General features: G+C 69.7%; 199 protein-coding genes, 3 tRNA genes and 5 pseudogenes (1 of these 207 cut by a window edge). 85 read left to right on the forward strand and 122 right to left on the reverse strand.

Annotated elements, in window-relative coordinates:
• Window positions 1–424: 424 nt before the first annotated feature.
• The 6 genes from hemB to ACG83_RS46815 form a co-directional block, all read right to left on the reverse strand.
• Window positions 425–1,510: a porphobilinogen synthase gene (gene hemB / locus ACG83_RS21025; RefSeq protein WP_235498065.1), complete on the reverse strand. Its 1,086-nt coding sequence runs from the start codon at window positions 1,508–1,510 to the stop codon at window positions 425–427.
• Window positions 1,507–3,324, reverse strand: coding sequence for a uroporphyrinogen-III synthase (locus tag ACG83_RS21030; RefSeq protein ID WP_054567992.1), 1,818 nt, complete (start codon window positions 3,322–3,324; stop codon window positions 1,507–1,509). Before ACG83_RS21030 ends, hemB begins: the two co-directional genes overlap by 4 nt.
• 2 nt (window positions 3,325–3,326) lie before the next feature.
• Window positions 3,327–4,529, reverse strand: coding sequence for a hydroxymethylbilane synthase (gene hemC / locus ACG83_RS21035; protein ID WP_054567993.1), 1,203 nt, complete (start codon window positions 4,527–4,529; stop codon window positions 3,327–3,329).
• On the reverse strand, window positions 4,526–5,956 hold the full coding sequence (locus ACG83_RS21040; protein WP_054567994.1) for a glutamyl-tRNA reductase: 1,431 nt from the start codon (window positions 5,954–5,956) through the stop codon (window positions 4,526–4,528). Before ACG83_RS21040 ends, hemC begins: the two co-directional genes overlap by 4 nt.
• Window positions 5,953–6,912, reverse strand: coding sequence for a redox-sensing transcriptional repressor Rex (locus ACG83_RS21045; RefSeq protein ID WP_054567995.1), 960 nt, complete (start codon window positions 6,910–6,912; stop codon window positions 5,953–5,955). The genes ACG83_RS21040 and ACG83_RS21045 overlap by 4 nt, the downstream gene beginning before the upstream one ends.
• A gap of 218 nt (window positions 6,913–7,130) precedes the next feature.
• A complete protein-coding gene (locus ACG83_RS46815; RefSeq protein ID WP_255354769.1) occupies window positions 7,131–7,451 on the reverse strand; it encodes a glutaredoxin family protein in 321 nt (106 codons plus the stop codon).
• Window positions 7,452–7,863: 412 nt separating this feature from the next.
• Between ACG83_RS46815 and ACG83_RS21055 the strand changes: the two genes are divergently transcribed.
• Entirely contained in the window at window positions 7,864–8,706 is an 843-nt protein-coding gene (locus ACG83_RS21055) for a sigma-70 family RNA polymerase sigma factor (RefSeq protein ID WP_054567996.1), read from the forward strand.
• 184 nt (window positions 8,707–8,890) lie between these two features.
• Window positions 8,891–9,775, forward strand: coding sequence for an HAD family phosphatase (locus ACG83_RS21060; RefSeq protein WP_006542042.1), 885 nt, complete (start codon window positions 8,891–8,893; stop codon window positions 9,773–9,775).
• 54 nt (window positions 9,776–9,829) lie between these two features.
• Here the strand turns inward: ACG83_RS21060 and ACG83_RS21065 are convergent, their stop codons facing one another.
• The 12 genes from ACG83_RS21065 to ACG83_RS47625 all read right to left on the reverse strand — a co-directional run bounded on the left by ACG83_RS21065 (window position 9,830) and on the right by ACG83_RS47625 (window position 23,406).
• Window positions 9,830–10,921, reverse strand: a complete 1,092-nt coding sequence (locus tag ACG83_RS21065) for a lysophospholipid acyltransferase family protein (protein ID WP_054567997.1) — start codon at window positions 10,919–10,921, stop codon at window positions 9,830–9,832.
• Window positions 10,922–10,954: 33 nt separating this feature from the next.
• Window positions 10,955–11,998: an NAD-dependent epimerase/dehydratase family protein gene (locus ACG83_RS21070; protein WP_054567998.1), complete on the reverse strand. Its 1,044-nt coding sequence runs from the start codon at window positions 11,996–11,998 to the stop codon at window positions 10,955–10,957.
• 286 nt (window positions 11,999–12,284) lie between these two features.
• Window positions 12,285–13,121 carry an S-adenosyl-l-methionine hydroxide adenosyltransferase family protein gene (locus ACG83_RS21075; RefSeq protein WP_235498067.1) on the reverse strand — a complete coding sequence of 279 codons (837 nt, stop codon included), beginning with the start codon at window positions 13,119–13,121 and terminating at the stop codon, window positions 12,285–12,287.
• A 341-nt stretch (window positions 13,122–13,462) separates the two neighbouring features.
• Window positions 13,463–13,561, reverse strand: coding sequence for a 30S ribosomal protein bS22 (locus ACG83_RS42590; RefSeq protein ID WP_003948845.1), 99 nt, complete (start codon window positions 13,559–13,561; stop codon window positions 13,463–13,465).
• A gap of 123 nt (window positions 13,562–13,684) precedes the next feature.
• Window positions 13,685–14,521, reverse strand: coding sequence for a pyrroline-5-carboxylate reductase (gene proC / locus ACG83_RS21080; RefSeq protein WP_083473506.1), 837 nt, complete (start codon window positions 14,519–14,521; stop codon window positions 13,685–13,687).
• A gap of 87 nt (window positions 14,522–14,608) precedes the next feature.
• Entirely contained in the window at window positions 14,609–16,864 is a 2,256-nt protein-coding gene (locus ACG83_RS21085; RefSeq protein ID WP_054568000.1) for an acyltransferase, read from the reverse strand.
• A gap of 513 nt (window positions 16,865–17,377) precedes the next feature.
• A complete protein-coding gene (locus tag ACG83_RS21090; protein WP_054568001.1) occupies window positions 17,378–18,127 on the reverse strand; it encodes a class I SAM-dependent methyltransferase in 750 nt (249 codons plus the stop codon).
• A 185-nt stretch (window positions 18,128–18,312) separates the two neighbouring features.
• Window positions 18,313–19,182 (reverse strand): sugar phosphate isomerase/epimerase, encoded by an 870-nt coding sequence (locus ACG83_RS21095; RefSeq protein ID WP_054568523.1) that lies wholly within the window; start codon window positions 19,180–19,182, stop codon window positions 18,313–18,315.
• Window positions 19,183–19,521: 339 nt separating this feature from the next.
• A complete protein-coding gene (locus tag ACG83_RS21100; RefSeq protein WP_076827616.1) occupies window positions 19,522–20,796 on the reverse strand; it encodes a Ppx/GppA phosphatase family protein in 1,275 nt (424 codons plus the stop codon).
• A 343-nt stretch (window positions 20,797–21,139) separates the two neighbouring features.
• On the reverse strand, window positions 21,140–21,820 hold the full coding sequence (locus tag ACG83_RS21105; RefSeq protein WP_054568525.1) for a response regulator transcription factor: 681 nt from the start codon (window positions 21,818–21,820) through the stop codon (window positions 21,140–21,142).
• Window positions 21,821–22,039: 219 nt separating this feature from the next.
• Window positions 22,040–23,284, reverse strand: coding sequence for a cell wall metabolism sensor histidine kinase WalK (locus tag ACG83_RS21110; protein WP_054568002.1), 1,245 nt, complete (start codon window positions 23,282–23,284; stop codon window positions 22,040–22,042).
• A complete protein-coding gene (locus tag ACG83_RS47625) occupies window positions 23,281–23,406 on the reverse strand; it encodes a hypothetical protein (protein ID WP_255354763.1) in 126 nt (41 codons plus the stop codon). Before ACG83_RS47625 ends, ACG83_RS21110 begins: the two co-directional genes overlap by 4 nt.
• A 347-nt stretch (window positions 23,407–23,753) precedes the next feature.
• Here ACG83_RS47625 and phoU point away from each other — a divergent pair, with 347 nt between their 5' ends.
• Entirely contained in the window at window positions 23,754–24,398 is a 645-nt protein-coding gene (gene phoU, locus ACG83_RS21115) for a phosphate signaling complex protein PhoU (RefSeq protein WP_054568003.1), read from the forward strand.
• 127 nt (window positions 24,399–24,525) lie between these two features.
• Here the strand turns inward: phoU and ACG83_RS21120 are convergent, their stop codons facing one another.
• A complete protein-coding gene (locus ACG83_RS21120) occupies window positions 24,526–25,263 on the reverse strand; it encodes a phosphoglyceromutase (RefSeq protein WP_054568004.1) in 738 nt (245 codons plus the stop codon).
• A gap of 578 nt (window positions 25,264–25,841) precedes the next feature.
• On the opposite strand from ACG83_RS21120, the gene ACG83_RS21125 reads away from it, so the two are divergent.
• On the forward strand, window positions 25,842–26,276 hold the full coding sequence (locus ACG83_RS21125) for a Fur family transcriptional regulator (RefSeq protein WP_054568005.1): 435 nt from the start codon (window positions 25,842–25,844) through the stop codon (window positions 26,274–26,276).
• A 7-nt stretch (window positions 26,277–26,283) separates the two neighbouring features.
• Window positions 26,284–27,549, forward strand: a complete 1,266-nt coding sequence (locus ACG83_RS21130) for a folate-binding protein YgfZ (RefSeq protein WP_054568006.1) — start codon at window positions 26,284–26,286, stop codon at window positions 27,547–27,549.
• Window positions 27,550–27,788: 239 nt separating this feature from the next.
• Here the strand turns inward: ACG83_RS21130 and ACG83_RS21135 are convergent, their stop codons facing one another.
• The 5 genes from ACG83_RS21135 to ACG83_RS21155 form a co-directional block, all read right to left on the reverse strand.
• A complete protein-coding gene (locus ACG83_RS21135; protein WP_054568007.1) occupies window positions 27,789–29,138 on the reverse strand; it encodes a hypothetical protein in 1,350 nt (449 codons plus the stop codon).
• A 1,051-nt stretch (window positions 29,139–30,189) separates the two neighbouring features.
• On the reverse strand, window positions 30,190–31,521 hold the full coding sequence (locus ACG83_RS21140) for an ABC transporter ATP-binding protein (RefSeq protein ID WP_054568008.1): 1,332 nt from the start codon (window positions 31,519–31,521) through the stop codon (window positions 30,190–30,192).
• Complete coding sequence (locus ACG83_RS21145; protein WP_054568009.1) at window positions 31,518–32,903, reverse strand: extracellular solute-binding protein; 1,386 nt, start codon at window positions 32,901–32,903, stop codon at window positions 31,518–31,520. Before ACG83_RS21145 ends, ACG83_RS21140 begins: the two co-directional genes overlap by 4 nt.
• Window positions 32,900–33,775, reverse strand: coding sequence for a carbohydrate ABC transporter permease (locus ACG83_RS21150; RefSeq protein WP_054568010.1), 876 nt, complete (start codon window positions 33,773–33,775; stop codon window positions 32,900–32,902). The genes ACG83_RS21145 and ACG83_RS21150 overlap by 4 nt, the downstream gene beginning before the upstream one ends.
• Window positions 33,776–33,840: 65 nt before the next feature.
• Window positions 33,841–34,848, reverse strand: a complete 1,008-nt coding sequence (locus ACG83_RS21155; RefSeq protein WP_076827626.1) for a carbohydrate ABC transporter permease — start codon at window positions 34,846–34,848, stop codon at window positions 33,841–33,843.
• 485 nt (window positions 34,849–35,333) lie between these two features.
• On the opposite strand from ACG83_RS21155, the gene ACG83_RS21160 reads away from it, so the two are divergent.
• The 4 genes from ACG83_RS21160 (at window position 35,334) to ACG83_RS21175 (ending at window position 39,524) form a co-directional block, all read left to right on the forward strand.
• Complete coding sequence (locus ACG83_RS21160; RefSeq protein ID WP_054568526.1) at window positions 35,334–36,680, forward strand: DUF349 domain-containing protein; 1,347 nt, start codon at window positions 35,334–35,336, stop codon at window positions 36,678–36,680.
• A 322-nt stretch (window positions 36,681–37,002) separates the two neighbouring features.
• Window positions 37,003–37,902, forward strand: a complete 900-nt coding sequence (locus ACG83_RS46820) for a helix-turn-helix domain-containing protein (RefSeq protein WP_054568012.1) — start codon at window positions 37,003–37,005, stop codon at window positions 37,900–37,902.
• 41 nt (window positions 37,903–37,943) lie between these two features.
• Window positions 37,944–38,411: a hypothetical protein gene (locus ACG83_RS21170; RefSeq protein WP_054568013.1), complete on the forward strand. Its 468-nt coding sequence runs from the start codon at window positions 37,944–37,946 to the stop codon at window positions 38,409–38,411.
• A 192-nt stretch (window positions 38,412–38,603) separates the two neighbouring features.
• Window positions 38,604–39,524 carry an aldo/keto reductase gene (locus tag ACG83_RS21175; protein WP_235498068.1) on the forward strand — a complete coding sequence of 307 codons (921 nt, stop codon included), beginning with the start codon at window positions 38,604–38,606 and terminating at the stop codon, window positions 39,522–39,524.
• A gap of 134 nt (window positions 39,525–39,658) precedes the next feature.
• On the opposite strand, the gene ACG83_RS21180 is transcribed toward ACG83_RS21175, so the two are convergent.
• Window positions 39,659–40,156 (reverse strand): DUF1269 domain-containing protein, encoded by a 498-nt coding sequence (locus ACG83_RS21180; protein WP_063793164.1) that lies wholly within the window; start codon window positions 40,154–40,156, stop codon window positions 39,659–39,661.
• Window positions 40,157–40,219: 63 nt separating this feature from the next.
• Between ACG83_RS21180 and ACG83_RS21185 the strand changes: the two genes are divergently transcribed.
• Window positions 40,220–40,744: an O-acetyl-ADP-ribose deacetylase gene (locus ACG83_RS21185; protein WP_054568015.1), complete on the forward strand. Its 525-nt coding sequence runs from the start codon at window positions 40,220–40,222 to the stop codon at window positions 40,742–40,744.
• Between the two features lie 132 nt (window positions 40,745–40,876).
• Here the strand turns inward: ACG83_RS21185 and ACG83_RS21190 are convergent.
• A pseudogene (locus tag ACG83_RS21190) lies at window positions 40,877–41,692 on the reverse strand (class I SAM-dependent methyltransferase); the annotation flags it as partial.
• 188 nt (window positions 41,693–41,880) lie between these two features.
• Here ACG83_RS21190 and mshA point away from each other — a divergent pair.
• Both mshA and ACG83_RS21200 read left to right on the forward strand, forming a co-directional pair.
• Window positions 41,881–43,212: a D-inositol-3-phosphate glycosyltransferase gene (mshA, locus tag ACG83_RS21195; protein WP_054568016.1), complete on the forward strand. Its 1,332-nt coding sequence runs from the start codon at window positions 41,881–41,883 to the stop codon at window positions 43,210–43,212.
• Between the two features lie 4 nt (window positions 43,213–43,216).
• Window positions 43,217–43,711, forward strand: coding sequence for a YbjN domain-containing protein (locus ACG83_RS21200; protein ID WP_054568017.1), 495 nt, complete (start codon window positions 43,217–43,219; stop codon window positions 43,709–43,711).
• 123 nt (window positions 43,712–43,834) lie between these two features.
• Here the strand turns inward: ACG83_RS21200 and ACG83_RS21205 are convergent, their stop codons facing one another.
• From ACG83_RS21205 to ACG83_RS21215, 3 genes are all read right to left on the reverse strand, one after another.
• Entirely contained in the window at window positions 43,835–44,593 is a 759-nt protein-coding gene (locus tag ACG83_RS21205) for a nucleotidyltransferase domain-containing protein (protein WP_161934781.1), read from the reverse strand.
• 111 nt (window positions 44,594–44,704) lie between these two features.
• On the reverse strand, window positions 44,705–46,045 hold the full coding sequence (locus tag ACG83_RS21210; protein WP_054568018.1) for an HNH endonuclease signature motif containing protein: 1,341 nt from the start codon (window positions 46,043–46,045) through the stop codon (window positions 44,705–44,707).
• Window positions 46,046–46,645: 600 nt separating this feature from the next.
• A complete protein-coding gene (locus ACG83_RS21215; protein ID WP_054568019.1) occupies window positions 46,646–47,236 on the reverse strand; it encodes an FABP family protein in 591 nt (196 codons plus the stop codon).
• A gap of 249 nt (window positions 47,237–47,485) precedes the next feature.
• On the opposite strand from ACG83_RS21215, the gene ACG83_RS21220 reads away from it, so the two are divergent.
• Complete coding sequence (locus ACG83_RS21220; RefSeq protein WP_054568020.1) at window positions 47,486–47,848, forward strand: DsrE family protein; 363 nt, start codon at window positions 47,486–47,488, stop codon at window positions 47,846–47,848.
• A gap of 167 nt (window positions 47,849–48,015) precedes the next feature.
• A complete protein-coding gene (locus tag ACG83_RS21225) occupies window positions 48,016–48,267 on the forward strand; it encodes a hypothetical protein (RefSeq protein WP_054568021.1) in 252 nt (83 codons plus the stop codon).
• 108 nt (window positions 48,268–48,375) lie between these two features.
• On the opposite strand, the gene shc is transcribed toward ACG83_RS21225, so the two are convergent.
• The 10 genes from shc to ACG83_RS21270 form a co-directional block, all read right to left on the reverse strand.
• Entirely contained in the window at window positions 48,376–50,592 is a 2,217-nt protein-coding gene (shc, locus tag ACG83_RS42600; RefSeq protein WP_152991473.1) for a squalene--hopene cyclase, read from the reverse strand.
• A gap of 158 nt (window positions 50,593–50,750) precedes the next feature.
• A complete protein-coding gene (locus tag ACG83_RS21235) occupies window positions 50,751–51,434 on the reverse strand; it encodes a TetR/AcrR family transcriptional regulator (protein WP_054568530.1) in 684 nt (227 codons plus the stop codon).
• Between the two features lie 366 nt (window positions 51,435–51,800).
• Window positions 51,801–52,100 carry a DUF1416 domain-containing protein gene (locus tag ACG83_RS21240; protein ID WP_006542398.1) on the reverse strand — a complete coding sequence of 100 codons (300 nt, stop codon included), beginning with the start codon at window positions 52,098–52,100 and terminating at the stop codon, window positions 51,801–51,803.
• Between the two features lie 2 nt (window positions 52,101–52,102).
• Window positions 52,103–52,936 carry a sulfurtransferase gene (locus tag ACG83_RS21245; RefSeq protein WP_054568022.1) on the reverse strand — a complete coding sequence of 278 codons (834 nt, stop codon included), beginning with the start codon at window positions 52,934–52,936 and terminating at the stop codon, window positions 52,103–52,105.
• A gap of 200 nt (window positions 52,937–53,136) precedes the next feature.
• On the reverse strand, window positions 53,137–53,214 hold the full coding sequence (locus ACG83_RS48005) for a putative leader peptide (protein ID WP_369809810.1): 78 nt from the start codon (window positions 53,212–53,214) through the stop codon (window positions 53,137–53,139).
• 49 nt (window positions 53,215–53,263) lie between these two features.
• Window positions 53,264–53,632 carry a thioredoxin family protein gene (locus ACG83_RS21250; protein WP_235498070.1) on the reverse strand — a complete coding sequence of 123 codons (369 nt, stop codon included), beginning with the start codon at window positions 53,630–53,632 and terminating at the stop codon, window positions 53,264–53,266.
• Window positions 53,633–53,696: 64 nt separating this feature from the next.
• Window positions 53,697–54,464 (reverse strand): DUF2993 domain-containing protein, encoded by a 768-nt coding sequence (locus tag ACG83_RS21255; protein WP_054568023.1) that lies wholly within the window; start codon window positions 54,462–54,464, stop codon window positions 53,697–53,699.
• Window positions 54,461–55,564, reverse strand: coding sequence for a hypothetical protein (locus ACG83_RS21260; protein ID WP_152991474.1), 1,104 nt, complete (start codon window positions 55,562–55,564; stop codon window positions 54,461–54,463). The genes ACG83_RS21255 and ACG83_RS21260 overlap by 4 nt, the downstream gene beginning before the upstream one ends.
• Before the next feature lie 121 nt (window positions 55,565–55,685).
• Complete coding sequence (locus ACG83_RS21265; RefSeq protein ID WP_054568025.1) at window positions 55,686–55,940, reverse strand: MoaD/ThiS family protein; 255 nt, start codon at window positions 55,938–55,940, stop codon at window positions 55,686–55,688.
• A gap of 77 nt (window positions 55,941–56,017) precedes the next feature.
• The gene (locus ACG83_RS21270; protein ID WP_235498071.1) at window positions 56,018–56,890 is read right to left on the reverse strand and encodes an alpha/beta hydrolase; all 873 of its coding nucleotides are present in this window, start codon (window positions 56,888–56,890) and stop codon (window positions 56,018–56,020) included.
• Window positions 56,891–57,018: 128 nt separating this feature from the next.
• Between ACG83_RS21270 and ACG83_RS21275 the strand changes: the two genes are divergently transcribed.
• Both ACG83_RS21275 and mshD read left to right on the forward strand, forming a co-directional pair.
• Window positions 57,019–57,759 carry a response regulator transcription factor gene (locus ACG83_RS21275; RefSeq protein ID WP_006542391.1) on the forward strand — a complete coding sequence of 247 codons (741 nt, stop codon included), beginning with the start codon at window positions 57,019–57,021 and terminating at the stop codon, window positions 57,757–57,759.
• Window positions 57,760–58,277: 518 nt separating this feature from the next.
• Window positions 58,278–59,300, forward strand: coding sequence for a mycothiol synthase (mshD, locus tag ACG83_RS21280; RefSeq protein ID WP_054568026.1), 1,023 nt, complete (start codon window positions 58,278–58,280; stop codon window positions 59,298–59,300).
• Here mshD and ACG83_RS21285 read toward each other — a convergent pair.
• Window positions 59,264–59,695 (reverse strand): STAS domain-containing protein, encoded by a 432-nt coding sequence (locus ACG83_RS21285; protein ID WP_054568027.1) that lies wholly within the window; start codon window positions 59,693–59,695, stop codon window positions 59,264–59,266. The genes mshD and ACG83_RS21285 overlap by 37 nt on opposite strands.
• A gap of 689 nt (window positions 59,696–60,384) precedes the next feature.
• On the opposite strand from ACG83_RS21285, the gene ACG83_RS46825 reads away from it, so the two are divergent.
• A complete protein-coding gene (locus tag ACG83_RS46825; RefSeq protein WP_054568028.1) occupies window positions 60,385–61,023 on the forward strand; it encodes a hypothetical protein in 639 nt (212 codons plus the stop codon).
• Window positions 61,024–61,175: 152 nt separating this feature from the next.
• On the opposite strand, the gene ACG83_RS21295 is transcribed toward ACG83_RS46825, so the two are convergent.
• The 3 genes from ACG83_RS21295 to ACG83_RS21305 all read right to left on the reverse strand — a co-directional run bounded on the left by ACG83_RS21295 (window position 61,176) and on the right by ACG83_RS21305 (window position 63,262).
• Window positions 61,176–61,577, reverse strand: coding sequence for a hypothetical protein (locus tag ACG83_RS21295; RefSeq protein WP_006542387.1), 402 nt, complete (start codon window positions 61,575–61,577; stop codon window positions 61,176–61,178).
• A gap of 258 nt (window positions 61,578–61,835) precedes the next feature.
• Window positions 61,836–62,534, reverse strand: coding sequence for a pentapeptide repeat-containing protein (locus ACG83_RS21300; protein ID WP_083473431.1), 699 nt, complete (start codon window positions 62,532–62,534; stop codon window positions 61,836–61,838).
• Between the two features lie 80 nt (window positions 62,535–62,614).
• On the reverse strand, window positions 62,615–63,262 hold the full coding sequence (locus tag ACG83_RS21305; RefSeq protein ID WP_054568029.1) for a TMEM165/GDT1 family protein: 648 nt from the start codon (window positions 63,260–63,262) through the stop codon (window positions 62,615–62,617).
• Window positions 63,263–63,725: 463 nt separating this feature from the next.
• On the opposite strand from ACG83_RS21305, the gene selA reads away from it, so the two are divergent.
• The 3 genes from selA (at window position 63,726) to ACG83_RS21320 (ending at window position 67,696) form a co-directional block, all read left to right on the forward strand.
• Window positions 63,726–65,390, forward strand: a complete 1,665-nt coding sequence (gene selA, locus ACG83_RS21310) for an L-seryl-tRNA(Sec) selenium transferase (protein WP_054568534.1) — start codon at window positions 63,726–63,728, stop codon at window positions 65,388–65,390.
• A gap of 487 nt (window positions 65,391–65,877) precedes the next feature.
• Window positions 65,878–66,384: a hypothetical protein gene (locus ACG83_RS21315; RefSeq protein WP_054568030.1), complete on the forward strand. Its 507-nt coding sequence runs from the start codon at window positions 65,878–65,880 to the stop codon at window positions 66,382–66,384.
• Between the two features lie 310 nt (window positions 66,385–66,694).
• Complete coding sequence (locus tag ACG83_RS21320) at window positions 66,695–67,696, forward strand: CoA ester lyase (RefSeq protein WP_063793165.1); 1,002 nt, start codon at window positions 66,695–66,697, stop codon at window positions 67,694–67,696.
• A 515-nt stretch (window positions 67,697–68,211) separates the two neighbouring features.
• Here the strand turns inward: ACG83_RS21320 and ACG83_RS21325 are convergent.
• The 3 genes from ACG83_RS21325 to ACG83_RS21335 form a co-directional block, all read right to left on the reverse strand.
• Window positions 68,212–69,399, reverse strand: coding sequence for a CaiB/BaiF CoA-transferase family protein (locus ACG83_RS21325; RefSeq protein WP_054568031.1), 1,188 nt, complete (start codon window positions 69,397–69,399; stop codon window positions 68,212–68,214).
• 533 nt (window positions 69,400–69,932) lie between these two features.
• Window positions 69,933–70,652, reverse strand: a complete 720-nt coding sequence (locus ACG83_RS21330) for a hypothetical protein (protein WP_054568032.1) — start codon at window positions 70,650–70,652, stop codon at window positions 69,933–69,935.
• Between the two features lie 287 nt (window positions 70,653–70,939).
• The gene (locus ACG83_RS21335) at window positions 70,940–72,724 is read right to left on the reverse strand and encodes a hydantoinase B/oxoprolinase family protein (RefSeq protein ID WP_054568033.1); all 1,785 of its coding nucleotides are present in this window, start codon (window positions 72,722–72,724) and stop codon (window positions 70,940–70,942) included.
• Window positions 72,725–73,054: 330 nt separating this feature from the next.
• On the opposite strand from ACG83_RS21335, the gene ACG83_RS21340 reads away from it, so the two are divergent.
• The 4 genes from ACG83_RS21340 to hpnH all read left to right on the forward strand — a co-directional run bounded on the left by ACG83_RS21340 (window position 73,055) and on the right by hpnH (window position 79,158).
• Complete coding sequence (locus ACG83_RS21340) at window positions 73,055–74,704, forward strand: NAD(P)/FAD-dependent oxidoreductase (protein ID WP_054568034.1); 1,650 nt, start codon at window positions 73,055–73,057, stop codon at window positions 74,702–74,704.
• Window positions 74,705–75,727: 1,023 nt separating this feature from the next.
• A complete protein-coding gene (locus tag ACG83_RS21345; RefSeq protein ID WP_054568035.1) occupies window positions 75,728–76,201 on the forward strand; it encodes a peroxiredoxin in 474 nt (157 codons plus the stop codon).
• Window positions 76,202–76,777: 576 nt separating this feature from the next.
• Entirely contained in the window at window positions 76,778–77,149 is a 372-nt protein-coding gene (locus ACG83_RS21350; RefSeq protein ID WP_006542369.1) for a hypothetical protein, read from the forward strand.
• A gap of 1,010 nt (window positions 77,150–78,159) precedes the next feature.
• A complete protein-coding gene (gene hpnH, locus ACG83_RS21355) occupies window positions 78,160–79,158 on the forward strand; it encodes an adenosyl-hopene transferase HpnH (protein WP_006542368.1) in 999 nt (332 codons plus the stop codon).
• A 112-nt stretch (window positions 79,159–79,270) separates the two neighbouring features.
• On the opposite strand, the gene ACG83_RS21360 is transcribed toward hpnH, so the two are convergent.
• The gene (locus tag ACG83_RS21360) at window positions 79,271–80,131 is read right to left on the reverse strand and encodes a helix-turn-helix transcriptional regulator (protein WP_054568535.1); all 861 of its coding nucleotides are present in this window, start codon (window positions 80,129–80,131) and stop codon (window positions 79,271–79,273) included.
• Window positions 80,132–80,559: 428 nt separating this feature from the next.
• Between ACG83_RS21360 and ACG83_RS21365 the strand changes: the two genes are divergently transcribed.
• On the forward strand, window positions 80,560–80,799 hold the full coding sequence (locus tag ACG83_RS21365; protein ID WP_054568036.1) for a hypothetical protein: 240 nt from the start codon (window positions 80,560–80,562) through the stop codon (window positions 80,797–80,799).
• 220 nt (window positions 80,800–81,019) lie between these two features.
• On the opposite strand, the gene ACG83_RS21370 is transcribed toward ACG83_RS21365, so the two are convergent.
• On the reverse strand, window positions 81,020–81,991 hold the full coding sequence (locus ACG83_RS21370; RefSeq protein WP_054568037.1) for an LLM class flavin-dependent oxidoreductase: 972 nt from the start codon (window positions 81,989–81,991) through the stop codon (window positions 81,020–81,022).
• A 100-nt stretch (window positions 81,992–82,091) separates the two neighbouring features.
• Window positions 82,092–83,216 carry an XdhC/CoxI family protein gene (locus tag ACG83_RS21375; RefSeq protein ID WP_054568038.1) on the reverse strand — a complete coding sequence of 375 codons (1,125 nt, stop codon included), beginning with the start codon at window positions 83,214–83,216 and terminating at the stop codon, window positions 82,092–82,094.
• Between the two features lie 249 nt (window positions 83,217–83,465).
• Between ACG83_RS21375 and ACG83_RS21380 the strand changes: the two genes are divergently transcribed.
• On the forward strand, window positions 83,466–84,074 hold the full coding sequence (locus tag ACG83_RS21380; RefSeq protein WP_054568039.1) for an NTP transferase domain-containing protein: 609 nt from the start codon (window positions 83,466–83,468) through the stop codon (window positions 84,072–84,074).
• Between the two features lie 50 nt (window positions 84,075–84,124).
• Here the strand turns inward: ACG83_RS21380 and ACG83_RS21385 are convergent, their stop codons facing one another.
• The 5 genes from ACG83_RS21385 to ACG83_RS21405 form a co-directional block, all read right to left on the reverse strand.
• Window positions 84,125–84,478: a DUF4326 domain-containing protein gene (locus ACG83_RS21385; protein WP_054568040.1), complete on the reverse strand. Its 354-nt coding sequence runs from the start codon at window positions 84,476–84,478 to the stop codon at window positions 84,125–84,127.
• Between the two features lie 175 nt (window positions 84,479–84,653).
• A tRNA-Ser gene (locus tag ACG83_RS21390) sits at window positions 84,654–84,743 on the reverse strand.
• 158 nt (window positions 84,744–84,901) lie between these two features.
• On the reverse strand, window positions 84,902–87,268 hold the full coding sequence (locus ACG83_RS21395; protein ID WP_054568041.1) for a [protein-PII] uridylyltransferase: 2,367 nt from the start codon (window positions 87,266–87,268) through the stop codon (window positions 84,902–84,904).
• A 166-nt stretch (window positions 87,269–87,434) separates the two neighbouring features.
• The gene (locus ACG83_RS21400; protein WP_054568042.1) at window positions 87,435–87,773 is read right to left on the reverse strand and encodes a P-II family nitrogen regulator; all 339 of its coding nucleotides are present in this window, start codon (window positions 87,771–87,773) and stop codon (window positions 87,435–87,437) included.
• Window positions 87,770–89,053: an ammonium transporter gene (locus ACG83_RS21405; protein ID WP_054568043.1), complete on the reverse strand. Its 1,284-nt coding sequence runs from the start codon at window positions 89,051–89,053 to the stop codon at window positions 87,770–87,772. Before ACG83_RS21405 ends, ACG83_RS21400 begins: the two co-directional genes overlap by 4 nt.
• Window positions 89,054–89,556: 503 nt before the next feature.
• Between ACG83_RS21405 and ACG83_RS21410 the strand changes: the two genes are divergently transcribed.
• A complete protein-coding gene (locus tag ACG83_RS21410; RefSeq protein ID WP_235498073.1) occupies window positions 89,557–90,798 on the forward strand; it encodes a C40 family peptidase in 1,242 nt (413 codons plus the stop codon).
• 494 nt (window positions 90,799–91,292) lie between these two features.
• Here the strand turns inward: ACG83_RS21410 and ACG83_RS21415 are convergent, their stop codons facing one another.
• A complete protein-coding gene (locus ACG83_RS21415; protein ID WP_054568044.1) occupies window positions 91,293–91,979 on the reverse strand; it encodes a metal-dependent transcriptional regulator in 687 nt (228 codons plus the stop codon).
• 407 nt (window positions 91,980–92,386) lie between these two features.
• On the opposite strand from ACG83_RS21415, the gene ACG83_RS21420 reads away from it, so the two are divergent.
• Together ACG83_RS21420 and ACG83_RS21425 are read left to right on the forward strand one after the other, a co-directional pair.
• The gene (locus tag ACG83_RS21420; protein WP_006538809.1) at window positions 92,387–92,611 is read left to right on the forward strand and encodes a DUF3039 domain-containing protein; all 225 of its coding nucleotides are present in this window, start codon (window positions 92,387–92,389) and stop codon (window positions 92,609–92,611) included.
• Between the two features lie 235 nt (window positions 92,612–92,846).
• Window positions 92,847–92,919 (forward strand) — tRNA-Arg (locus ACG83_RS21425).
• Window positions 92,920–93,397: 478 nt separating this feature from the next.
• Here ACG83_RS21425 and ACG83_RS21430 read toward each other — a convergent pair.
• Window positions 93,398–93,892, reverse strand: a complete 495-nt coding sequence (locus ACG83_RS21430; RefSeq protein ID WP_054568045.1) for a Fic family protein — start codon at window positions 93,890–93,892, stop codon at window positions 93,398–93,400.
• Between the two features lie 446 nt (window positions 93,893–94,338).
• On the opposite strand from ACG83_RS21430, the gene ACG83_RS21435 reads away from it, so the two are divergent.
• Window positions 94,339–94,566, forward strand: coding sequence for a hypothetical protein (locus ACG83_RS21435; protein ID WP_054568046.1), 228 nt, complete (start codon window positions 94,339–94,341; stop codon window positions 94,564–94,566).
• Between the two features lie 253 nt (window positions 94,567–94,819).
• Here the strand turns inward: ACG83_RS21435 and ACG83_RS21440 are convergent, their stop codons facing one another.
• From ACG83_RS21440 to ACG83_RS21460, 5 genes are all read right to left on the reverse strand, one after another.
• Window positions 94,820–97,648, reverse strand: a complete 2,829-nt coding sequence (locus tag ACG83_RS21440; RefSeq protein WP_054568047.1) for a hypothetical protein — start codon at window positions 97,646–97,648, stop codon at window positions 94,820–94,822.
• Between the two features lie 333 nt (window positions 97,649–97,981).
• On the reverse strand, window positions 97,982–98,443 hold the full coding sequence (locus ACG83_RS21445; protein WP_054568048.1) for a pyridoxamine 5'-phosphate oxidase family protein: 462 nt from the start codon (window positions 98,441–98,443) through the stop codon (window positions 97,982–97,984).
• 203 nt (window positions 98,444–98,646) lie between these two features.
• Window positions 98,647–98,901 (reverse strand): DUF6191 domain-containing protein, encoded by a 255-nt coding sequence (locus tag ACG83_RS21450; RefSeq protein ID WP_152991475.1) that lies wholly within the window; start codon window positions 98,899–98,901, stop codon window positions 98,647–98,649.
• Window positions 98,902–99,129: 228 nt separating this feature from the next.
• Window positions 99,130–100,674: a PstS family phosphate ABC transporter substrate-binding protein gene (locus ACG83_RS21455; protein WP_054568050.1), complete on the reverse strand. Its 1,545-nt coding sequence runs from the start codon at window positions 100,672–100,674 to the stop codon at window positions 99,130–99,132.
• 399 nt (window positions 100,675–101,073) lie between these two features.
• Window positions 101,074–102,231: an alkaline phosphatase PhoX gene (locus tag ACG83_RS21460; RefSeq protein ID WP_054568051.1), complete on the reverse strand. Its 1,158-nt coding sequence runs from the start codon at window positions 102,229–102,231 to the stop codon at window positions 101,074–101,076.
• A gap of 567 nt (window positions 102,232–102,798) precedes the next feature.
• Here ACG83_RS21460 and ACG83_RS21465 point away from each other — a divergent pair.
• The 4 genes from ACG83_RS21465 (at window position 102,799) to ACG83_RS21480 (ending at window position 109,757) form a co-directional block, all read left to right on the forward strand.
• On the forward strand, window positions 102,799–103,959 hold the full coding sequence (locus ACG83_RS21465; RefSeq protein WP_054568052.1) for a GGDEF domain-containing protein: 1,161 nt from the start codon (window positions 102,799–102,801) through the stop codon (window positions 103,957–103,959).
• 67 nt (window positions 103,960–104,026) lie between these two features.
• Window positions 104,027–108,970: an FtsK/SpoIIIE domain-containing protein gene (locus tag ACG83_RS21470; protein ID WP_235498074.1), complete on the forward strand. Its 4,944-nt coding sequence runs from the start codon at window positions 104,027–104,029 to the stop codon at window positions 108,968–108,970.
• Window positions 108,971–109,124: 154 nt separating this feature from the next.
• Entirely contained in the window at window positions 109,125–109,394 is a 270-nt protein-coding gene (locus tag ACG83_RS21475; RefSeq protein WP_006538791.1) for a hypothetical protein, read from the forward strand.
• Window positions 109,395–109,469: 75 nt separating this feature from the next.
• Window positions 109,470–109,757 (forward strand): hypothetical protein, encoded by a 288-nt coding sequence (locus ACG83_RS21480; RefSeq protein ID WP_054568054.1) that lies wholly within the window; start codon window positions 109,470–109,472, stop codon window positions 109,755–109,757.
• A 100-nt stretch (window positions 109,758–109,857) separates the two neighbouring features.
• Here ACG83_RS21480 and ACG83_RS21485 read toward each other — a convergent pair whose 3' ends face one another.
• Window positions 109,858–110,664, reverse strand: coding sequence for a hypothetical protein (locus tag ACG83_RS21485; RefSeq protein WP_235498075.1), 807 nt, complete (start codon window positions 110,662–110,664; stop codon window positions 109,858–109,860).
• A 62-nt stretch (window positions 110,665–110,726) separates the two neighbouring features.
• On the opposite strand from ACG83_RS21485, the gene rpsD reads away from it, so the two are divergent.
• A complete protein-coding gene (gene rpsD / locus ACG83_RS21490) occupies window positions 110,727–111,332 on the forward strand; it encodes a 30S ribosomal protein S4 (RefSeq protein WP_076832243.1) in 606 nt (201 codons plus the stop codon).
• A gap of 15 nt (window positions 111,333–111,347) precedes the next feature.
• On the opposite strand, the gene ACG83_RS21495 is transcribed toward rpsD, so the two are convergent.
• From ACG83_RS21495 to ACG83_RS42610, 3 genes are all read right to left on the reverse strand, one after another.
• Window positions 111,348–111,902 (reverse strand): hypothetical protein, encoded by a 555-nt coding sequence (locus ACG83_RS21495; RefSeq protein ID WP_235498076.1) that lies wholly within the window; start codon window positions 111,900–111,902, stop codon window positions 111,348–111,350.
• 1,106 nt (window positions 111,903–113,008) lie between these two features.
• Window positions 113,009–113,419, reverse strand: coding sequence for a hypothetical protein (locus tag ACG83_RS21505; RefSeq protein ID WP_054568057.1), 411 nt, complete (start codon window positions 113,417–113,419; stop codon window positions 113,009–113,011).
• A gap of 1,320 nt (window positions 113,420–114,739) precedes the next feature.
• Window positions 114,740–115,336 (reverse strand): hypothetical protein, encoded by a 597-nt coding sequence (locus ACG83_RS42610; protein ID WP_152991476.1) that lies wholly within the window; start codon window positions 115,334–115,336, stop codon window positions 114,740–114,742.
• 992 nt (window positions 115,337–116,328) lie between these two features.
• Here ACG83_RS42610 and ACG83_RS21520 point away from each other — a divergent pair.
• The 3 genes from ACG83_RS21520 to ACG83_RS21530 all read left to right on the forward strand — a co-directional run bounded on the left by ACG83_RS21520 (window position 116,329) and on the right by ACG83_RS21530 (window position 118,595).
• Window positions 116,329–117,723 carry a bacterial transcriptional activator domain-containing protein gene (locus ACG83_RS21520; protein ID WP_152991477.1) on the forward strand — a complete coding sequence of 465 codons (1,395 nt, stop codon included), beginning with the start codon at window positions 116,329–116,331 and terminating at the stop codon, window positions 117,721–117,723.
• A 151-nt stretch (window positions 117,724–117,874) separates the two neighbouring features.
• The gene (locus ACG83_RS21525; protein WP_054568061.1) at window positions 117,875–118,429 is read left to right on the forward strand and encodes a metallophosphoesterase; all 555 of its coding nucleotides are present in this window, start codon (window positions 117,875–117,877) and stop codon (window positions 118,427–118,429) included.
• A 93-nt stretch (window positions 118,430–118,522) separates the two neighbouring features.
• Window positions 118,523–118,595 (forward strand) — tRNA-Arg (locus tag ACG83_RS21530).
• 89 nt (window positions 118,596–118,684) lie between these two features.
• On the opposite strand, the gene ACG83_RS21535 is transcribed toward ACG83_RS21530, so the two are convergent.
• The 7 genes from ACG83_RS21535 to ACG83_RS21560 form a co-directional block, all read right to left on the reverse strand.
• Window positions 118,685–119,848, reverse strand: a complete 1,164-nt coding sequence (locus ACG83_RS21535; protein WP_054568062.1) for a tyrosine-type recombinase/integrase — start codon at window positions 119,846–119,848, stop codon at window positions 118,685–118,687.
• 68 nt (window positions 119,849–119,916) lie between these two features.
• Window positions 119,917–120,099 (reverse strand): helix-turn-helix domain-containing protein, encoded by a 183-nt coding sequence (locus ACG83_RS21540; protein ID WP_054568063.1) that lies wholly within the window; start codon window positions 120,097–120,099, stop codon window positions 119,917–119,919.
• Window positions 120,100–120,116: 17 nt separating this feature from the next.
• Window positions 120,117–121,622: a replication initiator gene (locus tag ACG83_RS21545; RefSeq protein ID WP_054568064.1), complete on the reverse strand. Its 1,506-nt coding sequence runs from the start codon at window positions 121,620–121,622 to the stop codon at window positions 120,117–120,119.
• A gap of 691 nt (window positions 121,623–122,313) precedes the next feature.
• On the reverse strand, window positions 122,314–123,951 hold the full coding sequence (locus ACG83_RS21550) for an FtsK/SpoIIIE domain-containing protein (protein ID WP_054568065.1): 1,638 nt from the start codon (window positions 123,949–123,951) through the stop codon (window positions 122,314–122,316).
• Window positions 123,948–124,184 carry a hypothetical protein gene (locus tag ACG83_RS21555; RefSeq protein ID WP_054568066.1) on the reverse strand — a complete coding sequence of 79 codons (237 nt, stop codon included), beginning with the start codon at window positions 124,182–124,184 and terminating at the stop codon, window positions 123,948–123,950. Before ACG83_RS21555 ends, ACG83_RS21550 begins: the two co-directional genes overlap by 4 nt.
• A 777-nt stretch (window positions 124,185–124,961) precedes the next feature.
• Window positions 124,962–125,126, reverse strand: coding sequence for a hypothetical protein (locus tag ACG83_RS45465; RefSeq protein ID WP_161934782.1), 165 nt, complete (start codon window positions 125,124–125,126; stop codon window positions 124,962–124,964).
• A 100-nt stretch (window positions 125,127–125,226) separates the two neighbouring features.
• On the reverse strand, window positions 125,227–125,634 hold the full coding sequence (locus ACG83_RS21560; RefSeq protein ID WP_054568067.1) for a hypothetical protein: 408 nt from the start codon (window positions 125,632–125,634) through the stop codon (window positions 125,227–125,229).
• Window positions 125,635–125,820: 186 nt separating this feature from the next.
• Here ACG83_RS21560 and ACG83_RS21565 point away from each other — a divergent pair, with 186 nt between their 5' ends.
• Window positions 125,821–126,585 carry a GntR family transcriptional regulator gene (locus ACG83_RS21565; RefSeq protein ID WP_054568068.1) on the forward strand — a complete coding sequence of 255 codons (765 nt, stop codon included), beginning with the start codon at window positions 125,821–125,823 and terminating at the stop codon, window positions 126,583–126,585.
• A 454-nt stretch (window positions 126,586–127,039) separates the two neighbouring features.
• On the opposite strand, the gene ACG83_RS46830 is transcribed toward ACG83_RS21565, so the two are convergent.
• Window positions 127,040–127,240, reverse strand: a complete 201-nt coding sequence (locus ACG83_RS46830) for a hypothetical protein (RefSeq protein ID WP_054568069.1) — start codon at window positions 127,238–127,240, stop codon at window positions 127,040–127,042.
• Between the two features lie 197 nt (window positions 127,241–127,437).
• Here ACG83_RS46830 and ACG83_RS21575 point away from each other — a divergent pair, with 197 nt between their 5' ends.
• From ACG83_RS21575 to ACG83_RS48010, 5 genes are all read left to right on the forward strand, one after another.
• Window positions 127,438–128,379 (forward strand): helix-turn-helix transcriptional regulator, encoded by a 942-nt coding sequence (locus ACG83_RS21575; RefSeq protein ID WP_054568070.1) that lies wholly within the window; start codon window positions 127,438–127,440, stop codon window positions 128,377–128,379.
• Window positions 128,366–129,562, forward strand: coding sequence for a hypothetical protein (locus tag ACG83_RS21580; protein WP_054568071.1), 1,197 nt, complete (start codon window positions 128,366–128,368; stop codon window positions 129,560–129,562). Before ACG83_RS21575 ends, ACG83_RS21580 begins: the two co-directional genes overlap by 14 nt.
• Window positions 129,447–129,935 carry a gamma-glutamylcyclotransferase family protein gene (locus tag ACG83_RS42620; RefSeq protein WP_083473437.1) on the forward strand — a complete coding sequence of 163 codons (489 nt, stop codon included), beginning with the start codon at window positions 129,447–129,449 and terminating at the stop codon, window positions 129,933–129,935. The genes ACG83_RS21580 and ACG83_RS42620 overlap by 116 nt, the downstream gene beginning before the upstream one ends.
• A 636-nt stretch (window positions 129,936–130,571) precedes the next feature.
• A complete protein-coding gene (locus ACG83_RS44380; RefSeq protein WP_152991478.1) occupies window positions 130,572–131,243 on the forward strand; it encodes a hypothetical protein in 672 nt (223 codons plus the stop codon).
• Between the two features lie 30 nt (window positions 131,244–131,273).
• Window positions 131,274–131,726, forward strand: coding sequence for a nucleoside deaminase (locus ACG83_RS48010; protein WP_083473438.1), 453 nt, complete (start codon window positions 131,274–131,276; stop codon window positions 131,724–131,726).
• A gap of 580 nt (window positions 131,727–132,306) precedes the next feature.
• On the opposite strand, the gene ACG83_RS21590 is transcribed toward ACG83_RS48010, so the two are convergent.
• The 3 genes from ACG83_RS21590 to ACG83_RS46835 form a co-directional block, all read right to left on the reverse strand.
• Window positions 132,307–133,539 (reverse strand): IS110 family transposase, encoded by a 1,233-nt coding sequence (locus ACG83_RS21590; protein ID WP_054564112.1) that lies wholly within the window; start codon window positions 133,537–133,539, stop codon window positions 132,307–132,309.
• 393 nt (window positions 133,540–133,932) lie between these two features.
• The gene (locus tag ACG83_RS21595) at window positions 133,933–135,165 is read right to left on the reverse strand and encodes an IS481 family transposase (RefSeq protein WP_054568073.1); all 1,233 of its coding nucleotides are present in this window, start codon (window positions 135,163–135,165) and stop codon (window positions 133,933–133,935) included.
• A 202-nt stretch (window positions 135,166–135,367) separates the two neighbouring features.
• Window positions 135,368–135,964, reverse strand: coding sequence for a site-specific integrase (locus ACG83_RS46835; protein ID WP_235498078.1), 597 nt, complete (start codon window positions 135,962–135,964; stop codon window positions 135,368–135,370).
• Window positions 135,965–136,510: 546 nt separating this feature from the next.
• Between ACG83_RS46835 and ACG83_RS44385 the strand changes: the two genes are divergently transcribed.
• Window positions 136,511–137,221, forward strand: a complete 711-nt coding sequence (locus tag ACG83_RS44385; protein WP_152991479.1) for a hypothetical protein — start codon at window positions 136,511–136,513, stop codon at window positions 137,219–137,221.
• Window positions 137,222–138,169: 948 nt separating this feature from the next.
• On the opposite strand, the gene ACG83_RS21605 is transcribed toward ACG83_RS44385, so the two are convergent.
• From ACG83_RS21605 to ACG83_RS21630, 6 genes are all read right to left on the reverse strand, one after another.
• Entirely contained in the window at window positions 138,170–139,162 is a 993-nt protein-coding gene (locus ACG83_RS21605; RefSeq protein ID WP_200931350.1) for an aldo/keto reductase, read from the reverse strand.
• The gene (locus ACG83_RS46090; RefSeq protein ID WP_200931351.1) at window positions 139,162–139,788 is read right to left on the reverse strand and encodes a MerR family transcriptional regulator; all 627 of its coding nucleotides are present in this window, start codon (window positions 139,786–139,788) and stop codon (window positions 139,162–139,164) included. The genes ACG83_RS21605 and ACG83_RS46090 overlap by 1 nt, the downstream gene beginning before the upstream one ends.
• A 319-nt stretch (window positions 139,789–140,107) precedes the next feature.
• On the reverse strand, window positions 140,108–140,452 hold the full coding sequence (locus ACG83_RS46095; protein ID WP_200931352.1) for a hypothetical protein: 345 nt from the start codon (window positions 140,450–140,452) through the stop codon (window positions 140,108–140,110).
• Between the two features lie 256 nt (window positions 140,453–140,708).
• A complete protein-coding gene (locus tag ACG83_RS21620; protein WP_054568075.1) occupies window positions 140,709–141,101 on the reverse strand; it encodes a hypothetical protein in 393 nt (130 codons plus the stop codon).
• Window positions 141,102–141,251: 150 nt separating this feature from the next.
• Complete coding sequence (locus tag ACG83_RS46840) at window positions 141,252–142,022, reverse strand: DUF2993 domain-containing protein (RefSeq protein WP_054568076.1); 771 nt, start codon at window positions 142,020–142,022, stop codon at window positions 141,252–141,254.
• 648 nt (window positions 142,023–142,670) lie between these two features.
• Entirely contained in the window at window positions 142,671–143,705 is a 1,035-nt protein-coding gene (locus ACG83_RS21630) for a zinc-binding dehydrogenase (RefSeq protein WP_054568077.1), read from the reverse strand.
• A 269-nt stretch (window positions 143,706–143,974) separates the two neighbouring features.
• Between ACG83_RS21630 and ACG83_RS21635 the strand changes: the two genes are divergently transcribed.
• Together ACG83_RS21635 and ACG83_RS21640 are read left to right on the forward strand one after the other, a co-directional pair.
• Window positions 143,975–145,129: a histidine kinase gene (locus tag ACG83_RS21635; protein ID WP_054568078.1), complete on the forward strand. Its 1,155-nt coding sequence runs from the start codon at window positions 143,975–143,977 to the stop codon at window positions 145,127–145,129.
• A complete protein-coding gene (locus ACG83_RS21640; RefSeq protein WP_054568079.1) occupies window positions 145,117–145,776 on the forward strand; it encodes a response regulator transcription factor in 660 nt (219 codons plus the stop codon). Before ACG83_RS21635 ends, ACG83_RS21640 begins: the two co-directional genes overlap by 13 nt.
• A gap of 51 nt (window positions 145,777–145,827) precedes the next feature.
• Here ACG83_RS21640 and ACG83_RS21645 read toward each other — a convergent pair whose 3' ends face one another.
• The gene (locus tag ACG83_RS21645) at window positions 145,828–146,817 is read right to left on the reverse strand and encodes an SGNH/GDSL hydrolase family protein (protein ID WP_083473440.1); all 990 of its coding nucleotides are present in this window, start codon (window positions 146,815–146,817) and stop codon (window positions 145,828–145,830) included.
• A gap of 140 nt (window positions 146,818–146,957) precedes the next feature.
• Entirely contained in the window at window positions 146,958–149,195 is a 2,238-nt protein-coding gene (locus ACG83_RS21650) for an efflux RND transporter permease subunit (protein ID WP_054568080.1), read from the reverse strand.
• Between the two features lie 817 nt (window positions 149,196–150,012).
• Here ACG83_RS21650 and ACG83_RS21655 point away from each other — a divergent pair.
• From ACG83_RS21655 to ACG83_RS21665, 3 genes are all read left to right on the forward strand, one after another.
• Window positions 150,013–151,290, forward strand: coding sequence for a DUF2786 domain-containing protein (locus tag ACG83_RS21655; protein ID WP_063793186.1), 1,278 nt, complete (start codon window positions 150,013–150,015; stop codon window positions 151,288–151,290).
• Between the two features lie 345 nt (window positions 151,291–151,635).
• A complete protein-coding gene (locus ACG83_RS21660) occupies window positions 151,636–152,607 on the forward strand; it encodes a nitronate monooxygenase family protein (RefSeq protein ID WP_063793167.1) in 972 nt (323 codons plus the stop codon).
• A 72-nt stretch (window positions 152,608–152,679) separates the two neighbouring features.
• The gene (locus ACG83_RS21665; protein ID WP_054568082.1) at window positions 152,680–153,744 is read left to right on the forward strand and encodes an aldo/keto reductase; all 1,065 of its coding nucleotides are present in this window, start codon (window positions 152,680–152,682) and stop codon (window positions 153,742–153,744) included.
• 45 nt (window positions 153,745–153,789) lie between these two features.
• Here the strand turns inward: ACG83_RS21665 and ACG83_RS21670 are convergent, their stop codons facing one another.
• The 4 genes from ACG83_RS21670 to ACG83_RS21685 form a co-directional block, all read right to left on the reverse strand.
• Window positions 153,790–154,410, reverse strand: a complete 621-nt coding sequence (locus tag ACG83_RS21670; RefSeq protein ID WP_152991480.1) for a hypothetical protein — start codon at window positions 154,408–154,410, stop codon at window positions 153,790–153,792.
• 86 nt (window positions 154,411–154,496) lie between these two features.
• Window positions 154,497–155,756, reverse strand: a complete 1,260-nt coding sequence (locus tag ACG83_RS21675) for a hypothetical protein (protein WP_076832363.1) — start codon at window positions 155,754–155,756, stop codon at window positions 154,497–154,499.
• 194 nt (window positions 155,757–155,950) lie between these two features.
• Window positions 155,951–156,718, reverse strand: coding sequence for an LGFP repeat-containing protein (locus tag ACG83_RS42640; RefSeq protein WP_158230842.1), 768 nt, complete (start codon window positions 156,716–156,718; stop codon window positions 155,951–155,953).
• Window positions 156,719–157,039: 321 nt separating this feature from the next.
• Window positions 157,040–159,877: an AAA family ATPase gene (locus tag ACG83_RS21685; RefSeq protein ID WP_083473443.1), complete on the reverse strand. Its 2,838-nt coding sequence runs from the start codon at window positions 159,875–159,877 to the stop codon at window positions 157,040–157,042.
• Between the two features lie 379 nt (window positions 159,878–160,256).
• Between ACG83_RS21685 and ACG83_RS21690 the strand changes: the two genes are divergently transcribed.
• The 3 genes from ACG83_RS21690 (at window position 160,257) to ACG83_RS21700 (ending at window position 163,111) form a co-directional block, all read left to right on the forward strand.
• Complete coding sequence (locus ACG83_RS21690; RefSeq protein WP_076832374.1) at window positions 160,257–160,778, forward strand: DUF2993 domain-containing protein; 522 nt, start codon at window positions 160,257–160,259, stop codon at window positions 160,776–160,778.
• The gene (locus ACG83_RS21695; RefSeq protein ID WP_235498079.1) at window positions 160,771–161,421 is read left to right on the forward strand and encodes a histidine kinase; all 651 of its coding nucleotides are present in this window, start codon (window positions 160,771–160,773) and stop codon (window positions 161,419–161,421) included. The genes ACG83_RS21690 and ACG83_RS21695 overlap by 8 nt, the downstream gene beginning before the upstream one ends.
• A gap of 187 nt (window positions 161,422–161,608) precedes the next feature.
• Window positions 161,609–163,111 (forward strand): cytochrome P450, encoded by a 1,503-nt coding sequence (locus ACG83_RS21700; protein ID WP_083473444.1) that lies wholly within the window; start codon window positions 161,609–161,611, stop codon window positions 163,109–163,111.
• A gap of 234 nt (window positions 163,112–163,345) precedes the next feature.
• Here ACG83_RS21700 and ACG83_RS21705 read toward each other — a convergent pair whose 3' ends face one another.
• Complete coding sequence (locus tag ACG83_RS21705) at window positions 163,346–164,380, reverse strand: DUF2278 family protein (RefSeq protein ID WP_054568088.1); 1,035 nt, start codon at window positions 164,378–164,380, stop codon at window positions 163,346–163,348.
• A gap of 704 nt (window positions 164,381–165,084) precedes the next feature.
• On the opposite strand from ACG83_RS21705, the gene ACG83_RS21710 reads away from it, so the two are divergent.
• The 3 genes from ACG83_RS21710 to ACG83_RS21720 are packed head-to-tail and all read left to right on the forward strand — an operon-like array spanning window position 165,085 to window position 167,346.
• Window positions 165,085–165,918 carry a hypothetical protein gene (locus ACG83_RS21710; protein WP_054568089.1) on the forward strand — a complete coding sequence of 278 codons (834 nt, stop codon included), beginning with the start codon at window positions 165,085–165,087 and terminating at the stop codon, window positions 165,916–165,918.
• A 40-nt stretch (window positions 165,919–165,958) separates the two neighbouring features.
• Window positions 165,959–166,708 carry a hypothetical protein gene (locus ACG83_RS21715; protein WP_054568090.1) on the forward strand — a complete coding sequence of 250 codons (750 nt, stop codon included), beginning with the start codon at window positions 165,959–165,961 and terminating at the stop codon, window positions 166,706–166,708.
• 53 nt (window positions 166,709–166,761) lie between these two features.
• Window positions 166,762–167,346 (forward strand): VOC family protein, encoded by a 585-nt coding sequence (locus tag ACG83_RS21720; protein ID WP_054568091.1) that lies wholly within the window; start codon window positions 166,762–166,764, stop codon window positions 167,344–167,346.
• Window positions 167,347–167,361: 15 nt separating this feature from the next.
• Here ACG83_RS21720 and ACG83_RS21725 read toward each other — a convergent pair whose 3' ends face one another.
• Entirely contained in the window at window positions 167,362–170,382 is a 3,021-nt protein-coding gene (locus ACG83_RS21725) for a LuxR family transcriptional regulator (RefSeq protein WP_161934783.1), read from the reverse strand.
• A 413-nt stretch (window positions 170,383–170,795) separates the two neighbouring features.
• Here ACG83_RS21725 and ACG83_RS21730 point away from each other — a divergent pair, with 413 nt between their 5' ends.
• The 4 genes from ACG83_RS21730 to ACG83_RS21745 all read left to right on the forward strand — a co-directional run bounded on the left by ACG83_RS21730 (window position 170,796) and on the right by ACG83_RS21745 (window position 175,321).
• Entirely contained in the window at window positions 170,796–171,824 is a 1,029-nt protein-coding gene (locus ACG83_RS21730; protein ID WP_054568093.1) for an SMP-30/gluconolactonase/LRE family protein, read from the forward strand.
• 429 nt (window positions 171,825–172,253) lie between these two features.
• Window positions 172,254–172,529, forward strand: a complete 276-nt coding sequence (locus ACG83_RS21735) for a hypothetical protein (RefSeq protein ID WP_200931353.1) — start codon at window positions 172,254–172,256, stop codon at window positions 172,527–172,529.
• A 360-nt stretch (window positions 172,530–172,889) separates the two neighbouring features.
• Window positions 172,890–174,596: a CocE/NonD family hydrolase gene (locus ACG83_RS21740; protein ID WP_054568094.1), complete on the forward strand. Its 1,707-nt coding sequence runs from the start codon at window positions 172,890–172,892 to the stop codon at window positions 174,594–174,596.
• Between the two features lie 137 nt (window positions 174,597–174,733).
• Entirely contained in the window at window positions 174,734–175,321 is a 588-nt protein-coding gene (locus ACG83_RS21745) for a TetR family transcriptional regulator (RefSeq protein WP_235498080.1), read from the forward strand.
• Window positions 175,322–175,382: 61 nt separating this feature from the next.
• Here the strand turns inward: ACG83_RS21745 and ACG83_RS21750 are convergent, their stop codons facing one another.
• The gene (locus ACG83_RS21750; protein ID WP_054568096.1) at window positions 175,383–176,198 is read right to left on the reverse strand and encodes a helix-turn-helix transcriptional regulator; all 816 of its coding nucleotides are present in this window, start codon (window positions 176,196–176,198) and stop codon (window positions 175,383–175,385) included.
• A gap of 88 nt (window positions 176,199–176,286) precedes the next feature.
• Between ACG83_RS21750 and ACG83_RS21755 the strand changes: the two genes are divergently transcribed.
• Window positions 176,287–177,195, forward strand: a complete 909-nt coding sequence (locus tag ACG83_RS21755; RefSeq protein ID WP_054568097.1) for an NmrA/HSCARG family protein — start codon at window positions 176,287–176,289, stop codon at window positions 177,193–177,195.
• Between the two features lie 214 nt (window positions 177,196–177,409).
• Here the strand turns inward: ACG83_RS21755 and ACG83_RS21760 are convergent, their stop codons facing one another.
• A complete protein-coding gene (locus ACG83_RS21760) occupies window positions 177,410–177,616 on the reverse strand; it encodes an RNA-binding S4 domain-containing protein (RefSeq protein WP_193209756.1) in 207 nt (68 codons plus the stop codon).
• A 267-nt stretch (window positions 177,617–177,883) separates the two neighbouring features.
• Between ACG83_RS21760 and ACG83_RS21765 the strand changes: the two genes are divergently transcribed.
• The gene (locus tag ACG83_RS21765) at window positions 177,884–179,137 is read left to right on the forward strand and encodes a vanadium-dependent haloperoxidase (protein ID WP_054568099.1); all 1,254 of its coding nucleotides are present in this window, start codon (window positions 177,884–177,886) and stop codon (window positions 179,135–179,137) included.
• A gap of 214 nt (window positions 179,138–179,351) precedes the next feature.
• On the opposite strand, the gene ACG83_RS21770 is transcribed toward ACG83_RS21765, so the two are convergent.
• Window positions 179,352–180,686: a DHA2 family efflux MFS transporter permease subunit gene (locus ACG83_RS21770; protein ID WP_235498081.1), complete on the reverse strand. Its 1,335-nt coding sequence runs from the start codon at window positions 180,684–180,686 to the stop codon at window positions 179,352–179,354.
• Between the two features lie 71 nt (window positions 180,687–180,757).
• Between ACG83_RS21770 and ACG83_RS21775 the strand changes: the two genes are divergently transcribed.
• Window positions 180,758–182,194, forward strand: a complete 1,437-nt coding sequence (locus ACG83_RS21775; protein WP_054568100.1) for a recombinase family protein — start codon at window positions 180,758–180,760, stop codon at window positions 182,192–182,194.
• 508 nt (window positions 182,195–182,702) lie between these two features.
• Here ACG83_RS21775 and ACG83_RS21780 read toward each other — a convergent pair.
• The 6 genes from ACG83_RS21780 to ACG83_RS45820 form a co-directional block, all read right to left on the reverse strand.
• A complete protein-coding gene (locus ACG83_RS21780) occupies window positions 182,703–184,109 on the reverse strand; it encodes a replication initiator (protein WP_152991482.1) in 1,407 nt (468 codons plus the stop codon).
• 89 nt (window positions 184,110–184,198) lie between these two features.
• Window positions 184,199–185,905: an FtsK/SpoIIIE domain-containing protein gene (locus ACG83_RS21785; protein WP_054568547.1), complete on the reverse strand. Its 1,707-nt coding sequence runs from the start codon at window positions 185,903–185,905 to the stop codon at window positions 184,199–184,201.
• Between the two features lie 94 nt (window positions 185,906–185,999).
• On the reverse strand, window positions 186,000–186,338 hold the full coding sequence (locus ACG83_RS21790; protein ID WP_054568101.1) for a hypothetical protein: 339 nt from the start codon (window positions 186,336–186,338) through the stop codon (window positions 186,000–186,002).
• Between the two features lie 179 nt (window positions 186,339–186,517).
• Window positions 186,518–186,928 carry a hypothetical protein gene (locus ACG83_RS21795; protein WP_054568102.1) on the reverse strand — a complete coding sequence of 137 codons (411 nt, stop codon included), beginning with the start codon at window positions 186,926–186,928 and terminating at the stop codon, window positions 186,518–186,520.
• Window positions 186,922–187,113: a hypothetical protein gene (locus tag ACG83_RS21800; RefSeq protein WP_054568103.1), complete on the reverse strand. Its 192-nt coding sequence runs from the start codon at window positions 187,111–187,113 to the stop codon at window positions 186,922–186,924. Before ACG83_RS21800 ends, ACG83_RS21795 begins: the two co-directional genes overlap by 7 nt.
• Window positions 187,110–187,397 carry a hypothetical protein gene (locus tag ACG83_RS45820; protein ID WP_152991483.1) on the reverse strand — a complete coding sequence of 96 codons (288 nt, stop codon included), beginning with the start codon at window positions 187,395–187,397 and terminating at the stop codon, window positions 187,110–187,112. The genes ACG83_RS21800 and ACG83_RS45820 overlap by 4 nt, the downstream gene beginning before the upstream one ends.
• Before the next feature lie 155 nt (window positions 187,398–187,552).
• On the opposite strand from ACG83_RS45820, the gene ACG83_RS21810 reads away from it, so the two are divergent.
• Window positions 187,553–188,122 (forward strand): hypothetical protein, encoded by a 570-nt coding sequence (locus ACG83_RS21810; RefSeq protein ID WP_054568105.1) that lies wholly within the window; start codon window positions 187,553–187,555, stop codon window positions 188,120–188,122.
• Window positions 188,123–188,254: 132 nt separating this feature from the next.
• Here the strand turns inward: ACG83_RS21810 and ACG83_RS21815 are convergent, their stop codons facing one another.
• Window positions 188,255–188,737, reverse strand: a complete 483-nt coding sequence (locus ACG83_RS21815) for a hypothetical protein (protein WP_054568106.1) — start codon at window positions 188,735–188,737, stop codon at window positions 188,255–188,257.
• A 741-nt stretch (window positions 188,738–189,478) separates the two neighbouring features.
• Window positions 189,479–189,841: a DUF397 domain-containing protein gene (locus ACG83_RS21825; RefSeq protein WP_054568108.1), complete on the reverse strand. Its 363-nt coding sequence runs from the start codon at window positions 189,839–189,841 to the stop codon at window positions 189,479–189,481.
• Between the two features lie 421 nt (window positions 189,842–190,262).
• Between ACG83_RS21825 and ACG83_RS21830 the strand changes: the two genes are divergently transcribed.
• Both ACG83_RS21830 and amcA read left to right on the forward strand, forming a co-directional pair.
• On the forward strand, window positions 190,263–191,636 hold the full coding sequence (locus ACG83_RS21830; RefSeq protein WP_152991484.1) for an XRE family transcriptional regulator: 1,374 nt from the start codon (window positions 190,263–190,265) through the stop codon (window positions 191,634–191,636).
• A gap of 85 nt (window positions 191,637–191,721) precedes the next feature.
• On the forward strand, window positions 191,722–192,918 hold the full coding sequence (amcA, locus tag ACG83_RS42645) for a multiple cyclophane-containing RiPP AmcA (protein ID WP_235498147.1): 1,197 nt from the start codon (window positions 191,722–191,724) through the stop codon (window positions 192,916–192,918).
• 13 nt (window positions 192,919–192,931) lie between these two features.
• On the opposite strand, the gene ACG83_RS44390 is transcribed toward amcA, so the two are convergent.
• From ACG83_RS44390 to ACG83_RS42650, 4 genes are all read right to left on the reverse strand, one after another.
• Window positions 192,932–193,600, reverse strand: a complete 669-nt coding sequence (locus ACG83_RS44390; protein WP_161934785.1) for a pentapeptide repeat-containing protein — start codon at window positions 193,598–193,600, stop codon at window positions 192,932–192,934.
• A gap of 603 nt (window positions 193,601–194,203) precedes the next feature.
• Window positions 194,204–194,572 carry a hypothetical protein gene (locus ACG83_RS21835; RefSeq protein ID WP_152991486.1) on the reverse strand — a complete coding sequence of 123 codons (369 nt, stop codon included), beginning with the start codon at window positions 194,570–194,572 and terminating at the stop codon, window positions 194,204–194,206.
• A gap of 8 nt (window positions 194,573–194,580) precedes the next feature.
• Window positions 194,581–194,916, reverse strand: a complete 336-nt coding sequence (locus tag ACG83_RS21840; RefSeq protein WP_054568111.1) for a hypothetical protein — start codon at window positions 194,914–194,916, stop codon at window positions 194,581–194,583.
• Between the two features lie 219 nt (window positions 194,917–195,135).
• The gene (locus ACG83_RS42650; protein WP_235498082.1) at window positions 195,136–195,486 is read right to left on the reverse strand and encodes a hypothetical protein; all 351 of its coding nucleotides are present in this window, start codon (window positions 195,484–195,486) and stop codon (window positions 195,136–195,138) included.
• Window positions 195,487–195,712: 226 nt separating this feature from the next.
• On the opposite strand from ACG83_RS42650, the gene ACG83_RS42655 reads away from it, so the two are divergent.
• Window positions 195,713–195,940 carry a MerR family DNA-binding transcriptional regulator gene (locus ACG83_RS42655; RefSeq protein WP_083473447.1) on the forward strand — a complete coding sequence of 76 codons (228 nt, stop codon included), beginning with the start codon at window positions 195,713–195,715 and terminating at the stop codon, window positions 195,938–195,940.
• A gap of 84 nt (window positions 195,941–196,024) precedes the next feature.
• On the opposite strand, the pseudogene ACG83_RS21855 reads toward ACG83_RS42655, so the two are convergent.
• The 3 genes and pseudogenes from ACG83_RS21855 to ACG83_RS21865 form a co-directional block, all read right to left on the reverse strand.
• Window positions 196,025–196,186: pseudogene (locus ACG83_RS21855) on the reverse strand (MFS transporter); the annotation flags it as partial.
• 79 nt (window positions 196,187–196,265) lie between these two features.
• Entirely contained in the window at window positions 196,266–196,853 is a 588-nt protein-coding gene (locus ACG83_RS21860; RefSeq protein ID WP_063793168.1) for a TetR/AcrR family transcriptional regulator, read from the reverse strand.
• A gap of 247 nt (window positions 196,854–197,100) precedes the next feature.
• A complete protein-coding gene (locus ACG83_RS21865; protein ID WP_054568114.1) occupies window positions 197,101–198,075 on the reverse strand; it encodes a YafY family protein in 975 nt (324 codons plus the stop codon).
• A gap of 110 nt (window positions 198,076–198,185) precedes the next feature.
• Between ACG83_RS21865 and ACG83_RS21870 the strand changes: the two genes are divergently transcribed.
• Window positions 198,186–198,821, forward strand: coding sequence for a hypothetical protein (locus ACG83_RS21870; protein ID WP_054568115.1), 636 nt, complete (start codon window positions 198,186–198,188; stop codon window positions 198,819–198,821).
• A 117-nt stretch (window positions 198,822–198,938) separates the two neighbouring features.
• Here ACG83_RS21870 and ACG83_RS21875 read toward each other — a convergent pair whose 3' ends face one another.
• The 4 genes from ACG83_RS21875 to ACG83_RS21890 all read right to left on the reverse strand — a co-directional run bounded on the left by ACG83_RS21875 (window position 198,939) and on the right by ACG83_RS21890 (window position 202,318).
• Window positions 198,939–199,304, reverse strand: coding sequence for a DUF2550 family protein (locus tag ACG83_RS21875; RefSeq protein ID WP_054568116.1), 366 nt, complete (start codon window positions 199,302–199,304; stop codon window positions 198,939–198,941).
• Between the two features lie 202 nt (window positions 199,305–199,506).
• Window positions 199,507–200,178, reverse strand: coding sequence for a response regulator transcription factor (locus tag ACG83_RS21880; RefSeq protein ID WP_054568117.1), 672 nt, complete (start codon window positions 200,176–200,178; stop codon window positions 199,507–199,509).
• Window positions 200,168–201,007: a class I SAM-dependent methyltransferase gene (locus ACG83_RS21885; protein ID WP_054568118.1), complete on the reverse strand. Its 840-nt coding sequence runs from the start codon at window positions 201,005–201,007 to the stop codon at window positions 200,168–200,170. The genes ACG83_RS21880 and ACG83_RS21885 overlap by 11 nt, the downstream gene beginning before the upstream one ends.
• A gap of 9 nt (window positions 201,008–201,016) precedes the next feature.
• Window positions 201,017–202,318, reverse strand: a complete 1,302-nt coding sequence (locus ACG83_RS21890; RefSeq protein ID WP_054568119.1) for a sensor histidine kinase — start codon at window positions 202,316–202,318, stop codon at window positions 201,017–201,019.
• A gap of 110 nt (window positions 202,319–202,428) precedes the next feature.
• Here ACG83_RS21890 and ACG83_RS21895 point away from each other — a divergent pair, with 110 nt between their 5' ends.
• Both ACG83_RS21895 and ACG83_RS21900 read left to right on the forward strand, forming a co-directional pair.
• The gene (locus ACG83_RS21895) at window positions 202,429–203,400 is read left to right on the forward strand and encodes an ABC transporter ATP-binding protein (RefSeq protein ID WP_054568120.1); all 972 of its coding nucleotides are present in this window, start codon (window positions 202,429–202,431) and stop codon (window positions 203,398–203,400) included.
• Complete coding sequence (locus ACG83_RS21900) at window positions 203,397–204,149, forward strand: ABC transporter permease subunit (protein WP_054568121.1); 753 nt, start codon at window positions 203,397–203,399, stop codon at window positions 204,147–204,149. The genes ACG83_RS21895 and ACG83_RS21900 overlap by 4 nt, the downstream gene beginning before the upstream one ends.
• Window positions 204,150–204,192: 43 nt before the next feature.
• On the opposite strand, the gene ACG83_RS21905 is transcribed toward ACG83_RS21900, so the two are convergent.
• Window positions 204,193–207,156, reverse strand: a complete 2,964-nt coding sequence (locus tag ACG83_RS21905; RefSeq protein WP_054568122.1) for an AAA family ATPase — start codon at window positions 207,154–207,156, stop codon at window positions 204,193–204,195.
• A gap of 428 nt (window positions 207,157–207,584) precedes the next feature.
• Between ACG83_RS21905 and ACG83_RS21910 the strand changes: the two genes are divergently transcribed.
• The 3 genes from ACG83_RS21910 to ACG83_RS46845 all read left to right on the forward strand — a co-directional run bounded on the left by ACG83_RS21910 (window position 207,585) and on the right by ACG83_RS46845 (window position 209,835).
• Window positions 207,585–208,214 (forward strand): peptidoglycan-binding protein, encoded by a 630-nt coding sequence (locus tag ACG83_RS21910; RefSeq protein ID WP_054568549.1) that lies wholly within the window; start codon window positions 207,585–207,587, stop codon window positions 208,212–208,214.
• A 233-nt stretch (window positions 208,215–208,447) separates the two neighbouring features.
• A complete protein-coding gene (locus ACG83_RS21915) occupies window positions 208,448–209,719 on the forward strand; it encodes a hypothetical protein (protein ID WP_054568123.1) in 1,272 nt (423 codons plus the stop codon).
• A gap of 8 nt (window positions 209,720–209,727) precedes the next feature.
• The gene (locus ACG83_RS46845) at window positions 209,728–209,835 is read left to right on the forward strand and encodes a WD40 repeat domain-containing protein (protein ID WP_235498083.1); all 108 of its coding nucleotides are present in this window, start codon (window positions 209,728–209,730) and stop codon (window positions 209,833–209,835) included.
• Here ACG83_RS46845 and ACG83_RS21920 read toward each other — a convergent pair.
• Window positions 209,832–210,422 carry a TetR/AcrR family transcriptional regulator gene (locus ACG83_RS21920; protein ID WP_054568124.1) on the reverse strand — a complete coding sequence of 197 codons (591 nt, stop codon included), beginning with the start codon at window positions 210,420–210,422 and terminating at the stop codon, window positions 209,832–209,834. The two genes, ACG83_RS46845 and ACG83_RS21920, sit on opposite strands and share 4 nt — an antisense overlap.
• A gap of 102 nt (window positions 210,423–210,524) precedes the next feature.
• Here ACG83_RS21920 and ACG83_RS21925 point away from each other — a divergent pair, with 102 nt between their 5' ends.
• Window positions 210,525–211,484, forward strand: coding sequence for an NADP-dependent oxidoreductase (locus ACG83_RS21925; RefSeq protein WP_054568125.1), 960 nt, complete (start codon window positions 210,525–210,527; stop codon window positions 211,482–211,484).
• A gap of 39 nt (window positions 211,485–211,523) precedes the next feature.
• Here ACG83_RS21925 and ACG83_RS21930 read toward each other — a convergent pair whose 3' ends face one another.
• On the reverse strand, window positions 211,524–212,135 hold the full coding sequence (locus tag ACG83_RS21930) for an RNA polymerase sigma factor (protein WP_235498084.1): 612 nt from the start codon (window positions 212,133–212,135) through the stop codon (window positions 211,524–211,526).
• A complete protein-coding gene (locus tag ACG83_RS21935) occupies window positions 212,132–212,992 on the reverse strand; it encodes a hypothetical protein (RefSeq protein ID WP_054568126.1) in 861 nt (286 codons plus the stop codon). The genes ACG83_RS21930 and ACG83_RS21935 overlap by 4 nt, the downstream gene beginning before the upstream one ends.
• A 120-nt stretch (window positions 212,993–213,112) precedes the next feature.
• On the opposite strand from ACG83_RS21935, the gene ACG83_RS21940 reads away from it, so the two are divergent.
• Window positions 213,113–213,937, forward strand: a complete 825-nt coding sequence (locus ACG83_RS21940; protein ID WP_235498085.1) for a 2-phosphosulfolactate phosphatase — start codon at window positions 213,113–213,115, stop codon at window positions 213,935–213,937.
• A 33-nt stretch (window positions 213,938–213,970) separates the two neighbouring features.
• Here the strand turns inward: ACG83_RS21940 and ACG83_RS21945 are convergent, their stop codons facing one another.
• Window positions 213,971–214,930, reverse strand: coding sequence for an NmrA family NAD(P)-binding protein (locus ACG83_RS21945; protein WP_054568128.1), 960 nt, complete (start codon window positions 214,928–214,930; stop codon window positions 213,971–213,973).
• Between the two features lie 79 nt (window positions 214,931–215,009).
• On the opposite strand from ACG83_RS21945, the gene ACG83_RS21950 reads away from it, so the two are divergent.
• Window positions 215,010–215,483 carry a helix-turn-helix domain-containing protein gene (locus tag ACG83_RS21950; RefSeq protein ID WP_054568129.1) on the forward strand — a complete coding sequence of 158 codons (474 nt, stop codon included), beginning with the start codon at window positions 215,010–215,012 and terminating at the stop codon, window positions 215,481–215,483.
• Between the two features lie 12 nt (window positions 215,484–215,495).
• Window positions 215,496–216,419, forward strand: coding sequence for a cold shock domain-containing protein (locus ACG83_RS21955; protein WP_152991488.1), 924 nt, complete (start codon window positions 215,496–215,498; stop codon window positions 216,417–216,419).
• A gap of 233 nt (window positions 216,420–216,652) precedes the next feature.
• Here the strand turns inward: ACG83_RS21955 and ACG83_RS21960 are convergent, their stop codons facing one another.
• Window positions 216,653–217,870 carry a CdaR family transcriptional regulator gene (locus tag ACG83_RS21960; protein WP_054568130.1) on the reverse strand — a complete coding sequence of 406 codons (1,218 nt, stop codon included), beginning with the start codon at window positions 217,868–217,870 and terminating at the stop codon, window positions 216,653–216,655.
• Window positions 217,871–218,163: 293 nt separating this feature from the next.
• On the opposite strand from ACG83_RS21960, the pseudogene ACG83_RS48015 reads away from it, so the two are divergent.
• From ACG83_RS48015 to ACG83_RS21975, 4 genes and pseudogenes are all read left to right on the forward strand, one after another.
• Window positions 218,164–219,654 (forward strand): annotated as a pseudogene (locus tag ACG83_RS48015) (flavin-containing monooxygenase); the annotation flags it as partial.
• A 276-nt stretch (window positions 219,655–219,930) separates the two neighbouring features.
• Window positions 219,931–220,884 (forward strand): annotated as a pseudogene (locus ACG83_RS48020) (alpha/beta fold hydrolase); the annotation flags it as partial.
• Entirely contained in the window at window positions 220,881–221,738 is an 858-nt protein-coding gene (locus ACG83_RS21970) for an SDR family oxidoreductase (RefSeq protein WP_054568131.1), read from the forward strand. The pseudogene ACG83_RS48020 and the gene ACG83_RS21970, both read left to right, overlap by 4 nt.
• Before the next feature lie 212 nt (window positions 221,739–221,950).
• Window positions 221,951–223,399: an SDR family oxidoreductase gene (locus ACG83_RS21975; protein ID WP_054568132.1), complete on the forward strand. Its 1,449-nt coding sequence runs from the start codon at window positions 221,951–221,953 to the stop codon at window positions 223,397–223,399.
• 201 nt (window positions 223,400–223,600) lie between these two features.
• Here ACG83_RS21975 and ACG83_RS48025 read toward each other — a convergent pair.
• Window positions 223,601–224,122 (reverse strand): annotated as a pseudogene (locus ACG83_RS48025) (alkaline phosphatase family protein); the annotation flags it as partial.
• Window positions 224,123–224,362: 240 nt separating this feature from the next.
• Between ACG83_RS48025 and ACG83_RS21985 the strand changes: the two are divergent.
• On the forward strand, window positions 224,363–225,304 hold the full coding sequence (locus ACG83_RS21985) for a hypothetical protein (RefSeq protein WP_083473449.1): 942 nt from the start codon (window positions 224,363–224,365) through the stop codon (window positions 225,302–225,304).
• A 73-nt stretch (window positions 225,305–225,377) separates the two neighbouring features.
• Here ACG83_RS21985 and ACG83_RS21990 read toward each other — a convergent pair whose 3' ends face one another.
• A complete protein-coding gene (locus ACG83_RS21990) occupies window positions 225,378–226,232 on the reverse strand; it encodes a glycosyltransferase (protein WP_054568134.1) in 855 nt (284 codons plus the stop codon).
• Between the two features lie 185 nt (window positions 226,233–226,417).
• Here ACG83_RS21990 and ACG83_RS21995 point away from each other — a divergent pair, with 185 nt between their 5' ends.
• Window positions 226,418–227,077 carry a dihydrofolate reductase family protein gene (locus ACG83_RS21995; protein ID WP_054568135.1) on the forward strand — a complete coding sequence of 220 codons (660 nt, stop codon included), beginning with the start codon at window positions 226,418–226,420 and terminating at the stop codon, window positions 227,075–227,077.
• A 38-nt stretch (window positions 227,078–227,115) separates the two neighbouring features.
• On the opposite strand, the gene ACG83_RS22000 is transcribed toward ACG83_RS21995, so the two are convergent.
• Window positions 227,116–227,541, reverse strand: coding sequence for a PPOX class F420-dependent oxidoreductase (locus tag ACG83_RS22000; RefSeq protein ID WP_054568552.1), 426 nt, complete (start codon window positions 227,539–227,541; stop codon window positions 227,116–227,118).
• A gap of 180 nt (window positions 227,542–227,721) precedes the next feature.
• Complete coding sequence (locus ACG83_RS22005) at window positions 227,722–228,771, reverse strand: NADP-dependent oxidoreductase (protein WP_083473450.1); 1,050 nt, start codon at window positions 228,769–228,771, stop codon at window positions 227,722–227,724.
• A gap of 70 nt (window positions 228,772–228,841) precedes the next feature.
• Between ACG83_RS22005 and ACG83_RS22010 the strand changes: the two genes are divergently transcribed.
• Together ACG83_RS22010 and ACG83_RS22015 are read left to right on the forward strand one after the other, a co-directional pair.
• Complete coding sequence (locus ACG83_RS22010; protein ID WP_054568554.1) at window positions 228,842–229,798, forward strand: GlxA family transcriptional regulator; 957 nt, start codon at window positions 228,842–228,844, stop codon at window positions 229,796–229,798.
• Between the two features lie 539 nt (window positions 229,799–230,337).
• Window positions 230,338–230,686, forward strand: partial view of a sensor histidine kinase gene (locus ACG83_RS22015; RefSeq protein ID WP_054568136.1) — the start only. 1,334 nt of this gene lie beyond the right edge of the window; 349 of the gene's 1,683 nt are visible here — the first part of the coding sequence; its start codon is at window positions 230,338–230,340; its stop codon lies beyond the right edge, outside the window.

The raw sequence follows: 230,686 nt of genomic DNA on the forward strand, positions 1-230,686 counted from the left end.
CTCCACCGCGCCACCGGCCCCCGCCCAGCCACCAGCTAAGCGGGGCCCGGCCTCGGCCGGCGGCAGGTCACCAGACCCGCACACCCAACGATCACCCGAATCCCCGCCACCAATTTGCTACAGGCTCGCCGACGACCAAAATCCTCAACTCTTGCGGGGTGCCAGATGAATCTCCGCCCCTTTTACGCCTTTTGCGGTGAATTGCTGGTGCTGAGCGGCGCTGCGCGGCGATGCGGGATCCTCGATGAGTGGTCATGCGGTCGGGGTTCGCATTCCGACAGCGCGACTCCGCCACGCTCATGCGCTGGTGGACCGGATCCGCCGCGCCTCAGAATTCCGCCACAGGCTCTGCAGCAACCGAAAATCCGCACTTCCTGCGGATTTTCAAGCGCCTTCGTGCCCGTTCATGCCTCCCGGACGGACATCAGCCCCGGCTTGCGAGCAGGCCCGCGACCTCCGTCGCCCAGTAGGTGAGGATGACGTCCGCGCCGGCCCGGTGGATCGAGGTCAGTGTCTCCAGGATGGTCCGTTCACGGTCGAGCCACCCGTTGGCCGCCGCCGCCTCGACCATCGCGTACTCCCCGGAGACCTGGTAGGCGGCGACCGGGACGTCCACGGCGTCGGCGACGGCCCGCAGGATGTCCAGGTACGCCAGCGCCGGCTTCACCATCACGGCGTCCGCGCCCTCGGCCAGGTCCAGCGCCACCTCGCGCAGCGCCTCTCCGACCGACCGGGCGGGATCCTGCTGGTAGCCGGCGCGGTCGCCGAACTGGGGGGCGCATAGGGCCGCCTCCCGGAAGGGGCCGTAGAAGCCGGAGGCGTACTTCGCCGAGTAGGCCATGATCGGAATGTCGGTGTGCCCACCACCGTCGAGCGCGGCCCGGATCGCCGCGACCTGGCCGTCCATCATGCCGCTGGGGGCGACCATCTCGACGCCGGCCGCGGCCTGGGCGAGCGCGATCTGGCCGTAGCGCTCGAGCGTCGCGTCGTTGTCGACGTCGCCCGCGGCGGTGAGCAGGCCGCAGTGCCCGTGGTCGGTGTACTCGTCCAGGCAGAGATCGGCCATGATCACGATGCCGCCGCCGACCTCGGACACCAGGTCGGCGAGGGCGAGCTGGACGATGCCGGCCGGGTCGTCGGCGGCGGAGCCGCGGGCGTCCTTGTGCTCGGGCACGCCGAACAGAATGATCCCGCCGACGCCGGCCGAGACCGCCTCCGCGGCGGCCTTGCGCAGCGTCGAGCGGGTGTGCTGGACGACCCCGGGCATCGACGAGATCGGAACCGGCTCGGACACACCCTCCCGGACGAACATCGGCAGGATCAGGTCGGCCGGGTGCAGGCGCACATCGGCCACCATCCGGCGCAGGGCCGCTCCGCGGCGCAGCCGCCGCGGGCGCGCCGCCGGAAAGCCGGCGGGAGGACCCGCCGCGGGCAGGCGCCCGGGTATGCCGCCGCTGACGCCGAAGCCGCCGGTGGCGCCGAAGCCGGCCAAGCCGCCGGTGCCGCTCACCGCCGGGAGCCTCGCCTCGGCTTGGGCAGGCGGGCGGCCAGCGGGCCGACCTTGCCGAGCTCCTCCCGGTGCTCGGCGGCGAAGTCCGCCAGCGCGGTCACCAGCGCCGGCACGGACGCCTCCGCGGCCTGGACGTCCACCCGCAGCCCGAGCTCCTGCGCGGTGGCGGCGGTCGCCGGGCCGATGACCGCGATGACCGTCGTCTCGTGCGGCTTGCCGGCGATGCCGACCAGGTTGCGCACCGTGGAGGACGACGTGAACACGACCGCGTCGACCCTGCCCCCCTTGAGGGCCTCCCGGATCGGCGCCGGCGGCGGGGCCGCCCGCACGGTGCGGTAGGCGGTCACCTCGTCGACCTGCCAGCCGCGGTCCTTCACCCCGGCGACCAGGGTGTCGGTGGCGATGTCGGCACGCGGCAGCAGCACCCGGTCGAGCAGGTCCAGCGACTCGTCGAACTCGGGCCAGTCCTCGAGCAGGCCCTCGCTGGACTGCTGGCCGGAGGGGATGAGGTCGGGCCGGATACCGAAGGCACGCAGCGCGTCCGCGGTCGCCTCACCGATCGCGGCCACCTTGACGCCGGCGAACGCCCGCGCGTCGAGGCTGCGCTCCTCGACCTTCTCCTGCACGGCCTTCACCGCGTTGACCGAGGTGAAGGCAACCCACTGGTAACGGCCGGAGACCAGGCCGGTGATCGCCCGTTCCATGGGGGCGGCGGTACGCGGCGGCTCCACGGCGATCGTGGGCACCTCCAGCGGGCTCGCGCCGTGGGCACGCAGCGAGTCGGAGAGGATCGCCGCCTGCTCCTTCGTGCGGGGCACCAGCACCGTCCAGCCGAACAGCGCGCGGGTCTCCCACCAGGACAGCTTCGGACGGGACCCGACCACCTGGCCGATCGAGATGACGACCTCGCTCGGCGGGGTCGCGGTCGCGTTCAGCATCGGGGCGGCGTCCGCCTCGATGCGGTCCAGCGTCGAGGCGACGGTGCGCTGGTCGGTGGTCGTTCCGTCCACGGTGACCGCGACCGGGGTGTCACCTGGGCGCCCGTGCTCGACCAGCGCGGTGGCCACCTTGCCGATCTCGGTGGGTGAGGCGGTGACGATCAGCGTGCCGGGCGCCCCGGCCAGTGCGCCCCAGTCGACGTCTCCCGGCGTGCTGGGCACACCGAGGCCACCGAAACCGGTCGGGGCACCGAGCCCGAGCGGTGCGCCGAAGCCGCCGACTCCCAGCGGGCCGCCGCCGAGGCCCGACATCGGCCGCGCGCCGACACCGAGGCGGGAGGTGCCGAACGGGGGCGGCGTGAGCGGCCCGACCGGCTCGCTGCCCCCGAACGGGGAGCCGCTGTTCACCGAACCCGAGGACGAGAAGACACCCGACGTGCTCGCGAAGGTCACCGGCGAGCCCGGCGCCACACCGGCGTAGGTCGCCACCGCGGCCGACGTGGAGACACCCGGGACGACCCGGTAGGGAATCTTGGCCTTGGCCAGCGACTGCGCGTCCGCGGCGCCGATCCTCGTCAGCCACGGGTCGGACGCGTACAGCCGGACGACCTTCTCCCCGGCCCGCGCCCGGCTCACGACCGCGGCGGTCGCGGCCTCGGCGTCCCGGACCGGCTTGGGAGCGTCGAGGTCGCCGATCTTCAGGACCTCCGCCGACAACGACTCGATCACGGCCGACGGTACGTCCGGGTCCGCGACCACCACGTCGGCGGCGGCGAGAGTCTCCACGGCAAGGACCGTGAGCAGCCCCGGATCATGGGGTCCGGCGCCCACCAGGGCGACCGGGGACACGGGCTTCTTGGTACGTCGGGTGGCCATGCTCAGCTTGTTCCCATCAGCGTTTGTGCTCCGGCGGACAACATCTCGTCCGCGAGGCGCTGCCCGAGCGCCTCCGGGTCGACGGCAGAACCGGTGAGTTCGCACCGCAGGACCCTGCTGCCATCCGGCGCCGCGACCACCGCCCGCAGGCGGAGGTCACCCACGGCGGGCGCACCATCGCCACCTGTGGCCGGGCTCGAGCCGGTACTCGGGAGGACCCGGCCCAGGGCACCCACCGGAGCGGTACAACCGGCTTCGATGCCCGCCAGGAAAGCACGCTCGGCTCTGACCGCGACAGAGGACGGTGCGTCGTCGAGCACAAACCGTAGCAGCTCCGCGAGCCCTCCATCGATTCCCTGGCTCAGATCTGGTCCGCTCCGGACGTAGGATTGTCCGCTTTCCGCCAGCCCGCCACCAGCCGACCCACCACCAGCCAACGCGGCACCCGCCGGCCCGCCACTCGTCGGACTGCCACCGGCCAAAGCACCGTTCGTCAAAGCACTGCCCGCCAACGGAGCCACCGCGGTGCCCGCCGTCCGGAGGCACTCGATTGCCAGCGCGCCCTGGCCGGGAGCGGGCAGGATCACCTCGGAGGGGATGATCTCGGTCACCGCGTCGAGGCGGTCGAGCCGCTCCAGGCCCGCGTGCGCGAGGATGACGGCGTCCACCTCCCCGTCGATGGCCTTCTTGATCCGGGTGTCGACGTTCCCCCGGATCGGGACGACGTCGAAACCGAGCCCCATGGCGCGCAGCTGCGCCGCCCGGCGCGGCGCCCCGGTGCCGATACGCGCGTTCGGGCCCAGCCTGACCAGCCCGCGGCCGCTGGGTGAGACGAGGACGTCCCGGGTGTCGACCCGGGGTGGGACGGCGGCCAGCACGAGCCCGTCCGGGGTGGCGGTCGGGAGGTCCTTGAGCGAGTGGACGGCGAGATCGATCTCGCCGGACAACAGCGCCTCACGAAGCGCGCTCACAAAGACGCCCGTGCCACCGATCTGGCTGATCGCCCCCTGCGACCTGTCACCGTCAGTAACGATCGGGACCAGTTCCACCTGGCAGCCGAGCCGGGCCCGCAGCGCCTCGGCCACGTGCCCCGACTGGGCCAGGGCCAGCGCGGAGCGCCTGGTGCCCAGGCGCAGCGGGCGACGTGTGAGCCAGGCGAACGACCGGGCGTGCGATCGGGCGTCGGGCTCTCGGGTGTCTGTCACGTTCTCTCCACCAGATCCAGGTCAGGTGCGGAGACAATGGCCGGCACGTCCCGTGGAAGGTCGAACAGCTCGCGCAGCGCCTCGGCGTAGCTGTCACCGCCCGGCGCCTCCGCGAGCTGCTGCACCCGCACAGTGGGCGCGTGCAGCAGCTTGTCGACGACTCTGCGCACCGTGCCGGAGACCATGTCCCACTCACGGTTGTCAAGATCGGGCAGGCGGGTGCGCAGCCGGTCGAGCTCGTCGCGCACCACAGCCGCCGCGTGTGCCCGCAGCGCCACCACGGTCGGGGCGACGCGCTCCGCCCGCCGCCGGTCGAGGAACCCGCCCACCTCGGCGGCGACCAGGGAGCGGACGGCCTCCACGTCATGGGAGACCTGCGCCCCGTCCAGGGCGACCCGCAGCGCCTCGATGTCGATCAGGGTGACCCCGGGAAGTTCCCGAACCGCGGGGTCGATGTCACGGGGAAGCGCGAGGTCGAGGAAGACCAGCGGGCGGCCGCCGCGGCCCTCGACAGCCGCGCGGACCTGGTCGTGGCTCACCACGTGCCCGGACGCCCCGGTCGACGAGATGACCAGGTCCGCCCGACCGATCTCGTGGGCGATGTCGCTCAGCCCGACCGCGCGGGCGTCATGGGTCTGGGCCACCCGCGCCGCGTGCGCCGCCGTCCGGTTCGCGACGACGACCTCGCCGGCGCCGGCACGGCGCACGGTCTGGGTGGCCAGCGAGCCGACCGCGCCCGCGCCGATGATCAGAACCCGGGCGCCGGCGAGCGGTTCCGCGTCGGCGGGCTCGGCCGGGGCGGTGAGCTCGGGCCGCAGCAGGTCCTCGACGGCGTCGGCGGGGTCGGTGCCCATGCCCGAGACGGGCACGGCGAGCACGTCGGGCCGACGGGCCTGCAGGTCGAAGGCCGCCATCCGGACACCCACCGAGACGATCGAGGCTCCCGCCGCGTCGATGGATGTCTCGCTGTGGGCCCGCTTACCCACCCGCAGCGCGTTCTGGAACAGCGCGCCGAGCGCCCCGCTCGTCACCTCGGCCGCCTGGGCCGCCCGGAAGGCCACCCGGACCTGGCCGAGGATCTGGGCCTCGCCGACGAGCATCGAGTCCAGGCCGCATACCACCGAGAAGAGGTGGCTGACCGCACGCGCCTCGTGATGGACGTACAGATGCGCCGCGAGATCGTTCATGGGCACGCCGCACACCCGGCTGAGCTGGTCCGAGATGTCGGCCAGCCCACCGTGGAAGGTCTCCACCTCCGCGTAGATCTCGGTGCGGTTGCAGGTGGAGAGGATCACCGCCTCGCTCACGTGATCGGCGGCCACCAGGTCGTGGAGCACCTTCGGCGTCTCGTCGGCGGAGACGGCGGCCAGCTCCAGCAGCGACGTCGGCGCGGTCCGGTGGTTGAGGCCCACCGCGAGCAGGCTCATTCGGCCTCACTCCCGCCGGCGACCACGGGCAGGGACACCCGCGACGGCCGCACAGCCGGCGTCGGCCGCGCGGCGGGGGTCGACTGCGCAGCCTGGGTCGACTGCGTAACCGGCGGCGACGGCTGCGTTACCTCCAACGGCTGCGCAGCCTGCTCCGGCGCCACCCGCGACGACGGTGACAGCACCCGACGAGTCATCCGCACGACCTCACCAGCCTCGTCATCCACGATTCCGCCCGGCCCCGGCTCACCACCGACGGCCCGCACCCCCGGCCGGGGGGGCAGGCCTGGCGACGGACGTTTGCGCGCTTCGTGAAAGGAGAGAATCTGCAGCTCCAGGGCAAGGTCGACCTTACGCACATCCACTCCCTCGGGCACCGAAAGCACCGTAGGGGCGAAATTCAGGATGCTGGTCACGCCCGCTGCGACGAGTCGATCGCAGACACCCTGGGCCGCCGCCACCGGCGTACAGATCACGCCGATGGTCACCTGGCAGTCCTCGATGACCGCTTCCAGCTCGTCGGCCGGACGGACGACGACCGCACCGACCCGCTCGCCCACCCGGGACGGATCGGCATCCACCAGGGCCGCGATCCGGAACCCGCGGGCATGGAAGCCGCCGTACCCGGCCAGTGCATGCCCGAGGTTACCCACGCCCACGAGCACCACCGAGCGGTCTTCGGTCAGGCCGAGCTCGGCCGAAATGCACTCCAGCAGGATGCCGACCTCGTAGCCGACCCCGCGGGTGCCGAAGGATCCGAGCTGGGAGAGGTCCTTGCGGACCTTGGCCGAGGTGACCCCGGCAGCGGCGGCGAGTGTGTCCGACGACACCGTCTGCACGCCACGCTCGCCGAGCCCGGTCAGCACACGCAGGTAGAGCGGCAGCCGGGCCACCGTCGCCTCGGGCATCGGCGATCTGCCCGACAGCCGCCCGGTACCCCGCCGTGGTGAACCCATCCGCGGCTCCCGACATCCCTCGACAGTGCGGACGGATCGCCGTGCCGCTGGGCACCGACCAGATCCGCGTGCCGACGCATTCCGCGTGCCGACACCCGAGCCTGCCGGCACCCGACCAGGCGTGCACGCCCGATTGGACGTCCACGCTCGACCCGGCGGCTACCACGGCCGACGACCGCGTCTGCGGACGCATCGATTCTACGACTTCGTGAAGTGATTCACGATGTTCTCGGAGCCTTCGGTCCGCCATCGCGATTGGACCCGCCCCGCTGCCGGGAGCCATCGGACCGCCCCGCCCGCCCGGTCCGCCACGACCAGCGGTCACCCGCCAGGGCACGACGCAACCGCTCCTCCTCGACCCGCCAGTACCCGTGTTCCCGGCCGTCCACGAGGATCACCGGCAGCCGGTCTCCGTAGGCGTCGGCGGTCTCGGGGTCGGCATCGGCGTCCATCTCCCGCCAGCCGACACCGAGCTCGGCGCTCACCTTCGCAATCACCACTCGTGCGTCATCACACAGATGACAGCCCGCCCGGGTCACCAGGACGATCCGAACGCCGGACTCCCCCGCTCCGCCTCCCTCACCGGGAGCGGAGCCGACCGCGGAACCGTCCTGGGGAGTCTGCGGGCTTCGACTGTGGTTCCGTTCGGACATCTGTGCACGGACGTCGATCACCTCAGCGACGATAGTGCTTCGACGCCGTCCGGTTACCTACCATCGGGTGACGATCCACTGCCCGTCGGCAGTCAGGCGCGCCGACGGTGCCAGGTCTGGCGTGGATGGAGACCCGGCTACACTCAGCTACCCGGCGGCTATGGTGGTGACGGTCACCAGGCCGTTTCCGGCATCAGCTCGGCCCGCGAACCGTCTCCGCCCGCGAACCGTCTCCGCCCGCGAACCGTCTCCGCCCGCGAACCGTCTCCACCCGCGACGTCCACGCTCGGGAGCCCGCATGTGCGCCACGACGTGCCTCACTCCCAGCGGGCTACTCGCCGGCAGCCCACTGGCTGTTGGGCCACTGGCTGTTGGGCCACTGGCCGTCGGGCCGCGCGCCGGCACCCCACGCGCCGACAGCTCATCGGCCCGTCATCTGCTCGGCCTGCTGCCGCTGCTCGGCGCGGCCGTGGCCATGGCCCGGGCGACCGCCGGGAACACCGCCAGCGTCGAGCCATCCGACCTGCTCGCCCAGGCCTCCGACGCCCGCGGTGAGGAGCTGGCCGGCCCGCGGGGGGAGGACGACCTCGTCCGGCGGGCCCGCCGCGGGGAGCGGGAGGCGTTCGGGCTCATCTACGACCAGCACGCCGACCTCGTCTTCCGCTATGCCTACTACCGCGTCGGCGGCAACCGCGCGGTCGCCGAGGACGTGGTGTCCGAGACGTTTCTGCGGGCCCTGACCCGGATCTCGAGCTTCGAGTGGCAGGGGCGCGAGATCGGCGCCTGGCTGATCACCATCGCCCGCAACCACATCGTCGACCTGGCTCGCTCAGGCCGCGCCCGGCTGGAGTTCCCGACCGCCGACCTGCTGGCCACCGCCGACGAGCGGGTGGGCTCGGGCACGGTGGTCCCCGGGCCGGAGGACACCGTGCTGTCCGCCATCGAGCTGCGGGAGCTGCTCCAGGCGCTGAGCTCGCTGGGCGCCGAGCAGCGGGAGTGCGTCACGCTCCGGTTCCTGCAGGGGCTCTCCGTGCGCGAGACCGCACTGGCGATGAACAAGAAGGAGGGCGCGGTGCGAGCGCTGCAGCTGCGGGCCGTGCGTACCCTCGCCCGGCAGCTGCCCGCGCCCCGCGGGGACTGACCCGCACGGTCAGCCGTTCCGTCCGTGGGCCGTCGCACGTCGTAGGCTGACTGCGCCGCTCGACGAGCCGGGACGGCCGGAGGCAGTGCCAGCCGGAGGCACTGCCGGGGGCATCCGCGGGCGAGGCGCGGCGGGCCGGGCCGGAGGCCACCGGCGACGGTGATCGGACGGGGGCGGAGATGACATGAGGGTGCGACGACGCAAGGACCACCTGGATGGCCGGGAGGCGGCCGAGGTCGCGGCCACCGCCGCGTTGAAGGTCGCCGCCGAGGAAGTGGCGAAGGCTCCGCCGGACGAGTCCGCCGCGGCGTTCTTCGACGTGGACAACACCATGATGGCCGGCGCCTCGATCTTCTACTTCGCGCGCGGGCTCGCGGCCCGCGACTTCTTCGACTCGCGGGACCTGCTGAAGTTCGGCTGGCAGCACATCAGCTACCGGCTGCGCGGGCTGGAGGACCCGAACGGGATGCGGGACGCCCGCGAGGCCGCCCTGGCCTTCGTCGCCGGGCGCAACGTCACCGACATCGTCCGCTACGGCGAGGAGATCTACGACGAGCGGATGGCGCAGCAGATCTACTCGGGGACGCACGCGCTCGCCCAGCAGCACCTCGACGCCGGGCAGCGGGTCTGGCTCGTGACCGCGACGCCGGTCGAACTGGCCTCGATCATCGCCCGGCGCCTCAGCCTGACCGGCGCGCTCGGCACCGTCAGCGAGGTGGCGGACGGCTGCTACACCGGGCACCTGGTCGGCGAGCCGCTGCACGGGCCGGCCAAGGGGGCGGCGGTGCGGGCACTGGCCGAACGCGAGGGCCTGGACCTGTCGCGGTGCTGGGCCTACTCGGACTCGATCAACGACCTTCCGATGCTCTCGCTGGTCGGCCATCCGGTGGCGATCAACCCGGACCCGGACCTGCGCGCCGTCGCCAAGGAACGGGACTGGCTGATCAAGGATTTCCGCACCGCGCGCAAGGCCGCCCGGATCGGCATCCCGACCGCGGCCGGGCTGGGTGCTCTCGGTGGCGGTGTCGCGGCCGGAATGGCTCTGCGCCGCCGATACGGCGGGACCTGAGCGGGACTCGCGGACCGCGGCTGGCCCGAATTCCGGGATTCGGGTCAGAAGAACTCAGAAGAACACCGACCGACGCTGCATCAGCAGGCCGTACAACGTGTGCTGAATCGTCTCGCGAATGCGGTCGTTGAGCTCGAAGACGAGCATCGGGTCCTCGGCCGCCGCGGCGGTGTACTGGCTCGTGTCCACCGGCTCACCGAACTCGATGATCCATTTGCTCGGCAGCGGGAGAAGGCCGAAAAGACCCAGCCAGGGAAACGTCGGTGTGATCGGCACGTAGGGCAGCCCCAGCACCCTGGCGAGGGTCCGGGCGTTGCCGACCATCGGATAGATCTCCTCCGCGCCCACCACGGTGCAGGGAATGATCGGCGCACCGGCACGCAGCGCCGCCGAGACGAAACCACCGCGGCCGAAGCGCTGGAGCTTGTAACGCTCGCTGAACGGCTTGCCGATGCCTTTGAAGCCCTCAGGCCACACCCCGACGAGATGACCCGCTCCCAGCAGGCGTTCGGCGTCCGCGTGGCAGGCCAGCGTGTTGCCGGTCTTTCGGGCCAGCGGAGCCAGGAACGGAACGGCGAAGACCAGGTCGGCGGCCAGCATCCGCAGGTGGCGGTGGGCCGGGTGATGGTCGAGAACCGCCAGGGCGGTCATCAGCGCGTCCAGCGGAAGTGTCCCGGAGTGGTTCGACACGACGAGCGCGCCGCCCCGGTCCGGAATGTTCTCCAGGCCGCGGGTCTCGACCCGGAAATAGCTGCGGTAGATCGGGCGCAGCAGCGGCGCCACGACATGCTCGGTGAGATCGACGTCGAATCCGTGCTCGTCGACCGTGTAGTCCCCGGTGATCCGGCGGCGCAGGAACGCGAGCAGTTCGGCCAGGACCCGCTCCAGCTCACCGGCATCGGCCGGCGGGTCGCCGGGACCCGTCCCACCACCGGCGTCAGCGTCGGCCCCGGTGCCGCTCTCCGCCTCCGTCTCCGTCTCCGTCTCCGTCGCAGCATCGGCACCGGCCTCGGCCGAGCTCGTCCCGGCGTTGCCCTTGTCGGGCTCCTCGTCGGTACCGACCACGCGTAGGCCGACCGCGCCGCTCCTGCCGTTCGAGTCGGACCGCCCGTTCGAGTCGGTCCTTCCGTGCGGTGTCAACGGCATCTCAGCCCCTCTCCACCGGTCGCGGGCGTGCGGTCATCGGGGCGTTCCCGCGGGCCGGTGGCCGGCCAGCAGGCCGCGAAGGCCCTGTTCGACCCGCTCGACGAGCTCGTGGTCGATGGTGAACCGCAGCTCCCGGTCATGCACGAAGCTGTCGAACGTCGCGACGGTCGAGTACCGCGGAACGTACCCGAACACTTCCTTGAGCTTCGTGGTGTCCACCGCGCGCCCGTGCGCGAGAAAGCCGAGCTGCTCGGAGGAGAAGTCGACGAGCCGCAGGCGGCGCGCGATGTTACCCAACGACCCGATCGCCGGAAAGGGAATCGGCAGCGGCGGCCGCCCGGCCCGCCTGATCGCCTGCGACAACAGGAGCACGCCATCACCGGCGACATTGAAAGTCCCGGCGTGGTCCTCCCGGGTGGCCTTCATCAGGACGGCCATCGCGTCCTCGGCGTGCAGCAGCTGGATGCGGGGATCGAAGCCGAGAACGGTCGGAACAACCGGCAGGTCGAGATAACGGGCGAGCGGGGAGTCGACTCCCGGGCCGAGAACGTTCGCGAGCCGGAGCACCGTCACGGCGATATCGGGGCGCCGGCGACCGAAGCCGCGAACATAGCCCTCGACCTCGACCGCGTCCTTGGCGTACCCGCCACCGGGAAAGCCGCGCGGCTCCATCTCCTCGGTGAACAGCGCCGGATCCCGCGGGGACGAGCCGTAGATCGACGTCGTGGACTTGACCACCAGCTTCCGCACCCCGGGCGCCTTCTGGCAGGCCGCGAGAAGCTGCATCGTCCCGATGACGTTGATCTCCTTCATCGCCGTGCGCCCGCCGGCGCCCAGCGGCGTGGCGAGCACGCTCAGATGCAATACGGTGTCGATCGCGGCGGTGGAGATCACCTTCGCGATCAGGGGATTGCGGATGTCCACCCGGACGAACTGGGTTCGCCCCAGATCCTCCGCCGGCGCGATCGTGTCGACACCGACCACGTCGACGATTTCGGGATCAGCGGCCAGTGCCAGTGCCATCTCGGCGCCCAGCGGGCGTGACACCCCCGTCACAAGCACGCGACGTGGCCTCATGGACGCCTCCCGCGCAAAGCTCTCCAAGTCGACCGGCGGCCGGACTTGCGGGGCCATCGTACGCCGGATGCGACCCCGCCAGCTGCGCAGCGTCACAAAAAACTTCCAGATCGACACCTAGAGTAGCCAGATGTCGATCCCGTCCCCGCGGCGGCGCCGCCCGACCACTGACGTCAGAGCTCGGAACGGCGTCGGGAACCGGAACGGCGTCGGGATGAGGTGCCGCCGGTGAGGCCGGGGGCGGTGAGGCCGGGTCGGCAGAGCCGGAGTCGACGGAGTCGGCGGATCATCGCCGGCCGCGGGCCGCGACCATGGCGGGACGCGGACCGTTGCGGGGCACCTGGGCGACCACGACCGCGTCACCGCGCCGCAGCCGCAGCACCTCCGCGGCCCGACCGCAGTTCACCGCGATCATGACCTGGCGCAGCGCGTCCTCACAGAGCGCCAGTTCGCCGGGTGCGACCTCGCCGTAGGTGTGGGTGAACGGCATCGTGAGCTTCCGGGCATCCGCCCGGACCTCCACCGGATCACCGAGCAGCACCCCGGCGGCCTCCAGCTCGGACCGGGTCATGTTGAGCGAGAGGTTCCCGAAGTGGTCCACCGAGACCACCTCGCCGTGCACGTGGTCGTCGTCGACATGGCATCCGCGCGGCTCGACGACCACCAGTTCGGCGGGGTCGAGCCGGGGGCCGACATCGGCCGGGGAGAGCCCGACCGCCAGTCGGGCCGCGACCGGCGCGTACACGTCCCGACCGCGGAACACCGCCGTCGGCAGAGGCAGCCACAGGTCCGGGTTGGAGATCTCGTAGGCCTCCTCGACCCCGCCGAGCAGCTCCCAGCCCAGCGAGGCGACCCCGTTGTCGGGCACGACGAACAGCGAGCCCTCGGCGGTGCGCACGACGATGCCACGCGTGTATCCGCTGGCGTCGAGCTGCTCGACGACGACGAGATGGATTCCGGACGGGAGGTAGCCGACCGCACCCACCAGAGTCACCGCCGCCTGGCCGACGTCCTGCGGCTCGATGGAGTGGCACAGGTCCAGCACCCGCGCCTCGGGCGCGTGCCTGGCGATGATCCCATGGCAGACACCGACGCAGGCGCCGTCCACTCCGTAGTCCGACATGAACGTGATCCACCCGCTGGCCATAGGACCCCCTGCGCCCGGCCGGCGCCGTTGCCGGCCACGCGACCAGGGTGCCATACGGTCACCACATCGGCACGAACGAGCACACGGAGTGAAACAGCCTCGTTACACGGCTACAGGCCGCCCGCGAGTCGCTCCGCGAAACCAGGCCACGACACCAGGCGGAGGGCGACGACCAGTCTGCGACGGCAGGGGGGCGACAGCAGCCCGCGCCCGGAGGCGCACCGCAAGGGACCACCGGGACCGCCGAGACCGGCACCGCCCGGCGGCCACGGGCCGCCCGCGGGTCGGTCGCCGGCCTGGGTCGCCCCCCGCGAGTGCTACTTCTTGTTGCGGCGCTGGACCCGTGTCCGCTTGAGCAGCTTGCGGTGCTTCTTCTTGGCCATACGCTTGCGACGCTTCTTGATTACGGAACCCACGTACCCGACCGATCTGTTGAAGATGTTTTTCCGAGCGAGCCTACCCGTCGAAACCGTGTGGCCCGGCAACCGGTGCACGGTACCAGTGCCGGCGATGCCGGCCTGGCAACCACCGATTCGCCGTCAGGACGCACCGAGCTCCCGGGAGCGGGCGCACGCGGCCTCCACCGCGTCCAGCACGGCGGCACGCACCGCGGCGCGGTCGAACTCCCGCAGGGCCGCGATGGTGGTCCCGCCCGGGGAGGTGACCGCCTCACGCAGCAGCGACGGATGCTCCGCACCGGACGCACCGGAGCCGTCCCCCGCAGCTCCGCGGGCCATCAGCGCGGACCCGGCGGCGGTCTGCACCACCAGCTCGGCCGCCAGTGCCCGTGGGAGGCCCAGCAGCACCCCACCCTCGATCATCGCCTCGATCAGGTAGAAGAAGTAGGCCGGACCGCTGCCGGACAGCGCTGTCACCGCGTCGAGCTGGCTCTCGCTCACCCTGACCACCCGGCCGACCGGGCGGAGCATCTCCTCGACGGTCGCCAGGTGCTCGTCGCCCGCGCCCGGCCCGGCGCACAGGGCCGACATCGCCGCGCTCACGAGCAGCGGGGTGTTCGTCATGACCCGCACGACGGGCGTGCCCGCCGGCAGACGCTGCGCGACGAAGGACGACGACACCCCGGCCGCCACGGAGACCACCAGCGTGCCGGGCTTGATGTGCGCGCCTATCTGGTCCAGGACGCTTCCCATGTCCTGCGGCTTGACGGCCAGCACGACGGTGCCGGCCGCCGCGACGGCCGCCGGCGGGTCCAGCACCTCGACGCCGTACTCCGCGGCGACCTGCGCGGCCCGGCCCGGATCGCGCTCCGCGGCGAGCACCTCGGACGGCGCGCGGCCGGCCCCCAGCAGCCCGGACATCAGCGCACCGCCAAGGCGCCCGACCCCGACGATCGCCAGAACGCTACTGCCCTGCACCACCACTCACTCCCCTTCACCACCGATCCGCCACTGCCCGTGGCGGCCACCGCTGCTGAAGGCTATGACCTCGGCGGACGGACGCGGCTACCAGTCGCCTCCGGCTCCGGGAATCGGACCGAACAGCGGATCAGGCTGGGCCGACTCCCGCTCGGAGCGCCCGGCGCGCGCGTCCCGACCGTCCCGCGTGCCGGCCGGCTGACGGCCCGCCGGGTACTCGTGGTCCGGGCCCTGCGCCGGTCCAGGGTGGCGATCCCGGCCCGGTCCGGGCCCGGGACGTCCCGCAGGGGGCCGCCCACCCGTGTCGTGCCCGCTGACCGGCCCGTGCGCGTGGCCGGGGCCCTGACCGCTGACCGGCCCGTGCGCGAACGCCCGCCCGTGGTGCCCCGAGTCGTGGCCGGGCCGTGGCGTCGGTGTGGGCCGGCGGCCCGGGTCGGCCCGCGGATCGGTGAGCGCCGGCAGCTGCAGGTTCATCGTCTCCCCGACGACGGACGCCGCCGCCCGCGGGTCCCCCGCCGGGACGCGGTCGTCCGGACCGTGCCGTCCGGTGGACGGATAGCGGGCCCAGTCCGGAACGGGCGTCGGTTCCATCCCGGCGGTGCGGACGGCACCGACCGCCGGACCGTGCTCGTACACCGCGGGCCCGTCCGGCCGGTCGTAGGTGACGTCACCCGGTTGCGGTCGACCGAACCCGGAAGCCACCGGCAGGCCCGTGGCACCTCGCCACCCGCCCTGGGCCGGCAACGGGTCCCGGTCACGCTGTGGGTACCCCTCGTCCACCCAGTCGACGTCGCCGTCCGAGCGGGACATCGCCGCGACCGGCTCCCGGTCCCAGTCCCGGTTCCGCTCCCGGTCCCGCGGGTCCGGCAGTTCCAGGGACTCGGGAACTTCCGCCAGCTCAGGCAGGTCCGGCAGATCGCGGCCAGGCGCGCCGGGCGCGGGTCCGGAGCGGTCCGCCCCGGAGTCCGGGCGGGGCGCGTCGGCCGGCGACGGGCCCGCCGCGTCATCCCGGGGCCTCGCCGGCCCGCGCGGGGTGTCGGACCACTTCGGCCGGCGCGCCTGGATGGGCTTCTCGATGAATCGGTTCGCGAGATAGGCGGCGATCGTCGTGCCCACCGCCGCGACGAACACCCCGGGCCACAGTCCGATCCGCGGGACGACCTGGCCCGCGGAGGCGGAGATGAACGGGTAGTGCCACAGGTAGATGCTGTAGGTGATCTTTCCGAGCCAGGCCATCTTCGGCGCGCCGAGCAGTTTGACCCAGCGGGCCTCCCGGTTGACGTCACACCCGAGGATCAGGATCGCCCCGAGCGCCGCGGTCGGCACATAGGCGGCGTAGTCGATCCAGTTGGGGAGGTACTGCTCCTTGCTCGGGCCGGCGAAGCACAGGACCAGCATCGCGATCCCGGCCGGCAGGCCCAGGACGGCCAGCCGGCGACCGGTCGTCCAGCGCTGCACCGCGGCCATGGTCACCGCGGACGCGGCCCCGCGTGCCGGGCGTTCCCGCCCCTTCCCCTCGCCTCCGGTGGAGTCACCGGCCGGTCCCGTCCCAGCCGGCCCGGCCAGGGCCCGCAGGCGGTTGTCCCGCCAGATCGCGACCATGCAGCCGATGAGCAGCGGCGCGATGTGCGTGTCCAGGCCGAAGTAGACACGGGTGCGGACGGCCCCGCTGGCGGCGCAGACATACGTCCAGCCGATGACGAGCCCGACCGAGGCGACCAGGAACATCAGCAGGTACGGCCGCAGTCGGCGCGAGCGCATGAAGAGCAGGAACGCCCCCGGCCAGATCAGGTAGAACTGCTCCTCCATCGACAGCGACCAGACGTGCGGCAGCCAGCGGCCGCCGGCCTCCGGGTTAACGATCCGGTACCAGTTGTTGACGTTGAAAAACGTGCTGATCGCGGTTTTGAAGAAGTCGTCGCGGTACGGGATGTCGTCCCATTTGAAGGCGACCGTGACGGCCAGGCCCACCAGGAGGTAGAACCACATCCCCGGCATGAGGCGGAAAGATCGGCGCACCAGGAACTTGCCGATGGCGATCGTGCCCGTTCGGGCCTGCTCGGCGAGCAGCAGGGTCGTGATCAGAAAGCCGCTCAGCACGCAGAACATGTCCACGGCGACGTTGCTGGCGCGGATCGCGCCCATGTGCCCCGCGAGAATGATGTAGATGCAGACCACGCGGAGGCCGTCGAGCGCCGGATTGTAGGCGAACTTGGCCGCGGCCAGCGCCTCCGCCTCGGTCGGCCCACGCCGCGACGACTCTCCGGCCGCAGAACGTCGCGTGACCGCGGAACGCTCGGGCTGCGGCGGTCCGTCGGTCCTCGGCCGAGAACCAGCTCTCACGATCGCGCGTCTCCTCGTCCAGCCAGGGACACCGCGGCGAACCCGGCATGGGCGCCTGGCGATCCCTGGTCCGTCGTCTGTCCACGGCCGGCATCGGCGCCTGGCCCCGCGGACAGGGCACGGCCGAGCTCGGCTGTCGTATGACTACGTCAGCGAACCGACCAGAACCCCACGAACCTGCTAGACGATAGCGGACAGGTTTTATCAGACTTTCATTGCGTACCGGACAGCGGCACCTATGGCTTTCTGATGAACTCGATCAGGACCCCGCGTCACCTATGGGCCATTACCAGGCCAGAAGCACCGCGAAGTGGCGTAGATCGCGCGGATCGTGCCATTCTCACGCAACGTCATGGTTACGCGCGTGCGCAACCGGTGTCACGGTGAGCGATGCGCACTCGGCGGGCGGATGACGCCGCCAGTGCCGGGACAGTCGCGCTGTCGGAAGACCGACCACTCACCGCACCCGGGTCAAAGCACCCAGGTCACGACACCTGCTTCACGACACCTGCGTCACGGCACCCGCGCGACGACCAGCATCGTGCGGAACGGCTCGATGACAAGACCGTCGGGAAACGACCGGAGCAGCGAGCGACGTTCGGCGACGAGGAAGTCGTCCAGCCGGTCCCCGATCGCGGCGACGAACGACTTCGAACGCAGCCAGGTCTCGTAGAGATCCACGTCGATCTCCCGGAACCACCGGCAGGTCACGGTGACGACCTCGGCGAACAGCCCGGTCCAGCGCAGTTCCTCCGCGAAGGGCCGGTTGCGGTAGTCCCTGGTGTAGCCCGGGCTCATGGCCTCCAGGCGGTCCTGCTGGCGCTGGTACCAGTGGAACTCGTCGGCGTCGACGTCGTTCCACCACACGGCCAGCGAGCCGCCCGGGCGCAGCACCCGGGCCGCCTCCGCCGCCGCCACCGGAACCCGCATCCAGTGCCAGGCCTGCGCGTAGCTGACCAGATCGACGGTGGCGGACCGCAACGGCAGCGCCTCACCGTCGCCACGCACCACGGGCAGGCCGGGGTTGTGCCGGCGAAGGCGGTCGAGCATCACCGGGCCGGGCTCGACGGGCAGCACCTGGGCCCCGCGGGCCTGCATCGCCCGGGTCGCTATACCCGTGCCGGCCCCCACATCGACCACCCGGGCGCCGGCGACGGGCCGGCCGGCCAGCATCTCCAGATCGACGAAGAGCTGGTCCGGGTAGCCGGGCCGGGCCTGGTCGTAGGCATCCGCCAGTGGGTCGAAGAGTGATCCGGGGCTCACCCCCCGATAGTGGACCGCCGCGGCGGGTCATCGCCAACAACGCAGGCACGACCACGACCACATCATTGCCCCGCGGCCGGACCGGCATCACCGGACCGGCGTCGCGGGGCCGGCGTCACGGGACCGGCGTCACGGGACCGGCGTCACGGGACCGGCGTCACCGAACCGGCATCGCCGGACCGATGTCACCCGGCCGGCGTCACTTCGGCGGGGGCGGCGAGGTTGAGCCGGGTGAACGCGAGCGCCTCCGCGAGGTCCGCCTCCCGCTGGTCACGCGACTCCGCCCGCCTGGTGTTGATCTCGACCACGACCGTTCCCGCGAAGCCGTTGACCGCCAGCCGCTCCAGCAGCTCGGCACACGGCTGCGTGCCACGGCCGGGCACCAGGTGCTCGTCCTTGGCCAGCCCGGTCCCGTCCGCCATGTGGATGTGCGCGAGCCGGTCACCCAGGTCGTCCGCCATGGCCAGGGCGTCCGACCGGGAGACGCTGGTGTGGGAGAGGTCGAGCGTGACATGCCGGTAGCCGTCGTCGATCGGCGACCAGTCGGGCGCGTAGGCGGAGACCTCACGGCCACGGGCCCGCAGCGGGAACATGTTCTCCACCGCGAACCGGATGTCGGTCTCGCCCGCCATCCGATCGATCCCCGCGACGAAGTCGCGGGCGTAGTCCCGCTGCCAGCGAAACGGCGGGTGGACGACGACCGTCGGCGTCTCGAGGGACTCGGCCACCGAGCGCGCCCGCTGGAGCTTCGCCCAGGGGTCACTCCCCCAGACACGCTGTGTCAGCAGGAGGCACGGTGCATGAATGGCCAGGATCGGGATGCCGTGGTAGTCACGCAGCTGACGCAGTGCCTGCGGGTCCTGGCTGACGGGATCCGTCCAGACCATGATCTCGACGCCGTCATAGCCCAGGCGGGCGGCCATCTCGAACGCGGTCGCCGTCGACTCCGGGTAGGTCGACGCCGTCGACAGCGCCACGAGGCCACCGGCCAGCGGCCTGGCCGCAGGCACCTGGGGGGCCGCGACCGCGGCCACCTCCTGACGTGGGGTCACCATCAGACCCGGCAGTGGCGTGGTCGACGTGGTCGGGGCGGCCTCCACCGACGCCACGGGCGCCGACCGCCTCCTGGCACCGTTTGGCTGCACGTGGACTCCCCTGTCGCAGCTTCGGGGCACGGTGACCAGCTCGGCCAGCCGATCATCTCGGCCAGCCGACCAGCGCAGCCAGCCAGGACGGCCGCTCACGGACCTGCCCCGGACCGGTAAGGAACCGGGCCCGTCTTCCAGGCTAGGCCATACTCCGCGGACCGCCTCCCCGGCCGGGCCACGAAGATCCGTTCGCGGGCCGTCGGTCGCTGCGGCACCGGCTGGGCCGGTCCCACACCTTGACGAAGGTCATACCCCGCCGACCGGCGGCAGAGCTCGTGGGCCGTCCAGACCGGAGGTCAGCTGGTCGAGCCGGCGCAGGATCACACCCTCCCGCAGCGCCCAGGGGCAGATCTCCACCTCGTCGAGGTTGAGCAGGTCGAGCGCCTCGGACGCGACGACCGCGCCCGCGACCAGCTGGCCGGCCCGGGACGCGGACACCCCGGGCAGCGCCGCGCGCTCGGACGCCGACATGCGGCACACCCGGGCCGTGACCTCGGCGAGGTCCGCCCGGCGCAGGGACCGCCGCACATAGGTGCCGCGCCCGTACGGCGCCGCGCCGGCGATCCTGGCCAGCGAGCGGAACGTCTTGGACGTCGCGACCGCCCGGGTCGGCTCGCCCACGTGGTAAAGGGACCCGACCACCGGGGCGATCTGCGCCCGGACGTAGCGCCGCAGGGCGTTGAGCTCGGAACGCTTGGGCGGGTCGTTCTCGCCGAGCCAGTTCCTGGTCAGCCGGCTCGCGCCGAGCGGCAGCGACGCGACGACGTCCGGATCCTCGTGCATGCCCGCGCCGATCTCCAGCGAGCCGCCGCCGATGTCCAGCGCGAGCAGGCGGCCCGCGCTCCAGCCGAACCATCTGCGCACCGCGAGGAACGTGAGCCGGGCCTCCGCCTCGCCGGGCAGCACCGTCACCGCGAGCCCGGTGTCGGCACGCACCCGCGCGAGCACGTCGTCCCCGTCCGGTGCCTCCCGGACCGCCGACGTGGCGAAGGCCACCAGGTCGACCACGTTCAGGTTCTGCGCGTGCGTCCGCAGCTCGTGGATGCAGGCGGTCAGCGCGCGTTCACCGTTGTCCGCCAGCCGGCCCTCACCGTCCAGGAGCTCGACGAGCCGCAACGGGATGCGCACGCTCGCGGCCGGCTGCGGCTGGCCGCCCCGGTGTGCGTCGACCACCAGCAGGTGCACGGTGTTCGACCCGATGTCGATGACACCGAGCCGCATCGGCTCGTCACGCTGGGAGGCGTGGACCTGCGCCGGCCGGCCGCTGCCCTGCGGATCGTTCTCGACGGCGCCCCCGGGCGAGCCCGGCCCGGCGGCGGCACGGGACGAGCCCGGCGCGGCACCGACAACGGGCACGAGTGCGCGATCCTGCATCACCACCGGTGCCGGGTCCTGCGCCGACACCGGTGCCGGGTCCTGCATCGGCGCCGGCGCCGAGCCCCAGCCGACCTCGGCGGGCTCGGGGGCGTCGACCTCGCCGCCACCCGGCCCGCGGCGGGACAACGCTGGCCTCAGCCGCACCGTCGATCACCAGCCCGGTCCGCGCCGAAGCCGGCGGCCCGGCGGCCACCCGCCCCGTGATCGACTCCGTGAACGACTCCGCCGTCGCGGATCACTGCGCGAAATACCATTCCGTGACACCCCACTCCGTGACCAAAAGCCACCAAATGGTCACCCCCTGCGTATGGTGCTGCTGACGTCCCGTGACCAGTACGCCGCACAGCCGGCCAGCCCCGAGATCCGACCGGCGTGGGATCTGGCCGACCCGCGCACATGTCAAGGTAGCGGCACGCTGACCAGGCACGTTGACCAGGCACATTCACCGGGCTCGCCGCTGGCCGTCAGACGCCGGGGGAACGGCGGCTCAGGGCTCGAACTTGTAGCCCAGTCCGCGCACGGTCACCAGGTGGCGCGGGGCCCCGGGTTCCGCTTCGATCTTGGTCCGCAACCGCTTCACATGGACGTCCAGGGTCTTGGTGTCGCCGACATAGTCCGACCCCCACACCCGGTCGATCAGCTGGCCGCGGGTGAGCACCCGGCCCGCGTTGCGCAGGAACATCTCCAGCAGCTCGAACTCCTTGAGCGGCAGCGCCACCTGGTTGCCGTCGACGGTGACGACGTGCCGTTCGACGTCCATGCGCACCCGGCCGACCTCCAGGGTGGTGTCGGACACCTCCTCGGTCTCGACCCGGCGCCGCAGCACCGCGCGGATCCGGGCGACCAGCTCACGCGCGGAGAACGGCTTGGTCACGTAGTCGTCCGCACCGAGCTCGAGCCCGACGACCTTGTCGATCTCGCTGTCCCGAGCGGTCAGCATGATCACCGGAACGGTCGAACGGGCGCGCAGCGTCCGGCAGACCTCCGTGCCGGACAGCCCCGGAAGCATCAGATCGAGCAGGATGAGATCGGCGCCGCGCCGGTCGAACTCGGCCAGGGCACTCGGTCCGTCGCCGACGACCGCGACCTCGAATCCCTCCCGCTCCAACATGAACGACAACGCATCGGAGAAGGACTCCTCGTCCTCGACCACGAGCAGCCTGGTCACCGTCACGCTCCCTGTCTTTCCCGCGTCCCCGGGGTTCTCCGGGAACAAATGTCACGCCGCACGATCGCGTCGTCTCAGATTCCGGCGCCGGGAACAGGGGGCACCGGAAAAGCTGCCGGGTGAATCCGGCCGAAGGTCACGCGCCGAAAAAGATCAGTGTCCAGCATTGTGGGCTCCGTGTACGCCGAACCGGTCCGATCGGACCACGGCGGCCCCACTTCACCGTGACCCGGGTGCCGAGCCGGCACCCACGGCACCGCTCACGGCGCCCCCTGTACGGTCCTCCGCCGCCCGGTCATCGGTCGCTCGCTCGTCAGCCGAGCGGTCATCGGCCGAGCGGCCGTCCGTCGCAGCCGGATCGTCCGACCCCGACGGTAGCCGGAGCGTGAACGTCGAACCACGCCCCTCCGCACTCCAAACACCCACCGACCCACCGTGGTTGGTCGCGATGTGCTTCACGATCGCAAGTCCCAGACCGGTTCCGCCGGTAGCCCTGGAACGGGCCGGATCCGCGCGGTAGAAACGCTCGAAAACGCGCTCCAGATCCTTTTCCGCGATACCGATTCCCTCGTCCGCGACGGAGATCTCGACTATTTCCCCGACCTGCCGGACCCCCAGCACCACCCGTGTTCCGCGCGGCGAGTAGCTGATGGCGTTGTCGAGCAGGTTCGCCACCGCGGTCACCAGCTGCCCCTCGTCGCCGCGCACCCGGAGCCCGCCGGCGCCGATGACCGCGACCGAGATCTCGTGGGCCTGCGCGTTGTACCGGTTCCGGTCGACCGCCTCCGCGAGCACCACCGACACCGGCACCGGCGCCAGCTCCGGCATCGGTTCCGCGCCCTGCAGCCGGGACAGATCGATGATCTCCTGGACCAGCCGGGCCAGGCGGGCGGACTCGTGCGTCATCCGCGAGGCGAAGCGACGCACGGCGACCGGGTCCTCACTGGCCTCGCTGACCGCCTCGGCGAGCAGGTGCAGTGCCCCGACGGGCGTCTTGAGCTCATGGCTGACGTTGGCGACGAAGTCGCGCCGCACGGCCTCCACCCGCCGCGAGTCGGTGATGTCGTCGAGCAGAACCGACACGTACCCGCTGTCACCGAGCGGCCTGGCGTAGGCCCAGACCGCGAGTGCGGTCTGGTCGGGCCGGGCCCGGGTCAGCGGCGGCTCGGGCACCGGCGGAAGATCCAGCTGGCGGTTGCGTTCCGCGCCGGCGAGCCGGCAGGCCGTCACCAGATCGGCCACGTCCGGGACGCCGAGCTGGTCCCCGGCCACGACACCCATCCGCCGGGCGGCCGAGTTGACCAGCACGACGACATTGGTGTTGTTCACCACAACCAGCCCGGAGGGCAGCCCGGCGATCACCTGCCGGACCAGCGCGGCCGGCAACGAGTGCGGACCGGTCGCCCCCGCGCGCACCGCCGCGGCGCCGTGACGGTCTTCCGGGTCGGGCCGGGTCACGGTCACCTGGCCGACCCCGCCACGCCGGTCAGCCGCGCCGCGCCAGTCAGGCCCGCGATGCCGGTCAGCCGCGTCGTGCCGGCCAGCCCCGCCATGCCGGTCAGCCGCGCCGTGTCGGTCCGCTTCATCGTTCCGCCACCCCACAACATGAACGTTTCACGAGGCCGGGTCCCACCATCAGGGATGCCCACCCGGGCACACGGGGCACAACTGTCGCGAAACAAGAGGTGACCAGCAGTCATCGCGACGCCCGACCTGTCCACCACGTGCCGAATGCTAGGCCTCGCCAGGTCGTTTGTGCTTTGCCATGAGTTGATTCACTGCCGATGGTCGCCAGCTGTTCATCCGGCCTATCGTCGATGTTCACCGTGCGGCGAGGGCTGCGCATCATCGTCGGACGTCAGCCCCCCGAGGCCCACCGGCCAACTGTGATCGAATGGTGCTCCGGACCTCGCCTAGTTGTAAGGAGCCGTCTGTGCGGGACGTCTTCCAGGAAGAACTGGACAGCATCAACCGGTCACTGATCGAGATGACCAACCTGGTCGCGTCCGCGATGGCCCGGGCCACCACGTCTCTCCTGGACGCTGACCTTCAGCTCGCCGAGAACGTCATCAGTGCCGACGAGACCGTCGACCTGCTCCGCAACGAGATCGAGGAACGCGCCTTCGATGTGATGGCGCGCCAGGCCCCGGTCGCGACCGACCTGCGCACGATGGTCACCACGCTGCGCATCGTCGCCGACCTGGAGCGGATGGGCGACCTCGCCCTGCACGTCGCCAAGGTCGCCCGCCGGCGCTACCCGGGGCGCGCGGTTCCGCCCGAGCTGCACTCCACGATCCTGCAGATGGGCCAGGTCGCCCAGCGAATCGTCGCCAAGGCCGGATCCGTGATCGCCAGCCGTGACACCGAGCTCGCGAAGGAGCTGGAGGCCGACGACGACGCGATGGACGGGCTGCACCGCGCCCTGTTCCACGTGCTCATCGAGAAGCCCTGGCCGCACGGCATGGAAGCCGCCATCGACATCACCCTGTGCGGGCGCTACTACGAGCGGTACGCGGACCACGCCGTGTCGGTCGCCCGGCGAGTGATCTACCTGGTCACCGGAGACATGACGGCCTGACCGGCTTCGGCCGGTCGGCCCAGGCCGACCGGCCCAGGCCGGCCAACGCGGCTGGTCCAGCCGGCACGGATGAGCTGACCGGCCCCGCAGGGCAGGCCAGCTCCGCGCGTCCGCTTTCGGTGCGGTGCTACTTCTTCTTGCCCTGCGCCGCGACCGCGGCGGCCGCGGCCTCGGCCGCCTCCGGGTCGAGGTAGCCCGAATCCACCACCTTCAGCTCCTCGTCCAGCTCATAGCGCAGCGGGATGCCGGTGGGGATGTTCAGACCCGCGATGTCGGCGTCGGAGATCCCGTCCAGGTGCTTCACCAGCGCCCGCAGCGAGTTGCCGTGCGCGGCGACCAGCACCGTGCGCCCGGCGCGCAGGTCGGGAACGATCGTGTCGTACCAGTAGGGCAGCATCCGGATGACCACGTCCTGCAGGCATTCGGTGAGCGGCACGACATCCGGTGCCAGGTCGGCGTAACGCTCGTCGACACCGCTGACCTGCCCGGGCTCGATGACCGGCGGGGGCGTGTCGTAGGAACGGCGCCAGAGCATGAACTGCTCCTCGCCGTACTTCTCCAGGGTCTCGGCCTTGTTCAGCCCCTGCAGGCCGCCGTAGTGCCGTTCGTTCAGGCGCCAGCTGCGCCGGACCGGGACCCAGTTCCGGCCGGCCGCGTCCAGGGCGAGCCACGCGGTGCGGATCGCACGGATGAGCAGGGAGGTGTGGACGACATCCGGCAGGACACCGGCCTCGCGGAGCAGCTCACCGCCCCGTGTCGCCTCCTGCAGGCCCTTCTCGGACAGATCGACGTCCACCCAGCCGGTGAACAGGTTCTCGCGGTTCCAGGTGCTCTCGCCGTGGCGGAGCAGGACGAGCGTCGGCATAGGTGAATCCTGCCCGCTCGGCACACTCCTCGGCCAGTGACCCCCACTCACGGCGAGTGCGCCGGACGCCACGAGATGTGCGGGCTGGCGGCACGGGTGGACGGTGTGGGTGGTGTGGGTGGTGTGGGTCGTGCGGGCGGCGGGCCGGGGGGAGCGCCCGGCCGGGGCGTCCACCCGGTCCGGAAAAGCAGTGACCCCCGGGTGCTCCACCCCGCCCAGGATGGGAGGGATGGGCCGTCGGGACTGATCGACGGCACCCGGGGGTCCGGTGTCTGCCTGGTACTCGCCGGTGCCGGTGCCCGAGGGCCACCCGGCAAGAGGGTGAGGACCACGAGACCGGCTAGCGGACAGTCACCTCACGAGTCCTATGTGCATACAAAGCTTGGACCACCTCCCTTCTCGTGTACCGGGAACGCTACGCGCGCAGCGGGGGCCGCCGCAAACTGTTTTTTCGAGATGATCGCCGCTCTCGCGCTCCGTGGTGGCGCTCGGTGGAGGCGCTCCGTGATCGCGCTCGCGCCCCGGGGCCGCGACCGCTGCGCCCCGACCGCTGCTGTGATCGGACTTAGACTCGAGATATGACAGCCCACGTCGACGACTGGCACACCCGGTTGCGCGCGAGCGGTCACCGGCTCACCCCGCAGCGCCAGCTCGTGCTGGAGGCCGTGGCGAAGCTGGGGCATGCCACGCCGGAGGCGATCGTCCACGAGGTCCGGCAGACGGCGAGCGCGATCAACATCTCGACCGTCTACCGCACGCTCGACCTGCTGGAGGAGCTCGAGCTCGTCTCGCACGCGCACCTCGGGCACGGCGCGCCGACCTACCACGTCACCGGGGTCGATCCCCATGTGCACCTGGTGTGCGGCAGTTGCGGGTCGATTCGGGAGATCTCGCCCGACCGGCTGGCCGCCGTCGTCAGCGAGCTGCGATCGGAGCTCGGCTTCGTCGTCGACATGGCCCATCTGACCTTGGCGGGCCGGTGTGCGGAGTGCACGGCCCTCGGCCGGCGTTGAAGGAGTCATGAGTACCGACACCCAGGACCTCCGTCCGGCCCCGGCCTCGTCCCCGCTGCTCGGGCGTCCCGGTGCCGTCGCAGCCCCCGAGCCGGACACAGCCGTCGCGGCGCACTACGGCGATCCGCTGCGGGAGCAGCGACTTGCCGCCACCGGGGCCGCGCTGGTCGACCGCTCCAACCGCGAGGTGGTGCGGATCACCGGCGCGGACCGGCTGACCTGGCTGCACAGTGTCACCTCGCAGCACCTGTCCCAGCTCGCGCCGATGCATGGCACCGAGGCGCTGGTGCTCTCGCCGCACGGCCACGTCGAACATCACCTCGTGCTGGCCGACGACGGCACCGCCACCTGGATCGACGTCGAGCCCACGACCGCCCCCCGGCTGCTGGCGTTCCTGCAGTCGATGCGCTTCCTGATGCGGGTCGAGCCGGTCGACGTCACCGCCGAGGTCGCGGTGCTGTCCCTGACCGGTCCGCGTGCCGACGAGGTCGCGGCGGCGGTGTTCGGGCCGGCGGCCCTGCCGGCGCCGCTGGCCGGCACCGGCACCGGCGGTGCCACCGGTGCCGTCCCGCGCACGAGTGCGGGAGTGGTGACGTCAGGCCCCTACCCGGTCAGCCACGCGGCGCCGGCGGGCACGCAGGCCGCGCCGGATGAGCAGAGCGCGTCGAATGCGCTGAGTGCGCCGGATGCGCTGGCGGGTGGCCGGCTTCCACTGATTCGCCGGATGCCGCACGGGCTGGACCTGCTCGTCGCCCGCTCCGATCTCGCCGCGACCGCCGACCGGCTGACGTCCGCCGGCGCCGCCCTCATCGGGCTGAGCGCGTTCGAGGCCCAGCGGATCGCGAGCCGCCAGCCCCGGCTGAACCGGGAGACAGACCACCGCACGATCCCGCACGAGGTCGGCTGGCTGGCGTCCGCCGTGCACCTGGACAAGGGCTGCTACCGCGGTCAGGAAACCGTGGCGCGGGTCCACAACCTCGGCCGGCCGCCGCGCCGACTGGTGCTCCTGCACCTGGACGGCACGGTCGCCGCCCCGGGCTGCCCGGTCACCGCGGCCGGGCGGACCGTCGGGTTCGTCGGCTCGTCCGAGATGCATCACGAGCTGGGCCCGATCGCGCTCGCCGTGGTGAAGCGGTCCGTCGCGCTCGACGTCCCGCTCGTCGTGACCGATCAGGACGGGGCTCAGGTCGCGGCGGCGATCGACCCCGATGCCGAGCCGGAGCAGCCGAGTCGCCCGGCCGGGCGACTGCACGGGCCGGGCAGCGACGGCTGACCACTCCGCGGCAGGGGCGGTCTGACGGCGCCCGCAGCCGTGCACGCGCCGGCAACCACGGCCGCGAGCAACCCCACAGCCGCGGCTGCGGGTGCGGCTGCGCGGGCCGCCGGTCGCGGGCGGGTGGGGGCTGGCCGCGGGCGGGTGGCAGCTGGCAGCGACGGCGCGCCACCCCCGGCCAACGGCCCGAGCCGCGGAACTGGCTCGGGCGCCAGCAGAGGATGGCACGCCGTCGCTGCTCAGGCGGTACGGGCGAGCAGCTGGTCCAGTTCCCGGGCCAGCGGGTCGGCCGAGTGCCGCCGCAGCCGCCGGCGGACCTCGTCGGCCCGCCGGCTGTTCCGCTTCGAGCGCGTCGCCTCCAGCATCGGCACCGCGTCCTTCGCGAGCTCGCAGCCGAGGTCGAGGTTGCCCAGGTCGATCTGGACCGCGGAACGCCGCAGCAGATAGGTGGCACGGTCGCGGGTCCGCTGGTGGGAGTGGATTGCCAGCGACCGCTCCAGCCAGCGATCGGCGTGCACGAGGTGGCCGAGGTCGATGTAGCAGCTTCCGACCTGGGCCTGGTACTCGGCCTCGTCGAAGTAGGCGGACCAGGCCGGGTCCTCGGCACGTGCCTCGAGGAACGCCGCCTCCGCGCAGGCGAGCGCCTGGGCGCAGGCGCTGGACTCGCCGAGCGCCGCGTGGGCACGTGCCCGGCGCATCTGCAGCATCGCCGCGACCCGCCCCGGCGCCCGCCGCGCGCTCGCGACCGCGGCCTCCGCCAGGTCCACGGCCTCCCGCGGCCGGGCGAAGTCGACGCACTGCAGGGACATGTTCTTCAGAACGTTCGCCCCGAGCAGCCGGTCCCCCGCGGCGTGCGCGGCGTGCAACGCGGTGACCCAGTACCGCTGTGCCGCCGTCTGGAAGCCCGCGTCGAACGAGACCCAGCCGGCGAACCGGGCGAGCTCGGCGGCGACCAGGTGCAGATGGCGGCCGATCCCCTCGGTGTAGGAGCCGCGGGCGAGCAGGTCGGCGACCACCCCGAGCTCGGCGTCGACCAGGCGGCGGACGCTCTCGCCACCGAGCCGCTCGTCCATCACCCGCAGGCCCGGGATGTTGTGCTCGATGCGGTTGACGATCTGCTCGTCGACCCGGCCGCCCGCGAGCGCCGCCTGCATCCGGGCCGGTTCCAGGCCGAGCCACTCCGCGGACAGGGAGGCGACACCGGTACCGGTGATCGTGAGGAAGCCACGCCGGTCGGTCAGCGCGTCCTCGACGACGTCCATGAGAGCGGTGACGCTGCCCGAGGACGTCCACGGGTACTCGGTGCGTACCGCGTCACCGGTGGGCAGCCAGGCCGGCCACGGGTGGGATTCCAGCCGGTCGGCCGGCACGCCGAGCTCGGCCGCGAGCGCCAGCTGGGACACCCGGTCGGGGACGACCCCGCGGTGCTCCCACCGCCAGACTTTCTGGCGTTCCGCGGCCATGTTCGCGACGCCGAGATCTCGGGCGCGACGCGCGACGACGCGGGCAAGCCGTTGGTAGGACCACCCACGCTGCGCGCGGACGAAGGCCAGTGGGTGAGTGCAGGCATGGGCGTTATCCGTCAGCATCGGCGCATCTCCTCTGAGTCCCTGACACAGTCGATTGCGTGACCAGCTCGCAACGCTATGTCGCGACATCTTTGTGACCCAGGGGTGTGGAGAGTGCGATGTGCGCAGAGAGGTCACACACGGACCACTTCAGCGCTGTGATTGCACGCTTCGCGCATCAACCCGCGTGCGACGATGCCCGGCATCGTCCCGCAGAAGCGAGATGCAGCCCATCAGCGGACAAGTCCGACGACGGCCCCACCATCGGATGCGCCCGAGAAAGTCGGGTGACACACCCGCAGCACCACCAAGTTCCCCGGCCGGGAACGGCGTGCCGAGCAAACCGGTGCAGTTGTTCCCGCCAGCCGCACGCCAAGCCGGCCGTGACACGAGAAAGCCACCTTTGCCCGGAATAAGCCTTCCGCATCGAAGGACCGACCGACAGGGGCAAAGGTCCATCCCCGAGCCCGCCGACAGGCACTTCAAGCAACGCGTGATCTCCACAATAACTCCGGAACATAAACTCGAGTCGGAGGAGCTCCGGGGCGGGCCAGACGTTCGGAGCAGGCCGCGCGGGCGAGGTCCGCAGGGCTCGCACCGCACGAAACGCACGGCTGGACGCACGAGCGCGGCGACCCGGCCGGACGAGTCCTCAGAGTGGTGATTCAGGTCACACCGGAATCCATGGACGTGACGCAGAGTCCCGAGCACAGCAGATTCGGGGCTGTCGACATCGGCCTGCCGCCCCACGTCCGCCCGGCCACACTGCCGCCCTGCCGCGCTGCCGCCCTGCCGCGCCGCCGGGGAGGCCGTACGGCGCCAGGCGATTACCGACAAAGCTCATAAAAGGGGCACGGGTCACCTGACGATCGACAAGAAGTGCGGATTTTGGTCGTTCCAACAGCCAAAATCCTCAAGGCTTGCCAGCCAGCAAGGCCAACGCGAAGCTCACGATTCCGCGACGGGCTGCGGGGACGACACAAATCCGCACTTCTTGCTGATTACCAGGCGGCCTTGCGCCCCTTTTGCTCCTCCTGATCGAACCGGTCCACGGATCAGGACGTCATCGACGTCAGGACGGCTGCCGAGCGGCGGGAACGGGAAGGGAGCGGCCGTCGGCCCCGAAGCACAGCAACGCCGAGGCGGGCGCGGTCACCGTCACGACCTCGTCCGGCACCACCGGGACGCTGACATCCACCCGCAGGCCGAGCATGCCCGCCGCGGACCGCACGAACATGGTCCGTTCCGCGCCGAGCCGCTCCGCCACGACAACCTGCCCGTGCAGGCTCAACCCGCTGTCCGGCGCGTCCGGACCGGCGCCGTGGGCCGCCCTGTCCGCCGCCCGACCGGCCGCACCGGCCGTATCACCGGCACCACCAGCCGCACCACCGGCAGCCTGGCCGGCAGCTTCGCCCGCCGCCCGGCCTCCCGCACCGCCGGCCGGCTGACCTGTCACCTCACCGGTCGACACCGCCGGGGCACCCGGGCCGGCGGACGAGCCGGGGACCTCCCGGGACGTCCCCGGGGAATCCCCGGCTCGGACCAGCCGCAGGTGCTCCGGTCGAACGCCGACGGCGACCGCGGACGACGGCGCCGCCACGGAGAAGCCCGGGCCGTTCAGACGGCCCTTGGCCCACGTGCCCTCGAGCACGTTCATCGGCGGACTGCCGACGAAGGTCGCCACGAAACGGGTGGCCGGCAGGTCGTAGATCTCGTCGGGCGTCGCGATCTGTTCGATGGCGCCCTGGTTCATGACCGCCACCCGGTCCCCGACGGCCATCGCCTCGGCCTGGTCGTGGGTGACGAAGACGGCCGTGGTGCCGAGCTGGCGCAGCAGGTCGACGATCTCCACCCGGAGCTCGACCCGCAGCTTCGCGTCGAGCCCGGACATCGGCTCGTCCAGCAGGACGACCCGGGCCCGGGTCGCCAGCGCCCGGCCGATCGCCACCCGCTGGCGCTGGCCGCCGGACATCTGGGCCGGCCGGCGGCGGGCCAGCTCCGCGATGCCGAGCATGCGCAGCGTCTCGTCGGCACGTGCCCGCGCCGCCGCGCGTGACATCCCGCGGCCGTAGCGCAGCGCCAGCACGAGATTGTCCAGCGCGGACAGGTGCGGATAGAGCGCGTAGTGCTGGAACACCATCGAGACGTCCCGCTGGTGCGGCGGCACCCCGAGCTGGCTGCGGCCGTCGAAGCGCAGCTCGCCGGTGGTCGGCTGCTCGAGGCCGGCGAGGATGCGCAGCAGGGTCGACTTGCCCGAACCGGACGGGCCGAGCAGGGCGACGATCTCGCCCGCGGCGATCGTCAGGTCAACGCCCGCGAGCGCGCGCACGGAACCGAAGTCCCGGCCGATGCCGACCGCGTCGACCTGTGCGCCCGGGGTGGCGATGACCGCGTGTGTCGTCACTGGTTGAAGCTCTCCGCCTCTGCCTGGGCCGCTGCCAGGGTCTGGTCGATGTCCGCACCGCCCATGATGCGCACGACCTGGTTGTTGATGGCCTGCGGCAGCTCCGGGCCGCGGGCGCCGGCCCAGGACGGTGGCGCGACCAGCGACGGTGCCAGCTCGTTGAACGCGGTGAGCTGGGGGTACTGGCGGTAGAACGGCGCCAGCCGGGCCAGCGCGTCGGAGTCGACGGGCAGGTAGCTCAACGACTCGGTGCTCGCCGCGACGACGTCCGGGGCGAGCAGGGCGACGACCAGCTCGGTCGCCATCTCCCGCTGGCACCGGTCGGTGGCGAGCACGGTCAGCGCGTTGCCGCGGGCCACCGGCGCCTGCCTGCCCGCGGGCAGCGTGGGGAACGGCACCGCACCGGCCCGGAAGCCACGCGTCCCCTGGTCCTGGATGAACTTCAGCCCGCCGGCGAGCGACTCGACCGTCATCACGGTCATCGCGGTCTCCTTGCGGTACCCGAAGCGGAGCAGGCCCTGGTTCGTCGGATCGGTCGACTGTGGTCCGTAGGTGGCGGCCTTCGCGAGGAACTGCGCCGCCTCGCGGGCCTGCGGCGTGTCCAGCCGGGGCCGGCCGTCGTCGCCCTGGATCGGCGCGCCCTTGGAGCTGGCGAGGGTGTTCAGCACCCATTGCCCGAACTGCTGGCCGGTCGGGATGTCGATGGGCTGGACGTCCTGCCCGGACGTCCTGATCTTCTCGGCCGCGGCGAGCACTCCGGCGGTGGTCGTGAGCGAGCCGGGATCAACCCCGGCCTTCTCCAGGACGTCGAGGTTGTAGACCAGCGCCAGGGTCGAGACCTGCTGGGGTATCCCGATCTGGCGACCGCCGATCTGGCCGAGCCCGACCAGCCGCTGGTCGTAGGAGGCTCGCAGCAGCCGCGGCGACACCTCCTGCGCACCGAGCCGCCCGGCGAACTCCGGCAGCAGGTCGAGGCCGGCGACCGCGACGTCGGCCCGCTGGCCGGCGGCGGAGTCCGTGCTCAGCTGCTGGGCCAGCCCGGCGTAGCTGGTGGCCGATGTGACGAGCTCCACCGTGAGCCCCGGATGCGCCTTCTCCATGGCGGCCTTGCCCGACCTGGCGACGTTCTCGAGGTTCTCGATCGTGTACAGCCGCAGGGTTCTGACCGCGGCGGCGCACTGTGACGACGCCTTCGAGCCCGTCGCGTCGTCGACCCCGGTCGTCGCGGAACGCGCCGTCGGGCCGAGGCTCCGGGCCGGATCAGGCGGTGCCGAGCCGCCTCCGCCGCAGGCGGCGAGGGTGAGCAGGGCCGCCACGGCGACCGGCACCGCGCGTCGGCCACGGCGAGTTCGACCGCGGGGAGTTCGAATACCAGTGATCATGCCGCCTGCCCCGTGCCCGAGATCCCCGCCGACAGCCGCCGCTGGGCGACGACGAACACGAGCAGCGTCGGCAGGCTGATGATCAATGATCCCGCGGCGAGCTGGGCGAAGTCGGGAAACGCCGAGTTCTTCGTGGCGAGGCCGGCCAGCGCGAGCGGCGGGGTGGCGATGTCGGGCGACCGCGCGACCAGCAGTGGCCAGAGGTACTCGTTGAACGAGAGCAGGAAGCTGAACACGCTGACCGTGGCGATCGCCGGTGCGCAGAGCGGGACGATGACCAGCCGCAGGGTGCGCCAGGTCCCGAGCCCGTCCATCCGTGCCGCTTCCAGCACCGACGCGGGAATCGTCGTCATGTACTGACGCAGCAGGAAGATCGCGGCGGCATGGCTCATGAACGGGAGGACCAGGCCGACCCGGGTGTCGGCGAACCCGAGCGCCGAGATCGTCACATAGTTGGGGACAGCCGTGACCTGCGGTGGGACGAGCAGGGTGGCGAGCACGACGCCGAAGAGCACCGAACGGCCACGGAACGGCACCCAGGCGAACGCGTACGCCGCCGGGATCGCGGTGATCAGCTGCAGCGCCAGGATCGCCAGGCTGACCAGGACACCGGTGACGAGCGCAGGCCCCAGATCGGCCGCCGTCCAGGCGTTCTCGAACGAGTCGAAGCTGACCGAGGACGGCAGCGGGTTGGACGAGAACGTGAGGGCGTTCTGCGGTGGGCCCAGGGCCGTGCGCAGCATCCACACGAACGGGAGCAGTGCGGCGGTGACACCGACCGCGAGAAACGCGAACCGGCCCGTCGTCGACACCACCCGAGCCGGGCGCAACGACGGGCTCACCACCGCTCCGGTGCCCGCGCCCGAACCCACACTCGACCTCGCTCTCACCCTCGGCCTCGCCCTTGCTCTCGCGCCCGGGCCCGCATCCCGGCCCGTCACGATCGGCGTCCTTCCGCCGCGGAGGCAGCGCCGGCGGAACCCGCCCCGGAGGTCGCGGGGACGGTGACAGCCGGTGTCGACGCGCCGGCGTCAGTGCCCGCCGCGGCGTCCTCCCGGGCCGTTCTGAGCCGGCGGCCCAGCAACGCGCCCGCGGCGCCGAGAAGCACCACTGCCACCAGCAGCAGGAGAGCGATCATCGACGCGTAGCCGATCCGGTAGGAGCCTTTGAAACCGACCTCATAGATGTAGTAGATGATCGTGGTGCTGGAGTCCAGCGGTCCGCCTTCGGTCAGCACCGCCACCGTCTCGAATGTCTGCAGTGTCAGCACGGTGACGAATACCGCCAGGAACACCGTCGTCGGAGCCAGCAGCGGCAGGGTGATGTGGCGCAGCCGGGCCAGCCCACGGATCCCGTCCACATCCGCCGCCTCATGGACGGACCGTGGAATCGCGGTGAGCCCCGCGAGGTAGACCACGAACACCAGGCTGGTCAGGCGCCAGCCACCGACGAGCGCGACCACCGGCAATGCGGTGGCCTTGTCACCCAGCCAGTCCACCGGGTCGATACCGACGACCCCGACCAGGGTGTTCGCCAGTCCGTCCGGGTTGCTGTCGAAGATGTATTTGAAGACCACGGCCATCGCGACCATGTTCGCGCTGGCCGGCAGAAAGAGCGCGAAGCGGACCAGCGGGCGGCCCCGGGTGACCCGCTCCGCCGCCAGCGCCAGCAGCAGGCCGAGCAGCACGGACGGAATAACCGTCAGCAGGCAGTAGACGAGGGTGTTACGGACAGCGCGCCCCAGATCCGGGTCTGCCAGCGCTTCCCGCAGATTCGCCGTCCCGACCCAGTGGAAGTCGAGACCGGTCAGTTTCTTGTCGGTGCCGGCCACGAAGGCGGACACAAGTGCCGGCCCGATCACGAACACGCACAGCCCGACAAATGCCGGCGCGACCAGTGCGGCCGCCCGCCAGCCATCCCGTCCGGCTCCCGTACCCTCCGCCACGGTTATGCATCTTGGCCCCGGCCGGAGCGACACGCACGCACCGGGGTGTGTGGAAATCATGAACAGCCCGGGTCATTCCCACCACAGCCTGGTGAGGCGCGGGCAGCAGGGGCAGCGCCGGTGCCGGCGTGACGCTGCTCGCGGCACCCGCCCACACCGCCAGGCCACCGCCGGCCCCTACCGCCGGCCCGCAACCAAGTCCGCAGCCGAGTCCGCAACCGCGCCACCGCCAGGCCACCGCCGAGCCACCGCCAGTCCACTCGCAGGCCCGCAGCCAGGCCTGGTTGCAGGCCACCGCCGGGCGCCCGAACGCCGCCAGGCCACCGGGCCGCACGGGTGCCGCGACGCGCGACGCGCTCGCCGCGACCACGGGCTCCGGCGGGCCCGACGCGGCCGGCGGCACGGCGCGCGGGCGCTGCGCCAGATCCGGTGCCCGCCGACGGTCCCCTTCTGGCCGAATGCCTGCAACAATGACAGGCATCTTGATGTCGATCTTCGGGAACGCGATGAGTGACCGCAGCGACGGCGGACGCGACGACAGCGCACGCCTGGGCACCGGGCCTGATGCGGCTGCCCGCCACCACGACGGGGACGGACGTCCCGGCGGAACCGGCGGCAGCGACCAGGTAAGCAACGACCAGAGCGAATGGGGCCGAGTCTCGTCCGACGGCACGGTCTACCTCCGCACCGCCGAGGGCGAGCGGGCGGTTGGTTCCTGGCGCGCGGGCAGTCCCGAGGAGGGGCTCGCCCACTTCCGCCGGCGGTTCGACGACCTGGCCGCCGAGGTGGTGCTGCTGGAGCGGCGGCTGACCGTCAGCGGCGTCGACCCCGCCGGCATCGCCGGCAGTGCCCGGCGGCTGCGCGACGGGCTGGCCGAGGCGGCCGTGGTCGGTGACGTGGGCGCCCTCGCCGCCCGTCTCGACGCGGTCCTGGCCGCGACGGACGTCCGGCGCACGGAGCTCGCGGCCCAGCGTGCCCAGCGGGTGGCCGCCGCCGTCGCGGCGAAGGAGGAACTGGTCGCCGAGGCGGAGCAGCTCACCCGCAGCTCCGAGTGGAAGGCGACCAGCGAGCGCTTCCGCACCATCGGCGAGGACTTCCGCGCGATCACCGGTGTCGACAAGCGAACCGACTCGGCGCTGTGGCGGCGGATCGCGGTGGCCCGTGACGAGTTCACCCGCCGCCGAACCGCACACTTCGCCGCGCTCGACACCCAGCGCACCCGCTCCCGGGAGCGCAAGGAAGCGATCATCGCCGAGGCGGTCAGCATCTCGGGCTCGAGCGACTGGGGTGCGACGACGGCGCGTTACCGGGCGCTGATGGTCGAGTGGAAGTCGGCCGGGCGGGCCGCGAAGGATGTCGACGACGAGCTGTGGAACCAGTTCCGCGCCGCGCAGGACGCGTTCTTCAGCCGGCGCAACGCCGTCAACGCCGAGCGCGACGCGGAGCTGCGGGTCAACCAGGCCAGCAAGGAGGAGCTGCTCGCCGAGGCGACCGCGCTCGACCCCGCGGACGTCGAGCGGTCACTGCGCCGTTACCGGGAGATCCAGGACCGTTGGGATGCCATCGGGCATGTCCCGCGTGACGCTGTGAACAGCCTGGAGCGCCAGCTCAGCGCCATCGGCGACAAGCTGCGTGAGGCCTCGGACGCCCGCTGGGACCGGCGGGAGATCGAGGAGTCACCGTTCCTGCGCAAGCTGCGCGAGTCGATCACGAAGCTCGAGGCGAAGCTGGAACGGGCCCGGGCCAACGGGCGGGCCCGCGAGATCGCGGAGGCCGAGAGCGCGCTGGCCACCCAGCGGGCCTGGCTCGCCCAGGCCGAGCAGCAGAACTAGCCGCGCTTCCTTCGCAGGTGCGTGCAGCGGTGCTGCGGCGGGCTCTGCCGGCCGACCTGGGCGGGCGAGTCCGAAGAGTGGAGGGTTTTCGTCGTTCCGACGACCAGAATCCTCCACTCTTCGTAATTTCCAGGTCACCCTTTGCCCCTTTTGTCCGATCCATCCACCCGAGCGAGACCGCCTGAGCCGGCCACGTCCGCGTCTCGCCGCCGACGACACCACTCCGAACGCGGCGGTTGTGCTAACTGTCCGCTTGCCAGAGCTAGCATGCGGCCGTATGGTCCGGGGTGTCAGGGCGTAGTTGCGGAGGTGGGTGACTGCCGTGGCGGCAATCCACGTGAAGGATGTCGGCGACTTCATCCGCGAGCAGCGGCGCGGAGCGCAGATCTCGTTGCGTCAGCTCGCCCGGCAGGCCGGCGTGAGCAATCCCTACCTGAGCCAGATCGAGCGCGGCCTGCGCCGGCCGTCGGCCGAGATCCTCCAGCAGATCGCGAAGGCGCTGCGGATCTCCGCCGAGGTTCTGTACGTGCAGGCCGGGATTCTGGAGGAACGGGAGGGCGGCGAGGACCTGATCGCCGCCGTGCACGCCGACGACACGCTGACCGAGCGGCAGAAGCAGGTCATCGTCGACATCTACGACGCGTTCCGCCGGGAGAACGCGCTCACCGGGGCGTCCTCGGTCGCGAAGCCGGCCGAGACCCCGCTGCCCACGGCCAGCGGCCTGAAGCCAGAAGCGCCGGCCGCTCCGGAAGCACCGGCTGCACCCGCACCGGCTGCTCCAGAAGCACCGGCCGTGGAAACCGGTGCGGAGGCCGTCTCGCCCAGGGCCGGCAAGGTGCGGAGGACCCGGAAGGCCGGAACCACCCCGCCGAAACCATCCGGTACGTCCGCTCCGGACGGCTCTGGCAGCTCTGACGGATCTGACAGCACTGACGGATCTGGCAGCACTGACGGCGAGGGATCCGGCGCCGCCAGGCCGGCCGGGCGCAGGTCGGCGTCGGCCGGCACCCGACGCACCACCGGCGCCGCCCGTTCGGCCTCGAAGGCGGGGGCCGGGAGCAAGACGCCGCGTAGCAGCGGTACGAAGCGCACGTCGGCCACCGCCGCCAGTGGTTCCAACGCCAGTGGTTCCAACGCCGCTGGTTCCAAGACGGCGGCCGCGGAGGCCGGCGGCGAACCCACCCCGGCATCGGCGCCACCGCAGGACGACAGCACCACCTGACCCAACAACATCACAATCAGCGGAGATCGCTAGGAGATCACATGGCCACCACCCGAACCAGCGCAAAGGCGAAGAGCGAAGTTCCGGCGCCCAGCTCCGACGTCCGCAAGCCGCTCTACGCCTCCGTCGGCGCCGCGGATGCCGCGGTCGAGAAGCTCCTGACGCTTCCCGCGGCCTACGGCACGGAGGTTCGCCGGATCTCGGACCGGGTGAGCCAGATTCCCGCCCAGGCGGTCCGGGTACCCGTCCAGGTCAGCTCGGCCGTCCTGGCGCTGCCGATCACGGTCGGCTCCCAGATCTCCGACCTGCAGGGCCGGGCGACCGAGCTCTACAACTCGTTCGCCAGCCGCGGCGAGAAGCGCGTCGCAGGCATCCGCCGCAGCCCCTCGACCGAGGAGGCCGTCAAGCGCACGCGGACGGCAGCCAGCCAGACCCGGGCCGCTCGCACCTCGACGCGCCGCGCGGCCAGCGCGACCGGACGCGCCATCAGCGACGCGGTCACCCAGTAGCAGCGGTCACCCGGTAGCAGCGCTCACGGTCATCCGAAAGCAGCACAGCCACACAAGAAGGACCACCAGTACACAACACGGCCAACCCGCCGACTCCGCGCACCACGAACCAGGCACCCTGAGTGCCACCGGTTCGTGGTGCGCGTGTTGTATCGGGGCATGCGCTATCGTCCCCTGGGTTCTTCGGGCCTGATGGTCTCCGTCGTTGGGCTTGGCTGCAACAACTTCGGCTCGCGAGTGGACCTCTCCGGTACCCGCGCCGTCGTCGACGCCGCACTGGATGCGGGCGTCAACTTCTTCGACACCGCCGACACCTACGGGAACAAGGGCGGCTCCGAAACACTGCTGGGGCACGTGCTGCGTGGGCGGCGCGACGATGTCGTCCTCGCCACCAAGGTCGGCAAGGACATGGGCGGCATGTACGGCCAGGACTTCAACGCGCGGGCGTCGCGCCGCTACATCCGCAAGGCCGTCGAGGGTTCGCTCAGCCGGTTGCAGACCGACTACATCGACCTCTACCAGCTCCACTCCCTCGACCCGTTCACCCCGATCGAGGAGACCCTGGAGGCTCTCGGCGAGCTCGTCCAGGAGGGCAAGGTCCGCTACGTGGGCTCCTGCAACCTCGACGCCTGGCAGGTGGCGGACGCGGAGTGGACCGCCCGCGCGTCCGGAACAACCCGCTTCATCTCGGCACAGAACCACTACAACCTGCTCACCCGGGAGCCCGAGGCCGAGCTCGTGCCCGCCACCCTCAAGTACGGCATCGGTGTCATCCCCTACTTCCCGCTCGCGAACGGCGTGCTGAGCGGCAAGTACCGGCGTGACGAGATGCCACCGCCCGGCACCCGCCTGTCGGGACGTCAGGACGAGCTCACCGACGAGCTGTTCGACCGTGTCGAGGTGCTGGAGGCCTTCGCGCGGGAACGGGACCGCTCCCTGCTCGACGTCGCGATCGGCGGACTCGCCGCCCAGCCCGGGGTGGCCTCCGTGATCGCCGGTGCGACGACCGCCGAGCAGATCCGGGCCAACGCCGCCGCCGGCCAGTGGCAGCCGCGCCCGGACGATCTCAGCGTGCTCGACAAGATCGCCCCGACCCGACGTCCGGTGTCCTGACCCCCACGTCCTGAGCAGATGCGCTGAGCCGACGTTCTGCGCCCAGGTTGGCCCCGGGGCCGCTCCCCGGGGCCATAAAGGCCAGCACAGCCAGCGCCGTCAGCACAGCCAGCGCCGTCAGCACAGCCAGCGCCTCAGCGTGCGGTCGGCTCGCCCCGCAGGGCGCGGATCAGGGCGCCCTCACGTTCCGGGGACAACGACGTCCTGATCACCATCGGCCGGTACTCGCGCAGCGCGTCGACCACCGCCGGATGGGACCGCCGGACGAGCAGGAAAACCGCGGCACGACCTGGCTGGAGGCAGCCGACGACCCGGCGGACCATGGCGCCGTCGATCGGCTCGGTCACCAGCAGCCGCCCCGCGATCGCACCGCACCCGGCGCCTACCAGCAGGCCGGCCATCGGCGCGAGGAAGAGCGCGCCGACCGCGCTCCCGCACGCCGCGCCGCTCAGCGCCGCCGACCGGGTCCGGTGCGTCAGGTGCCTCACCTGCACCGTGCCGTCGTCGTCACGCCAGGCCAGGGCCTCGTCCGCCAGGTTGATGGTGCCCGCCCGGGACATTCGCTGACACCGGGCCCAGGCCTCCTCCGCCTGCTGCCTGCTGTCGAACTCGAGCACGACCAGTTCCGCCACCGACCCATCGCATCGCAGGCCATTGACATCTGGCAAACCGAGGGAGTCGGTTAGAGTGTCCGTATGGTCACGGTGAGCCTGCTCCAGGGTGACATCACCAGCCAGTCCGTCGATGCGATTGTGAACGCCGCGAACTCGTCGCTACTCGGTGGTGGTGGGGTCGATGGGGCCATCCACCGGGCTGGCGGGCCCGAGATCCTCGCGGCCTGCCGGCGGCTCCGGGCCGGCGCGCTGCCCGACGGGCTGCCCACCGGCGGCGCAGTCGCCACCACGGCCGGCCGGCTGGCGGCCCGCCACGTCATCCACGTCGTCGGCCCCGTGCACGCACCCGGGCAGGACCGTTCCCATCTGCTCCGTTCCTGCTACACGCAGGCCCTCGCAGTGGCGGACGAGATCGGCGCACGCACCGTCGCCCTGCCCGCCGTCAGCGCCGGCGCATACGGCTGGCCGGCCCGCGATGCCGCCGACATCGCGCTAACCACCGTGCTCACGGCTCCCACCTCCGTCAAGGAGGCCAGGTTCGTCCTGTTCGACGAGACAATGCTCCGTATCTTCACCGAGGCTCTCGGCGCTCTCCAGCCACGATGAGCCCACGCCGGACGGCGGCAACCCCTCGGGGCCCGGCGGCGTAGGCCCGGCGTCCAGCCGCGTGCGCCCGGCATCCAGCGGCATAGGCCCGAGGCCGGCTGGCGTGGTGGTCCCAGGACCGGGCGGCGTGGTCCCGGGACCGGGCGGCCAGGCGACGGTGAGCTCACCGAGCCGCCACCGGTGCGGGCCGTCGAGGACCAGCCAGCCGTCCCGGCGCAGCAGCCCGGCGGCGGCGATCCAACGCTGTCGCGGCCCGAACGCGCCTCGCGGCGCCGAACGCTCCCAGGCCGTATCGAACGAGGTGAGCAGCGCGTGGACGTCCTCACCGGGCACATTGCGCGCGATCAGGCTCTTGGGTAGCCGCGGCGCGAGGTCGGACGGCCGGCTCAGGCTTCCCAGATGCGCCGAGAAGGTCAGGCTCCGCGGCCGGCGATCGGGCCCGAGAGCGAACCAGCAGGCCCGGCGGCCGATCTCGTCACAGGTCCCCTCGACCAGGATTCCGCCCGGCTGCAGGCGTCCCACCAGGGCGGCCCAGGCCGACTCGACCGCGCCCTCCTCGTACTGACGCAGCACGTTCATCGCCCGGATGACGACAGGCCGCAGGCCCGCCAGCTCGAATCCGCCGCGGGTGAACGTGAGCCCGGGCGGGCGGGCGGCCGGTTCGGCGGCGGCGACCCGTTCCGGCGCCAACTCCAGCCCGACAACCCGGACATCGGCCCGCACCGGGCGGAGCCGGTCGTACATCTCGACGGTGGTGACCGGCGACGATCCGAAACCGAGATCGACGACGAGCGGGTCCGCGGCACGCCGCAGCACCGACCACCCCGCCGACGCCAGCCACCGGTCGACCCGGCGCAACCGGTTCGGCGCCGTCGTGCCCCGGGTGGGCAGACCAAGCGCCCGCGCGCGGCCAGCGGCCAGGCGCGGCCGGCGCCGCGAAACTGTCACTCCGCTCACATCCCTCTCGAAACCCCGGCCGTAAATCCCTTGTTCGCACAGGGTCGGTCGGATGGCGCCCACCCGGTACGGGCACATACAGCTCATGCCGAGTGTGCCGGGCGGGCATAGGAGGGCCGCCGCCCGGGTTGAATGACGTTGGCGCAGGTCGTCCGCTTGGTCGCTAGTGGAGGTGGTTGGTGCACCTGGTCGATGGCCGTCCGCCGGACCGGCGTGACGCCGCTGCGCCGAGGACGCAGAGGACGCCGAGGTCACCGTCACGGGTGGCGATGCTCTCGATGCACACGTCGCCCCTCGAGCAGCCGGGAACCGGTGACGCGGGCGGCATGAACGTCTACATCATCGAGCTCAGCCGCCAGCTCGCCGCGCTCGGCACCGAGGTCGAGGTGTTCACCCGCGCGGTCAGCAGCAAGCTGCCGCCGACCGCCGAGATCGCCCCCGGTGTGACGGTGCGGCACATTCCCGCCGGCCCGTTCGAGGACATCGGCCGCGCCGAGCTGCCGGCCTGGTTGTGCGCGTTCACGGCGAACGTCCTACGCACCGAGGCCGGGCAGGACGCCGGCTGGTTCGACCTGGTCCACTCCCACTACTGGCTGTCCGGCCAGGTCGGCCTCTCCGCCGCCCGGCGGTGGGGCGTGCCGCTGGTCCACACCTCCCACACCCTGGCGAAGGTCAAGAACGCCTCGCTCGCGGACGGCGATCGACCGGAGCCGGAGCTGCGCCTGCATGGCGAGCAGGAGGTGATCTCGGGCGCAAGCCGCCTCATCGCCTCGACGGAAACCGAGCGCCGTCACCTCATCGACCTCTACGGGGCCCCGCCTGACACAGTGGACGTGGTCGCCCCCGGCGTCGACCTGGATGTCTTCCGGCCCGCCGGCGACGGCGACGAACGGGCCGCGCGAGCCCGGCTCGGCTTCGACCCCGACACGCAGCTCCTCCTCTTCGTCGGACGTATCCAGCCGCTCAAGGCTCCGGACGTCCTGCTCGCCGCCGCCGCCGAGCTCATCCGCCGGGACCCGGAACGACGCAGCCAGCTCGCCGTGGTCGTGGTCGGTGGCCCCAGCGGCTCCGGGCTCGAACGCCCCGACGCCTTGGTGAAGCTTGCCGCGGAGCTCGGCATCACCGACATCGTCCATTTCCAGCCACCTGTACCGCACGATCAGCTCGCCTCCTGGTATCGCGCGGCCACGGCCGTGGTCGTGCCCAGCCACAGCGAGAGCTTCGGTCTGGTCGCCGTCGAGGCACAGGCCTGCGGCACCCCGGTGGTCGCCGCATCCGTCGGCGGCCTGCGCACCGCCGTCGACCACGGGACGTCCGGGGTCCTCATCCGTGGCTGGGAGCCGGCGGACTACGCCACCGCGCTGGAACGCATCCTCACCGAGGAGCGGTGGCGACGGCATCTCGCCGCGGGCGCCCGGGCCCGCGCCGCGGGCTTCGGCTGGACCGCGACCGCACGCGGTGTCCTGCGCAGCTACCAGGCCGCCATCGCGCCGAGCGCCGTGGCAGTCTGACGACATGACGCCCTCCATCGACGTCGCCGAGCGCGAACGCCTCGACAAGCTGATCAAAGCCGGGCTGGACGACCTCGGTGTCGCCTACGAACACTCCGACACCGGCGCCTTCCTGGTGACGTTGGAGGGCGAACACAAGCTGCGCACGATGACGTGGCTGGTGGTGCAGGACCACACGTTGCTCGTGGAGGCCTTCTTCATGCGCGCTCCGGCGGAGAACGCCGCCGGTACCTACGGCTTTCTGCTGAGCCGGAACTCCCGCACCTACGGAGTGCACTTCTCGATCGACAACATGGGCGACATCTTCCTCACCGGGCAGGTCCCGCTCAGCGCGATCAGCCCCGACGAGATCGACCGGCTGCTGGGCTGCGTCGGCACCTACGCCGACGAGAACTTCGACCCGGCCATCGCCATCGGCTTCGCCGGCGCCATCCAACGCGAACGCGCCTGGCGGGCCAAGCTCGCCGCCGACAGCGGATCCGCCGCGCGCCCCGCGTAGCGCCGCCACGACCAATGGCACACCCCGGCACCCCGCACACCCACACACTTCTCGCACCCGCACACTCCCTGCACCCGCACACTCCCTGCACCCGGCCGGCCCGACAGGTTTCTGACCCTCGGCTCAACATGCCCCGATCGCCCGCTTCCCGAGGTCACACACAGCGTCGACAGCCGCTGCGAGGGTGGCGGGGGCGCGGGTGAGACCCGCGACGACGTCGTGTGTTCCGCCCATTCCCGCATGCTCCAGCAGTTGCTTCTCGTTGGTGACCCACTCCCCCCGCGCGGCGAGGACCGCGTGTGCGTATTCCGACGCGCCGACAACGAGCAGGCTCGCGCACTGGGCGGTCCGCCCGTGCGACGCGTGATGACGCCTGGCGTATGCAAGTGTCATCGCCGCACGATCGGACCATGTTCGCGAGGCCGATATCCGCAGCGCCTCGGGATACTCCGGCCTGGGCAGCGCACCACGAAGCACACGGTTGATCGCGAGCTCCCCGACGACGAGATAGCTCGGAATTCCCGCCAGATGGAACATGAGTGGCTCGATGTGGAACTCACCGCGCTCAGCGCGGGCGAGTTGCTCCTCGACGACATCGAGGTCGCGATAATGCACGTCCACGGACCGGTCGGCGACAGTCAGCCACGCGCCACCGTTGAAGACACCTCCACCCCAGCCGCCAATCTCCGACACCTCCCCCGGAAATCCAAGGCCTCGCAGCGACGCCGGATCGAATTCACCGCGATAATAGATCGCAAGATCCCAGTCACTGTCCGGCCGATGCGTCAGCTGTGCCCGCGACCCGCCGAGCACCACCGCCTCCACCCTAGGCAGCCCGAGCAGAATTTCAGCGATCCCGTCGAGAAAATGGATGTCATCCACGGCCCCATAGTAGATACACGGCCATATCGGCACAAATTATTATTGACAGGAATCCCAGGAGTCCCGCATTCCAGGGAGGAGAGGGCGACTTTCACTCCTCCGACAATGCGATCAACGTTTCATATCGGACAGGCCGTTTTCGCTCGTCGCGTCAAGCTCGACGGTGGCACATTCCCCATCGAGGTACGAATGCGGCCGCACCTCATAGCGGCGGCCGGTCGGACTCATCCAGCAGAACACCCCCGGCCGGGGCTGGACCACCCGCCACCGGCTGTGATGACGCACCCGGTGATGCCGCCTGCACAACGGCCCCAGGTTCTCCACCAGCGTCTTCCCACCCGAGGCGTAGGGCCGGGTGTGGTCGAGATCGCAGCGCCACGCCCGGCGGGTGCAGTGCGGGAAGGTGCAGCACGGGTTCCGGGCCCGCACATGACGCTTCTGCGCCGGGCTGGGATACCGCCGTTCTCCCAGCTCCACGAGGTGCCCCTGCTCGTTGGTGAGCATTCGCCGCCATGTCGAGGTCGGCCGTGACGCTATCTCCCGCGCCACCGTCGCCGGGATCGGCCCGTACCCGACCAGTTCACCCGGCTCGGCGTCCAGGCCGAGCAGGGTCCCGATCGGAACGATCACCTGCACATCCGCACCCGTCGCACCCCCCGGACCAGGCTGACCGTCCCGGCCCAGGATCAGATCCATCAACGTGTCCGCACGCACCTCGTCCCGACTCCGACCCTCTCCCCTCTCTGCCATCGTCGCGTTGGTGACCTGCTCGATCCGCGCCTGGCAGGCCAACGCCCCGTCCGCGGGCAGCAACGCCCCCAGCACGGCCATCCCGTCGTCCTCCGGCTCCACCCACACCCGCCGCTCCGGACGACGTTCGTCGGACCGTCGGGCCGCACCCTCGGGATCAATCTTGATCACCCCGTAGCGGCACGCCGCCGTGAACGCACGCCGATGCGCCCGCGGCCCCTTCCCGAGGACATGGTCCGCGACCCGGCCGGCGAGCCCGTCGTCCAACGGGGAGGTCGCACGCTCCAAGGACGTCAACCGCGGCAGATCCAACACCCCCGCCGCCAACGCCTCCAACCCGACGGGGAGACGCCGAACCACCTGATCAGCGAAATCCAGATGCCACTCCGCGGACCCGGTCGAGATCCGCATCACCCCCGCCACCTCACCCGCCACCACCGAACCGAACAGACCCAGCTCGTCATAGCCCTCCGGCGGCCGGGCAGCGGCAAGCTCCGCCTGCACCCGGATCGCCACCGCCTGCGCCGCCGCGATCCCCGCCACCGCCACCCGAAGCCGCTCCAGACACTCGCTCAGCCACCCCTCGAACACCCGATGCTCGACCGGAACCCCCACCTCCTCCTCACTGCCGGGAACCGTCGCGGCCGACGGGCCGGTCGTGCCAGTCGCGTTGATGACGATCGAGGGCGTGCGGGGAGCCATGGCACCACACCTCCGGTCCGGAAACACACACCACACGATCGAACGGGCGTTCGATCGTGTGGTGATGCTAAACCCGGAAACGACCCGCAGGACCGGGCCGGCCAAGGGAGGACACAGCGAGTTCACCGGCCGCCCAGACCGCCTTGACAGACAGACCTCCCTGCCGGCAACCTCGCATTCTCAGACCAGCTAGAAGAGCGACTCCTCACACCCATGCGACCCATATCGCACACCTTGTGGGCGCCGTCACCACATCGTGATCCCCTGTGCCCATACAGGGCACAGAACGACCGACCAGGTCAATTTAGTCAGCATTTATAGTTCGCCGGAATCGCTGCGCCTCACGGTAGCGAACTTCTCGAACTCAGCCGCCAAGGGCCGGCCTGAAAACCGGAGAGGCTGCAATTATTGTCAACAGCAAATAGCGGGCGATGCCCGCAGGAGACCACATCAAAATCTGGTGCAGCAAATCGGGCGTCGAAAAAGCCATGCCGAGCTAGATATTCACCCGATCCGCAGGCGGGAGTCATGGTCGCGCGGAATCCAAACACCCCGAGGAGGCTCAAGCCTCCGCCGGGTTACTACTTCATAACCGGTCGACTATTCCTTCACGCGGTGAAGACGAGCCGAGAGGTGGGACTGGAGTGGCTTGCCACTGGCCTCCATGTCGATCGCATACGCCAGATCGCCGCCCTCGACGAGGCCGTACAGCCGCACCGAGCGGGTGACCTCACGGGCAGTGGTGGTCCTGATCAGAACGTTCGAGTCGAGGTCCACCCTGGTTCCGGCGATGGTCCCGACGTAGATCTCGGCGATGCCGAACGGGTGGGCCAGCATTACCTCGACGACCGGGTTGCGGTTCACCTTGCCGTCGGGGCCGGGCTCGGTGGCGGGTGGCTGCACCCGCCAGAATCCCGTCTCGGTTGCCAGGGGGCTGCCCGGCTCCCGTCCGTCCCGAGGCTCGTCGGCCCACCAGGTGTGCGACACATAGCCGAGCGCGGGACGCCCGTCGGCGGCGAAGGTGATCTCCTGGCCGTAGTGGAAGGACTCCATGCCCTCATAACCCCCGACGCCCTCACCGCGCCAGGTGCCGACGAGGAACGCCAATGGCAGCAGACTCGGATGAAGCTCTGACGAGGACGAGGACGCCCCCTTGCCCGTCCGCACGTCGTCGGTCGTGTCGGTACCCATCGGCTTCCCGCTCCCCCCATGCCCTTCTGCCATCGGCGCGCTCACCTGCGCGTTCCTGCCCTGCCTGCGCGCCGGCCCGCTCAGCGCCGGCCCCCGTACAGCTTGTAGACGGCGTACCCGGAGAACCAGGCGATGAGCATCGCCATGGCCACCAGCAGACCGCTCGCGAAGTAGTGCAGCACGGAGCACAGCCTAGGCTTACCTCCTGCACGCTCCGCAGCCGTGTACCAGGCAGGGCACACTGGGCGGGTGACCCGCTCGCTTGTCATCAAGGTGACCGCCGGTGCCGACGCCCCGGAACGCTGTTCTCAGGCCTTCACCGTGGCCTCGGTGGCCGTGGCCTCCGGTGTGGATGTCTCGCTGTGGCTGACGGGCGAATCAGCCTGGTTCGCTCTTCCCGGGCGTGCCGCGGAGTTCAGCCTGCCGGAGTCTGCACCGCTCACCGACCTGCTGGACGCGGTTCTGACCGGCGGCCGGGTCACCGTCTGCACCCAGTGCGCGGCACGGCGCTCCTTCGGTCCCGAGGACGTGATTCCAGGGATCCGCATCGCCGGCGCCGCGGTGTTCGTCAGCGAGGCCCTCGCCGAAGACGTCCAGGCCCTCGTGTACTAGCCGTGTGCTGAGCCAAATGCCTGCTGAGAGGCGCACACCCGCCTCCCGCACGTGCGATGAGCACATGCGGGAGGCGGGCGACGTCTTTCTGCACGCGCAGCACAGACCACTGATGGCACACGACACGTCACGTTCACCGCGCGATTGCAATGCGCTTTCATGATCGCATGATGCCGGAGTCCGAGATGCTCTTCGCCGTGGTGCAGTTCGAGGAGGCGGGCCGACATACGGTCCGTCGGGTGGTCGCGCCGTTCCCGGATCGCAGTGCCGCGGCGACCTTCGCCACCGATAACGACCTGCGCCACTTCACCGTGGGCCCGATGGCCTTCGCGGTCCCCACCAGCATCCCGTTCGATGGTCCGCCGCGGGCTACCACGCGCCCTCGCGACCTGCCCGCCCCCCGCGACGCGCCGACCTAGCCGACACGCCGGCCCAGCCGACACGCCGAGCCAGCCCCCGACAACGCCGAGCTGGCTGACGTGCCGAGCTGACTGGCATGCCGAGCTGGTCGATGCGCCAGGCTCGGGTTAGTGGCCAGGCCGGGGCTTCGGGTCCGCGGCTGTCGGCGGGGGCGACGTCCGCAGGGAGTGGCCGTAACGGCCGAGGGCCAGAACCGGCCAGATCAGGCGATACCCGTTGTAGTTGAGGTAGAAGTCCCCCGGAAAGCCGGTGCCTGTGAACTGGTCCTCATCCCAGGTCCCGTCCGGACGCTGCTGATCGGCAAGCCAGTCCGCGGCCCGTGCGAGCGCCACCGCCACGTCGGGCCCTTGCTCTCCCGCCAGCAGCCCGAGCATCCCCCATGCCGTCTGCGACGCTGTGGACACGCCCTGGCCGTTCCACCGCGGATCGCTGTAGGAACGCAGGTCCTCACCCCACCCACCGTCGGAGTTCTGGCGGGACAGCAGCCAGGCGACGCCACCGCCGATGGCCGGATGGGTCGGCGCCAGCCCTGCGGCGGCCAGCGCAGGCAGGACGGATCCGGTGCCGTAGACATGGTTGACGCCCCATCGGCCGAACCACGAACCGTCCGGCTCCTGATGGTCCAGCAGCCAGGACACCCCACGCTGCGTCCGGGGATCATCGGTCAGCCCGGCGTCGACAAGAGCCTCGACAACGTGGGCGGTGACGTCCGCAGACGGCGGATCGGTGAGAGCGCCGAAGTCACCGAACGGAATCTTGTAGACAAGCGTGCTGGTGTTGTCCGAATCGTAGGCGCCCCATCCACCGTCACTGGACTGCAGGCCGAGCAGCCAGGTCACGGTCCGATTGGTCGCGGATTCGATCTTCTCCGGCGCGGGATGACGGACATGCCGCAGAGCGAGGAGCACCTCGGCGGTGTCGTCGGTGTCGGGATAGGTGTCGTTCTCGAACTCGAACGCCCAGCCGCCGCCGGGCAGGTCCGGGTGGTTCACCTGCCAGTCACCGCTGCGATCACGGATCTCCTGGCCGAGCAGCCAGTCGGCGGCCCGCAGCAGCGCCGGGTCGTCCGGCTCGATGCCGATGACGTCGCCCGCCTCGACGATCGCGTTCACCGCGAGCGCCGTGTCCCAGACGGGAGACTGCGAGGCCTCGATCATCCGCGCCCCGTCGGGGAGGGTGACCGAGTAGTCGTCGAGAGCTTCCAGCGCCGCTTTCAGCACCGGATGCGCAAGGTCATAGCCGAGCAGCCGTAGCGCGATGATCGAGTACACGGCCGGCGGCTGGATCCCGCCGAAGCAGCCATCGGCCTCCTGCCGCGCGATGATCCAGCGTTCCGCCGTACGCATCGCGTGCCGGCGCAGCGGGCCGATCGGGTGATGGTGATAGCGGTGCAGCCCGGCATCGACCCACCGGAAGAAGGGCTTCCAGCCGAGCGGCACCATGCCGCGCAGCCCAAGGATGCCGCGCAGTGCGGATCCGACACCCGCGCTGACACCGTGGCCAGCACCGCCGCTGCCCCCGGCACCGCCGCTGCCCCCGGCACCAACGCCGGTTCCAGCGCCGGCAGCGGCTCCAGCACCGGCGCCGGTTCCAGCGGCCACCGACGTCGCGGAACCGGAACAATCCGGATCGTCGACCGACAGCTCTTCCAGGCCGAAAGGTGCCGGACGGACCGGACGGAGCGCGAAGACGATGGTGAGGGGAACAATGGTCTGCCGAGCCCAGGATCCGAACGAGTAGATGCTCAGCGGGGCCCGGTCGGGCAGCAGCATGATCTCGGGTGGCAGCACGGGCAGATCCTCCCAACGCCACCAGCCGAAAAGAGCCATCCAGATTCTGGTGAACACCCGGGTGGCGGGAACTCCGCCGTTCTGCCGGATCCAGGACGCAGCACGTTCCATATGTGGGGCCGACAGTTCGTCACCAGCCAGCCGAAGGGCTATGTAGGACTCGACCGTGATGGACAGCTCACCCGGTCCACCGAAGTACTGCGGCCAGGAGCCGTCCGCCAGCTGACGGGAACGAATGAACTTCGCGGAGGCCGCGGTGACGGACTCCGTACGAATTCCGAGGAACTCGCGCAGCAGCAGGTCCTCGGCATCCATGGTGGTGTTGCTTTCCAGGTCGAACTTCCACCAACCGGTGCTGTCCTGCAGGGACAGCAGGTGCTGGGTGGCCCGGCGCAGCGTGCCGGCCAGCCGGTCCGCGCCGTCACGAACATCGCGAACATCGCGTTCCGCCCGGTCACGCACCGCGGCGGAAGCATCGACAACCTGCTCGGGAATATGGTGCCCGATGGCCTCGGAAACCCGGGAGACAGACATGATTAATCCTTGCGTCTTCTGGATGAACGCAATCGCGTCGCCAGCTCTGGTCCGACCTTGAAGTACTTGCTGGCGTGCCTGAAATTTCACGCTTCCACCGGCCTGCTGGGCCGGTGGAAGGTTTTCTGGTGCTGGCCGGTCGCGGCCAGCACGGCGGTTCAGGTTCTGAGGCAGATCCGATCGAGACACTTCTCCACCACGGCGAGAAGCTCCACCAGGTCCGTGCTGCCTGATCGGCACCAGGAGCGGATTGCCACCTGAATGGCACCGAGAAAGCTGACGACAATCATCTGGGCGTCCAGTTCGGTGACCGTCGAAAGGCTCGTCTGGGTTGGCACGGTGCCGGCAACCGACCCGTCGAGGCCGGCGCCACCCCCGGTTCCACCCCCGACCAGGAGCACCTCGTTGTCGACAAGCTCCATGGCGAGACGGTCACCGATGACGATCAGCCGGCTCAGCACCGCGCCGGCCAGTGGGGTGGCCTCGTCGCTGGGCAGCAGCTGATCGGCGTAACGCCGCAACGAGCCTCCGTCCGGCGACATCAGTGCCCAGGCGCTGAGGGCCGCGCATCGCAGTGCAGTCAGCGGCGGCTCGTCGGCGGGCCGGCGGCGCAGTGCCGCAACAGTCAGATCGCCCATCTCGTCCAACGGTGCGAGCGCGATCGCCTCCTTGCCGGTGAAGTACCGGAACAAGGTGCGCACCGACACGTCCGCGCCCGCGGCGATCTCCTCGAGTGTCGCGCTGTCGAAGCCCTTCTCCTGAAACAGCTCGTGCGCCACCTCGATGATCGTCTGACGGGTGCGCCGCTTCTTCCGTTCGCGCAGGCCCTCCGCCTCAGCCACCGCCCACACCCCCCTTACGCCCCTTGCTACCGCCGCCCGATGCCACACGCCCCATCCGCGACAACCTCGATCCTCCCGGATCGCGATGTCACGGACGAACATACGCCACCATCGGACAACTGTCAGCTCATGACACTTATATTTTTACCCCCGGCGACGGGACCACGGCAAGTCGACCCGGCCCCCGATCACCCACTCAGGCACCCACGCCCACACGCACACCCACGCACGCACGCACGCACGCACGAAAAAACGGCCGGGCTCCGGGGAACGTGCTCCCGGAACCCGGCCGCCGCCGAACCTGCGATCTACCGGCCCCGTGGGCCGTGGCACTTGGCCACCACCGGTCTCAGACCATCGCCGGCCTCAGACCGTGACGTCGACCTGGGTGTCGACCGGCTCACCCTGGCGGGCGACGACCTTGCGCTCGCCGGTCGCGCCCGGAACCAGGGCGCGGACCGTCCACTCGCCAGGACGCGCGAAGAATCGGAACTGGCCGGTCGCCGAAAGCGGCACCTCGGCGGTGAAGTCGCCACCGGAGTCGAGCAGGCGGGCGTAACCAGTCGAAACCGGCTCACCGCCGGAGACCACAACTCCCTGGATCACGGTTTCCTTGGCCACGTCAATTCCTTCCACCGATGGTCCACCACTGGTCGCACCGCACATGATCAGGCGCCCTTCTCGATCGGCACGCCCACGAGCGAGCCGTACTCGGTCCACGAGCCGTCGTAGTTCTTCACGTTCGCGAGACCAAGCAGCTCGTGCAGGGCGAACCAGGTGTGCGCGGAACGCTCACCGATCCGGCAGTAGGCGATTGTGTCCTTGGTCAGGTCGACCCCGACCTCGGCGTAGAGGGCCTTCAGCTCGTCGTCCGACCGGAAGGTGCCGTCCTCGTTCGCGGTCTTCGCCCACGGGACGTTCTTGGCCGTCGGGATGTGGCCGGCCCGCTGCGACTGCTCCTGCGGCAGGTGCGCCGGGGCGAGCAGGCGACCGGAGAACTCGTCGGGCGAGCGGACGTCCACCAGGTTCTTCGAGCCGATCGCGGTGATGACCTCGTCGCGGAAGGCCCGGATGTCGGTGCGCGCCTCGGAGGCGGTGTAGCTGGTCGCCGGACGCGGCGTGACGTCGGGGGTCAGCTCGCGGCCGTCGAGCTCCCACTTCTTGCGGCCGCCGTCGAGCAGACGCACGTCAGCGTGGCCGTACAGGACGAAGTACCAGTAGGCGTAGGCGGCGAACCAGTTGTTGTTGCCGCCGTACAGCACCACGGTGTCGTCGTTGGCGATGCCCTTCTCGGACAGGAGCTTCTCGAACTGCTCCTTGTTCACGAAGTCGCGGATGATCGGGTCCTGCAGCTCGGACTTCCAGTCGAGCCGGACGGCGCCGGGGATGTGCCCCTTGTCGTAGGCCGAGACGTCCTCGTCGACCTCCACGAGCACGACCTTGGGGTCGCTGGCGTGCTCTTCTGCCCAGGTCGCGTTGACCAGCGCGTTCTCGCGGCTCATGCGCGCGTTCCTTTCGCGGTTGCGGAACAGGGGACGAGACAGGTATGGCATCCGGGACCGTGCCCGGAGGTGGCGTTTGCGGCAGGCCGCGGCCCGAGGCGAAGCGGGGGACGGAGACGGAGCGGAGCAGGCGGAGGTACGAGGTCGAGGCTCGCTCGGTACGCCCAAGGAACCCGGGCGCGGACTAGGTCAACGCGCTGTCAGGAACCGCAACACAAGCAGCTGCCCACGCGGCACAGGTCGACCGCGCGGCGCTTCACAAGCAGGACGCTGCACATGGTTCGTGTCACGGTAGCAGCGAATGTCACTTCTGTGTTAACCCTTACCCTAAAGATCTACCGGGGCACCATCTGAGCCCGGCTCCCGATCTCCGGGCGCGACCTCGACCAACGACGCCAGGGTCGCGATCACCGCCGCCTTCGTCGGCGGGGCACCGGTCACCCGGCGCACCTCGGTGCCCGATCCGTCGAGGATCACCACCGTCGGGGTGCTGCGAACGCCCAGACGCCGCACCAGCTCCAGGTGGGACTCCGCGTCGATCTCCACATACCGCACGCCGGGCACGAGCGCCGCGACGTCCGCCAGCTGGCGCCGTGCGGCCCGGCAGGGCGCGCAGAATGCCGTCGAGAACTGCAGCAGCGTCGCGACCTCACCGGGCACCTGGCCGAGCGCGGCGAGCTCCGCGACCAGATCCACGGCGGGGTCCACGGGGTCCACGGGGTCCAGGGGGTCCAGGGGGTCCAGGGCGCGGCCCGCTGCGTCAGAGACCGGAGGAGCCGGCCGGCACCCCGGTCTGCGCCAGGTCGGCATCGAGCAGCACGTTCTCACCGCCCGCTGTGAACGTGAGCCGATCTGCACCCACCACCACGGACCGCAGCCCCATGTTGAAGGGCAGCCCGGTGACCGGCACCTTGACGGTGAGAAGTTCCCGCAGCGGTTCCAACAGCTGGGTCGGGATCACCGCGCCGAGACCTGCCGTGAGGTCGCGGGGAGTGAACGTGACCGAGTCGGCGGCCACGCCGATGTCGGCGATGCCCGAGACCGGGTACTGCGAGCCCAGCACCTCGACCGTCCCGCTGATCTCGAGGCCCTGCCCGGCCGGGGCGACTCTGGCGGGTGGGTTCTGCGTCGCGAGGTAGGCGTTGAGGTCGTCGAAGGTGAGGTCGACCTGTGCCTTCACCTGGTCGACCGGTACCTGCTGGACATCCTGGTTCAGGACGTCCGAGAGTGGCAGGTGGACGCCGGCCAGTTCCGCGCGGAGCCGGTCGACCCGGACGCCGTCCCGCTCATAACCGCGGATCTCGATGTTCACGTGACGGTACTTGCCCGCGGTGACCTGGGTGAGGAACGGAAAACCGCCGAGCGACACCGTCGGCCGCTCGGCGAGGTTCTGCGAGGTCTGCGCCCTGGTGGCGATCTGATCCGCGACGACCCGGGCCGCGACCCGGTCGAGCACGCCGAGAATGACCAGCGCCACGACGATCGTGACGCTGAAGGCGATCAGGCCCCGCCGCGCGGTGCGGCTCATCCGGGAAGCTGACGACCGAGGAGGTACACGACGGGCGCTGCCAACGCCAGCGGGAGCAGCACGTCGAGCAGCATCCCGGCCGCGGGGCCGAGGCGGGGTGCGGTGAGCGCCCCGCCGAATCCGGCCGACGCGACACAGGCGGCGGCCACACCGCCGGCCGCGGCGAGGACGGTGGCGGTGGCGACACCGAGGCCCGTGAACTCGCCGAAGATCACCCCTGCCGCGGTGCCCGCGGCGGCCGCGGACACCGCGCCGACGACCGCGCACACCCGCGCCCGACCGAGGCCCGGAACGGCATCCGAATCCGGGACGTCGTCCGGCTGCGGTACGACATCCGGATCCGGGACGGCGCCCAGGGCCGTGCCCGCACCGCGCGCGAAGGTGGCTGCGAGCAGTGCCGTCACCAGACGGCCGACGAGCACCGCGGCACCGGCACCGAGCAGGCCCGCGATGACCATCTCGTCGGCGGGGTGCTCGGCACCCGCCTCGGCGCGCAGCACCAGGAAGCCGGTGAGGAAGGCGGCGATGCCGACCCCGCCGAGCGCGGCGGTCATGTCGCCACTCACCCTGTCGGCAGCCCGCTGGGCACGATCAGCCGCGACGGCGCCGGCCGCTGCCATACCGGTTGTCCCGGCCGCCGGCACGCCCTCCGCCGGCACACCCACTGCCGACACACCCGGCGCCGGCGTAGCGCCGCCGCGTAGGCGGCGGGCCAGCTGGTAAAGGACCGTGACGCCGAGGGACACGCCCACGACGCCCGCGACCGTTCCGATGCCGTTGTCGTCGTAGCCGTGCGCGCCGAAGCCGTGAGCATTGTCGCCACCGAGCGGCCAGAGCACGGCGAGATCGCAGGCGAGCGCGCTGCCCGCCACCACCACCATCGTTCCCGCGGAGGCGCGCAGGGCCCCTGTCCAGGCCCAGGCCAGCGCTATCTGTGCCACGAGGAGCACACCCGCGAGCGCCCATGGGCCGGCGATCGCCGCGAACGCGGCGCCGGTGACCAGCACCGCGATGCCTGCGCCGACCGCACCCGCACCCGCGAGAGCGGTGGCGAGCCCGGCCTCACCCGGCAACGCGGCCACGCCGGCTGGCCGGACCACGTCCGAAGATCCGGACAGTCCGGACGAGCCAGGCTCGGGAACAGGCACCGCACCATGCTGCCACGGGCGAGCGAACCGGAATCCACTGCCCTGGGTGGACGTACGTGTCCTTCCGTCGTGTTCACCCCCCGGCGAACGGGGGCAGCACCTCCACCACCGACCCTTCTCGCAGGTCGACGTCCTGCGGGTCGCGTCGACCGACCGGCATCTCGTCGAGCAGGAAGGCACAGCGGGCCAACACCGTGGCGAGGGCGGCGCCGCGGCGGCGCGCGACGTCATCCAGCGCCACGGCGAGCGTCGGCGCGTCCACCTCGTCCTGCTCGACACCGGCCGCCTCGCGGGCCGCCGCCCAGTACCTGACCACGATGCGTGCCACTGCGCATCCCTCGCTTCGCCGTAATCGTCGCCGTAGTCGCTCGCCTGGTCGCCCGGGTGCTCGCGCCTGGCCGGCGGTCACCGGGTCGGTGCGGGACCGGTCTCCCGCGCCATCCGTCGCGCGCACTGCGCCCACTCCGGGCGACCGGCGAGCAGATCGGGCAGGTGTGCCCCGATCCGATCGACCAGCCCCGGGACGACGCCGGCCTCGGCGTGCCCGAAACCGGGCACGAGCCACAGCTGCCCGGTGTCGCCGGCGGCGGCCGCCAGCGCACGTGGATGTTCCACAGTGAAGTACGCATCGCGGTCACCGTGCACGATGAGGACAGGGGTTGGCGCGATCCGCCCGATCACCTCGACGGGCGAGGCGGGCACGGCCGGCCAGGGGTCCGTCGCGATCCGCACTCCGAGCCCGACCCGGGCGGCGACCCGCCCGGGCGCCGTCTCGGCGAACCAGTGGATGCGCCGCATGGGCGCCGTGTCGCGGACGAACCACCGGCTCGCCGCGCTGACCGAGACGACTGCGTCAGGCCGGTGCCGAAGCCGGTGTCCGTGTGTGACCTCCCCGGAGATCGCGATGCCGGCGTGCCGCAGAACGGCGGCGCCACCCATGGACCACCCCATCGTGACCACCTTCTGGTAGCCCATGCGACGTGCCTCACCCACGGCCGCGTCGACATCCAGGACCTCGCGGTCCCCGAAGGTGCAGGTGCCCGTCGACCTGCCGTGACCTCGAAGGTCCATGGACAGCACACCCACGTGCCGGCGCAGTTCCTCTGTTACAGCACGCAGCGCAGGCCGCCCGATCGATCCGGAGAAGCCGTGGGCGACGACCACGCAGACGGCGTCATGCCCTGTCACCGCGGGGTCACGATGAAGCAGCTCCGTGGCCAGGATCTCAGCGTCTGCGGTGGGAAGAAGTCGATAGACCGTAGGAGCGGAGTAGGGCACTCCGCTATCCTCCCCTGCAGACCGGTACTCGTTTCATGCCCATGACGGTCGTGGAACGTAGGACACCGGAGACAAGGATCGCCTGGGTCGACGCTGCCCCAACACACATCGCACCTGGAGGAGCCGTCTTGAGCGTCGTCCTGTTGCTCACCAACGCCCCCGGTCCGTCGGCCGAGTCCTTCCCGTCCCTTGGCCTCCTCACCCACACCGTCCGTGTGGCGCCGTTGGAGGCAAGCGCACTGCTCGACGCACCTCCAGTCGATGTGATCGTCGTTGACGGCCGCCGCGAGCTCGTCATCGCGCGGGGCCTGTGCCGGCTGCTGCGCACGACCGGGCTCACCACCCCGCTGCTGGCGCTGGTCACCGAGGGTGGCCTCGCCGCGGTCTCGGCGGACTGGGGCGTCGACGATGTGGTGCTCGACACGGCCGGGCCGGCCGAGGTGGAGGCTCGTCTGCGGCTTGCCATCGGGCGGGTCGCGGCCGCGGGCGGTACGGCAGAGGCCGGAGTGATCCGGTCCGGTGACCTCTCCGTCGACGAGACCACCTACTCCGCCAAGCTGCGGGGCCGTCCGCTCGAGCTCACGTTCAAGGAGTTCGAGCTGCTGAAGTACCTCGCGCAGCACCCGGGGCGGGTCTTCACCCGCGCACAGCTCCTGCAGGAGGTCTGGGGCTACGACTACTACGGCGGCACCCGGACGGTGGACGTGCACGTCCGCCGGCTGCGCGCGAAGCTCGGCCCCGAGCACGAGGCAATGATCGGCACTGTCCGTCACGTCGGGTACAAGTTCGTCGCCCCGCCGATCTCGCCGCTGCCCGACACCGCCAACCGCCTGGATCGGGACGACATCCGCACTCCCGAGCGCGTCTGACCGGTCCGCCACCTCGACGCACGACCAGTACCACCGCACCGCTGGCGCCCGCTCAACGACCGGTGCCGGCGCAGCATCACCAGCTCCAACGCGCAGACAGCGAACCGTGCTGAGAACCGCGCGCACCGGGAAGGGCCCGGTGGCCGTCCGGAGAACGGCTACCGGGCCCTTCCGGCGTGTTCGGGGTCCGAGGCCTTGGCCCGTCGGCCCTTCGCCCGGCCACGCTTCGCCTGGCCGCGACGCTCCCCGGCACCCGGCCTCCTGCTCCGGCCGTGCACGCGCTCCGGCCGTGCACGCGCCGGCTGATCGGCGGACCCCACCCGCTGCGCTGGCGACATGCATCAGGACGGGCCCGGTAACCTGCCGGTTACCTGATGACATCGACGCCTTCGCACCCCGGCGGCTCCGCTCGCGCACGACGGCCAGCCCCCACCGACACTGCTCACTTTGACAGTGCATATTTCGACAGCTCACTTTGACGGTGCATGTTTCGACAGCGCACTGGCTAGCGTTGAAACATGACCTCGCTGAGCTGGCTCGACACCCTCGACGCGACTGACGTGGCGGCCATCACCGAACTGCTGACGAGCGCGGAGCAGGTCGACGGCAACGGCGGGATCTCCGAAGATGTGCGCCTCACCCTGCGGCCGGGCGGGAGCCCCGGTGGTGTGGCCCACCTGGTCGCGCGGGACGGATCGACGATCGTGGGCTTCGCCGCGGTGGGCGGGGACCCCTCGGAGCGGCAGGCCGAGCTGGTCGTCCACCCCGATCATCGCCGCGCCGGAGTCGGCAGCGCGCTGGTGCGGGAACTGTCCGCGGCGGTGGCCGGGTCGTCGCAGCTCAACATCTGGGCCCACGGCGACGCACCGGCAGCCGCGGCGCTGGCAGGCAGTGCCGGCTTCGAACGGGCGCGGGTACTTCTCCAACTGCGCCGCCCCCTGATCGCGGCCAGCAGCGCAACGCCCGGCAGTGCAACGGCCGGCAGCGCGACGACCGGCAGCGCAACAGCCGCGGCGGACGACGACCTGCCGAGCCCGACCGTCCCCCCGGGTTTCACCCTCCGGACCTTCGAGGTGGGCAGGGACGAGGAGGCCTGGCTCGCGATCAACGCGGCGGCATTCGCCACGCACCCCGAGCAGGGCCGCTGGACGATGGACGACCTGCGCGCCCGCGAGGCGGAACCATGGTTCGACCCGGCCGGCTTCTTCCTCGCCGAACGGAACGGTCAGCTGGTGGGATTCCACTGGACGAAGGTTCACCCCATCGACCCGATGCCCGCCGGGGACCCGCAGGCGGCGCCGGGACCGATCGGTGAGGTCTACGTGGTGGGCGTCGCACCCGACGCGGGCGGCGCGGGCCTGGGCCGGATTCTCACGATCGCCGGCCTGCGACATCTGCGGGATCTCGGCCTCGCCACGGTGATGCTCTATGTGGACGAGGACAACGATCGCGCGGTCCGGCTCTACACCCGCCTCGGTTTCCATCGCCATACCGCCGACGTCTCCTACCAGCGGGTCGCCCCGGGGCGTGATCGAGGCTGACCGGCGAGAGTCGGCTGCCCGGTGCGAACCGGCTGCCCCTGGGCCGGCGCCACCGGCGAGTGGGCCGGCGCCACCTGCGAGCCGTGGTCGACATCGATCACGGTGGTCAGATTCGTCACGGAGAGCAGCCGGTAGGCGTTCTCGTTGAGATTGCGCAGGATCAGGCGCCCACCGGCCGACCGCTGCCGCTGGTGGGCGTAAAGGATCACGGCCAGCCCCTGTGAGTCCAGGAACGTGACCTCACGAAGATCGACGACGATCTCGCGGACACCGGCGATCCGCGCGTCTAGCAGTGCCTGCCGTAGCGGTTCCAGCGACGAGTAGTCGATCTCGCCTTCCGGGTGCACCACGACGGCATCTCGGCCGGTCACTTCCACACGCACGCTGGGGACCATGGCTCCGGTCGGCCGGACGATGGTGCGAGGCGGGAAGCCCGGCCGAGCTGGCCTCCCGCGGCGCGACGCGCTCCGGACAAGCGCGATCGCCCAGCACCTACCCCGGGGGTATCGGCCTCACACCAGGTTCAGGGGTGGGTTTTCCCGGCATCTGCTCTTTACGTCATCACCGGCCCGGCTTCACCAGCTCTGTTCGCCGCCCGTTCGCGCCGCCGGCCGTTCCCAGTTCGCCTGCCGTTCCCAGTTCGCCTGCTGTTCCCTGTTCGCCTGCTGTTCGCCGTTCAACGACCGGTGGCCCTTCGTGTTCGCCGGACGGCGCGGTGGACACCTGATGCGGAAGGTGACCGTTCCGGCTGGTCGCGGCGCAATGGCACCGTTGCTCCACCGGACGTGCTCCACCGGACGCGGCACGGCTTACCCGACCCGCTTGTCCGACGCGGACGAACAGCGAAGCCCACCGCACCGCCGCGCCTTCACCGCGCGCTTTCGTCCTGTCCGCTCGTCCTGCCCACAGGTCACCCGACAAGTCCCGGACCCGAAACCTGCGATATATACCTCATCGACACATTGGCACCATCAGGCCGGCCAGAAACTCCCCGTCTCGCGGGGTGTTATGACCAGAAACACCGTGAGAGCGTCCTCGGTGAACAGCTATTCCGCGAATTCCTGCCACGCGAGGAGAAGGCACGATGTCACGACCAGGAACACCAGCACAACCGGGCTCATCTGGTACGTCACGGGATGCCGGCAGCGATCTCGGCGGGCGAGATCTGACGACCGAACCGCGCGAGATCACGGTCTTCGTCGGCCGGACGGACGGTGCCGCGATCACCGTGGCCGCGGCGGCCCGCTCGCCCGATCAGGATCCGGCCCGCGCCCAGGCTCCAGAGGAGTGTGGGGCGCGGCCGGCCGAGGACGAGAACCAGCTGCTGGTCCGGCTCCGTATCGCCGCGGCCGACCCCGGCCCCACGACGTCCGCCGATCTCGAGTCGGACGAGGTCCGCCGCATCGTCGACCATCTGCTGGCGCTCGACACCGCATGGAAATCGATGGCCGGCGAGAGCGACACAACCGGACCCGCCGAGCCCGCGCGTTCGCCTCTGCCTGTCAGCGGGAGCGCCGAGGGCTTCGAAGGCGGCACACGGATCACCATCGTGGCCGCCGAAGGCACGACGGCCGGTGGTCTGCGCCATGCGCTGGCCAGCGTGCCTGCCAGCGCGCGGCTGCGGGACTTCAGCACCGACGCCGAAGTCGTTCTCGTCTTCGACGACACCCCCCGTCAAGGCGTCGACCCCACAGCGACACCGGCCATCACCGGCCCGGCCTAGGCCAGCCCACACGGCAGGCCTGGCACCGCGACTGGTCCGGCCACCCTGGCCGCAGTCCTGCCGCCCAGCCCGCCTCGCCCCGCCCCGGCTGCCGGGCGGTGGCGAGGCAGGACGGCCGCGCAGGGATCGGCGCCGGTGCCGGACGGTGCGGATCAGCCTCTGGCAACGCTGGCGCGCCGTGCCTCCAGTTCGGCACGGTCGGCAACCCAGTACGGGCCCTCGTCCTCGACCATGTCCGCCATGATCACATGATGGTGGCCTTGATGGCCGGAGGGCAGCAGGCAGGTCATCCCGTCGACGCGGCAACCGGGAGCGGTGATCGTTCTGGGGGCGGACCAGGACAGCCAGACCTCCTCACTTCCCCACCCCTGCAAAACGGCCATGTGGTTGTCCGGGTGGCCCTCCTGCAGCGCGCAGGTCACCTCACTGGGCACCTCGTAGGCCGCTCCCGGCACATCATCAAGCCGTACGACTATGTCCTCGGGCACACGCTGCCAGGCTCCGCAGCCGCCCTCCTCTGTGATCATTTCCTCGTCGTCCCCTCCGCTCTCCATCGGCAATACCCGGCGCCACACGCTAAATCAGACACCTAAGACACACTTCGTGTCCACATAGCCACAAGCGCGCTCGACGCACCGATATAAGCACGCACCGTCGGGAGGCCTCCCAGCAGGGCTAATTCGCCCTTTTTCTGTGCTGTCGCGCCATTGAGCCGCTCCGAATTCTGATCCTGCCATCCAACGCCAACCCACCGACGCCGGCGCTCACGAGCACTACCAACTTTTCGGGCCTTACGGATCACTGGGAAACGTTCAGACCACGGATATTCCGAGTGCGGCAGCCATCGGCCCCGTAAGGGTCAGCAGGCTGTCGGCATCCACCTCCGCGTTGGTGAGGCCGGTCACGCCCACGGCACCGTCGAAGCGACAGCCGCGGAAGGACGCCGCCCTGATCGTGACATCGGTGAAGACGGCCTCCGTGAGGTCGCACTCCTCGAACCGCACATGATCGAGCCTGGATCCGGTCAGATCCAGCCGCGACAGGTCGCACCGGCTGAAGCGGGCCCGGCCCAGCGTGCACGACCGGAGCGTGACGTCGTCCGCCCGCACACCGTCCAGGACGACGTCGTGGAACTCGCCACGGATCCACACCGCCCCGGAGATCCTGCCACCGGTGATCTCGACCCTCGTGCCACCGCCCCCGTCGATCACAATTCCGGCGAGAACCGCCTGATCGACCAGGATGTCGCGCAGGTGCAGGCCAGCCAGCTCGCCCCCGAGAACACGGGTGGATGCCAGCACCGCGGATTCGATCCGGATGCCGCCCAGAACGTCGGCCTCCGGGTCGTCGGCAACCGCCGCCCCCAGGTCCTCGATGGTCCCACGGATGACCCGCGGCTGCCCCGGGCCACGGGTCGACCCGTCGGCCGGCAGGGATACTCCGGCCACGGACGGCCGCACGGGTTGCCAGGGATCGGACCTGCCTCGTCCCACCCGGGTTCGCTGAGTCATGGCCCGATTCTGATGGTGGCCCCGGTGCCGGCTCCGCAGGGTGTGGAGCCGGCGCGGATGTCGGGCGCCGGCCGGCTCGGTCAGCCGCGGATCGCGTCTATCAGTGAGATCACCGCCAGCACCGCGAAGGCGGTGGCGGCCACCCGGGTGATCAGACGCACCGACAGGACACGGAGAAGGCTACGGCCGCCCGCGATGGCCAGAGCTGCCACCGTCCACAGCGCGAGGACCGCGCCGATCCACACGGCCACCGGCGCGGAGTAGCGGGCAGCGAGGTTCGCGGTCGAGAACTGGGTGAGATCGCCGAGCTCCGCGACGAACACGACCACGAAGGACGTCGCCGCGACCCGCAGGAAACCGGACTTGCCGGCGTTGTCGGCCTCGGCAACGGCTTCGGCGGCGGCGACGTCACCGGCCGGTCCGCCCTCGGCCGCTCCGCCTTCGGCCTCGTCGTCGGGGTCCTCTCGCCCCTCCCTGAGGACAAGCACCGCGCCCAGGGCGAACAGCAGCGCCGCCACGATGTCGACCGCCCGGCCTGGCAGCAGCGAGATCGCGCTGCCGGCGGCGACAGCCAGCGTGACCTGCACGGCGAAGGCCGCGGCGACTCCGGCCCAGACGTAGAGGGGACGGAAGCGGCTCCCCAGGACGAGGCTCGCCACCATCGTCTTGTCCGGAAGTTCGGCCAGAAAGATCACGCCGAAGGTGACGAACGCGGCGGTGAGATTCACGGGCCCGGTAGTCCTCTCCTCGAGGCCGGGCCGGGACGGGAGCCGCCTTCGACCCGGCATGACAGCCAGATCGAAGGTCTCGCCCACCTGACGAAGGTCAGGCCCGGCGGCCGGGCTCGGAATCCGAGCCAGTATGTCGACACGCCGGACCGTGCTCAACCCAGCGCTCCGACGTCAGCACGGCCGGCGACCAGCCGCCAGACGGCGGCGTGGGCCGGACCGGGGCCGGAAATCGGGCTACCAGGTCACCACGGCGGGGCTACTCCCCTTCGGGAGGAGACATTACCGCCTGATGAGCCGTGGTGAAGGTTTTGAACCAGGTCAGACGAGACGACAGCAAGGCCACACGTAGGCGGTCCGCTGCGGAGCGCCGCCCATTCTTCACAGATCTGCCCCCTTAGCATCACTCAAGGTGATCGTCGAATCTGGTCGACCGTCCGTCGAGCCGACACGCTTCCTCACCATGCCCACCAGGCCGGGTGCCAGCGACGGTCATCCGACTGGCGCAAGCCAGACTGCCGGCCACGCAGCCAGCCAGCCGATCGGCTATCTGGACGACGCCGAGCCGAGACCGGCGTTGGTGGCCCCAGCCCGGCTGCCCGGGCACCTCCGCCCGGTGATCAACGCCACCGGCATCCTGCTGCACGACGGACTCGGCCGGGCGCCGCTCTCCCCCGAGGCCCGCACCGCGATCGACGCCGCCGCCGCGACCTGCGACGTCGAGCTCGATCTGGCGTCCGGGCGGCGCGGCCGGCGCGGCAACGCCGCACTGACCGCCCTGGCGGCCGCCGTCCCGGCGGCCCGCGCCGTGCATGTGGTCAACAACAACGCCGGCGCCGTCATGCTCGCCGCGATGGCGTTGGCGCCGGACCGGGAGATCGTCATCAGCCGCGGCGAGCTGGTCGAGACCGCGGACGGTTTCCGGCTCCCGGAACTGCTGGCCGCGACCGGTGCCCGGCTACGGGAAGTGGGCACGACGAACCGAACCACCCTGGGCGACTATGCCGACGCCATCGGCCCGCGAACCGGCTTCGTGCTCCGGATGCACCCGCCCAGCTTCCGGGTGGTCGGGCTGACGGCGAGGCCGGCGCTCAGTGATCTCGCGGAGCTGTGCGCCCGACGCGGAGTCCCCCTGGTCGGCGATCCCGGATCCGGTCTGTTGACACCCGACGAGACGCTGCCCGACGAACCCGACGCCTCCACCTGGCTACGCTGTGGCGCCAGTCTGGTCATCACCTGCGGCGACAAGCTCCTCGGCGGTCCGCAGTGCGGTCTCGTCCTCGGCCGCGGCGACCTGGTTGACCGGATGCGCAGGCATCCGCTGGCCCGCGCGCTGCGGGTCGGCAAACTGACGCTGGCCGCGCTCGAAGCCACCCTGCGGGGCGAGGACAACCCCGTCCGCCGCTCGCTGCGCGCGGATCCAGCCGAGCTCCGGACCCGCGCCGAGCGCCTGGCCGCCTGGCTGCGCAGGTCCGGCGTCCCGGCGTCGGCGGTAAGCAGCCGGGCGGTGGTCAGCTCGGATGGAATCGACGAGACAGGCGGAACGGGCACGCCCCCGCAGCGGGGCGGGGCGGGCCCGAAGGACCTGCGGGATGCGGACGCGGATGCCGGCGGACCCGCATCGATCGGCCCCGGCACGCCAGGCGGCCACGGCGGCCGCCTGGCCCACGGTGGGCATGGTGGCCACAACGGTTCGCCGGAATACGGGGCGGATGGTTGGAAGGACGGGCTGCCGAGCGCGGCCGTCGCCCTCGACGCGAGCCTCGCCGCGCTGCTGCGCCAGGGCCGGCCGGCCGTGCTGGGACGGGTGGAGCAGGGCTGCTGCCTGCTCGATCTACGGTCGGTGCCGGCGGATCTGGATCCGGTCCTGGCCGCGACGGTTCTTGCCGCCGCCACCGGATCCGCGCCCGTGGCAGGGATCAACGAGGCGCCGACCTCGCCGCCGGGCCGCTCCGGCTCCGCGGTGACGGCCCCGCACGCCCGCATCCGCGCCGGCACCAGCACCGACACCGGCGGATGGGCCCGGGTACCGGACTGGGCACGACGCACGGAACGTTCACCCGGTGCGGGCTGGCTCCCCCTGGTGGACGCCGGACCGGACACCGACGACGAGGTGACCCTCCATTGACATCCTCCTCCGCGTGAACGCGGAGGATTCCAACCACACGAAAACTGGTTCCCGTCGTTGAGGTTCGCGGTTCACGGCACCGGCCGCCCGGCCCCTCCCGGCACAGTCACCGCGCGCCCCGCGGCGATGTTCACAGCAGCGTTCACACCCGCGTTGCCCCGAAGCCCGCAGGCCACACCGGAACCGCGCTTGGCTCTCACGCGACCTCACGCCACCTGTTCCGCACAGAACGGGCATGCCCACGGTGCTCGTCCAGCGCGACCGCCTGCTCGGCAGACAGACAAAGCCGGAAACGGGACACACAAACCCTACGAAGGGATGTCCACATGGCTGCCAGGAAACCGGTGTCTCCCCGTGTCCAGACAGTTCCGCCACCGGGGACGCCGTCCGCAATGCCGATCCCGCCGAATCGGCGGTCCCCGCCCCGCTGGGCGGGAAACCGGATTCCTCCCCAGCCTGAAGGCCGGGGCATCCTCCGGGGACTTCGGTGAGCCGGGGGCTGCGGTGGGCGGCCGGGTTCGTCCTCATGACGCACGGTCTCGTGCATCTGCTGGTCTGGCCGGGCGCCCCGCTCGGGGCACCCGGCAGCGACGCCCGGCTTCGCTGGAACGGCACATCGTGGTCCTGGGAGCCGAGCTGGCTTCCTCCCGTGGCGATCAGGACCGTCGGCGGGGTGCTGCTCGCGGCAGCGGTCCTCGGTTTCCTGACGGCCGGGCTTGCTCTGCTCGGTCTGCCCGGGGCACGCCGGTTCCCGCTGCTGACCAGCGGGACCGGCGCGGTCTGTTCTCTGCTGATGTTCGGGCTGAGCTGGCCGGGCCTCGAACCGGACCCGTCCGAGTTCGCCACCGGACCGTGCCTGAGCACGGCGGTACTAGGCAGCGTCGGCCTCGCCCTCCTGCTCAGGAAATGGCCAGGCCTGCTGCGCGGCTGGCCCCACCGGCCGGCGGCGGGGAACCTTCCCGGCGCCCCGCCACCGACCAACCGCACCGCCTGACAGCGCAACCGCACGGCACGACGGGCCGGCCGCACCGCCTGACGGACAACCGCTCCGCTCGACGAGACAGCCGTCGGGTGCGGCACGGCTCAGCCGCGGGCCACGTACATCGCCGGCCGGCTCGCCGACGGCTCCCAAACGTTCCACTAGATAGAACGATGTTCCATATCTTCCATCTAGGAATGGATCCTCCTCCACTCGCACCACCAGGCCAGCCCCAACCCATGCGGCTGGCGCTACCCCGGCCAGGTCCCACCTCCCGTGAGAGCATGACTTCGGAACGGCGTCACACAGAGTGGAACATGTCCGCATGTCGATCAGAAGCTGGCTGTACGTACCGGGCAGCGATGCCACGAAGCTGGCGAAGGCACTCGACCGCGGCGCCGACGCGATCATCGTCGATCTTGAGGACGCTGTCCCGCCCAGCGGCAAGGACGCCGCCCGCGCGCTCGTCCGCGACTGGCTGCATACCCTCCCGGACCCGCCCGCCAGCGCCATGCCCGCCCGCGGCCCGCGCGCCGGCGGCCCGACGGCCGGCGCCACGGCAGCCGGCGGCATGGCTCCCGGCGGCACAGCTTCCGGCGGCACGGCAGCAGCCCGGCGGCCCGCCCGCCCGCGGATCTGGGTGCGGGTGAACCCCGGCAGCCTGCGCGCCCGCGATGTCGCCGCGCTCGCCGACGCCCCGAACCTCGACGGCCTCTGCCTCGCCAAGACCGACCACGCCGAAGAGGTCGCGGCCGTCGACGCCGAGCTCGCCCGAGCCGGTGCCACGGCGGCGGTCGCGCCGCTGCTGGAGACACCGGCCGCGATCACCCGCGCGGCGCAGATCGCTGCCGCGCCCCGGGTCCGCCATCTGCAGATCGGCGAGGCCGACCTGCGCGCCTGCCTCGGCGTCGAGCTCGGCCCGGACGAGTCGGAGCTGCTCGGGGTGCGCAGTCAGATCGTCCTCGCGAGCGCGGTGGCGGGCATCATGCCGCCCGTCGCGCCGGTCTCGGTCGTCTACAACGACCCCGACGGCCTGCGAACGTCCACCGACCGGCTGCGCCGGCTCGGATTCCTGGGGCGGGCCTGCATTCATCCGGCCCAGATCCCGGTCGTGAACGAGGTCTTCACGCCGGGCGCCGAGCAGGTGCGGCGCGCGCGTGTGCTCATCGAACGGTTCGAGGCGGCCGGCGGCGCGGCGGCGGCCGGCGACGGCAGCATGGTCGACGAGGCGGTCATCCGCGGTGCGCGCCGCGTCCTCGCCACGCACCTCGCCCTGAGCGATCCCAGCAGAAGCCCCGGCAGCGGCCCCGGCACAGGGCAGCTCTGACCGACGAGCAGCCCTGGCCGACGAGCAGCCCCGACCGAGTCGGGTAGGTACAGCGGGCCACCTCTGACACAAAGAGCTGAGGATTTCGGTCGTTCTGACGCCCGTCGCAGAATCGCGAGCTTCGGACCTCCATCGCCACCGCTATTTCCGAGCGAGAAGTAAGTATTTTGGCTGCTGGAGCGACCAAAACCCTTACTTCTTGCGGATTGCCAAGTGACTCCGAGCACCGTTTAAACCTATTAGTGTGAATTGCTGCACTGTACGGCGCGGATCCGCGGCGGATCGCCGTGCGGCGAGTGGCACGCACCGCCAGGGTCAGCAGATCCTGCCCGGCAGCAGCTGGCCGACCTTCGGGGTCGTCGGCAGGGCGCGCACAGCCACGGCCACCGCGAGCGCCTCGGCGGGGGTTCGGACCCGCTCCGCGCTCCGCGGTGCACATCGCGTCAGGCGCCACCGTGATCTTCTCCGCGAGGGCCCGCCGGCGTGGCACCGTCGCCAGGCTAGATCGACCACGCTCACAGAACACCTTCTTCCCGCAGTTTGGCGATCTCGTCGGCGGACATGCCCAGCCGTTCGGCCAGCACGTCCGCGGTGTCGGCTCCGACCGCCCGGCCGGTCCAGCGGATCTCGCCGGGGGTGGTGGAGAGCCGGAACAACAGGTTCTGCATCTTCAGCGGACCGAGATCCGGGTCGTCGACCGTCGTGATGGTGTCGAGCGCCTGGTACTGCGGGTCCGCGAGCACGTCGGTGACGTCGTAGATCGGGGCGACGGCGGCCTGCGCCTCGGTGAAGGCCGCGCTCACCTCGTCGAGGCTGCGCTGGGCGATCCACCCGCCGACGGCCGCGTCGAGCTCCTCGGCGTGCTGCGCCCGCCCCGCCCCGGTCGCGAACCAGGGCTCGTCGATCACCTCGGGGCACCCGACCAGCCGCATCACCCGCTCGGCGATGGTCTGCGCCGAGGTCGACACGGCCACCCAGCGACCGTCGGCGGTGCGGTAGGTGTTGCGCGGCGCGTTGTTGACGGACCGGTTGCCGGTCCGCTCGTGGATCAGGCCGAGCTGGTCGTAGACGGTCGGCTGCGGGCCGAGCAGGGTGACCAGCGGCTCGATGATCGCGAGGTCGATGACCTGGCCGACTCCGGTGGACGCCCGACTGTGCAACGCGGTGAGGATCGCGCCGTAGCAGGTCAGGGCGGCGATCCCGTCGGCGAGGCCGAAGGGGGGCAGGGTCGGCGGCCCGTCCGGCTCACCCGTCATCGCGGCGAAGCCGCTCATCGACTCGGCGAGCGTGCCGAAGCCGGGCCGACGGGCGTACGGGCCGAACTGGCCGAAGCCGGTGACCCGGGCGATCACGAGCCGCGGGTTGATCTCGTGCAGGACGTCCGGCCCCAGCCCCCAGCGTTCCAGGGTGCCGGGACGGAAGTTCTCGATCAGCACGTCGGCGCCGGCCACCAGGCCACGGAGGATCTCCGCGCCTTCCGGGCGGCCCAGGTTGAGCGTGACCGCGCGCTTGTTGCGCCCGAGCATCTTCCACCACAGGCCCACACCGTTCTTCGAGTGCCCGTGGGTACGGCTCGGGTCGCCCTTCTCGGGATGCTCGATCTTGATGACCTCGGCGCCGAAGTCGCCAAGCACGGTCGCCGCGAGCGGACCGGCGAACAGCGTCGAGCAGTCCAGAACGGTCAGGTCCGAGAGCGGCCCCATCGCTACTCCGTTCCATCAGTCGAAATTGCGTTCCAAACCCGTAACAGTCGGATCCGCCGCGGGAAAGTCGCCGGACAGCAGCACCCGATGTGTCAGTGCCCACGCCCGAAGCACGCGACAACACCCCCGTGGCAACAGCGGCCACCCCGCGGCGGCAACAGCAGCGACGCCTGCGGCAACACCCCCACGGCAACCGCAGCGACCCCTGCGGCGACACCGCCGCGGCACGACCATGGGCAGGCGGAAATCCGGCTCGGGCCACCCCGAACCGGATCGAGCTCCGGTCAGATCAGCGCCCGGGGAGGGTCGTCGCCCACTCGCCGGCGAGCACTTTCGCGACCATCGACACACCCGCCTTGCTCCCGCAGTACCCCGACCAGCCCGGCTCCGTCCGACCGGTCGGCGAAGGTCGAGCTGGTGCGGGTAGCTCGGCGGGGCCACGCCGAGGCGGGCGTAGGTGGCCAGGTCCTCCTCGCGGATGCTGTCGGGCATCCGCTGCTGGACACCGATCGGCTGCCCGGACGGGTCCCGCCTCAGGTCAGGGACAACGCCGAAAGCTCGCGGTTGAGGTTGGCCCGGGCGGCCGGTTCCCAGTGCCGGCGGGCCCAGGCCGTCGCGTAGATCGGGCCGTCCAGCAGGTGCCGCAGCACGGCACCACGGCCGGCGGCCCAGGCGTCGCCGCCGGCCCAGGAGTACTCCAGCCGCACCCGGCGGACATAGTGGTCGTAGGACTGCGCGGGGCGGGCCAGCACCCGCAGGTCGGCGTCGTTCACGAACGCCTCGTCGACCGAACGCGAACCGTGGCCCGCGGTGGCCTCCACCAGCCGGCACACGTCGGCGATCACCCCGGCCGGGCAGCCGAGGCCGCCGAGGACCTCAGCGGCCAGATCGGCTGACAGTCGCTCGTTGTCGCGGGCGCGCGAGTCGTACACGGCATCGTGGAAGTGCACCGCGAGCAGGCAGACCGCCGGATCGACCCCGGCGGCCTGCGCACGATCGGCGGCGATCAGCAGGTGGAAGGCCGCGGTGGTCTCCGCCACGTGACGCAGCGTGTGGTAGTGACGGCCGGGTTCCCGGTAGCGCCGGACGAGATCGACGAAGGCCGCCACCCGCTCTCCCGCCTCGGCACTGGCCCCGACGGTCAGTAACGCTCCGTCGAAGGCTCTGGCCAGGGGCGAGCGCGGAGCGCGGCCTGGTTCGCCCGGATCGGCCCACCCGGCCATCGCCGTGCCGACACCGAACTCGGCTTCCATCCGTGCCTCCCGGTGCCTGGTGTCCCGGTCGGGCCACTGCCTTTCCCATCTCGATCGTGAACGCCGAGTGCCGATTTCGCAGCCGATTGCGTGGATCCGCCGATCACACCTTTGGCTCATCGTTTGCTACATGACACGTTGCCGTAGTCGAACACGTGTGCGAAGGTGGGCGCGTGGCAGTTCAGATAACGATTGACGATCAGACATACACTCTGCGTGATGAGGTCGACCCCGAGGAACTCCGGCGGCGCGTCGCGCAGGCCCTGTTCCGCTGCGAAGTCGAGCAGCTACACCTCGTCGGCGGGAAGCGGGTGCTCGTCAACTGGCGCTCCGTCCGCTTCGTCCAGGTCAGTGTCGTCACTTTTGGTGACGACATGGCCGGTGACGCCACCGCCACCGACGCCGCCGCCGGAACCACCGGCGACACCATCCGCAGTACCGTCACCTGACGGCGGCGGGCCCCATCCACCACCACCAGGAGTACGGAGAGTGACCACTGCGCCGGCTGGAAGCTGCCGGCTCGCCTTGGGCGGGAGCGGAACCCCGTCGACGTCGTTGTGGCCGACCGCACCCGGTTCCCCGCCGGCGATCCCACCCGGCGCATGCCGCCGCCGATCACTCAGCACCGACAGCGTCGCCGGTTCCAGGACCCGCACCGAGCGCACGAGCCCCGCGCCCCCGGCATGCCGGCCGCGCCCACCGGTTCCGTCGGCCAGCTCGTAACGCTCCACCCGTAGCGGGTACTCCAGTTCGAGTGCCTCGATCGGGGTGTTGAGGGTGTTCGTCATCCCCACGTGCACTCCGGACGGGCCCGGCCCCCGGGCGGACGCACCCTGGCCGCCGCCCAGGGTCTCGTAGTAGGTCCAGGTGGCTCCGCCGATCACCAGGTTGTTCATCGTCCCCTGCCCGGGGGCCGGCAGCACGGCGGCCTCGGAAAGCGCGACGGTCTCGGAGATCGCCGCGGGCAGTGCCTCCGACTCCGATGCCCCGGCCGCATCCGACGTCCCGGCCGAACCTGCATCCGCCCCTGTCGCCAGGCGCAGGGCCGCGAGCACGGTGTCGGCGATCCGCTGCGACGTCTCGACGTTGCCGGCCACGACGGCGGACGGCCGCCGCGCGTCCACCAGCGAGCCGGGCTCGGTCACCACGGTCAGCGGGGCGTAGGTGCCGTCGCCGGTCGGGACGTCCTCGGGCAACAGCACCCGCAGCGCGAAGCAGCAGGCCGAGCGGGTGACGGCGCGCGGGCAGTTGACGTTGCCGCGAACCGCCGGGGAGGTCCCGCTGAAGTCCACCGTCATGCTGTCGCCCGCGATGACGACCGCGACCCGCAGCGCGATGTCCCGGTCGTCGACTCCGTCGCCCTCCAGCTCGCTCTCCACCCGGTACACACCGTCGGGCAGGCTCGCGATCACCGCCCGGCTGCGCCGCTCGCCGTAGCGGAGCACCTCGGCGAACGACTCCAGCACCACCGACCCGCCGTGCCGGTGAGAGAGCTCGGTGAGCCGGGTCTGCGCCAGGCCGGCCGCCGCCGCCTGCGCGCGCAGGTCACCGCGCCGCAGATCAGGCGTCCGCGAGTTGGCACAGATGAGATCGAGCACGTCCGTCTGCCACTGACCGGCTCGGACGAGACGGATCGGCGGGATGATCAGACCTTCCGCGAAGATCTCGGTCGAGTCGGCGGGCATGGAGCCCGGGCGCATCCCGCCCATGTCCGAGTGGTGGGCACGGGTGGCGGCGTAGCCGACGACCTCGTCACCGAGCAGCAACGGGGATACCAGAGTCACATCCGGCAGATGGTTGCCGCCGGAGAACGGGTCGTTGAGCACCCACACGTCACCGGCCTCCGGCCCACGCTCGGCGACCACCCGCACGGACTCGTACATCGCGCCGAGATGGACGGGCACGTGAGCGGCCTGCGCGATCATCCGCCCGCGGGCGTCGAAGAGCGCCGCCGAGCAGTCCCGCCGCTCCTTGATGTTGGACGAGTAGGCACTGCGGACCAGCAGCGTCCCCATCTCCTGCGCGATGCCACCCACCGCACTCGACAACACCGCCAGGGTCACCGGATCCATGCCCCCAGCTTCCCACCCCGCGCCGCGGCCGAGCCGAGCCCACCGAGGAAGTCAACATCCGGAGCACAAGACCAGGTGACAGGATCCAGACCAACAAAGCGCCCCAATAAGACCATACGGACAGATCAGGCCAAACACCTAAGTTAGATCAATCCCCGCCAAACACCACAATGCACCGTCCACTTCGTATTGATTTCTCATTTATCTAGACCAACGGACGGATAAGTGGTTCAGTACGCGATTAGGACGAGGCCTGAGGGTCTCGGGCGCCCGCGGGCGCGACAAGATCCGTCAATCGTCTCCGGATAGCTGCGTCCAGGGAGCAACGCAATGAGTGAGTACGACTATTCGGTCGCCATTCTCGGCAGCGGCATCGCCGGCTCAACACTGGCCAACATCCTCGCCCGCCATGGTCACAGCGTGGTACTCATCGACAGCGGCACACACCCGAGATTCGCACTGGGGGAATCGACGATCGGAGAGACGACCTATCTGCTGAAACTCCTGGCCAAACGGTTCGACGTCCCGGAACTCGGCCACGTCAGCAGCTTCGAGGGAGTCCGTCGGCACGTCTCCTCCGCCTGCGGAGTGAAACGAAACTTCGGCTTCGTCTACCACCGGGAGGGGGAGATCCAGAACCCGGAGGAGGTGACGCAGTGTAGCGTTTCGGAGTTCCCGAACGGCCCCGAGATGCACATGCACCGCCAGGACATCGACTCCTACCTCTTCTACTCCGCGGTGCGGCACGGTGCGCATCCTCGACAGCGGACCTTCGTCGACCGCGTGGAGATCACCGACAGCGCGGCGATCCTGCACACCAGGGCCGGGGAACAGCTGCGGGTCCGCTACGTCGTCGACGCGTCCGGGCGCAACTCCGTGCTCGCGAACCAGTACGGCCTGCGCGAGGATCCCTGCCGCTTCCGGAGCCACTCACGGACGCTGTTCACCCACATGGTCGGCGTCACCCCGTTCGATCACGTCACCCGGCCGAGCGGCCAGCCGACGCCCTGGTATCAGGGCACGCTGCACCACCTGTTCGACGGTGGCTGGCTGTGGGTGATCCCGTTCGACAACCACGAAGGCGCCACCAACCCGTTGTGCAGCGTCGGGCTCAACCTCGACACACGCCGGTTCCCGAAGCAGCCCGGAGTCGGCGCGACCGAGGAGTGGCAGGCCTTCCTCGACCGCTTCCCCAGCGTCGCCCGCCAGTTCGAGCACGCGCGGCCGACCTGGGAGTGGGTCTCCACCGGGCGCACCCAGTACTCCAGCACCCGCACCGTCGGCGATCGCTGGGCCATGATGAGCCACGCCGCCGGTGCCATCGACGCCCTGTTCTCCCGCGGCATGGCGAACACGATGCAGGTGATCTACTCGTTCGCGCCGCTGCTCATGGAGGCTCTCGCCGACGACGACCTCTCGGCCGAGCGCTTCGCCTCCGTCGACCAGCTCAACCAGACCATCCTCGACGTGAACGACCAGCTGGTAGCCGGCTCCTACACCTCCTTCCGCGACTTCGATCTGTGGCGGGCCTGGTCGAAGGTCTGGTTCATGGGCTGGAACCTCGGGATCGCCCGCATCGTCGGCACCTACTTCGCCTACGAGGAGAGCGGCGACCCGGCGCTGTTCGACCGGCTGTTCGACGCACCCTTCCCCGGCACCTTCTGCCCCGACCTGCCGGAGTTCCAGGACCTGTTCCGCCGGCTCGGCCTGGTCATGGAGGACGTCGAGCAGAACCGGACGACACCGGGGGCGGCGGTGGAGCAGCTTGCCACACTGCTCGGCTCGGCGGACTTCCTGCCGAGTCCGCTGCGGCTCGGGGACGTCCTGCGCCGGTGGCATGACGGCTCGTTCGAAGCACAGCGCCGGATGTACGAGTGGGGCCGGACGACCTCACCGGAGCCGATGCGCCGGTGGTACGGCTACGACCTCGAGGCGTTGCTGGCCCGCAGCGGTGGCGCTCCGGCGCCGGCGGCGCTCTGAGGACTGCTACTGACGGCGACCAGATCTGGCCCAGGGTGCGGCCGGTGCCAAGCGCCGCTCCCGCCCTGGGCCCGTCCGGCACGCTGCCGGACAGCGCCCTCTGCCGCTCCTGCCCACCGCCTGGGCAGGAGCTTTTCTCTGTTAACCGGGAACCAATCCCCGCTGCCGCACCGGGCCGGCCGCGCCAGCGTGAACAGTGGACGTATTCCGCGCCATTCCGCGCCGCTGCGCTCCGACAGGAACGTCGGGATCGACACCTGTTCTGCGCCAGAGCGCAGATTCGAAGCGCGGGCCGCCGGCGTTTCCCGCCTGCACCCATGACACCGATCCCGGGGACAGGCGTGCCCGGCACCCGTGAATCCACCCACAGCGCTCGGAAGATCTGACACAGCTCCACCGAATCTGGCAGACCGGTCCCGAGATCCATTCCAGGCCGCCACGGAGTTCCGCTCTGGATTCTCCCAGCCACGCCGCACCGCACGGGCCGGGCCGGATTGGTTCGGGGCTATTGCCGCTCCGGCCGGGCCTTTGGTCCCACAACATGAGCACAATGGCAGACCCTGGCGGGCATCGCGACTCGGCACACCGGGAGAATGCCAGCGACACAGCTTCCCGGGCCACCACCAGGAGTGCGGGATCAGGGGGCGCCGATGACATCAGCTTTACGTCACCGGCATGGTGGCATAATTCGACGGTCACCCACGACGGGCACCGGCGCTCGGGCCGCCTCGTCACGGGTACCACGTCCGAGCGCAACCGAAGGAGCCAGATGGCCGAGCTTGCGGGTGGATCCCGCAACTCCCCTGCGGCCCACCCATGGCGCGGCCCCGAACGTTGCGCGGTTCCCACCTCCCCTGCAGGTCCCAGACTCCCCGTACGTCCACCATGCCCGGGCTCCGGGCGGCCGAAGCGTTGTCGCCTCACCCATCGGGCCCCCGCCGCCCGTCGGCCTGCCGGCGGTCTCCCAGGCGGGTCCGACGATGGCACGAGCACACTCGGCCACAAAGAAAGGGTGATCTCCAGATGGCAACTCCCGCGGTCGGCCAACCGGCTCCCGACTTCACTCTTCCCGGCCTGATGCTCAACGGCCCAGAAGCGCTCCGGTCGGACTTCACCCTCTCCCAGGAGAAGGGCCATCCGGTCGTCCTCGCGTTCTACCCCGGCGACAACACCCCGGTCTGCACGAAGCAGCTGTGCTCCTATACTGCGGGCATCGAGGTGTTCCGCGGTCTCGGGGCACCGGTCTGGGGAATCAGCCCACAGGGGCTTGACAGCCACGAGGAATTCGCCCGGTCGCACTCGCTGGGGTTCCCGCTCCTGGCCGACACCGAGCGCACGGTCGTCAAACAGTACGGCATCGCCCTGCCCGGGCTGGGCCTGCGGCGTTCGGTGTTCGTTGTCGACGGGGACGGCGTGCTGCGTTGGAAAGAGGTCGGATTGATCGGCATAACCTATTCAAACGTCGACACGATCGCTGCCGCGCTCGCCAAGCTCTGACCGGCCCGGACCGCACACCCGATGTTCCCCCGGACAGTCACCACCTGACCGGGCGGCTGCGATGTCTGGCAGTTCTGGTGCCGGCGGTTCCGGTGTCTCGATGTCATCTCCTTCCGGCTCTCGTCAGCCGCCGGGCCTGTCACCGCGACAGGCCCGGCTCCGGACAGCCGGCACCGCTTCAACCACCCCACACCACTCCTGACCTGCGGTTATGGAATTGAAGGCAGCAAACCTACAGCGCTCTCAATATGCAGGCTCGCGATACCTCACCCACCTGGTCGACCAACCAGTGTGCAATGCACGCCATAACTGCACGGGCCGGATGCACCTGAATTCTGGTGGAATGGTGCCGGCAGGTACCTGCGAGTTGGCATTGCCGGGAGAGAGGGCGTCTACGGCATGGCGCTCGAAGACCCGGAGAGTGCTCCCATTTTCAAGTGGGGCGAAATGCGAAGAAGGCTCGGGACCTGGTGGTTCGCACGAGAGGACCGGCTCGCCGAAGACGACCATCCCGCAGACGACGGAGGCAGTGACGAACCTGCCAAGGACAAAACCAAAGATCAAGTGGGAGGCGACATGAACAGCGTGGACATCGCGCTGAAGGAATGCCTGGAGATCGAGGGTGCCACCGGAGTCGCACTCGTCGACTTCACCAGTGGAATGACCCTCGGCAAGCTCAGCAACATCCATAACTTCGACCTGGAGATTGCGGCTGCGGGCAACACCGAGGTCATCCGCTCGAAGATCCGCACGATGGAGAATCTGGGCCTGCAGGACACCATCGAGGACATCCTCATCACCCTCGGCAGGCAGTACCACCTGATCAGGCTGCTCAGCAGCCACACCGGGCGCGGGCTGTTCATCTATCTGGTGCTCGACAAGAGCCGGGCCAACCTTGCGATGGCTCGCCACCGCCTACGCTCCATCGAGTCGCGTCTCGACATGTGACGTCGTCCCACTCGACGACCGGCTGCCGCCGAGGCCACCCCACCGAGGGCATGGCCTCGGTGGCAGTCGGCTTTTCGGGGGCCGCACAACGCGACCACCTTCTCGGACCACGCGCTAGACCACTCCCGTAGTCCGTCACGGTCGGCCTACCACCGCCACGGCCACAGCCGGGGCCGAGGAGGCACGAACCCGAGACCGGAGCCGGGCATGGACCCGAAACCGGGGCCGGGGCCACAACGGCGCCACAGCCCCACGACACCGCTCTTGCCGGCTGCATACACGCCGACGGCCAGCTGCCGCCCGCCGGACCGGCCCCGACGGGCACCCCCGTCCGGTCATCGACGCCGAAGCGCCTGGCTAGCTGGACAACGGGGCTCCGCCGTCGAGCATGACCGCGGCAGGTCCGACCCACGCCCCTCCTGAGCGGGCACTTCAGACCGGTGGTCGCGGCTGCCGGCACGCCCGGCGCTCGTTACCGGATGGCACGGTGGCCCCACCACCCGATGGCCCGGCACCATTGGGCGCGACGAGATTCCGTCGATCTTGTTACGGTCGTTCCAGTCGACGTGCCTCGCGGGGACCCCATACCGACCGGACGCACCGCCGCTTTCCACCGGTCCACGCGCAGGCAGGTCGAAGGTCCAGGAATCACGACCGGCCGCACGACGGCCCTGGCCGCAGTCCGACGGGCCCAGGGTCCTGGCTGGAATACGAACGTGACACCTGCTCCGGTGGCCGGATGTCACGTCTCGCCCCGGCACGCGGCAGTTGCTGGACAACAGAACCGACGAAGGACGATCTCGCACCAGCCGGTTAAGTAGATCTCAATGAAGAATTTTCCTGGGAATTAGATTAGGTGCCTACCTAGACTGACAGGAGCGGTAAGGCATCGCCGATGATCCTTTTCCATCCCGCATCCGTCGGGCACTGTTGCGGCAGGTCAGAGCCGACAACGGATAAGGATCACTCCACCCACCAGGCGAACATAGATCACCACCGGAAGGGTGAAAATGAGCATTCCGCGGCGTCAGGCGATCAAGATCGGTGCCTATCTGCTGAAGCAGAAGATCGCACGTCGGGACAAGTTCCCGATCACTTTGGAGCTGGAGCCGCTTTTCGCGTGCAACCTCTCCTGCGAGGGCTGCGGAAAGATCCAGCACCCGGCGGACGTCCTCCGGCAGCGGATGCCGGTGGACCAGGCGCTGGCCGCCGCCGACGAGTGCGGCGCGCCCGTCGTCTGCCTGGCGGGCGGTGAGCCACTCATGCACCCGCAGATCGAGCAGATCGTGGAAGGCCTGGTCAAGCGCAAGAAGTTCATCTACCTCTGCACGAATGCGCTGCTGCTGCCCCGCAAGATCGACAAGCTGAAGCCGTCGCCGTACCTGTCTCTTGCGGTGCACATCGACGGGCTTGAGGAGCGCCACGACGAGTCTGTCGCGAAGCAGGGCGTGTTCGCACAGGCCGTGGACGCCATCAAGGAGGCGCAGCGCCGCGGCTTCCGGGTGACGACCAACACGACGTTCTTCAACACGGACACCCCGCAGACCGTTATCGAGGTCCTGGACTTCCTGAACAACGACCTCAATGTCGACGGGATGATGCTCTCGCCCGCGTACGCGTACGAGAAGGCCCCCGAGCAGGACAAGTTCCTCGGAATCAAGGAGACCCAGGAGCTCTTCCGCAAGGCCTTCGCCGAGGGCCGACGCAACCGCTGGCGGATCAACCACTCGCCGATGTTCCTGGACTTCCTCGAAGGCAAGGTGGACTTCCCCTGCACCGCCTGGGGGATTCCGTCCTACTCGCTGTATGGCTGGCAGAAGCCCTGTTATCTGATGGGCGACGGCTACGCCAAGACCTACCAGGAACTGCTGGACACCACCGACTGGGAGTCGTATGGCCGCGGCCGCGACCCGCGTTGCGCGAACTGCATGGCGCACTGCGGTTACGAGCCGACGGCGATCGCGGCGACGCTGAGCTCGTTGCGGGAGTCGATTCGCGCGACCCGCTGAGCCACCCGCCCGGCAGGGGTGGCGGTCGACCTCGGTGATGGCGGCCCGGCTCCCTGCTCAGTGGCCGACGACCGCCTCACCGTGGTCCCGCCTGCCGGGCTGCCACGGCGTCTCAGACCCCGCGCGGGTGCTGCTTCTTCAGCCGCTCGATCAGCGCGATCGTGACCTGCTCCGACCGCGCCATCGCTCCCCAGCCCTCGATGAAGAGGCCGTCGTAGCTGAGCCCCACCCAGCGGCCCGTCAGCCGGTCTCCGTGCGGATGCAGCGACATGAACAGCGTTCCCTTCGACCGCACCGGACCGTCCATCGCCGTGTACCAGCCCATGACGATCTCGTTGTCGAAGACGCGGAGCTCCCCCGACCACAGGTAGCCGCCCTCCTCCAGCGCCAGGCCGCGCGAGATCGCCGCGATGGTGAGGTGGTCGCCGGCCTGATCGACGTTGACCTCCTGCGAGGAGTGGATCTCCTCACCGTCCCGGAAGGTCTGCCAGGACGTCCACCAACGGCCGGCGAGGTCACCGCGGACCTGGCCCGGTATACCGGCCAACGCGGCCCGCGACGCGGCGGGCACCGGTGCGTTCTCCATCGTCGCCGACGCGACGGCCGCAGACCCGACGGCTACGGGCGCGACCATCGCGGGCGCGACCGCTGCCGCGCCGCCTCCGACGATGAGCTGTCGACGATTCGTGATGTCCACCTCCTGCGGAACCTCCCTCCACGTGACGCCAGCCTGGCCTCCCTTGTCCTCGAGCCACGCGTGGCGCCGTAGCTCGACGAGCGTGCCGCCGGCGTTCAGCTCCGCGTCGATAGCGGTGATGAGCGACTGCGACGGAACACCCAACAGGCCACGTTCGGCCTTCGAGAGATAGCTCGGTTGGTACCGCACCCGGTTGGCGAGCTGGGCCTGGCTGAGCCCGGCGGCCTTCCTGTACTGGACGATGGCGCCCAGCAGACTGGCGAGACAGGGTTGCATGTCCCGTACATCGTCCACCCGGGACCCCCGGTTCTGGCCCGTGGTCGGCCGCGTCCAACCGGTCTGACTGTTTTCACACCCCTGCATTCGAAACACCACTCCCCCGGTCCACGGACGTTCGTGCGCTGATCTCCCATTCTGATGGTGCCATGCGACCCGGTTCTGCCCGATGACCCTTATTCGGCGTGCCGGTGGCTCTGCGTCGCTTCTTCCCCATGACTGCAGTATGACGACTCTCACACCCTCCCCTTGTGGTCCGTCTTCAGGGACCGTCGGTGCAAGCGGAAGGAGGATGCGATCCAGCAGTCACCGCACCTTGACCGGAGCATCGACATGGCGAAGAGCAACCGGCACGCCGAGGACATCAGCGGAAACTCCCCGTATTCCTCTAGCGAAATTAGACTTTTCCTGGGCGGGGCGAGGCGAACATGACCACGCCGAGCCCACTTCACCCTCCGTCGGAGGAAAGCTGGCGGCACGCCCAGGCGGTTATGGGGAGGAAGTGGCTGGCGCCGACCGCCTACGCGGTCGTGTTCGTGGACACCTCAGGCTCTCCCACGTCCGTCGTGGGCACCTTTCCCGGGCCGATGTCGGCGGAGATGTACGGGCGAATCGTGGGAGTCGACTTCCGGGTCGTCCGGGTGCATCCCTCAAGCCCGCCCCCGTGAGCCTTCGGGGCATGCGGCGCAGCGGACGCGGTGAGCCCGGGTGGCACCCGGCCGGCGCCGCGCCATCGGCGCCGGCCGGGCCCAGGGGCACCCCGCCGGGCCCAGGGGCACCCCGCCCGAGTCCGGGGCTACCCCGCCGAGCCCGAGGGCGAAGCCGAGCCCACGACCGAAGGCGGGCTCGACCCCAAGCCTCAGGGGCACCGGCCGGGTCGCAGAAACGTCAGGCGAACCTAGGTAGAACTTCGTGCTCGAACAGCCGCAGGCTCGACCAGGCGGCCTCCGGTGGCATCCCACCGCACATCGGGTGGAACTGAACGAACGGGAACGGCGCATCTTTCTGCTCGGCGACAAGTTGATCCGGGGTCAGCACCCGGTACTGCCCCTCAACCCGCAGCTGCTCCACGCCCGATTTCGTGTGAAAGGGCGACGCGATGCCCTGCTGCGCCTGCCAGGCACCGTAGGAGTTCGTCTCGTGCAGGAAGAACGGCGCCATCCGTCGCCAGCCGTCCTCGGCGTCCTCGGCGAGCGCCACCACCTTGTTCGCGCTGATCGGGCACGGTCCTGGATCCGGCCGCCCGAGCTTCTGCACCTCGTCGCGGTAGAACTCCCAGACCTCCGGAACCGCCGGGATGAATCCGTCGGCAATGCGTGCCGCCCGCCGCGCCGCCGCCTCGCTGTTCCCACCGAGTATCAGCCCCGGGCCACCCGGCCGATGCGGCGCGGGAGTGATATGAACGGTGCGACCACGGTATTCGAACGGCTCCCCGCCGAAAGCCGCCTTCAACGTCCGCACCGTCTCGGTCACACGCTTTCCGCGCTCGTTCATCGGGACGTCGTACATCTCGAATTCCTCGCGGACGTACCCGGCCCCGACCACCAGGTCCACACGGCCTCTGCTGATGTTGTCGAGAACAATCATGTCCTCGGCCAGCCGCAGCGGGTCATAGAACGGGGCCACCAGGGCCGCGATCATGAAGCGAACATTCTTCGTCCGGGCCGCCATCGCCGCCAGCATCGGGATCGGGCTGGGCAGATAGCCATCGGACGAGCCGTGATGTTCCGAGACCGCGATCGTCACGCAACCGAGCTGATCAGCCCACTCGGCCATGTCGAGGGCCGCCGCGTAGCGATCGGCCATGGATGTCCCGGCTAGCTCGGGATTACGGAAGTCGAATCGTAAGGCAAACAGCACGGCCGGAGACTAGCAGGAATCAGGTGACCGAATCAGGAGAAATCCCGATGCCTGCTCTCGGCCAACCCGATCTGCCCTGCTCAGCGGCACTGCACGCGCCTCAGTGAGCCACCCGGATGTGCTGCTCGTGGTGGATCGGCCCGCTCAACGCACGCAGCTGGCCTCCCGATCCACCCTGGCGGGTGGCGATGATCTCCGCAGCTATGGAGATCGCGGTCTCCTCCGGAGTACGGCCACCGATATCGAGGCCGATCGGCGCGTGCAGCCGGCGGAGATCCGCGTCGGAGAAACCGATCTCCCGCAGTCGTCGAACCCGGTCCTCGTGGGTCCGCCGGGATCCCATCACCCCGAGGTAGGCGAGCGGCTTGTTGAGCGCCACCTCCAGCAGCGGCACGTCGAACTTCGGATCATGCGTGAGAACGCACACCACCGTGCGCGCGTCCACCGGGGTCGCCGCGAGATATCGGTGCGGCCAGTCGACGACCACCTCGTCGGCATCGGGAAAACGCCTGCTCGTCGCGAAGGTCGCGCGCGCGTCACAGACGGTCACCCGGAAACCGAGGAAGGCCCCGACCCGGGCCAGCGCCGCGGCGAAATCGATCGCGCCGAACACGATCATTCGCGGTTTCGGCGCGAATGACGACACGAACACGGCGGCGTCATCGCCGCGCCGCTCCCCGTGCGGGCCGTACCGCAGGATGCCCGTACCGCCCTGGTCCAACAGGCCCCGGGCGTCGTCCCGCACCGCCTCGTCGAACCGCTCGCCACCGAGCGTGCCCTCGACCGATTCCGGCCGCACGATCAGATGCGCGCCGACCAGAGCACCAGGCGGCCCGCTCACCAGCGTCGCGACCGCCACCGGACGGCCCGCGCGCACGTCGGCGAGCACATCACCCAGCTCGGGAAACGATCGCCGGTTCACCGGCTCCACGAAGACGTCGATGATCCCACCGCAGGTGAGGCCGACCGAGAAGGCATCGTCGTCACTGACCCCGTAGCGCTGCAGAACGGGCACGGACGTCGCACGGCACTGCTCGGCAAGCTCGTACACGGCGCCTTCGACACATCCACCGGACACGCTGCCGACCGCGGCACCGTCCGGGCCCACCGCCATCGTCGCGCCCGGCTGGCGAGGCGCGGACCGCCAGGTGCCGACAACGGTCGCGAGCCCGGACGTCTCCCCAGCCTCCCACCAGGTCAGGAGATCAGTGAGCACGTCGCGCATCGAGATCGCCTCAGCTCGTCGTCGTGGAGTCCCAGGGACCAGACCCGCCGCCCCATAGGTGTGCCCGGCTCATCGACCGTATTCCGCACCGCGACAAAATGCCCGAATTCGCGCGAGACATCCCGCGGCAATCACGCAACGTGACGTTCGGGCCCAGGAGCGGGTCCGGGCGCGAGCCCGGGTGCGGGCCCAGGCAGGCGCCGGAGGATGCGGCAAGCGTGGCCGGCCACGGCACACTAGTCTGCCGACATGGCTGATCATGACGCCGACCTCCCAGCTCAGCCGAGAACCACCCACCTGGTCGCGGCCGTGCTCGCGGCGGGCAGCGGCAGTCGGATGGGCACGCCGAAGGCCACAATCACGGTCGGCGGCGTTCGCCTCCTGGACCGGGCGATCAGCGCCGCCAGCGAGGCGGGGTGCGACCGAATCATCGCGGTGGTCCGCTCCGGAACCACCGCACCGAACGCCGAACTGGTCGTGAATCCCGCCCCCGAGCAGGGTCTGCGCAGCTCACTCGCGTTAGCGCTGGAGCAGGCGGACGCCCCCGGCCACCCTCCCGCGGACGCGGTCGGCGTGCTCCTCGTCGACACGCCGGGCATCGGTGGTCCCGCAGTCCGCGCGGCCCTCGCCGCCTGGAAACCCGGCCGGGTCACCGTGGCCAGGTACGGGCAGCGCCGCGGCCACCCGATCGTCATGGCACCCGCCCTATGGCGCGCCGCCATCGCCCTCGCCGGCCCGGACGAGGGCGCCCGCCGCTTCCTCGCGGCCCACCCCGAACTCCTCGACGAGGTGCGGGCTCCCGGCGACCCAGCCGACCTCGACACCCCCGACGACCTACGACGCTGGACGTCGCCCTGAACCCGGACGGGGTCAGTCAGGCAGGCGTCTGTTACCGCCGCTCACGCTCGTTACGGTCGCTCACCCTCGGCGGCGAGGCGGGTAAGCACATCGGCGTGGCACGCTTCGTCCAGCGGGCACCAGCAGGCCAGCGGGTGGCCGGCGAGTTCCGGGAGGTGCTCCAGCACCCACGTTCGAGAGACCGTCCCGACCCGCTTGCCGGCGGGCATCTCGTCCGGCCCCTCTCCGCCGATCCACGCTGTGTAACGGCGGATGGCATCTGCCCTGCCGCGCAGACGATGATCGAACGGATTGCCCCACCGGGTGGTCCGGTCAACCTTCACCGCGTTGTCGGGCATGCGCCATCCCGATGCGCGGGAAAGCCGGACCCGCGCCGGCACAGTGCTCGTGGGTGTGCTGGCCATGCCGCCTCCTGGTCGTCCGCTCGGCACCAGGCCCCCGTGCCCTGCTTGGCATGCACGTTCTACCCGAACTACCACTCGCGGAAGCACAGGACAGCGCACAGAGCGACGTCAGAGGGTGAAGGAGAAGTACCTGGTCAGAAGCCCGTCCGACACGAACGGGCCCGACCAGCAAGGGCGGAGGCTCGGGGATTTGAACCCCGGATGGGCTGTAGACCCAAACCGCATTAGCAGTGCGGCGCCATAGACCGGACTAGGCGAAGCCTCCTTGAAGGTGCGTCCCAAGCATAGCGCCCCGCACAGCGGACCAGACCACGACCCTCCCGTGCGGAGCGCAACACTCCCCCGATGGCACCACGCCGGCTCCCGATCAGGACACCCTCAGGTATCGGACGGCGACGAACGTGACGGGAGCAAGGTGGAAGGTCACGGGCCGTCACCGGTGCTGGCGCCGGCCACCGCGCCTGCGGTCAGGGCTGCCAGGACGACGGACTCCACCTCGGCGCGCCGTTCGCCGCTGAGCACCGCGGCCGGTCGCGTGCCGGCCGGCCCCTCGACCGGATCCTCGACGTAGAAGGCATCGACCACGTCCAGGCCCAGGGTCGCGACGATCGCGGTGCGGACGTCCAGGCCCGTCTCGGCCAGCGCCCTGGCGATGCGGTGCAGCACGCCGGCACGGTCGGGCGCCCGGACCTCGACCACCGGCACCGAGCCGGAATCGTCGAAGATCACCTGGGGTGGCGCCGGGGTGCTGCGCCGCCGACTCGATGCATAGTCCTGTTCGCGGCCGGCGAGCCGTGCGGTCAGGTCGAGGCTGCCCGTGATCGCCCCACGCAGGTCCGCCTGGAGCCGTTGGAGGTCGGGCCGCTCGCCGTGCGGCGCGGCGACGGCGGCCTGCAGCAGGGACCGTCCGGCGGAGCTTCGCGCCGAGGCACGTCGGACGTCCAGCCGGTTGAGCGCGAGCACGCCCGCGGTGGTGGCTAGCAGCCCCACCCGGTCGTCGGCCGTCACGACGACGATCTCGAACATGCCCTCGTCGGGCAGCGGGTTGACCTGCACGGTGAGGTCGCCGGGCAGCGCGAGCAGCGCGATCTGGCGGTCGGACAGGGCGGGCGGGCAGGGCGGCTCACGGCCGTCGAGCACGGCCGTGGCGCGTTGGACGAGCTCGGAGACGAGCCGGGCCTTCCAGGCGTTCCAGGCGGTCGGCCCGGTCGCCTGGGCGTCGGCCTCGGTGAGCCGGTGCAGCAGGGTGAGCACTCGGACGCTGCCGGCGGAGGCGGCCACCGACTCGATCGTGGCGGTGTCGTCGATGTCCCGCCTCGTCGCGGCCTCGACCAGCAGGAGATGGTGCCGGATCATCGCGAGCAGGATCTCGGTGTCCTCGGGCGGGAGCCCCAGCCGGGGCGCCAGCTCTCGCACGACGTCGATGCCGGCGTCGGTGTGGTCTCCTGGGTATCCCTTGCCGATATCGTGCAGCAGCGCGCCGAGCAGGAGCAGGTCGGGCCGGTCGACGTCCCGGGTGTGCGCGGCGGCGCGGGCGGCGGCCTCGAGCAGATGCCGGTCGACGGTGTAGCGGTGGTACGGGTTGCGCTGTGGCCTGCTGCGCACCGCGGCCCACTCGGGGATCAGCCGCTCGAGCAGCCCCACCTGGTCGAGGGACTCCATCACCCGGATCGCGGGGTCACCGGTCGCCAGCAGGCTGACCAGGTCGTCGCGCGCGGCCTCGGGCCAGGGCGCGGGCATCGCGGGCGCCTCCTGGGCGAGCCGGTCGATGGCGTAGCGGCCGAACGGGATGCCGGTGCGCGCCGCGGCGGCGGCCGCACGCAGGACGAGTCCGGGGTCGTTCGCCGGATCGGCGTCCCGGGCCAGCTGGATCTCCCCGTCCTGCTCGACCACGCCTTCGTCCAGCGGCCGGCGGACCGGGCGGCGCAGCCCGGCGCCGATCCTGGAGCTGGAGCGCTGCGCGGCCGCGACCCGATACCAGGTGGTGTCCCAGGTCCAGGAGATGACCCGGCCCGCGTCGGCGACCGCGCGGGAGACGGCGACGGAGTCCGGGTAGCCCAGGGCCGTGGCCACCGCCTCGCCGTCCTGCAGGAGAAGCCGGTCCTGCCCGCGGCCCTGACCGATCCGGCGCACCTCACCGCGGACGTCCAGCAGCACCTCGTAGGCCTGCTGGACGCGCGCCGGGGGCTCCTCGGCCACCCAGGCGGCGGCGAGTGCCTTCAGCGCCTGCACATCGCGCATGCCGCCCCGGGAGTCCTTCAGGTCCGGCTCGAGGAGGAAGGCGACCTCTCCCGTCCGGCGAGCCCGCTCGTTGACCGACAGGGCGAGCTCCGGCAGCCGACGTGACGCCCGCGACCGCCAACGGGCCCGGACCGTGTCGACGAGCTTCGCCGCGAGGCCGGTGTCACCGCGGATGAGACGTGCGTCGAGCAGGCCCAGGGCCGCCTTGAGGTCGGTGTCGGCGACGGTGACGGCTTCGTCGACGGTGCGGACGCTGTGGTCCAGGCCGACCCCGGCGTCCCACAGCGGGTACCAGATCGCGTCGGCGACCGCGGACACGTCCTTGCGGCGACCGTCGTGGACGAGCACGAGGTCGAGGTCGCTGCCGAAGGCCGGCTCGCGGCGCCCGTAGCCGCCCACGGCCAGCAGCGCGATACCGGCACCTGGTTCTCCGAACAGGTCGGCGAGCGCGGCGTCGGCGAGTTCGGCCAGGGCCGCACGCAGCGCGGATCCGGTCAAACCGGGAAATTCGTCCGCACGGCCCCGCAGAGCCTGGAGTCTCGCGTCCACCGGTCGCCCCCGTCCTACTGGTCCACAGCCCCCACTCTGGCACTCTCGCGCACTTTCCTTCCCGCTGTCCGGTGATATGCGACCGAAAGCTCTTCTGGTCGTCACGGCACCGAAACGGAAAGGGGGCGCACCGTAACAGGTGCGCCCCCAGGATGTTTCGTACGGCTTACAGAGCGTCCGAGCCCCGCTCGCCCGTCCGCACACGGACAACCGCGTCGACGGGAACGACCCACACTTTCCCGTCACCGATCTTGCCGGTCTGGGCAGACGTGGTGATCGCGGCGACGAGCTCGTCCACCGCCTCGTCGTCGACAACGACCTCGATCTTGATTTTCGGGACGAAGTCCACCTTGTACTCGGCGCCCCGGTAGACCTCGGTGTGCCCCTTCTGGCGGCCGTATCCCTGAACCTCGGAGATCGTGAGACCGTGCACGCCGAGACCTTCCAGCGCCGTCTTCACGTCGTCGACCTTGAACGGCTTGATGACCGCGGTGACGAGCTTCATGCCTGGGCCTCCTCGGGGACACGGGCGGCGGCGACGGAGGTGAACCCGCTGCCGCTGCTGAGCGAGGTCTGGCGGTAGGCGGTCTCACCGTGCAGCGCCTCGTCGAGGCCCTGCTCCTCTTCCTCCTCGGAGACCTTGAGGCCGATCGTGTACTTGATCGCCAGAGCGATCAGCAGGGTCACGACCGCGGAGTAGCCCAGCGTCGCGCCGATGGCGATCAGCTGCTCGAGCACGACCTTCCAGGGGCCGCCGTAGAACACGCCGTCCTTGCCCGCCGGGTTGGTGTCGACGGTCGCGAAGAAACCGGTGAGCAGTGCACCGAGGACACCACCGACGAGGTGGACCGCGCCGACGTCGAGCGAGTCGTCGATGCCGACCTTGCCCTTGATCGAGGTGGCCAGTGCGCAGACCGCACCCGCGATCAGACCGATGGCGATCGATCCCATCGGCGAGACAAAACCACAGGCCGGCGTGATGGCGACCAGACCGGCGACCGCACCGGAGGCGGCGCCGAGCGTGGTGGCCTTGCCGTCCCGCAGGTACTCGATGGCGATCCAGCCGAGGATGGCCGTGGCGGCGCCGATCTGAGTGTTGAGCAGGGCGAACGCCGCGACCTTGTTCGCACCCAGCGCGGAGCCGGCGTTGAAGCCGAACCAGCCGACCCACAGGATGCCGGTGCCGAGCAGGACGAACGGCACATTGTGCGGGCGGAAGTCGCCGCCGGGCCAGCCACGCCGGTTGCCCAGCACCACGGCGAGCACGATCGCGGCGATACCGGCGTTCGCGTGGACGACCGTGCCACCGGCGAAGTCAAGCGCGCCCCGCTCGAACAGCCAGCCGGTGCTCGCCCAGACCCAGTGCGCGATCGGCGAGTAGACGAGGATCGACCACAGCGTGATGAAGACCGCGAAGGCGCTGAACTTCATCCGGTCCGCGATCGCCCCGGTGATCAGCGCCGGGGTGATGACCGCGAACATCATCTGGAAGGCGACGAACGCGACGTAGGGGTACGCGCCGTCGCTGGCGGTCAGGTCCTGAAGCGCGAAAAAGTCGAGGCCACCCCAGAATCCGTTGCCCGCGCCGAATGCGAGGCTGAATCCGATGACCGACCACACCAGGGTGATCATGCCCATGGTGAAGAAATTCTGCATCAGCATGCCCAGCACATTCTTCGCGCGGACCATGCCGCCGTAGAAAAATGCCAGGCCGGGCGTCATGAAGAGCACGATCGCGGCGCTGATCAGCACCCACGCGGTGTCGCCCGAGTTCAGTTCTGCCATGTCACTCCTGTCATTCCCCCCGCGCGCACCGCGCGGACTGCGCTACCCGGACTCCGGCCACGCTGCGCTCGTCCCGGTCCCTCCGGCCGAAGAGTCGATAAGATCTGTTCCGTTCTAGTGTCTAATCTGTTTCCGACGTGTGAAATCGCTGAATTGGGCGACCCGTGCGCCCCGACCTTGGGCACCAGGTGGGCGTTCCGAGACCCTCCGTGTCGGTCGGCGCGCTTCCGTGACTCTACAACTGCACAGAGTTACGGTGCCGCGTCGTGACCAGTGTTCCGACGGAGGGCTGGCATAGCGCCGGCAGCCCGTCCCACGAGGCCAACAGTATCCCCCGATCGGGTATGAATTCGCCCGCTTCGTCCGCCGCGGATGACAGAGGAGGTATTGAAGGGCCGAGCTCATCGAGCACGAAAGACGAGAAATGGCGCCGCGAGCCGCCACCGCGGCCTCGGGAGAGCGGTCCGCGAGGCCGGCGCCCGGCCCTCGTCGCGCTGGTTGGCGTGCTGACTGCAGGCCCCGCGCTGACAGCTGGTCCAGGCCTCGGAGTCGGCCTCGGTATCGCCCGCGCCGAGCCAGGCGCCAGCCCTCGCGCCGGCTCCGACTCCGCCTCTCGCGCCGGCTCCGACTCACGCGCCGGCTCCGGCTCCGGCTCCGGCGACCGGCCGCGGGAAGGCCACGCAGAGGACCTCGGTAGCGTCACCGCGCAGATCGCGACCACCCGGGCCCGTATCGACGAGCTCGGGCACCAGCTCTCCGTGGCAGCCGAGCAGTACAACGCGGAACGCATCCGGCTCGCCGAGGCGGAACGCACCGCGACAACCGCCCGTCAGCGCCTCAGCGCGGCGGACGCAGCCGTCCGAACGGCGTCGGACCGCCACCGTGGGCTGGCGACCTCGGCCTACCGCTCAGGCGGTTTCGAACAGCTTTCCATCCTGCTTACCGGAGATCCACGGACCGCGCTCGACCGCGCCGGCGCCGTCAACGCACTGTCGCGGCGGCAGCGGGCCGCCGAGTCCGACCTGCGCCTGGCCCGTCACGACCAGACCGAGGCGAAGCAGGCCGCCGACGAGGCCCTCGCCGGTCGTCAGCACGTCGTCGACTCACTCTCCGAGCAACGGCGCGGAATCGAAGCCTCCGCCGCCGAACAGCACCAGCTGTTGGACGACCTGATCGGCCGACAGGCCCAGCTGGAACGAGAGGCCCGCGAACGGGAAGCAGCCGCGCTACGTGCCCGTCAGGCCGCCGAAGCCGCGGCAGCCGCGGAAGCGGCCCGCCAGGCCGCGCTGGAACGTGAACGCCTGACCCGGGAAGCCGGGCTCGTCGCGACGGCCGGCTCAGCCTTCGCCGCCGCACCCGTCGCGCCGGCGCCACCGCCCCCCACCGGCGGCAGCGGCGGGGCCGCCCGCGCGGTCCAGGAAGCCCACGCAAAGCTGGGGAAACCGTACGTCTGGGGAGCCGAGGGACCGGACAGCTTCGACTGCTCCGGGCTGGCCCAGTGGGTCTGGGGCAAGGCAGGCGTCGCCATCCCCCACTACACCGGCGACCAGTGGACATCCGGTCGGCGGGTCTCCCGCGCGGAGCTGATTCCCGGCGATCTCGTCTTCTTCGGCGCGGATCTTTATCACGTCGGCATCTACATCGGTGATGGAAAGATGATCCACGCCCCGCGCACCGGAGAGGTCGTGCGGATCGAGAACGTGTGGTGGTCGTCCTTCCAGGGCGGTGTACGTCCCGGAGCCTGACCGCGCTGTACGGGGCACCTCATCCGCGGGGCGCTCTGGAACGAGCAGCGACCGTCGGAGCCCGCAGCGGTGGGCTGTGGCGGCCGGACGAGACCGAGCCCAGCCCTGGCAGCGGCGAGCCCAGCCCTGGCAGGTCAGGCCGTGGCGCCGGCTCCCACCACGGCCGGAGCGCCTGCCGGCCAGAACATGCCAGGCCACACCCGGCCAACCAGCACCTATGGGCTATCAGCTTGCCGGGCCGCCTGGTCCGCCAAACGTCTGGCGCACGCAACGGCGCCCGACCTCTCCCCGGAAAGACATCGGACCGGACCCACCGGGCCCGGTCCTCAGATACCAGCAGTGAAGTTGTTCGAGATGAGCCGAGCGACGCTTGCCGACAGGCGCACCGCTGTGGCGGGCGCCACCGCTGGCTCGCCGGAGTGTCAGTGAGCCTTCTCCGTCACACAGCCCGCGGACACGGATGCCGCGGAGGCCGAGCCGACGACGGAAAAGGCTCAGTGATCGACGTAGACCAGGGACGCCATGCCCCGGCTGATCTCCGATTCGTCGGCGTCGCCGTCCGGCTTCGCGATGTAAAGCCTGTCACCACGAGCGTTCAGCGAGATCTTCGCGCCTGGCACGACCGATGCGTCGCGCAGGGTGCGCATCGCGTTCTCGTCGGTCTGGAGGCGTTCGGAGATCCAGCTCACCGTCACGGCCTTGGGGCCACTGACATTCCGCTCAGCGGAGGTGAGCAGGCTCACCGGGGCCGCGACGGGCGGCTCGGCGGTCTCCAACGGGGCCGGGATCTCGTTGCCGAAGGGGCAACGCTTCGGATCACCCAGAAGAACCGTCAGCCGGGCCTCGACCTCGTCCGAGATCACGTGCTCCCAGCGACATGCCTCGTTGTGAACCAGCGCCCAGTCCAAGCCAATGATCTTGGTCAGGAGTAGCTCGGCGAGACGATGCTTACGCATCACCGCCGTGGCCCTGACCAGGCCCTTCTCCGTGAACTGCACCGTCCGGTCATCAGCCAGGGCCACCAGGCCCTCGCTCGCCAGCCGCGCAGTCGACTCACTGGCCGCCGGAGCACTCACATGCAGCCGTTCGACCAGGCGGGCACGCAGCGGGGTGATGCCCTCCTCCCGTAGCTCGTACAGGGTCCGGAGGTACATCTCGGTACTGTCAATCAGTCCAGTCACCGGTCTCCTTCGTCCGCAACCAGAGTACGCTTCAACGCCCCTCAGGAGGAGCCACATTCCTCTGCGTCCTGGTGTCGGATTGTGGTATGGCCAAGCCGCCCCGGAAGCCGCTCCGTCGTCACCACGCCGAACCGCTCCCTACCCACCGAGGGTACCCGACCGGGTACCCAAAGTGGGGATTGGGCCTTGTCGGAGGACAGGCGTCGCCAGCTCGGCACGCCCGCACCTCGACCCAGCCCGGAGCATGCACAAACACGACATTAAGGACCGGCTTCCAGGAACACGGCGGCACCGCCGGGCAGGAGCCCAGACGGCCGCGAGCATGATCTCGCCTGCGGTCACGCAGCCACCACGGCACCCACACCGTCAGGGCGGCACGACGCGGGCAGGTACCTACACTCAAGGGTATGAGCACCACGCAGATCGCGCCGGAGACGTCCGACACCCGCACCAACGAGGGAGATGACCACTCCCACTACGCGCGCCGCGAGGAGATCGTCCGAGCCTCCATCGAGGGTGGCCGCGTAACAGCCCTGTGCGGCTACAAGTTCGAGCCGGTCCGCGACCCGCAGCGCTACCCGGTCTGCCCCCGCTGCAAGGAACTCGTCGAGATGGCCGAGCAGTTCGGCTGATCCCCGGCCCCCGAAAAGACGTCTGATCACGCAGCGCGCACGCTCAGCCAGCCCGCAGGACCATCGAGCGCGTGGCCGCCCAACGGACGTCAACCACCCCGGCGCGGTGGCGAGTAGACTTGCCGATGGTTTTCGAAGATCCGAGGAGCATCGGGTAGGTTCGCGCCACTCGCCGCAGTACGCGACAGGTCCGGCGTGAGGCAGCGGCCGAATCCTTGTATTATTGCGGCGCAATGCCTCTGTAGCTCAGTGGATAGAGCGACCGCCTCCTAAGCGGTAGGCCGCAGGTCCGATTCCTGCCAGGGGCACACGATCGGCTTCCGCCTGTTCGGTGGCCTTCGGCCGCCTTCCCGGGCTCCCGCGCCATGCTGGCCCAGGGGGCCACCCCCTGGAACCCCCAGCTCAGGGGGCTTCGCCCCCCCCCCGAGCCCCCGGCCGCTGCGCTTCGCGCTCGCGGCGGCGGCGGCGGCCCAACACACCCGGGTGCCGAGCAGAGCTGGGGCTCCGATGGCGTGGCGGCCGTCGGGGTTCTGGCCGTGCGCGTTGTGGATGCGATGTTGGTTACGCCCCAGAGGGATCCTTGCGGTCGGCGTCACCTGCGCCGCGAGTATTTCGATGCCTTGTAGGCGCCGAGTGCTGCCTTACTGGAGCGGTAGCGCCCATCCGGGCCGATGATCGCCTCTAGACTTCCCCGAGTTGCCGCCTGCTTGAGGGCGGCAAGGCTGAACTCGTCGTCAACCAGAGCCTCAAAGGGGACATACCTCGCAGGCCCGGCGATGTTCGGGATCAGTCGGTGCAGATTGTCGATGACCGACCTGGCAATAATCTCGGCCAGCGAGCCAAGATCGTCATGGTCGGCGCGGTCGAGAGCCTTGAGGTAGAGGCTCGCTGCGCCTTGAGGATGATCGCCGGAGGCCAGCCCAACCGAACCAAGATCAGGTTGAGCGCGAGTCGTCCGGTGCGCCCGTTGCCGTCAAGGAACGGGTGGATCTGTTCAAAGCGGACATGGATGCCTGCCAGCATCTCAGGAACCTGCTCGATCGCGTGCTCACCCTTGACGATGCCGGGCCCGATCGCGTTGACCCGGTCGACCCAGCCTTTGATCTCCATGGGCACGAGCGTGTGTGCCGGGGATGTCATCCCACCCGCGAACGGCTGAATGTCGTGACTTCGGAAGTTTCCTGGGCTCTCCGACTCGTGCGCGTGTGGGTGCGGAGCGACGTCCCACATCTTGCCAAGCGCAACCGCGTGGACGTTGCACACCTCGGTAAGCGTGATCAAGTCGTCGTGTTGCCACCGTGGGGCACAGTCCCGGACGCAGTGACCTGCTGGCCTTGGGTGTCCATCGAAGAGCGCGTCTGGTCATGCTCGCGACAGCACCAGGGCCGGCCAAGGTCCGTTGGGACGTCCACTGCGTGGGTCTCAGTTCTGGTCTCGTTCGTGGTCGTTCAGCGCCGGTTGCGACGATGCCACCGACCGCGCTGGCGCCCCTGCCAGACCGTCAGGGACGTCGGTGAACAGGTCACCATGGCACTCCTAGGCGGTAGGCCGCGGGTCCGATTCCTGCCAGGGGCACAAACAGGCTCTGGCCTGCGCTGGGCCCGACTAACAGTGATCATGAGGGTCGAGTACAGCGCTGATAGGCGTGTTGACTTTCCGCGCATGGCCGATCTTCGCGGGGGTCTGGACCCCTCTGGGGACTGTTGCTTACGAGCTGGAACCGCTCGATGGAAGCGGCGCGGCGCGCGCCCAAGACCCGCAAGCTCCACCTCGACGCCGCCACCGCGCTGATCAACTACCTGGCCGACTCCGCCGACCCACTCGACCCAGCAGCTCAGATCACGAAGCCCCAGATCGAGGAGTTCCCGATCTGGTTCGGCACCGTCCCGACCCCGCGACGCCCCGAGGGCCGCGGGGGCGCCTACGTGAACCAGACCTCCCGTGCCCGGCAGTAGTGGTTCCAGTGGCTCCACGACGAAGAGGAGATCACGCACTCACCGCCGGAGCGGGACGCGACCATCCGCTGGCTGCTCGATTCCCGCGGGCGGCGTACCGGGATTGCGAAGCTCCGTGTCGACGGTGTCGACCTCACGCGGAAGGTGCTGCACATGCTCGGCAAGGGGCACCGCCCGCGGCCGACCCCGATCGGCAGCAACACCGCGCCGGCCCCCGGCAGTCTGACCGGGCCGCGGCGTCGTTCACCGCGAGCTACCTGAAGAGGGGCGGGATACGGATCTTCCCGATGTCGATCTTCCATCCTCGGTGGCCAGACGGTCCGGGGGGACCTGGGGGTCCGGCAGGACCGACCGGCCCAGCGGGTCCAGCGGGCCCGACCAGCCCAGGCGGCCCAACCGGCCCAGGCGGCCCAGCCGGCCCAGGCGGCCCAGCCGGCCCAACGGGTCCAGCCGGCCCAGCAGGACCGGGCGGTCCGGCCGGGCCTGTGTCGGAGCGCAGTAGAACCGAGGTGGTTGACGGCTTCGAGGTCACCGTGGCCCCGAACACCGGGGTCGCGCTCACGGTCGCCACGTTTTCGACCTTCCGCGCGTCGACGTCGGCCTGCGTGGTCACGTAGTTCGCCGTGCAGATCGTCATCGCGGTGACGGCCAGTGTCGTCACCGGGCAGTCCACGGCCGACAGGCCGGGCATCGGGTCGTTCACCACGAGGCCGGTGAGTGCGCCCGGGCCACGGTTGGTGACGATGTAGAGGTATGTGAGCCGCTCACCCGCGGCGGTGAAGGACGTGGTGTTGGCGGTCTTCACCAGCGACAGGACCGGAACCGACAACGTCGCGATCGCCGGCTCGGAGACGACCGGCGGACCCGTCGGCGGCGTGCCCGCCGCCCAAGCGCTGTTGCTGAACGTGCCCCTGTCGGCGTCGGCCTGCGTCGTGACATAGCGGGCGGTGCAGGTCGTCGACTGGGCCGGAGCGAGGCTCGTCGCGGCGCAGCGCACCGGCGGCACACCTGCCAGAGCGTCGTACACGAACACGTTGGTCAGCGGCTGGCCGCTGGTGTTCGTCGCGGCGTAGGTGAGGTCGATCGGCTCGCCCGGGCCGGTGAACGACGTCTGGACCGTGGATTTTGTCAGCGAGATCGTTGCCCGCGGCAGCAGTGTCGCGGAGGTTTCCGCCGGCGTCGAGATCACCGGTGGCCCGGACGGGGGCTGTCCGGTCACTATCGCTTCGCTGTACACCACGCCCCGGGCGACGTCCTGATCCTTGATGGTGTAGTCGGCGGTGCAGGACATCGACGCGCCGGGCGGCAGCGAACCGTTCGGGCAGGACACCAACCCTGACTGCAGCGCCTCGGAGAGCCGGATGTTCTCCAGGGGGACGTCGCCGGTGTTCGTCACCAGGTAGGTGTAGTGCAGGAGCTGCTGTGCGACGGGGACGGTGGTCGGCTCCACCTGCGCCGTGAGGGCGATGCCGGGATGGGGCTGCTGCGCGGGCCGGCCCGGCGTCGTCGTGATTGCCGGGGCGGAGAGCACCGGCGGCGCGCCGGGCGGCGTTCCGTAGGCGAACGCGTCGTTGCGGACCTGGCCGACGTTCGCGGCGGCGTCGGTGGTGAGGTAGGAGGCGGTGCAGGTCATCGCGGCGCCGGGAGCGAGTGTTGTCGCCGGGCAGGCGACCGGGGACAGGCCTGGCAGGCCGTCCACGACGCGGACGCCGGACAGGCCGACCGGGCCGATGTTCGTCACCAGGTAGGAGTAGTCCAGCCGCTGGCCCGCGCCGACGAACTCGGCCGGCGCGGCGGACTTGGCCAGGGAGATCGCGCCAGTGGTGGGGGGGATGGGCCCGGCACCCTCGGGCTGCAGGATGGTGACCCTCGGCGGCGTTGTGATCAGCTCGCCCGTCGGCGCGGTGCCGACAAGGCGGGCCACGTTCGCGATGAAGCCGGCGTCGATGTCAGCCTGGGTCGCGACGGTCCTGACCGTGCAGCCGAAGGTGCCGCCGAAGGGGATGGGAGGCACCCTTCTGCCGCAGACAACGCCGGCGGCCGGGGCAGCCTGTGACGATTCCAGCGTGACGTCGGTCAGGGTGACGTTTCCGTTCTGGCCTATCCGGTAGTTGAAGTCGACCGGATCACCGGCCTTGCTGAAAGCAGGGGACGAGTCCCCGAACAACTGGAGACTCGGTTGCTGGACGGCGTACGCGTAGACGGTCGTGGCCGCCGACGTCCACCTGCCGGTGGCGAGCCGGCCGGTGACGACGGCACTGATGTAGACCGATCCTCGGTCCACATCCGTCTGGGTGGTGTTTGTCAGGCTGTCGCAGTTCATGGACTCGCCGGGGGCGAGCACCTGCGCCGGGCAGGTGATCTGGGTGCCTGGCGGTGTCGCCGACAGGATGGAGATCTCGCCCAGCGGCGCGGCACCGGTGTTGGTGACGGCGAAGGTGATGGTCAGGCGAAACGGGATAGACCCGAAGCCAGCACCGAAGGTGGGCGGAACCGACGGGCCCACGATGCTGATCGATCCGGTCGGGGGCGTGGAGCTGGTGGAGCTGTGTGACGGCGCCGAGGTCACCGGGGGGCCGGACGGCGGCGTGCCGTTCGCGACGGCGGTGTTCTCGACCCGCCCGCGGTCGACGTCCGCCTGGGTCGTCACGTAGGTCGCACCGCAGGTGGTGGTTCCGCCCGGGGCCAGCTCGTTGGCCGCACAGGTCGCCGGCGACACGCCGGCGAGCGCGTCGTGCACGACGACGTTCGTCAGCGGCGCGTCTGCGCTGTTCGTCACCAGGTAGGCGAAGTCGAGCGTCTGACCGACGCCGGAGAACGAGCTCTGCGCCACGGATGTCGCCACCGTGATCGCGGGAGCCAGCGCCGCCGTGGCAGTGCGCGGGGACTCGCCAGCGCCGGGCCGCGGGTCGACCGATGCGGACGGACCACCAGCAGCGGACATTGTGACGGCCATGGCCGGGGCCACGGTGGCTGTCAGCACGATCAGCGCGACCACAGCCGGCACGCGCCAGGCCAGCGGGCCCACTGATCCGGCCGACGCGAGCAGACCTGCCCGGCGTCGCGGTAGACGTCTCGGCATGCTCGCTCCTCGGCCTGGGCCGCCCGCCGATGCCACACCGCGACGGGCCAGGCAGCAGACGTCGATCGACCAGCGCAACGCGGTCGTGCGTCCCAGCTGGTGACGGGACGCCCGGCGATGATTACACAGAGTGATCGAGCGTCACGGAACTCGCGCGCGGCGAGTCGTCACCGTCGGTGAGGTGCCAGCATGTCGGTGGCAGCGGGCCCTCCGGCCGCGATGGAGCGCGGCAGGCATCCGCAGCCTGCCGTTGGACGCGATCTCGAGCGGGTGGCCCTGTGCCCGCCGGCCAGGCGGGGGGGCGGGCGGCCAGGTGGGCGGGCGGGCCGAAGGTCAGTTTTCCGCGCGCACGACCGCCCGGCCGGTCACCGACCGCGGGTCGATCCGGATCCAGAACGGCCGCTCGACGACGTCCGCCCAGGGCTCCAGCCCCAGGAGCTCCAGTGCCGCGGTCTGAGCGCCCTCGACGACAGGACTCGCCACACCGGTGACCAGGACGCTCCATCCCGCCCTGGTCTCCGGGTCGAACCAGTCGGCCTGGAAGGAGACCGAGTCATGGTTCACCGCCGCCGACAGCTTGGAGCCGACGGCCGACCGGAAGACCACACTGTCGCCATCCATCGCGTGATTGACGGTCAACAGGACGACCTGGCCGTCCGACACGAAGGCCACCCGGCCCACCGGCACCGTCCCCAACAGCCGGATGCACGCATCGAACGGCAGCACGGCGAGGCCGGCGTGATCAAGCGCGAACTCCTCGGAGTCGATCAGCTCCTGCAGCGACAACGGGCCCACGGCAACTCCTCGACCTGACCGGCGGAAACCGACCCGCCGACCACACCGTCGGCGACCACCGCACACCCCGACCAAATTTTCGAGATCTCACGCTGGCGCACGAACCGTACCGCCCCCAGCGCCGATCGCGACCATGAGGTGCCGCGACAGTCCGTGACCGCCCGAAACAGCCGTGGCCACGCGCGGCCGGGCGGACGCCTGCGTCAAGCCTGTCCGGGGCGTCCTGCCCGCATCGGCACAGCCAGGATGTCAGTCGCCCGGGTGTCTGGATTCCCTGACGAACCCGGCGACACCGCCACGACTGGCAGGCAGACGATCGCCTGAGTGGGCTCCGCTCGGGGTGGGGCGCCCTCGGAGTCGTCGTCGCGGAGGATCTCCTCCGTACGGCGCTGCTCGATCTGGAGTCGCTTGCCGGCATAGAAGCAGGCTTCCAACTCGTCGAGCACGACCGTGGACACGCCGCGGCCACCGTGGCGGCGTTGCCACGGAAGCCAGCTGCGAGTGGTTGCCCACGTGGCGAAGCGATCGACCGCACTGAGGAGAACCAGGACGCAGACGGGCCCGAGGATGGTCACGAACCAAACGAGCGCCACAGCCTGACGAAAACCCGGACGACCGGCCGGTTCCCGATGTTCCAGACGCCTGCACCCGTCACCGCCACCGCGTCAGGGGTGGTCGCCGGCCGTTCAGGGTTGGTCTTCGCAGCGGCGGAAGCCTTCCGGGGTGTAGCAGGGAAGGTGCCCCTGCTCCCGCATCACGCTTTGACCGATGTCACGGGTGAGATAGGTAAGGAAGCTCGCGGTGAGGGAACCCGCGCGCGGCGGCCCATAGGTGTAGGCGAATTCCACTGCGGCGAACGGATAGCTCATTTTGCCGAGGGACTCGATCGACGGTGAATGCCCGTCGAGGCTCACGGTATGCAGGCCCGGTACCGCCAGGGCGGCCCTCAGCTCGCTGTAGCCGATGGCTCCTGGCAGACTCGCGACCCCGGCGAGCACCTCCCCGGTGCTGCGCCGCTCACACCGGATCACCTTGCCCCCGTCCTGCGGGTAGATCTGGCGCGCGCAGTCGTACGAGGTGAACGCCGGCTCCCCTTCGGCGCCGAGTACAACGCGCCGGAACAGGTCACGGGTTCCGGAGTCGGCGTCCCGGCTCACCAGGGAGATCGGAAGATCAGGCCCGTCGAGCTGGCTCCAGTTGAGAAAATCCCCGCGGAATATTCTGCGGACCTGGTCCGTGGTGAGATTCTTCACCGGCAGGTCGTTGTTCACCACGACGGCGAAGGCGGAGACACCGACCCGGGTCGACAGGAGTTCCGCGTTCGCCTGCGGTCCGGCGCCGTCGTAGATTGTGATCATCTCCGGCGCGCCCTTCGCCGGGGAACCCGCCGCGGCCAGCTTTGTCAGGCCCTCGTTGCTGCCGCGCGTGTCCACCGTGACCGTTGCACCCGCGCAGTCCGCCTCATACCTTGCGGCCACCTCCCGCATGACCGGCGCGAAGGCCGTCGAACCGTTGACGGTCAGGTTTCCCGCGGCACAGCCGATCGGCTGTGGGGTGCCATCACCCACCACGATGATGCTGGCCAGCACGGTCACGCAGACCGTGAGCAGAACGGTGATCAGGCGGGACGGCTGGCTGAACAACGGTGGCTTGTCGTCGACCGTCGTGCTTCGGTTGGGCGCCACCGCGCCGTCCCGGATCCCGCCGCTGACCCGGACCGCGGAACCGACCCCACCGCCGGTGAGAAGTACCAGGAGCTTGTAGTGCTGGCCACGGTTGAGCGGCACCCTGGGCAGGTAGATGGTGTTACCGCTGTTACGCATGCCACGGGACGCGGTGAAGTGCTCCATGAGGTGCTCGGCGTCGGGCTGGGTGACGGTGACCGCGACCCCCCGGACGACGCGGCCCGCGAAGACGGCGGTGAGGCCGTGGAGGTCACGACTGGTGTAGTCGGTGTCGGCGACGCTTTCCGCACCGTCGTTCTCGATCCGGAGCAGTACGAGGGTGGCATCCGCCATGTCGGGAAGGTCGTTGAAAAGGCCCAGGCGAATATCGGCCTGGCCCTGCCCACTCCGGTCATCACCACCGACGGGCATGTCCATCTGCACTCGGTATCCGATGCGCCGCCGGCGTGGCACCCGGCGCTCGTACCACACGACCGCGAACGACGCAGCAATACCGAGCAGTGCGGTGAGTATCGCTACCAGGTTCTCGGTACTCAACCATTCCACGCGTCAGTTCACCCCCGCACGCCCCTTATGACCCCTCGCACCGACCTGATTACCGTATGACCCGCGGGGACCAGAGAGAAGATCGCGGCCCAGTCGGCCACCGAAAGTTCGCCGTGAATTCATCGGAACGCTCGAAATCCCGCCCCTGACCTGTTCGTCCGGGCTGGCTCTGGTACCGCTTCGCAAAGCAGGAGGATGCGGCGGAACAAGGCGGAACAAGGCGGAACAAGGCGCATCATTTGGCGCCGGCAGGTTTCCCGGCAACCCGACGGAGCCGGGTTGCCGGGGGCGGGAATGCGCGTGGGGAGCCCATCCCTTCGCGATCTCGACCTGCCGGTGGAGCCGACGCGCGCGCCGGACGACGCCGGGCTGGGCCGATCTGGGCTGGGCTCCGTCCGGTCAGACCCGGAAGGGACCGGTGACCTCGAAGGTGATGCCGGCTGTGGACGAGTTCGTCGTGCCGCGCTGCGAGGAGAAGTAGAGCCGGTCGCCGGCCGGCGTGAAGGCCGGCCCGGTGATCTCCGAACCACTGTGGCCGTCGACCCGCAGAAGCGGCGCCACGATTCCGTCCGGGGTGATGATGTTGATCTCCATGTTGCCGCCGTCCTCGGCCACGAAGAGATCCCCGGCACGCGAGCCTGTGATGTTGTCAACGCCGGTCAGCGGCGGGTTCGCGCCGGCCTGAGCGGCATCGTAGAGAATGGACAGGGACTGGGCGGACGCGTTGTAGGCCCAGACCCGGTTGTCGCCCTTCGTGGTGAAGTAGCAGACGTCGTTCGCGTACCAGCAGCCCTCTCCACCGTTGAAATGCGCCGCGGCCGAGACCTGGTTTCGCGTCGCCTGCAGGAGCCCCGCCGGGGTGGGTACCCGAGCCCACCCGACGGGTCCGGTCGCGCCGGTGTTGGCCGTGAGCACCTCCAGCGTTCCCGACGACAGGTCGCCCCAGGTCGTCGGCCGGAAGCGGTAGAAGCATCCGTCGGTCTCGTCCTCGGTCAGGTAGACCACCTGCCGAACGGGGTCGCAGGCGGCGGCCTCGTGCTTGAAGCGCCCCATCGCCGGACGGCTTACCGCTGACGTTCCGCCCTGCGGGAAGGTTTCGAACACCCGTCCGAGCCAGATCTCCTCGCAGGACAGCCAGGTTCCCCACGGCGTCGGGCCACCTGCGCAGTTCGCGTTGGAAAAGGACAGGATGGACCCAGCCGAAACGATGGTTCCGTTCGCGTCGAAACGCAGGGCCGAGGCCCCTCCTATCACCGGAAGCTCCGAATTGGAGACGTAGACCCAGCCGCCGCCGTCCCGGGGGAAGCAGGCGCCTCCGTCCGGTGCCCCGTGCCAGAGATACGAGGTGCCCGACACGGCCTGTCCGGACCTCGCCACGATTCGGCTGGTGAAGCCGCTCGGCAATGCCACTCCGTTCGCATCGGCGGCACCGAGCGGCCCGTACGGGCTTGTTCCGGGCTGGGCTGAGGCAGCAAGAGCCGCGTCCCAGGCCGCTCCGGCGAATACGGCGGTCCCCGCCCCCGCCACGGAAAGACGGAAAAGTGTCCGACGGTTCATACGAGCCTTTTCCGCCTCACGGTGCATGGTCGGGGGTTCTGCAGATGCAGGTCGACGATCGAAAAGGCTCACCCTGCACTCCTTCCGGTCAAACAGGCTGTGTTTCAACGAACACGAAACCTACTTTGCGGCCGGATCCGGCACCACGACGCTCAGATGAACGTTCCGGGTCGACCACGCGCCGCCGACATGCGCGCCTCGCGGCGCGCGAAGGTACCACGCGAACGTGGCGCTGGAGGTACGGAACACCCGACGGCGCATCCCTCGGCGGCCCCTGGCGGGCGCCGCAGCGACCTCCACCCACCGGAAACCAGGCCGGGCAGATTTCGCCGCCTGATTACCGGAAAACCCAAGATAACAACACCGTTAACACCATCGAAACGCATCGTTCTCACTCCGGAGAGACCTTTGTCGGGCAGGGCGTCAGCCTGCGGTCAAGGATCGCGGGCATCGGTCGGAGCACCACCACCACATCGAAACGGGCGTCTGCACTGATCCATGACGGCCGGTGGCAGGACCGAGACAGCTACAGCCACGGCTTCCATCTCCCGGGAGGACACAGGTTCGGTGATCACCGACGATCTGGCTGCCGTGGTCCTCGACTCCCTGCCGTCCCGCATCGCCGTTCTCGGGCCGGACGGAACGGTCGTGCGCCTCAACGACGCGTGGCGGCGCAGCGCCGCCGCGGGGCTCGCGGTCGTCCCGGTCCGCCCCGGTACCAGCTGGCTCGCCGCCTGTGACACCGCCGGCCAGGACGCGGCTCCGCTGCGCCAGCTCGCTCTCCTGACCCGGCGGATGCTCAACTCACGCCGCGAGCAGGTGCACCTCGAGCTCCCCGTCTCCTCGCCCCGCGGCGAGCGTTGGGTGGATGTCCGGATCAGAGGGCTGAGCCGTGGGGACGGACTGGTTGTGGTGGTCGACGACGTGACCGAACGCCACGGCCAGGCCGTCGCGCTTCGACAACGTGCCCTGCATGATCCGGTGACCGGGCTTCCCAACCGCCTGGCGCTCCGTGATCTGATCGACGATGCCCTGGAAGCGAACGCGGCGGTCGAACCGGGCTATGCCGCGCCGCCCGGCCGGACCAGTCCCAGCGAACGACGAACACCATCCCCACGGGCGAGTAGCGCGAGCCAGCCTCCGACGCCGGGCCCCGTTCGGGCTATGCCAGCGCGAGTGACGACGACACGAGCGCCGGCGACCGGGCGGCCTGTCACTCCGGGGACCGAGGTCCCCGGAGTGGCCATCCTGTTCCTGGATCTGGACCGATTTCGCCTGGTCAACGAGAGGTACGGCTACGCGGTCGGCGACAGCACTCTCTGCGCGGTGACGCGGCGGTTTCAGGCCGTGCTCGGTTCCGATGCGCTGCTCGGCCACTGGGGCGGCGACGAGTTCGTCATCGTCATGTCGAAGACGACCAGCTCAGCGGCAACCCTTCTGGCGGACCAGGTCGGTTCCTCCCTCGCTGAGCCCTTGCTCGTCGACGGACAGCAGATCCAGATCACGGTGAGCGTTGGGCTGGCCTTCGTGGGACGACTCCGATCGGGCCATGACGTCGCCGCGTCGCCCAAGCCGCTCGGTTCGGCCGCGGCCATGGGCCCGGCAGGTTCAGGAACGCCGTCGTCCGACGCGGAGGCGCTGGTGAGAGCGGCTGGCGACGAAGTTGTGCGGGCGAGAGGCCGGCGTTTCGCGCAGTCGAACGATCCTCAACCGAATCAACTCTCCTGACTAGGTAACACAGAGAGAGCAGTCGCTCTCCACCGGTATCGTGCCGGCCATGTGGATCACCTGCACCGTGGCGCTGCCAGCCGAGAACGGGCATCCGCGGGCGGCCGACGGCCAGGCTCCCGCGCAGTCGGCCGACGTCCGGACCGTTCTCATCCGTGCCGCCCCCGAGACACCGATGCGCGTGATCGCCGACGCGTTGGCGGCGTCGCGGCCGGGTGGCAGCGACAACCCGGGCTCCGGGCGACACCCTCCCAGCAACCGCGGGCGCCCTCCCAGCGGACGCGGGTCTCCCCTTGGCGGCCGGGAGCGCCATCCAGCCACGTCGCAGCACCGACGGGTACCCGCACCATCCGTCCAGATCGACGGCGTCGAGATCGACGCGGCGCTGCGGCTCGGCGCATCCCCACTGCGCGACGGATCGCTGGTGGGCCTCGGGACACCACTCGGCCAGCGCAGAGAAGCCCTGGGCCTGGTCGAGCTCCGGGTCACCGGCGGCCCGGGCTCGGGAGCCGTATACCAGCTCGCCGCCGGCGAGTACGGTGTCGGCGCGGATCCTCTCGGTGGCATCGTTCTTCCCGAGCAGACAGCACCGCCACAGGCGCTGACCCTGCGGATCGAGGTCGACGGTTCCTGCGTCGTCACACCCACGGTTCAGTCCGAGGTGTGGATCGACGGTTGCCGGCGCACCGGCCCCGTCACCTTCTCCGCGCTACGGCACGCGAGTGACCTGGCCGGGCTGGCGATGCAGGTCGGAGGCAGGTCTCTGCTGCTCACCGCGCCCAGTCCGCCAGACGCACTGCTTCGGCCGGAGCATGCCGGATCAGGTCTCGAGATCAGCCGGGAGCCACGTCTGGTGCGTTGGGCCGGCGACAGCCGCTACCGCCTGCCCGTACTGCCCACGGCGCCGCCGGCCGCGCCGCCCCCGGTACTGGCAGCGCTCCTGCCGGCGGTCGCCGCCGGTGGCATGGCAGTTGTCCTGCACGCCGCCCACCTCCTGCTGTTCGCGGCGCTGGCGCCGTTGTCCCTGTTGGGATCCCATCTGGCGGGCAAACGCCGCAACAGACGCGACCATCGTCGCGCGCTCGCCGAGTACCAGCACTCCAGAGCCGACGTCGAACGGGATGCCGCAGCCGCGCTGCAGCACGAGTCCGCCGTCCGGCGCGCGTCCCACCCCGACGCCGCTGCGGTGATGCTGCGTGCGGTGGGGCCTCGGCGCGGCCTGTGGGAGCGTCGCCCGGAAGATCCCGACTTCCTGCACCTTCGTGTGGGCACGGGAGACGTGCCGAGCCGAGTCCGGCTGGAGGACCCGGCGGCGCCGGACCACCGCCGGACAACCCGATGGATGTTGCGGGCCGTGCCGGTCACGGTCCCGCTGCCCGATATCGGCGTCCTCGGCGTCGTCGGCGCGAGCGGTTTCGCCCGAAGGCTCGGCTTCTGGCTCGTTTCGCAGGCCGCGGCGCTTCACAGCCCGCGAGATCTGGCGATCCACCTTGCCGTCGACCCCGCCGCGGCGCCGAGCTGGGAGTGGACGCGGTGGCTGCCGCACTGCCGCCCAGCCGGCGGTCCGCCGGGCTCCGTGCACGTCGGCGCCGATGGGCCGGGCCGGGCGCGTCTGGTCGATGAGCTGGTGGCGCTGACCGAAGCACGGCTGCGCCTGGCCGATCGCGGCGCCGGCAGCCGGACCGGGGGCGCTCCCGCGATCCTGGCTGTCATCGAAGGCGCGGCTACGCTGCGCGCCGCGCTGATCCCGGTACTGCGGTCCGGGCCTGGCGTCGGCATACACGTGGTCTGCCTCGAACACGACCCACGGCTCCTCCCGCCCGAGTGCGTGGCAGTCGTGGACGAAGGCCCGGCCGGGGTTCGGTTGCGACAGCAGGGGCACCCGGACATCGACCGCATCCAGCCGGATCTCGTCGGTGGCGCGGAAACGCCCTCCACAGCCGACCGGCCCCGCGGAGCTCCCAGGGAATCGATCTCCACAAGGCTCTCGGCGACCACAACCGCCGCTTCCGAGTCCACCACCGCGGCTGGGCGATGGTGCGAGCGGTTGGCCCGTGCGTTGGCGCCACTACGTGATCCCGGGCCCCAGGCATCGGGCGGGACGCGGCTGCCGACGGACATCCGGCTGCTGGATCTTCTGGAGCTGGATCCACCGAGCTCACGGGTGCTCGCCCCACGCTGGATCACGGCTGGCGGCGCGGCGACGTTTCCGATTGGCGTGTGCCCGACCGGAGCAGTCAACCTCGACCTGAGCCGCGACGGACCACACGCCCTCGTCGCCGGGACCACGGGGGCGGGAAAGTCCGAGCTTCTCCAGTCCCTGGTCGCCTCGCTGGCCATCCACAACCGCCCCGACGAGATGACCTTCGTCCTGATCGACTACAAGGGTGGCAGTGCCTTCGGTGACTGCGCCCGGCTGCCGCACACCGTCGGCCTCGTCACCGATCTCGATCCGCACCTGGTCCAGCGCGCGCTGGACTCCCTCGGCGCTGAGCTGCGGCGGCGGGAGTCGCTGTTCGCAGCCGCTGGTTGCAAGGACATCGGCGAGTACCGACGCGCCGTGCGTACCCGGCGCGCCCGGCCCGCCGGGTCGACCGGGTCCGACGTACCAGGCGGGATGCAGCCGGATCCGTTGCCGCGGCTCGTCGTCGTCGTGGACGAGTTCGCCGCGCTCGTCCGTGAGCTCCCGGACTTCGTCACCGGCCTGGTGGGGCTTGCGGGCCGAGGGCGCTCGCTGGGCATGCACCTGGTGCTCGCCACCCAGCGCCCCGCCGGCGTCGTCTCGCCGGAGATCCTGGCCAACACGAACCTTCGGATCGCGCTGCGGGTCACTGATCCGACCGAGAGCACGGATGTGCTGGGGCTTCCGGACGCGGCGCGGCTTCCGGTGTCGGCACCGGGCCGCGCGATTCTTCGAGTCGGGCAGGACCCTCCGGTTGTCTTCCAGACCGCCCGGATCGGAGGCGCACGCCGACGCGACGATGCACCGCCCGCCTCGCCTTCGGCTTCCGCTTCGGCTTCGGCGGAGCCCCTCGTCATCGAGCTGCCCTGGCCGCCCGCCGACGAGGTGCTGGCGTCGGTCATCCGGGCCGAAAGCGAGGCGCGCTCGTCACGCCAGGTGCTACTGAACCCGCCTGCGGCGGACGAGCCGACGGACCTGCGCCTGCTGGCCGACGCTCTGCAGGAGGCAGCCCGGGTCTGCCGCCTTCCGAGCCCGCGCCGGCCCTGGCTCGCACCGCTGCCCATCCGCACGACCATCGCCGCACTGCCCCCGATCGGCGCGTCGGACGAGGGCACACCGGACGGAACCACGCCCGAGGTGGGCACGCCGAAGCGCAGTGGCCTGCGCGTGCCACTCGGGCTCGCCGACCTGTGCCGGGCGCAGGCCCAGCCCACCCTCGCGCTCGATCTCGAAGGCGGATCGCACCTGCTGGTCCTCGGCGCGCCCCGGTCCGGGCGGTCGACGGTGCTGCGGACCCTCGCCGGATCGGTCTCGCTCGCCGCGCCGCCAGCGGATGTCCACATCTACGGCCTGGACTGCGGGAACAACAGTCTGGCGCCGGTCGCGGACCTGCCCCACACCGGAGCCGTTGTCACCGTTGCCGAAACCGAGCGGGTGCACCGTCTGCTGGCTCGGCTGGCAGCGGAGGTGGCGCGCCGGCAGATCCTTCTCTCCCAGGGTGGCTTCGCCGACCTGGCCGAAGCGCGGCAGGCACAGCAGGCTCGGTGCACCCACGGGGCAGCATCCTCGGCCCTGCCCTATCTCCTCCTTCTCCTCGACGGCTACGAAGGCTTTCTCGCCTCCTTCGAGAACCTGGACGGCGCGGCGGCCATCGACCGACTCCTGGCACTTGCCCGGGACGGCCCGGCGGTCGGGTTGAGAATCGTGGTCACCGCTGACCGGCGCGGACTCACCGGGCAGCTGGCGTCGACCATCGATCAGCGCCTGGTGCTGCGCATGGCGGAACGCGCCGACTACGGCCTCGCCGGGCTGGCCGGCCTGCGCGTTCCCGAAGCCCTTCCGCCCGGAAGGGGATATCTGATCGGCGGGTCCAACGGATCCACGGAGCGTGTCTGGGCCGAGTCAGACGGTCCGGTCGAAGTCCAGGTGGCCTTGCTGACCGACGATCCATCCGGCCCAGCGCAGGCTGGCATGCTGCGCCGGCTGGCGGCCGCCAGAGCAGGGCCGGCGCGCCAGCGGCCAGAACCCGGCGGTACGCCGTCGGACGCGGGTTCGCCAGGGCCGCAACCGGCCATACAGGCCGGGCCCGCCGTACAGGCCGAGCCTCGCCCGTTTCGGGTCGACGGCCTGCCTGCCCGGGTCGGTCGACGGGCCCTGCGGACCCTGAGCGGCTCCGAGACCGGTCGCGCTGTCGACGGGCGACGACTGCCGATCAGTCTGGCGGTCGGGGGTGACGAGCTGGCACCCGTCAGCATCGACCTCGTCATGGATGGACCAGGCTTCGTGATCGCCGGGCCGCCCCGATCCGGTCGCAGCACCGCGCTGCTCACCATCGCGGGTGAGCTACACACACGTGGCTGCCGCACCGTTGTCGTCAGTCCTCGGCCGTCGCCGCTGCGGGACCTCGCCGGAGAAACGGCCACGCAGATCGTGGTGGACGTCTCCGGTGCCGATCAGCTGCGGTACGGGGAGGCAGCGCCGGCCGGTTCCCAGACGGTCTTTCTCGTCGACGACGTCGAATCCGTCACCGGTACTCCGCTCGGCGAGGAGCTCGCGGCCCTGCTGCGTGACGACCGTGCCGACGAGAGTCGACTTGTCGCCGCCGGTACCACCGAGGATCTGGTCAACCAGTTCCGCGGCCTCGTGGTGGACGCCCGTCGTTCCCGGTGCGGTGTGCTGCTCACCCCGACCGGCCCCGCGGACGGCGATCTGTTCGGCGTACGGCTGCCTCGAGCGCTGTGCGGCCCGGGCCCACCGGGAAGAGGGCTCCTGATCCGGCGCGGCGAAATCACGCCAATCCAGGTAGTCAACCCACTACTTGAAGGATAAATGATGTCCACACCTTAAGAAAATGCCTCATATCTAGACATCGTCGGTACGGACGGTAGCATCCCCCTGTCGGCTGGTTCACCTCCCGGCTACTGACAGGCTGGATCCCGCCGCCGGTGCCTCCGACCCCTGACCCCGGACGGACGGACCACCCATGCGCACGGTTACCACTCCTGCGGCCCAGAGTGCCGCCGGTCAGATGAGCCATCAGCTCACCGATCTTCAGAGCACGACAGCCAGTCTCGTCGCCCGCGGGAACGCACTCGCGGACCCGGCGAACTGGGAGGGGCCGAAAGCCCAGCTGTTCCGCACCCAGATCTGGCCCGAGGTGCAGAACACCCTGTCAGCGCTGCAGACGAACCTGGCAGACCTCGCTCGCACCGTGACCGAGGTCAACCAACGCACCGCACTTGCCGGCAGCTGACGGCGTGCCGGGGCGGCACGCCGCCCCGGCACGGCTTCTACTGCCCCGGAAGAGACTCAGCTTCAGGAGAATGCGATGACGACTGGATCAGGTCTGACCGTCCGGGCCACCCCACAGGCGTCGGCTGCGGTCGACGAGCTCGCCGGCCTCATCAACGGCCCACTTCTGACGCACTTCAACGGGCTTCGCGCCACCGCCCGGATCCTCCTTGAACCGGAGAACTGGGACGGCCGGACCGCCGCGGAGTTCCGTACCTCGATCTGGCCCGCCTACGAACGAACCCTGACCGATCTGCACACCCAGCTGGACCGACTGCGGGTTCGGCTCGCCGAGATCCAGATCGACATCCAGGCAGCGGGCTGACCCGTTGTCAGAGCGGTGGCGGGACGGCACGGCCCAGCGTCCCGCCACCGGCCCCCACGGCACTGGCACTCAGGCCGCCGCACCCGCGGGAAGCCTCATGTCAGGCCTGTGGGCCTCGTCCCGCATCGGGTTCGCGGCCTGCGGTGTGATCGCCGTCCTGGTCGCGGGCATGAGCTAGATCACGCTCGTGCTCGTGCCGATTCAGGTGATCGTTCAGCAGGGCCACGACATCGGCGGTGTCCAGCTGGATGCACGCGGACCTCGTCCGCACCGTGGCCTCGGCGAGATCGAGCTCCAGGAGCATCCACACGCTGCCGAGATCGAGCAGGTCCGGTGTCGGGTGCCGATCGGTGAACGCCTGCGCGAGCTCCGAGACGGCCCCGCCTGGCACCGGCGCGACCCATCCGGCCAGGGCGACCGAGACCCATTCACAGCCGTCCGCTGACACCGGCCCGCAGATCTGGAACCGGCAGGCCTGGTCCTCGGTGCCCAGCAGGCGTCCGACCGAGAACGGGGCCAGCATCACGAGGCGGGTGGCCGGGACGGCCGCGAACTGCTCGAACAGGTTCGGTTCCGCCGGAACAGGGCCGGCGTGAGTGGCCCCGACCGGCGCCGGATCGGCCATGACGAGGTCGGCGGGGACGGCGTCCGTGGGTGCGGCCCCGCCAGGGCCCGGGTCGTATGCCCCCGGCCGGAGCGTGGACATCCCCGCGGAGGCGATGACCGCGAAGCGCAGGCCGTGCACCAGGCGCCCACCCCACAGGACAAGGCTGCCGTACGGCGCGACGCGGACCAGCTCGCGCGCTGCCCGCCTGGTCGCCGCGAGGACGTCCACAGGCCCCTCGCCCCACGCCCCGTGCGTTGCCCCGGGCCGATCAATCGTGCCGTCCGCCACCTGCTCCACCACCAGTCGATCCACTATGGTTAGGTTTGCCTAATTTAAGGACACCTAACCTAAAGGAGGATGCGGTGCGCCACAAGCCCGTCGCCAAGCTCAGCCGCAGCATCGGGATGCCGCTGACCGACAAGGCGGCCCGCTACTTCGAGAACCGGCCCTACCCGCCCGGCCCGCACGGCCGCGGGCGCAAGACGATGTCGCCCTACAAGGAGCGGCTGCGGGAGAAGCAGCGGCTGCGCTTCCAGTACCACATCAGCGAGAAGCAGCTCCGGCGGGCGTTCGACGAGGCTGATCGTGGGACGGGACGCACCGGCCACCTGCTCATCGAAGATCTGGAGACCCGCCTGGACGCGGTCGTCCTGCGGGCCGGCTTCGCCAAGACGATCTACCAGGCTCGCCAGTTCGTCAGCCACCGGCACATCCAGGTGAACGGAGCTCGGGTGGACCGTCCCGGTTTCCGCGTCCAACCCGGCGATGTCATCACCGTCACCACCCGCAGCCGCACCATGGCGCCATTCCGGATCGTGGCCGAGACCCAGCCGGCCGGGGCGCCGCCGCCCGCGTACCTCGATGTCGACCGCGGCGCGCTGGTGGCCGTGCTCAGCCGGCGACCAAGCCGGCCGGAGATCCCGGTGGTCTGCGACGAACAACTCGTCGTCGAGTACTACGCACGCTGACGAACCGCATCGCGGTCACGGCATCTCGTGGACGAAGGTGAACGTCGCGGTCACGGCGTCGAACAGGTCGTGCAGCGCCACCGCCAGGGCCGTGTTCGGACTGGCACAGGCGATCACCGCTATCCGGTCATACCCCGGGACGGGGACCGTCGTCCGCATCACCAGGTGGGAGATCTCCGCGCCGTCCGTCGACCGCTGCGGCTCGAGCCGCACGGTCCGGGTGGCCAGGCCGACAGCCGGCAGGTCCACGGCGCCGACGCGACGCCAGCGCCGACGCTCCCCCGCCTCGGCGTCGTCGGAGGCAGGACGTTCCTGCCGAGGGAGGTCGGGTATGTGCCGGTCGGTCGGCAGGACGCAGACCATGACACTGGCGGACAGGCCGATGCCGCGGACGTCCTCGATCATGACGGCGCAGTAGGCCGCCCCGGCGCTTTCGGCGCGGGTCGCGGCGTCATGCAGAATCCGGGCGACGGTGGGTTCCCGCCCTGCCAGCAGTGGATGGCCACGCGCCCGCTCCGTGGCCATCCGGGCGATCGCCGCCGTGCTGCGGGCGGCCTGGGTATCCAGCACGAACCAGCTGTCCGGCACGGCTATGGAGAAGCGGGGAGGTTTCCCCCGCCGCCCCGTTGTATGCCTCTGCACCCTGGCCGTCCTGCCCTCTGCTCTGCCCTGACCTGCGAGTCGGTACCTGGGTACGTACGACTCTTGCGGGATCCCGACGCTCGGAACACTCATCTGCATTGGATTCGAACTTCAGCACGTCGGCGTCAGCCCCGCGACTCAAACGATCCAGCTGGCAAAAGTATGCATAATCACTACAAATATGGACTATTCGGACAACGGTTGACGCAGCGGTACATCCAGTGCCTTCAGCCCCAAGAGTGCGTATCGCCTGCACACGGTGCGCCAGCACGCCGCAGCGACGAGTCGCCAGAGTCAGCAAGCCTGTGTCATTCGTGTGAACGCCGCGCCCAGCAGAGTGAAATATGACCTGTAGTGAGACCAGACGTGGTGGACTGTTACAGTGTGGGGGAGACAGGCAGTTCGCGACCACCAGCGAGCCGTGCTACGGGCCGTGTAGCAGGCCACGCCACGGGTCATCCAGCAGGTCATGCCACGCGCAGTCCGGCAGGCGGCTCAGCCGGCGCCGGCGCACGCCGGGGCAGCGGTTCGGCTGCTGCGCTGCTGCTGGCTCTCGGTATTGGCGTGCCCGTCCTCCTCCTCATACTCAGCGGCACTCCGCTGTCCGCCGCCTTCGGTGATTCCGGAGCGTTCACCGGTGAGTTCGGTGCGGCCAACCTGCTGCGCCTCATGGTTCTGGCGGCATGGCTGATCTGGGCTCATTTCGTCGTGTGCGTCATCGCCGAATGGCGGGCCGAGCGGCGGGAGACGGGCCTTGCCCCACGCATTCCGTTCGGTGGCGGCAGCCAGCTCCTGGCCCGCAGGCTGGTAGGTGACCTGCTACCGCTGGCCACGCCACGCGGCGCCACACCACGCAGCACGGCACCCCCTCGCGGCCGCTCGGCTGCCCGGCGCGGCGCCGCGCACCGAGGTGCACCCAGGGTGGGAGGGCCGGCGCCCGAGCTGCCCCGTCCCGACGGTTCCGGGGCTGGCCGGCGCGGCCGTGGTTCCGGCGATGACCAGAGCTCGGTGTCGGCGGCGCAGGCAGCGCCGGATCAGGTGACGGCGGGGGAGGTGGCGGCGGCGACCGGCCGGCTACGCCGATCGGATCCGGCCGCGATCTCACGGCTTGCCCGTGGCCTCACCGCTGCCCAGCCGAACCGGAGCCATCCGACGACGCCCCAGGCGCGCCCCGCGCTGCCCGCAGCCGCACCCGCATCGGCATCCGCGGCCCCGGTGGCTGCGGCTGCGGCAACCCCCTCGTCGACCTCCACGTCACCGCCCGCGCAGAAGCCGTCCGCGCAGCCACCGGCATCGCGGCCGTCGGTATCGCAGCCGCCCGCTTCGCGGCCGCCGGCATCGCCACCCGCGGTGGAAAACGCAGCTGGCACCGGGGACGGGCACAGCCGGCCGAGGAGCGGATCCGGATCACTCGCCCCCCGGAGCCGCGCCGTCGTCAGCACCACCGGGTCCGCCTACGCCGCGACCACCGGGTCGGCCTACACCGGGCCCTCCCCCGCTTCGACCGGGCCGATGCCGATCACGCAGCGCCCGACCGGTGCGGTGGCCGGGGGCCCCGCGTCCGCCACGGTCCCGGCGCGGCGTTTCCGGTGGGATGAGCATGCGTCCGCCCCACGCGAGCTGACCGCGGGCGAGGAGAGTCCCGCCGATCTCTTCCCGGACGGCGTCGACGTCAAGTTCTGCGAGGTTCGCCCGGCCGACGGGCGCCAGCACGACACCCTCTGGGCGATCGCCCGGCGGTTGCTCGGCGACAGCCTCCGCTATCGCGAGCTCTTCACTCTCAACGAGGGTCGCATCCAGCCGGACGGGCAGGTGCTCAGCGCGCCCTCACTCGTGGCCCCCGGCTGGGTGCTGCTGCTCCCCCCGGACGCCGCGGGCGAGGAGGTCCGGACGATCCGGGTCCCACACCGCGAAGCCTCCTGGGTCCAGGAGGTCCATTCTCATTTCGCCGCCCAGCGCGAGGCCGAGACGAGCCAACCGACGGCCCACACCGGGCCCACCGCCCCGGGTACCAGCGGCAGTGGTGCCGGGCGGGCTACCGGCCCCCAGCAGACCGAGCCCATGGGCACGGGCTGGCCGGGCGCCACGGCCGGCGGGGCGAGCACCGCGGGCGGCTGGACCGGCGCACCAGGTCCGGCTGACCATCGACCGGGCCAGCACTACGGCCCCGGCTACGAATCCCAGACCGCCGGCGCCGGCGGAACCACCGCACCGGCGGCCTCGACCGGCCCCACAACCGCACCAGGATCAGCGGGAAGCGCGGGAACGACCGGGCCCAGGGGCCAACGCGGCGGTCACGACGACCGAACAGGTCCGGCATCGGCCTCAGCGGCCAACCGCACGGCTTCGGGCCGGATCGGCGGCGGGCGGGGAATCAGCGGTGCCGCACTGCTCGCCGCCGGCGTCCTCACCGCGCTGACCAGGCGCAGATCGAGCGACGCCAACGCCGACCCGTTCTCCGCCGAGGTCGAGCACGCCCTGCGGCTCGCCGCGGACCTGCCCTCCGCCCGATTCGTCGACCGGTCGCTTCGGCTGCTTTCCGCCGGGCTGACCGCCCGCGGCAGAGAACTGCCATCTGTGTACGCGGCGATCCTCACCGACTCCGCTCTCGTCCTGCACATGGCGCCCGCCGTCGCCAAACCCCCGCCGAGCCCCTGGCAGGTCGGCAACAACCCCGGCTCGTGGCGCATCGAACGCAACCCCGACGCACCGGACGGGCTCCCCTTCGAGGCCAGCGCCAGCCTGTCAGCGGACGTCCCGGCGCCCTACCCGGCACTCGTCACCGTCGGGCGTGACGACACCGGCTGCCGCATCCTCGTCGACCTCGAAGGCGCCCCCGGCATGATCGCCCTCACCGGGGATCCGGCCGTGGCCAGCGAGGCCGCGATCTCCGTCGCGGTCGAGCTGGCGACAAACATCTGGTCCGACGACCTGCGGGTCTGCCTCGTCGGCTTCGCCGACGACCCCAGCCCGATCGCGCCGGGACGGCTGCGTACCTCGTCCAGCCTGGCCGACATCCTGGACGAGCTGGAAGCCCGCGAACCACGGGACACCGCCTGGGGCGCCGAGCCGGGCGCCGCCCTGCGTGGGCGGCAGTCGCCGACCGCCCCGTCGGAGTGGTCGCCGGACCTGCTGGTCCTGGCCGGCCCGCCGGCGCCGGCCCACGCGGAGCGGCTGGCCAGGCTCGCGGGCGGGCGCGACCACACCGTCGGTGTGCTGATGGTCGGTGACAGCCCGGCGGCACGCTGGCGCTTCGACGTCCGGCCCGACGCCCGGATGTCGCTCGGCGTGCTCGGCGTCGAGGTCAACGCCCAGACTCTTGCGGCGGCCGAGTACGCGGCGATGCTGGCGATGTTCCGCATCCAGGCCGGAGGATCTCGCGGCACCGCAGTCCCGCGCCCGCCCTGGGCAAGCACCCCGTCCTACAGCCCGGCCGGCTACGACGACTACGACGACGACCACGGCGACGGCGACGGGCCAGCCGGCTACGAAGACCACGGCCACGGCTACGAAGACGGCCACGACGACGGGCCGGTCGACGACGGCTCCGGCGAATACGACGGCTACGACACCTACGACGGCTCCGGCGGTTACGACAACTACGGCGGCTACAACGACGACCGCCGCTGGCCGGCGTCCGACCCCGGCACCGGTGCGCACCTCACCCCCGCACAGCACCACGGGCACGCCACCGGGCCGGTGCGTCTGCCCACCCCAGGCGCTGCGCCGACCTCACCTGATGCCCGCACCGAGCCCGATCACCCCGAAAGGGCCGCGACCGCCTTCCCGGTGGCACCGCCACCGTCCTCAGCTACGCCTCCCCCACCGACGCCGGTCCCACCCACACCGGCCAGGCCGGCGCCGCCTCTGCCGCCGTACGCTCCGACCTCCGGCCCGGCCACCGGCCACGGGAGCACAGGCCCCTACCAGGTGCCCGCACCCGCGCCGACGCCCTCACCTCCGCCGTCTCCGTCTCCGTCAACGCATCCGGAGGGCACCCGCCCACCTCGGGACGCCGATTCGATCCCCGGCCCCGTGCCGTGGGTGCCTCCGCCGAGTTCGGCGCCTTCCGTCATCCGCATGCCCATCGGCCCGCGCCCCGGGGACGACCTCGCCGCTGCGCACACACAGCCGCCTGCCGCCCCGCCCGTCCCACCTGCCCCGGACAGCTACATCCCAGATGGCCACGTCCCAGATGGCTACGTCCAAGCCGGATACGTCCCGGATGGCCGTGATGGCCAGGTCCCGGACGGCTACATCCCGGCCACGCCACCGTCCTCGCCTCCGGCCCCGCCCGCACCGCCATCGCAGGGACCGACCTGGCCCCGCCCCGGCGCCGGCGCCTTCGGCGGCGATGCCCCCACCCGCACCACCTCTACCGGCGCCGGCGGATCATCCACCGGCCTATCTGACGCCGGCGGACCAGCCGGTCCTGCGGCCTACGGACGTCCCGAGGGTTCCGCGGACGCTGCTCGTCCCCCCGCCGCATGGCCAGCAGCAGCCGGCGCCAGGCCATCGCCAGCCATCGGCTCGGCCATCGCCTCCCAGCCCCGAGGAGGCCGCGGCCCAGCGACCGCGGGAATACCAGGAGGCCACCGAAGCCTGGGCCGAGGACTACGTCCAGTGGGGCGGTGGTTCGCCACCGTCGCCCCCGCCCCCGCCTCCGCCGCCACCGAACGAACTTCCCACCCACCCGTCGACGCACCCGCACGCCTACTACACCGAGCCGCCCTACGGTGCCGCCCCGCCGAGTCAGCCCGATCCCGCGAGCCAGACCGCGGGCGCGAGCCAGACCGCGGGCGCGAGCCAGACCGCGGGCGAGGCCGGGAACATGGGCGGGAGCGTGACCGGGGCGGCGCAGCCGCAGGACGCGCACTTCCCCCGGCCGGACTCCGCCACCGATGTCCTGGCGACCCTGCCGCAGCTCGAACCGCACCCCGCCGGGCCCACGGAGGCCGAGGTCCATGTGCTCGGCTACCCCTACATCGGCGCGCCCGGACCGATCCAGCGCGAGCAGGCCGACCTGCTCACCGAGATCATCGTCTTCCTCGCACTGCACCGGGACGGTGCCTATCCCGAGGAACTGCGCGACTTCCTCGGCCTGGCGAACCCGTCGGACCCATCGGACCCAGCGGACGGACAGACCACACAGGGTTCAGCGATCCTGCCCGCGCTGATCGCCGCCCGCAGCTGGCTGGGCGTCGACGCCGACGGCCGGCCCCGCCTGCAGCCAGCTCCGGACGGACTCTGGACACTCAGCTCGGACGTCCGCTGCGACTGGGAACTCTTTGTGGCCTACAGCCACCGCGCCGCTCGCCCCGACGACGCCAGCAACCCCCAGGCGGACCTGCGCGACGCCCTGAACCTGATCGGCGGACCACTGTGGTCCGACCGAGCCGACGGCAGATACCAGTGGGTGGAGACGACCCCGGTGGCGCGCACCATGCGCGGCGCCGTCATCGACGCGGCGCACCGCCTCGCCGCCATCACCCTCGAACGAGGCGACACGATCACCGCGATGGCCGCCTGCCGCACCGGCCTGCGCGCCGTGCCGACCGCCGAGGCCCTGTGGCGTGACCTGCTACGCACCGTCGCCGCCCGCGGTGACCGCAAAACCCTGGAAGCCGTCGCCGGCGAGCTGTACCGGGCCATCGCCGCTCCGCCAGGCCGCCCCAACCGGGCCGCTGAACCGGAGACCGACGCCCTCGTCCAGGAACTCCTCCCCGGCTTCCGCCGGCGCCGCCACTGACAGCCCTGTGCCTGAGCCCAGACCGCACGCCCCGCCACCCACCGGACCGCACGCCAGATGGCTGAACAGCGCAGGTGGCCGATCGCGCACCGGACCGTGTTCAGGCGCGGGCGACCTCGCGAAGGCCGGCGCGATCGCGAACACTGACTGAATGCGTCTCGTTCTGCTGGCTGACACGCACGTCTCGGCTCGGGCCCGTGACCTGCCCGCGCAGGTCTGGTCCGCCGTCGACGAGGCCGATGTCGTGATCCACGCCGGCGACTGGGTCAGCACCGACCTACTGCATCAGGTCACCGTCCGCGCCCGATGGCTCGTCGCCTGCTGGGGCAACAACGACGGACCCGACATCCGCGCCCAGGTACCCGAAGTCGCCAGGATCACCCTGGACGGACTGCGCTTCGTCGTCGTCCACGAGACCGGCCCGGCCACCGGCCGCGAACGCCGCCTGGCCGCCGCCTACCCCGACGCCGACGTGCTCGTCTTCGGCCACTCCCACATCCCCTGGGACACCACGACGCCACGCCCCGACGGCGCACACCCCCTGCGACTGCTGAACCCCGGCTCGCCCACGGACCGCCGCCGCCAGCCCCACCCCACCTACCTGACCGCGACCATCGCGGACAGCACCCTGACCGACGTCGAACTGCACCAACTCCCGACCGTGACATCGACACGCCCCCACCGAGAACCCATCCGACGATCATGAATGCCAGAACGTCAGGGATCAGGAGGCCGCGGTTCGTAGCACCCGCTCCGCGTGCTGTAAGCTGGCGAAGCCGAACACGAGAGTGATCGGCAGGCGCTCGTAGCTCAACGGATAGAGCATTTGACTACGGATCAAAAGGTTGGGGGTTCGAGTCCCTCCGAGCGCACGCACGGTTGAGACAGGCCAGAGCCCCGCAGCCCCCATCCAAGGCTGCGGGGCTCTGCCGCTTCTGTAGCAACGGGTGTAGCAACGCCCTCAGCTCAGGTGTTGATCGAGCAGGGTGAGCGCCTTTCGCTTCTCGTCCAGCGAGCTGTGCCCGTACACGGTCATGGTGACTTCCGTGGTGGCATGCCCCGCGATCTCGCGGACCGTGTGCGGTGGCACCTTGAGATCCAGCAGCAGCGTGATGCAGGTGTGGCGGACGCCGTGGAAGACCACTCGCCGGTCGAGTCCCGCCGCCTGCACGATCGGGAACCAGGCGTGGCGCAGGTTGCCAGGTTCGATCGGAGTGCCGATCGTCGTGGTGAACACGTGCCCGGAGTCGACCCATCGATCACCGGCAGCGTCCCGTTCCACCGCCTGCAACTTCCGGTGCCGGGTAAGCGCCTCCACGACGAGTCCGAGCAGCGGCAGCGTGCGCCGCGAGCCCTCCGACTTCGGTGTGACCATGCGCAGCTCACCGCCCGTGCGCTGCAGATTCCCCCGGATCGTGAGCGTCCCGTCCGCCCAGTCGATATCCGACCAGCGCAGCCCGAGCAGCTCACCGCGCCGCATGCCGAGGTAGAGCGCCATCACCACCAGGGCGTAGAGCCGGTGCCCCGCCGCCGCACCGAGCACCGCCCGCGCCTCCACCAGGCTCAGCCCGCGGTTGATGCCATAGCCAGGCGAGGGGACCTGTACCAGGGTGGCGACGTTGCGCCGGATCAGCTCCTCTCGCACAGCCGCCTGCAACGCGCTCCGCAGGACCGCACGGACAAGCTGCACCAGGCGCTTCGACGGTCGCCGCGAGCAGCACCTCCCCACCGCGCAGCACCGACGTTGATCCGCCGACCGCCGAGCATCAGTGCCCGCCCGGCAGCACAGACACGAGTTCGCCAGCGACGCCAGGTAGCGGCGCACGTCCGCCGCCGCCAGCTTGTTCAGACGCTTCTTTCCCAGCCCGGGAATCAGGTAGTTGTTCACGATCACGGCATAGTTGTCCGCCGTAGCCGGCTTGAGATTCGGTCGCACATGACAATCAAGCCAGTAGGTCAGGTAGGCGCCCACCGCCCATCCCGTTGCGTCCGAAGGAATCCCCTGATCGGAGTTGGCCTGCAATTCGGTCAACTTCCGACGGACGACGTCCTCTGTCTTGCCGTAGACCGGCCGACGCTTGACGGTCCCGTCCGGCATGAGCACGTAGGCAGCCCCCACCCACATGCCATCTTTCCTCTGGTAGATCGAACCCTGCCCGTTCGCGCGCTTGGTTCGTTTCCTCCGATCGTCAGTCACGCCGCACCAGCCGCCTGCAGCGAGGCTGCGTAACGCGCGAGATCATCGACCGCCACCAGGCGACGCCGGCCGATCTTCACTGTCGGCAATGCACCCGAGCGAATCAGGTCGTACAGCGTCGATCGGCCGATATTCAGCCGAGCGGCAGCATCGGGAGTCGACAGCAACAGCCGGTCCATCCCCAGTTCTCCAATCGTCAGGCAGCTTTCCGGACCAGGTGTGCTTCCTCGCGTCGTGACCGGGCTTGGTCTGCCGCTTGGAGTGCGAGCCATCGGTCGCCGTCGCGTCGGTAGCCGACGGAGTGGAACCGCCAGGTAGCGACGATCACGGTTTCGTCGGAGTCGTCTGGCCTGCCGAACGCGTCGAGTGGTACCCGTTCCTGGCCGTTGGGTGTGTGGGTGCGTTGCCAGGTGCGGCGTGCCTCCCGCCGCTTGCCGAAGGTGGTCGAGTAGCGCCGTGATTTGGTGAGCCAGTGCCCCCGGAATCCGAACTCATGGGCGTGGGTGTGTAGGCGCAGGTCGTCGTATTCGGGCCAGACACCGAGCCGCCACGCCGCCCTCACGAGCGCCGCCTGATGTTCGGTCAGGAACGGCAGCAGCGCCGAGAGTTCCTCACCGTCGCGTATCCGTCGGTCGAGCCTGCCGGAATCCGTGGTCGATTTCGTGATGTACTTCGCGAGGTAGTTCCCGACCGTCGCAGGGGTGAGATCACCGGTCTCGACATGGATGCGCCGGATGTCGAGCTGTGCGCCCCAGCGGACCTCCGCACCGTGGACCGGTGTCGGACCGGTCACCGGAGCGGTGTCGGTCAGGCCGGCACCCGCGAGGGTGGCAAGTGCCTGTTCCATGGTGATCGGGGCGTGCAGGTGCGGGTCAGGGCAGGGCACCCGCACCGCTTCGGCCGCCTGTCGCAGGCAGCGCCCCACCAGCTCGCCGGTCGCCCAGTCCGGTGGAGTGATCCACTCGCCGTCTCGGGTGGAGCCACGGTCGAGCCGGAGAATCGCGTGCAGGTGGACCAGGCCCCGCGCTTGCATTTCCGCGACCTTGACGTAGGAGATGCGTAGCGCGGCGCGTACCGCCCGCTCCGAGGTGCTCAGGTGGGTGGCGAGCTTGCGGTAGGTGAGATCAACCGTGCGTTTCCACAGTCTGGAGACGCAGGCGTTCCACACGACCGCCGCCGGGTAGTCGAAGCACTCCGGGCAGAGCGCCTGCCCGAGCAGGGGGTCACCGTCGCCGTGTACGCGGAAGCAGCCGCGGGAACGGCCATGCGGGCAGCGGCCCCGGCGTGGCCGGCAGACCTGGGCAGGGCCGTGGTTGGAACGGCGGGAGTGCACCGGGCCGAACGAGGGTGCCGTCAGGGTGACGAACAGGCCCGGGTGCGAGCCGACCGTGGCGGGTACGTCCGGGCCGCCGGACAGGCCCGCGTGGACGATCTGCCAAGCGTCGCCCTGGTAAAGGTAGGAGCAGGACGGGCAGACCGAGGCCCGTCGGTTCCCGCAGGGAACGAGAATGGTGCCGTCCGGCATGGTGGCGCTGTCGAGGACACGGCGAACCTCACCGGTCGCGACGTCGACGTGATCGACAGCGCCGACCAGCCGGATCGGGCTGGTGCAGCCCGCCACCCTGTCGAGCTGGGTGAGGAACGCCGGCAGGGTGCCATCTTCGATGCGTTCCCGCATCGCGGTCAATGAGTCGGGAAGCATCGCCCCCCTCCTTTCTCGGTGCGCTTTCAGCGTGGACCTTTGGACCCGGACATTCCCAGGTCCGAAAGCGTGCGGTTTCCCGGACAAACCCCGGACACGTGGGACCCGGGTAGACAGAACCCGGACGAGACCCGGACCGAACCCGGACAAGAACAGGCTGACGATGCTGGGTGCGTGACGTCTCGGATTGCTGTGGGTGGACGGTCGCAGCGGCGACTCACCGGTTTCCCGTTCCGGGGGCGCAGAATTGTCTATCGGACAGCGGCCCTATCAAGGGCACTACGTGAACGCCCTTGACAGAACCACCGACCGATAGTTTGGAAAGGCGCCCGGAGCCGGGAAAAAAATGAAAGGGGTTGGGACCATACCGGTTGGGTGGGTCGGTATCCGGTTGGTCCTGTGGTCAGGCAGAGCGGTTCGCCGTTGGTGTGGGTGAACTGCACGAGGAGCGGTCCGGAGTGGGCGTAGTCGGTCAGCGACGCCGGGGGCTTACGCACCGCAAGCCCCCGGCACACCGGACAGATCAACGCCGCTGTTAAACCGCTCATCCGCGCCGGGAACGGCGAGACACGGTCACCGTGCCCTGTCCACGGCAGGCAGGGCACCCCGCCGCACCCTGCCCTTCACAGGCACGGCAGGAGCGTCGAGCATTCCCAGAGTTGATGTTCCGTCGAGGCATCGAAGGTTCCTTTCACAGGTCGGAGTTCGAGGTCTGGTTTCGCCGTTGGAAGTCGCGGGAGAACTCCGCCCACGCCGCATCGAGTTCGTCATCGCCGAGGTAGGCGCCGTCACCGAGAGGGGTTTCCGAGGTGAAAGCCCCGTCGATCGCCGAGGATAGATCGGTCAGGGGACGTGTTGCCGCCACCGACGACGCCACCGGCAGGCTTCGCGAGACAGCGAGCGGAGCCGGGTAACCTGCCGCCAGCGCGGCGACGTCATCGTCATCCGGGTAGGCCGCGCGGACCCGGACCGGTTCACGGCGACCGTCGAGCTTCACATAGCCGGTGCCGTGCGCCCAGGTCGGGATTTCCTCGCAGCGTGCGCCCCGCTCCCACGCGCCAGGCCCCAGCACCATGCCGACCTGCGTCGGTTCATCGAGCCGCAGCGCGATACGGGTCGGGAAAAGCTGCCGGTAGGGCACGACTTCCTTGCTCGGGTCCTGGACCGCGACGAGCAGCGCCGAGCCCGGAGCACGACCTTGCGAGCAGATGATCTGAACGGCGGAATCCACCTCCCGCGCCAGGGTGTGATCGGGCTGGTAGGCGGACAGGAACGCGAACTCATCGACGACGCACAGCCGGAACGGCGTGTCGACACTCGGCACGAACTTCCGTCCGTGGCCCTTCAGGGACTTCGCACGCTCCTGCGTCACCTGCGCGAAGTCGGTCAGCAGGCCCGCCATGTCCTTCGTGCTCTCGTCCGCGTAGCGGGTGAACAGCGACCGCACCGGGTACAGCTCCATACCGCCTTTCGGGTCGATCGCCCACACCTCCACCACCCCCGACGCGATCAGCGGAGCCAGCGCACGCAGGATGCTCTGCAGCACCGACCCCTTCCCCGCGTCGGTCGCACCCGCCACCAGGACATGCGTCCCGAGCAGGCGCAGCAGCCACGGCGACCCGTCGTCACACCGGCCGATCTCCAACCGGGACAGGTCCGGAGCCGCGGGGACCGGCAGAGCGGGAATCGTCGCGGCGAGCAGGTCACGACGGCGGATATCGAGCCACAGCCGCCCCGGAGCCACCGTGCGGACCCGCACATCCTCCGAGCCCAACGCATGGGCCAGAGGAATCACCTTCGCTTCCAGATCCTCGGGTGCCTGCCCGTCCCGCAGGCGCAGCAGCAGCGAATCCGCCGCGCCCGTCGAGCGCACCCGCAGGATCCGAGGCCACGCCTCCACTTCCTCTGTCGGCTTGACCGTCAGGGCATGCGCGCGCATCAGCCGCCCCCAGCGCGGCGAGTAGCGGGTCCACCGCAGCCACCACGACCGCAGCCGCAGGCCCAGCCACAGCCGGTACGACCCGGGATGAGCCAGCCGCCAGACCAGCGCCGACAGCGCCAGCAGGCAGGCCAGCAGCAGCGGCAGGACCCAGCCGACCCGATCCACCAGCAGCAGAGCGGACAGCACCGCGAACATCGTCCGGGGGAACCGCAGGACCAGCCGCAGCGCACCGGAAAGGCCGGCACGCACCGCCCACCCCGCCAGCGCCCAGAGGGTCTGCCCGATCGTGTCGTCCGACGACAGAGCGAGCGGGACCCGGCGTGAGACCAGGACCCGCCGCGCCGGATCAGCGTCCGCGAACAGGAAGCGAAGGTGTGATGAGGTCATCCGACTCCCCTCCTCCTCGCTTCCATCAGCAGCAGTACGAAATAGCGATCAAGGTCGTCCATGGCTACGGCGACCCGCTTCACCAGCGCACGGAAATCGTCATCGTTAACGTCATTGAACGTCGAGGCGAGCCTTTCCAGCGGTGGCCAGGAATCCCGTGCCGACTTCTGCGCACTGCGGATACGCGCGACCGCCTCACCCGTCATCCACCCCGACAGCCTGTCTCTACGCATCAGCCGTTCACCTTCCCGTGATTGGTACGTTCGTGTTCCGCGTAGGCGCCCGGATTCCGGTCGTACCAGTCTTCGGCGCATACCTTGTGAACCGGTTTCCCGGCAGGGGAACGGACCATCGCTGATTTTCCGCAGAGCACGCACGACTCAGGATCGCCGACGCTTCCGCGGGACCCCGGAGAGCCCGTTCCCCAATCCAGAAGGGGCATCAGCCCCGTGACCGGCGCCGGCGCCGTGGTTCGAGCGGAATCGGTTCCGCCGCCTCACGTGCCGACACCAGCGGAATCGCGAACGGTGCCGGTGTGGGCGGACCGTCCCCGTCGAACGGCAGCGACATCTGCCCGGCTGCCTGATCCTTACGCCGACGAGCCATCGCGCCGCCCACCTCGCCGGGTACGGTCGTTTCCGCCGGAGCCGCCGGACATGTGACCGTGCACGAGCCGGTCATGCGTGTCCCGCTGGCCGCGCATTTCCACGATCGAGCGCACCGGCTGCGAGGCCAGGCCACACCGGTCACAGGAGTAGGAGTGTGACTCGCTCACCGGCCGAGCCTCGCCGGTCGCCGAACGACACGGTCACCAGGAAGCGGGCCGCAGAGCCGGCAGACCATCCCCGGACCGCAGTGGCATCGCCGCGTCCCGGCTTGACGGGACGTCCGTGTGGTAGACATGGAGAGTCCTTTCTCTGTCGCAGGGGAAACCGGACACGTGACGCCCCGGGAACGGGAGGAGCGGGCAAACTCAGCCCCGTTCCGGGACGTCACCTCACATCGGAAGGTCAGGAGCTGTTGCGGTACCGCGACCACGCCGCGTGCTCCGCCTTCTCGGCCGCGCGGAGCGCCTCACCCGAGGCACCGTGCGCCTTGAGGGTCGACACCCGATCCCGAGCACCGTCCGCCGCAGCCAGCGCAGCCGCGCGCTGAATGTCCTTGTTCGAGGGCATACCAAATAGACCTTTCGTCGCAGGGAATTACCGGGATTTACGAACGTCGGGTGCGTGGAGGAGCGGGCAACTCAGGAACACGCACCCGGATGTCAGATGATCAGGCAGCCTTTCCGGACCGCGCCGCAGCCGGAGCACGCATCTCACGGGCACGCAGGCTGAAGCCGACACGGGGGGTCTTCCGCGACTGATCGACGTACGCGGTGACCGTCAGCCCGTCGAACTCCACCGGCCGGAACGGCGTACCCGGCATCGCCTCAGGCGGGACCGGCTGATGCTCCGCCGAGATCTTCACTTTCACCTCAGCCTGCCCGGCCCGCAGGTCCGGCGATGCATCCAACACCCGCACGATCCACACCAGCATCCCAGTGTCCTTGTCGCGGACCTGAGGATTGGGGACCTTGTCGCGGACCTTGTCAAAGTCGTTCTCCGCCTCCACGCCCAGCACGAACGCCCCGTGGGGGAACACGTCCCCGAAGCTCACGGGGATCCTCATCGGCACAGCCATGATCCGAGGACCCTTCGAAAGTGGTCGGCACGTCCCGACCAGTAGAACCAGTGTAGCACAACTGGTAGGGACGTGTGAACCAGTAGTCCCGCGGGTATCGAGTGGTAGGCACCAGTACCGTTGACAGGCGCAACCCTAGGAGTCAGTTGCCGCAGGCCAGCCACGTCGGAGGGAGGGTGACTTTCAATGGCACCCATTGACAGGATCAGCGATCGACCTGCTTACCAGCAGATAGCCGATGAGCTTCGCAGCAAGATCGAAACAGGTGCACTCGCGGAAGGCGCCAAGCTGCCCTCCGAGCGGGAGCTATCCGAGACCTACGGAACGGCCCGTGTGACCGTCCGGCAGGCGATCGCCGTTCTTCGCTCCGAAGGCCTAGTTGCCGCCGAGCACGGCCGAGGGATCTTCGTGAAGCGCCGCCGACCAGTCATCCGGACCGCCCCAAGCCGCCTCTCCCGATCGGCACGTGACGCGAACCAAAGCGCGTTCATCGGTGACGCGACGAACGCCGGATACACGTGGCGGGTTGAGACCGACATCGAGATCACCGCCGCAGGGCAGCCGGCAGGCGACCTTTTCGGTATCGAGCCCGACGATGACGTCCTCACCCGCGATCGGACGATGTACGTCGACGACGAGCCCGTACAACTGGCGATCTCCACCTACAACTACGCGATCGTGAAGGGCACCGCCCTCGAGCAGAAGGACACCGGGCCCGGTGGAGCACACGCGCGCCTTGCCGACCTTGGACGTGCCCCCGTCAGGTTCACCGAGATCCTTAAGGCCACCATGCCCACACCCGGGGTTGCCCGCTTGCTCCGCCTAGGCGAGGGCAGTCCGATCATCAAGATCGAACGTCTCGCCTACGACCAGGCCGACCGCGTCGTCGAGATCACCCACATGACCCTTGCCGCAGACCGTTACGTCCTTCGGTACGACTTCGAGGGATGAGTGTGCCAACTTTCCTTACTTGTTCAAGGCGGGCCCTCCGGGCCCGCAGGAGCCCCGCGCCGCACACGCCACGCCGAACAGGGCCCCAGTCGGTTCGCCGCGCGACACGGGGCCCCGCCTCCCTCCGGTCGGCACCCCGTGGCGCGTCGACCGCCGACCCCATTCGGCGCGTCGGCACGTCGCAGGACACCCACGAAGCGCGAGACGCCCCGCCGTGTAGCAACGGCTGTAGCAACACCCGTGGACGTTGGCGGACGCTGGCGAACTCCGATGTACGGACACATCACCCCATCGACCGATCCAGCCGGCATCGGCCTTGCCTACGGATCAAAAGGTTGGGGGTTCGAGTCCCTCCGAGCGCACGCACGGTTGAGACAGGCCAGAGCCCCGCAGCCCCCATCCAAGGCTGCGGGGCTCTGCCGCTTTGACAGCCTAGTTAACAGCCAACAGCCTGTCAGGCCCCCTCAGCCTCGGTCGGACCGTCCTCGGTGTCCCCGCCCCCGTTGTCCTCCGCCGGGAACCAGCCGTCGAGCTTGGACGCCGCATCCTTGTGCACCGTGTCGACCATGTCCACGTAGATGTCCATCGTCGTCGACAGCATCGTGTGCCCGAGCATCGCCTGAATCTGCTTCCAGTCGACCCCGAGAAACGTCACGATGGCAATGCACCGGGCGCATGGCGTGCGGGACGGGCACCGGTCGACAGACGGTTGCCGAGCGCACGACAAGCGCCCGATCCGCACAACACCGGCGAACACGCCATACCCCCGTTGCATGGGCGGGTTAGTCTCTGCGTAGCGACATGACCACCCGCTGATCCTGGCAGTCGGCCCGCACCCGGAGGAGATGGCGGATGGCACAGCCCGCCCCTCCCTACACCGTCTCCCCCGAGCTACTCGCCCGGGACGACTTCCGCACCGCCTGCGAAGCCATGGACTTCCGGACGGTCTTCCTCCTGATGCGGAAGTACGACGGAGCCAGCCAGGACCGCGTTTCCTCCCCCGTCCGCGGCCTCACTCAAAGCCGCGTCAGCCGGGTCATGTCCGGAGAGACCCACATCACCACGCTTGACCTGGTCGAACGCATCGCCGACGTTCTAAGCATCCCCGGGGCGTACTTCCGTCTCGCCTCGCGCCCGTGGGAAGCCACCCACCCCGCGACGGTTGCCGAAACAGCGGCTCCCACTCCCGTCATCCCGGGCCAGGCCGGGCCAGCCACAGGGACCAGCGGGGACGTCGAGGACCGTAGCCTGACGATCGACATCGACGTGGCCGACGACGGATGGGCGACCCTGACCTACCGGCACGAGCTGCACAACGGCACGGCCACGCCCTTCACCCGACTGAACCGCGAGCTGTGGTTCGAGACGACCCGCGGCCCGCTGGACATCGAGGCCCTGCCGACACCGGACCGGAACATCATCATCCAGCGGATCCACGACACCGACCTGTCCACCCGCTTCGCCTGCCAGATCTTCCCCGCCATCCAGCCCGGGGAATCCGCGACGGTCGGCTACCGCGGCACCGGTGGCCGGTTCGTTTACGACCACTACTGGCGACAGTCGATCGTCCGCCCCACCGGCCTTCTCACGATCCGGCTTCGCCACCAGGGCGTGACAGCCCTGACCCGGTGCTCCGCCACCGAGGACCGACCGGACGGCTCGGAGGTCACCGCGACCGAGAGCCTGTCCATCGCCCGGGACGACAATGGCATCGTCATCGAGCTGACCCGCCGCAACCTGCGCCCGAACCAGTTCGTCACGCTCCGCTGGGACACACCGCATGCGTCTGCGTGACGCCATCGAGCAGGCCCTACGCGCGTGGGACGCCCACGAAACCGCCCGCGGCGCCGCCCCGGTCATCGACTTCGACTGCGCGCCCACCGAGGAGCCCGTCACCGCGGCACCGAGCCGCCTGGACGTCTACGACGCCCTCAGCGGGCTGCACGAACGCGCCGAAACCGAGAACGACCACGTGTGCGCCGAGCAGGTCTGCGCACATCTGGCCTACCTGGGCGCGTTGCTCGGCGAAAAGCTCCCGCTCGACGACTATCTGATAGCCACCCAGGGATGCCCCGCCGGCGGATGGCCCGACGAATACATCACCGCCGTAGGAGACCGCGCCCGCACGGCACTGGCCGACCTCGGGATTTCCTGGGGGCCAGACACTGACCGTCAGCTCCGCGACGCCGAAGGCCCGGTCGACACGGCCGACGCACCCGGTCTGATCCGGGCCGCCGCGGACGAGCTGGAGCCGGCCGTCCGGGCCCTTGCCGAAACAGACGCGCCGTACACGCTGGACATCACGACCGCCGACGTCGACGCCTACTGGGCCTATTGGCTGGACGGCACCGGCCACAACGTCCGGCTACGGTTCAACCTCCGCAACGCCGCCTTCACCAAGACCCGGCTACGCCAATTCGCGCTACATGAGATCCTCGGTCACGCTCTCCAGAGCGCCAGCTACACCAGCACCGCCGAGCGCACTGACGTTCCGTGGCCGCGTCTGCTGTCGGTCCACGCGCCGTACCAGGTGCTGTTGGAAGGCATCGCCCAGGCCATGCCCCTGTTCGTCATCCCCGACGACACCGCGGTCACCGCCCGCGTCCGCCTGGACCACTACCTCCAGCTCGTCCGCGCCGAGCTAAACCAGGCCATCAACACCGGCCATTCCCCCGCCGCATGCGCCGAGCACGCCCGCGCCCGCGTCCCCTTCTGGACCCCGGGCACCATCGCCGACATCCTCACCGACCGCGGCAACGACCCACAGCTACGCAGCTACCTGTGGGCCTACCCCGCCGGCATCGACTGGTTCGTCAACCTCGCCGACACCGCCGACACCGACACCGTGGGGAAGGTCTTCCGTGCCACCTACACACAGCCCCTCACCCCGAGCCAGCTCACCGGCCTCTGGCCGACTGGCCCCCGCATCGGCGGACCCGGCACCCCTCTTCGTCTACGGAAGCCTCCTCTTCCCTGACGTCCTACGCGTCCTCATCGACCGCGACCCCCACCGCACCCCGGTCACCGTCACCGGATGGCGCGTCATCGCCCCACCCGAACGCATCTACCCCGGCCTCATCCACGACCAGGCGGCCACCGCGAGCGGGCACCTCTTCGAGGACCTCACCCCGGCCGAGTGGGTCACGCTGGACGCATTCGAAGCCGACTTCTACACCGTCGGACGCATCACCCTGGACCACGACCGCCACGCATGGGCCTACATCTGCGCCGACCCCACCGAGCTACTCCCCGCCGCAGCTTGGAGCCCGGACGACTTCGCCCGTTACCACCTACACGCCTACGTCGAACGATGCGCCGCATGGCGCCGTCGACACGAGGCAGCGATGTAGGCCGCAGGTTGCGGAAACCGCCGATTTAGGATCAAGAACCGCGCCGCGCGACGGCTGCGCGTGGCGCTTGCGCGCCATGATCACCGGCGCGTCACAGGGCCACCGAACACCCCAAAACTGTCTGCTAATTAGCAAAGATTTGACCGCTAGAGTGTCCGACGGCTCACGACAAGGCCAAGAATAATCGAATCAGATTGCGATCGCTATGCGATATCGATACACGACGACGACGGCCAGGTTCTCGCCAAGGTTATCCTACGCGTCTCCGAAGGGGAACGAATTTTACTCCACAGGGGCGGAGGAATTTTTGAACAGTCTGCGCAGTCGATGACCGAACCCGTGATACTCGATCCGATATTGCGAGGATTTTCAGCCCAGACAGCATTCTACTGCGCACAGGAGGTCATCATTGTCCTCGACTGCATAGAGGCGTTTAGCTTGGCTTTTGGTGCGATCGCGCGACTTGCAAACGACTCAAGTTTAAACGTTACGATCTTTACTGATTTAAACATTGAAGTACCGCTAAACTTAGACTTTACCTCGGAGTGGCACGTAATCACTGAAGCCTTGCATTCTGGACGCCTGAAATTAATTTCAGAATCGGACGAGCACTAATCTATCAATCGGGGGATTAGAATGGCAGTCGACCCACCGCAGCCCGACCCACCGCAGCCCGAGGTCTCCAAGGAACACCGCATCTTAGTAAGCCAGTTCATGGTGACTGCACTGCTAGGAACTGCACTACAAGAAGCGGTCGACCCGGTTTCGACGGCGATCCGCTCCCAGGGCGTAACACTGGCAAGCTACACGCTATTCGCCATTTTTTTCCTAACTATTTTTCGATTTTTCGTCGGCGATATCCTGCATCTTCAATCCGACGATTTAGTAAGTCAAAATAGCGGATTTCGCTGGCTTCTCGATCTTTTTATCATCACACTCGAGTGCGTAGTATTGATCTTTATGGCACGCGTCGCTTCATTAGAGGAGAGTCAAGCCGCTCGATTCGGATTCTTCGATCTCCTCTTACTTCTTTATATCATAGATATCGGCTGGCTGTCACTCGTTTTGCTCATCGATCGAGCCGCAAGACTTTCCCCAGTTGCCCAATTTAGAAGTCTGCTCGCTAGACAATTTATTCCCTATAGGTGGGGAATCCTCAATGCTGCACTCGGATTTTATATTATACTTTCAGGCGCACTTGACGAAAAGCACTCATTTTCATCGCCAGAACTAGCCGCATTACTTGTCGTCAACATTGGAGCTTTTATTCTTGATCTAGTCATATTTAACCATAATAGTATTTTTTAGTTTTATTTTACACTGTGATATCTTGGAGGTATGGACCTCGACCAAGAGTACGTGCGCCGCGGTATCACAGAAGCGATCTTTCAAGCGAAGAAATCGCTCTCCGAGGGAGGTATTCCCATCGGATCCTCCCTATACCGGGGGTCGGATCTTGTTGGAGCTGGCCACAATAAGCGAGTCCAAATGGACAGTGCCATTCTCCACGGGGAAATGGATTGCCTACAGAACGCAGGGCGGCAAAGATCATACAGAGACACGGTGATATTTTCAACACTTATGCCGTGCTATATGTGCGCCGGCACTATCGTTCAATTTGAGATACCCACCGTCGTCGTGGGCGAGTCTCGAAACTTTACCGGCGCTCGCGAATTTATGGAATCGCACGAGATTTCTGTGATAGATCTTGACGACTTGGAGTGTCGGGAGATGATGGAAAAGTTTATTCGAGAGAACCATGATCTTTGGTATGAAGATATCGGTAAGTAGCTCCTCGGCACGCCACTAGCCTGGTTTGGGGTCGCCCCAAGCCAGGCTACCGGCAGCGCGGCCGGGCCGATGCGGGCAATGTACCCGAGCCGGCGGAATTATCTGGAGGGCGATGGGCGTTGACGGAACCGTCCTGAGTGCGGGGATGGTCGGACAAAGGTGGATGTCGGTGGACGACTCGCCTGCTTCCCTTAACCCGCGGGTCAAATTGGCGGCGGGGGAACTCACCCCTCCCGCCCGAAAATCCCGCCCAAGGCGCCGTCCGGTAGATTCTTCGATAGTTGCAGTCGCCCTGTAGACGTGCTGTCACCATTCGGCCAATGCCACCTCGAAAGAAGCGGCATCCGGATCGCCCAGACATTGGCCTCCCAAGGTGCAGCCCGAGGCAATCAATTTTGCAGGCATGACGATGCTCATGTAGTTGCTTTCGCTCTGCCCGAATCTCACGCCCAGTCACGACATCCGACGTACCGCCCCATACTGCAGTCGTACTGAGTCGAAAATGACTCAGGGTGAGGCTGTCAGGGTGACCTGGTGGCCGAGCTGTTGGAGCTGGTGGACGAGCTGAGTCGAAAATGACTCAGGGTGAGGCTGTCAGGGTGACCTGGTGGCCGAGCTGTTGGAGCTGGTGGACGAGCTTGCGGGTTTGACGTTCGGGGTCCTGGCGGCGTTGGTAGTAGTCGGGGCCGAGGTCGCGGTAGGTGGTCTGGTCGTGGAGCAGGTGCCAGGCGATCACGAGCATGGTGTGGGAGACCGCGACGAGGGCGCGTTTGCTGCCGCGGCGGGTGGCGATCCGCCGGTAGTGGGCGGACAGGTAGGTGGTCTTCGACCGGGACGCGGAGGAGGCGGCCTCGCCGAGGGCTCCGCGCAGCCAGGTGTCACCGCGGCGGGTGCGGCCGGAGTAGTGCTTGCCGGCCGACTCGTTGTTCCCGGGACACAGCCCCGCCCAGGACGCCAGATGTCCGGCGGTGGGGAACCGGGTCATGTCACCGCCGGTCTCGGCGATGATGATCTGCGCGATGCGGGCGTTGATCCCGGGGATGCCATCGAGGCGGTCGACCGCGGCCGCGAACGGGGCGATCTCGGTCTCGACCTGGGCGGTGAGGTCGGTGATGGTGGCGGTCGCGGCGTCGATGCGGCCCAGCATGGTGGTGCAGAGGAAGGCATGGTGGTCGTCGAACCGGCCGGTGAGCGCGTCACGCAGAGCGCCGATCTTCCGGCGCATTCCGGTGCGCGCCAGGTCCGCCAGGACATGTGGGTCGCGTTCACCGGCGATGAGGGCATCCAGCATGGCCCGGCCGGAGACACCGAGAATGTCGGAGACGAACACCGACAGCTTGATCCCGGCGTCCTCCAACACCCGGTGCAGACGCTGGATCTCGCGGGTGCGTTCCTGGGTGACGACGGTGCGGTAGCGCGTCAGGTCCCGTAATCGCCGGATCGGTGGGGGCGGAACGAAGCTGGGCCGGACCAGGCCGTGTTCGATCAGCCTGGCGATCCAGGCGGAGTCGGCAACGTCGGTCTTGCGGCCGGGGACGTTGCGCATGTGCCGGGCGTTGAGGAGCTGGCAGTCGAAGGCGTCCTCAAGCAGGTAGAACACCGGCTTCCAGTAGTCGCCGGTGGCTTCCATCCCGACCACGGTCACCTGATGCGCGGCCAGCCAGTCCCGTAACTCCAGCAGCGCTGGTGTGGTGGTGGCGAACGTGCGGACTTCCTGCCGGCGGCGTTTCCCCGGACCGGGGATCCGGATGCAGGCCTTCACGTCGGCCTTGCCGATGTCGAGACCGGCGCACCGCTCGACGAGTGTCTCCACTGGCCACCTCCCACCGTGTGTCAGGCGGGACGTCCGGGGAGACCGACCAGGCGAAGAAGAAGCTGAGTCACGTGCTCGCAGCAACAGTCACGGGTGCCTGAAGGCGGCCTCCAGCGTCCGACTGCAACCCGGGCTCACAGCACCAAGTACTAACGACGTCGACCGAACGCCCCACCACATTTTCACCCTGTCCCGGGTGGCCCCACCAGGGGCCATGACGGACTGCAACCGAGGTGGACGTCCGTGGATATCCGCGAGCCCGCGCCCTGCACCGGCGGACGTTCGTAGATGTCCGTGGACGGTGCGCCGAGGGCTACGGATCGAAAGGTTGGGGGTTCAAGTCCCCCCTCCCGCACTGTGTGATGTCTCGGGACATCGGAGACAGCCGAACCCTCACCGCAGGGGTTCGGCTTCTGTGGTTTTGGGGGCGGGTCCGCGGGGTCGGCCGGTGGGCTGGTAGTCGCGGGTGGGATCGATCGTCAGCTCGCGCAGAAGCTCGCCGGTGGTGGCGTGGATGACGCGGACGTCGAGGTCGTGGACGAGCAGGAGGACGGGGGTTCGGGCGTGGGTTCGTCCGATCCCGATGTGGTGCAGGCGGCCGTTCACGCGCAGGGTGAGTTTCCCGTTCGTATCGACGTTGTCGCGGCGCAGCCGGTCGTGGCTGTCCGCGGTCCGGTCGGTGGACGGGCCGGTTTTGGGCCGGGCCTGGTAGGCGACGGCAGGGGTGCTGCGTCCGGGCAGGGAGCGGTGGGGACGCTGCTGGTTGTAGGCGTCGACGAACCCGTCGATGAGCGCCTGGAGTGCTGCGAGGGTGGCCGGCTGGGTGGGTTGCGCCGTGAGCCATTTCTTCAGGGTCTGTTGGAAGCGTTCGACTTTCCCGCAGGTGGTGGGATGGTTCGGCCGGGAGTTCTTCTGCACGATCCCGAGCCGGCGTAGCTCGGCTTCGAACCCGGTCCGCCCACCGGCGACGCCTGGGCTGGCGAGGCGGACGGTGTAGACCATGCCGTTGTCGGTCAGCGTTGACGCCGGATAGCCGTGGAGGTCCGCGGCCTGGTGGAACGTCGCGACGACGATCTTCCCGGTGATCTTCGGGTGGGCGGTGACGCGCAGGGCGTACCGGGAATGGTCGTCCAACCAGCTGATGATCTCGGTATCGATGCCGGGTCTGCCGTCCGGGCCGGTCAGTCGGTAGTGCGTGAAATCCGACTGCCAGCACTCGTTCGGCTGGTCGGCCTGGAAGCGGATGTAGGACGACCATGGTCGTTTGGCCGGTTCCGGTGTGACGGCGCCCACACGGGTCAGGATCCGGTGGATCGTCGCCCGGGACAGGGTGGTGGCGTGATGGGCGGCCAGGTGCCAGCCGATCGTGTCCGCGCCCGCGTCCAAGCCCTGCTCGGCCAGTTCCTTGCGTAACCGTATGACCAGCTCGACCGTCGCCGCGGGTGTGGCGGTCGGGGACGAGTGCGGCCGCCTCGACCGCGGTTCGAACGCCGCGTCTCCCTCGGCGTCGTAGCGGGCTTTCAGCTTGTGGACCCAGCCTCGGGACACCCCGTACCGGCGTGCGACCTCCGCCGGTGTCTCTCCCTCCACGACCAGAGGCGTGATCACCAACCGTGCTTTCGACATTGCCGATCATCGAACCCGCCGGTGCTGTCTTCGATGACCCGAGACATGTGTCGCCTATGTCCTGAGACACCTGTCTCCTATGTCCTGAGCCAGGACACCTCCGAGCGCACGCACGGTTGAGACAGGCCAGAGCCCCGCAGCCCCCATCCAAGGCTGCGGGGCTCTGCCGCTTCTGTAGCAACGGGTGTAGCAACGCCCCCCCTCAGCTCAGGTATTCGTCGAGCAGGGTGAGCGCCTTTCGCTTCTCTTCCAGCGAGCTGCGCCCATACACGGTCATGGTGACTTCCGTCGTGGCATGCCCCGCGATATCGCGGACCGTGTGCGGTGGCACCTTGAGATCCAGCAGCAGCGTGATGCAGGTGTGCCGGACCCCGTGGAAAACCACCCGCCGGTCGAGTCCGGCCGCCTCCACGATCGGGAACCAGGCGTGCCGCAGGTTGCCAGGTTCGATCGGAGTGCCGATCGTCGTGGTGAACACGTGCCGAGATTCGACCCACCGATCATCCGCAGCGTCCCGTTCGGCCGCCTGCAGCTTCCGGTGCTGGGTGAGTGCTTCCACGACGAGTCCGTGCAGCGGCAGCGTACGCCGTGAACCCTCCGACTTCGGTGTGACCATGCGTAGTTCACCGCCCGAGCGCTGCAGTTTCCCCCGGATCGTGAGCGTCCCGTCCGCCCAGTCGATATCCGACCAGCGCAGCCCGAGCAGCTCACCGCGCCGCATGCCGAGGTGGAGCGCCATCAGCACCAGGGCGTAGAGACGATGCCCCGCCGCCGCATCGAGCACCGCCCGCGCCTCCACCATGCTCAGCCCGCGGTTGATTCCGTGACCAGGCGAGGGGACCTGTACCAGGGGGGCAACGTTGCGCCGGATCAGCTCCTCTCGCACAGCCGCCTGCAACGCACTCCGCAGGACCGCACGAGCAAGCTGCACCGGACGTGCCGACGGTCGCCACGCGCAGCACTTCCCCACCGCACAGCACTGACGTCGACCCTCCGACCGCCGAGCATCAGTTCCCGCCCTGCAGCACAGGCACGAGTTCGCCAACGACGCCAGGTAGCGGCGCACGTCGGCAGCCGTCAGCTTGTTCAGCCGCTTCGCTCCAGCCCGGGAACAGGTAGTTGTCCACGATCACGGCGTAGTTGTCCGCCGTAGCCGGTTTGAGGTGCTGAAGAGATCAACACACCCAGGGCGGCAGAGTTACTTGTTCGTCTACACGTCGCAACTCGGCCCCTACCACTGCCATGAAAACGCCGCGACTGTCAGCAACGCGCCAAAAGATGTCAGAACGTCACAAGATGTCGGTAGGGTACTTCTTGATCAACCGACAACGGCGGGGTGTTCGGCATGACAACCATCAGGTGCCGCAGATGCAGCGCCGAAGGCAGCGGCCCGTTCTGCTCACAATGCGGCGACGAATTCAACCAGCAGAACGAAAGCGCCCTCACCACGCTCCTCAACGCCTTTTTTAGGGCGAGCGCCTGGGGTGCCTTCTTTCGAATCTACTGGAGAATTCTTCGGAGGCCGACAGCCCACACGATAGAGATCTTTGAAGAGCGACACTTCCAGGACGTCCTCAAGTTCTTCGAGACCGCCATCCTCATATCGACACTGATCACGATCGCAACCCTTCTTCGGGTCGACAACAACTTTTTGCAGCAGGTTCTTTACCCGACATATCTGCTCGTCGTTTCCGCAGGATCCATATACATCTTCTACTGGCTGGCGAAGCGCCAGTCCGAGGTCGAGCGGTCCACCCGTGAGGTGCTGACCCTATACATGCTGCAGGTAGGGTTCGTCGCGCCGCCATACTTCGGTGCATTTCTTATCCAGTGGTACGTGTCTTTTCCTGCCGGCGCAGCCCTTACGGCCGCCATGGGAATACCGACACTTGTGTATGCTATACGTATCTGGCGATACTTCTGGCGGATCAGTGCTTGGCGCCTACTTGCCTATATCGCTACCGCAGGAATCCTTCCGGGTGCCCTAGGGTATCCTGATCCTGGTTCCCCTCGGCTACGACCCTTTCAACGCCCAGTTCCGCGATCAGTCCCATGAGGCCAGCGGGCCGCGGGGCCACCTATCGACCGGCCTGGTGGCAGTCTGTAAGTCGCTCAGAATAGACCCCGCAGACCGAACCGCCGAAGACCCTGTGGAATCTTTGTACTGCACCTCGAGCGACCCCGCGAATCCCACCGAGTTCAGCTTCGGCCAGTTCGACGACACGGCAGCTATGGACGCGGAGTTCACCCGCTCCAGCGAGAACTTCCCAACAAGCACCAGCCCGACGACTGGAACAGTATCGCACTCCGGCCGACGGGAAACCGGTCAGATCATCTGCTATGAGCCGCCAGCAGAAATCGAGGACGCACAAGCCACAGTATTCTGGACCAGACCCGATCTCAAGATCTTCGCTTTAGCGTGGTCACTCCGAATGTCCTGCACTGACCTGACCTCGTGGTCAACAAGCATCCTATCGAAATGACATCGCACCCATTCCCCGGCTAAGCGTCAAATGATCTGACGGGTCGCCGGCCGCGCCAAGGGCGCCCTTCGGGCGGTCGCGCAGACTGGCTTCGCCACCCTGACCCGATCGGCGTCCCGAACAGGCAGAGGCACTTTCCGGGCAACGGGGCGGAAAAATGAGAGGCTCGACAGGAGCAACGGCCGGGCCGGAGACATCCGGAAGCCCCCGGGAACTGTTCCACGCCTCTGGGCTAATTCAGCCAGTGATTATTCTCCGGGTGGGCCCCTCAGGTGACTGGTTGAGACAGGTTCAGAGCCCCGCAGCCGATCACACGGCGCGGGGCTCTGGGCTTTCCGGGGCTCACGTACTGCCCTGTGGAGCTCCAGAACTCCGATCTGGGTGGTGGCCTGCGCGTTTGCCTGCGGAAGCGGGCCCGTCCTGGGCTACTTCGATGCACGCAACAGACTCGGTGGTACCGCCCGGCTCGTCCGAGTCTCAGCCGAGAACGAGACAGGCCCTCTGATGTCAGGCACTTCAACCTACAGGTCGACGCTGGACATGTCCGGATACCGCTCGCCCCGGACGCTCTCGCCTGCCTGTGCCAAGGTCTCGAGCTCCCCGTCGCTCAGCTCGAGATCTGCGGCGGCGGCGTTCTGCTCCAGGTAGGTACGTCGCTTCGTCCCGGGGATCGGGACGATATCGGCGCCCTGACGGTGTACCCAGGCGAGGGCGACCTGTGCCGGTGTGTATCCCCGCGCCGCCGCGATCTTTTCGATCTCCGCCACCAGCGCGAGGTTCGTCTCCAGGTTCTCCTCGTTCATCCGGGGCAGGGAGCCACGGAAGTCCCCGGCCTCGAAATCCTTGGCGCCGCGGAAGCTCCCGGTGAGGAAGCCCCGCCCCAGCGGGCTGTACGAGACGAAACCGATACCGAGCTCGCGAACCGTCGGGAGGATCTCCTTCTCAGGTTCGCGGGACCAGATGGAGTACTCGGTCTGCAGCGCGCTGATCGCGTGCACGGCATATGCCCGGCGGATGGTGGCCGGGGCCGCTTCCGAGAGTCCGAGAAAGCGCACCTTCCCCGCCGCGACCAGCTCGGCCATGGCCCCCACGGTCTCCTCGATCGGCACGTCGGGGTCGACCCGGTGCTGGTAGTAAAGGTCGATGTGATCGACCCCGAGCCGGGAGAGGGATGCGTCGCAGGCCGAGTGCACGTACTCCGGCCGGCCGTTGACACCGCGTGCTAGCGGGTTGGCCGGGTCGCGGACGATCCCGAACTTGGTGGCGATGACCACCTCGTCGCGGCGACCGGCGATGGCCCGCCCGACCAGCCTCTCGTTCGTGTGCGGTCCGTACATGTCGGCTGTGTCGAGAAACGTGACACCCAGGTCGAGCGCCCGGCGGATGGTGGCCACCGACTCCTCGTCGTCGCGGGTGCCGTAGAAGTCCGACATGCCCATACAGCCCAGGCCCTGGGCGGAGACCTGAAGGCCCTGGGCGCCGAGCGGTATCTGGCGCAGCGTGGAGGTTGGCATCAGTCGTCGACCTTCTTCCGATAGATATCGATCTTGTTGTCGATGGCCGTGAGGTGACGGCGGACTTCTTCGAGCCGCTCGGCGACGAGCCGTCGGTGCGCGGCCAGCAGGTCGAGTCGCTGCGCCTCGTTGCCGTCGCCAGCCCGGACCAGCGCCGCATACCGGGCGATCTGCCGGATCGGCATGCCGGTGCGGCGCAGTGCGGTCAGTGTCCCGACCCAGCGCAGGTCCACATCGTCGTATCGGCGATGACTCGACGGCGCTCGGGACACGCGCTCGAGCATCAGATCCACGCGCTCGTAGTACCGCAGCGTGTGCGCGCTGACGCCCGTCGCCTTCGCCGCCTCTGCGATCGTGAGACCGGTGAGCGGAGGGGCGACGGTGTGCTCGACGTCGCTGCCGCTGTCGGCGCTGCCGCTGTCGGCGCTGCCGCTGTCGGCGCTACCGCTGATGTCAGCGGTGCCGGCCGGGTCAGCGATGCCGACGGCGTCGAGTCGGAATTCCGGGCGCGCAAGGAGAACGGGGGATGCATCGGAGTCGGCGTCAGGCTCGGTGGGCGTGACATCCGGCCGGCGCGAGCCCGAGACTCCGAGATCGCGCTCATCGAGCCCGTCGATCGTGACCATGCCCCGACGCTAAAGCTTAGAGCGCGCTCGAAGTCAAACCAGACTGCGCTCGAACCGTCCGGCTCCTCCAGCGACGTCGAGCGATCGGGCAGCTCCCCTGGACGGACGGTCGACGGTCGACGGTCGACGAGTCCTGGTGAACGAGGACGGACGCCAGCGGACGCCCATCGACATATCACCTCCGGCGGGAACCGGAACCGCGCGAACTCCGACGTCGGAACCGGTGGACAGCCCACGACGTCGACGCAGCACCCGATCATGGCCGGATAACGGCCGCTGGATGGCGGACTGTCGACGCGACAGCGCCCGACGGAGCACGTTATTCCGGCCGGGCGGCGGACCGGTTCGGATGTTTCAGCAGGCCGATACCTGCTCCGAGGGCGACCAGCCCCATCCCGACAGCAAGGCCGGTACCCTTGTTGCCGTCAACGAAGAAATAGGAACCCACGGCGATGCCGCCGTTGAAAAGAAACAGGAACCATTGCACCCTGGTCGACCTGAGGAGCGATTTCAGGGGCTCTCGCCGTGCCAGCAGCGATCCCACCAGGAGAGAGAGTGCGATCGAGCCGTAGCTCACGGCTTTACCCTGCGCACCGTCGAGATCGAGGATCTTCGCTCCGGCGATCGTTCCTGTGATACTTACAGCGAAAGCCACCCAGAGCATGCAGGACCAGACGAAGGACGCAGCTCTCCCCGCGGCCATCCGTAGGGCGTCAGCGATATTTGGCTCTCTGCCAGGACGGGACGTAGGAAGCTGCCTGATCGGGGTGCTCCGAGATCGATGTGGACCGGCATGCGTGGGGGCAGGCCTTCCGCCCCGTGGCCGGGTCACCAGAATGGCGGTGTGGATTCTCGCAGCTATCCACCGCGTGAGCGATCGTCGTGGCATCAGCGCCCCTCCAACTGTGCGTCGCCATTCCTCAGACGGTCTGGCAGATTTTCGCCATGGTGAGTAGCGCGATGTTGTGCAGAGTGAACTGGTCGGCTTTCGATCCAGAGAGCCCGTAGCGTTGCCCCATCGACGCGGTGGTTATAGCCATGGCGGCCGCCATGTCCGAGCAACTACTGAAGGCATCCTGGATGATCTGCTGGTCCGTCCTGCCTTCGGCGACCTCTGGGAAATCCCTGCGGAACTCTGCGACATATGCGGCGGCGTCTGCACTGTCTGATGCGGCGCCCGGGCTCGGCGACATCTGCGCCGAGACGCTCGGCCCGGGGGATGCGCTGTCGACGCCGCCGGTCGAGTCGATTGGATCCTGACATGCGGTCAGTACAGTAAATGCGGCGGCGAGGGAAACAGCGATTCTCTTCACGTCCGCCCTCCTTCTTCCTTCTCGGAAATTTCTGGGCGTGGAGATTCTTCCGTAGGATTTTTTCATGGGTGCGAAACCCTGGGACGCATTCGTGGGCGTCGCGGTGGTGGGCCGAGCGCGACACGGCTACTGCGGCGTCTGTTCGGTCACTCAGGACCGGTCGATGTCCACCGCCGGGCAGTTCCGAGGCTTCGTGTCGGCCTCGGGGAGCGTGATGTCCCTGGCCGTGGCGGTCAGCGAGAGACCTGTCGCATCGGTCGCCGCCTTGACAACGCTGACGTCGAACGGCAGGGCGCCGACCGGAATCGGTATGTCGGGAAGCAGGTTCCCCAACCCACCCGGAACGGGGATGCTGATGTCCAGCGTGCCACGCAGCGAGATCTCTGAAGGTACGAGAGTGAGCTTGTTGTCCCGGATCTCGAAGGTGGTGATGCCGCCGACCTGCTGGGAGCCGACCACCGGGATGTCGGCGATTCCGGAGACCTCTACCTGGTCACCGTCGTCCACCGGGTTTATCTGCACCGCGCCCGGCTGGCCAGCCAGGTAGGTGTTCACATCCGTGTAGTCGAGGTGAACTGTTGCCTCGACCTCGTCGACCGGCACTTCACCGACGCTGTTGGTGACCATCTTCGTGACCGGGATGTGCAGGCCGCGCAGGTGTGCCTCAACTGCGGAGATCCGGGGCCCTGGCGTGGGTACCCCCTCTACGGTCACCCCGATGTCCTTGAACCTGCCGAATGCCACCTGAGTCAGGAAGGGGAACCCTCCGATACTGACGTCGCTCACCGTGGGTGGGGTGACGTCGCAGTCGAGGTTCTCGATGATGCTGGCTTCGATCTGGCTGACCATCTGGTCTTCCGCGGCGGAGACCGCGAATCGGTCACCGGCCGCCAACACGACGAGTTGGATGAGTGCCGCCACCGCAATGATCCGCCGCCGACGACGCCGCTTCGCATGTCGTGCTGTGTCCGCAGAGGCCACGGATGGCGGTTTCCCGTCGGATGCCGGCCGGGCGCCTGCATCATTCCCGGCGTCGCGGTATGCCACCGGACCTTCCTCATGGCCCTGCTGATCATCACCGCGAGGGCAGGCGTGGCTTTCGCTGGCGACGTCCGGCTGGGTGCTACGGGTGGTTGACTGCGCCTGTGGGACGGGGTGACGAGCCTGGATCCGTTCTCTCCACAGTGCCTCGGGCCGGACGTGGGCTTGTCTCGGGGGTTCGACCGATTCAATGCGGCTCTGTTCGGCGCTGTTCTCCCCTGCCTCGTCAGGGCCGCCGGCATCGCCGGACAGGTGGGCGCCGGTGCCGGGCTCACCGGCGTCGGATCGGTGATTCACCGCACATCTCCATCTCATGCTGCTGGCGGTGGCGGGGTGCAGGGCGGTGGCGGGGTGCAGGGGGTGGCGGAGTGCAGGGGGGTGGCGGGGGGCAGCGAGGTGGCGGGGTGCAGCCAGAATGTGCACCGCGCCGCTCGATTTCCGCCTCGGACGGAGGCAGCCATTTTCGACTACTGCAGGCTGTCCGCACCGGGCTCTCGTCCGGACGCGACAGCGGTGTCATTTCTTCGGTCAGTCGTCGAGGGTGATGACGATCTTCTCGGCGGCGCCGGGCGTCAGGGCCCACTCGAAGGCACGGTCGGCCTCGGCGAACGGCACTCGGTGGCTGATCAGCCTGGCGAAGCGGTCCTCGTGCTCGACGAGTTCGGGGGTGACCTCGAAGATCTCGGTCGGGTAGCCCTGAGACGCGATGAGCGTGAGCTCGCTGCGGAGCATTCCGCCGAGGTCGATCTCCGAGCTCTTCTTCTGTATGGCGACCATGACCAGTTTGGCGCCCCATCTGGCGTTGCCCACCACGGTGTTGAAGACCGCCGCTGCGCCGGCGGCATCGAAGTAGATGTCGGTGCCGGGCCGGGGCTGTCCGAGGGCGTTGGTGGCCTGCCCGTGCAGCTCGGTCAGGCGCCCGGTGACGTCCTCCTCGGCGGAGTCGATGACGGCGTCCGCTCCTATGGCCAGCGCCTTCTCCAGCCGGGACGCAATGACGTCGGCGACGACCACGTGCTCCACGCCGCGCAGCTTCAGCCAGATCGCCGCGCCCAGGCCGATGGGCCCGGCGCCGAAGACGACGACCTTGTCGGCGGGCTTTGCCTCGGAGCGGTTGACGGCGTGCCGGGCGACGGCCATGGGCTCGTTGAGGGATGCGACGTCGAAGGGAACGTGGTCGGGGAAGACGGCCAGGTTCCTGCCGACGGTGGCATTCTCGACGAGCAGGTACTCGCTCAGCGCGCCGTGTCGCGCACCGCAGCCGATGACGCCGCTCGGCCCCTGCGGGTTGACCACGACCCGGTCCCCCACCTTCAGTCCCTCCACCTCGGCGCCCACTTCGACGACCTCACCGGCCGGTTCGTGGCCCAGCGCGACGGGGACGATGTCGCCGCCCAGGTGAGCGTGGGCAGGGATACCGCCCAGGTGCAGAAACGACACGTCGGTGCCGCAGATGCCGCAGGCTCGGATCCTGACCAGCGCGTCGCGCGGGCCTGGGACAGGGCGGTCCACCTCCAGGATCTCGACGGTGTCCGGGGTGGTGCCGGTGTAGAGGGCCTTCATCCTGCTCACGGTGGTGCTCTCCTCCGGTGGATGAGGGGGTGATGTAGGGCGCAGGTCCCGGGCGCGTGCCGCCGTGGGGTTCGCCGTCCGTGAGGCGCGCGGTGAACGGTGCGGTGCCCGGGCAGGAGTCTTCGACCTGCCGTTGGTTCCAGCGTCTCCCGGGCGCGGGTGTGCGGGCCAGGGAGCGCACTCCCGAACGAGTGGTGTAGCGGGCTACACCTTCTTGGCGTCGGCCCGGTCCGCGGAATCCGATCCCCTAGCGTGGGCTTATGTGGAAGGCGATGCGGCTGGCCGGGCGGGCGACGGTCCAGCTGGGCGGGGCCGCGGTGATGGCCTTCGGGCTTTACATCTTCATCACGGTTCTGCTGATCACCGCCATGGGCACGCTCGCGGTGGTCGGGGCGTGGCTGCTGCCGGAAACGGTGTTGCTGATCCGCCGTATCGCCGGGGCCAAACGGCAGATGACGGCGGCGTGGACGGGCCGGGAGATCCCCGAGGCGTACCAGGCGATCACCGGCCCGCTGCGGCAGCGGCTACGTATCGCGGTCCAGGACCCTGGGACCCGCACCGATCTGCTGTGGATGCTCGCCTTCTACCTCTACGGTGCTCTGATCCTCCTCGCTCTGCCACTGTGGCCGCTCGGCCTGGTCGTCGACGGGGTGCGGTGCGGGTTGCTGCGCCGCGAAGCCGTGGTGCTTCCGCTGATCACCCGGCTCGCCGACCTGGAGGCTCGCTGGTCGCAGGCCCTGCTCAGGCCCGCCCCACGGGCACTGCTCGCTGCCCGGGTGCAGGAGCTCGCCGCCACCCGCACGGACGCGATCGCCGCGCACGAAGCTGAGCTGCGCCGCATCGAACGCGACCTGCACGATGGCGCTCAGGCCCGCCTGGTGGCCCTCTCCATGCGCATCGGCCTGGCCCAACGCGCCTACGACCGCGACCCCGACACCGCCCGCAGACTGCTCGCCGACGCCCAGGACCATGCCCAGGAGGCTCTTACCGAGCTACGGCACGTGGTGCGCGGCATCCACCCACCGATCCTGACCGACCGCGGTCTGGTCGGCGCTGTGCGGGCGCTGGCGGCGAGCAGCGGGCTGGACGTGACCGTTCACGTCGTGGGTGGTCTGGAGGAGGGGCCCCGTCCCCCGGCGGCGGTGGAGGCGGCCGCGTATTTCGCGGTGGCTGAGGCGCTGACCAACGCGGCCAAGTACAGCGGCGGTAGCCGGGCTACCGTGCGGCTGGAACGCCTGCGCGCCGGACTGCGTGCCGTCGTCCGCGACGATGGCGCCGGCGGCGTGGACGAGCACCGCGGCTCGGGCCTGCTGGGCATCCGCCGCCGCGTCGCCGCCCTGGACGGCGAGGTGACCGTGACCAGCCCGACCGGGGGCCCGACCGAGATCGAAGTGGAGCTGCCGTGCGTGTGGTGATCGCCGAGGACAACGCCCTGCTGAGAGAGGGGCTCGTCCTGTTGCTGAACTCGGCCGGGCACCAGGTTGTGGCCGTCGCCGGCAGCGGGCCCGAGATCCTGCCCGCTCTGCTCCGATACAGGCCGGACATCGCCGTACTGGACGTGCGGATGCCGCCGCACTTCCGCGACGAGGGCCTGCGCGCCGCCCGCGAGGCGCGGGAGACGATTCCTGGCCTGCCGGTCCTGGTCCTCTCCCAGTACGTCGAGGGGTCCTACGCCGCCGAACTGCTGGGCGGCGGAGCGAGCGGGGTCGGCTACCTGCTCAAGGACCGTGTCGGGCGGGTCGACGAGTTCCTCGACGCGCTGGAACGCGTCGCTGCGGGCGGCAGCGCCCTGGACCCGGAGGTGGTGACCGAGCTGATGACCCGCCGCCGCGACACGCCGATCGACTCGCTCACGCCGCGTGAGCGCGAGGTGCTGGAGCTGATGGCGGAAGGCCACGACAACAGCACCATCGCCAGGACGCTCGTCGTCACCGAGCGTGCGGTCCACAAGCACATCGGCAACGTGTTCCTGAAGCTGGGCCTGCCGCCCAGCGACAGCGGTCACCGGCGGGTGCTCGCCGTGCTCGCCTACCTCAACAGCCCGCAGAACACCCAGCCCTGAAGTCGTGGCCGTCCACGCCCGGTGTTCTCGGGGACCGGGGTTCCGTCAGGTTCATCCGATGGTGCCCAGGACGCGCAGAACAGCGTCGGCCATCCCCTGCTCGCCGCGTGCGTTGGGGTGGATGGCCGCGGCGGGGCTGCTCGGCACAAGAGGCTCGACCCAGCGGTCAGCCGCCGCCGAGCAGGCGTCGTGGCCTTCCGACGCCGAGTAGGTGTCGACGTACACGGCCCCGTTGGCCTCGGCCCGCTCGCGGAGTTCGGCGTTGAGCTGTTCCTCCTTCTCCCGCAGGTAGGTCATGTCGCCGGGGGCGAGGGACATCTCGCGCTCGCAGCCGGTGCTGTCGTCCGGCAGGATCGCCGGGTATCCGACGACGTAGACGCGGGCTTCGGGCGCTCGCTGTTCGATGTTCTTCAGCGCGTCCGTCAGCCGGCTGCCGGCGGCGTCGATCTTCCGCTGAACCTGGTCGCCGCCGGTCCCGGTGTAGAGCCGCGCACAGGGCATGTCATCGGGGATGTACTTGCCGCTGCCGAGGGCGTGGTACACGACCCCCATGCCGACGCACCGCTTGATCATCGTGCTGAAGCCGATGTCGTTGCCGCCGATTCCGAGGGTGACCAGACGGGTCTGGGCGGACAGGGCCGTGAGCTGGGCGGCGTTGGTGCCCTCGCCGGTCTCCTGGGACTCGGTGAGATCCGCGATGGTCGCGCCGCTGCAGCTCATGTCGCGGAAGTCGGTCGCCCGGATCCCGAGTTGGCGGGCAACGAGGGAGGGGTAGTTGTGGTCGGATCGGGCGCAGCCGGCCGGCGTGCCCGTCTGGCCCGGGATTCTCGGCCCTGCGGTGTAGGAGTCGCCGAGCGCGACGTACGGCCCCCTGGATGTGACGAGCGCTTCCACTGCCTTTTCGGGGGCGGTGAGCGCCTCCATTGCCTTTGTCGCGGAAGTACTGTCGTCGCCGTCGTGTCGTGTGACGCCAACCGCAGCGGCCAAGGCCCCGCAGGCAAGGAGAGCGCCGGCCGCGGCGGCGCGCAGCGCAGTGGTCATCAAGGTGTTGCGCCTTCCGTTTCGGGCGTGCCAGCGATGTTTGGCGCGGTCGGAGCCGCCGCCGGTCCGGCGGCCCCGGTCAGCGTGTGGCCGGACCAGTGGAGGCCGGCCGTCCCGCCGTTCCCCGGTCCGCGGTGACCTCAGCGGATGGGGAGGGGTTGTACGACCGGCTGGTCCGGCTCGGTCCGCATCACGTCGCTGGGCGGCGTGACCTTGTGGCTGAGCTTCTCGCCCTCGACGTCGATGTTCGGCAGCAGCCGGTTCAGCCATCGCGGCAGGTACCAGGCCTTGTCGCCCAGGAGTGACAGCACGGCCGGCACGATTGCCATGCGGACGACGAAGGCGTCGAAGAGGACGGCGATCGCGAGACCGAAGCCGATCATCTTGATCATCGACTCCTCGGCGCCGACGAAGCCGGAGAACACCGCGATCATGATCAGTGCGGCGGCGACCACCACACGGGCGCTGTGCCGGAAGCCGGAGACCACCGCCGGCTTGGCCGCATCCGCGTGGACGTAGGACTCGCGGATCCGGGAGACGAGGAAGACCTCGTAGTCCATCGCCAGGCCGAAGACGATGCCCACCAGAAAAATCGGCATCATGCTCATGATCGGGCCGGTGGTCTCGACGCCGAGCAGGCCCGCGCCATGGCCCTGCTGGAAGACCAGGACGACCGCACCGAGAGCGGCGAGCACCGAGAGCAGGAAGCCCAGTGCCGCCTTGACAGGCACGAGCAGTGAACGGAAGACCAGCAGCAGGAGCACGATCGCCAGTCCGACCACGACCGCCAGGTACGGGATGAGCGCGCCCTGCACCTTCTCGGCGACGTCGATGTCGAGCGCGGTCTTGCCGGTGACCTCGAAGCTCGCGCCGTCGGTCTTCGCCTCGATACCGGGCCGCTGGTCACGGATGCTTTTGACCAGGTCCTTGGTCTTCTCGTCCGTGGGGCTGGTGGACGGGATGGCGGAGAACACCGCCGTGTCACCGGCGGAGTTGAAGCGAGCCGAGGACACCGACACGACTCCGTCGGTGGCCCCGATATCCGTGGAGATCGCCGCCACGGCTGCCTTCGGGTCCGTGGCTCCGCTGGCGTCGACGACGATGGTCAGCGGGCCGTTGAAGCCGGCTCCGAACCCCTTGGCCAGATCGTCGTAGGCGCGACGCTCGGTGGTGGAGGCGGGTCTGGCCTCATCGCCGGGCATGCCCAGCTGGAGGTTCATGACCGGGGCGGCGACGACACCCAGGGCGACAACGGCCAGCAGCAGAACGGGCCACGGGCGGCGTACGACGATCCGTGCCCAGCGGGAGCCGCCGTTGTGCTGCTTGAGTTGCTTCCGGCGGTAGCGCTCGGAGTTCCTGCGGGCTCCGCGCGAGAGCACGGCGTTAGGCCAGAAGCCCAGCAGGGCCGGGACCAGCGTCAGGCAGACCAGCACGGACAGCAGCACCGCGCCGGCGGCAGCCAGCCCCATCTTGGTGAGCATCGGAATACCGACCACGAACAGCCCGCCGAGGGCGATGACGACGGTCAGCCCGGCGAAGACGACAGCCGAACCGGCCGTGCCCACGGCCAGCCCGGCCGCATCCCTCGGCGTATGTCCCTTGGCGCGCTCCTCCCGGTACCGGGAGACGACGAACAGGGCGTAGTCGATGCCGCAGGCCAGGCCGAGCATGGTGGCCAGGGTGCCGGTGCTGTCGGACAGGCCGAACGCGCTGGAGAGCGCCAGGATGCCGGTCATGCTGACGGCGACGCCAAGGATCGCCGTCAGCAGGGGAAGCCCTGCCGCGGCCATCGACCCGAAGGTGATCAGCAGCACCACAGCGGCCACGGCGATGCCGATTGCCTCTGTCGCCCCACCCGCCCCGGGCTGCTCGGCCAGGGCGTTCCCGCCGACGTCGACGGTCAGCCCGGCCTCGCGGGCCTGTTCGACGGCGTGCTCCAGGTGCATCTTGCTCGCGTCGGAGAGGTCGTCGGCGGCGACTTGGAAACTGACGGTCGTGTACGCCGTCGTGCCGTCGTCGCTCACCGCCCTCATCTGGAAGGGATCCACAGCACTGGCGACCTGCGTGCCGTCGGCCGCCTCGTCGACGAGGCGCTCGATGACCTTCCGGTTCTCTGCCGCGGTGACCTTCTCACCGCCGGGCGCGACGAACACGATCCGGGCGCTCGCGGCGTTCGCGACGGAGCCGGGGAAGCGCTGCTCCATCAGGTCGAATGCCTTCTGCGACTCGATACCTGGCGTGGTGAACCCCTCGTCCTTCGCGGTGGACGCCTGCGAGGCGGCGAAGCCGACGCCGCTCAGCACGGCCACCCACAACAAGGCGACGAACCATCGCCACCGGAAGGAGACATGGCCCAGGCGATAAAGGACAGTTGCCATGGCTGGAGCAGCCTCCGCATCAGCGCATCGGGTCGAAAACAGACTCGAAGAACCACCCACACGCATCCGGCCAGCTGAAGCGCCGGTGAGGAGTGCCCTTCGTCGTCTCACACGATTCCGCGAGACGGTCTTCGCCACGAGGGTGAGGACTCCCCAACCAGTGGTGTAGCCCGCTACACCACCGGGCACTCACTGGGCACTCACTGCGCTTCTGATTTCGAGGCTTCCATCAAGGGTTCACCTCATTCACCCTTCCAGCATTTTCCTCGCCTGTACCCGACGGATGGAAGTCGGTTCTTGGGCTTTCACCCCCCGGGCGTCACGCCCGGCGCATGGGTGCATGCGGCGCGCGCGCCAGGGCAGATACGGGCTCCCGACACAAGCCCGGAGAACTCACTCATCGACTACGAGACCGGGAAGGATCTCGATGGGTTCCGTCTGGCGTCCGCGCCATTGGTCGTGCGAGTCGGGCGTCGGTGACGGAGGTTCCGGCCGGCTACGCGCCTTTCAGAATCGACGAGACCACATAGTCGACGAGGAGCGGCCCACTCGTCCGCTTCCGGGCGCACTCCTGGGCGGTTGGCATACTTGGCAGCAGGTGCCACCACCGGAACCAGCCGGCCCGACGAACCGTTGCGAGGCGACCATCAGCACTCGCAGCCGCGAGAACCGCGAGAGGCGCAAGGCCAAGCAGCAGGCCCGCGAGGCGCGTGCCCGCGCGCAGGCCGACCACACAGGCAAGGCCGGTGACACAGGCCCTGCGGGGGATCCTGCGGGTCATTCAGGCCGGATCGATCAGGAGCATGACCACCGGACGATGCTCCGGGAGACCGCCGACATGGTGATCGCCGAGGCGCTGAACGCCCATGTCAACGGCATGGCCGCCACAGTGGCAGCACAGGTGCGGCACCTGGCCGCGGCGCCGGCCGGGTCGAGCGGGTACCAGGTCGTCAACCAGGCTCTCACCGGCTGGCTCGAACGCACGGTCAGCACTGCCTGGCGCCGCGGCTGGCAACCTGCGGACCTCCACCGCTTCGCCAGCCGCGAGGTCGGTAGCCGGTCGGCGCGCATGGCCGTCGACATCGTGGCCGCGATGATGCGTGGCTACGACGCCGCCACCGTTGACGAGCGGTGGGATGCGCAGCTGCGGGCCCTCGACGCCACCGTCTGGTGGGGCGATGACGAACTGCTGGACGCCTGGGGTACGCAGGGCACGCACGAGGGCCGCGGCCGAGCCGAAGTGATCCACGACGCCATCGAACTGATCATTCTGATCCACGGCCTGCCCACCATCCAGATGCTGGGGCCCCTGCCCGGAGCCGCACGGCGTGGTGCCCGCGGCCCCGTCGGCGATCCCCGTGTCCTGGACAAGGTCCGCGCGCTGCTGGCCAAGGCCGAATCGACCACCTTCACGGAGGAGGCCGAGGCCCTGACCAGCAAGGCCCAGCAGCTGATGGCCCGGTACAGCATCGATGACGCGCTGCTGGCGGCTCGCGGCTCGTCGGCGTCGGCGTCGGCGTCCGCGTCCGGGGACGAGCCGGATGCCAGCCGGATCGGCATCGGCAGACCGTATGAGGAACCGAAGGCCATCCTGCTGAACGTGATCGCCGAGGCGAACCGCTGCCGCTCGATCTGGGTGAGGAATTTCGGGTTCATGACGGTGATCGGGTACCCGAGGGATCTGGAGGCCGTGGATCTGCTCTACACCTCGCTGCTGGTGCAGGCGATCGCGGCGGTGACGCGGGCTGGCGGCCGCCAGGACCGGTACGGCCGGTCCCGGACCCGCGCGTTCCGCCAGTCCTTCCTCACTTCCTTCGCGACCCGGATCGGCGAACGACTCGCGACCGCGACGGAGCAGGCGGGTGCCGACGCCGCCGCCGCCTCGGGCGACAGCCGGCTGTTGCCGGCACTCGCCGCCCGCTACGACAGCGTTCGGGAGGCGGCCGAGAGGATGTTCCCCGAGGTCGTGGCGCGAACTGTGAACGCCACCGATGTGGAAGGGAGCGTCCTCGGCCGGGCCGCCGCCAACCTCGCCTCGCTCGCTGTCCGGGACGGGGTGGCCGACGCCGAGGCCAAAACCAACACCGACACCTGAGCGGGAGGAAGCGGAGATGCTGCCAGCCGGCAGCAACCGCGTCCTCCCCACCAGCCCGGGTGACCTGCTCGGTCGAACATGCATCGGCCCGCTGGGCTGCAGGCCGGGAGGCTCGGCCCGCCTCCGTCCCCGTCCGGCCCTGCCCTCCCTGCCCTCCCTGCCCCGAGGGCACAAGGTGCACTGAGATCGTTTGACACTGATGAGTGTCAATATGACAGTCGGAGGTACGACAGACCCGGCCGCCGGTTCGCATACAGCAGTCCTGCGCCGGATTCGCGGCACACGATACGAATCTCCGCCCCGGGGTTTCGCCGGAGGCCGGAGATTCTCGTCAGGGAGGCATCGATGGATCGTCCGCCTCGACTGTTCGAGGGACTCCGCCTTCCGCTGGTGTGTGCACCGATGTCCTACGTGTCGACCCTGTCTCTGACGCTGGCGTGTTGCCGCGCTGGCATCGTCGCCGGCTGGCAGGGCGGCCTGGTGCGCGACATCGACGAGTTCGCCCGCATCATCGACGCTCTGGTGGAGGCTGAGGAAGCCGCCCGCAGTGAGGGGCGCCTGTTCGCGCCGCCGGCCGTGAACCTGCCGGCTGGCTCGGCGATGGACGCCGGAGTCGGCGCGCGGCGCCTTGATCTGTGTGCGAAGGCCAAGATCCCGATCGTGATCTCCAGCGTCGGTGATCCCACCGAGATGGCCGGCCGTGTGCACGACTGGGGCGGCTATCTGATCCACGACGTCAGCACAGTCCGGCATGCGGAACGGGCGATCGCGGCAGGCGTCGATGGCCTGATGTTGACCTGCGCCGGCGCTGGTGGGCTCACGGGTCGCCTCACCCCGCTCGCGTTCGTGCCGAAGGTGCGGTCGATGTTCGACGGGGTGATCTTGGCTGGTGGCGGCATCGCGACAGGCGCCGGAATCGCCGGCGTGCTCGCGCTCGGCGCGGATCTCGCCGTCATGGGGACGCGTTTCATAGCCACGCACGAGTCAGGCGCGGTCGCCGGCCACAAGCAGATGATCGCCGATGTCGGCATGGCGGACATCGTCGCGTCCGACGCGATCACCGGTGTCGAGGCGAACTGGATCCGTCCTTCGATCGAGAGCGCCGTTGGAGGGTCCGGAGCGCCGCCGGCGGCGTGGGACCGGGGCCAACGCGTGACGTTGCGGGACGGAGTCCGCGCGTGGCGGGATGTCTGGAGCGCCGGCCAGAGCGCGGGCCTGATCGACGACGTACCGACGGTGGCCGTGGTCGTCGACCGGCTCGCCTGGGAGTTCGAGACGGCGACGAGGCCCGAGGCGTGGCGCGCTCGCCTGCCGTGACGGTGCCAGCCGCGCGCCTTCCGCGTGCCGCGAACCCGAACCGTAGGAAGCTGGAAAACAGGAGGCTTCACCATGGAATACCGGCGGCTCGGTCGGACCGGTGTCGAGGTCAGCGCCCAGTGTCTCGGCGCGATGATGTTCGGCGCGATGGGCAACGCCGACCACGATGACAGCGCACGGATCATCAACCGGGCGCTCGATGCGGGGGTCAACTTCATCGATACCGCTGACGTCTACTCCCGCGGCGAGAGCGAGACGATCGTCGGCAAAGCCATCAAAGGCCGACGGGACCACGTGGTGCTTGCCACGAAGGTTTTCAGCCCGATGGGCCGTGATCGCAACATGCGGGGCGGCTCGCGACGTTGGATCATCCGGGCGGTCGAGGACAGCCTGCGCCGGCTCGACACTGACCACATCGACCTCTACCAGGTGCACCGCCACGACTGGGACACCGACCTGGAGGAGACGCTCGGCGCGCTGACAGACCTGGTCCGTGCCGGCAAGGTGCGCTACCTGGGCTCGTCCTCCTATCCGGCGGACTGGATCGTGGAGGCGCAGTGGGCCTCCCAGCGCCGCGGCTTCGAGCGGTTCGTCTGCGAGCAGCCGCAATATTCGATCTTCGCCCGGTCGATCGAAAACGCGGTCCTTCCCGCATGCCAGCGGCACGACATCGGCGTCATCCCGTGGAGCCCACTCGCCGGCGGCTGGCTTACCGGCAAGTACCAGCGTGACGCACCGGCGCCCGCCGGCTCGCGTTTCTCGCCCGAGGGAATCTCCGCCCGGCGGCGGCAGACCCGGTTGGAGGACGACCCGACGTCGCCGGCCCGCTTCAGTGCCGTCGAGCGTCTCCAGAAGATCGCCGACGGAGCCGGGCTGAGCCTCACTCACCTGGCGCTCGCGTTCGTCGCCAGCCATCCGGCGGTCACCTCGGTCATCATCGGCCCGAAGACGGCCGCCCAGCTCGACGACGTGCTCGGAGCCGCGGACGTACATCTCGACGCATCGACATTGGACGCAATTGACGAGGTGGTCGCACCCGGCACAGACCTCGCCGGAATCGACCATCTGGACGGTAACCCGTCGCTGAGCCCCCACCTGCGCCGACGCGTCCGAAATCACGCGGGACCCGCGCGGTGACCGCGCCGCGCGCGGACCGCCGTGAATTCCAGGTCTGCGGCGTTGTCAGGTGAGGGCGACAGTAAGGCCGATCACGATCGCGGCCAACAGCAGCGTTCCGAGGAGGACCAGGACCAGTGGGTGCGCCGGTCTGGACCGGCTCGGTGGCGTGGACTGGCTCGGTGGGATGGACCGGCTCGGTGGGATGGACTGGCTCGGTGGCGTGACCGCAGGCGGCTGATCGCGGGAACCTGGGTTCTGGCGGGCGTCGGCGTCCAGTTCGGTTCGCTCGGCCGCGCCCAGCGGCACGGCGTGGCTGGACAGGACACCATCGTTGCCAGACTCGTCCCGCAGGAATTCCTGAAGGCTCGCGAGCAGGGTCGCGTGCGCTCGATCCCATTCCCGATCGGTCACCGGCAGGTGCTCGTGTCTGCCTCGGACCGCATACCCCTCCACCATGGGGATGGGCCGGCCGTGCCGGTCACGAATGAACGGCGCCTCCGTCTCGCCCGTTCCTTCGTCCCGGGCGGTGACCACACGATAGACCAGGGAAAAAACGTCGCCGGCCTGCGTCTGGACAACCCGCAGCCGGGTGTCGTGCGTGTTCACACCCGGACCGATCTCCGCCGCGACGAAAAGGATTCCGGCTTCGCCGGCGGCCCGCAGAAAATCGGGGGCGACGATCACACGATAACCCAGCCGGCGTCCCCGGCTCACCAGAAACGGCCAGGCGTCCATTTCATGTCCGGGCGGCCTGCCCATAACGTCGCTCATCACGCGGACCTGCCGGGCCGGACGAGAGGACGCTTTTCCAGCGCCGAAACCAGGTTCCAGCCTGGATATCCCTGGTCGAAGTCCGCTACCCGCTCCGCGAAGGACAGCAGCAAGGATCGCAGCACGGTGGCGGAGTTGGCGGCGATCGGACCGAGCCGGTGCAGCATCTCCTCGACCTCATGGCGGTCCTCAGAAATCGTTCCAGGACCCGTACTCGTACTCCTGGCCAGCATCTCTACCAGGTACTCGACCAGCGGCTCGCTGATGTCCGCCGCCTGCCGGCCCAGAGCAAGGCCGATCACGACCTGTAGGGGCCGACCGGCGATCCGCAGCGTCTCGCCGCCTAACCAGCGGATCCGCTGACCGGCCTGCCGGCGTCGGCGTCGCCGGGCCGCCCGCCGGAGTCCGCGCAGCGTCCGCGGGCTCAACGACGCGAAGACCTGTTCAACACGGTCCGGAAGGATGGCGGACAGTGGCACGTCGAGATTGATCGGGTGCGGCTCGACATCCGCCCGCTTCGTCATGACGTCGACGCCGTCCGGCTCCGTCGTCAGCTCCGCGACACCTCGACCCAACACCGACACCGGGATCAGCCGCACACCGCCGGCCATCGGTTCACCGCGCACGGCCACCGGACGCCGGGCCCGTACCATTCCGCGGACGAAACCCACATCGAGAAGCCGGTCCCGTACCTCGGCCAGACTGTAGCCCGCGTCGGCCAGCAGATCCCACTTGGTGACCAGCAGGTGGACCGGGCAGGACGTCGCCTGTACCCGCTGGACGGTCGGCCGAAGTTTCGTCCGCAGGTAGTCCTCGCCTCGCTCCTCGCCACGCAGCACAGCCAGCAGCTCGCGGCCGTCGATCATCGCCAGCAACGCGTCCGCGCTGGTGAGGGTCTTCTCGAGCAGGTCGCGCTGCTCCTCGGCGCCCTCGGGCGTCTCCGTCAGGTACTCGCCGGGATAGTCGACGTAGCGGATTCGCATAATCGGGAACGGTGATCCGCCAATGGGCACGAAGCAGGTGAACTCGATCTCGGGCTTCACCCACCTCGTCGATTCGGGCCACTCCGAGCCAGGCTTCCGGATCACCTCGGCCAGCGGATTGAGCCATTCCGTCGTCGCCATGTCGGTGGATATGTAGTAGCCACGTCCGTCTGGATCGGATTCCAGGCTCTCGAAGAGCGCGGCCAGGTAGGCGGTCTTACCCGCACCCTGCGCCCCCACCACCACGATGGTGAACTGAGCTACGTCCTTAGCCATCCGCTTCCCCAGCGTCGAGGCCAGGCCGCTTCCATCGCACCGAGCCAGGAATCGTGCCCGACCATGGTACCCGTATCGTCCGCACAACGCCCTCTTCGTTCCGCCTTCAGCGGCCTGAGCCCCCGAAGGACCGGCTGGGGTCGGGCCCTGGAACAGGACGGGCCCGACCGTCGGCCGATCACGGGAGTCCCTTGCTAGGGAGCCTTGGACATTCCGAAGTAGATCTTGTAGTTCCCTCCGTCACCCTCGATCAGAGGAGATGCGATCTTGAATGCCACCTGTCGCTCAAGTGAATTTTGGGTGCGTGCCGCAAGAAGGACCATGTCCTTCGGCGAAAGGGCGATCGTGGTCGGGGGGCCGATCAGGTCGTCACCCAAGCCGAGGAGCTTGCCCAGCTCGTCGGCGATGGCGGGCTTAAGCGCCCCCAGTATGGGGCCGGCCGCAGCCGACAGTATTGGGCCGACGGCGGGAACGACCGCGAGAAGCGCCGTCACACCGGCGCCGGCGACCGATGCCACGCCCTGCATGATCTCCTTGTAGTTCTCCGGGTTTCCGTTGTCGTGCTCGATGAGCTGCGCGACAATCGTCATCCCGCGCGGCTGCCCTCGATAGAGCTCCACCTGGTCAGGTCGCGTATCACCCCCATCGACATCGTTGTAAATTTGCGAACGCAGAGACAGCGGCGGACTTCCGGGTACGGCGACAGCCATTGTCACATAAGGTTCGTCTGACCCCGATCCGCTGGTTGTCGCGAAACAGTTCAGACCTTGGAAGTGAACGAAGATCTCGCCTATGTCGATTGCCCCGACGTCCGGCCACCAGTAGATGGATCCTCTCTCGAAGACGCTGACACGACCGCCCTCAGAAAAGTCCATCTCATCTGTGACCGGGTTTCCGAGGAATGATCCAGGACCACCGATGGACAGCCACCTGTCCCGTATGGCGCCAATGACCTCGGGCATCTTCCCGCTCCCTTCCTGGAACCCGCCTACCGAAGGCCGGACCGCGATCACCACGGCCTGTCGACCAGGCGCCGACTGTGGCATGCCGGGCATTCGCTGCGCGTCGGGTGTTTCCCTACGCGGGTGCCGTGACAGACCCTCGGCAAGGGTTCACCCGGTGCCGGCGGTGCCGCCGATGCCCAGCTCGCGAGCGGGGGCGACCGCCCGGAACGTGGCATTCGGTCAGCGTTGATGTCGTCCCCAGGACCGGCAGCACTCGACGAGATGGGTCCGTTCCACGGCTCGACGGTGGCCGGCCTGGAGTCGGCGCGCCGGGGTTTCCTATGCCTCCGGTGGCTGGCCCTTCGTCCGTCTCTCCGCCAGCCATACGCCCAGCTGAGCTCGGGACCGAATCCCGAGTTTGCGGTAGGCCCGGGACAGGTTGGCCTCGACGGTCTTGGGGCTGATGGTGAGCGCGGCGGCCACCTCGCGGTTGATCAGCCCGCTGGCGGCCAGCTCGGCGACGCGTTCCTCCGTCGGAGTCAACTCGTCGACCGGACCCGGACGCGAGCCCAACCTGTCCAGCTCGGCCCGGGCGTTGTCGGCCCATCGGCGCGCCCCGACGACATCGAAAGCGCGTACGGCCTCCCCCAGCGTCACCCTGGCCGCCTGCCGCTCATTGCGGCGGCGCTGCAGCTTTCCCAACAGCAGCAAGGTGCGGGCCCGGTCATAAGGCAGGGGCAGCCGGTCGTGGACGACAAGTGCCCGCTCGAAATCCGACCGCGCGGCGTCGAGATCACCGCGGGCCGCTGCCAGCAGGCCCCGGATCCGGGCCCCGACCGCTTCGGCCCAGGTCTGGTCGGGGCCGCGGCCGCTGGCTTCAAGCTGATCCGCCAAGGGCTCGGCCTCGTCCAGGCGACCGAGGACGATGAGCGCCTCGGCGGCGTCGGGGAGGAAGGGCACACAGGCCGGTTCACAGACGCCCATCTCGGCCATCGCCGTCGCGGCGGGCGCCAGCCAGCGACCCGCCGCCGAGTGATCCCCAACCGACAGTGCGAGCGTGCCGAGCGTCGCCTGCGCGAACAGGGCGCCGGGGAGCATCCCGAATTTCGCGAGGGAAACCGCCGCCTCCTCGCCCGCGGCCTGTGCCTCGTCAACCCTCCCCGTCCATGCCGCCACCTGCGCCTGGGTAGCGAGCGCAAGTGCCCGGACGTGCTCGGTCCCGATCATGAGCGCTCGGTCGGTCACCTCGACGGCGAGCCGCTGCGCCGTCTCGACATCGCCGGACCACAACGCAGCGGCGGCGGCTTGGAACGAAAGGAACCACAAGCCGATTTCCTCACCCTGCTGCAGACACCGCTCACGTATCGCCATCAGTCCGGCCCGAGCCTCACCGACCCGGCGGGTCCACAGGTGCACCATGGCCGCGTGCAGCGCCGGCCACCGCATCGCGTGATTGCGCCGGTTCCGGTCCTCCAGCGCCAGCGCCCGAGCCAGGGCGACGTCGTCGACGCCTTGACCGGCCAGGAAACGGACGAACACCGAGGCGCCCAGGGCCTCGGCGAGCAGGCCGTCGTCACCGACCTGCTCGGCATCCTGCACCGCGACCACCGCATACGTCTGGGCGTCGCTCACGCTCCCGCCGTTCGTGAGCGCTATCTGGAGTTCCACCGCGATCTCGGCCCGCAGCCGGGGATCGTCGCCGGCGTCGTCGAACGCCCGCCGCAGAGTTCGAACGGCCTGGGCGTAGTCGTCAATCTGGTAGAAGATCGTGGCCATCAGGGCAAGCGCCTCGGCTCGCACTGCGCCCGGGTCGAGCAGATCGACCGCCGGCTCCAGTAGATCCCGGGCCCGCACAGGGTCGCCCGCGTGCAGGTGGTCCCGTGCTGCCTGGACCCGCCGCGGTGTCTCGTCGGCGCCCAGGCCGATGGCCAGTTCCAGGAGTTCGGCTGCCGCTGACGCCGCGCCGCGCCGCCGCGCCTGGCCGGCAGCCGCATCAAGTGCGCGCACCGCCTCGGCCTCCGGGCCGGTGACGGCGAGCGCCAGGTGGCGTGCCCGCTCCTCGACGTCGTCGACCAGCTCGCTCAGCTGCCTGTGCAGCGCCCGCCGCGTGGTGGGGGACGCCTCGGTGTAGACGCCGCTGGCCAGCAGTGGATGCGTGAACCGTGCGTAGCCGCCGGACAGCTCGACCACCCCCGCATCCTCGGCGGCGCCGAGCGACTCGGCGGCGTCCACACCCCCACAGACCCGTTCGACCAGGTCGAGGCGAGGTACCGCGAGGGCGCTCACCACCAGCAGCGCCTGCCGCACCCCCGGGTCCAGGGAACCGATGCGGTCCCGGACCACCGCCCGAAGACTGTCCGGGAAGCCAGTCAGCGCCGAACCCCGCTCCTCCAGCGACCGGGCGAGCTCCAGCGCGTAAAACGGGTTGCCGCCCGAAGCCTGAGCGATCCGCAGCATCACCGGCCGCGGGAACGAACGCCCCAGGTTCTCCAGCAGGACGTGATGCAAGGCACCCAGGTCAAGCGGAGCTACATCGATGTGCCACAGCCGCGCCTGGTCGCGGGGACGAATCTCGCCCCGCCGGTCCGCCCGATCGCCGTCCCGATCGCCGTCCCGACCAGCCGTCAGCGTGACGACCGGCCCGCAACATCGCCGCACCGCGAATGCGATCGCCCGACGGGTCGACTCGTCCAACCACTGGACGTCGTCCACCGCCACCAGCACCGGCGCCCTGCCAGCCAGCCGCTCAAGCACGGACAGAAAAGCGGCCGCCACCGCCCGGAGCTCGGCCGGAGGACCGTCCTCTTCGGTGTCTGCCCCTCGCAACAGCGCCGCATCCAGCGCCCGTCTCTGCGGTCCCGGCAACGACGCAAGGTTCCCGGCACCGACCTCGGCGAGCAGATCGGAGAGCCCCGCATAGCTCAGGCGCACCTCGGCAGCCGCAGCGCGACACGCCAGCACCGTGAATCCCCGAGCTACCGCGACCGCGACGCCTGCATCCCACACCGTCGTCTTCCCGATCCCGGCCTCACCCCATATCGCCAGGACCGCCGGACCGTCCGCCACCCCGTCAAGAAGCCGGGTGACCGCCGTCAACTCTCGCTCCCGACTGAAAATCCCCCGTGTCACGCCCCGATTCTGCCGCCCTTCACAACAGAGCCCAAGCAGCGCGCCCATTGGGCGTGCGGAGGAACCGCCATCCGGAGCTCAGCCACCATTTTTTCGCGGACGATGGCGCTGCGGCCGGCGCCAGCGCTACTGGGCCGCGTTTCGCCAGCCGTCCGAGAATGTGGGCAAGGAACGCCGACGCCTCGTCCGTGGTGACTTCGGCCAGCCGGCGGCCGTGCAACAGTGCCCGCCCGCCAAACCCGTACGCTGCTCGCCCCTGGTTCACATCATTTCCGCATGAACGCGCGGTCTTCTCGGTCCTATGCGGAACCTGGTCGCTGTACCCCGATCGCAGACCCGCCCGCTCCGGCGGCGGGCGGGCGGCGTGGATGGCCGAGCGTGGTGGCGGGACCGGTGGCGATGGGGGGCTGCGACGCCGTTCGTCGTCATGGCTGCCCTCCTGGTGACCGACCGCCTGCTCGTTCGAGTCGCCGAGCACCACCTGACCGAGCGGTTCGGCTGCATGGGCACGTTTGTGGGCACGCGGTCCGTCCACATCGGCGGCTTTCCGTTCCTGACCCAGCTCGCTGCGGGGAATCTCCGGACCGTGACAGCCACGGCCGCCGGGATCGACCCGGCCGACAGGTTGACCGACGTCGCGGTGACCTTCCGTGACGTCCGTGTGCCCGTCTGGTCGGTTCTTCTCGGCCGGGGGCGCCCCGGCTCGCTCACCGTCGGCTCGGTCTCGGCGGCAGCCGTCCTGCGGTTCGGGTCGGACGGTCGGCCGGTTCTCGCCGGCTCGGGCGGCCTGCTCGGCCGAGCACTGGCGGCGGGGTCGTCGGCGGAGCCGGTCCTGCCGCCGGGCACACACCTGGACTCCGTCGAGCCCATGCCGGGTGGGCTGCGGCTCACGGTCACGATCCCGGGTGGCGTGCTCACCGAGACCGGCGGACGGCTGTGCCGTGGCTGACGGACGGGACGCAGAGCTCGCCGAGACCGGCGCCGTCCGGCGCGTCACCGTGCGCGTCGTTGGGCGCGTCGTTGGGCGCGTCGTTGGGCGCGTCGTTGGGCGTCTTGCCGTCCGGCGTGGCCTGTCGGCCCGGGATCGCGCGACCAGGCTGCTTTTCGTCCTCGCCGCGCTGCTGGTGCTGCGCGTGGTTCAGGCCGCCGTCGCCGGGTTGACCGTGCTCGCCGTGACCGTCTCCGGGCTCGAGCACCCAGCTCCCGGCCTGCGTATGGCTCGCCTGGCCGAGGTCGAACCGGAGCCGACAACCGGGCTGACCACACTGGCCATGGTCCTGATCTCGGCGGGCCTCGCCACCGTCCTGCTTCCCCGCGCGCACGTGCTGGCGGCGTTCGCCGGAATCAAGGCATTCGCGATGGTGGCGGCGTCGGCGATCGCCGTCATGTTCACGGCCGAGCCGGTCGGCGTCCAGGCCGCCGTTGCGGGCTGCGGCGTCAGCGTCGTGCTGCTGTTGTGGCCGAAGGCCCGGGAGGCAGCCACCCGTGTCCTGGCAGCGATCGGACTGCCCCACGTGTCCGGTCCCGCCGGCGACCTCGTCCTCGCCCTGAAGATCGCCCTGCTGGTGGCGTTTGTCCTCCTTCCCGGCTGACGGACGTCCGGATGACCGTCGGGACGACCGCCCGCACCCTGCCGGCCTCGCGGTCAGGAACGGCCCGGCCTGCCCACCGCGGCCGTGCCGCTGCCCGCACGGACCCAGGTCGCCCGTGTCCCACCTCGACAGTCCCGATCCGCCTTCCCTGTTTCCTTCCCCCTACGTCGTGACAAGGAGGCGCCGCATGGCGCGCCCGACGGCATCCGAACCCGACCACCCGCTCCTTCCTTCTCCCCTGGTCAGACCGGCCACCGCAGCGGCCCCGGTGTCCAGACAGGCATCGGCCCCGCAGGCATCGGCCCCGCGGGCCGCGGCCGAGGTGCCCGGCCCGGCCGGTGGGCCGATGGCGGCCGTGCGGCGGCTGCGGGCCGACCCGCTGACCCGGCTCGCCGAGATCCGCCGTGGGTACGGGCCGATCGCGCGGCTGGCGAGCTGGCCGGTGTCCGCCTTCCTCGTGTCCGACCCGGACGCGATCGCCGACGCGCTGGTCAGCGGTCACCGCCGTTATGCCAAGGGGGCCGTGGTCCGCGGCCCCGGATCGCGGGCAACCGTCACGCAGCCGCTCACGCTCCTGCTCGGCCAGGGCCTGCTGACCAGCGCCGGCGAGACGCACATGCGCCAGCGCCGGCTGATCCAGCCCCTGTTCCACAAGAAGCAGATGGCCGGCTACAGCGGCCAGTTCGTCGCCCTCGCCGAGGCCACCGCCGCGACCTGGCGGGACGGCCAGTCCCTGGACCTGCACGCAGAAATGACCGAGATGACGCTGGCGATCGTCGCCAGGACGCTGTTCGACGTCGACATCTCCGACCGCGTCGTCGACGTCGTGCGGACCGCCGTCAGCGAGAACATGCCGGTCGCGCGCCGGGCCGGCCTGCCCGTCCTCGAGCGGCTGGAACGGTTCCCGCTGCGAGCCGCGCGGCGGCGCCAGGGCGCCAGGGCAGCGCTCGACCGCACCGTCCACGAGATGATCGCCGGCCGTCGCGCCGCCCAGGCACAGGGCACGAGCGCAGGAGCCGGCACCGACCTGCTGTCGCTGCTGCTGGCCGCCCGGGATCCCGACACCGGCGAGCGGATGGACGACATCCAGATCCGCGACGAAGCGATGACCCTGCTCCTCGCCGGTCATGAGACGACCGCGAACGCGCTGGCGTGGACGTTCCACCTGCTCGGTGGCGAACCGGCGGTGGCGGCGCGGCTGCGGGAGGAGCTCGACACGGTCCTCGACGGCCGGCCGCCCACGATCGAGGACCTGCCGAGGCTGACCTACACGAACGCGGTGTTCTCCGAGTCGATGCGGCTCTATCCTCCGGTCTGGGCGATGGGCCGCCACCTCGTCGCGGACCACGAGGTAGCCGGCTACCTGCTTCCCGCAGGCTCAACGCTGGTCTTCAGCCAGTGGGTGATGCACCGCCACGAGCGCTGGTGGCCCGATCCCGACCGCTTCGCCCCCACCCGCTGGCTGGGGGCGGCGGACAACCGGCCGCGTTTCACCTACTTCCCCTTCGGCGCCGGGCCCCGCCAGTGCATCGGAAACAGCTTCGCCGTCGCCGAGGGCGTGCTGACACTGGCGGCAATCGCTCGCCGCTGGTCGTTCACCCCGGCGTCCGACGCTCCGGTCGTGCCCGAACCGCTGGTCACCCTGCGCCCCAGGGGCGGCCTACCGATGGTGGCCCATCGCCACCGCTGACGGCCCTGACCGTCGACCGTCCGCCGCTGGCCGCCGCTGGCCGCCGCTGGCCGCCGCTGGCCGCCGCTGGCCGCCGAGCGTTCCACGCCGAGCCGGGCACGGCCATCGTCCAGCCGCCGCCGGCTGTCCTGCCGCCGCCTGTGCTCACGGAGAACGGACGACCGTCGTGGGCAACGCGAGGGCACTGTGGTGGCCCCGGAGCAGTCCGGGGCCACCGGGGCATGCTTCGCCGGGTCAGAAGACGACGGTGCGCCCTTCCTCGGTGGCGTCCGCGGCGGTGTAGGCGACACCATCGACCTTGAGTCCGACCGCGTCGAGCAGAGTGATCGTCCCACCGTGGTTTCCCAGCGCGACAGGTGGTACGACCGGGATCCGGATCGTCTCTCCCGCGGCCAGCGTGCGGGCAGGTAGCGACACCTGGTGCTGGTCTCGGTCGGCGATCGCCCAGCCGGCCAGGTCAACCGACTCGGTCGTCGTGTTGATCAGTGTTACGGACTCGTCCTCGGGCGAGGCGCCGACCGCGTTGACGAGCGCTCCGACGATCCGCAGCCGCTGGTCGGGCTCGCCCTCCGCCGGCTGTCCACCCGGACGGGCCTGCGGAACGTCCGGCAGCGCACCGCCGGTGCGGTCATCGGTGTGCCACTTCTGGCTCTGGAACGCAAGGAAGACCGCGACCCAGCGATCCGCGGCAGGGAAGTGGAACAGGAGCGCGCCGTCCTGCCACACCCCGTTGTCGCCTTTGAACCGGCCCGCGTTCCCCTGGTTCATGTGGATGTTGTGGATTCCTCGGCCCGGCTTGAACCTGAAGACCTTGTCGGCTTCCTTCTCCGCCGACCACGGCTCGCCGAAGGCGTAGATACGGCTGCCGTTGTTCGCCTGTGCCCGGGTCACGTAGTGGTCGAGCACATCGGCGAGATCATTGTCCTCGCCGGGCTCGTGCGCGGGCAGCGCCCGCAGGTCGGTGCGGTCGAACAGACTGCCACGGATGTAGTCCAACGCCAGCCCGCCGGGCTTCCGGTCGAGCTCCGTGTACCCGTCCTTCAGCTTCTCGAGATCTGCAAGAATGGGATGCTGGAAGTCCTCCACGGCAACATAGAGCAGTTCCGACATCTTCGGATCCGACTCCTGGCCAGAGGAAAGAACGTTGACGGCCGCGCGAGCGGAGCCGTCACCGTCGATGAGGATCTGGTAGTGCGGCGTGTCATCGTCGGGTTCCCGGCGGTGGTCAAGAACCCGGCCTTTTAGAACACCGTATCGATCCAGAGACATCAGCGGTACACCCGTTTCTTCTCAACCGAGAGAAAAGCTCCGAGATGTACTCCTTGTCGTCGCGGCCAGGCGGCGTTCAGGAGCACATGTCAGGAGGGAAATGGCCTGTTGACACGGGAGGGTGATGAGGACCGGGGCACCTCACCGGTATCGAGCTTGCGAAGCAGGAAACCGGCGACCCAGGAGAAATCCACAGGGTCGGCCACGATCCCCCGCATTTTCGCTGCCCGCTACTAACCCGTCACGCTACCCGCCACAGTGGGCGGACGCGCGTCGACGCGCCATCCCCCCGAACGCATCCGATATCTGAACGGCACCGTCCGACACCTGAACGGCACCGGCCGGCTTTCGACGCTTTTCGCCGGGTAGCAACGATCCGCGCCCGAAGCGGGATGGGAACCGAGGTGCGGGCCCCGCCCTCGGCAACGAGCGCCGCGAGCGCCACAAGCGCCACAAGCGCCACAAGCGCCACAAGCGCCGGCGATACGTAGGTCCGATACGTATTTCGGCGGATTCCCGCGCCACCCGACGGCGGCCATGATCCTCCCGGACGCCCTGACCGGCATCCGTCAGTGAGGACAGGCGAACTCGCACCGCCCTCCCTTGGCCCGTTCTCCGCGAGAGCGCGAGCCGGCGGCGGGAAGACGCGAGGCGCCGTCTGACGAAACCAGCACCCGCCGCCACACCAGTTCAGGAGCGCTCCCGTGACGTCTCCCCATGTTTTCCGCGTCGTCCGCCACGGCGCCGCGGCCGTGGTCGCCGCCGCGGCCCTGACCGCGACCGCCGCCTGTTCCTCGGCCTCCGACGAGCCGGCTACCGCCGCGGCCACCAGGCCGACCACCAGCCCGCCGACCACCAGCCTGACCACCGTCGCAGCGGACGCAGGCGACGTGCGGGCCGCGTGCGCAGCGGAAGTCGCGATCAACAGCCTCGGCTTCCCCGGGTCCGATCCCGCGGCCCCGGCTCCGACCGCCGCGGAGCTGCGGGCCTTCGCGACGGCCGCCGAACCGCTGGCCGCCACGCTGCGCGCGAGCGTCCCCGCCGAGCTGACCAGCAAGGTCGACGTCCTGATCTCCGTGGTGAATTCCGCCAGGCAGGGCCAGCCGATCGACTACGAAGGCAGTGGGCTCTTCGCCGCGGGCCAGATCGTCGACGCCTGGATGGTCGACAACTGCGGTTATCCCACGCTCGCCGTGACCAACGACGCCGGGACGCTCACCGGCCTGCCGGAGACCGCTCCCGCCGGGCCGGTCGCCATCACGTTCACCAACGCAGGCGACGACCCGGCGAAGGCCGGGTTCGTCCTGCTGTTCGCCAAGGTCAAGGACGGGGTCACCGCGACCGCGGCCGGACTCGCGGACGGGTCGACCAGCCTGGAATCAGCCACCGACATCGTCTCCGCGGTTCAGCCACAGGGTGACTCTCCCGGTTATGGCCTGGCGGAGCTGCCCGCCGGTCGCTACATCGTCGCCAGTCCGCTCGGCAGCCCGCCGGACTTCGCCGGTGGTTTCGCCGCCCGCGAGCTCCACGTCCGCTGAGCCGGCGACGTCACCGTCGATCCCATCCGAAGGGGACCCCATGCTCACCCACGTCTCGGGCCGCGTTCTCGCCGTGGTCTGCCTGGCCATCGTCGCCGTCTGCTACGGAATGTCGGTAGCGGTCCACCCGGCGCCCGGCAGTGGCGGCGGCTCCGCCCTCGACACCGTCGAGAACTTCGCCGTCCATCCCGGACGAGCGAACGCCCTGCTCGTCCTCGATCTCGGCGCCCTGCTCCTCCCCGTCGCCATCGGCCTCGTCGCGCTGCTCGCCCGGCCCGGTGCGCGGGCGCTGTCCACCTGGGCCGGCCTGCTGGGAACGGTCGTCGGCGGGGCGACCGGTGTTCTGGTGGCCGTCGACATCATGTGCGCCGCCGCCGCGCGCACCGCCGACCGCGAGGCCGCCGCGGAGGTCGTCGCCGCCTTCTTCGAACGACCGGTCGTGATCGTCTACCTCGCCGTGGGCGTGGCGGGCGGCCTGGCGGCGTTCGTCCTGCTCGCGATCGCGCTGATCCGCGCGAAGGTCGTCGCCTGGCCGTTCGCGGTCGCGTTCCCCCTCGGCTATGTCGTGGGCGGACCGTTCGCGGCGCCCGTCACCGGCGTCATCTCCACCGGCCTGCTCCTCGCCGGTTTCGGCGCCTGCGCCGCGTGCATCCTGCGCTCCGGCCTTCCCGCCGTGCCCGTGTCCGCGGCCACGACCACAACCATGCCGGCGTCCATGCCCGCGGCTGTGCCCGCGTCTGCGGCCGCAACCAAGGCCGCGCCCGGGCCGGGCACCGCCCAGCAACAGTGATCCGTGCCGGTGGGACGTCCATTCATCTTCGTCAACCTGAAGGAGGAACAACAATGGCGCTGGAGCAGACTCCGGAGGATACCGACGGACAATCGGGGAGATTGCTGAACGGTCTGGACCACGTGGCGGTCATCACGGGTGACACCGAGCGGCTGATTGCCTTCTACGCCGAGGTGTTCGACGCCACCGTCCGCTATCAGGTTCCCGGGCCCGGCGGTGGCCGGATCTCCATTCTCCAGATCGGCCCGGCTACCGCGCTCAACATCTACGAGATTCCCGGCAACTCCGAGGCCCGACGTCAGGCACCGATGTTCGGCCGCGGCCGTCTCGATCACCTGGGCCTGCGGGCCGCCTCCCGGGAGACGTTCGACCTCATCCGGGATCGGCTCATCGCCCGCGACGCCTCCGACGGCTTCGTCACCGATTTCGGCCCGACCCTCAGCCTGTTCTTCCGTGACCCGGACGGACTCGAGGCGGAGGTGTGCGTCCCGAATCCCGCGGGCCGGCCGGACGTCCACAACCCGCCCGGCACACCAGCGCCCGGCTACCAGCCGGGCGTCCCGTCCCTCTCCACCACGGACGGCGCAGGGGCCGCAGGGGCCGCAGGGGCCGCAGGGGCCGCAGGGGCCGCAGGGTGATTTTCGGTGAAGCGGTCAGCGTGGGGCCTGCGCATCCCGCAGGCGCGGGCCCTCGGTGTCCTGCTGTTGGTGGCGGGCAGTGACCCAGGCGGCGATCTGAGCCCGGGAGGAGAAGCCGAGCCTGGTCAGGATGTGCTGGACGTGAGTCTGCGCGGTGCGCTCGGAGATGAACAGCTTCACGGCGATCTGCCGGTTCGTCAGTCCCTGGGCCACCAGTTCGGCGACCTCGCCCTCCCGGGGCGACAGCGGGCTGACGGCCGGCGTCCTGGCGCTCGCCGCCGTGGACGTCGCGGAGGTCGCGGAGGCCGCGGAGGCCGCGGCGCGCAGAGCACGGGCTCGGCGGGCCCACGGGTCCATACCGAGCTGGACGGCGGCCGTCTCGGCATGCTCGAGGAGCTGACCGGCCCGGTCGAGGTCGCCGAGGTGTGCTCGACGGGTCAGGGCGGCGGCGAGCTCGCATTCGGTTTCGACGGTGAACCCGGCCGCGCCCGCGGCGCGGCAGTAGGCGAGCGCGGTGTCGAGGTCCGCGACGGCGTCGTCGAGACGGCCCAGGAAGACCGCCGCCCGGCCGAGGTGGAGCTCGACAGGGCCCAGATAGTTGGCGGTCCCGGCACCGCCGACCACGAAACGCCCGCGTTCGGCGAGCAGCCGATCGTACAGGAGCTCGACGTCATGGCGCTCGCCGACGGCAACCGCGACCGCGGACCCGAACGCCCAGGTCGGCACCCGCCAGTACGGCGGCGGATGCCAGCTCCGCACTGGCCCGGCCTCCCGGTAGACACCGAGGGCCTCGGCCCTCCGGCCGGCGAGGACGAGCATGTGCGCGGTCCCGAGAGGCCCGCGGAAGATCCCCGTTCGTGCCTCGCCACCACCGGTAGATCGGCCGGTCCGCGGGTCCGGCGGGTCCGAGGGGTCCGGCGGGTCCGACGGCTGGCTGGTCGCCACCCGCTCGTGGCCGATGTGGGCGGCGATCATGCACTCCAGCGACCGGTACGCGCCTGACGCGGTCGGGTGGCTGTCGGCGGGGAGTGTTCCGAGGGCCGCGCGGCCGAGCTCGAGCGCCTCGCCGTAGCGGCCGAGCGCGCCGGCGAGCGCGGCACGTGCGACGAGCAGGTGCCAGTGGGCGATCGGGCCGCCGACCTGCTCGACGCACCAGGCCAGCCGGGGCAGCTCAGCCGTGACAGCCGCCAGGTCCCCACGCTCCCAGTAGGTGTCGATCCGCCACAGCCGACCCCACATCTCCTCCCTGGAGCGGCGCAGCGTACGCCCGATCTCGGTCATCCGATCGGCGAGCCCGGCACGCTCGTCCACGTGTTCCGGACCGCTGCGACACAGCTGGCGGGACCTCAGAGCAGCGATCACCGCGGCCGGATCGGTGACGTCGGCGGCGATCTCCAACGCCTGCCGGCTGCTCTCCTCCGCCGCGGTGACGTCGTTCAGATACACGGAGCTCTCGGCCGATCTGGCGAGCAGGCGCGCCCGGCGGGACAGATCGGCCGGGTCAGCCAGAGCAGCCGGGTCAGCCGGGTCAGCCGGGTCAGCCGGGTCAGTCAAGGCAACCAGATCGAGCCCGGCGAGCGCCTCGTCACACCACTGGCGCAGCCCCAGGTCCCAGGCCATCGCGCCGATGGGCTCGATACCGAGGGCGGCCTGGGCGATCAGGTCCACCCGGCCGATCCGGCGGGCGAGCGCAACTGCCTCCGTCGTCGCGGTCCGGCACGGCTCGATGTCCCTGGCCCTCCAGCGGGCACCGGCGAGGTCGATCAACAGCCGACAGCGCAGCTGTCGGTCGACCGTCGGCCCGCCCGCGTCGAGCGCGAGCTGGTAGAGCCGTGCGCTCTCCTCATACGCGAGGGAGCGCAGGGCGGCGTCCGCGGCCCGCCGGGCCCAGGCCACGGCAGGCCGCGGGTCATCGAGCGCGGCCGCGGCCCAGTGCCGTGCGATGTCCGCCAGCCGGTCGTCGATCTGCCCCGCGTAGACGCGCTCGAGCGCCTCGGCCGCGGACCGGTGCAGCCGCAGCCGCTCCTGGGCCGGCGTGTCAGCCTCGATCGCCTCGCACACCAGCGCGTGGACGAATCGCCAGGCCCCGGCGGTGTCAGCGGCAGCGATCAGCCCGGCGTCGGCTGCTTCCTCCAGCGGTGGCAGGCAGTCCAGCGGTGGTCGGCCAGCCATCGCCGCCACCGTCGCCACCGAGAACTGCTCTCCCAGCACCGCGGCCGCCGCCAGCATCCGGCGGGCCGGGCCGGACAGGCCCGCCGCGCGCTGCCCCACCACCTCGACGAGCGACGCCGGCAGCCGCCGGCCGGCCAGAGCCGCGTCCGTCGGCAGCATCCGGGCCAGCTCCCGGACGAAGAACGGGTTGCCGCCGGTCCGCCGGTGCACCTCCCTCGCCACGTCGTCGGCCACGTCCGTATCGGTGACCGCCCGTACCAGGTGGGCGGTCTCCGCCTCGTCCAGTCCGGCCAGCGGCACCTGCACGGTCACCGGCTCCCGGCCCAGGTCCGGGAGAATCCTGCGCCACGGCGCCGCGTCACCGGCACCTACCGTCCGATGGGTGGCCAGGACCAGCACCCGCGCTCCGCGCAGCTCGCGAGCCAGGTAGCGCAACAGCAGGAGCGACGGCTCGTCCGCCCACTGCGCATCCTCGACCACCAGCAGCAGGCCGGAACGCTCGGCGAGCGCGAACACCCGGCGGACGACGGCGTCGAACAGCGCGATCCGGTCGGCCTCCGAGTTCGCCTCGATCGTCGTCGGCAGATCCGCCGGGCCGTTCCCCTCCCCTGCCAGGTCGGAACGCAGCAGTTGCCGCCACAGCCAGAAAGGAGGGGTACCGACGCCTTCATGCGCCCGTGCCCACCGGGTGAGTGCGCCGCCGGCCGCCGCCATGTCGGCCGCCTCCGTGGCCAGCCGGGTCTTGCCGATGCCCGGCTCACCTCCGCACAGCACCAGCATCGGCGCCCCACCGAAGGCGGCGGCAAGCCAGCCGGAGATGGCGGCACGCTCGCGTCGGCGGCCCACCAGGCCCGGTGCCCCCAAGCTCGTTCCTCTCCTGAATGTCGCGTTCTCGCGAGCATCACCGCGGTGGCCGCTCTGCGCCGACCGCGGGTAGTGCGAACACGCGTGTTCCAACCTGGCTCCTTGTCGGGCCGGTCTCCAGCCTCTCACCCCGCGCACCCGGGTTACCTGGCGTTCAACCCGGAGCGTGGAGGCCGACTCGTCGAACTCCGACCAGCGCGGCGCGGCGCCGCGCAACGCAACGCTTCGCCGCAGCGCGACCATCACCGGCCGCGGGCAGCACATGCAGACCGTGAAACCGGGTTGAGGCCACGATGCGCTCTGCGAGAATTCCGCCGAAATCCGCCTCTCATCATGAAGGAGGAGCCTTGTTTCCCTTACTGGAGCGAGCCCGCGCTCGTCACCGCGTAGTCGCCGTGGGGCTGGCTGCCGCTATGGGTGCTCTCGCGCTTTCTGCCGCGGCCCCGGCCCAGGCGGCTGGCACGTTCACCTCGTACCCGACCCCCACCCCGGCGTCGATTCCCTGTGTCACGGCGGGTGGGCCGGACGGGGCGGCCTGGTTCGTCGAAGCACTCGCCAACAGGATCGGCCGCATCGACCCGGCGACCAGCGAAACAGCGGAATTCCCGATTCCCTGGTCCACCGCACAGCTGCCGGCGTCGCTAAACTGGCTGAATCTGCCGGTCGCGACACCCGCACCGGTTACCGCCCTGCCGTGCGCGATCACGGCCGGGCCGGACGGCAAGATCTACTTCGCCAACGGTCTGCGCAACCAGCTCGGCAGCATCGACCCGCAGACGAAGGCGTTCGCCCTTTACTCGGTTCCCGGCGTGGGGGGTAATCTCTTCCCCTTCAACGACCTGGCCGCCGACCCGGCCGGGGCGATCTGGTTCACCCAGACCACCGCCAACACGATCGGCCGGTTCGACATCGCGACGAAGACCTTCACGTCCTACCCGGTGCCCACGCCGGGTGCGCTGCCGATTGGTGTCTTCACCGGCTCGAACGGCGATGTGTGGTTCACCGAGGCTCTCGGGAACAAGATCGGCCGCATTGACGCAACGACCAGAACGATCACCGAATACCCGGTCCCGAGCCTCCTCGCGGTCCCGTTCGTGATGCGTGCCGAGACGGATGGCGGCCGATATGTCTGGTTCACCGAGCTCGGTGCCAGCAAGCTCGGACGGATCGACACGGTTACCGGTTCGGTCAGCGAGGTCCCGGTGCCGGTCCCACTGTCGTTCCCGATCGGGATCTGCTCCTCACCGCAGGGGAAGATCTACTTCACTTATCTTCTCCGCGACAAGCTTGGTGCCTACGACCCGGCGACCGGCGTTTTCACGGAGACCTCGGTGCCCGGCGGCCCCCTCGGCCCACCCGCGGAGCTGAACTACGGTCCGGGCGACGCCGTCTGGATGGCCCAGCTGACCGGAAGCCGAGTGCTGCGCTACTCCCCGGCCTGATGCCGTCCGGTACCGCGCGGTTCCGCGGAACCGCGGTACGGCTACCGACCTGGCCGTGAACCTGGCCGCCGGGTAGGTACCCATTCCGGCGCCCGACCCGGGTCGTGCCCGCGTGTGGTCGTTCCCTTCCGGGCATCCGCACCGGCACGGCCCGGGATTCAGGCCCTCGTCCTGCCGGCTTGAGTTCCAGCGGTCGTTGCCTGGACAGACCTCACCGATGGGCTGCCCGTGGGCCGGACCAGGGCGATGGGACGCTGCATACGCATCCGGCGGGCCCATGCAGCAGAGGAGAACGCGGTGGAAGCAGGCGGAGCTGACGAGCGGTGGTGGGTGCACTGCTGGTGTGGCGCCCTCAACGGCGAGTATCCGACTGAGGCCGCAGCCGATTCGGCTGTTCACAGCCACCCGCTCTCGGATCGACGGTGCGACGTGGTTCTGAAGAGCCCGGAGCCGCCGGGGCTCCGCTCCATGCCCCTGTTCCTGCTGGGCGACGAAAGCTGCACCGGCGCCGCTGTCGACCAGGACCTCGACGGCCAGTGGCAGGTCACCTGCCACTGCGCGGCGCTGGACAGTCTGCGCTTTCCCACCGATGAGGAGGCGGAGACGGCTATGGATGAGCACCTGGACGCCGAGGACGCACGCGCCCGGGCGCTCTTCGATCAGCTTGCCGCAGAGACCTTCAACGACCGGTTTCCCCGCGGCTGACCGCGTCCGGGCCGGGCCGGTCAATGGGATCTCACTGGCGAGGTGGCGTCCAACCAGCGCCGGACGCCGGGATTGGCCGACAGGCCAGCACGATGCGTGAGCTGAATGGCCGGGCATGCCGACGGCCTGATCCATCCCGGCCGGCGGCACTTTCGTGGTAATGCGCGCCGGTATCCGCATATCTGGTCGAGGCCGTTTGCGGCGGTGGCCTTTGTGCAGGCCACCGCGCGGCGGGCAAGCCAGGCGCCGACCAGGCGGCCGGTGGGGCCCGAATCCGCGGGAGGCCAAGTCGTAAGGATGTCTCGCCCCCGCACACATTTGCGTGACACGCTGTGCCACCCAAATGGAAGGGGGCCTCGTATGGCCGCTCCAAGGCGAACGCCGCTGCGTCGCCTCGCTCCGGTCGCCGCGTTGGCCGTCGCCGCGCTGACGGCGTCCGCCTGCCTGCCGATCTCGACGGGAGAGCTGTCTGGGCAGCCTTCCTCGCCGCCTTCGTCCGGGTCGGTCAGCGCGCAGCCGCTGTCGGCCCAGACGAAGGCATGGTGGAGCTACGACCGCGAGGCCACCTACCAGTCCATCACCACCAAGGTCACGGTCCCGACCCGGGACGGCACCCAGCTGAGCTGTACGTTGGTCCGTCCCGCGACCAGCAGCGCGCCGGCCGCAGGAACCTTCCCCGGCATCGTCACCGAGTTCACCCCGTACTCGCTGTTACACGACACCTACGTCAACAGTGAGGCGACCTATTTCGCGACGCGCGGCTACAACGCCCTGGTCTGCACGCTGCGTGGTGTCGGCGGCTCCGGCGGCACCTGGCAGAACGCCATGTCGGCCCAGGACGGCAAGGACGGCTACGACCTCGTGGAGTGGCTGGCGGCGCAGCCCTTCTCCAACGGCCGGATCGGGATGACCGGCGAGAGCTACGGCGGCGACACCACCTACGCCACCGCGATCAACCAGCCCCCGCACCTCGTCGCCATCGCGCCGCTGCAGTCTCCGTCCGACCTGTACCACGATGTGATCTACCCCGGTGGCATCAAGGCCACCGAAGGCGGCGACATCGACAACTGGCCCGGCACCGCCGAGCTCATGAGCGGTGGAGTGATCAACCCCGCCAACGAGTACGCGACGAACCGCGCCCACCCCACCTACGACGACTACTGGCAGTCACGGTCATTCCTTGGCCGTCACGACTCCATCAATGTTCCCGTGTTCACCATGGGCGGCTGGGTCGACCAGTACTTCCGTTCCGGCGAACTGGCCAACATCGAGGGCGCCCTGGGCAGGACCTGGGCAATCTACGGCCAGTGGACCCACCTGCTCCCGCTGACCTACCCGAACTGCGGACCGCTGTGCAACTCCGACGGGCTCGCCCCCGGAATCGTGCTCGCCTGGTTCGACCACTGGATCAAGCAGCTGCCCGACGTCCCGATCCCGGCCAAGCCAACCTTCGTCAGCTACGCGGGTGCCACCGCTTCCGCGCCGGGCTGGCGCGAGATCGTCGGCTACGACCCGAACGACACGGCAACGCAGTCGTTCGCCCTCAACACTGCCGGCACCACCGGCACCACCGGCACCGCGAGCACCACCGGCACCGCGACCACAGCAGCCGGAACGGCCGGAACCGTGACGTTCCACCAGCCGCAGGATCCTTCGACCTCCGGCGGGTCGGTCCTGTTCCAGACCAGCCCACTCACCACGGCAATGTCGATCTTCGGCCATTCCACGCTCACTCTGAAGGCCACGCTGTCCGGGACGGACGCCAACTTCTACGTCGAACTGATCGATGTCGGCACCGATGGCAAGCAGACCCTGGTCAACAACGGCTTCCTGCGCGCCAGCCACCGGACGTCCGACGTCGTGCCGATGCCGGTGCAGGCGGGCGAATCCGTCACCTACACCATCCCGATCCGGGCCGACGACTGGCAGTTCGCCGCAGGCCATCGCATCGCCCTGCGGATCTCCGGCGGCGCCTCGTCGATGCTCACCCAGAACTCGACACCGGTCGACGTCGCCATCGCCACCGGCGCCGGCGGATCCGCCCTGACCCTGCCCACCATCAGCTGACCCCGGCCACCAGCCGCCCCCGAAGCTAGCCTGGTCGAAACGGCGCAGACTGCCGTCGCGGACACAGGCACAGGCGGGCACAGGGGGAAACGGTGGCGGGCGGGACGGCGAAGCGTCCGTACAGGACATCACCGCATGTGGAACAGGCCCGGGCCGACCGGCGGGAAGCCGCGGCCCGGGCTGTCGAATCCGCCGCCCTCAACCTGTTCGAACTGCACGGATTCGACGCGGTGACCGCAGGTGACATCGCGACCGCCGCAGGGATCTCCATCCGTACCTTCTACCGCTACTTCCCCACCAAAGACGATCTTCTGCGCGCCGGTGTCCGCCGCCGGGCACAGGCCATCGCCACCGCGTTGGCCGCCCGAGCAGCCGACGAACCACCCATGCGCTCCATCCGATGGGCTGTCCACGACGTCGTCGCCGCCGAGGACACCACCGACGTCGCCCGCTGGATCCGTATCTCCATGGTCAGCCCGGCCGCCAGCAACGTGATGCTCGGCATCAATGTCCTGGAACTCAACGCGGTCCTCGGCGACTTCCTCAGCACCCGCCTTGGCACCGCACGCGACAGCCTCCAACCCACGATGCTCGCGGTCGCCGCCGCGGCAGTCATGATCGCCGCACACGCACGCTGGAGCTTCCATGGCGGCGACCTCGCCACCATGCTCAGCGACGCCCTCGCCGTCCTCGACGCCATCCCCCCGAACGCAGCCGATATCTGAACGGCACCGCGAGGACCGCGCTGCGCTGCGATGAGTTGAGTTGAGTTGAGTTGAGGTACGGTCAGTGGTCGACCAGCGAGAGGGCGCGGCGCAGGTCGTCGGGGGTTGTCGGAACCTGCATGACCAGCAGAAGGTCCGGGTATTCCACCGGTCGCAGCTGGTAGACGTCCAGGGCGATTCGGCCGGTGGCCGGATGGTCGATCGAAATCGTCGCCGGTCTGAAATCCCGGATCGGGTAGGTGTTCCACCACTGGCCGAATTCGCGGCTCGCCTCGGTCAGCGCACGGACCAGCTCCACGAACCGGGCGTCGTCCGGGCGCTGGCCCACGGCCGCGCGGAACTGGCTCAGCACAGCCCGCGCGGCCGCTTCCCAGAACGGCATTCGTGCGCGGTTCTCCCTGTCCGTGAACATCATCCACAGCAGATTGCGCCGGCCTTCAGGTAACACGGCGGGATCATGCCTGATCCGAACGTACGGGGCGTTCCAGGCGATGAAGTCGAAGTACCGGTCGAACATGACGGACGGGTTCGGCGCGGTCGCGTCGACGAGGCGCTGGACCCGGGGCTCGACCTCGTCCGGGGCGGTTCGCGCCGGCGGCACCGGCAGGCCGGCCAGGACACGCAGGTGCCGGTGCTGGTCGGCATCGAGCCGCAGTGCGCGGGCCAGCGCGTCCACGACCTGCGCGGACGCCGCGATCGGGCGGCCCTGCTCCAGCCACGTGTACCAGGTGAGCGAGAGCCCGGCCAGCTCGGCCACCTCCTCGCGGCGCAGGCCGGGAGTCCGCCGCTGGCCGACGCCGTCGGGCAGGCCGACGTCCGCGGGCCGCAGGGCTGCCCGTCGCGCGCGCAGGAAGGTGGCCAGTTCGGCGCGGTGCATAGATCCTCGTCCCCTTGCTGTCCAGGAGTCCTGGGTATCACCATCGCAACCAGGTTGTCGGCGGTGACCGTGGCTAGCTTTACGCCCCATGGATGATCGTGAGAATTCAGTTCTTGTCATCGGCGCGACCGGACAGCAGGGCGGTGCGGTGGCCCGAGCGCTGCTGGGACGCGGGCGGAAGGTGCACGCGCTGGTACGTGACCCGCAGCGGCCCGCGGCGCGGGCGCTTCAGGCGGCGGGGGCCCGGCTCGTCGTCGGTGATCTGGACGACCCGGCATCGATCCGCACGGCCATGGCGGACGTGAGCGGCGTCTTCCTGATGCTGAGCAGCGTGACCTCGGGCACCGTGAGCCTGGCGGACGTCGAGTCCGAGGTACGGCGCGGAAAGTTCGTCGCCGACCTCGCGGCGCAGGCCGGTGTCGACCACCTCGTCTACAGCTCGGTTACCGGCGCCGACCAGGACACCGGCGTTCCGCATCTGGAAAGCAAGGGGCTCGTCGAAGCGCACATCCGGGATCTCGGCCTGCCGGCCACCGTCCTGCGGCCGGTGTTCTTCATGGAGAACTTCACGACCGTCACCCGCCCCGTCCTGACCGAGAACGGGCTGGTCGTCTCCCTCGCCCTGCGCCCGTCCAGCCGGCTGCCGCTGATCTCGATGGCCGACATCGGCGAGTTCGCGGCATTGGCGTTCGACGAGCCGGCGGCGTTCGTCGGTCAGACCCTGGTGATCGCGGGCGACCATCTCGCCGCCTCGGAGATAGCCGAACGGTTCGGCGAGGCGGCCGGAATCCCGGCACGTTTTCACCAGACCCCGCTCGAGCAGCTGCGCGCCTTCGACGAGGAGGTCGCGAAGATGTTCGCCTGGTTCGATTCCGGCGCGATGGAACAGCCCGATCTGCCGGCCCTGCGCGCCCTGCACCCGAAGGTCCTGACGATGGGGGCGTGGCTGCGGTCGGCGGACTGGCGCCCGCAGAACGCCGGCGATTTCGGCGGCTGAGCAGGTTCCTCGCGCGCCGCTTCGGCACACGCCGTTCGCAGCCACCGAGAACGAAGCAGGGGCCGCAGGCCGCGGGGCCGCAGGCCGCGGGGTCGCGGAACCGCGGGGTCGCGGAACCGCGGGGTCCCGGGACAGCGGGGTCCCGGGGCGGCGGGGCGGAGTTCGCCGGGCGGCGACGTACCGCGCCCCGCGCGTGGCCGCGGCAGGCGGTGGGTCAGCCGACGCGAAGCTGCACACCGGCCAGGGTGACCTCGTCTCCCCGCCGTAGCTGACGGCCGCGACGGGTCTCGACCTCGCCGTTGACCTGGACGTCCCCGTTGGCCAGCACTGTCCTGACCTCCGCGCCCGCCTCCACGACGTCGGCGAGCTTGAGGAACTGACCCAGGCGGATGACGTCGTCACGAATACTCACTTCACGCATCCGCCCAGCATGCCGGACCATCGCAGCGCCTGGTCGGCTGGCTACCCGGGGCTCCGCCGGGAACGGGGAACGTCACGCCGATACCTGAAGGCGGTAACGCCCGGACCTGCCGAAACAGCACGTCGCGCTTCAAAGCGCTACGCCCTTGATCTCGTGGTGACATCATGACCGGAGTTCACGCTGGACATCTGTCCATCTCTCGCCTTTTCTGCCCGCGAGCAAGGGAGACCAACTGTGGTGCGCTCGGGTCGATTTCGTCGAAAATTAATGTGCACGGTCGTCGCCGGTTTCATTGCCGCCGGTGTGCCGGTCGCGGCCGGCGCCTCGCCCGCGCCGGGCGCGTTCGCGAACACCTCGCCAAATGCCGTCATCGTCTGGGACCGTAACGCGCAGACCGCGATCTGGGATGTGGCCGGGCAGCAGCCGCAGGTGCAGGCGCGCAGCTTCGCGATGGTGCACGGAGCGGTCTACGACGCGGTGAACGCCATCTCCGGGCGCCCCTACGAGCCCTATCTCAGCGCTCCGCGCACCAACGGCCGCGAATCGGTGAACGCGGCGGTCGGCACCGCGGCCTTCCAGGTTCTCAGCTCGCTTTTCCCAGCTCAGCAGGCGCGTCTGCAGGCACAGTACGACGAGTGGATGGCGACCGTCCCGGACAGTGCCGCGAAGCGCGGCGGGGTCTCGGTGGGCAGCCAGACCGCCGCCGCGATGATCCGGGCGCGCCAGGGTGACGGGGCGTTCGGCGACCCGGCCTGGCCGATGGGTACCGAGCCCGGCCAGTGGCGGCCGACCCCGCCCACCTACGCCTCCGACACGGCGTGGGTGGCGAAGCTCAGGCCGTTCCTCCTGCCGAGTACGTCGATGTTCCGCAGCGCCGGCCCACCCGCGCTGACCTCCGCCCAGTACGCCCGCGACCTCAACGAGGTCAAGGAGGTCGGCGCGGTCAACAGCAGCACCCGCACCCTCGACCAGACGCAGGCCGCGATCTGGTGGCATGACCGTCACCTGGGCGAGTGGGAGATCAAGCGGCAGCTGGCCACCGGCCAGCACCTGACCGTCCTGCAGACGGCACGGATGTTCGCGATGGTGGACATCTCCGAGGCCGACGCGACCACCGCCTGCTACAACGAGAAGGCGGCCTGGATGTTCTGGCGGCCGGTGACCGCGATCCAGCTGGCGGACACCGACGGCAACCCGGCCACCGCGGCCGACCCGAACTGGATGCCGCTGCTCGTGACGCCGCCGCACCCCGATTTCACCTCGGGGCACACCTGCTTCACGGCGGCGAGCATGTCGGCGTTGGCGTACTTCTTCGGCCGGGACGACATAGCCTTCAGCGCCTACAGCGAGGCCTCGGGCACCACCCGGTATTTCCGGAGCTTCTCGCAGGCCATCGCCGAGGTGATCGAGGCCCGTATCTGGGGTGGCATCCACACCCGGACGGCCGACATCGAGGGTGCGAAGATCGGTGCGAAGACCACCGCCTATGCGGTCAGAAACTATTTCCGCCCCCGGCGGTAACGGAGCCTTTTCCCTCATCGACCCAGACCTGCGTTTCCCTGACCGTGGACGGTGATACGGAGAAGGATCACTGAAAGTCAGGGGCCGGCCGCCCGGGCTGCGGGTGATATTCCGCAGCGTGGGCGGCCGGCGTCCCGGCTGTTGGCGTGGGCGTGGGCGTGGCGGGGATTCGCAATCTGACCGGATCCGCCCCGGCGGGAAGGCCGCGGAGCCGTCAGGTACCGGCCGGCTCGTAGCCGAGGCTCCGGGCCGGTGCGTCGGTGCGGATGTCGGTCCGGTCGGTGAGCTCGTCGGCGGGGGACGTCCGGTGGCGGGGGACGAGCAGGGAGCCGAGCGTTCCGACGCCGGTCGCGACCGCGCCGACGACCAGGGCGACGCGGATGCCGTCGGTGAAGTCGGCGGCGCTGGCGTAGCCACCGGCCGCGGCGAACACCGAGGCGAGGACCGCGATACCGAAGACGCCGCCGACCTCACGGAAAGCGTTGTTGACCCCGGAGGCCACGCCCTCGAACTCGGTCGGAACCGACCCCATGACCACGTTCGCGACCGGGACGAAGAACAGGGCCATGCCGACGCCGGAGACGACGAAGGCGGGGACAAGGGTCAGGAACGACGTGTCGGGGGCCAGGTCAGCGCGCAGCCACAGCAGCCCGGCGGTCATCATGGCCAGGCCGGTGACCATCAACGGGCGCCCGCCGATCCGGTCGGACAGCGGGCCGGCGATCGGCGCGACGATCAGCGGCATCACCGTCCAGGGCAGGGTGCGCAGGCCGGCGCCCAGCGGTGAGTAGCCCATGACGTTCTGCAGGTACTGGGAGATCAGGAAGATCGATCCGAACATCCCGAAGGAGAACAGCACCGCGACCGCGTTGACCGCGGCGAACCCGCGGCGGCGGAACAGGCTCACCGGCAGCATCGGTGCGCCGCCGCGCCGCTCGGACCGCAGCTCCCAGGCGACGAACGCGACCAGTCCGACCGCGCCGGCGATCAGTGCACTTAGCACCCCGGCGCTCGTCCAGCCGTGGTCCTGCCCACGGACCACACCGAGGACCACCCCGAACAGGCCCAGGCTGACCAGGACGGTTCCCGTGACGTCCAGCCGGCTGGACGGCTCACGGCTTTCGGTGAGGCGGGTGAAGGCCAGGGGGATCACAGCGAGGCCCAGCGGGACGTTCACCCAGAAGATCCACTGCCAGGCCGCGCCCTGCGTGATGGCCCCGCCGACCAGCGGCCCGAGCGCGATGGCCAGGCCGGAGACCGCGCCCCAGATGCCCAGTGCGGCGCCGCGGCGCTCTGCCGGGACCGCGGCCGACAGCAGGGTCATCGACAGCGGCAGCACGATCGCCCCACCGACTCCCTGCACGGCCCGGGCAGCGATGAGCGTGCCGACGCCCGGTGCCAGTGCGGCGGCGGCGCTGGCCACGGTGAAGATCGTCAGCCCGGCGGCGAAGACACGGCGCCGGCCGAGCCTGTCCCCCAGCGCCGCCGCGGGCAGCAGGAGGACGGCGAAGCTGAGGGTGTAGGCATGTAGTACGTCATAGCATCGCATGTATGGACTTTCCTCCGTTGATGCCCATGCCTCAGTGGCCGCACGCCGACCCCGCCCTGTGGTACGGGCGTATGTCCGACGCCGACAACGACGCCCGCATACCGGACCAGTTCGACCGAGGTCAGCGGTATGCCGCCTTGACTGGTGACTACTGGATCGCCATGGCATGGGCCGACGACGGCATTTCGGCGTGGCGTGAAGACGTGGTTCGTCCGGAGTTCGAGCTGTTCCTGTCAGTTCTGCGCACCGGGAAATACCGGACGGTCGTGGCATGGGAGGAAAGCCGGATCACTCGTCATCCGGTGGCCGGCGCACAGTTCGGCAAGATCATGGAGGACGCCGGCGCCCGGTTGATCATCACCGATGGCGAGAAGGCCACCGTCTACGACTTCCGCCGGCAGCGAGACAGGGACGCCTGGCACGGCGCCGTGGGGAAGTCCGTCAGCGATTCCGGCCTGAAGTCGGAGCTGATCAAAAGGAAGAAGGAAGCCAAGCGAGAAGCCCTAGAGTTCCAGGGCGGGCCGGTTGGGTTCGGGTGGCGCTCCACGCTCACCCGGAAGCACAAGAAGATCGTTACCGTGTGGTCCGTCGATGAGGAGCAGGCCCGATGGTTGCGCGAGGCCGCGCAGCGGGTCCGCGAAGGGGAAGCAGTCCTCAAGATCGCGGATGACTTCTATGACCGTGGACTGCGTGTGCCGCACCGGTCCTCAGGACCGGATGACACCAGGGAGTCAGGCGTACTGGCACGGGCCAGCCTCTCGGCAATGCTGCGTAACCCCCGGATCGCCGGACTGTACGCGACAGGAAACGTACGTGAGGGCTGGACAGTGATAGGCCCGATGTCGAACTTCCCCGCAATCCTCACCGAGGAGGAATGGCGGGAGACGTGCGCAGCGCTGGAGGTCGTGAAGACCCGTAAAGGCACCGGAACAGCGGTCAAGGCCACGTTCGCCGGCTACTACGTCTGCCACAAATGCAAACGATCACTACTGAAGAACTCTCCCCGCAAGAATGCCCTCTGGCGGCATCGCCTCGGCAAGAGCCACTACCACCTTGAATGTGACCAGTCGTTCCACATCAACGTCGACGCAGCCGACGCCCTGATGACCCGCCTGATCGACGCCTACCTAGTGCGCCGAGATTGGGAGAAGGCAGGAGAGGTACAGGACGCCGACGCGCTGAAGGCCGAGCGGACCGAGAAAGAACGGGAACTTGCCGATCTCCCCCGCGCGATCGCCGAGAAGGAGATCAGCTTGCGGTTGGGTGGCCAGCTCGAGGCACAGATTGAAACCCGCCTACGAAAGATCGACACCGAGCTAGCCCGCCGCGCGCGTCTCGTGACCGTGCTTGACGGAGCAGAAGCACTCAGGCTGTGGCGCCATGGCACGCTCACGGAGAAACGACGTGTCCTGTCAACGATCATTGAGCGGATCATCGTGATTCCCGGGAAGGATCTTCCGTTGCGTGATCGACTGGACATCCAGTGGCGTCATCCCGGACCTGCCTAGCCGCTGTCGGTCCGCCCAGGTTTCGGTGTCAGCGCAGTCACGATCGCAGCCGCCATCAACGCCGATGGTTCCGGTGCCCGTGCGAGCTGTGCCGCGATCCACCGGGCATCGGCCGCCGCCTCATCGTCAATATCTGACGCGGCAGATTCCCCACCTGACGAGCAGGAACGAGGCTGCGTCGCGGTCCGGCCACGCCGTCGGCCAGGACCAGTAGCCCGTGCACCCCCGGAACCACCAGCCTTTCCCGCCTCACCACCAACACCGCGCCGAGGCTCCCGCGCCAACGCCGGTCGAGGTGCAGCCCACCCACCCACCCCCGCCACCACGACTACCGTCACCTCACCCGCACCGCCACCAGCCACCACCCCCAACGACGAAGAACAAGACGAAGAACAAGCGGCGCCTTCGGCGCTCATATCAGGGCCGACCACCAGCCCACCCGGCTCCACCGAGCCCGAACCGGAGTCGTCGAGGTCATCGAACAACGACGGTTGGACCGAGCCGGTACTCATCTCTCAGCCGACCCAGTGCCGACCGGGCTACTAGCCGCCCGTGCCGATGACAGCCCCGACGGATCAGCCCGCCCCAGCTGCAGTCCCCGACCCGCATAGGCCCACGTTCCGATCACGTCCGTGGCAGGGTCACCGTCGACACGGCCGAACGCATCCACCAGCGGATGCCCCGACAACGCGGCCCCGAGAGTCCGGGACCACACCCGCCGCGCCGACCGTAGGCTGGTGAACGTCGTCGAGTAGGCCCGCGATTTCGTCAGCCAGTGGCCGCCGAAACCCGCCTGGTGGGCCCACCGCAGCAGACGCGGAACGTCGCCGGACTCCCGACCAAGCGCCTCATCCAACGCCGAGCTGAACGCCGCATCCTTGCCGAGCCGCCAACACGTCTCCACCAGCCGGCGCAGGTGCGCAGGCAGCGTCAGCCGCTCCAGCGCGGCCAGCGACCGCACGGGATGATCCAATGCACCGCCGCCAGCACTTTTAGTGATGTACTTCGCGAGGTAGTTAGCGACCGCGCCGCCGGCCGCCGCACCGTCCACCGTGATCCGCCGGATATCGACCTGGACACCCCAGCGCACCTCCCACCCGTCGTCGGTCGAGGTGCCGAGCGGGTCAGGATCGGGTGCCCGCACAGCCACCGACCCGACCACGTCCCGCAGCGTGTCCGCGACCAGCTCACCCGCCGCCCAAGCCGGTGGAGCCGACCCCGGCCCGCCGGGACCGTCCACCCTGATCACCACATGCAGATGCACCACGCCCCGCGACTGCATCTCAGCCACTTTCACGAACGACATCCGCGCCGAGCGCCGCAGCCCCGCCACGGTCAGACCCGCAGCCGCCGCCACCGCGGATTCCATCCCGTCGCGGGTGGCCTTCCACAGCTTCGGAACGAGCGCGTTCCACACCACGCTCCGGCCGTACTGGTAGCAGTCCACGCACAACGCCGACCCGAGCCGCGAATCCGCCTCATGATGCCGTTCGTGGCAGCCCGCCGGTTCCCCGTGCGGACACAGGCCCCGCCGAGGGTGACACGCCCGCACCCGACCGCCGTTACCGCCCTGCTGACGGCGGGAATGCACCGGCCCGAAGCTCGGAGCCGTCAACGTGACGAACCACGCCGGATGGCCGCTCACCGAATCCGGAACGCCCTTGCCGCCCGCCAGCCCGGCCAGGACCAGCCGCCTGGAATCCCGCTTGTAAACCGCCGAACACGCCGGACAGGCACTCTCCCGCCGGTTGTTGCACCTCACATGCAAGACCCCGCCCGGAAGATCCGCCCCGGACAGCGCCCGCCGCACCTCACCAGTCCCCGTATCCACATGATCGACATGGCCGGACAGGCGAATCGGACGGGAACACCCACCCGCGACCGGCCGACCCGCAACCGCCTCACTCATGATCATCTTCCTGGTCAGGGCATGACCGGGACCGGCCCGGGACAGCACAAACCCAGGCCGGTCACAGCCACACGAGAAGAAAGGAGAAAGAGGGGTTAGCCCTGATCCCGGTCGGTGCGACGGTTAACGAACCGGTCCCACATCGCCTCAGCCTCAGGACCGCCGTCGTCGAAATCCGCTGGAGGGACCGGCGGCAACGCCCGAGGCGGCTCAGGCGTCCACGCCCGCAGCGGCACCGTCGTGTCCTCGTCCGGCCGGTACTCACCCACGTCCGGCACCCAGCCAGCCGCCGCCGGCCCCGCAACAGACCCAGGAGGAGCAGCAGCCACAGGACCCGCCGCAGCCGCAGGCGAAGCTGGGGGTGGGGCTATCGGCCGCACCGGCCGCCCCAACATCGGCAACGTGGGCGTCGGGACACCCCCGCCCGGCAAAGCCGACCAGGCCGCAGGCGCCCAGTCCGGCGCTTGACCCCACCGCGCCGCCATCGTGTGAATCTCACCGTCATCGACGTATGCGGCCCGGACCCGGACCGGTGTCGGATCACCATCGACCAGCACATAGCCAACCCCGGGCAACGACATCGGGATACGGTCCGTCCACGCACCCCGCGTATACGCATCGTCACCGAGAACCAACCCGACCTCGCTGGCACCCATCCGCAGGGCAACGCGGGTCTGGAACAGGTCCCGGAACGGCAGGACCTCCTTACGCGGGTCCTGCACCGCCCCGATCACCACCACCCCGACCGCCCTGCCCTGGGACAGCAACAGCGACAACGCCGCCGAGATCTTCTGCTTCGCCTCCCGATCCGTCGCATACGCGGTCAATGCCGCGATCTCATCGACCATCACCACGATCAGGGGCTCTTTGGTCGTGGGCTTGTGCAGCCGGGACCGGCCCCGCAGCCAACCCGTACGCCGATTCATCGCCGCCACCGCGTCTTCCAACAGGTCCGCGATCCCACCGATGTCCGTGGCGAACCGCTCGAACAACGGCTCACCGAACCCCAGCTCCATCCCACCCTTGGGATCAGCTGCCCAAATCCGCACCAGCCCCGCATGGATATGCGGACCGAGCCCGCGAAGAATTGACCACAGAACCGAACCCTTACCCGCCCCCGACGCACCCGCGACCAGCACATGAGACCCACGCACCCGCAGCAGCCACGGCCCGCCATCCTCACGCCGGCCCACCACGACCGCGTCCAACCCCGACGCGCCCTCGCCATCGGCGTCGAGATCCTCCGCCGTCACCAGCTCCCCGAGCGCCTCACGGGTCGTCAGCACCACATCCGCCCGCCCCGCATGCTCCAGATCCGGCACCACCCGCAGGCCCCGGCCACCCATCGCCGCCGCCAGCCGCAACGCATGACGCTGCAGATCCGCCACCTCCTGCCCATCCCGGACCCGCACCCGCATCACCGCACCCGCAGCCGTCCGCCGTACCCGCCACACCCGCGGCGTCCGCCCCCCAATTTCCAGCCCCGCCGCCCGACACGCCGCAGCCCAGCGCCGCCGCAGCCGCCCGACCCCCAGCCAGCCCAGCACCGCGCGACGCCACCGGCCCACCACCGCCACCGCCAGCACCGCCACACCCAGCAGCACCCGAGCACCATCCGCACCGACCAGCCCCGCCAGCTGCCCCCACAACCAGAGAGCACCGACCAACACCCCCAGCTCACGGCGCCACCCCACCACCAGCCGAACGCCGTACCGCACCACCAGCTCAGGAACAGACGGCCGCATCCGCAGCCGGAACGTGTCCGGCCGCAGCCTTCCCGGACGCACCTGCAACACCGGCATCACCACCACCACCCCTCATGAACGGCCCGATCAGACGACGCAGAAACGGACGGGGGTGGCGACCCACCGAAGCAGGCCACCACCCCCACGCCGGTCAGCCCTTCGAACCCGCCCCCGACGCCGGCTTGATCGACTTCGCGGAGAACGACACGCCATGCCGGGAGCCCATCTCCCACACCCGCCCCACCAGACCCGTGATCACAACCGGCGCACCCACCTGCACAGTGGGCGCCGAACCGGCCACCTTCACCGTGACCACACTCGCCGGCCCGTCAGCCGACCCGAAAACGATCGGCACCTGAAACATCAGCTCACCGTCCGCGTTAGCCTTCTGCGACTCCTTGCCCCGGTTGTCCTGCTCCATCACCGGAGCCGCCGGACCCATCGCCAACATGATCGTGAACGCTGTCACGTCAACCGGAATAACGCGCATTTCCTGCTACCTCCAAAACGTCGAACCCTGACCTGAAACACACCAGGAATCCCGCGACACGACCGTTCCCGAAACAGCCCGAAGAACGTCCATCCACATCGTGAACATTCACCGGAACCAGTCGAGAGAAAAACAGGCGACCATGCCGCGGGCACACACGGAAACCGCGGAACCGCCTTCTACGAGCCCCCGCCGTCACTCCCCGAGTCGACGAGGAACCGCAGCGTCTCACCGGCCAGCGCCACCACCAGCGCATCCCGGTGCCGGGGCTTCTGCAACGTCCACGGCGACAGATGCAGCACCCCCGCAGCCCGCCGACGCCGCACCCCCAACGGCTGACCGCGCATCGTGTCCGTCAACCCGAACAAGATCCCCACCGCCGCGCCCTGCCGAGCCGGCAGACGCCCCGCACCCGCCCGCAGCAGCCCTTCCGCCGCCACGGCCCGCACGACCAGCGGCAACCCGCCGTCCCCCACCAGCAACCTGACCACGTCCGGCGCGTAGGCAATCAACGCACCCGCGTCAGCCCCGCGACGCACAGCACCATCCAGAGCCACCCACAGGTCCGCCACATCCGGAACCGTCACCACGACACCCCCACCTCACCCGACGTCGGCACCGACACCGACACCCCCGGGCCCGACAGCGCCCGATCCACCACCGTCAAAACCACCAGCGTCGAGGCACTCACGACCGCCGAAACCACGACGCTCAACGACACCAGCGCCAGCCAGATCACGACCGTCTGACGCCGACTCGTCTTCTCCCCGCTCATCGCGCCACCACCACCGCGATCGCCACCACAAGCAGACCCGCGACCAGATACGGCGCGGACTCAATCGCCCATTCCAACCCCGCCAGCACCAGGTAAAGCCCGCACATCGCCCCACAGGCCATGGCGAAAAACCGCCACAGCGACGACCGCCTACGCGCATGCCGCGCCATCAGGAATCCGTCCTCTCGGAACGCGGAGCCGGTCAGCTCCACAACCGAAATCCTGACGCCAGACAGCCAGACAAAAACAGTACCGGCAGCACGTACTTTCACGCCGGAATGCACGACGAAACCCGGACGCCAGCAACGAGCCGGACCCGGAGCACCGACACCAACCGGACCAGACCCGGACGAAACCTTGACACGATCAGTAGTCAGACGATTCCATGCGGGAAGGCCGACAGGACCACGACAAAACCCGGACAGGACCCCACGCCCCCGTGACCACGACCGGACCCACCACGATCGACGCCCTCACGGATCTGCTCCGCCGCCTCTACAGGCCCGGCATCCGCTACGCCGCCACGTTGCTCCACAGCCCCCACGCCGAGGACACCATCCGACTCGTCACAGGCCGCGCCCCAGGACCAGCCGACGACGACCGGACACGCCTGGACCACCTCACCCAGGCACACACGATCATCTGCGCCGCCGTGGCCGCACTCGGTGAACCCGAACGCACCATCGCGCGTCACCTGTTGGATCTTCACGGCGACAGCACCCGCGTCCGAGGAGGCATCGAGACCCGGCGCGAACACGCGGCCCGCCTCTACAGCACCAACCCCGCGACGCCCATAACCGGACCAAGCTTCCAACGCCGCCACGAACCGGCCATCACGCTCCTGCTCGCCGCCGAGATCATCCGCCGCGTGCCATCCCCGATGCCGCGACCACATCCCCGCGCCACCCCGAACGCCGACGTCCTCGGCACCGCCCATTCCGCCACACCCGCACCCGCAGCGCCACCCCCACCAGCCAGCGCCTACCAACCCAAACCCAGACCCGCATGAACGACGACGGCCCCGGACCACGTCCACACGCGATCGGGCGAGACCGATCACGCGGGGAAAGGTCAGCGGGGCCGTCAGCTTTCACGGACACACGGCGTCGTACACTTAGAACAGCGTACGGGCATCACCAGCCTATTCGGACATCGACGTCACGTCCGGTGAAAACGTGAACTCGAAAACGTTCTTCTCCTTCCAGCCGTCCGGGTCGCGAACCCGAGCAGGGAGACAGGAAACCTTCAGGCCATCCGGCACCTCATCGCCCACGATCTGCGCACCAGCGACCAGAAGCTTTCCATGGTCGCCATCGCACATTCTTACATACCGCTGAATCGCGCCCACCCGAGTCGCCAGCGCCGTATCGGGTAGCGGTATCGTCGTGAGATGCATCACGATCACGCCGACAAAACTCAGCTGCAGCATTCCAGCGGCAGCCCCTAGAAGCTCCTCCGGCTCCATCGCCAAGAAGTCCCAGCCCGCTACGACCGGACTAGCCTCCAGTCCCTGCCAGCGTTCCAGCCCACCCAAAACCAGCCCGTCATCGTCGGGAATCTCTAGGAATTCCAACTCGCGGGCATCGAACTCCAGACGATTCCTTCTCGCGTATCCCAAGAACACGACCCCCTTTTATAGTGCCGACCCAGAAACCGTCGCCGGTACCCGCGCCTCCCAGACATACATCCGGCTCAGCGTTCCGTACTTCCTCAGTAGGACTCGATGAGCGGTGAACGTAACCCCATCCGGGATCACACCCATACTCGGATCGGAAGCTGTCATCACGATCCCAGGCGCACCACCAGTCTCCAGATAGCGACGACGCAGCTCCGTCCCCACAGCCCACGCGACCCGCGACCCTGTCAGCTGAGTCCCATCCCGATGCACCAGAACCAGACCCACCCAGGCCGACGAAGAAATCTCCATCGCCGTCCCCATCAGATCACGCTCTACCCGCCCCAGCCCGAACGGCAGCAGCTCGGATACTCCATCGAGCCGCCGGAGTGGCCAAGGAACATGCAGGCCGACGATCAACCCGTCATATCGTTCATGCACCAGATCCGGAAGATCACCGACCTGCAGCTCCCAGCCCGCAGCCGTCAGCAGCGCGGACCCCCTCACCAGTCACCCGGCCCCGGACGCCTGTACGGATCCATCACAGAGTCGCGACCACCCCCCGAGCCAGAAACGGCAACACCCGGTACTCCGGCGTCCGCTGCATCTCTGCGTACTCCGCCACCTCCCGCCGGTTCATGAACGGCGCCACCACGTGAACCGCGGGCACCACCAGCGCCCATGCTCCGACCGGAGTGACCAACCCCCCGGGATGGATCAGAATCCCCGGACCCGATCGAAGGTTGGTCGTCATTGGTACGACTCATCGTCATCGGCCACGGGGCGGTAGTCGTCATCGTCTCCCCACTCCCACGTTTCGTCGTCACCGTCCCCGTCCCATGGTCCGTCGCCACCTCCCGGATCCGTCAGGTCCGGGAACTCCGCGGCCCCTAGCGCTTCCACGAACGCCGACCACTCGACCGCAGGCACCAGCAGCGGCGGAACTTCCGCGCGACCGGCCTCCCGCAACGCCACGCCCAGCCCGCATACCGACGCGACCTCCAACGCCGACGACCCCGCGCCCGACGCCCGACGCCACACCAGAGGCTCACCACCCCACGACGGCAACGGGAACTCCCTGCCCAGTGCCATCAACGGGTCATACGTCTTCACACACACCCCCAAAGTCTCCGGACACAGGAAGCCGATGCCACCTGCCAGGACGGCAGCCCCGGGCACAGCTAGAACATGGATGTGTGTGGTCCGACGCCACACCCGGGACCGCCACAGGAAACACGCAGGCACCAGCTATCGGAACAAGCACCTGCATGCCCCTGGCACGGCCCCAGCCGGAGGGGCCATCCCCAACCCCGACCAGAACCGTCACTGATGACTATCTGCGTCCGGATGAGTCGCCGTAGTGGCCGTTCCCATGACTTCTACGTGACCTCGACCGCGCCGATTCGGAGCAGCATGACTTCAAGGTGTCCTTGCGTGACTTCCAGGCCGCAGCACGTGACATTTCGGCACTGCGCGGCCACCATGGCGAGGCACCGCTGTTCGTCCTCTGCCGTCCAGCCGAGAGAACGCGCCCATGACACCGCCGTCAGTGAATACTTCCCGCACGCTCCTCGCGCAGCTCATCCACGAGCGCCGTTGGACCGTCCAGGACTTCCTTCGCGAGTACACCGCCACCGCACGGTCGATCAACCTTAAGGCGGATGAGGTAGGGGAACGCCAGGCGAAGCGCTGGTTGGCCGGGACGCTCAAGACCCACCCATACCCCTCAGCCTGCCTGATTCTGGAAACGATCTTCGATCAGAGCGTCGAGGTTCTCTTCGCACCACCTGCCCGCGAGTCACCCGCCCACGTTCCGGTCCGATCGGTGCCACAGACAGGCGCCCTTGCTGCCTACCCTGGTAGGGAGAGGAGCCACAGCGGCTCGTCTCCCGACACGGCAGCGCCGGAAGGGCTGAGTCTCATGGCCGCAGATGAAACCGCTCGCTTCTTCGCACACGCGCAGGCAGCCGACGCCGGCCCCGAGGTCGTGACGTTGCTCTACAACGAGGTACGCCGTATCGCCCACTCGTACCCTGCCGACGGTGGTCCAGCGCTGCTGCCGGCCCTCAGCACCACACAGCGCTTTGCCTTCCGCTATCTCGACGGCCCAACCCAGCCTGATCAGGTACGCGATCTATATTTTCTCACAGGTGTCGTCTGCGGCCTGCTTGCCCATGCGAGTCTTGACCTCGGCCAGATAGACGCCGCCATGAGCCAGACACGGACCGCGCTTCTATGCGCAGACCGAGCCGGACATGCCGGATTGCGCGTCTGGCTCCGCAACGAGCAGTGCTCCATAGCGCGATGGGCCGGATGGCATCACGAGTCTCTCCGATTCGTCCAGCTTGCATCTGCCGACGCGGCCACCGCGAGGGGGTCATCGGCGCTTGGGCGCGCATTGCGAGAGGCCCGCGCCCAAGCAGCCATCGGGAATACGGAGGCAGCGCAGACCGCTCTAACCGAGGCCACCCGCGTCAAGGCGCTAATGCAGCCCGATGAACTCGACGAGATCGGAGGCCAGGTAACGTTGTCCACCCCGGACAGCCTCTTTGTCGCTGCCGATGCGCTCTCGCTCCTACCAGATGCTATCGCAGCCGAAGAAGCCGCGATGAGCGCCGTGACAGCCTTCACCGGGACGCCGGTCGGCGCGGTCAAGCTGGGCAATTTCGCTGGCGCACGGATTGACCTAGGTCTTGCCCGTGCCCGTCGAGGTGACGTTGACGGAGCCCGCGACGCCCTCCGCCCAGTGCTCGATCTCCCACCGCACCAGCGGTTGTATGGCATCGTGGCCAACGTTCAACGGGTACAGGCAGCTCTGAGTGACGCACGCCACCACGGCTCACCTATCGCGCGCGACACCGCGGCCGAGATAGAAGCATTCACCCAGATCCGCGCACTCCCGAGGTAGGTACAGGATCCACCTACCTGCAAAGACATTTCCTCGTTTCCAACCGTAAGGAGAGATGATGTCCCCTGCCCTGGAAACTGTCGTAATGCAGCCAACACCTCTATGTAACCTAGACTGTTCGTATTGCTATCTTCCGAACCGCAAGTCCAAGCACCTCATGCCATTATCAGTCGCCCGCGCGGTGGCCGATGGAATTCGGATATCAAACGACGCAGAAAGCCCGATCGAATCAAATATAATTTGGCACGGAGGTGAGCCGCTAACTGCAGGAATAGACGCTCTAATGCACCTCATGGATTGCTTTCCGGGCACAACCAAACATAGTGTTCAGACAAATGCGACACTCATCGATCAACAGTGGGTAGACTTCTTCGAGAGCCAAAAGATTCACATCGGAATCAGCATCGATGGTGAGCGATCGGCCAACACGCAACGCCAGGACTACTCGGGCCGCGAGGTGTACGATCGCATCGTTTCCGGAATTGAAGTTCTCCGAGGTCGAGGCGTACCGTACGACATGATCGCCGTCGTTTCAGACCCGAATCCGCGACGCGCGGAGGAACTTTACAGCTTCTCGGTTTCACTAGGATCGCGTTCACTGGCCGTAAATATCGAGGAACGCGAAGGGGAAAATCGGAGGGACCACCATTTCGTGGATCACGCAATCAAAGGGTTTTGGACGGCGCTTTGGGAGGCGTGGCAGTCCGAACCGGCAATTCCCGTACGCGAGTTCGAGCGTATCAGGGACTACGCGTTGATCCCAAATCGAGATCGAGGGTTTCCACTGGCCGATCCGTTTCCCACTGTCTCGTGGGAGGGTAAGGTTACGCTTCATTCTCCCGAGCTATCCGGATATTCTTCGCCTCGCCACGGCGAATTCGCCAGTGGCAACGTTTTAGATCAGCCGTTCCACCAGATCATCGCAACCGGACAGCAATCGAGTTGGGTACACGAATACGCTCGTGGAATCGCGAACTGCCGCGAATCGTGTAGAATCTTCGACTTTTGCCGCGGTGGCCATGCCTCGAATCGACACTTCGAACACGGACGACTTGACGGCACGGAAACGAGCTACTGTCGCAATAGTAAAATCGCCCTGTTCGACGCGGTAGGTGAGAAAATTTGCGCGCGCGCTAGTAATTGGCCAGGTCCCCCCGGTGGGCAGCAGGCGCCGCATCCGAAATTCGATAATCGTCCGTCCTGGGACAACTGGGGCAAGAGTTCGCGGAAATTTGACAGTAGTCCAAGTTGGGACAATTGGGACAAGAAAGGTAGAAAGTAGGCGCGGAGGGCCTTTACTCCACCGAAATTCCTATTTCTTCCGCAAGAATTACGCCGGCTTCGCCGGTCTGCTCCAGACTAATCCTGGCACCTCTCATTGTTGTGAGGCCACTAACGCCCCTCAGTTCGGCGTTCCGGAGATCGCTCCCTTCGGCCGAGGCGGCATCAAACCGCATTTTATCTAGCTTGCAGTCACGAAAAACAAAACCATCCATCCGCCCCATAAATTCGGCGTCCCGAAAAGTGCATCCCTCAAAGAGAACTAGACCGGATACCTTTTCAATTTCCCATGAACAGAAATCCATCCGACAGTTGATGAATGCGACATCCTCAATACGCTCGAATTGAGCCGACCAGCCAACTGCTTTGCAGCCCGAGAATTCTGCTCGGCGGATTACAGTTTTGATCCACGAAGAGTTGGAGAGGTCGACTACCTCAAATCTTACATCGCTGCAGCTAAGTGGCCCAAGCGTCGCGCCCGAGAGTTCGCATCCAGCCAGAATGGACCGTGATATGGACCCTTCGCCACGGATTCCGGATTGCTCGCCCGCCAACCTGGCTCCGCTGAGATTGAAGCTTCCAGTCAGGCTTGCAACTTCGTCTTCTAGTTCGTCAGCCTCTACCGATGGTCGCCGCATTCGCCGCTGTTCGCCCAAGTCTCTAAAGTCCATGGACGCCAGCATAGAGGCACCGTAGCCAGGCATCCGGGAGACATGGCGCGGCTAGATCATGATCTTCATCGTCAATCTTCTGTACGGTTTCAAGGCACGCCTACGGCGCGCGCGTGTGACCTGCCGCACACGCCGCGCGCGCCGCACTCGCCACGCCCGGCAGGCTCGCCGCACGCGGTGGGGCCCCGCCTCCCTTCGGTCGGCTCCCCACCGGTGCGTCGGCCCGCCGGGTGTGTCGGATGCGTCGGCCCGTCGGAGCGTCAGCCCCCACGCCACCGACTGTCAGACTCAAAGGTGCACGTCTCGCTGGTGTTTCCTGGGGCGCCGCCCCAGACCCCGACCGGACGCTCTGGAGGAGGGGGAGGAGCCGCACGGCACCGGTGATCGCCTCCGCCAAACCGGCGCCGTAGGCAATCCCGGAACCCCCCACCCGCGCAAGGGCGCACGACGACCAGCCCGGTTACGGAGCGTCGGCGCCCTTGCACGGGCAGGAGAACCCGGGATAGGGCTGAAGCCCGCCGGTCCGACGGAGGAGATCACCTCAGGCCAGGGTCTGTTATGAAGATCAGGATCGGGTCCGGTCCTCTCCGAGCTACCGGACCCGATCCTGACTGGTCACTGTCTGATCAGTGGACGTGGTCCCGGAGCGCTGATCAGATCTTGCACGAGCGCCCGCCCATCCGTGTCTGCCGTGTCGATTCCGTCGCGGATGGCCACGAGCCGGACGTTCTCACGGTCGAGCAGGGCCAGGACCGCGACCCGTCCGACTTCCGTCGACGCGATCCGGTCGATGCTGTCGACCGCGACCAGGGCGCAGCGCTCCGCCTGTAGCTTCCGGAGGACAAGCGACCAGGCCCACAGCCCTTCCCGCTGCTGATGCACCGTCGGACCGACCAGCCAGCCCCGGTTACGGCACAGGGTCACGAACGCGGTTCGCTGTATCGCCCGCTCCACGACAGGGACGTCATCCCGAACAAAGCTCATGGCCCGGGTCACCACCGCCACCACCGCCGACGCCGCGCCGGACCGGTCGACATCGCCGCCCCGATCGCCGATTCGGCTATCGAGCGCAACGCCGCCGCCCGCTCCGCAGACACCATGTCTTCCCAGTCAACCCACCCGTCCGGACCCTCACTAGCCCAGGCAGGCCACAGCACTTCCGCCGCCGCATCCAGGCAGGCCGCGCCGAGCACCACCCATCCCCAGGCAGCATCCGGCGCACCCATCCGCAGCCGCACCCCAGGTGCCACCACCACGACGTCCGTCCCGTTCGGAACAGTCCGGGAGGGCACCTCCACGGCCGCCGCCGTTCCCCTACCGATCGTCACGTCTGATTCTGCGTTCTCGCGTACGCTCTTCACAGGTTCCGCCCTGCTCTCTCAGGTGTGGGACCAGGCCCGGATTCGGTGTTCGAGCACCGACCCGGGCCGCTTTGTTCGGTAGATCAATTGTCGCAACTTCGCTATACGTTGTGAACGCAGCCGATCAACGCCAAACGGCCGGTACCCCGAGCACGGGATACCGGCCGCAGAACCGACAGCCGAGAGCTACATCCGCGCGTTGCGCCGATTGCGGACCATGTCCGCCAGCGCCACGACGCTCCGGGGGTCGAGGCCCAGCAGTTCATCCCACAGCCGCTCACCGGTCGGGCCCTCAGGCATGGTCACCAGAAGCGTGTGCAGACCGTCCTGATAGGGGGTCCACCCCCCATGACCCGGTACTTCGCGGGTTGGTACCCACCCTCCCGGATCCGCCGGTAGCGCGCCGTCAGTCGCCGATCGGAACCGCAGTATGACGTCGGTGCCATTCCGGACCATCGTCCGGTGGTCGATGTAGACGACGCGCGGCAGGGTCGCCGTCACGTTGACGAGGTCCCGCAGCGTAGCGCCCGCCCGCACACCCAAGTCATAGACGCCATGGGGCCGAGGCTCAATCGTCACGAACGGTCGGCCCCGGTACGGGTCACGGTCATCTGAAGGCGGAATACTGGTCACGGGTCATCTCCCTGTTCACGCAGGTAGTGATCAAGGTCCCGGTGTGGTGGTGGAACACCCGCCGGGACCGCCAATAACCAAATGATACAACGCGGCGCGCCATCATTTTCGGGAAACGTAAGATCGCGGCGTGACCGACGACGACCCGTTGCTCAGCTACAGCCAGCTTGCCGAACTGGCTGGAGTCCAGCCGAGCACCTTGCGTCGGTACCGGGCCGAGGGGCGCATGCCCCCACCCGACGACGAGCCCGCGCCCGACCGTCCTCGGTGGCGCAAGTCGACGTTCGAGGCGTGGATGGCGAGCCGACCCGGACGTGGACGCAGCCTCAGCCCCCGCCAGTCGACAGGCGACAGCTAGACCCCGAACAAACGAAAAGACCCGCTTGCAAGAGCAAGCGGGCGTATCGACCCAGGTCGAACGTTGCTACGACGTACTACTTGCGTAGGCGTTAACGGTCCATTCCAGCTCGGCCAGGCTGGCGTGGAGGTGCTCGCGGATCGACGGGAGCGCCATCGTGACCACCAGGTTGTCCAGGGAGGTCATGAAGGCGGCGAGGCAGGTGACGACGAAGGTCCAGGTGAGGCGGTTCCGGTCGGTGGCCATCAGGCCTTCCCTCCAAGGTAGTGACTGACCACTTCCTTACGCGGCCAAAAAAAATTCCGCGGATGACTCGTTTTGCTACTCAGTCGATGTCGGCCACATCGGCGTCGGCGGGCTCGGAGACCGGGCCCGTGAAGCCTTCGGCCAGCACCTTCTTGCTCACCCCGATGCCCGCGCCATCCGTGCAGATGATCTGCGCCCAGCGCTCGTCGAGGGCAGGCAGGTCCATGGCCGCCGAGACGTTGCAGAGCATCCCCATGGCGAAGAAGGCACGTACGACGTCGACGTCCAGGCCACTGAGACGCTCGACCGCGTACCAGAGATCCCGGAAACCCCGCCGCGTCGCGGCCCGGATGTCCGGATCACCACAGGCCGCGTATGCCTGCATCTGCATCAGCAGGTAGCTGGGTTCGGCCAGCAGGTCGTTGTAGGCCACAGCCATCGCGGTCATGGCCTCCTGGCCGGACCGCTCCCCCGCCGCGGCCTCGAAGGCCGCGACCGTTCGGGCGAAGGTCTCCTTCACGGCCGCCAGGAACAGGCCCTTCTTCGAGCCGAACAGCCGGAACAGGTAGGGCTGGGAGATTCCGGCCGCCGACGCGATCGACTCGGTCGACGTGCCCTCCAGCCCACCCCGCGCGAACTCCGACACCGCGGCGGCGAGCACCGACACACGGCGTTCCTCTGCCGTCAACCTTGCCCCTGCCGCTGCCACGAGAACGAAGGTAGTGGCCAATCACTACTTCGTCAAGCGGACGGGCCAGCCAGCCGACACCGGGCAGCTCGCTGGGCCAGCGCACGGCTCTGCCAGTCGGCGGTGCAGGTCGTCGAGGGTCCGCCTGGGGGATGTCGATCCGAAACCGGGTGATCGTTTCGCTCATGCCCGGAACGCTGGGGATCCTTGCAGACAATCCCCGTCCTCAGCTTTCCGCGTTGCCGGTACCGGCCAGCTCCGTGGCTGAGGCGGCGCGGCCGAGCCGGCGGGCGAGCGCGCGGATGTGGTCTCTGAGCTCGGGCGGGTCGAGGACCTGGAAGTCGATGCCCTTCAGGGCGACGTAAAGGGCGATCTTGTCGAGGGAGTCGCCACCCGCGTGGAACAGGCAGCTGTCGGCGTCTCGGGGCACGAGCCGGCCTGCGGTGGGCGAGGTGTGCTCGGCGACGACCTGAAGCGGCGCGTGGAACAGGATGGTCGCCTGGTACCGGTACGGAGCGGCGGTGAGGGCGTTCGCGACGTAGGCGTGCGCTCCCTCGGCGGGCTCGGGCCGGGGCGTGAAGCGTGGCCCGGGCTGCGGTGGCGCCGGGTCCATGCGGTCGACGCGGAAGGTGCGCCAGTCGTCACGGTCGAGGTCGAAGGCGAGCAGGTACCAGCGCCGGCCGGTGTGCACGAGGCGGTACGGCTCGACGCGGCGGGTGCGCTGCTGATAGCCGAAGCGGACGCCTTCGTGAGCCCGGCAGGCGGCGGCCAGTGCGAGGAGCAGGTCCGGGTCCACGGTCGGGCCGGGACCGGTCAGCGGCAGGATGGCGGACCGCATCGCGTCGACCCGGTGGCGCAGCCGGGATGGCAGGACCTGTTCGAGCTTGGCCAGCGCACGCAGCGACGTCTCCTCGAGCCCGGTGACCGTCCCGGTGGCGGCGCGCAGGCCGACGGCCACGGCGACGGCCTCGTCGTCGTCGAGCAGCAGCGGGGGCAGGGCGGCGCCCGCGCCGAGCCGGTACCCGCCGCGGGTGCCGGTGGCGGACTCGACGGGGTAGCCGAGGTCGCGCAGCCGGTCGACGTCGCGGCGCACCGTGCGGGTGGTGACGCCGAGGCGCTCGGCGAGCTCGGCGCCGGGCCAGTCACGCCGGGACTGCAGCAGGGACAGCAGCCGTAACAGCCGAGCCGACGTTTCCAGCATCCGCGCGCAGCTCCCTCCGAGCTGAGGAACGAACCTGTCCTCAGGAGTCTCCAGGATGGCTGGTACCGGCCTGACCAGGCCACCTGCTCAGATCAAGGAGCGACCGAGCGATGACACGCATCTACCTGGAAAAGGGTCGGACGAAGATCGTCGCCTGCGCGCTGGACTGGCCCGGCTGGGCTCGCATCGGCAGCACCGAGGACCGCGCCGTGGCCGCGATGACCGCGTACGCCGACCGGTACCGGCTGATCACCACCGACGCCGGGCTGACCTTCGACCCCGGGCCGATCACCGTCGTCGACACGGTGACCGGCGTCAACACCACCGACTGGGGCGCGCCCGGCGTGCCCGTCGCCGAGGACAGCGGCCCCTACCGTGTCGCGGCGGCGCAGCGCACCGTCGCGGTACTCCAGACCGCCTGGCGCACCCTTGACGACCTCGCCCGGTCAGCCCCGCGAACGCTCCGCAAGGGGCCCCGCGGCGGCGGGCGCGACCGCGACGAGATCGTCGCCCATGTCATCGACAACGAGCGCGCCTACGCACGGAAGATCGGCATCCGGCGTCGGCCGTTCCCTGCCGACGACCGGGCCGCCCTGACCGCCCTGCGTGCCAAGATCCTCGAGGTGCTGGGCACTCCCGCGGACGGCGTGCCGCTCACCGGCGGCGGCTGGCCACCGGCCTATGCCGCCCGCCGATTCGCCTGGCACGCCCTCGACCACGTCTGGGAGATCCAGGACAAGTCCTGAACTCAGCCGCTCCGCCTTCCGTGGTCGAGGCAGTTCATGATCTTGTCGACGACGTTCTTGGGGCCCACCGCCCCCGCTCCTGATCCCCCAATCGATGCCGGTGGCGGTCAGCTCAGCTCAGCCCGAGACAGGAAAAGGTTCTCCCTGATCACGTTGAACTGCGCGCCGCACGAGCGGTACATCAGGCGCCGGTATCCCGAGCTCCAGTCGTCCTGACGTCGACTGGCAGACCACGATCCTGAACAGATCCGCCTTGATCTTGAAACTCTCCGCGCCCCGGACCTCGCGCACCTGCTCGACGTCGAGCCGGGACGGCAGGCGGGTCACCTGGTTACGACGCCAGTAGTAGAAGGACCGCCACGTCAACGTTCTCCCGTCGAGGATCAGAACCCCGAAAGACCAACGAGATGGCATCGTGTCTGCGGTGCCGCGGAGAAAACATGAGACAGCCACGGGATTTCCGACGAGCAGGCCGGCGTCCATCTCGGCTGTGAGCCGACTGACGGCATCCGGGTCGGGTGGTCTCAACAGTCCACGGAGAACGTCGAGGGCGGTCCGGCTGCCAGGTGATCGTCGGGTGCGGGACACGAGTGAAATGATGGCCCATCGCGCCGTGGTCCGGAGAGGGACGAAGACGCCTACGCCTGACGGTGGCCTGGATGATCGCGTCACCGGCGCTGGACGATCAGGGGTTGCCGGAGCTCACGAATCCGGATTCGTAGGCGATGATGACCGCCTGCGTGCGGTCACGGGCGCCGAGCTTGGCGAGCACGCTGCTCACGTGGGTTTTGACGGTCTGGGCGCCGAGGTACAACCGGCTGGCGATCTCGTTGTTGGACAGTCCTTCGCTGATCAGTCGAAGTACTTCGGACTCCCGATCGGTGAGCGCGGCCCGTCGCATCGTCTCGTGGGCCACCCGGTTCCGTCGGCTTCCTGCCATGTGTCGGATTGCTTCGGGAAACAGCAGGATGTCGCTGCAGGCAATCGTTCGGACGGCCTGGATGATCTCTTCCGGCCGGGCTCGTTTGAGCAGGAACCCACTGGCCCCACCACGGAGCGCCTCGTAGACGTAGTCGTCCATCTCGAAGGTGGTCAGCACCAGGATCTTCGGAGGCTCGGCGACTTCTTTGAGGATTTCCCGAATGGCGGCGAGACCGTCGACCTTCGGCATCCGCACATCCATGATGACGACGTCCGGGTTTGTCTCCCGGATCAGTGGCACGACCTGCGAGCCGTCGGCGGCCTCCCCGACGACGACGATCTCGCCGCGCGACTCCAGGATGGCCCGCAGACCCACCCGCACCAGCTCTTCGTCGTCCACGAGGAGCACTGAGACCTGGGTGTGGCTACTGGGCATGTTCGGTACTCGCTGGCGGGTTCTGGCTCCGCTTGTTATCCACAGCCGATTCGTCGACCGAGCCCGCGGCCGGCGGCGGCGGCGGTACATCGAGGACGAAGAACAGGAAGGTGGTTTTGGTCGAAAGATCGTGGAAGCCGTCGGGGAAAAGCTCACGGGCGGCCGGGTCGGGCTGCGGCTCGCTGATGGCGGAAAGGTGGAAGCCGGCGGTGGTGAAGGCATCGGTCATCGCATGCAGCGGCTTGCGCCAGAACCTCATCGGGACGGACCGGCCGTTGAGCATCCAGTTGAAGTCATAACCGGTGGTCGCAAAGTAGTCAGGCCGAGGTTTGCTGATCATGTAGGCGACGAGAGGATGGTCCACCGACGCGATCAGTCGGCCGCCGGGCCTGAGCACTCGCCGCATCTCGGCCAGCGTCGGCCCCCAGTCCTCCAGGTAGTGCAGCACCAGTGACGCGACCACGTCGTCGAACGCTCCGGCGGCGAACGGCAGACGGTCGCGCAGGTCGACCAGGTGCAGGGCCAGGTCGTCGCCCAGGCGCCGCCTGGCCAACGCCAGCATTTCGGCGCTGGCGTCGATGCCGGTGACGACCGCACCGCGATCGCGCAGAGCAGCAGACAGGGGCCCGGTGCCACAGCCGGCGTCCAGGATCCGACGGCCGGCCACGTCTCCGGCGAGGGCCAACATCGCGGGGCGCTCGTAGTACGCATTCACGAGACTGTTCTCGGTCTCCGCCGAGTAGGCCTGCGCAAAGCTGTCGTAGTCATTTACCCGGGTCGAATCTGCAGACTGGGTGAGATGCTCAGGCGCATCGGCTGCTCGGTCCACCGATGCAGCCTAATAGGTCAGGTCGATTGGTGGAGCACAACCTGCACCGCCGCCGGGCGAGCTACTCGGAGACGCCCCGTCCCTGCGAACGGCCTGAACGTTGAATCCCAGGCTCAGAGGGAGCCTGGCTTCGAGGATCCAGTTGTCGCCCTGGGGCTTCGCGCTGAAATCACCGCCGAGGAGAATGGCCCGTTCCCTCGCGCCTCGCAGGCCTTTTCCGCCCTGCCTCGGTGGACCGGCGGACCTGGCGGGAAGCAGACTGACGACACGCAGCTCCAGGTAGACGTCGTCGACAGTGACATCGATCGTCACCGGGCCGCCCGGCGCATGCCGCAGCACATTGGTCACCGCCTCCTGCAGGATCCGGTAGGCCTCCCGCGACACGACGCCGGGGACGCCGCCGATCCGTGGGCTGATATCAGCCAGGATCGGAGTGCCTGCGGTTCGCGCGTTGTCCAGCAGGGTGTCGAGCTCCGCGAGCGTCGGACGGGCTCGCGGCCCGTCCTGGGCGTCGCGAAGGACTGCCAGTGTCCGCTCAAGATCGCCCAGGGCGCGCCGCCCGGTATCCTCGATCACCGCCAGGGCACGGTGGACGAACTCGGGATCGGTCGCCGCAAGCCCCCTCGCCGCACCGGCCTGCAGGATGGTCAGGGTGAGTGCATGGCCGATGGAGTCGTGCAGCTCCGCGGCGAGCCGGTTGCGTTCCAGAAGCTGCTCGGCGCGGTGCTCAACCTCCGCCAGCCGCTCCGCCGCAGATGGGCCGAGCAGAGCGCGGGCCGCTCGGGTCTGAAACACACCGGCCGCGGCGACCGCCCCCAGCAGAGCGAGGATCAGGGGCGGTACCAGGAACGGGCCCAGCAGAAGGCCGTCCCCGGCCAGTACCCGGATTCCGTTGACCTGCAGCGGCTCCGGCCGAAAAGGGGCGAGCGCGAGCTGACCGGCGAGGAGGACGGAGTTGACCGTCAGCGCGAGAACGGCGACTCCGAGCCAGACACGGAAGAACAGCCAGAGCCCGGTCCGCACGCGGTCGGACCGGGCACGTGACGGGGAGAGACTGATCGCGCTGCTTTCCGACGGCCTCAGAAGCCACCGTGCCTGAACGCCCTCGGCATGCCTGGTCGCCGGCACGAGTGCGGTCAGCGCCAGCACCGGCAGCGGGGAGATCAGGCAGGCGATCAGGGTACGTGACAGGGACTCGTCGAAGCCTGGGGCCACCATGACGCACATGCCGGCGAAGACCCCGCCCATGGCCAGATGCAGCCAGCGCGTGAAGACCGCGGGCCGCAACACGGCGGAGACGAAGATCGGCACTGCCCCATGATGCCCACAGCCACCCCAGGAGCGCCTCCCCCACGAGAGGGAGCCTGCACTCGGACCGCGGGGGGATCCGCTCGCAGCCCGCCAGAGCGCTTACTAGAACCATGACGACCGAGGAGGACCGACCGGCCCGGGTGGGCATCGACGTCCGGGATCTCAGCAAGCGCTATGGGGCGACCGTTGCCGTGGAGCAGCTCACCTTTCGGGTCGAACCCGGTCGTGTCACCGGCTTCCTCGGGCCCAACGGGGCCGGAAAGTCGACGACCATGCGCATGATGATCGGTCTCGACCGGCCGACCGGAGGCGAGGTGCTCATCGGCGGCCGGTCCTACCGGCAGATCCGGGAACCGCTGCAGGAGGTCGGCGCACTCCTCGATCCGTCCGCAGTGCACCCGGGGCGGCGGGCTCGTGACCAGTTGCTGGTCCTGGCCAGGAGCAACAGGATCCCGGACAGGCGGGTGGACGAGATGCTCGACCGAGTGGGCCTGGCCGGCGCGGCGGGACGCCGGCTCGGCGAGTTCTCGCTGGGAATGCGTCAGCGGCTCGGGCTCGCGGCCGCGCTGCTGGGCGATCCTCGGGTGCTCATCCTGGACGAGCCGCTGAACGGCCTCGACCCCGAGGGCATCCAGGGGGTCCGGGGCCTGCTGAGGGAACTCGCCGAGGGCGGCAGGGTGGTCCTGGTCTCCAGCCATCTCATGAACGAGATAGCGGTGACCGCCGATCATCTGGTCGTCATCGGCAGGGGCCGGCTCCTGGCGGACGTCAGCATGACCGAGTTCGGTGCCCGGTACAGCCGCGGTCGAGTCCGCCTGCGCACGACCAGGCCGGACCGGCTGGGCAGGGCGCTCAGCGCCGAGGGGCTCACCCTCGCACCGGCGAAGGGCGGGGCGTGGGAGGTGGCCGATGCTCGGCCGGACCACGTCGGCGCGGTCGCCGCGCGCGAAGGGGTGCCGCTTCAGGAGCTTGCGCCGCACAGCGACTCCCTGGAGGAGGCGTTCCTACGCCTGACCACGCACTCAGGCGACTTCAAAGCTGCGTTCACCGCCGATGCCGGGCGAAAGGGTGCGCCGGTATGACCCTGCAACCGGTGCTGTATTCGGAATGGACCAAGATCCGGTCCGTACGGTCACTCGTCTCGTCCCTGGCGCTGTCCGTTGTGATCCTCATGGGCCTCGGTGCCTTCGCATGCGGGGCTTACGGCGACGCCGAGGCCGCCGCAGCGGACTATGACCCACTGGCGATTGGTTTCTGGAGCCTGAACTTCGCCCAGATCTCGCTGGCTGTCTTCGCGATGCTGTCCCTCGGCGGCGAATACGAGAAGGGCACCATCACCACCTCGCTTACGGCCGTTCCCCAACGAACCCACTTCTACCTGGGAAAGCTCGTGACCAACGCCGGCCTGGCACTGGCAGTCGCCCTCCCGGCCGCACCGCTGACGTTCTTCCTGACCCAGGGGCTGCTCGGCGAGCACGGGGTTTCCCTCGGTGATCCCGGCACGGTGCGCGCCGTGATCTCGCTGATCCTCTACTTTCCGCTGCTAACCCTGCTGTGCATGGGTCTTGCCGCGATGACCCGTTCCCTGGCAGCGACGCTGGGCCTGCTCCTGCCGTTCCTCTTCCTGCTGTCACCGTTGAGCATGGAGGTCCCCGGCCTGTGGAAGATCACCCAGTTCCTGCCGGACCGGGCCGGGCTGTACGCGATCCTGAGCTCGCGGGCGGACCCTGATGTCCTCTACAACCCATGGCTGGGCCCGCCGATCACAGCCGTCTGGGCAGCGGCTGCGGTCGTCGGCGGCTGGCAGACGCTACGCAGCCGTGACGCGTAGCGGCACCTGGAATGACAACAGACATCATCCAGCAGCTGAATGCCTACGGTGTGAGGGCTCGGGTCAGGATGCTGGCAGCGGCCGCCCGGGAGGGCACTCCGAGTTTCGCGAAGATGCGGGTGAGATGGTGTTCGATCGTCTTTTCGCTCAGGAAGAGGGCGGCGGCGATCTCCCGGTTGCTTTTTCCGGAGCGGACGAGTCTCGCGACATCCAGTTCACGATCGGTGAAGGCCGCGACCTGGGCGGCGGTCCGGCCATCGGCTGCGATCCGGCGGCCATTGTTCGTAGCCCGTCCACCACCAGCGGGCCGGCGGCGACGTTCGCGCTGCCCGAGGCGGCGCAGCTCACGACCGGCCTGCTGCTGGTAGCCGTAGGCGCCGAACCGGGACAGATCCGCCTCGGCGTCGGTGAGCTCCGCGACGGCCAGGGCCGTCTCACCGGCGGCGGCAAGCGCCCGTCCCACCACTATCCGGGTTCTCGCCTGTTCGACAGGGTTGCCGGCCAGGCCCAGCAGCGCGGCGGATTCCTGGGCGAGTTTCACCGCCGCCGCGGCCTCACCCATCGCGAGGCAGACGCCGGCCCGGGCGCGGCTCGCCCAGCCGGCTCGTCCGGGCAGGCCCAGGTTGTTCGCGCTCTGCGCGGATCGTTCGGCCCAGCGACCGGCGGCGTCAACCCGTCCGCGGGCAAGCTCCGCCCGGGTCAGGACCTCGTACCAGTAGGGGCAGTCCGGGAGTTCGGCTCTCGGTAGCTGAGGTCCGCCGCCCGTCGCGAGCACCAGATCGACACAGCCGTGGGGATCTCCGGCTTCCAGCTGCGCCTCGGCGAGGAAGAGCCCGGCGGCTGTGGTCGTCAGGTGCGCGGAGCTGTCGATGGTCTGCAGCGCCCGTTGGCCGTAGCGCACCGCCGCGGCGAAGTCGCCGGCGACGGTCGCGGCGTAGCAGCGCAGCCCCGCGGCCCAGACGTAGGTCTCCTTGACCGCGGTGAGATGGGCGACCTCGATCGCGTCGTCGTACGTGCTGATCGCGCCCGGCACGTCGCCCTTCCACTGCAACGAGTAGCCCAGCGCGGTCAGCACGGCGGTGAGCAGATGGCCCTGCCCGGTCGTCTGGGCGATCTGGAGGGCTCGGTGGCAGTGCTCGATCGCGTCGTCGACCCGCTCGCTCAGGGCCTCCGCGAACGCGAGCCAGGTGAGGGCGTCGACTCGCGGGGACAGCCGATCATCGCCGAGGCCGGCGAGTATGCCGCGGGCCGTGTCGATGGCCTCGAAGGCGGCACCGGTGCTACCCATCCGCCATTCGCCCAGCGACAGCAGGCCGAGCGCGGCAACGGTCAGCGCCGGGTCGTCGGCGTGGACGCCACCGGCGAGCGCGTTACGGGCCCAGGTCCGCGGGGCGGTCTGATCGTCGCTCCAGGTGAGGATCCCGCCGATGGCCAGTCGCAGCTGGCAGGCTTCCGCCGAGCCGGGGTCGGCGATCTGGTCGAGGGTCTCGTGCAGGATGGCCAGTGCCTCGGTGTGCCGCCGGAGCAGGTAGTCCAGGCCCGCGCACGCCACGACCACGGCCACCCGCGACGTCCTGTCCGGCGCGGCCAGCTCCAGTGCCGCCCGCAGGCAGTCGCGGCTTTCCTCCAGCCGGCCCGCGGCCCGAAGGCTGTCCGCCGCGGCCAGCAGAAGATCGCGGCGGTGGTCGGATGTCCGAGCCGTCTCGGGGATCAGCCGCAACGCCGCCTGGAACCACCCGGCTGACGTCGCGGGATCCCGCGAGGCCACCTCCTGCCCCGCTCGGGTCAGCAGCTCGACGGCGTCGCGGTCGCCGGGCCGCGCGGACGGTTCGATGTGATGCGCAAGCACGGCGGAGGAAGCGCCCCACGCTGCCAGCACCTCGGCGGCACGCGCGTGGGCGCCGAGGCGCCATCCGGCTCCGGCGGCCTGATAGGCGGCCCGGCGCACGATCGGATGGCGGAACCGGAACTGGCGCGCCGGCGCGATGGGCTGGACGAGTGTGTGGGCTAGCAGTTCGTCGAGGGCGGCAAGCGCATCGTCGTCGTCGAGATCAGCGGCGATGGCGGCGAGATCCACCCCGGAGGGGTCCCCGATGACCGCGGCGCCGTCCAGCAGCCTTCGGGCCCGCGGGCTCAGCGCGCTCAGTTCGCCGGCGATGGCCTCACGTACCGCCGGGGGGACGGGGTCCGCGTAAGCGGCGGCGTCCACCTCCGGCCGGTGCGGCAGGATGGCCGCCGCGCCGGACGACTCACCTGACGCGCGGGCCAGTTCCAGAAGGTAGAAGGGGTTCCCGCCGCTGTCCCGGTAGATCCGGCGCCGCGCCCTCGGATGCAGGTCGGGCCGGAACAGACCACCCGCCTCCTGCTCGCTCAGAGGGGCGATGTCGAGACGGCGGGCGCTCCCGTCCCTGACCGCGGTGGCCAGCTCGGTCGCGAGCGGCGGGGGGACCTCCTCCTGGCGGAAGGCCATGGCGAGCAGCAGCCGTTCACGGACCGGATGGCGCAGCAGGTAGGACAGCATCTGCGCCGAGGCCGGATCGGCCCAGTGCATGTCGTCCAGAGCCAGCAGTACGGGACGGGCCTCGCTCAACGCCCGCAGCAGGGCCCGTAACGCCCAGTGACCGCGATGCCGTTCCTCCCGCAGCCGCGACGGATGCGTCTCCTCGCCCGCCCCCCAGGAGGGGAGAATCCGAGCGAGCTCGCGGTCGGCTTCCCGGGGAAGTGCCACACCGGACGTGCCGACCGCGACGACGTGATCGTCGAGGGCGTCGACGACGAGCCCGAACATGCGGTCGCGCTCGTACTCCGTCGCCCGGCCGTACAGGGTCAGGGCGCCCGCGGCCCGCGCGCGAACGACAAGCTCGCGTAACAACCGAGTCTTGCCGATACCCGGCTCACCGGCCAGGAGCAGTACTCCCGACCGGCCCTCGCTCAGAGACTGAACTGCCTGCTCAACCGCGCCGAGCTCACGCTCACGCCCCACAGGAACGGCCGCCCCCGCCGACATGACCCCTATTATCGTCGATGCAACCCCCCATTCCCTCAGGGTCAGGGAATCCGGATTCGGGGGCACGTGTTCGGGATTTTCCCGATGTCGCCGGCAGGCGAAACACCGACGATCCGGCTATGCAGCCAAGCGCAGCGGGAGCCGCGTCATGACGCCCCGCAAGGCGGATTTCATGCCCGGGAGGTGGCTGCGCCTGGGAGCCGCAGCGGCGGAGGCCGTGGCGAGGGTCGAGGTTCCCGCCGGTTTCGGCGTTCCCGCCGGTTTCGGCACCGGGCTCCTCGTCTCCCCTGGCTGCCGTCGACCGACAAGGGCATCCGGATCTCGGCGATCGTCGAGAAAGTACGCGTGATCGCGCGCGCCGCCCCGGAAACGGCCGGCGTCGACGCGAACCCCCTGCTCACCGAGTTCCTCGACATCGGATGGACGCGATGACCGACCAGTTCAAAGCCCTGTTGACAGACGTGCGGATCGGCGGGCACCCGGACTTCGACCGGGTCGTGATCGAATGGGACGGCCCTCGACCCACTGTGGACGTCAGGTACGTGCCGGAGGTGTTCCAGGACGGATCCGGCGACCGGATCCCGCTGAAGGGGCGCGCTTTCCTGCACGTGACACTGCGGCCCGCCGACGTCACGGACGACCTCGGCAACCCGACGGTGACGCTCGCGCCGCCAGCCTTCCATGATCTCGCCGCGCTGCGGGAGGTGACGCAACCCGACTACTTCGAGGGAATCGCCAGCTGGGGCATCGGGGTCGCGGCCCAGACACCGTTCGAGGTCCGGCCGTTCGAATCGCCTTCCCGGATCGCGATCGACATCACCCACACCCCACCGGGTACCGGCAACCAGCTCCTGCAGGTCGGTGCCCTCGGCGCCGCGGTGGCGACCTGGCAGTGGCGGCTACGCCTGGCCCTGCACCGGGACCTGACGGTCGACGAGGCGTTCGGGCCGATCACCCAGGCCGCGACCCGCGACTTCCAGAGCAGCCACGGGCTTGTGGTCGACGGCGTCGTGGGCCCGGCGACGCGGGCACGGATGCGAAGCGCCCTCAGTCTCTGAACCGTGCGCTGCCCAGGGAGCAGGCGAATCCCTGGGCACCACCATCCCTGGGCACCCCCGGCCTGGGCAGCGCCATATCTGTGCACCACCCGCTGGTCATCAGCCACGAGGCGACCCCGGAGCGCTCTGGCACGCCGACTGCTTGCTGCCCTCGGCAACTTCGTAGATTCTGTAAGGATGCCGGACGGCCAGGTGGGAGATGCGGCCCGACGGATCCTGACACAGGTGGCGCCATGACGCCCCACGGGTCGGCCGCGGTCAGTGCGGCGTTCGGTGTCGCGGTGTACGTGTCCGCGCAGGCGCGGCCGGCGGTGGACGCGGTCCTCGCCCGAAACCCGGGCATGGCGGTCATCCAGGCGGACGAGCCCGGCCCGGACGGCTGCCGGCGGATCATCGTGGACGCCGACAGCGGGCCGACATTGTCCTGGCTGGTGGAGGCCCTCCGGGATACGCTGGGCGCTGACCTGCTCCGGACCGAGGACCCGGTGTTCACGGTCGCCTCGACGGGGAAGCTGGGCCAGCAGCTGCGGGCGTCGACCGCGACCGGGCGGGACCTGGCGTTGCTGGATGCCGACGCGGACCGCCGGGTGATCCGTCATCTGGTCGCCCATCCGGGGCACGTCGACAGGTTCAGCGGACGGGCCCGCCGAGTCGCGCTGCTCAGCGACGCCAGCGCGGTGCTGGACTTCGAGTCGTTGCCGGCGGAGGCGGCGCTGCCAGCCGTCGAGTCGCAGGCAGCCCACCTGCACCGGGAGACCGGTCTGGACGTGGTGCCGATTCCACTGTCGGCCTGTGGCCCGGACGAGCTCGCCGCGATGATCCGCATGATGGCGCCGGGGTTCGGTGCGTCGGTGCTGGTCCACACGCACGTCCGGCACATCGACGCCGTCCGCGCCACGCTGCGGGCCGCGCCCGCGCCGCAACCCGCATCGCACCCCGTACCGCACCCGGTACTGCTGGACGCGATCAACGACGGTCTCGCCGTGGCGGCCGCGGCGGCCGCTCTGAACCATCTGCGGCGCCGGGGCGTCGACCCCCGCCACGCCCGGGTGGCAGTCGTCGATCCGCAGCGCGGCGGGGATCTCGCCGGTCTCCTGCTGGCCGCCGGGATCCGCGACCTGATGCTGTACGACCCGGTCGCCTACGGGGTGACGCTGCTGCACGAGCTCGCGGGCCGTCTCGATCTCCTCGTCGACCTGATCGGCCTGGCTGCGCCGCCAGAAGGCCCCGCGCTGCTGCGGGTCCGTCCCGAATCACCGCCCCTGCTCCCGCAGGCGACCGACGGGCCACGGCCCCTGCACGCGCTGCCCGGCCTGCTGCGCGCCGCGGTCACCGCCCACCGCCCGATCAACATGGCCGCCCGGGTCGCCGCGGTCCACGCCATCGCCGCCCAGGCCCCCTTCGGCGCGCTGCTCCCGCGGCCGGACCATCCCCGGCTCGCCCCCGCCGTCGCCGACGCCGCCCTGCCGGCACTCACCGACACCGACACCGATTCCGCTACCTGACGGTGGCGGTGGAGCCGTTCTGGGGGCACGCCGGTGCGGTGTCCGCGGTGGCGGTGACACCCGACGGGCATTCGGTCGTCAGCGGGGGCAAGGACGACGGCACGGTCCGGGTCTAGCCTCCCGCCGGTCTCTTCAGGCCGTCGATGACGACGTCGAGCAGGAGGGCGGTGCGGCCCCGGAAGGCCGCGTGTTCGGCCATCGACGCGACCGCTCCCACCAGCGCGAAGACGTCCGGGCCGGTGATGTCAGCCCGGACGGCGCCGGCCTGCTGGGCGTTCTCGACCAGGCCGGCGCCCGCGTTCTGCAGTGCGGAGCAGGAGGCAAAAAGCGCCGATGTCGGGTCCTGCAGGGTCGCGACCAGCGAGGCCGGTAGACCGCGGTAGACACTGGCGCCGGTGGCGAGCTCGTGGAGCCACCTGGTGAGGGCCTGTTCGGGTGGGTGGGTCGCGCGCAGGCTGCCGGCGAGCTCGACGAGCCGTTCGAAACCCTGGCGCAGCAGCGTTTCCAGGAGCACCTCGCGGGTCGGAAAATGCCGATAGAGGGTGCCCAGACCGACGTCGGCGCGACGGGCGACGTCGCGTAGGGACGCCTGCACGCCCTGCTCCGCCAGCACGACCGCCGCGGTGGCGAGGATGTGGTCGTAGTTGCGGCGGGCGTCCGCGCGCCGGTCACGGTGACCGGGCGAGTCCGGTCCAGCGCTCATGCCGTCCGCCGAGGTTGAAATCGGAGCAGCGCTCCGTCTAGCATCCGGAGCACTGCTCCGGAATGTGGTGACCTTCGCCTGACGATCAGGAGACGACCTCGCATGAAAACCATCCTCGTGCACCGCCCCGGCCCGCCCCGCGAGCTCCAGCTTGCCGACGTCGGCCGTCCAGAGCCCGGCCCGGGTGAGGTCCTCGTGCGGGTGCACGCCGCCGGGGTGAACCCGCCGGACTGGTACGCGCGGTCCGGGCTCGCCTCGATCCCCGCGGAGCTTCGACCCGTCGTCCCGTTCCCGTTCACGCCGGGGACGGACGTGTCCGGCGTCGTCACGGCCACCGGGCCCGGTGTCACCGCCTGGGCGGTGGGGGACGAGGTCTTCGGGCTGCTGCGCTTCCCCACCGCGATAGGCGCGGCGAAAGGCTACGCCGAGTACACGACCGCACCGGCCACGGAGCTCGCGCGCAAGCCGGCCGGAGTCGGCCACATCGAGGCCGCGGCGGTCCCGATGGCGGGTCTCACGGCCTGGCAGTTCATCCGGGAGCACGCTCGGGTGAGCCCCGGGAGCACCGTGCTGGTCAACGGCGCCGCCGGGGGCGTCGGGCACCTCCTCGTCCAGTTCCTGCGCGTTCTCGGCGCCCGGGTGATCGCCGTCGCGTCGACGCGGCACGAGGAGTTCCTGCGTCGGCTGGGTGTCGACGAGTACATCGACTACACGACAACCCAGGCCACCGACGTCGTGAAGGACGTCGACGTCCTGTTCGACACCGTCGGAGGGCCGGACGCCCACCGCCTCACCCCCGCGATCAGGGACGGTGGCGTGCTCAGCCCGGTGTTCTACGGCGACTTCGGCGAGAAGGAGCTGGCCCGGCGCGGCGTCGTGATTCGCAGCGGCCAGGTCCGCTCCGCCGGTGACCAGCTGGCGGAGATCGCCGCCCTCCTCGACGCCGGTGCCGTGCGGGTCGGCATCGACAGCGTCTTCCCGCTCGCCGAAGCCTGGCGGGCACACGAGCGGGCCGAGCAGGGCCACATCCAGGGGAAGATCGTCCTGGCGGTGGCCGAGTAACGCCTGACGCCTCAGACGCCAGACGCCAGAGGTCAGGCGTCAGGCGTCCAGCAGGCGGCGGAGACGGGTGCGGGCGCGGCGCAGGCGTTGCCGGACGGCCGCCGGGGTGATCCGCAGAACGCCGGCGATCTCGTCCGTGGTCAGGCCATCCCAGCAGGAGAGGGTGAGAACCAGCCGGTCGGACTCGCTGAGCCGCGCCAGCCCGGCCCGGATCTCGACGGCCTCGTCGGTCATCACGTCGTCAGCCATCGCAGCGCCGGTCAGTGCCTCTCGCGCCGGGACGACGGTGGCGAGATGGTCCCGCAGGCGGTCGGCGAGCGCGGCCCGGCGGGTCTGCGAGCGGCGGTGGTTGGCGAGCGTGTGGCGGGCCACGCCGAACAGCCAGGCGGCCGCCGCGTCGTCGTCGGGCGGGAGGTCGCCGACCCGGCGCCAGGCGGTCATCAGGACGTCGGCGAGCAGGTCGGCGGCGTCCGCGGGCGGATCGACGCGACGGGCGAGAAACGCCAGCACCCGCGGGCCGACCGCGGTGACCAGGCCGGTGAACCGCTCCTCCGCCGAGGCCACCGGCGTTCCCAGCACGGACGTTGACGCCACCGGCAACGGTTCGGACGTCGCCGGGAACGCGGAGCAGGTCGAGCCGCCGCGGGTCACGGGGCGACACCGGTCCAGTCGCAGTTCGCCACGATGTGCTGGCGCACCAGAGTCCCGTCGCCACGCGCCGCCGCGTCGGCCGCCGCGCGGAGGCTGTCCCGGATGCCACCTCCGTCGATCGCGACGAAGATCGGCCAGGACGCCGTGCCGCTCATCACCTCGAGCGCGCGGCCAACCCGGCCGCTGTCGTCTGCCTGGCGGCCAGCGATCCATTCTCCGTACCAGACGCAGACCGCATAGAGCGCGAACGTCGACCGTACCCCGGTGACCTGCATCAAACCGGGCTCCCGCTGGCCGTTCGCGACCTGCTGTTCAATGACGGGCTGCCAGCTGCGGCCAGCCGGCAACGGGATGTCGGCCGGTTGCAGCGATTCCATGACCTTCCGGAAGTCCGGGGCACCGGTGTTGAGCCACTCGCTCGTGTCGTTCTCCGTCATCCCCGGTGAGCCGAACATTCCCGTTCGTGCGATGAGGTCGTTGCCGAAGGTGAACGCCGCCGTTCCCAGCAGGGCCACGGCCACCAGCGCGGCGACCACCACACGCCGCTCTCTCGCACCGATCCGACCGGCGCCGATCCGACCCGCACCAATCGGTTCCGTGGCGATCGGGTCCGTGGCGGCTCCTGGCGTCCGGGCCAGGCTGTTGCCCGGAGCCCGCGAGGTCGCAATGCGGTGCACGGATCCGGCGGCAGGCACAGCGGGCTCGGCAGGCACGGTCCGTACCACCGCACACGCGAGCTCGTCGACGAGGCGGGCGACGTCCTCGCTGCTGGTGAGGTCGGGCGCGAGCGGGTCCGCGGAGCGCACCCGCCGGATCAGTTCACCGCCTTCGGGACGATCGGTTCTCCGTAGCCTCATCTCCTGATCAACCTCCGCTGTCGATGTGGTCGGCCGACCAGAACATGTCCAGCACATCTGCCGGTGTGACACCGCCGCCCTCAGCGGCGTGGCCCGATGCGGGGATGTCACCATCGCAGCGTGGTTGTGCATGCCGGCGCAGTGGCCGGGGCGGATGTCTTCACCAACCAGCGCGAGTACCCGCTCAGGTTCGGGTGGGGCGGCGAAGATCTCGCGGTGCTTGCCCGGGCTGGATGTGTCCTTGTCGTCGTCGACGTCCTGAGGTTCAGCACGGCGGTGTCGGTCGCCGTCGCACGCGGTGCCCGAGTGTGGCCTTATCGCTGGCGCGATGCGTCCGCGCGTGGGTTCGCCGTGGAGCATGGCGCGGCGCTGGCAGGTAGCCGGGATGATCCGTCCAGCCGGTGGTCGCTGTCGCCGGCGAGGCTGACCGCCATCCCGGCCGGTACGCGGCTGGTGCTGACGTCGCCGAACGGGGCGACGCTGTCGGCACGGGCCCAGGAGCTGGGTGCCGCCGCCGTGATCGCCGGCTGTCTGCGCAACGCGGCTGCGGTCGGCGGGTGGCTCGCCGAGCGGATCAGCGCAGGGCAGGCCGTGGCGGTCATCGCGGCCGGGGAACGTTGGCCGGATCCGTCCGGCACCCCGCACCTGGGTCCGTTGCGGCCGGCGGTGGAGGACCTGCTCGGCGCCGGCGGCATCATCGCGCGCACCGTTGACGCGGGGGGACTACCGACGTCCGCGGTGTCACCCGAGGCACGGGCGGCGATGGCGGCGTTCCGCGCCGCGGTGGGCGACCTGCCCGGCGAGCTGATGGCCTCGGCCTCCGGCCAGGAACTGCGGGCCCGAGGCTGGGATGACGACGTGCTGTGCGCGGCACATGCCGACACCGACGACGTGGTGCCTATCCTGCGCGACGGCGCCTACGAACGCAGTGCCGCAGGCAGCTGAGACGAGCTGAGCCAGCTACGGTCCGGCCCCCGGTCAGCCCAGTTCCGCGCGTAGCAGCACACGGACGACGTCACGGGCCTCGCGCGGCGCCGCGTCGAGCAGTTGCGGCAGGTCGGAGGGATGGAGGTCGAGGAAGCCGGCGTTGATGTTGGCGAAGGCCGACATCGAATGCATGAGCTGGTAGCCGGGAAGGCCGGCCGCTTCCAGCCCGTCGCGGGCCGTGGAAAGCGGAGCCACCTGGTAGCGCACGGGGCGGCCTGACTCCTCGGCCAGCAGCGCCGCCAGGTCACCGCCGGACAACGCCGTCATCCCCTCGAGCTCGTAGCTCCGGCCGGCGTGGCGGCCACGGCGGCCGGCGCGCAGATCCGCGTCGGTCTCGGCGGCGACCCGGGCGGCGGCCTCGGCGAGGTCCTCCCGGGCGACCGTCGCGAGCCGGCCGGTACCCCAGGGCATGGTCAGCACGCCGGTGTGCACCGCGTTCTTCGCCTTCGGCGCCAGCATGCCGGCGGCCAGCTCCGAGTACAGGCCGTTACGCAGGACGGTCACGTCGAACGGTGCATCCGCGAGGCGGGTCTCGGTCCAGCGGTGCGCGAGGGCGATCGTCATCCGCTCGCCCGAGCCGGCCAGGCTGGTGTAGATCACGTGGCGCACGCCCGCCGCGGTGGCGGCCGCGACCACCGCGCCGTGGCGGGCGAGGACCACGTCGTCCTCGGCGTAGCCAGCCGAGACGAAGACGAGGACGTCCACGCCGGCGAATCCGTCGGTGAGGGTGTCAGGCTGGTCGAAATCGAGGTGTCGGGCGTTGCCGTGCGGGGTTCGCGTTCCCGCGATGACCCCGTTTGTCGACGCCGCTTCCGCGACATCGGCTGCCGTGCCGGCTTCGCCGCCGTTCCTGCCCCCGTTCGTGCTGCCGTTCTCGCTGCCGGCCGTGGCCCGCAGCCGGTCGAGGACAAGAGTGCCGAGCGCGCCCGAAGCGCCCGTGACCAGGATCATCAGTTTCTCCTCGGTGGCCCTGTTCGATAACCGGTCGAACGTAGGCTGAGGCGATTAACACCCACAAGGAGGCACATTGATGTCGGTCAGGAACACGGCGGTAACCACGTCTGGTGTCAATCAGGCGGAGCTCGGCCCCTGCGGGGACGACGACTGCGGCATCCGCGACGTGCTCGACCGAATCGGCGACAAATGGTCCGTTCTCGTGGTGGTGGAACTGTCCAAGGGCGTGCGGCGGTTTCGCGAGCTCCAGCGGGCGATTCCGGGAATTTCGCAGCGGATGCTGACGTTGACGACCCGTCGGCTCTGCCGAGACGGAATCGTTCATCGCACTGTCTACGCAACCGTTCCGGCCCAGGTCGACTATCGGCTCACTCCCGTCGGCGAGAGCCTCGTCGCCGCGATTTTCGCGCTGGCGGACTGGTCCCGGGAACATCGGGACGCCATCGCCGCGGCACGGCGTTCCTGGGACGAACTACACGGAGACGTCTCCGCCACCACCGGCAGATCCGTCGCGGAAGATCCGAACCAGACCGGGTGCTGTTCCGTCTAAAGGGCCATGACGATGAGGACGCACCGCGGCGCCCGGCGGGTGACGGCCGTCATTCCCCTGGCCGCCCTCGCCGTCGTGACAGCGGCGTGCACCGAAACCGACGGCGCCAGGCCGCAGAGCCGGTCGACCCACGCCTCCGACACCACCGGGCCCCCGCCCGAGCCGCACAGTTCCGTCCCGGGTGACAGCCCCGGAACCGTCGCCATCCGGGTGGATGTGCTCGGCGGCATGGTCACCGTGGACATGCAGGCCGTCCGGCTGCCTAAGGTGGTCGTCTACCAGGACGGCCGAGTGGTCAGCCGGGATCCGATGTCCACCGTGGGGCCGGGGCCGGCGTTGCCCGAGGTCCAGCTTCGGCGCATCTCGGCCGCGGACGTCCGCAGGCTCGTCGAGCGCGCCGTCGCGGCCGGTGCCGGCGGCGACCGGGACTTCGGCCAGCCGCGGATCACCGACTCGTCGTCGACCCGGTTCACCGTCCGCACCGCGGATGGTGTGCGGACGACGTCGGTGTACGCGCTGTCCGAGTACACGCATGCGAGAGGCGGCGGCGAGCTGACGGCAGGGCAGTGGTCCGCGCGGGAGGAGCTCCAGCGACTACTGGATGCGCTGACCGACCTGCCGGCCACACTCGGCCCCCGCGCAGTCAGCGATCCCGTGCCCTACCTCCCGGCCGCCGTGGCCGCGTTCGTCGACCCGGTGTCCATTGCCAGTGCGGACGCGCCGGCCTGGCCCGGGCCATCGCTTCCAGGTGAGCCGTTCGGTTCGCTCACCCAGATCACCTGCGCCACTGTCCGCGGCGACCAGACACGGGAGCTGCTGGCAGCGGCCAGCAGCGCGGTGAGCACCACCCTGTGGACGTTCGATGGCAGGCAGTGGAGGGTCAGGTTCCGCCCACTCCTGCCGGACGAAACCGGCTGCGTGGACCTGCTGCCGTGAGATGACGGCGCGAGAAGCGGCGGATCCGGGGCCACCGGCGTTGGGCTGGCGATCCGTGTCCACTCGGGCACGGAGCCACCTGGCACTCCGCAAGCGTTGAGGATATTGGTCACGAAAACGACCACGATCCTCAACTCTTGCTCGGCAGCAACCACAGCTCGAAGCTCGAGATCTTGCCCGGCAGCGGCAGTAGCGGCAGCGGCAGCGGCCTGAAGCTCGGGGTTCCGCGGCGGTCAGGTTCCGGTGTGCCAGTGCTGGATCTCCAGTGCGGCGGCGACCGGGACGAGGTTGTCGGCGAGTGGCACCGGCAGCAGGCGCTCGGCGCGGGCGAGCCGGCGCAGCAGGGTGTTGCGGTGGGTGTAGAGCCGGGCCGCGGCGGCGGTGGCGTTGCAGCCGGCGGCGACGAACGTGCGTACCGCCTCGCGAAGCTCGGGCGGGGCGGTGGCGAGATCCCCGAGGGCGCCGGCGACGAACTGGTCGGCGCGTTCGCGGTCGGCGGTGAGCAGCGCGACGAGCTCCACATCGGCGTAGGTGGCGATCTGGCGGGGGGCGCCCAGCCGGGCCAGCATCCGCTGCACGGTGAGGGCGTCATGATGACTGCGCCGGAACCCGTCGAGATCGACCCGGCGGCGGCCGATCGCGATGCGGGCGGCCGGGATCTCGGCGGCTGTGGCGTGCAGCCGGGCGAGGTCCGGCTCACCGTGGACCCAGACCCAGCGGGTCGCGGCGCTGGCGAGCACGGTCAGTGGCCGGGGGTCGCCGGCGGCCACGGCAAGCAGGTCGGCGGCCCGGTCGAGAGCGGCGAGGTCGATGTCGGGGTCGTCGCTCCAGATGACGGCCGCCCAGTGCGCGCCTTCGAGGCGGTAGCCCAGCCGCTGCTGCGCACGCTGCGGGGACAGCGGTGCCCCGTCCAGCAGCAGGGTGACGGCCTCGCGGCGCTCGGCGTGGGTGCCGTGGGTGAGGTCGGCGCGTTCCCGGTCCATCTGGGCGGCGATCGCGTCGACGGTGTCCTCGATGTAGGTGGCGATCGAGCGGCAGGAGACGTCCAGCAGGACCTGCAGCTCCTCCGGGTCGGAGGTGAGGGTGAACACGATCTCGATCCAGTAGCGCAGGGCGACGCTCTGCCCGGATCGGTAGGCGCCGAGCATCGCGTCGTCCAGGCCGCGGCGGACCAGGTCGCGGGCTACCGCGAGCGGCACATCTCCCAGGTCGGCGGGTACCCGCTCCCCCGGGGCACGGATGTTGGCCGCCGCCCAGTAGCGCAGGTTCGAGCGGTTGCTGCGCCGGATCGCCGCGGCGAGGACCGGGTCCTCGGCGACCTGCTGGCGGGCCGGCCCGGCCAGGGTCGCCGCGTCGAGCTCGTCGAGCCACTCCGGCTTGGGATGCAGCACCAGCTCGGCGCCGCGGCGTAGCAGCTCGCGGATCCGGCTGGGCGGAAGGTCCCAGGACACGACCCGAACCTACGGCAGGCAGTGCAATCTGCACCAGTTTCCGTCCAGGATGGTGCACTGCATCCCTGGCGGATCGCGCGCGGCGGCGACACCATAAGTCCCCATACGGTGCTTGATGCCGGCTGGGAGGTCACCGAATGTCGCCGAACCCCGACTCCGCCGCGCACGCCCGCGGCTCTGCCGAGCGCACGCGCAGCCTCCCCGAGCACATCGGTCTCCCCGAGCAAGTCGGTCTCCCCGAGCAAGTCGGCCTTCCCGAGCAGGGCAGGCTTCCCGAGCACGTCGACGTCCTCATCGTCGGGGCGGGGATCTCCGGTATCGGCGCCGCGTACTACCTGCAGCGGGACCATCCTCGGCGCAGCTACGCGATCGTGGAGGCACGCGGGGCGATCGGCGGCACCTGGGACCTGTTCCGGTACCCGGGTATCCGCTCCGACTCCGACCTGCACACGTTCGGCTACGAGTTCAAGCCGTGGCGCGGCGACGGATCACTCGCCGGCGGCGACGAGATCCTCACCTACCTTCACGAGACCGCGGCCGAGTTCGACATCGCGAGCCGGATCCACCTTCGGACGAAGGTCGTCGGAGCCTCCTGGTCGTCCCCCGACGCGCGCTGGACCGTCGAGGTCGAGGTCGGCGACGACAACGGCGGCGGCGGTGAAAGCGGCGGTGGATCACTCGGCGGCGACGGTGAAAGCGGCCGGTCCGGGACCCGCCGGACGCTGACCTGCTCCTGGCTGTTGTCCGCGACCGGCTACTACCGCTACGACGAGGGCTACACCCCGCGGTTCGAAGGCCGGGAACGGTTCCGCGGGCAGATCGTCCACCCCCAGCGCTGGCCGGCGGATCTCGACTGCACCGGGAAACGGGTCGTGGTGGTCGGCAGTGGTGCGACGGCGGTGACGCTGGTCCCGGCGCTGGCCGCCACCGCGAAGCACGTGACCATGCTGCAGCGGACGCCCACCTACATCCTGCCGATGGCCAGCAAAGACGTGCTGTCCATCGGGCTGCGGCGCGCGGTCGGCGCGGAGCGCGCGCACGCGATCATCCGCCCCCTCTACATTTTTCGCCAGCAGGCGATCTGGCGTTTCTGCCGGCGGTATCCGACGGCGGCCCGCCGCATCCTCCGCCGGCTGACCAGGATGCTGCTGCCCGCCGGTTATCCGGTCGACGAGCATTTCAACCCGCCGTATGACCCGTGGGATCAGCGGCTGTGTATCGCCCCCGGTGCCGATCTTTTCCGGACGATCGGCCGCGGCGCGGCCTCGGTCGTCACCGACCGGATCACCGAGTTCACCGAGGACGGTGTGCTGCTGGAATCCGGCCGGGAGCTGGCGGCGGATGTCATCGTCACCGCGACCGGGCTGAACCTGAAGTCGCTCGGCGACGTGAGCCTGGCTGTCGACGGGGAGCCGGTGCGGCTGCCGTCCACCGTCTCCTACAAGGGCCTCATGCTTTCCGGCGTGCCGAACTTCGCCTACCTGGTCGGCTATACGAACTCCTCCTGGACGCTCAAGGTCGGCCTGCTCGCACAGCACCTGTGCCGGCTGCTGGCCCATATGGACGCGAACGGCTACGACACGGCCTGCCCGGCGGTCACCGGCCCAGCACTGAGCACCCAGCCGTTCCTCGATTTCGGCGCCGGCTACATCCGGCGTTCCATCGACGAGCTGCCCCGGCAGGGCGACCGGGCACCGTGGCGGACGTCGTTCGACTACTTCGGGGATGTCAGGCTGCTGCGGCGGATGCCGGTAGAGGACGACGAGCTGCGGTTCACCCGAGCCCGGCAGGCCCCGACCCCGACCCCGACGCTGACACCGGCCTCGGCGCTGACAGCAGCCCCGGCATCGGCACCGGCCTCCGCTGGGCAGGACGAGCGGTTCTGCGACCTGCCCAGCGGGATGCGGCTTTGCTATCGGATCGACGAGCCGGACCAGTCCGACCGGTCCGACCGGTCCGACCGGTCCGACCAGAGCAGCCAGAGCGGGCAGACCGGCCAGAACGGGCAGCGCAGCCAGAACGGCCGGAGCGATCCGGGTGGCGCGGTCCCGGTGCTGTTGATCGCCGGGCTCAGCCTCGACCTGGCGTCCTGGCCGGAGTCGATGGTGGCCGGCCTGGTGTCCAGCGGCCTGCGGGTCATCCGGTTCGACAATCGTGACGTCGGTCGGACGACGTTCCCCACCACGTCACCATCGCCGCCTCCGCCGGGCCGGGCCCGGCTGCTGCTGGCCCGCCCCCGCCCCGACGCCTACAGCCTGGCCGCCATGGTCGAGGACACGGTGGGGCTGCTCGACCAGCTCGGCGTCGCCCGCGCCCATGTCGTCGGCATGTCGATGGGCGGCATGATCGCCCAGTCGCTCGCCGCCCGCCACGGGGAGCGGGTCGCCACCCTCACCTCGATCTTCTCCACCACGGGGGCGCGTCAGGTCGGGCAGCCGGCCCGGTCGACGCTGCGGCTGATGGCCAGGCGCCCGGCCCGCGACCGCGAGGAGGCCGTGGCCCACCACCTGGCGCTGCTCGGGCATATCGGGTCGACCACCTACCCGCCCGATATGGACGTCGAATCCGACTGGGCCGCCCGGGCCTGGGACCGCGGGCCGGGCCCGCGGGGACGGGCCGGGGTCGCCCGGCAGATCGGCGCGATCCAGGCCTCGGGCAACCGCACCGCCTCGCTCGCCGCCGTCACCGCGCCGACCCTGGTCATCCATGGCGACGCCGATCTGATGGTTCATCCCAGCGGCGGCCGGGCCACCGCGGCGGCGATCACGGGAGCGCGACACGTCGAGATCACCGGTCTGCGCCATCACCTCGCACCGGGCGTCGTCGACCAGCTCGTCGAGCTCATCACCGACCACACCAACGCCGACCCCACCAGCACAGCCCCCACCAGCACAGCCCGCACCGGCACAGCCCGCCCGGCCGGCGACGCCCCGGCGGCTGGCAATGCCCCGGCGGCTGGCAATGCCCGAACCGCCCGGTCGGGAGCGGCCCAGCACGGAGGAGAAGCACGCTGACCACCTTCCACAGCAGGGTCGCCGTCGTCACCGGCGCCGCGTCGGGTATCGGCCGCGCCCTCGCCTTGGGCCTCGCCAGCCGGGGCGCCCGGCTGGCCCTGGCGGACGTCGACGACGCCGGCCTCGCCGAGACCGCCGACCTGGTCAAGGCGTCCGCCGGTGCCGACGTGCCCGACCTGCACACCAGCCACCTCGACGTCAGTGACCGTGCCGCGGTGGAGGTCTTCGCCACCGAGGTCAACGCCCGCTTCGGGACCGTCCACCAGCTCTACAACAATGCCGGGATCGCCGGCGCCGGTACCACGATCCTCGACTCCGACTGGACGGTCTTCGAGCGCGTCCTGTCCGTGAACCTGTGGGGTGTGCTGCACGGCACCAAGGCGTTCCTGCCGTATCTGATCGCCTCCGGCGACGGCCATGTCATCAACATCTCGAGCCTGAACGGATTCATGGCCCAGCCCGAGCTCGGCCCCTACTGCACCTCGAAGTTCGGGGTACGGGGCTTTACCGAGACCCTGCGCATCGAGATGCTGCAGGGAAACCATCCGGTGCGGGTCACCGTCGTCCACCCAGGCGGGGTGAGGACCAACATCGCCACCGCCGCGCTCGAGGAGGCGCGACGCCGGGACCTGGAGATCACCGACGAGCAGCTTCAACGTGCCCGACTTTACAACGAAAAGCTACTGAGGCTTCCCGCGGAGAAGGCCGCGACCACGATTCTGCGGGGCGTCGAGGCGAACCGACCGCGTATCCTCGTGGGCACCGACGCCAAGATCACCGATGCCGTGGTGCGGCTTTTGCCGCGACAGTACCCGGCGCTGGCGCACCGTCTCCTGCGCCGCGCGCTCCGCTAGCGACCCGCCGGGAATTCCGCGCCGCCGCACGACGCCAGCAACTATCACCGATAGGCGCAAACGGGGCGCGTGATCACCTGACGATCCGCAAGAAGTGAAGGTTTTGGTTGTCCTCGCAGCCGAAATCCTCACTTCTTGCTCCGGCGACAGTGGAAGCCTTCCGCGGGTATCCGCCGCCGCGCGGAAACGCCAGCCCTCCCTACCATGGCACTGTGGGGCGACACGCGTTCCGGCTGAGGCGGCTGCGCACGGACACCGAACTGGCCGAATTCACCGCACACTATGCCCGATATTCTGGATATTCCGTCGAAATCGAATATCTGCGCCTTGCGCGCGTCTTCGCCACCTTCGACGGCCCCGACCTCGTCGGCGGCTTCGTACTGAACGTGACTCCCCCCTTCCGTACTCTCACCCGAATTCCGCAGCCAGCGCGGGCCCGCTGCGAGATGGAGATCGACGAAACAGACACCCAGGAGTTCACCTGCGCCTGGCTCGCGCCGTCCCTGCGCCGGAGCTGGCGTTCCCTCCTGTTCTGGGCCCATGTGCTGCACCAGGGCGGAAAGGCCGGCAGACACAGTGTCATCATGGGCACCGAGGTTCCCGCGCTGCGCGACTTCTACCACCACAGCAGGCCGCGGCCGTTATACGTCGGTCCGGTCGTGGTCGACGGCGTCGAGAAGACCGGCTGGGTTTACCAGACGACGCTCGAAAAGCGCTATTTCGGCATTCTGCGGATAGTGCGGCACAGGCTGGGCAGGGCACTGAGAGAGCGGCTGGGCCTGCCCGCCGGGAGACCAGGGCCACGGACCGAGGGGCGGATGCCGGTGCGGATGCGGGTGCGGGCGCCGTTGCGGATGTCGGCGGCCGGCAAGGCCGTTCTCGCCCAGGCGGCCGACGGCGGGTGGGCACTGGTGACAGGCGCGTCGTCGGGGATCGGTCGGGCCTATGCCGAAGCTCTCGCCGCCCTCGGCGTGGATCTGATCCTGACCAGCGACGACGCCGAGAACCTGGTCCGGGTGGCCGCCGCGCTGCGCGCCGAACACGGCGTCCGGGCGGTCGCTCATCCCCTGGACCTGGCCGATCCCTCCTTCGTCGACAAGCTGCCGGGCCTTGTCGACGGGCGGCGTGTGGACGTGCTGGTCAACAGCGCCGGAATCGGCATCAAGGGACCGTTCACCGCCGCGGACAACGCCGCGTACACGGATCTGGTCCACCTCAACATGCTGGCTCCGGCGCTGCTGACCCGAGCTGTCCTGCCCTCGATGCTCGGTCGCGGCCGCGGTGCCGTGATCCACATCGCCTCGGTGAACGCCCTGGCACCAATCGGGCACAGCGCCGTCTATTCGGCGGGGAAGGCGTTTCTGCTCTCGTATGCGACGGCTGTATGGCACGAGAACCGTGACAGCGGTGTGCTGTTCCAGACCGTACTGCCCGGAACGACGGCCACGCCCTTTCAGGCACGCTCCGGAAGCACCCGCCTGCCACCGTGGACGCTGACTCCGGAGGTCGTCGCCGCCGGTTCACTGGCCACCCTGGGCCGGGATCTCGTCCACGTTCCCGGACTGATCAACCGTACCTACCGAGTCGTCGGCGCGGTTCTTCCCCTGCGCACGAAAACGGCTGCGGCGACCGCCGTGATGCGCCGCAGCCTCGGAGTCTGACAGCCGACCGGCGGGCGGGGAGAGACACACCCGCCGGCCGTACTCGCCGTGGATCCAGTCGTCCCACTCGTCGGAGTCGGCGACGGCGAAGACGTCCCGCATGCGGACGGCGTTCTCCCGCGCCTGGCTGGCCTGGGCGCGCGACCAGATGTTCTGCGTCGTGAACGTCCAGCCCTTCCGCTCCTCGACGCCGCCCGACGGCAGGCGGGAGTTGTCGACGCTCCAGCCAGCCGGCGGGTTGTGCGTGAAGCCCTTGACCGAGCTGGGGATGAGCAGCTCGCCGCTGCGGGTGCTCAGTGCCGGGCGCAGGGGATCGAAGGCGTCGGAGGCACGGCTGCCCAGCGGCACGCCGTCGAGGCCCCAGGACGGGTCGATCGTGACGCCCATCCGGGCCAGGGCGGTGGCGCTCGCGTCCACGAGCTGGGCGTCGTAACGGTAGCTGGCGGGGACGCCGTCACCGGCGACGATCACGTAGCTGGAACGTTCGCCGATGGTCGCGCCGCCGTGGCCACCGATCGGCAGGTGGCCGTGGTCGGCGCTGACGATGATGGTCCACTGCTCGCTCGCACGGGTCGGGCGGGCCTCGACGGCGGCGATCAGCTGGCCGAGCCGGGTGTCGGCGGCCTCGATGGCCTCGGTGAACTGCGAGCTGATCGCACCGTAGGTGTGGCCCGCGTGGTCATCGTGTGTGCGACTCCGAATCGGGTCGGTTTCCGGGGGCAGTCACCCTCGGCCGCCACCCTGTCGGTCGATGCGCCGCGTCACAACGAAAGACGTGAAATGTCCACGCTCCGTTCCAGTGGATGGCCGGCCGGGCAACCCGAGCGATACCTACGGGCAACCCGGTCGACGACTCCGGGAAGAGGGCACTGATCCGCGAATCGTTGTCTTTTCCAGGTAAACCATCCCGGGCTGTGCGGACTCTCCTGTATCGGCGGCAACCTTGCCGCGGAGGAGGAGACAATGACGATGTCCGACCAGACCGGGGTGCGCCCGGCCCAGCAGCCCGCCGCCGGAAGCAGGCGAAGCCCGGAGCCGGATCGGAACGGCCAGGAAGGTCGGCGCAGGCAGCGGGCGCGGCGGGGGTGCCTGGCCTGGCTGACGCTTTTCGCCGTCGCCATCGTGGCGCAGATTCCCGCCCAGACGGCGACCGCCGGCGGGCCAAGGCCCGCACCGACACAGCACCGGCCGCAGGCCGCGATCACCGCCGCCTACACGCAGGCCTTCACCGGCGGCCAGGACCCGGCGTACGCCCTCGCCGCCGTCGAGGACGGGCCGGCGCTGGCCGGCACCCTGCAGCAGGCCATGCAGAACTTCCCGCAGGCCACCAGCACCGCACAGGTGACGGTCAGTGACATCAGGCTCCAGGGGCCTCGCACGGCCGGGCTGCGTTTCCACGTCGTCTACCAGGGCGGCGTCGACTTCGGCGTGCAGAACGGCACCGCGGTGATCAGCGACGGCCGGTGGAAGGTCAGCCGCGAGACCTACTGCACCGTCATGAGCTGGGCCGGGGCCATCTGCCCGGCCAAAGCCGGACGCCAGCCACGGGACGTTGCGGCGGCCCGAAGCGCGGTCCAGCAGGCCTACGCGCAGGCATTCACGAGTGGCCAGGACCCGGCGTACTCCCTCGCCGCGGTCGAGGCGGGCCCATCGCTGGCTGGCACCCTGGAGCAGGCCATTCAGAATTTCCCCACAGCGACGTCGACCGCCACGGTGACCACCCGCGACATCGTCTTCACCGACCCGCGGCATGCGTCGCTGCGTTACGAGATCACCTACCAGGGCGGGGTGACCTTCGGTCTGCAGACCGGCAAGGCCGTGATCAGCGAGGGCCGTTGGAAGGTCAGCCGCGAGACCTACTGCCACGTCATGGGCTGGGCGGGGGCTGTCTGCCCCGCGCCCTGACCTGAGGCCGCAGCGGTACGGCGGCATTGCAGCGGCAGCGGCAGCGGCAGCGGCACGTGCCCGGCCGGCGCACTCAGCGTTTCGTGTAAAGGTGCGCCGGCGGCGGGCCGAAACGCCCGCGGAGAAAGTCGACGATGCCGCGGACACGCCCGTCGGGGTGCCAGTAGGGGCCCCGACGGGCTGGCCTGATCGCACCCGTACCAAGCTGCAACAACGCGATGCAGAGCCGGATGAAGACGTGATAACGGCCGAAGTGCTCCCGCACCATCAGCAGGGTGTTTCGCAGCTGCAGGTAGTCGATCGCCCCGGAGGGCGAGCCGACATACGGGTTCTTGACCATCGCGCCCCGTACCAGCCCGGATTCCCAGCCGGCGGCGCGTGCCCGCAGCGCCAGGTCGGCTTCCTCGCAGTACGCGAAGTAGCGCTCGTCGAAGATTCCCACCTCGTCGAGGCAGGCCCGCCGGGCGAACATCAGCGTGCCGTGCGGATGCCCGACCGTCTCCCAGCCCGCGTCGACGCTCGCGGGCACGAGGATCCCGCCGAGGTAGGCGTCGATGACCGGGGTCGCACCGTCACCGACGTCCGCGCAGGCGAGCCCTGCCCGCGGCCGCTCGGCCAGCACGCCGAGGATGTGGCTCAGGCAGGTCGGTTCGGGCAGTGCGTCGTGCGGCGCGAGCACAACCCAGTCACCCGCGTGCGGGTCGGCGAGGAACCTGCGGTAGCCGATGTTCGCCGCCGGCCCGAATCCCAGGTTGGCGCCGCCGAGCACGACCGTGACGTCGTCGGCCTCGACCGGCGGGATGGTCACCGATCCGTTGTCGACGATCGTGATCGCGACGGGGATGTCCTGCGCGCGGAACGCGTCGATGGTGTCGAGGAGTCGCTCCGGTTGGTCGCGGTGAACGATGACGACCGTAAGAGGCTGCACGAATCAGTGCTACACCGACGGACCGGTGCCGGGAAACAAATACAGAAATTGCCGTCGGGGCGCCTCGTTCCGCCCAACACCTGTCGCGGTACGCAAGACTCCAGCCACCCAGGGAGATGCAAACCTCCACTGATCTCGCTAGCCTGGCGGCGACCGCTTGCAGATCACCAGCACCAGGAGCAGCGATGTCGGCGGTACGTGTCCACAACTTCGCGATCTCACTCGACGGGTTCGCCACCGGCGAGGGCCCGACTTTCGAAGCACCGTTCGGCCACGCCGGCATCCGCCTCCACGAGTGGGCGTTCGCCACCCGGTTCGGCCGGGCCTCGCACGGCCAGCCGGGTGGCAGCACCGGCGTCGACAACGCCTACGCCGAGCGTTTCGGCCCCGGTATCGGTGCCGAGATCATGGGCCGCGGCAAGTTCGGCCCCCAGACCGGCCCGTGGGAGGACCTCGGCACCGACCGGGAATGGCGCGGCTGGTGGGGGCCCAACCCGCCGTTCCACACCCCGGTCTTCGTTCTCACGCACCACCCGAGGCCGTCCATCGAGATGGAGGGCGGCACCGTGTTCCATTTCATCGACGCGGCACCGAAGCAGGCACTCGACCTCGCCCGGGAGGCCGCCGGCGACCTCGACGTGCGCATCGGCGGCGGCCCGACCATCGTGCGTGACTTCCTGGCCGCCAACCTGATCGACTCGATGCACGTCGCGGTGGTCCCGATCCTGCTCGGCCGGGGCACCCGGCTGTGGGACGGCCAGGAGGGCCTCGAGGAGCGCTTCGACATCGAGGCGGTCTCCTCCCCCAGCGGCATCACCCATCTGTCCTTCACCCGCCGCGTCTGATCCCGGGAGCCGGCCGGCCGAGGTCCGCTGCGGGCAGCTCAGCGGCGGGCCCCCGCCCAGGGGCCGACCCCGCCGATGCGTTGCACGCGATACCGGACGATGTAGCCGGGGCCTTGGGGCGCCGGGAACCGCGCGTCCGCCGCGACGTAGATTCTGGTCAGGCGATCGAGCAGGCCCCAGGCTTCGTCGCTGGGCTGCACGATGGCCCGCGTGTGCAGCACGGCGTACGGGTTCATGACCACGCCGGGTTCCCGGGGCGCGGCGAAGGACAGCACCGCCCGGGGATCCCGCTCGATGTTGCTTAGCTTCGCGTACCACGACATGTGGCCACTGACCAGATCGTCGCCGTCGAGGCCGATCCAGATGACGGAGACCTGCGGACTCCCGTCCGCGTTGATGGTGCTCAGATGCGCGAGTGGGCCGGTTTCGACCAACTCCCGCAGCTCCCGCGGCAGTGTGTTCATGCCTTCAGCCGTGCTCATACCCTGGCTCCTTCCCGCCGCACCGCTCGCTGCCACGCCGCACCGACTGCTGCCACGCCGCACCGGGCGCTGCTTGCACCCCGGCCGCACCGCCGCCCGCCGCCCCGCGCCGTGATGGCTTCATCCCGGCCGTGGCGGGCCGCCCGGCCCATCGTGCACCGATCATCCGACGGTGAGTACGAGCTTGCCGGTCACCCGGCCGCCATCGCCCACCGCATGTGCCTTCGCCGCCTCCTCCCACGGGAAGGCGGCTTCGATGACGGGGCGGAGCCGCCGCGTCCGCGCCAGCTCGGCGACCGCGAGCATGCCCGCCTGATCGGCCTCGACCAGCATCAGCCGGTGATGGACACCGCGCCCGGCAGCCTCCTGCGGCATCGGCCGGGTCTCGGTGAGCGCGAGGGACACAAGGACACCACCCGGGCGCAGCGTCCGTAGCGACCTGGTCGTGTAATCGCCACCAATCGGGTCGATGACGACGTCGACTCCGCCGGCTGCCCGCTCGAAGTCCTCATGGTGGTAGTCGATCAGTTCGTCGGCGCCCAGCCCGCGCAGCAGGTCGTGCTTGGCCGCGCTGGCAGTGCCGATCACATACACGCCGAGCGACTTCGCGATCTGAACCGCGAAATGCCCGACTCCGCCGGCCGCGGCGTGGATCAGCACCCGCTGGCCGGCCCGCACGTCGGCGGTGTCCACCAGGGCCTGGTAGGCGGTCAGCGCCGCCAGCGGAATCGCACCGGCCTGAGCGTGATCGAGCTCCGCCGGCTTGTGGACGAGCACGCGGGCCGGCGCGGTGACGTACTCGGCGCAGGAACCGTGCCCGTACGGGTACGGCAGCATGCCGAACACCTCGTCGCCCACCTCGTGGATGGTCACCCCGAGCCCGACCGCCTCGACCACGCCGGAGACGTCCCAGCCGAGGACGAGCGGAAGCTTCCCGAGGAAGCCCGGCATGGCCCGATGCTTCCAGTCGGTCGGGTTGAGGCCCACCGCCCGCACCCGCACCAGAACCTCGGACGGGCCTGGAACGGGGCGTTCGACCTCGACCAGCCGCAGCCGCTCAGGTCCTCCCAGGCTGTCCTGGCTGATCGCACGCATCATCGCCGTGGACGTGGACGTGGACGTCGCGGTCGGCGTCGCCGGCAACGTGGACGTCGTCGGGGGCATCGTCGGGGGCATCGTCAGGGGCGTCGCTGGGGGCGTCGTTGTCGTCATGGCTCCACGTTGCCGCCGGCCCCGAGCGCCAGAAAGTGGCCCGAAGGCCGACTTGTGCAAGGATCGGGCCATGCATCAGGTTGCCGTCCTCGCGACGGACGGTGTGATGCCGTTCGAGCTCAGCACGCCGTCCAAGATCTTCGGCAATGCCTGCGACGACGCCGGCCGGCCGCTGTACCGGGTGACCACCTGCACGGTGAGCGGCGGCCCGGTGAGGACGGCCGCCGATTTCTCCGTCACCGTCGCAGGCGGCGCGGCGGCGCTGGCAACCGCCGACACCGTCGTCATCCCTCCTGCCGAGGAGATGACCAGGATCACCGGCCGCGATCTCCTGCCTGCCGATCTGGCGAACGCGCTCGGCCAGGTGCGCCCCGACGCCCGGCTGGTCTCGCTCTGCCTGGCGTCGTACGTCCTCGCCGCCGGCGGCCTGCTGGACGGTCTGCGGGCCACCACCCACTGGCGGCATGCGGAGCACCTCCGGCGCTGCTACCCAGCCATCGACGTCGACCCGGGCGTCCTCTTCGTCGACACGGGACGCATCCTCACCTCCGCCGGTGCGGCCGCGGCAGTCGACCTCTGTCTCCACATCGTCCGCCGCGACCACGGCAGCGGCGTCGCCAACCGGGTGGCCCGCAACAGCGTGGTTCCGCCCTGGCGGGACGGCGGCCAGGCCCAGTACATCGAACGCCCCGTCCCACACACCGCGGACAACGGGACGGCGCCGACCCGCGGCTGGGCCCTCGATCGGCTCGACCAGGCACTGGGGCTCGACGAGCTCGCCGCGCACGCGGGGATGAGCCGGCGGACGTTCACCCGCCGCTTCCGTGCCGAGGTCGGGCAGAGCCCGGGGCAGTGGCTCACCGGGCAGCGGATCGACCTTGCCAGGCAGCTCCTGGAGAACACCGACCTGCCGGTCGACCGCATCGCGGAGCGCGCGGGCTTCGGCACCGCCACCTCCCTGCGCCAGCATCTGCGGGAGGCGATCGCGGTGTCACCGAACGCCTACCGCAGAACCTTCCGCGTCTGACGTCCACCGCCGTGTGAACAGCGGCCCACCCGTCTCGCCGGGTGCGGGGGCTGTGATCGTCGCCCGGCCATCAGATCGAGGGTCGCCGCGTATGCAGGGCGGCCGAAGTTCTCCTCGTTCTGAACCTTTCCCGTCGACCGGCCGGAAACACCGGGAATCACGCTCACCGACACCCGGACGGGGAAGAATCCACGGTCGCCCGGATACCCGATGCAGACCGAGCCTTTTCCATCGTCGGCTCGGTCCGCGGCTTCCCTGCCCGTGGACCGTGAGATGGAGAAGGCTCGCTGAACCAGGCCGCGGTGAGGTGAACGGCACAGCTTTCCGTATGATGGGGCCGGGCGAGTCTCCATTACCGAGCTCCGCGATGTGCGACCGGAGTGAGCGGCCCCCTTGTTCGGAGTCACCGTCTCGCGAATAATGATTGGCGTCCTGATCGGTCCGGTGAGTCGGGGGAAGGCTCAGGGGTGGGGAACGGGGGCCGAGATCCCGACAAAAGCCGGCGTGATGGTGGCGGGGTTGGGGTACCGGCACTGGCGGTGGTGGGAGCGGTCTTCGGCGCCACCGCGCTCTGGGTGTCCGACGGCGGCCGGGACCCGGACACGACCACCACCTTCTTCTCCGGTGTCGTCGGCGGCCTTTATCTGCTCACCGGGTCCATCGCGCACCTGCGCCGGCCCGGCCGGCTCGGCCTGCTGATGGTGATGGTCGGTATCGCCTGGTTCGCCGAGGACCTGCAGGTCTCGAACAATCCTGTCCCGCACACCATCGGGTTGTTCTGCCGGACGGTGGCCTCGGCGAGCCTGGTGCACCTGCTGCTCGCCTTTCCCGACGGACGTCTGCATGGGCGGTCCGAGCGGGCGGTGACCGGTGCCGTTTACGCGACGG

Source organism: Frankia sp. R43, from assembly GCF_001306465.1.
Classification (GTDB): Bacteria; Actinomycetota; Actinomycetes; order Frankiales; family Frankiaceae; genus Parafrankia; species Parafrankia irregularis.

What these genes read in the sequence shown, in the direction of transcription:
- ACG83_RS21030 (WP_054567992.1), bottom strand. Translation starts at nt 3,324, where the DNA reads ATGGCCACCCGACGTACCAAGAAGCCCGTGTCCCCGGTCGCCCTGGTG.
- ACG83_RS21040 (WP_054567994.1), bottom strand. Translation starts at nt 5,956, where the DNA reads ATGAGCCTGCTCGCGGTGGGCCTCAACCACCGGACCGCGCCGACGTCG.
- ACG83_RS21045 (WP_054567995.1), bottom strand. Translation starts at nt 6,912, where the DNA reads ATGGGTTCACCACGGCGGGGTACCGGGCGGCTGTCGGGCAGATCGCCG.
- ACG83_RS21055 (WP_054567996.1), top strand. Translation starts at nt 7,864, where the DNA reads ATGTGCGCCACGACGTGCCTCACTCCCAGCGGGCTACTCGCCGGCAGC.
- ACG83_RS21060 (WP_006542042.1), top strand. Translation starts at nt 8,891, where the DNA reads ATGAGGGTGCGACGACGCAAGGACCACCTGGATGGCCGGGAGGCGGCC.
- ACG83_RS21065 (WP_054567997.1), bottom strand. Translation starts at nt 10,921, where the DNA reads ATGCCGTTGACACCGCACGGAAGGACCGACTCGAACGGGCGGTCCGAC.
- ACG83_RS21070 (WP_054567998.1), bottom strand. Translation starts at nt 11,998, where the DNA reads ATGAGGCCACGTCGCGTGCTTGTGACGGGGGTGTCACGCCCGCTGGGC.
- ACG83_RS21075 (WP_235498067.1), bottom strand. Translation starts at nt 13,121, where the DNA reads ATGTCGGACTACGGAGTGGACGGCGCCTGCGTCGGTGTCTGCCATGGG.
- ACG83_RS21095 (WP_054568523.1), bottom strand. Translation starts at nt 19,182, where the DNA reads ATGGTGACCCCACGTCAGGAGGTGGCCGCGGTCGCGGCCCCCCAGGTG.
- ACG83_RS47625 (WP_255354763.1), bottom strand. Translation starts at nt 23,406, where the DNA reads ATGAAGCGGACCGACACGGCGCGGCTGACCGGCATGGCGGGGCTGGCC.
- ACG83_RS21120 (WP_054568004.1), bottom strand. Translation starts at nt 25,263, where the DNA reads ATGCCGACGCTCGTCCTGCTCCGCCACGGCGAGAGCACCTGGAACCGC.
- ACG83_RS21125 (WP_054568005.1), top strand. Translation starts at nt 25,842, where the DNA reads ATGACAGCCCACGTCGACGACTGGCACACCCGGTTGCGCGCGAGCGGT.
- ACG83_RS21130 (WP_054568006.1), top strand. Translation starts at nt 26,284, where the DNA reads ATGAGTACCGACACCCAGGACCTCCGTCCGGCCCCGGCCTCGTCCCCG.
- ACG83_RS21135 (WP_054568007.1), bottom strand. Translation starts at nt 29,138, where the DNA reads ATGCTGACGGATAACGCCCATGCCTGCACTCACCCACTGGCCTTCGTC.
- ACG83_RS21145 (WP_054568009.1), bottom strand. Translation starts at nt 32,903, where the DNA reads ATGATCACTGGTATTCGAACTCCCCGCGGTCGAACTCGCCGTGGCCGA.
- ACG83_RS21160 (WP_054568526.1), top strand. Translation starts at nt 35,334, where the DNA reads ATGTCGATCTTCGGGAACGCGATGAGTGACCGCAGCGACGGCGGACGC.
- ACG83_RS21170 (WP_054568013.1), top strand. Translation starts at nt 37,944, where the DNA reads ATGGCCACCACCCGAACCAGCGCAAAGGCGAAGAGCGAAGTTCCGGCG.
- ACG83_RS21175 (WP_235498068.1), top strand. Translation starts at nt 38,604, where the DNA reads ATGGTCTCCGTCGTTGGGCTTGGCTGCAACAACTTCGGCTCGCGAGTG.
- ACG83_RS21185 (WP_054568015.1), top strand. Translation starts at nt 40,220, where the DNA reads ATGGTCACGGTGAGCCTGCTCCAGGGTGACATCACCAGCCAGTCCGTC.
- ACG83_RS21200 (WP_054568017.1), top strand. Translation starts at nt 43,217, where the DNA reads ATGACGCCCTCCATCGACGTCGCCGAGCGCGAACGCCTCGACAAGCTG.
- ACG83_RS21210 (WP_054568018.1), bottom strand. Translation starts at nt 46,045, where the DNA reads ATGGCTCCCCGCACGCCCTCGATCGTCATCAACGCGACTGGCACGACC.
- ACG83_RS21215 (WP_054568019.1), bottom strand. Translation starts at nt 47,236, where the DNA reads ATGGGTACCGACACGACCGACGACGTGCGGACGGGCAAGGGGGCGTCC.
- ACG83_RS21225 (WP_054568021.1), top strand. Translation starts at nt 48,016, where the DNA reads ATGATGCCGGAGTCCGAGATGCTCTTCGCCGTGGTGCAGTTCGAGGAG.
- shc (WP_152991473.1), bottom strand. Translation starts at nt 50,592, where the DNA reads ATGTCTGTCTCCCGGGTTTCCGAGGCCATCGGGCACCATATTCCCGAG.
- ACG83_RS21240 (WP_006542398.1), bottom strand. Translation starts at nt 52,100, where the DNA reads ATGTGCGGTGCGACCAGTGGTGGACCATCGGTGGAAGGAATTGACGTG.
- ACG83_RS21245 (WP_054568022.1), bottom strand. Translation starts at nt 52,936, where the DNA reads ATGAGCCGCGAGAACGCGCTGGTCAACGCGACCTGGGCAGAAGAGCAC.
- ACG83_RS48005 (WP_369809810.1), bottom strand. Translation starts at nt 53,214, where the DNA reads ATGTGCAGCGTCCTGCTTGTGAAGCGCCGCGCGGTCGACCTGTGCCGC.
- ACG83_RS21255 (WP_054568023.1), bottom strand. Translation starts at nt 54,464, where the DNA reads ATGAGCCGCACCGCGCGGCGGGGCCTGATCGCCTTCAGCGTCACGATC.
- mshD (WP_054568026.1), top strand. Translation starts at nt 58,278, where the DNA reads ATGACCTCGCTGAGCTGGCTCGACACCCTCGACGCGACTGACGTGGCG.
- ACG83_RS21285 (WP_054568027.1), bottom strand. Translation starts at nt 59,695, where the DNA reads ATGGTCCCCAGCGTGCGTGTGGAAGTGACCGGCCGAGATGCCGTCGTG.
- ACG83_RS46825 (WP_054568028.1), top strand. Translation starts at nt 60,385, where the DNA reads ATGTCACGACCAGGAACACCAGCACAACCGGGCTCATCTGGTACGTCA.
- ACG83_RS21295 (WP_006542387.1), bottom strand. Translation starts at nt 61,577, where the DNA reads ATGGAGAGCGGAGGGGACGACGAGGAAATGATCACAGAGGAGGGCGGC.
- ACG83_RS21300 (WP_083473431.1), bottom strand. Translation starts at nt 62,534, where the DNA reads ATGACTCAGCGAACCCGGGTGGGACGAGGCAGGTCCGATCCCTGGCAA.
- selA (WP_054568534.1), top strand. Translation starts at nt 63,726, where the DNA reads ATGCCCACCAGGCCGGGTGCCAGCGACGGTCATCCGACTGGCGCAAGC.
- ACG83_RS21320 (WP_063793165.1), top strand. Translation starts at nt 66,695, where the DNA reads ATGTCGATCAGAAGCTGGCTGTACGTACCGGGCAGCGATGCCACGAAG.
- ACG83_RS21325 (WP_054568031.1), bottom strand. Translation starts at nt 69,399, where the DNA reads ATGGGGCCGCTCTCGGACCTGACCGTTCTGGACTGCTCGACGCTGTTC.
- ACG83_RS21330 (WP_054568032.1), bottom strand. Translation starts at nt 70,652, where the DNA reads ATGGAAGCCGAGTTCGGTGTCGGCACGGCGATGGCCGGGTGGGCCGAT.
- ACG83_RS21335 (WP_054568033.1), bottom strand. Translation starts at nt 72,724, where the DNA reads ATGGATCCGGTGACCCTGGCGGTGTTGTCGAGTGCGGTGGGTGGCATC.
- ACG83_RS21340 (WP_054568034.1), top strand. Translation starts at nt 73,055, where the DNA reads ATGAGTGAGTACGACTATTCGGTCGCCATTCTCGGCAGCGGCATCGCC.
- ACG83_RS21345 (WP_054568035.1), top strand. Translation starts at nt 75,728, where the DNA reads ATGGCAACTCCCGCGGTCGGCCAACCGGCTCCCGACTTCACTCTTCCC.
- ACG83_RS21350 (WP_006542369.1), top strand. Translation starts at nt 76,778, where the DNA reads ATGAACAGCGTGGACATCGCGCTGAAGGAATGCCTGGAGATCGAGGGT.
- hpnH (WP_006542368.1), top strand. Translation starts at nt 78,160, where the DNA reads ATGAGCATTCCGCGGCGTCAGGCGATCAAGATCGGTGCCTATCTGCTG.
- ACG83_RS21360 (WP_054568535.1), bottom strand. Translation starts at nt 80,131, where the DNA reads ATGCAACCCTGTCTCGCCAGTCTGCTGGGCGCCATCGTCCAGTACAGG.
- ACG83_RS21365 (WP_054568036.1), top strand. Translation starts at nt 80,560, where the DNA reads ATGACCACGCCGAGCCCACTTCACCCTCCGTCGGAGGAAAGCTGGCGG.
- ACG83_RS21375 (WP_054568038.1), bottom strand. Translation starts at nt 83,216, where the DNA reads ATGCGCGACGTGCTCACTGATCTCCTGACCTGGTGGGAGGCTGGGGAG.
- ACG83_RS21380 (WP_054568039.1), top strand. Translation starts at nt 83,466, where the DNA reads ATGGCTGATCATGACGCCGACCTCCCAGCTCAGCCGAGAACCACCCAC.
- ACG83_RS21385 (WP_054568040.1), bottom strand. Translation starts at nt 84,478, where the DNA reads ATGGCCAGCACACCCACGAGCACTGTGCCGGCGCGGGTCCGGCTTTCC.
- ACG83_RS21400 (WP_054568042.1), bottom strand. Translation starts at nt 87,773, where the DNA reads ATGAAGCTCGTCACCGCGGTCATCAAGCCGTTCAAGGTCGACGACGTG.
- ACG83_RS21405 (WP_054568043.1), bottom strand. Translation starts at nt 89,053, where the DNA reads ATGGCAGAACTGAACTCGGGCGACACCGCGTGGGTGCTGATCAGCGCC.
- ACG83_RS21420 (WP_006538809.1), top strand. Translation starts at nt 92,387, where the DNA reads ATGAGCACCACGCAGATCGCGCCGGAGACGTCCGACACCCGCACCAAC.
- ACG83_RS21435 (WP_054568046.1), top strand. Translation starts at nt 94,339, where the DNA reads ATGGAAGCGGCGCGGCGCGCGCCCAAGACCCGCAAGCTCCACCTCGAC.
- ACG83_RS21440 (WP_054568047.1), bottom strand. Translation starts at nt 97,648, where the DNA reads ATGCCGAGACGTCTACCGCGACGCCGGGCAGGTCTGCTCGCGTCGGCC.
- ACG83_RS21460 (WP_054568051.1), bottom strand. Translation starts at nt 102,231, where the DNA reads ATGAACCGTCGGACACTTTTCCGTCTTTCCGTGGCGGGGGCGGGGACC.
- ACG83_RS21475 (WP_006538791.1), top strand. Translation starts at nt 109,125, where the DNA reads ATGCGCACGGTTACCACTCCTGCGGCCCAGAGTGCCGCCGGTCAGATG.
- ACG83_RS21480 (WP_054568054.1), top strand. Translation starts at nt 109,470, where the DNA reads ATGACGACTGGATCAGGTCTGACCGTCCGGGCCACCCCACAGGCGTCG.
- ACG83_RS42610 (WP_152991476.1), bottom strand. Translation starts at nt 115,336, where the DNA reads ATGCGGAACATCGCCAGCATCGCCGCGTACTCGGCCGCCGCAAGAGTC.
- ACG83_RS21520 (WP_152991477.1), top strand. Translation starts at nt 116,329, where the DNA reads ATGCCCCCACCCGCACCACCTCTACCGGCGCCGGCGGATCATCCACCG.
- ACG83_RS21525 (WP_054568061.1), top strand. Translation starts at nt 117,875, where the DNA reads ATGCGTCTCGTTCTGCTGGCTGACACGCACGTCTCGGCTCGGGCCCGT.
- ACG83_RS21535 (WP_054568062.1), bottom strand. Translation starts at nt 119,848, where the DNA reads ATGTGGGTGGGGGCTGCCTACGTGCTCATGCCGGACGGGACCGTCAAG.
- ACG83_RS21540 (WP_054568063.1), bottom strand. Translation starts at nt 120,099, where the DNA reads ATGGACCGGCTGTTGCTGTCGACTCCCGATGCTGCCGCTCGGCTGAAT.
- ACG83_RS21545 (WP_054568064.1), bottom strand. Translation starts at nt 121,622, where the DNA reads ATGCTTCCCGACTCATTGACCGCGATGCGGGAACGCATCGAAGATGGC.
- ACG83_RS21550 (WP_054568065.1), bottom strand. Translation starts at nt 123,951, where the DNA reads ATGACCTCATCACACCTTCGCTTCCTGTTCGCGGACGCTGATCCGGCG.
- ACG83_RS21555 (WP_054568066.1), bottom strand. Translation starts at nt 124,184, where the DNA reads ATGCGTAGAGACAGGCTGTCGGGGTGGATGACGGGTGAGGCGGTCGCG.
- ACG83_RS45465 (WP_161934782.1), bottom strand. Translation starts at nt 125,126, where the DNA reads ATGCCCTCGAACAAGGACATTCAGCGCGCGGCTGCGCTGGCTGCGGCG.
- ACG83_RS21560 (WP_054568067.1), bottom strand. Translation starts at nt 125,634, where the DNA reads ATGGCTGTGCCGATGAGGATCCCCGTGAGCTTCGGGGACGTGTTCCCC.
- ACG83_RS21565 (WP_054568068.1), top strand. Translation starts at nt 125,821, where the DNA reads ATGGCACCCATTGACAGGATCAGCGATCGACCTGCTTACCAGCAGATA.
- ACG83_RS21575 (WP_054568070.1), top strand. Translation starts at nt 127,438, where the DNA reads ATGGCACAGCCCGCCCCTCCCTACACCGTCTCCCCCGAGCTACTCGCC.
- ACG83_RS21580 (WP_054568071.1), top strand. Translation starts at nt 128,366, where the DNA reads ATGCGTCTGCGTGACGCCATCGAGCAGGCCCTACGCGCGTGGGACGCC.
- ACG83_RS44380 (WP_152991478.1), top strand. Translation starts at nt 130,572, where the DNA reads ATGGCAGTCGACCCACCGCAGCCCGACCCACCGCAGCCCGAGGTCTCC.
- ACG83_RS48010 (WP_083473438.1), top strand. Translation starts at nt 131,274, where the DNA reads ATGGACCTCGACCAAGAGTACGTGCGCCGCGGTATCACAGAAGCGATC.
- ACG83_RS21595 (WP_054568073.1), bottom strand. Translation starts at nt 135,165, where the DNA reads ATGTCGAAAGCACGGTTGGTGATCACGCCTCTGGTCGTGGAGGGAGAG.
- ACG83_RS44385 (WP_152991479.1), top strand. Translation starts at nt 136,511, where the DNA reads ATGACAACCATCAGGTGCCGCAGATGCAGCGCCGAAGGCAGCGGCCCG.
- ACG83_RS21605 (WP_200931350.1), bottom strand. Translation starts at nt 139,162, where the DNA reads ATGCCAACCTCCACGCTGCGCCAGATACCGCTCGGCGCCCAGGGCCTT.
- ACG83_RS46090 (WP_200931351.1), bottom strand. Translation starts at nt 139,788, where the DNA reads ATGGTCACGATCGACGGGCTCGATGAGCGCGATCTCGGAGTCTCGGGC.
- ACG83_RS46095 (WP_200931352.1), bottom strand. Translation starts at nt 140,452, where the DNA reads ATGCTCTGGGTGGCTTTCGCTGTAAGTATCACAGGAACGATCGCCGGA.
- ACG83_RS21630 (WP_054568077.1), bottom strand. Translation starts at nt 143,705, where the DNA reads ATGAAGGCCCTCTACACCGGCACCACCCCGGACACCGTCGAGATCCTG.
- ACG83_RS21635 (WP_054568078.1), top strand. Translation starts at nt 143,975, where the DNA reads ATGTGGAAGGCGATGCGGCTGGCCGGGCGGGCGACGGTCCAGCTGGGC.
- ACG83_RS21645 (WP_083473440.1), bottom strand. Translation starts at nt 146,817, where the DNA reads ATGACCACTGCGCTGCGCGCCGCCGCGGCCGGCGCTCTCCTTGCCTGC.
- ACG83_RS21650 (WP_054568080.1), bottom strand. Translation starts at nt 149,195, where the DNA reads ATGGCAACTGTCCTTTATCGCCTGGGCCATGTCTCCTTCCGGTGGCGA.
- ACG83_RS21655 (WP_063793186.1), top strand. Translation starts at nt 150,013, where the DNA reads ATGCTCCGGGAGACCGCCGACATGGTGATCGCCGAGGCGCTGAACGCC.
- ACG83_RS21660 (WP_063793167.1), top strand. Translation starts at nt 151,636, where the DNA reads ATGGATCGTCCGCCTCGACTGTTCGAGGGACTCCGCCTTCCGCTGGTG.
- ACG83_RS21665 (WP_054568082.1), top strand. Translation starts at nt 152,680, where the DNA reads ATGGAATACCGGCGGCTCGGTCGGACCGGTGTCGAGGTCAGCGCCCAG.
- ACG83_RS21675 (WP_076832363.1), bottom strand. Translation starts at nt 155,756, where the DNA reads ATGGCTAAGGACGTAGCTCAGTTCACCATCGTGGTGGTGGGGGCGCAG.
- ACG83_RS42640 (WP_158230842.1), bottom strand. Translation starts at nt 156,718, where the DNA reads ATGCCCGAGGTCATTGGCGCCATACGGGACAGGTGGCTGTCCATCGGT.
- ACG83_RS21685 (WP_083473443.1), bottom strand. Translation starts at nt 159,877, where the DNA reads ATGGGCGCGCTGCTTGGGCTCTGTTGTGAAGGGCGGCAGAATCGGGGC.
- ACG83_RS21690 (WP_076832374.1), top strand. Translation starts at nt 160,257, where the DNA reads ATGGCTGCCCTCCTGGTGACCGACCGCCTGCTCGTTCGAGTCGCCGAG.
- ACG83_RS21700 (WP_083473444.1), top strand. Translation starts at nt 161,609, where the DNA reads ATGGCGCGCCCGACGGCATCCGAACCCGACCACCCGCTCCTTCCTTCT.
- ACG83_RS21705 (WP_054568088.1), bottom strand. Translation starts at nt 164,380, where the DNA reads ATGTCTCTGGATCGATACGGTGTTCTAAAAGGCCGGGTTCTTGACCAC.
- ACG83_RS21715 (WP_054568090.1), top strand. Translation starts at nt 165,959, where the DNA reads ATGCTCACCCACGTCTCGGGCCGCGTTCTCGCCGTGGTCTGCCTGGCC.
- ACG83_RS21720 (WP_054568091.1), top strand. Translation starts at nt 166,762, where the DNA reads ATGGCGCTGGAGCAGACTCCGGAGGATACCGACGGACAATCGGGGAGA.
- ACG83_RS21730 (WP_054568093.1), top strand. Translation starts at nt 170,796, where the DNA reads ATGGGTGCTCTCGCGCTTTCTGCCGCGGCCCCGGCCCAGGCGGCTGGC.
- ACG83_RS21740 (WP_054568094.1), top strand. Translation starts at nt 172,890, where the DNA reads ATGGCCGCTCCAAGGCGAACGCCGCTGCGTCGCCTCGCTCCGGTCGCC.
- ACG83_RS21750 (WP_054568096.1), bottom strand. Translation starts at nt 176,198, where the DNA reads ATGCACCGCGCCGAACTGGCCACCTTCCTGCGCGCGCGACGGGCAGCC.
- ACG83_RS21755 (WP_054568097.1), top strand. Translation starts at nt 176,287, where the DNA reads ATGGATGATCGTGAGAATTCAGTTCTTGTCATCGGCGCGACCGGACAG.
- ACG83_RS21760 (WP_193209756.1), bottom strand. Translation starts at nt 177,616, where the DNA reads ATGCGTGAAGTGAGTATTCGTGACGACGTCATCCGCCTGGGTCAGTTC.
- ACG83_RS21765 (WP_054568099.1), top strand. Translation starts at nt 177,884, where the DNA reads ATGTGCACGGTCGTCGCCGGTTTCATTGCCGCCGGTGTGCCGGTCGCG.
- ACG83_RS21770 (WP_235498081.1), bottom strand. Translation starts at nt 180,686, where the DNA reads ATGCGATGCTATGACGTACTACATGCCTACACCCTCAGCTTCGCCGTC.
- ACG83_RS21775 (WP_054568100.1), top strand. Translation starts at nt 180,758, where the DNA reads ATGTCCGACGCCGACAACGACGCCCGCATACCGGACCAGTTCGACCGA.
- ACG83_RS21780 (WP_152991482.1), bottom strand. Translation starts at nt 184,109, where the DNA reads ATGATCATGAGTGAGGCGGTTGCGGGTCGGCCGGTCGCGGGTGGGTGT.
- ACG83_RS21785 (WP_054568547.1), bottom strand. Translation starts at nt 185,905, where the DNA reads ATGCCGGTGTTGCAGGTGCGTCCGGGAAGGCTGCGGCCGGACACGTTC.
- ACG83_RS21790 (WP_054568101.1), bottom strand. Translation starts at nt 186,338, where the DNA reads ATGCGCGTTATTCCGGTTGACGTGACAGCGTTCACGATCATGTTGGCG.
- ACG83_RS21800 (WP_054568103.1), bottom strand. Translation starts at nt 187,113, where the DNA reads ATGAGCGGGGAGAAGACGAGTCGGCGTCAGACGGTCGTGATCTGGCTG.
- ACG83_RS21830 (WP_152991484.1), top strand. Translation starts at nt 190,263, where the DNA reads ATGACACCGCCGTCAGTGAATACTTCCCGCACGCTCCTCGCGCAGCTC.
- amcA (WP_235498147.1), top strand. Translation starts at nt 191,722, where the DNA reads ATGCAGCCAACACCTCTATGTAACCTAGACTGTTCGTATTGCTATCTT.
- ACG83_RS44390 (WP_161934785.1), bottom strand. Translation starts at nt 193,600, where the DNA reads ATGCTGGCGTCCATGGACTTTAGAGACTTGGGCGAACAGCGGCGAATG.
- ACG83_RS21835 (WP_152991486.1), bottom strand. Translation starts at nt 194,572, where the DNA reads ATGAGCTTTGTTCGGGATGACGTCCCTGTCGTGGAGCGGGCGATACAG.
- ACG83_RS21865 (WP_054568114.1), bottom strand. Translation starts at nt 198,075, where the DNA reads ATGCTGGAAACGTCGGCTCGGCTGTTACGGCTGCTGTCCCTGCTGCAG.
- ACG83_RS21870 (WP_054568115.1), top strand. Translation starts at nt 198,186, where the DNA reads ATGACACGCATCTACCTGGAAAAGGGTCGGACGAAGATCGTCGCCTGC.
- ACG83_RS21875 (WP_054568116.1), bottom strand. Translation starts at nt 199,304, where the DNA reads ATGGACGCCGGCCTGCTCGTCGGAAATCCCGTGGCTGTCTCATGTTTT.
- ACG83_RS21880 (WP_054568117.1), bottom strand. Translation starts at nt 200,178, where the DNA reads ATGCCCAGTAGCCACACCCAGGTCTCAGTGCTCCTCGTGGACGACGAA.
- ACG83_RS21895 (WP_054568120.1), top strand. Translation starts at nt 202,429, where the DNA reads ATGACGACCGAGGAGGACCGACCGGCCCGGGTGGGCATCGACGTCCGG.
- ACG83_RS21900 (WP_054568121.1), top strand. Translation starts at nt 203,397, where the DNA reads ATGACCCTGCAACCGGTGCTGTATTCGGAATGGACCAAGATCCGGTCC.
- ACG83_RS21905 (WP_054568122.1), bottom strand. Translation starts at nt 207,156, where the DNA reads ATGTCGGCGGGGGCGGCCGTTCCTGTGGGGCGTGAGCGTGAGCTCGGC.
- ACG83_RS21910 (WP_054568549.1), top strand. Translation starts at nt 207,585, where the DNA reads ATGACCGACCAGTTCAAAGCCCTGTTGACAGACGTGCGGATCGGCGGG.
- ACG83_RS21915 (WP_054568123.1), top strand. Translation starts at nt 208,448, where the DNA reads ATGACGCCCCACGGGTCGGCCGCGGTCAGTGCGGCGTTCGGTGTCGCG.
- ACG83_RS21920 (WP_054568124.1), bottom strand. Translation starts at nt 210,422, where the DNA reads ATGAGCGCTGGACCGGACTCGCCCGGTCACCGTGACCGGCGCGCGGAC.
- ACG83_RS21925 (WP_054568125.1), top strand. Translation starts at nt 210,525, where the DNA reads ATGAAAACCATCCTCGTGCACCGCCCCGGCCCGCCCCGCGAGCTCCAG.
- ACG83_RS21935 (WP_054568126.1), bottom strand. Translation starts at nt 212,992, where the DNA reads ATGAGGCTACGGAGAACCGATCGTCCCGAAGGCGGTGAACTGATCCGG.
- ACG83_RS21945 (WP_054568128.1), bottom strand. Translation starts at nt 214,930, where the DNA reads ATGATCCTGGTCACGGGCGCTTCGGGCGCGCTCGGCACTCTTGTCCTC.
- ACG83_RS21950 (WP_054568129.1), top strand. Translation starts at nt 215,010, where the DNA reads ATGTCGGTCAGGAACACGGCGGTAACCACGTCTGGTGTCAATCAGGCG.
- ACG83_RS21955 (WP_152991488.1), top strand. Translation starts at nt 215,496, where the DNA reads ATGAGGACGCACCGCGGCGCCCGGCGGGTGACGGCCGTCATTCCCCTG.
- ACG83_RS21985 (WP_083473449.1), top strand. Translation starts at nt 224,363, where the DNA reads ATGACGATGTCCGACCAGACCGGGGTGCGCCCGGCCCAGCAGCCCGCC.
- ACG83_RS21995 (WP_054568135.1), top strand. Translation starts at nt 226,418, where the DNA reads ATGTCGGCGGTACGTGTCCACAACTTCGCGATCTCACTCGACGGGTTC.
- ACG83_RS22000 (WP_054568552.1), bottom strand. Translation starts at nt 227,541, where the DNA reads ATGAACACACTGCCGCGGGAGCTGCGGGAGTTGGTCGAAACCGGCCCA.
- ACG83_RS22005 (WP_083473450.1), bottom strand. Translation starts at nt 228,771, where the DNA reads ATGACGACAACGACGCCCCCAGCGACGCCCCTGACGATGCCCCCGACG.
- ACG83_RS22010 (WP_054568554.1), top strand. Translation starts at nt 228,842, where the DNA reads ATGCATCAGGTTGCCGTCCTCGCGACGGACGGTGTGATGCCGTTCGAG.